Source organism: Pseudomonas sp. SCB32, assembly GCF_009189165.1.
GTDB lineage: Bacteria > Pseudomonadota > Gammaproteobacteria > Pseudomonadales > Pseudomonadaceae > Pseudomonas.
On sequence record NZ_CP045118.1, the window covers coordinates 5,151,304 to 5,381,989 of the forward strand.

200 protein-coding genes, 9 tRNA genes, 6 rRNA genes, 1 other RNA gene, 4 pseudogenes and 1 riboswitch (2 of these 221 running past the window's edge) are annotated in these 230,686 nt (G+C 61.9%); of the genes and pseudogenes, 73 read left to right on the plus strand and 147 right to left on the minus strand.

Annotation, left to right across the window (positions count from 1 at the left end; genetic code table 11):
- Together hemH and GA645_RS23495 are read right to left on the minus strand one after the other, a co-directional pair.
- Window positions 1–725, minus strand: partial view of a ferrochelatase gene (hemH, locus tag GA645_RS23490; RefSeq protein ID WP_152225956.1) — the 5' portion only. 298 nt of this gene lie to the left of the window's left edge; only the first 725 of its 1,023 coding nucleotides appear in the window; its start codon is at window positions 723–725; the stop codon falls past the left edge of the window.
- Window positions 726–838: 113 nt separating this feature from the next.
- Entirely contained in the window at window positions 839–1,744 is a 906-nt protein-coding gene (locus GA645_RS23495) for a TIGR01777 family oxidoreductase (protein WP_152225958.1), read from the minus strand.
- A gap of 272 nt (window positions 1,745–2,016) precedes the next feature.
- On the opposite strand from GA645_RS23495, the gene GA645_RS23500 reads away from it, so the two are divergent.
- The 4 genes from GA645_RS23500 to phrB all read left to right on the plus strand — a co-directional run bounded on the left by GA645_RS23500 (window position 2,017) and on the right by phrB (window position 6,504).
- Window positions 2,017–3,000: an NAD(P)/FAD-dependent oxidoreductase gene (locus GA645_RS23500; protein WP_152225960.1), complete on the plus strand. Its 984-nt coding sequence runs from the start codon at window positions 2,017–2,019 to the stop codon at window positions 2,998–3,000.
- A gap of 153 nt (window positions 3,001–3,153) precedes the next feature.
- On the plus strand, window positions 3,154–4,113 hold the full coding sequence (locus GA645_RS23505; RefSeq protein WP_152225962.1) for a DUF523 and DUF1722 domain-containing protein: 960 nt from the start codon (window positions 3,154–3,156) through the stop codon (window positions 4,111–4,113).
- Between the two features lie 25 nt (window positions 4,114–4,138).
- On the plus strand, window positions 4,139–5,080 hold the full coding sequence (locus GA645_RS23510) for a MerR family transcriptional regulator (RefSeq protein WP_152225963.1): 942 nt from the start codon (window positions 4,139–4,141) through the stop codon (window positions 5,078–5,080).
- Window positions 5,077–6,504 carry a deoxyribodipyrimidine photo-lyase gene (phrB, locus tag GA645_RS23515; RefSeq protein WP_152225965.1) on the plus strand — a complete coding sequence of 476 codons (1,428 nt, stop codon included), beginning with the start codon at window positions 5,077–5,079 and terminating at the stop codon, window positions 6,502–6,504. Before GA645_RS23510 ends, phrB begins: the two co-directional genes overlap by 4 nt.
- An 18-nt stretch (window positions 6,505–6,522) precedes the next feature.
- Here the strand turns inward: phrB and cynR are convergent, their stop codons facing one another.
- Window positions 6,523–7,413, minus strand: a complete 891-nt coding sequence (cynR, locus tag GA645_RS23520; RefSeq protein WP_152225967.1) for a transcriptional regulator CynR — start codon at window positions 7,411–7,413, stop codon at window positions 6,523–6,525.
- Between the two features lie 111 nt (window positions 7,414–7,524).
- Here cynR and GA645_RS23525 point away from each other — a divergent pair, with 111 nt between their 5' ends.
- Both GA645_RS23525 and cynS read left to right on the plus strand, forming a co-directional pair.
- Complete coding sequence (locus GA645_RS23525) at window positions 7,525–8,184, plus strand: carbonic anhydrase (RefSeq protein ID WP_152225968.1); 660 nt, start codon at window positions 7,525–7,527, stop codon at window positions 8,182–8,184.
- 31 nt (window positions 8,185–8,215) lie between these two features.
- On the plus strand, window positions 8,216–8,686 hold the full coding sequence (cynS, locus tag GA645_RS23530; RefSeq protein WP_152225970.1) for a cyanase: 471 nt from the start codon (window positions 8,216–8,218) through the stop codon (window positions 8,684–8,686).
- 270 nt (window positions 8,687–8,956) lie between these two features.
- Here the strand turns inward: cynS and GA645_RS23535 are convergent, their stop codons facing one another.
- From GA645_RS23535 to hemA, 6 genes are all read right to left on the minus strand, one after another.
- Window positions 8,957–9,478, minus strand: coding sequence for an acyloxyacyl hydrolase (locus tag GA645_RS23535; RefSeq protein ID WP_152225972.1), 522 nt, complete (start codon window positions 9,476–9,478; stop codon window positions 8,957–8,959).
- Window positions 9,479–9,593: 115 nt separating this feature from the next.
- Window positions 9,594–10,388 (minus strand): glutamate racemase, encoded by a 795-nt coding sequence (murI, locus tag GA645_RS23540; RefSeq protein WP_152225974.1) that lies wholly within the window; start codon window positions 10,386–10,388, stop codon window positions 9,594–9,596.
- On the minus strand, window positions 10,381–11,136 hold the full coding sequence (locus GA645_RS23545; RefSeq protein ID WP_152225976.1) for a molybdopterin-synthase adenylyltransferase MoeB: 756 nt from the start codon (window positions 11,134–11,136) through the stop codon (window positions 10,381–10,383). Before GA645_RS23545 ends, murI begins: the two co-directional genes overlap by 8 nt.
- The gene (gene prmC, locus GA645_RS23550; RefSeq protein ID WP_152225978.1) at window positions 11,130–11,960 is read right to left on the minus strand and encodes a peptide chain release factor N(5)-glutamine methyltransferase; all 831 of its coding nucleotides are present in this window, start codon (window positions 11,958–11,960) and stop codon (window positions 11,130–11,132) included. Before prmC ends, GA645_RS23545 begins: the two co-directional genes overlap by 7 nt.
- 30 nt (window positions 11,961–11,990) lie before the next feature.
- Window positions 11,991–13,073: a peptide chain release factor 1 gene (prfA, locus tag GA645_RS23555; protein ID WP_152225979.1), complete on the minus strand. Its 1,083-nt coding sequence runs from the start codon at window positions 13,071–13,073 to the stop codon at window positions 11,991–11,993.
- Entirely contained in the window at window positions 13,070–14,338 is a 1,269-nt protein-coding gene (hemA, locus tag GA645_RS23560; protein ID WP_152225981.1) for a glutamyl-tRNA reductase, read from the minus strand. Before hemA ends, prfA begins: the two co-directional genes overlap by 4 nt.
- Window positions 14,339–14,482: 144 nt before the next feature.
- Here hemA and GA645_RS23565 point away from each other — a divergent pair.
- The 10 genes and pseudogenes from GA645_RS23565 (at window position 14,483) to GA645_RS23610 (ending at window position 21,806) form a co-directional block, all read left to right on the plus strand.
- Window positions 14,483–16,250: pseudogene (locus tag GA645_RS23565) on the plus strand (tetratricopeptide repeat protein).
- Window positions 16,251–16,253: 3 nt separating this feature from the next.
- The gene (gene lolB, locus GA645_RS23570) at window positions 16,254–16,898 is read left to right on the plus strand and encodes a lipoprotein insertase outer membrane protein LolB (RefSeq protein ID WP_152225985.1); all 645 of its coding nucleotides are present in this window, start codon (window positions 16,254–16,256) and stop codon (window positions 16,896–16,898) included.
- Between the two features lies 1 nt (window position 16,899).
- Window positions 16,900–17,748 (plus strand): 4-(cytidine 5'-diphospho)-2-C-methyl-D-erythritol kinase, encoded by an 849-nt coding sequence (gene ispE, locus GA645_RS23575; protein ID WP_152225987.1) that lies wholly within the window; start codon window positions 16,900–16,902, stop codon window positions 17,746–17,748.
- A gap of 31 nt (window positions 17,749–17,779) precedes the next feature.
- A tRNA-Gln gene (locus tag GA645_RS23580) sits at window positions 17,780–17,854 on the plus strand.
- Window positions 17,855–17,916: 62 nt separating this feature from the next.
- Window positions 17,917–17,991, plus strand: a tRNA-Gln gene (locus GA645_RS23585).
- 52 nt (window positions 17,992–18,043) lie between these two features.
- Window positions 18,044–18,985, plus strand: a complete 942-nt coding sequence (locus GA645_RS23590) for a ribose-phosphate pyrophosphokinase (RefSeq protein WP_015478849.1) — start codon at window positions 18,044–18,046, stop codon at window positions 18,983–18,985.
- A gap of 113 nt (window positions 18,986–19,098) precedes the next feature.
- Window positions 19,099–19,707 (plus strand): 50S ribosomal protein L25/general stress protein Ctc, encoded by a 609-nt coding sequence (locus GA645_RS23595; protein WP_152225989.1) that lies wholly within the window; start codon window positions 19,099–19,101, stop codon window positions 19,705–19,707.
- A 38-nt stretch (window positions 19,708–19,745) separates the two neighbouring features.
- Window positions 19,746–20,330, plus strand: a complete 585-nt coding sequence (pth, locus tag GA645_RS23600; RefSeq protein WP_024767097.1) for an aminoacyl-tRNA hydrolase — start codon at window positions 19,746–19,748, stop codon at window positions 20,328–20,330.
- 40 nt (window positions 20,331–20,370) lie between these two features.
- Window positions 20,371–21,471, plus strand: a complete 1,101-nt coding sequence (gene ychF, locus GA645_RS23605) for a redox-regulated ATPase YchF (RefSeq protein WP_152225991.1) — start codon at window positions 20,371–20,373, stop codon at window positions 21,469–21,471.
- Window positions 21,472–21,729: 258 nt separating this feature from the next.
- A tRNA-Met gene (locus tag GA645_RS23610) sits at window positions 21,730–21,806 on the plus strand.
- Window positions 21,807–21,896: 90 nt separating this feature from the next.
- Here the strand turns inward: GA645_RS23610 and GA645_RS23615 are convergent.
- The 15 genes and pseudogenes from GA645_RS23615 to GA645_RS23695 form a co-directional block, all read right to left on the minus strand.
- The gene (locus GA645_RS23615; RefSeq protein ID WP_152225993.1) at window positions 21,897–22,475 is read right to left on the minus strand and encodes a hypothetical protein; all 579 of its coding nucleotides are present in this window, start codon (window positions 22,473–22,475) and stop codon (window positions 21,897–21,899) included.
- 25 nt (window positions 22,476–22,500) lie between these two features.
- Entirely contained in the window at window positions 22,501–22,761 is a 261-nt protein-coding gene (locus tag GA645_RS23620) for a Txe/YoeB family addiction module toxin (protein WP_152225995.1), read from the minus strand.
- Between the two features lie 110 nt (window positions 22,762–22,871).
- A pseudogene (locus GA645_RS23625) lies at window positions 22,872–23,123 on the minus strand (type II toxin-antitoxin system Phd/YefM family antitoxin); the annotation flags it as partial.
- A 123-nt stretch (window positions 23,124–23,246) separates the two neighbouring features.
- Window positions 23,247–24,059 (minus strand): hypothetical protein, encoded by an 813-nt coding sequence (locus GA645_RS23630; RefSeq protein WP_152225999.1) that lies wholly within the window; start codon window positions 24,057–24,059, stop codon window positions 23,247–23,249.
- Between the two features lie 81 nt (window positions 24,060–24,140).
- Entirely contained in the window at window positions 24,141–25,127 is a 987-nt protein-coding gene (locus GA645_RS23635; protein WP_152226001.1) for a tyrosine-type recombinase/integrase, read from the minus strand.
- Window positions 25,124–26,416 (minus strand): hypothetical protein, encoded by a 1,293-nt coding sequence (locus GA645_RS23640; protein ID WP_152226003.1) that lies wholly within the window; start codon window positions 26,414–26,416, stop codon window positions 25,124–25,126. The genes GA645_RS23635 and GA645_RS23640 overlap by 4 nt, the downstream gene beginning before the upstream one ends.
- 143 nt (window positions 26,417–26,559) lie before the next feature.
- Window positions 26,560–27,777 (minus strand): zonular occludens toxin domain-containing protein, encoded by a 1,218-nt coding sequence (locus tag GA645_RS23645; protein ID WP_152226005.1) that lies wholly within the window; start codon window positions 27,775–27,777, stop codon window positions 26,560–26,562.
- Between the two features lie 12 nt (window positions 27,778–27,789).
- Window positions 27,790–28,116 (minus strand): DUF2523 domain-containing protein, encoded by a 327-nt coding sequence (locus GA645_RS23650; protein ID WP_152226007.1) that lies wholly within the window; start codon window positions 28,114–28,116, stop codon window positions 27,790–27,792.
- Window positions 28,116–29,588: a virulence factor TspB C-terminal domain-related protein gene (locus GA645_RS29125; protein ID WP_256676007.1), complete on the minus strand. Its 1,473-nt coding sequence runs from the start codon at window positions 29,586–29,588 to the stop codon at window positions 28,116–28,118. The genes GA645_RS23650 and GA645_RS29125 overlap by 1 nt, the downstream gene beginning before the upstream one ends.
- Before the next feature lie 151 nt (window positions 29,589–29,739).
- The gene (locus GA645_RS23660; protein WP_152226009.1) at window positions 29,740–29,970 is read right to left on the minus strand and encodes a major capsid protein; all 231 of its coding nucleotides are present in this window, start codon (window positions 29,968–29,970) and stop codon (window positions 29,740–29,742) included.
- Between the two features lie 13 nt (window positions 29,971–29,983).
- A complete protein-coding gene (locus GA645_RS23665) occupies window positions 29,984–30,196 on the minus strand; it encodes a hypothetical protein (RefSeq protein WP_152226011.1) in 213 nt (70 codons plus the stop codon).
- Between the two features lie 98 nt (window positions 30,197–30,294).
- Window positions 30,295–30,720 carry a DNA-binding protein gene (locus tag GA645_RS23675; RefSeq protein ID WP_152226013.1) on the minus strand — a complete coding sequence of 142 codons (426 nt, stop codon included), beginning with the start codon at window positions 30,718–30,720 and terminating at the stop codon, window positions 30,295–30,297.
- A gap of 232 nt (window positions 30,721–30,952) precedes the next feature.
- On the minus strand, window positions 30,953–31,159 hold the full coding sequence (locus tag GA645_RS23680) for a hypothetical protein (RefSeq protein ID WP_152226015.1): 207 nt from the start codon (window positions 31,157–31,159) through the stop codon (window positions 30,953–30,955).
- Between the two features lie 3 nt (window positions 31,160–31,162).
- Window positions 31,163–31,510 carry a DUF5447 family protein gene (locus tag GA645_RS23685; protein WP_152226017.1) on the minus strand — a complete coding sequence of 116 codons (348 nt, stop codon included), beginning with the start codon at window positions 31,508–31,510 and terminating at the stop codon, window positions 31,163–31,165.
- A gap of 214 nt (window positions 31,511–31,724) precedes the next feature.
- Window positions 31,725–31,997 carry a DNA-binding protein gene (locus GA645_RS23695; RefSeq protein WP_152226021.1) on the minus strand — a complete coding sequence of 91 codons (273 nt, stop codon included), beginning with the start codon at window positions 31,995–31,997 and terminating at the stop codon, window positions 31,725–31,727.
- A 476-nt stretch (window positions 31,998–32,473) separates the two neighbouring features.
- Between GA645_RS23695 and GA645_RS23705 the strand changes: the two genes are divergently transcribed.
- On the plus strand, window positions 32,474–33,286 hold the full coding sequence (locus GA645_RS23705; RefSeq protein WP_178119590.1) for an FRG domain-containing protein: 813 nt from the start codon (window positions 32,474–32,476) through the stop codon (window positions 33,284–33,286).
- A gap of 81 nt (window positions 33,287–33,367) precedes the next feature.
- Window positions 33,368–34,375, plus strand: coding sequence for a DUF262 domain-containing protein (locus GA645_RS23710; RefSeq protein ID WP_178119591.1), 1,008 nt, complete (start codon window positions 33,368–33,370; stop codon window positions 34,373–34,375).
- A 117-nt stretch (window positions 34,376–34,492) separates the two neighbouring features.
- On the opposite strand, the gene GA645_RS23715 is transcribed toward GA645_RS23710, so the two are convergent.
- Both GA645_RS23715 and GA645_RS23720 read right to left on the minus strand, forming a co-directional pair.
- A complete protein-coding gene (locus GA645_RS23715) occupies window positions 34,493–34,912 on the minus strand; it encodes a very short patch repair endonuclease (RefSeq protein WP_152226027.1) in 420 nt (139 codons plus the stop codon).
- Window positions 34,913–34,914: 2 nt separating this feature from the next.
- A complete protein-coding gene (locus GA645_RS23720) occupies window positions 34,915–35,949 on the minus strand; it encodes a hypothetical protein (RefSeq protein ID WP_152226030.1) in 1,035 nt (344 codons plus the stop codon).
- A gap of 318 nt (window positions 35,950–36,267) precedes the next feature.
- Here GA645_RS23720 and GA645_RS23725 point away from each other — a divergent pair, with 318 nt between their 5' ends.
- Window positions 36,268–37,431 carry a DNA cytosine methyltransferase gene (locus GA645_RS23725; protein WP_152226031.1) on the plus strand — a complete coding sequence of 388 codons (1,164 nt, stop codon included), beginning with the start codon at window positions 36,268–36,270 and terminating at the stop codon, window positions 37,429–37,431.
- A 229-nt stretch (window positions 37,432–37,660) separates the two neighbouring features.
- Here GA645_RS23725 and GA645_RS23730 read toward each other — a convergent pair whose 3' ends face one another.
- Both GA645_RS23730 and GA645_RS23735 read right to left on the minus strand, forming a co-directional pair.
- On the minus strand, window positions 37,661–38,521 hold the full coding sequence (locus tag GA645_RS23730) for a hypothetical protein (protein ID WP_152226033.1): 861 nt from the start codon (window positions 38,519–38,521) through the stop codon (window positions 37,661–37,663).
- Window positions 38,522–38,675: 154 nt separating this feature from the next.
- Entirely contained in the window at window positions 38,676–39,182 is a 507-nt protein-coding gene (locus GA645_RS23735) for a hypothetical protein (RefSeq protein WP_152226035.1), read from the minus strand.
- Between the two features lie 239 nt (window positions 39,183–39,421).
- Here GA645_RS23735 and GA645_RS23740 point away from each other — a divergent pair, with 239 nt between their 5' ends.
- Window positions 39,422–39,670 carry a DNA-binding protein gene (locus tag GA645_RS23740; protein WP_152226037.1) on the plus strand — a complete coding sequence of 83 codons (249 nt, stop codon included), beginning with the start codon at window positions 39,422–39,424 and terminating at the stop codon, window positions 39,668–39,670.
- A gap of 150 nt (window positions 39,671–39,820) precedes the next feature.
- On the opposite strand, the gene GA645_RS23745 is transcribed toward GA645_RS23740, so the two are convergent.
- The 13 genes from GA645_RS23745 to GA645_RS23805 form a co-directional block, all read right to left on the minus strand.
- Window positions 39,821–41,143 carry a hypothetical protein gene (locus tag GA645_RS23745; protein WP_152226039.1) on the minus strand — a complete coding sequence of 441 codons (1,323 nt, stop codon included), beginning with the start codon at window positions 41,141–41,143 and terminating at the stop codon, window positions 39,821–39,823.
- 54 nt (window positions 41,144–41,197) lie between these two features.
- Window positions 41,198–42,058, minus strand: coding sequence for a restriction endonuclease (locus tag GA645_RS23750; protein ID WP_152226041.1), 861 nt, complete (start codon window positions 42,056–42,058; stop codon window positions 41,198–41,200).
- A 119-nt stretch (window positions 42,059–42,177) separates the two neighbouring features.
- Window positions 42,178–42,870, minus strand: coding sequence for an SOS response-associated peptidase (locus tag GA645_RS23755; RefSeq protein ID WP_152226043.1), 693 nt, complete (start codon window positions 42,868–42,870; stop codon window positions 42,178–42,180).
- A gap of 86 nt (window positions 42,871–42,956) precedes the next feature.
- Window positions 42,957–43,955 (minus strand): isocitrate/isopropylmalate dehydrogenase family protein, encoded by a 999-nt coding sequence (locus GA645_RS23760; protein WP_152226044.1) that lies wholly within the window; start codon window positions 43,953–43,955, stop codon window positions 42,957–42,959.
- Window positions 43,956–44,032: 77 nt separating this feature from the next.
- Window positions 44,033–44,677, minus strand: coding sequence for a carbonate dehydratase (gene can / locus GA645_RS23765; RefSeq protein WP_152226047.1), 645 nt, complete (start codon window positions 44,675–44,677; stop codon window positions 44,033–44,035).
- A 63-nt stretch (window positions 44,678–44,740) separates the two neighbouring features.
- On the minus strand, window positions 44,741–45,985 hold the full coding sequence (locus tag GA645_RS23770) for a C69 family dipeptidase (protein WP_152226049.1): 1,245 nt from the start codon (window positions 45,983–45,985) through the stop codon (window positions 44,741–44,743).
- Entirely contained in the window at window positions 45,960–47,345 is a 1,386-nt protein-coding gene (locus GA645_RS23775) for a flavin monoamine oxidase family protein (RefSeq protein WP_152226051.1), read from the minus strand. Before GA645_RS23775 ends, GA645_RS23770 begins: the two co-directional genes overlap by 26 nt.
- Before the next feature lie 371 nt (window positions 47,346–47,716).
- Window positions 47,717–48,169, minus strand: coding sequence for a ribosomal protein S18-alanine N-acetyltransferase (rimI, locus tag GA645_RS23780; protein ID WP_152226053.1), 453 nt, complete (start codon window positions 48,167–48,169; stop codon window positions 47,717–47,719).
- Window positions 48,166–48,990, minus strand: coding sequence for an energy transducer TonB (locus GA645_RS23785; RefSeq protein WP_152226056.1), 825 nt, complete (start codon window positions 48,988–48,990; stop codon window positions 48,166–48,168). Before GA645_RS23785 ends, rimI begins: the two co-directional genes overlap by 4 nt.
- A gap of 97 nt (window positions 48,991–49,087) precedes the next feature.
- Window positions 49,088–49,597, minus strand: a complete 510-nt coding sequence (locus tag GA645_RS23790) for a DUF6160 family protein (RefSeq protein ID WP_152226058.1) — start codon at window positions 49,595–49,597, stop codon at window positions 49,088–49,090.
- An 11-nt stretch (window positions 49,598–49,608) separates the two neighbouring features.
- A complete protein-coding gene (locus GA645_RS23795) occupies window positions 49,609–51,192 on the minus strand; it encodes a hypothetical protein (protein ID WP_152226060.1) in 1,584 nt (527 codons plus the stop codon).
- Window position 51,193: 1 nt separating this feature from the next.
- The gene (locus GA645_RS23800; RefSeq protein ID WP_152226062.1) at window positions 51,194–52,276 is read right to left on the minus strand and encodes a hypothetical protein; all 1,083 of its coding nucleotides are present in this window, start codon (window positions 52,274–52,276) and stop codon (window positions 51,194–51,196) included.
- A 384-nt stretch (window positions 52,277–52,660) separates the two neighbouring features.
- Window positions 52,661–53,266, minus strand: a complete 606-nt coding sequence (locus tag GA645_RS23805; RefSeq protein WP_152226064.1) for a hypothetical protein — start codon at window positions 53,264–53,266, stop codon at window positions 52,661–52,663.
- Between the two features lie 216 nt (window positions 53,267–53,482).
- On the opposite strand from GA645_RS23805, the gene mksB reads away from it, so the two are divergent.
- Genes mksB through mksF form a run of 3 tightly spaced genes read left to right on the plus strand, consistent with a single transcriptional unit; the run spans window position 53,483 to window position 58,339 of the window.
- Window positions 53,483–54,760, plus strand: a complete 1,278-nt coding sequence (gene mksB / locus GA645_RS23810; protein WP_152226066.1) for an Mks condensin complex protein MksB — start codon at window positions 53,483–53,485, stop codon at window positions 54,758–54,760.
- Complete coding sequence (gene mksE, locus GA645_RS23815; protein ID WP_152226068.1) at window positions 54,750–55,508, plus strand: Mks condensin complex protein MksE; 759 nt, start codon at window positions 54,750–54,752, stop codon at window positions 55,506–55,508. The genes mksB and mksE overlap by 11 nt, the downstream gene beginning before the upstream one ends.
- The gene (gene mksF / locus GA645_RS23820) at window positions 55,505–58,339 is read left to right on the plus strand and encodes an Mks condensin complex protein MksF (protein WP_152226070.1); all 2,835 of its coding nucleotides are present in this window, start codon (window positions 55,505–55,507) and stop codon (window positions 58,337–58,339) included. Before mksE ends, mksF begins: the two co-directional genes overlap by 4 nt.
- 207 nt (window positions 58,340–58,546) lie before the next feature.
- Here the strand turns inward: mksF and GA645_RS23825 are convergent, their stop codons facing one another.
- The 19 genes from GA645_RS23825 to GA645_RS23915 form a co-directional block, all read right to left on the minus strand.
- Window positions 58,547–60,847 carry a PqiB family protein gene (locus tag GA645_RS23825; protein WP_152226072.1) on the minus strand — a complete coding sequence of 767 codons (2,301 nt, stop codon included), beginning with the start codon at window positions 60,845–60,847 and terminating at the stop codon, window positions 58,547–58,549.
- A complete protein-coding gene (locus GA645_RS23830) occupies window positions 60,840–61,460 on the minus strand; it encodes a paraquat-inducible protein A (RefSeq protein ID WP_152226074.1) in 621 nt (206 codons plus the stop codon). The genes GA645_RS23825 and GA645_RS23830 overlap by 8 nt, the downstream gene beginning before the upstream one ends.
- On the minus strand, window positions 61,447–62,103 hold the full coding sequence (locus tag GA645_RS23835; RefSeq protein ID WP_152226076.1) for a paraquat-inducible protein A: 657 nt from the start codon (window positions 62,101–62,103) through the stop codon (window positions 61,447–61,449). The genes GA645_RS23830 and GA645_RS23835 overlap by 14 nt, the downstream gene beginning before the upstream one ends.
- A 409-nt stretch (window positions 62,104–62,512) precedes the next feature.
- Window positions 62,513–62,628 (minus strand): 5S ribosomal RNA (rrf, locus tag GA645_RS23840).
- Between the two features lie 134 nt (window positions 62,629–62,762).
- Window positions 62,763–65,654, minus strand: a 23S ribosomal RNA gene (locus GA645_RS23845).
- A gap of 232 nt (window positions 65,655–65,886) precedes the next feature.
- Window positions 65,887–65,962, minus strand: a tRNA-Ala gene (locus GA645_RS23850).
- 29 nt (window positions 65,963–65,991) lie between these two features.
- Window positions 65,992–66,068 (minus strand) — tRNA-Ile (locus tag GA645_RS23855).
- A 150-nt stretch (window positions 66,069–66,218) separates the two neighbouring features.
- Window positions 66,219–67,755 (minus strand): 16S ribosomal RNA (locus GA645_RS23860).
- A gap of 384 nt (window positions 67,756–68,139) precedes the next feature.
- Window positions 68,140–68,255: ribosomal RNA gene (gene rrf / locus GA645_RS23865) — 5S ribosomal RNA — on the minus strand.
- A 134-nt stretch (window positions 68,256–68,389) separates the two neighbouring features.
- A 23S ribosomal RNA gene (locus GA645_RS23870) occupies window positions 68,390–71,281 on the minus strand.
- 232 nt (window positions 71,282–71,513) lie between these two features.
- A tRNA-Ala gene (locus GA645_RS23875) sits at window positions 71,514–71,589 on the minus strand.
- Window positions 71,590–71,618: 29 nt separating this feature from the next.
- Window positions 71,619–71,695, minus strand: a tRNA-Ile gene (locus tag GA645_RS23880).
- Between the two features lie 150 nt (window positions 71,696–71,845).
- Window positions 71,846–73,382, minus strand: a 16S ribosomal RNA gene (locus GA645_RS23885).
- The 16S, 23S and 5S rRNA genes sit together here with 4 tRNA genes alongside, the layout of an rRNA operon.
- A gap of 544 nt (window positions 73,383–73,926) precedes the next feature.
- A complete protein-coding gene (gene msrQ / locus GA645_RS23890) occupies window positions 73,927–74,535 on the minus strand; it encodes a protein-methionine-sulfoxide reductase heme-binding subunit MsrQ (RefSeq protein ID WP_152226078.1) in 609 nt (202 codons plus the stop codon).
- Window positions 74,535–75,545, minus strand: coding sequence for a protein-methionine-sulfoxide reductase catalytic subunit MsrP (gene msrP / locus GA645_RS23895; protein WP_152226080.1), 1,011 nt, complete (start codon window positions 75,543–75,545; stop codon window positions 74,535–74,537). The genes msrQ and msrP overlap by 1 nt, the downstream gene beginning before the upstream one ends.
- A gap of 57 nt (window positions 75,546–75,602) precedes the next feature.
- Window positions 75,603–76,427, minus strand: a complete 825-nt coding sequence (pssA, locus tag GA645_RS23900) for a CDP-diacylglycerol--serine O-phosphatidyltransferase (protein ID WP_152226082.1) — start codon at window positions 76,425–76,427, stop codon at window positions 75,603–75,605.
- A 149-nt stretch (window positions 76,428–76,576) separates the two neighbouring features.
- A complete protein-coding gene (gene ilvC, locus GA645_RS23905) occupies window positions 76,577–77,593 on the minus strand; it encodes a ketol-acid reductoisomerase (protein WP_152226085.1) in 1,017 nt (338 codons plus the stop codon).
- 44 nt (window positions 77,594–77,637) lie between these two features.
- Window positions 77,638–78,129: an acetolactate synthase small subunit gene (ilvN, locus tag GA645_RS23910; RefSeq protein WP_017516326.1), complete on the minus strand. Its 492-nt coding sequence runs from the start codon at window positions 78,127–78,129 to the stop codon at window positions 77,638–77,640.
- A 2-nt stretch (window positions 78,130–78,131) separates the two neighbouring features.
- The gene (locus tag GA645_RS23915; RefSeq protein ID WP_152226087.1) at window positions 78,132–79,862 is read right to left on the minus strand and encodes an acetolactate synthase 3 large subunit; all 1,731 of its coding nucleotides are present in this window, start codon (window positions 79,860–79,862) and stop codon (window positions 78,132–78,134) included.
- Window positions 79,863–80,265: 403 nt separating this feature from the next.
- On the opposite strand from GA645_RS23915, the gene GA645_RS23920 reads away from it, so the two are divergent.
- Window positions 80,266–80,709: a DUF4124 domain-containing protein gene (locus tag GA645_RS23920; RefSeq protein ID WP_152226089.1), complete on the plus strand. Its 444-nt coding sequence runs from the start codon at window positions 80,266–80,268 to the stop codon at window positions 80,707–80,709.
- A 16-nt stretch (window positions 80,710–80,725) separates the two neighbouring features.
- Here the strand turns inward: GA645_RS23920 and GA645_RS23925 are convergent, their stop codons facing one another.
- From GA645_RS23925 to mrcB, 3 genes are read right to left on the minus strand one after another with little or no spacing between them, the layout of a single operon-like run.
- Complete coding sequence (locus GA645_RS23925; protein WP_152226091.1) at window positions 80,726–81,055, minus strand: YqcC family protein; 330 nt, start codon at window positions 81,053–81,055, stop codon at window positions 80,726–80,728.
- A complete protein-coding gene (locus GA645_RS23930; RefSeq protein ID WP_152226093.1) occupies window positions 81,055–81,915 on the minus strand; it encodes a tetratricopeptide repeat protein in 861 nt (286 codons plus the stop codon). The genes GA645_RS23925 and GA645_RS23930 overlap by 1 nt, the downstream gene beginning before the upstream one ends.
- A 16-nt stretch (window positions 81,916–81,931) precedes the next feature.
- On the minus strand, window positions 81,932–84,256 hold the full coding sequence (gene mrcB, locus GA645_RS23935; RefSeq protein ID WP_152226095.1) for a penicillin-binding protein 1B: 2,325 nt from the start codon (window positions 84,254–84,256) through the stop codon (window positions 81,932–81,934).
- Between the two features lie 206 nt (window positions 84,257–84,462).
- Here mrcB and GA645_RS23940 point away from each other — a divergent pair, with 206 nt between their 5' ends.
- From GA645_RS23940 to GA645_RS23950, 3 genes are all read left to right on the plus strand, one after another.
- A complete protein-coding gene (locus tag GA645_RS23940) occupies window positions 84,463–86,025 on the plus strand; it encodes a bifunctional aminoglycoside phosphotransferase/ATP-binding protein (RefSeq protein WP_152226097.1) in 1,563 nt (520 codons plus the stop codon).
- A gap of 195 nt (window positions 86,026–86,220) precedes the next feature.
- Window positions 86,221–86,493: a TfoX/Sxy family protein gene (locus GA645_RS23945; protein ID WP_152226099.1), complete on the plus strand. Its 273-nt coding sequence runs from the start codon at window positions 86,221–86,223 to the stop codon at window positions 86,491–86,493.
- 104 nt (window positions 86,494–86,597) lie between these two features.
- Entirely contained in the window at window positions 86,598–87,398 is an 801-nt protein-coding gene (locus GA645_RS23950; protein ID WP_152226101.1) for a Crp/Fnr family transcriptional regulator, read from the plus strand.
- A gap of 527 nt (window positions 87,399–87,925) precedes the next feature.
- Here GA645_RS23950 and GA645_RS23955 read toward each other — a convergent pair.
- The 5 genes from GA645_RS23955 to GA645_RS23975 are packed head-to-tail and all read right to left on the minus strand — an operon-like array spanning window position 87,926 to window position 92,596.
- Window positions 87,926–88,813: a ChaN family lipoprotein gene (locus GA645_RS23955; RefSeq protein WP_152226103.1), complete on the minus strand. Its 888-nt coding sequence runs from the start codon at window positions 88,811–88,813 to the stop codon at window positions 87,926–87,928.
- A gap of 11 nt (window positions 88,814–88,824) precedes the next feature.
- Window positions 88,825–89,592 (minus strand): heme ABC transporter ATP-binding protein, encoded by a 768-nt coding sequence (locus GA645_RS23960; RefSeq protein WP_152226105.1) that lies wholly within the window; start codon window positions 89,590–89,592, stop codon window positions 88,825–88,827.
- Window positions 89,592–90,596, minus strand: coding sequence for an iron ABC transporter permease (locus tag GA645_RS23965; protein WP_178119636.1), 1,005 nt, complete (start codon window positions 90,594–90,596; stop codon window positions 89,592–89,594). Before GA645_RS23965 ends, GA645_RS23960 begins: the two co-directional genes overlap by 1 nt.
- A gap of 29 nt (window positions 90,597–90,625) precedes the next feature.
- On the minus strand, window positions 90,626–91,519 hold the full coding sequence (locus tag GA645_RS23970; protein WP_152226109.1) for a hemin ABC transporter substrate-binding protein: 894 nt from the start codon (window positions 91,517–91,519) through the stop codon (window positions 90,626–90,628).
- 9 nt (window positions 91,520–91,528) lie between these two features.
- Window positions 91,529–92,596, minus strand: a complete 1,068-nt coding sequence (locus GA645_RS23975) for a hemin-degrading factor (RefSeq protein WP_152226111.1) — start codon at window positions 92,594–92,596, stop codon at window positions 91,529–91,531.
- Between the two features lie 505 nt (window positions 92,597–93,101).
- Between GA645_RS23975 and GA645_RS23980 the strand changes: the two genes are divergently transcribed.
- A complete protein-coding gene (locus GA645_RS23980; protein ID WP_152226113.1) occupies window positions 93,102–93,419 on the plus strand; it encodes a Rieske 2Fe-2S domain-containing protein in 318 nt (105 codons plus the stop codon).
- A gap of 21 nt (window positions 93,420–93,440) precedes the next feature.
- Here the strand turns inward: GA645_RS23980 and sfsA are convergent, their stop codons facing one another.
- Window positions 93,441–94,148: a DNA/RNA nuclease SfsA gene (gene sfsA, locus GA645_RS23985; RefSeq protein WP_152226115.1), complete on the minus strand. Its 708-nt coding sequence runs from the start codon at window positions 94,146–94,148 to the stop codon at window positions 93,441–93,443.
- Complete coding sequence (locus tag GA645_RS23990) at window positions 94,148–95,320, minus strand: pyridoxal phosphate-dependent aminotransferase (RefSeq protein ID WP_152226117.1); 1,173 nt, start codon at window positions 95,318–95,320, stop codon at window positions 94,148–94,150. The genes sfsA and GA645_RS23990 overlap by 1 nt, the downstream gene beginning before the upstream one ends.
- 332 nt (window positions 95,321–95,652) lie before the next feature.
- Here GA645_RS23990 and dksA point away from each other — a divergent pair, with 332 nt between their 5' ends.
- The 12 genes from dksA to pgi all read left to right on the plus strand — a co-directional run bounded on the left by dksA (window position 95,653) and on the right by pgi (window position 108,424).
- Window positions 95,653–96,096: an RNA polymerase-binding protein DksA gene (gene dksA, locus GA645_RS23995; protein ID WP_015478905.1), complete on the plus strand. Its 444-nt coding sequence runs from the start codon at window positions 95,653–95,655 to the stop codon at window positions 96,094–96,096.
- 94 nt (window positions 96,097–96,190) lie between these two features.
- Window positions 96,191–97,078: a tRNA glutamyl-Q(34) synthetase GluQRS gene (gene gluQRS / locus GA645_RS24000; RefSeq protein ID WP_152226119.1), complete on the plus strand. Its 888-nt coding sequence runs from the start codon at window positions 96,191–96,193 to the stop codon at window positions 97,076–97,078.
- Window positions 97,079–97,162: 84 nt separating this feature from the next.
- Window positions 97,163–97,339, plus strand: coding sequence for a hypothetical protein (locus GA645_RS24005; RefSeq protein WP_015478907.1), 177 nt, complete (start codon window positions 97,163–97,165; stop codon window positions 97,337–97,339).
- The gene (locus GA645_RS24010) at window positions 97,323–100,274 is read left to right on the plus strand and encodes a sensor histidine kinase (RefSeq protein WP_152226121.1); all 2,952 of its coding nucleotides are present in this window, start codon (window positions 97,323–97,325) and stop codon (window positions 100,272–100,274) included. The genes GA645_RS24005 and GA645_RS24010 overlap by 17 nt, the downstream gene beginning before the upstream one ends.
- Window positions 100,275–100,300: 26 nt before the next feature.
- Complete coding sequence (locus tag GA645_RS24015; protein ID WP_152226123.1) at window positions 100,301–101,740, plus strand: sigma-54 dependent transcriptional regulator; 1,440 nt, start codon at window positions 100,301–100,303, stop codon at window positions 101,738–101,740.
- Window positions 101,741–102,084: 344 nt separating this feature from the next.
- Complete coding sequence (locus tag GA645_RS24020) at window positions 102,085–102,504, plus strand: hypothetical protein (protein ID WP_152226125.1); 420 nt, start codon at window positions 102,085–102,087, stop codon at window positions 102,502–102,504.
- Window positions 102,498–103,904, plus strand: coding sequence for a polynucleotide adenylyltransferase PcnB (locus GA645_RS24025; RefSeq protein WP_152226128.1), 1,407 nt, complete (start codon window positions 102,498–102,500; stop codon window positions 103,902–103,904). Before GA645_RS24020 ends, GA645_RS24025 begins: the two co-directional genes overlap by 7 nt.
- Entirely contained in the window at window positions 103,901–104,386 is a 486-nt protein-coding gene (gene folK, locus GA645_RS24030) for a 2-amino-4-hydroxy-6-hydroxymethyldihydropteridine diphosphokinase (protein ID WP_152226130.1), read from the plus strand. Before GA645_RS24025 ends, folK begins: the two co-directional genes overlap by 4 nt.
- 139 nt (window positions 104,387–104,525) lie before the next feature.
- Window positions 104,526–105,326, plus strand: a complete 801-nt coding sequence (panB, locus tag GA645_RS24035; RefSeq protein WP_152226132.1) for a 3-methyl-2-oxobutanoate hydroxymethyltransferase — start codon at window positions 104,526–104,528, stop codon at window positions 105,324–105,326.
- Entirely contained in the window at window positions 105,323–106,174 is an 852-nt protein-coding gene (gene panC / locus GA645_RS24040; protein ID WP_152226135.1) for a pantoate--beta-alanine ligase, read from the plus strand. Before panB ends, panC begins: the two co-directional genes overlap by 4 nt.
- Before the next feature lie 118 nt (window positions 106,175–106,292).
- Complete coding sequence (gene panD / locus GA645_RS24045; protein ID WP_152226137.1) at window positions 106,293–106,673, plus strand: aspartate 1-decarboxylase; 381 nt, start codon at window positions 106,293–106,295, stop codon at window positions 106,671–106,673.
- Between the two features lie 86 nt (window positions 106,674–106,759).
- Entirely contained in the window at window positions 106,760–108,424 is a 1,665-nt protein-coding gene (gene pgi, locus GA645_RS24050) for a glucose-6-phosphate isomerase (RefSeq protein ID WP_152226139.1), read from the plus strand.
- Window positions 108,425–108,479: 55 nt separating this feature from the next.
- On the opposite strand, the gene GA645_RS24055 is transcribed toward pgi, so the two are convergent.
- Window positions 108,480–109,454: a GlxA family transcriptional regulator gene (locus tag GA645_RS24055; protein ID WP_152226141.1), complete on the minus strand. Its 975-nt coding sequence runs from the start codon at window positions 109,452–109,454 to the stop codon at window positions 108,480–108,482.
- A gap of 101 nt (window positions 109,455–109,555) precedes the next feature.
- Here GA645_RS24055 and GA645_RS24060 point away from each other — a divergent pair, with 101 nt between their 5' ends.
- The 8 genes from GA645_RS24060 (at window position 109,556) to GA645_RS24095 (ending at window position 119,723) form a co-directional block, all read left to right on the plus strand.
- On the plus strand, window positions 109,556–110,647 hold the full coding sequence (locus GA645_RS24060; RefSeq protein ID WP_152226143.1) for a DJ-1/PfpI family protein: 1,092 nt from the start codon (window positions 109,556–109,558) through the stop codon (window positions 110,645–110,647).
- 63 nt (window positions 110,648–110,710) lie between these two features.
- Window positions 110,711–112,648, plus strand: coding sequence for an acetate--CoA ligase (gene acs / locus GA645_RS24065; protein ID WP_152226144.1), 1,938 nt, complete (start codon window positions 110,711–110,713; stop codon window positions 112,646–112,648).
- 80 nt (window positions 112,649–112,728) lie between these two features.
- Window positions 112,729–113,622 carry an oxygenase MpaB family protein gene (locus tag GA645_RS24070; protein ID WP_152226146.1) on the plus strand — a complete coding sequence of 298 codons (894 nt, stop codon included), beginning with the start codon at window positions 112,729–112,731 and terminating at the stop codon, window positions 113,620–113,622.
- A gap of 173 nt (window positions 113,623–113,795) precedes the next feature.
- Complete coding sequence (locus GA645_RS24075; protein WP_152226148.1) at window positions 113,796–114,410, plus strand: response regulator transcription factor; 615 nt, start codon at window positions 113,796–113,798, stop codon at window positions 114,408–114,410.
- A gap of 98 nt (window positions 114,411–114,508) precedes the next feature.
- Window positions 114,509–117,592: a DUF748 domain-containing protein gene (locus GA645_RS24080; protein WP_152226150.1), complete on the plus strand. Its 3,084-nt coding sequence runs from the start codon at window positions 114,509–114,511 to the stop codon at window positions 117,590–117,592.
- 11 nt (window positions 117,593–117,603) lie between these two features.
- Window positions 117,604–117,888, plus strand: a complete 285-nt coding sequence (locus GA645_RS24085) for a DUF2845 domain-containing protein (protein WP_152226152.1) — start codon at window positions 117,604–117,606, stop codon at window positions 117,886–117,888.
- Complete coding sequence (locus tag GA645_RS24090) at window positions 117,885–118,202, plus strand: DUF2845 domain-containing protein (protein ID WP_152226154.1); 318 nt, start codon at window positions 117,885–117,887, stop codon at window positions 118,200–118,202. Before GA645_RS24085 ends, GA645_RS24090 begins: the two co-directional genes overlap by 4 nt.
- 57 nt (window positions 118,203–118,259) lie before the next feature.
- Window positions 118,260–119,723: a rhomboid family intramembrane serine protease gene (locus GA645_RS24095; RefSeq protein WP_152226156.1), complete on the plus strand. Its 1,464-nt coding sequence runs from the start codon at window positions 118,260–118,262 to the stop codon at window positions 119,721–119,723.
- A gap of 58 nt (window positions 119,724–119,781) precedes the next feature.
- Here the strand turns inward: GA645_RS24095 and GA645_RS24100 are convergent, their stop codons facing one another.
- The 17 genes from GA645_RS24100 to rlmE all read right to left on the minus strand — a co-directional run bounded on the left by GA645_RS24100 (window position 119,782) and on the right by rlmE (window position 137,004).
- Window positions 119,782–120,132 carry a BON domain-containing protein gene (locus tag GA645_RS24100; protein WP_152226158.1) on the minus strand — a complete coding sequence of 117 codons (351 nt, stop codon included), beginning with the start codon at window positions 120,130–120,132 and terminating at the stop codon, window positions 119,782–119,784.
- A 187-nt stretch (window positions 120,133–120,319) separates the two neighbouring features.
- Window positions 120,320–121,735, minus strand: a complete 1,416-nt coding sequence (locus tag GA645_RS24105) for a hypothetical protein (protein ID WP_152226160.1) — start codon at window positions 121,733–121,735, stop codon at window positions 120,320–120,322.
- 94 nt (window positions 121,736–121,829) lie between these two features.
- The gene (gene pnp, locus GA645_RS24110) at window positions 121,830–123,935 is read right to left on the minus strand and encodes a polyribonucleotide nucleotidyltransferase (protein ID WP_152226162.1); all 2,106 of its coding nucleotides are present in this window, start codon (window positions 123,933–123,935) and stop codon (window positions 121,830–121,832) included.
- Window positions 123,936–124,104: 169 nt separating this feature from the next.
- On the minus strand, window positions 124,105–124,374 hold the full coding sequence (gene rpsO, locus GA645_RS24115) for a 30S ribosomal protein S15 (protein ID WP_045216763.1): 270 nt from the start codon (window positions 124,372–124,374) through the stop codon (window positions 124,105–124,107).
- A 98-nt stretch (window positions 124,375–124,472) separates the two neighbouring features.
- Window positions 124,473–125,387, minus strand: a complete 915-nt coding sequence (truB, locus tag GA645_RS24120; RefSeq protein ID WP_152226164.1) for a tRNA pseudouridine(55) synthase TruB — start codon at window positions 125,385–125,387, stop codon at window positions 124,473–124,475.
- A gap of 3 nt (window positions 125,388–125,390) precedes the next feature.
- A complete protein-coding gene (rbfA, locus tag GA645_RS24125; protein WP_152226166.1) occupies window positions 125,391–125,780 on the minus strand; it encodes a 30S ribosome-binding factor RbfA in 390 nt (129 codons plus the stop codon).
- 106 nt (window positions 125,781–125,886) lie between these two features.
- On the minus strand, window positions 125,887–128,421 hold the full coding sequence (infB, locus tag GA645_RS24130; RefSeq protein ID WP_152226169.1) for a translation initiation factor IF-2: 2,535 nt from the start codon (window positions 128,419–128,421) through the stop codon (window positions 125,887–125,889).
- 27 nt (window positions 128,422–128,448) lie between these two features.
- On the minus strand, window positions 128,449–129,930 hold the full coding sequence (gene nusA, locus GA645_RS24135) for a transcription termination factor NusA (protein WP_015478930.1): 1,482 nt from the start codon (window positions 129,928–129,930) through the stop codon (window positions 128,449–128,451).
- A gap of 45 nt (window positions 129,931–129,975) precedes the next feature.
- Complete coding sequence (gene rimP, locus GA645_RS24140; protein WP_024765321.1) at window positions 129,976–130,434, minus strand: ribosome maturation factor RimP; 459 nt, start codon at window positions 130,432–130,434, stop codon at window positions 129,976–129,978.
- A 127-nt stretch (window positions 130,435–130,561) separates the two neighbouring features.
- Window positions 130,562–130,638, minus strand: a tRNA-Met gene (locus tag GA645_RS24145).
- Window positions 130,639–130,729: 91 nt separating this feature from the next.
- Window positions 130,730–130,815: transfer RNA gene (locus tag GA645_RS24150), tRNA-Leu, on the minus strand.
- Window positions 130,816–130,831: 16 nt separating this feature from the next.
- Window positions 130,832–131,224 (minus strand): preprotein translocase subunit SecG, encoded by a 393-nt coding sequence (gene secG / locus GA645_RS24155; protein ID WP_152226172.1) that lies wholly within the window; start codon window positions 131,222–131,224, stop codon window positions 130,832–130,834.
- A 2-nt stretch (window positions 131,225–131,226) separates the two neighbouring features.
- On the minus strand, window positions 131,227–131,982 hold the full coding sequence (tpiA, locus tag GA645_RS24160) for a triose-phosphate isomerase (protein ID WP_152226174.1): 756 nt from the start codon (window positions 131,980–131,982) through the stop codon (window positions 131,227–131,229).
- A 65-nt stretch (window positions 131,983–132,047) separates the two neighbouring features.
- Window positions 132,048–133,388, minus strand: a complete 1,341-nt coding sequence (gene glmM / locus GA645_RS24165; protein ID WP_152226176.1) for a phosphoglucosamine mutase — start codon at window positions 133,386–133,388, stop codon at window positions 132,048–132,050.
- Window positions 133,385–134,254 carry a dihydropteroate synthase gene (folP, locus tag GA645_RS24170; protein ID WP_152226178.1) on the minus strand — a complete coding sequence of 290 codons (870 nt, stop codon included), beginning with the start codon at window positions 134,252–134,254 and terminating at the stop codon, window positions 133,385–133,387. Before folP ends, glmM begins: the two co-directional genes overlap by 4 nt.
- A gap of 9 nt (window positions 134,255–134,263) precedes the next feature.
- The gene (gene ftsH / locus GA645_RS24175) at window positions 134,264–136,180 is read right to left on the minus strand and encodes an ATP-dependent zinc metalloprotease FtsH (RefSeq protein ID WP_152226180.1); all 1,917 of its coding nucleotides are present in this window, start codon (window positions 136,178–136,180) and stop codon (window positions 134,264–134,266) included.
- A gap of 200 nt (window positions 136,181–136,380) precedes the next feature.
- On the minus strand, window positions 136,381–137,004 hold the full coding sequence (gene rlmE / locus GA645_RS24180; protein WP_017518950.1) for a 23S rRNA (uridine(2552)-2'-O)-methyltransferase RlmE: 624 nt from the start codon (window positions 137,002–137,004) through the stop codon (window positions 136,381–136,383).
- Window positions 137,005–137,083: 79 nt separating this feature from the next.
- Here rlmE and yhbY point away from each other — a divergent pair, with 79 nt between their 5' ends.
- Window positions 137,084–137,398, plus strand: coding sequence for a ribosome assembly RNA-binding protein YhbY (yhbY, locus tag GA645_RS24185; protein WP_152226183.1), 315 nt, complete (start codon window positions 137,084–137,086; stop codon window positions 137,396–137,398).
- 42 nt (window positions 137,399–137,440) lie between these two features.
- On the opposite strand, the gene GA645_RS24190 is transcribed toward yhbY, so the two are convergent.
- From GA645_RS24190 to grpE, 9 genes are all read right to left on the minus strand, one after another.
- Window positions 137,441–137,875: a DUF4149 domain-containing protein gene (locus GA645_RS24190; RefSeq protein WP_152226185.1), complete on the minus strand. Its 435-nt coding sequence runs from the start codon at window positions 137,873–137,875 to the stop codon at window positions 137,441–137,443.
- Window positions 137,856–138,332, minus strand: a complete 477-nt coding sequence (greA, locus tag GA645_RS24195) for a transcription elongation factor GreA (RefSeq protein WP_015478940.1) — start codon at window positions 138,330–138,332, stop codon at window positions 137,856–137,858. Before greA ends, GA645_RS24190 begins: the two co-directional genes overlap by 20 nt.
- Window positions 138,329–141,550: a carbamoyl-phosphate synthase large subunit gene (gene carB, locus GA645_RS24200; protein WP_152226187.1), complete on the minus strand. Its 3,222-nt coding sequence runs from the start codon at window positions 141,548–141,550 to the stop codon at window positions 138,329–138,331. Before carB ends, greA begins: the two co-directional genes overlap by 4 nt.
- A 19-nt stretch (window positions 141,551–141,569) precedes the next feature.
- Entirely contained in the window at window positions 141,570–142,223 is a 654-nt protein-coding gene (gene leuE, locus GA645_RS24205) for a leucine efflux protein LeuE (RefSeq protein WP_152228288.1), read from the minus strand.
- Between the two features lie 26 nt (window positions 142,224–142,249).
- Complete coding sequence (carA, locus tag GA645_RS24210) at window positions 142,250–143,386, minus strand: glutamine-hydrolyzing carbamoyl-phosphate synthase small subunit (RefSeq protein ID WP_152226188.1); 1,137 nt, start codon at window positions 143,384–143,386, stop codon at window positions 142,250–142,252.
- Between the two features lie 327 nt (window positions 143,387–143,713).
- Window positions 143,714–144,520, minus strand: a complete 807-nt coding sequence (gene dapB, locus GA645_RS24215) for a 4-hydroxy-tetrahydrodipicolinate reductase (protein WP_152226189.1) — start codon at window positions 144,518–144,520, stop codon at window positions 143,714–143,716.
- A gap of 57 nt (window positions 144,521–144,577) precedes the next feature.
- The gene (dnaJ, locus tag GA645_RS24220; protein ID WP_152226190.1) at window positions 144,578–145,708 is read right to left on the minus strand and encodes a molecular chaperone DnaJ; all 1,131 of its coding nucleotides are present in this window, start codon (window positions 145,706–145,708) and stop codon (window positions 144,578–144,580) included.
- A gap of 123 nt (window positions 145,709–145,831) precedes the next feature.
- Entirely contained in the window at window positions 145,832–147,748 is a 1,917-nt protein-coding gene (gene dnaK / locus GA645_RS24225) for a molecular chaperone DnaK (RefSeq protein ID WP_152226191.1), read from the minus strand.
- Between the two features lie 90 nt (window positions 147,749–147,838).
- On the minus strand, window positions 147,839–148,399 hold the full coding sequence (gene grpE, locus GA645_RS24230) for a nucleotide exchange factor GrpE (protein WP_152226192.1): 561 nt from the start codon (window positions 148,397–148,399) through the stop codon (window positions 147,839–147,841).
- A 198-nt stretch (window positions 148,400–148,597) separates the two neighbouring features.
- Between grpE and recN the strand changes: the two genes are divergently transcribed.
- Window positions 148,598–150,274 carry a DNA repair protein RecN gene (gene recN / locus GA645_RS24235; protein WP_152226194.1) on the plus strand — a complete coding sequence of 559 codons (1,677 nt, stop codon included), beginning with the start codon at window positions 148,598–148,600 and terminating at the stop codon, window positions 150,272–150,274.
- Between the two features lie 147 nt (window positions 150,275–150,421).
- On the opposite strand, the gene fur is transcribed toward recN, so the two are convergent.
- Window positions 150,422–150,826 (minus strand): ferric iron uptake transcriptional regulator, encoded by a 405-nt coding sequence (fur, locus tag GA645_RS24240; protein ID WP_152226195.1) that lies wholly within the window; start codon window positions 150,824–150,826, stop codon window positions 150,422–150,424.
- A gap of 96 nt (window positions 150,827–150,922) precedes the next feature.
- Between fur and bamE the strand changes: the two genes are divergently transcribed.
- The gene (gene bamE / locus GA645_RS24245; RefSeq protein WP_152226197.1) at window positions 150,923–151,468 is read left to right on the plus strand and encodes an outer membrane protein assembly factor BamE; all 546 of its coding nucleotides are present in this window, start codon (window positions 150,923–150,925) and stop codon (window positions 151,466–151,468) included.
- Between the two features lie 70 nt (window positions 151,469–151,538).
- On the opposite strand, the gene GA645_RS24250 is transcribed toward bamE, so the two are convergent.
- A complete protein-coding gene (locus GA645_RS24250; protein WP_152226199.1) occupies window positions 151,539–151,847 on the minus strand; it encodes an RnfH family protein in 309 nt (102 codons plus the stop codon).
- Window positions 151,840–152,274 carry a type II toxin-antitoxin system RatA family toxin gene (locus GA645_RS24255; protein WP_152226201.1) on the minus strand — a complete coding sequence of 145 codons (435 nt, stop codon included), beginning with the start codon at window positions 152,272–152,274 and terminating at the stop codon, window positions 151,840–151,842. Before GA645_RS24255 ends, GA645_RS24250 begins: the two co-directional genes overlap by 8 nt.
- 152 nt (window positions 152,275–152,426) lie before the next feature.
- Here GA645_RS24255 and smpB point away from each other — a divergent pair, with 152 nt between their 5' ends.
- Complete coding sequence (gene smpB, locus GA645_RS24260) at window positions 152,427–152,906, plus strand: SsrA-binding protein SmpB (RefSeq protein WP_017518965.1); 480 nt, start codon at window positions 152,427–152,429, stop codon at window positions 152,904–152,906.
- Between the two features lie 36 nt (window positions 152,907–152,942).
- Here smpB and GA645_RS24265 read toward each other — a convergent pair whose 3' ends face one another.
- Window positions 152,943–153,719, minus strand: a complete 777-nt coding sequence (locus GA645_RS24265; protein WP_152226203.1) for an FCD domain-containing protein — start codon at window positions 153,717–153,719, stop codon at window positions 152,943–152,945.
- Window positions 153,720–154,049: 330 nt separating this feature from the next.
- Here GA645_RS24265 and GA645_RS24270 point away from each other — a divergent pair, with 330 nt between their 5' ends.
- The 14 genes and pseudogenes from GA645_RS24270 to GA645_RS24340 all read left to right on the plus strand — a co-directional run bounded on the left by GA645_RS24270 (window position 154,050) and on the right by GA645_RS24340 (window position 170,760).
- Window positions 154,050–155,726, plus strand: coding sequence for a lactate permease LctP family transporter (locus tag GA645_RS24270; protein ID WP_152226205.1), 1,677 nt, complete (start codon window positions 154,050–154,052; stop codon window positions 155,724–155,726).
- Window positions 155,727–155,850: 124 nt separating this feature from the next.
- Window positions 155,851–156,996, plus strand: coding sequence for an FMN-dependent L-lactate dehydrogenase LldD (lldD, locus tag GA645_RS24275; protein WP_152226207.1), 1,146 nt, complete (start codon window positions 155,851–155,853; stop codon window positions 156,994–156,996).
- A gap of 186 nt (window positions 156,997–157,182) precedes the next feature.
- Window positions 157,183–159,990: an FAD-binding and (Fe-S)-binding domain-containing protein gene (locus GA645_RS24280; protein WP_152226209.1), complete on the plus strand. Its 2,808-nt coding sequence runs from the start codon at window positions 157,183–157,185 to the stop codon at window positions 159,988–159,990.
- A gap of 159 nt (window positions 159,991–160,149) precedes the next feature.
- Window positions 160,150–160,551 (plus strand): annotated as a pseudogene (speD, locus tag GA645_RS24285) (adenosylmethionine decarboxylase); the annotation flags it as partial.
- A 65-nt stretch (window positions 160,552–160,616) separates the two neighbouring features.
- Window positions 160,617–161,753, plus strand: coding sequence for a fused MFS/spermidine synthase (locus tag GA645_RS24290; protein ID WP_152226213.1), 1,137 nt, complete (start codon window positions 160,617–160,619; stop codon window positions 161,751–161,753).
- Window positions 161,750–162,601, plus strand: a complete 852-nt coding sequence (locus tag GA645_RS24295) for a hypothetical protein (RefSeq protein ID WP_152226215.1) — start codon at window positions 161,750–161,752, stop codon at window positions 162,599–162,601. Before GA645_RS24290 ends, GA645_RS24295 begins: the two co-directional genes overlap by 4 nt.
- A 13-nt stretch (window positions 162,602–162,614) precedes the next feature.
- A complete protein-coding gene (locus tag GA645_RS24300) occupies window positions 162,615–163,292 on the plus strand; it encodes a response regulator (protein ID WP_152226217.1) in 678 nt (225 codons plus the stop codon).
- Complete coding sequence (locus GA645_RS24305; RefSeq protein WP_152226219.1) at window positions 163,289–164,695, plus strand: HAMP domain-containing sensor histidine kinase; 1,407 nt, start codon at window positions 163,289–163,291, stop codon at window positions 164,693–164,695. Before GA645_RS24300 ends, GA645_RS24305 begins: the two co-directional genes overlap by 4 nt.
- A gap of 85 nt (window positions 164,696–164,780) precedes the next feature.
- Window positions 164,781–165,032 (plus strand): hypothetical protein, encoded by a 252-nt coding sequence (locus GA645_RS24310; RefSeq protein ID WP_152226221.1) that lies wholly within the window; start codon window positions 164,781–164,783, stop codon window positions 165,030–165,032.
- Between the two features lie 262 nt (window positions 165,033–165,294).
- A riboswitch (yybP-ykoY riboswitch) is annotated at window positions 165,295–165,452 on the plus strand.
- A 66-nt stretch (window positions 165,453–165,518) separates the two neighbouring features.
- Window positions 165,519–166,529 carry a sodium:calcium antiporter gene (locus tag GA645_RS24315; RefSeq protein WP_178119592.1) on the plus strand — a complete coding sequence of 337 codons (1,011 nt, stop codon included), beginning with the start codon at window positions 165,519–165,521 and terminating at the stop codon, window positions 166,527–166,529.
- 89 nt (window positions 166,530–166,618) lie between these two features.
- Window positions 166,619–167,296 (plus strand): type 1 glutamine amidotransferase domain-containing protein, encoded by a 678-nt coding sequence (locus GA645_RS24320; protein ID WP_152226223.1) that lies wholly within the window; start codon window positions 166,619–166,621, stop codon window positions 167,294–167,296.
- A gap of 74 nt (window positions 167,297–167,370) precedes the next feature.
- Window positions 167,371–167,728, plus strand: a transfer-messenger RNA (tmRNA) gene (ssrA, locus tag GA645_RS24325).
- Between the two features lie 1,388 nt (window positions 167,729–169,116).
- Window positions 169,117–169,242, plus strand: a pseudogene (locus GA645_RS24335) (IS5/IS1182 family transposase); the annotation flags it as partial.
- A gap of 426 nt (window positions 169,243–169,668) precedes the next feature.
- On the plus strand, window positions 169,669–170,760 hold the full coding sequence (locus GA645_RS24340) for an acyltransferase (protein ID WP_152226225.1): 1,092 nt from the start codon (window positions 169,669–169,671) through the stop codon (window positions 170,758–170,760).
- Window positions 170,761–171,862: 1,102 nt separating this feature from the next.
- On the opposite strand, the gene GA645_RS24350 is transcribed toward GA645_RS24340, so the two are convergent.
- The 12 genes from GA645_RS24350 to GA645_RS24405 form a co-directional block, all read right to left on the minus strand.
- Window positions 171,863–173,071 (minus strand): hypothetical protein, encoded by a 1,209-nt coding sequence (locus GA645_RS24350; RefSeq protein WP_152226227.1) that lies wholly within the window; start codon window positions 173,069–173,071, stop codon window positions 171,863–171,865.
- A gap of 107 nt (window positions 173,072–173,178) precedes the next feature.
- The gene (locus GA645_RS24355) at window positions 173,179–174,399 is read right to left on the minus strand and encodes a glycosyltransferase family 4 protein (RefSeq protein WP_152226229.1); all 1,221 of its coding nucleotides are present in this window, start codon (window positions 174,397–174,399) and stop codon (window positions 173,179–173,181) included.
- Window positions 174,396–175,643 (minus strand): glycosyltransferase family 4 protein, encoded by a 1,248-nt coding sequence (locus tag GA645_RS24360; protein ID WP_256676012.1) that lies wholly within the window; start codon window positions 175,641–175,643, stop codon window positions 174,396–174,398. The genes GA645_RS24355 and GA645_RS24360 overlap by 4 nt, the downstream gene beginning before the upstream one ends.
- Window positions 175,636–177,381: a hypothetical protein gene (locus tag GA645_RS24365; RefSeq protein ID WP_152226231.1), complete on the minus strand. Its 1,746-nt coding sequence runs from the start codon at window positions 177,379–177,381 to the stop codon at window positions 175,636–175,638. The genes GA645_RS24360 and GA645_RS24365 overlap by 8 nt, the downstream gene beginning before the upstream one ends.
- 93 nt (window positions 177,382–177,474) lie before the next feature.
- The gene (locus GA645_RS24370) at window positions 177,475–177,933 is read right to left on the minus strand and encodes a hypothetical protein (RefSeq protein ID WP_152226233.1); all 459 of its coding nucleotides are present in this window, start codon (window positions 177,931–177,933) and stop codon (window positions 177,475–177,477) included.
- A gap of 168 nt (window positions 177,934–178,101) precedes the next feature.
- On the minus strand, window positions 178,102–183,342 hold the full coding sequence (locus tag GA645_RS24375; RefSeq protein ID WP_256676013.1) for an FkbM family methyltransferase: 5,241 nt from the start codon (window positions 183,340–183,342) through the stop codon (window positions 178,102–178,104).
- Window positions 183,343–183,367: 25 nt separating this feature from the next.
- A complete protein-coding gene (gene wecC / locus GA645_RS24380; protein WP_152226235.1) occupies window positions 183,368–184,606 on the minus strand; it encodes a UDP-N-acetyl-D-mannosamine dehydrogenase in 1,239 nt (412 codons plus the stop codon).
- A complete protein-coding gene (gene wecB / locus GA645_RS24385; RefSeq protein WP_152226237.1) occupies window positions 184,603–185,757 on the minus strand; it encodes a non-hydrolyzing UDP-N-acetylglucosamine 2-epimerase in 1,155 nt (384 codons plus the stop codon). Before wecB ends, wecC begins: the two co-directional genes overlap by 4 nt.
- A gap of 521 nt (window positions 185,758–186,278) precedes the next feature.
- The gene (locus tag GA645_RS24390) at window positions 186,279–186,581 is read right to left on the minus strand and encodes a hypothetical protein (protein WP_152226239.1); all 303 of its coding nucleotides are present in this window, start codon (window positions 186,579–186,581) and stop codon (window positions 186,279–186,281) included.
- Between the two features lie 110 nt (window positions 186,582–186,691).
- The gene (locus GA645_RS24395) at window positions 186,692–187,363 is read right to left on the minus strand and encodes a YceH family protein (RefSeq protein ID WP_152226241.1); all 672 of its coding nucleotides are present in this window, start codon (window positions 187,361–187,363) and stop codon (window positions 186,692–186,694) included.
- Between the two features lie 61 nt (window positions 187,364–187,424).
- A complete protein-coding gene (locus GA645_RS24400) occupies window positions 187,425–188,180 on the minus strand; it encodes a cache domain-containing protein (RefSeq protein WP_152226243.1) in 756 nt (251 codons plus the stop codon).
- A gap of 119 nt (window positions 188,181–188,299) precedes the next feature.
- Window positions 188,300–189,046, minus strand: a complete 747-nt coding sequence (locus tag GA645_RS24405) for a FadR/GntR family transcriptional regulator (RefSeq protein WP_256676014.1) — start codon at window positions 189,044–189,046, stop codon at window positions 188,300–188,302.
- Window positions 189,047–189,348: 302 nt separating this feature from the next.
- Here GA645_RS24405 and GA645_RS24410 point away from each other — a divergent pair, with 302 nt between their 5' ends.
- Both GA645_RS24410 and GA645_RS24415 read left to right on the plus strand, forming a co-directional pair.
- The gene (locus GA645_RS24410) at window positions 189,349–190,842 is read left to right on the plus strand and encodes an aldehyde dehydrogenase (protein WP_152226245.1); all 1,494 of its coding nucleotides are present in this window, start codon (window positions 189,349–189,351) and stop codon (window positions 190,840–190,842) included.
- Between the two features lie 130 nt (window positions 190,843–190,972).
- Window positions 190,973–192,448, plus strand: a complete 1,476-nt coding sequence (locus tag GA645_RS24415) for an APC family permease (RefSeq protein WP_152226247.1) — start codon at window positions 190,973–190,975, stop codon at window positions 192,446–192,448.
- Window positions 192,449–192,508: 60 nt separating this feature from the next.
- Here the strand turns inward: GA645_RS24415 and GA645_RS24420 are convergent, their stop codons facing one another.
- The 20 genes from GA645_RS24420 to GA645_RS24515 form a co-directional block, all read right to left on the minus strand.
- The gene (locus GA645_RS24420) at window positions 192,509–193,618 is read right to left on the minus strand and encodes a glycosyltransferase (protein ID WP_218572340.1); all 1,110 of its coding nucleotides are present in this window, start codon (window positions 193,616–193,618) and stop codon (window positions 192,509–192,511) included.
- A gap of 59 nt (window positions 193,619–193,677) precedes the next feature.
- Window positions 193,678–194,700 carry a WavE lipopolysaccharide synthesis family protein gene (locus GA645_RS24425; protein ID WP_152226248.1) on the minus strand — a complete coding sequence of 341 codons (1,023 nt, stop codon included), beginning with the start codon at window positions 194,698–194,700 and terminating at the stop codon, window positions 193,678–193,680.
- Window positions 194,697–195,299 (minus strand): adenylyl-sulfate kinase, encoded by a 603-nt coding sequence (cysC, locus tag GA645_RS24430; RefSeq protein WP_152226250.1) that lies wholly within the window; start codon window positions 195,297–195,299, stop codon window positions 194,697–194,699. Before cysC ends, GA645_RS24425 begins: the two co-directional genes overlap by 4 nt.
- Before the next feature lie 43 nt (window positions 195,300–195,342).
- Window positions 195,343–196,539 carry a hypothetical protein gene (locus tag GA645_RS24435; protein ID WP_152226252.1) on the minus strand — a complete coding sequence of 399 codons (1,197 nt, stop codon included), beginning with the start codon at window positions 196,537–196,539 and terminating at the stop codon, window positions 195,343–195,345.
- Window positions 196,540–196,553: 14 nt separating this feature from the next.
- Complete coding sequence (locus GA645_RS24440; protein WP_152226254.1) at window positions 196,554–197,174, minus strand: hypothetical protein; 621 nt, start codon at window positions 197,172–197,174, stop codon at window positions 196,554–196,556.
- Window positions 197,171–198,946, minus strand: coding sequence for a hypothetical protein (locus GA645_RS24445; protein ID WP_152226256.1), 1,776 nt, complete (start codon window positions 198,944–198,946; stop codon window positions 197,171–197,173). The genes GA645_RS24440 and GA645_RS24445 overlap by 4 nt, the downstream gene beginning before the upstream one ends.
- Window positions 198,943–199,269, minus strand: a complete 327-nt coding sequence (locus GA645_RS24450) for a hypothetical protein (RefSeq protein ID WP_152226258.1) — start codon at window positions 199,267–199,269, stop codon at window positions 198,943–198,945. The genes GA645_RS24445 and GA645_RS24450 overlap by 4 nt, the downstream gene beginning before the upstream one ends.
- Window positions 199,266–199,997 (minus strand): glycosyltransferase family 2 protein, encoded by a 732-nt coding sequence (locus GA645_RS24455; RefSeq protein WP_152226260.1) that lies wholly within the window; start codon window positions 199,995–199,997, stop codon window positions 199,266–199,268. Before GA645_RS24455 ends, GA645_RS24450 begins: the two co-directional genes overlap by 4 nt.
- Window positions 199,998–199,999: 2 nt before the next feature.
- Window positions 200,000–200,644, minus strand: coding sequence for an HAD family phosphatase (locus GA645_RS24460; protein ID WP_152226262.1), 645 nt, complete (start codon window positions 200,642–200,644; stop codon window positions 200,000–200,002).
- A gap of 4 nt (window positions 200,645–200,648) precedes the next feature.
- On the minus strand, window positions 200,649–201,266 hold the full coding sequence (locus tag GA645_RS24465) for a phosphodiesterase (protein ID WP_152226264.1): 618 nt from the start codon (window positions 201,264–201,266) through the stop codon (window positions 200,649–200,651).
- 2 nt (window positions 201,267–201,268) lie between these two features.
- Window positions 201,269–202,024 (minus strand): glycosyltransferase family 2 protein, encoded by a 756-nt coding sequence (locus tag GA645_RS24470; RefSeq protein WP_152226266.1) that lies wholly within the window; start codon window positions 202,022–202,024, stop codon window positions 201,269–201,271.
- Between the two features lie 11 nt (window positions 202,025–202,035).
- Window positions 202,036–202,737 (minus strand): ABC transporter ATP-binding protein, encoded by a 702-nt coding sequence (locus tag GA645_RS24475; RefSeq protein WP_152226268.1) that lies wholly within the window; start codon window positions 202,735–202,737, stop codon window positions 202,036–202,038.
- Entirely contained in the window at window positions 202,734–203,450 is a 717-nt protein-coding gene (locus tag GA645_RS24480) for an ABC transporter permease (protein WP_178119593.1), read from the minus strand. The genes GA645_RS24475 and GA645_RS24480 overlap by 4 nt, the downstream gene beginning before the upstream one ends.
- An 837-nt stretch (window positions 203,451–204,287) precedes the next feature.
- A complete protein-coding gene (locus GA645_RS24485) occupies window positions 204,288–204,959 on the minus strand; it encodes a flavin reductase family protein (RefSeq protein ID WP_152226272.1) in 672 nt (223 codons plus the stop codon).
- An 11-nt stretch (window positions 204,960–204,970) separates the two neighbouring features.
- The gene (locus GA645_RS24490; protein WP_152226273.1) at window positions 204,971–206,470 is read right to left on the minus strand and encodes an amidohydrolase family protein; all 1,500 of its coding nucleotides are present in this window, start codon (window positions 206,468–206,470) and stop codon (window positions 204,971–204,973) included.
- Entirely contained in the window at window positions 206,467–207,666 is a 1,200-nt protein-coding gene (locus tag GA645_RS24495; RefSeq protein ID WP_152226275.1) for an amidohydrolase family protein, read from the minus strand. Before GA645_RS24495 ends, GA645_RS24490 begins: the two co-directional genes overlap by 4 nt.
- A 154-nt stretch (window positions 207,667–207,820) precedes the next feature.
- Window positions 207,821–208,873, minus strand: a complete 1,053-nt coding sequence (locus GA645_RS24500) for an extracellular solute-binding protein (RefSeq protein WP_152226277.1) — start codon at window positions 208,871–208,873, stop codon at window positions 207,821–207,823.
- A 79-nt stretch (window positions 208,874–208,952) separates the two neighbouring features.
- Window positions 208,953–209,744: an ABC transporter permease gene (locus GA645_RS24505; protein ID WP_152226279.1), complete on the minus strand. Its 792-nt coding sequence runs from the start codon at window positions 209,742–209,744 to the stop codon at window positions 208,953–208,955.
- Window positions 209,741–210,652 (minus strand): ABC transporter permease, encoded by a 912-nt coding sequence (locus tag GA645_RS24510; protein WP_372239771.1) that lies wholly within the window; start codon window positions 210,650–210,652, stop codon window positions 209,741–209,743. The genes GA645_RS24505 and GA645_RS24510 overlap by 4 nt, the downstream gene beginning before the upstream one ends.
- Before the next feature lie 2 nt (window positions 210,653–210,654).
- The gene (locus GA645_RS24515) at window positions 210,655–211,725 is read right to left on the minus strand and encodes an ABC transporter ATP-binding protein (RefSeq protein WP_152226283.1); all 1,071 of its coding nucleotides are present in this window, start codon (window positions 211,723–211,725) and stop codon (window positions 210,655–210,657) included.
- Between the two features lie 140 nt (window positions 211,726–211,865).
- On the opposite strand from GA645_RS24515, the gene GA645_RS24520 reads away from it, so the two are divergent.
- On the plus strand, window positions 211,866–212,561 hold the full coding sequence (locus tag GA645_RS24520) for a GntR family transcriptional regulator (RefSeq protein WP_152226285.1): 696 nt from the start codon (window positions 211,866–211,868) through the stop codon (window positions 212,559–212,561).
- Between the two features lie 107 nt (window positions 212,562–212,668).
- Here the strand turns inward: GA645_RS24520 and yjiA are convergent, their stop codons facing one another.
- From yjiA to GA645_RS24540, 4 genes are all read right to left on the minus strand, one after another.
- Entirely contained in the window at window positions 212,669–213,667 is a 999-nt protein-coding gene (gene yjiA / locus GA645_RS24525) for a GTPase (RefSeq protein ID WP_152226288.1), read from the minus strand.
- A 75-nt stretch (window positions 213,668–213,742) separates the two neighbouring features.
- Window positions 213,743–213,946, minus strand: coding sequence for a YbdD/YjiX family protein (locus GA645_RS24530; protein WP_152226290.1), 204 nt, complete (start codon window positions 213,944–213,946; stop codon window positions 213,743–213,745).
- A gap of 12 nt (window positions 213,947–213,958) precedes the next feature.
- Complete coding sequence (locus GA645_RS24535; protein ID WP_152226292.1) at window positions 213,959–216,025, minus strand: carbon starvation CstA family protein; 2,067 nt, start codon at window positions 216,023–216,025, stop codon at window positions 213,959–213,961.
- Between the two features lie 185 nt (window positions 216,026–216,210).
- The gene (locus GA645_RS24540) at window positions 216,211–216,723 is read right to left on the minus strand and encodes a DUF3015 domain-containing protein (protein ID WP_152226294.1); all 513 of its coding nucleotides are present in this window, start codon (window positions 216,721–216,723) and stop codon (window positions 216,211–216,213) included.
- A gap of 179 nt (window positions 216,724–216,902) precedes the next feature.
- On the opposite strand from GA645_RS24540, the gene GA645_RS24545 reads away from it, so the two are divergent.
- Entirely contained in the window at window positions 216,903–217,271 is a 369-nt protein-coding gene (locus tag GA645_RS24545; protein ID WP_152226296.1) for a PilZ domain-containing protein, read from the plus strand.
- Window positions 217,272–217,385: 114 nt separating this feature from the next.
- Here the strand turns inward: GA645_RS24545 and radA are convergent, their stop codons facing one another.
- From radA to GA645_RS24560, 3 genes are all read right to left on the minus strand, one after another.
- Window positions 217,386–218,759, minus strand: coding sequence for a DNA repair protein RadA (radA, locus tag GA645_RS24550; protein ID WP_152226298.1), 1,374 nt, complete (start codon window positions 218,757–218,759; stop codon window positions 217,386–217,388).
- Between the two features lie 254 nt (window positions 218,760–219,013).
- Window positions 219,014–219,256 carry a hypothetical protein gene (locus GA645_RS24555; RefSeq protein WP_152226300.1) on the minus strand — a complete coding sequence of 81 codons (243 nt, stop codon included), beginning with the start codon at window positions 219,254–219,256 and terminating at the stop codon, window positions 219,014–219,016.
- A gap of 76 nt (window positions 219,257–219,332) precedes the next feature.
- Window positions 219,333–219,575 carry a YdcH family protein gene (locus GA645_RS24560; protein ID WP_152226302.1) on the minus strand — a complete coding sequence of 81 codons (243 nt, stop codon included), beginning with the start codon at window positions 219,573–219,575 and terminating at the stop codon, window positions 219,333–219,335.
- 154 nt (window positions 219,576–219,729) lie between these two features.
- Between GA645_RS24560 and mscL the strand changes: the two genes are divergently transcribed.
- Entirely contained in the window at window positions 219,730–220,137 is a 408-nt protein-coding gene (gene mscL / locus GA645_RS24565) for a large-conductance mechanosensitive channel protein MscL (RefSeq protein WP_152226304.1), read from the plus strand.
- A 45-nt stretch (window positions 220,138–220,182) separates the two neighbouring features.
- Here mscL and GA645_RS24570 read toward each other — a convergent pair whose 3' ends face one another.
- Window positions 220,183–220,959, minus strand: coding sequence for a ferredoxin--NADP reductase (locus GA645_RS24570; protein ID WP_152226306.1), 777 nt, complete (start codon window positions 220,957–220,959; stop codon window positions 220,183–220,185).
- A gap of 116 nt (window positions 220,960–221,075) precedes the next feature.
- Window positions 221,076–222,068 (minus strand): TRAP transporter substrate-binding protein, encoded by a 993-nt coding sequence (locus GA645_RS24575; protein WP_152226308.1) that lies wholly within the window; start codon window positions 222,066–222,068, stop codon window positions 221,076–221,078.
- A gap of 340 nt (window positions 222,069–222,408) precedes the next feature.
- On the opposite strand from GA645_RS24575, the gene GA645_RS24580 reads away from it, so the two are divergent.
- Together GA645_RS24580 and GA645_RS24585 are read left to right on the plus strand one after the other, a co-directional pair.
- Complete coding sequence (locus GA645_RS24580; RefSeq protein ID WP_152226310.1) at window positions 222,409–223,533, plus strand: class I SAM-dependent methyltransferase; 1,125 nt, start codon at window positions 222,409–222,411, stop codon at window positions 223,531–223,533.
- A gap of 65 nt (window positions 223,534–223,598) precedes the next feature.
- The gene (locus GA645_RS24585; RefSeq protein ID WP_152226312.1) at window positions 223,599–224,462 is read left to right on the plus strand and encodes an alpha/beta fold hydrolase; all 864 of its coding nucleotides are present in this window, start codon (window positions 223,599–223,601) and stop codon (window positions 224,460–224,462) included.
- Window positions 224,463–224,650: 188 nt separating this feature from the next.
- On the opposite strand, the gene GA645_RS24590 is transcribed toward GA645_RS24585, so the two are convergent.
- The 5 genes in view from GA645_RS24590 to GA645_RS24610 are tightly spaced (at most 3 nt apart) and all read right to left on the minus strand, a layout consistent with a single transcriptional unit that may run on beyond the window.
- The gene (locus GA645_RS24590; protein ID WP_152226314.1) at window positions 224,651–225,217 is read right to left on the minus strand and encodes an NTP transferase domain-containing protein; all 567 of its coding nucleotides are present in this window, start codon (window positions 225,215–225,217) and stop codon (window positions 224,651–224,653) included.
- On the minus strand, window positions 225,214–226,185 hold the full coding sequence (locus tag GA645_RS24595) for an XdhC family protein (protein ID WP_152226316.1): 972 nt from the start codon (window positions 226,183–226,185) through the stop codon (window positions 225,214–225,216). The genes GA645_RS24590 and GA645_RS24595 overlap by 4 nt, the downstream gene beginning before the upstream one ends.
- 3 nt (window positions 226,186–226,188) lie before the next feature.
- Window positions 226,189–227,400: a cytochrome c gene (locus GA645_RS24600; protein ID WP_152226317.1), complete on the minus strand. Its 1,212-nt coding sequence runs from the start codon at window positions 227,398–227,400 to the stop codon at window positions 226,189–226,191.
- A gap of 2 nt (window positions 227,401–227,402) precedes the next feature.
- Window positions 227,403–227,942 (minus strand): (2Fe-2S)-binding protein, encoded by a 540-nt coding sequence (locus tag GA645_RS24605; protein ID WP_152226319.1) that lies wholly within the window; start codon window positions 227,940–227,942, stop codon window positions 227,403–227,405.
- Window positions 227,935–230,686, minus strand: partial view of a xanthine dehydrogenase family protein molybdopterin-binding subunit gene (locus GA645_RS24610; RefSeq protein ID WP_152226321.1) — the 3' portion only. It continues 80 nt past the right edge of the window; 2,752 of the gene's 2,832 nt are visible here — the last part of the coding sequence; its start codon lies off the right edge, out of view; the stop codon is at window positions 227,935–227,937. The genes GA645_RS24605 and GA645_RS24610 overlap by 8 nt, the downstream gene beginning before the upstream one ends.

Below are 230,686 nucleotides of genomic sequence, written 5' to 3' on the forward strand. Positions count from 1 at the left end.
GCGAGCCCCGCGCCCGCGGCGAAATCCTCCGCCGTACGCAGGCACTGGCTGCGGTAACAGACCGCCATCACCTCATCGCTCATGCCCCGGCTGGACGTCGCGGTGAGATCGTGGCGGCTGTCCTTCACCAACTTGCGGATGTGCGACTCGGGCAGACCGTGGAAGCTCAGCAGCAAGTGGTCATAGGGTTGTTCCAGATACGGCTTCACGCTGTCCACCAGCGCCTGGCGGTACTCCGCCTCGGCGTAGAACGGCGGCAGCACCTTCAACTCGAACTTCAGGCCGCGCTCGCGCATGACCCGGCGCGCTTCCTCGATGGCGGTAGTGGTGGTGCTGTCGGCGAACTGCGGGTACAGCGGCGCGAAAGTCACCTGGGTGACGCCCTGCTCGCTCAGGCGCAGCAGGGCCGACTCGATGGACGGTTCGCCATAGCGCATGCCCAGTTCCACCGGACCATGCGGCCAGTAGGGGCGGATCGCCTCCTGCAGGCGGCGGCTGAGGACGATCAGCGGCGAACCCTCATCCCACCAGATCGACGCGTAGGCATGGGCCGATTCCTCGGGGCGCTTGCGCAGGACCAGCGATACCAGCAGGCGACGGATCGGCCACGGCAGGTCGATCACATAGGGGTCCATGAGGAACTGATCGAGGTAACGGCGGACGTCCTCGACCTGGGTGGAAGCCGGCGAGCCCAGGTTGACCAGCAGGAGGGCGTTTTGGGTCATGCAATGTCCTTGGAATCGGTTCACTTCTCGCCGGGCGGGCCCGGTGGAGCTGCGCAGTTTACACGCAGCGGTTTGCCGCACGGCCTGTCGCCATTGCCGCAGGGGACGGCCGCTCAGCGCTGCCCGCGCAATACATCCGCCAGGGCATCCTGCACCTCGGGGTAGCGGAAGACGAAGTCCGCATCGAGCAGCCGGCGTGGCACCACGCGCTGACCACCCAGCAACAGCACGGACATCTCGCCGAGCATCAGGCGCAGGGCGAAACCGGGTACGCCCAGTACGGTCGGCCGGTGCAGCGCACGGCCCAGCTCGCGGGTGAAGTCACGGTTGCGCACCGGCTGCGGCGCGCAGGCATTATAGGGACCCTCGGCATCGGCCCGCCGCAAAAGAAAATCCATGAGGGCGATCAGGTCGTCGATATGGACCCAGGACATCCATTGCCGACCGTCCCCCAACTGGCCGCCCAGCCCCATGCGGAATGGCGGCAGCATGCGCTTGAGGAAGCCGCCCTCGGGCGCCAGCACCAGCCCGATGCGCACCAGCACCACGCGAATGCCCAAGGTCTTGGCCTCCCGGGCGATCTGCTCCCAGGCCAGGCACAGCTCGCTGGCGAAATCCTCGCCGGCCGCCGCGCTGTTCTCCTCCAGCGGCCGCTCGCCGGCGTCGCCGTACCAGCCAATCGCCGAGCCGTTGATCAGCACGCTGGGGCGCTGGCTGCGCGTTTCCAGCCAGGCCAGCAGACGCTCGGTCAGCCCTACCCGGCTGGCCCAGAGCAGCGCCTTGCGCTTCGCGCTCCAGGGTTTGTCGACGACCGGCTCACCGGCCAGATTGACCACCGCGTCCAGCGGCTCGGCGCCGTACTCCTGGAAATCGGCGATTCCGCGCACCTGCTCGCCGCACAACGCAGCAACCCGCTGCGGCTGGCGACTGAGCACCGTCAGCCGATGCCCGGCGGCGATCCATTGGCGGCAAAGCCGGCGGCCTATCAAACCAGTACCGCCGGTCAACAGAATATGCATGGCGAACTCCTTGTCAGTGTGTTCCACCTACCCTCAGTCTGGACGAGACAGCGGCGCTTGCACCTGCCCGTACAGCGCCTGAGGGTCTACGCTTTATTTGCCGGAACCCGCCGCGCTCATCCATGAAGGAACCGATGAGATGCTGCAGGTTCCCATGATCGGACTCCTGCCGATCACGGGTGCGATGGCAACCTGACGATTGTACAGATCAATTCATTTGTACAAGCCAAGCGCGCTCGTTACTCTGAAATAGACAACCAACGAGGCACGTCATGAGCGCCCCCATTGCCATCATTGGCACCGGTATCGCCGGACTCTCGGCCGCCCACGCCCTGCGGGACGCCGGACAGGATGTCCAGCTGTTCGACAAGGGTCACGGCAGCGGCGGTCGAATGGCCAGCAAGCGCACCGAAGCCGGTGCCCTCGATCTCGGCGCGCAGTACTTCACCGCCCGCGATCGACGCTTCCTCGACGCCATCCAGAAGTGGCGCGTACAAGGTTGGGTCGCCGAATGGGACCCGGCCCTGTACCAGTACCGCGACGGCGAACTGAGCCCGTCGCCGGACGAACAACCGCGCTGGGTCGGCATCCCGCGCATGAGCGCAATCACCCGCGCCCTGCTGCACGACCAGACCGTCACTTTCTCCTGTCGCATCACCGAGGTCTACCGCGGTGAGGAGCACTGGCACCTGCAGGATGCCGAAGGCCAGACCCACGGCCCCTACAGCCGCGTGCTGATCGCTACCCCGGCGCCCCAGGCCGCCGCGCTGCTGGCCAGCGCGCCGAAGTTGGCGGCGGCGGCGGCGAGCATCCCGATGGAGCCGACCTGGGCCGTGGCGCTGGGCTTCGCCGAAGCCCTGCTGACCCCTGTGCAAGGCTGCTTCGTGCACGAAGGCCCGCTCTCCTGGCTCGCGAGCAACCGCTCCAAGCCAGGCCGTGACGGACAACTCGACACCTGGGTACTGCACGCCAGCAGCAGCTGGAGCAAGCAGAACATCGACCTGCCCAAGGAGAGCGTGATCGAGCACCTGCTTGGCGCCTTCGCCGAACTGATCGGCTGCGCCGTGCAGGCCCCCGACTTCTCCCTCGCCCACCGCTGGCTGTATGCCCGGCCGATGGAAGCGCACCAGTTCGGCGCACTGGCCGACGCCGACCTGGGGATCTACGCCTGCGGCGACTGGTGCCTCTCGGGTCGCGTCGAAGGTGCCTGGCTGAGCGGCCTGGAAGCCGCCCGCCGTCTGCTCGAACACCTCTGAGCCCGCCATGGTCTTCTCCGCATGGGGAAGACTGTGACATCCCCTCGCCCGCCTCACCACCTTGTACAAGCCTTTGCACTTGTACAAGGCCGCGCCTATTCTTGCCAATAGTTGTACAAAATAATTTTCCTGTACAAGAAATCGGTCGCCGCCATGCCCAACACCACGCCACGCCCCAAGCTCGGTATCAGCGCCTGCCTGCTGGGCGAGCCGGTGCGTTACAACGGCGGACACAAGGCCTCGCGCCTGTGCCTGGATGTGCTCAGCCGCTACTTCGATTTCATCCCGGTGTGCCCGGAGGTCGCCATCGGCCTCGGCGTGCCACGACCGACCCTGCGCCTGGTGGGCGACCACGACGCCCCGAGGGCATTGATCCAGCGCGAAGGCGACCGCGACGTCAGCGAGGCGCTACGCGACTTCGGCCGCACCCAGGCCAGGCTGCTGGAGGACATCTGCGGCTACATCTTCATGCAGCAATCACCCTCCTGCGGGCTGCAGCGGGTGAAGCTCTACCACTCCGACGGTAGGCCACGCCCGCCGGGCGTCCGCGGGCTCTATGCACAAGCCTTCTGCGCGGCTCGCCCGGAGCTGCCGGTGGAAGAGGAAGGCCGGCTCAACGACCCGGTGATCCGCGAGAATTTCCTCACCCGCGTATTCGCTTGCGCCGCCTGGCAGAAGCTCTGTGCGCAGGGCCTGACGCGCCACGCGGTGATCAGCTTCCACTCGCGCTACAAGTACCAGCTGCTGGCCCACAACCCTCGCCAGTACAGCGTCCTCGGCCAGCGCCTGGCGATGATCGGCGACCAACCGCTGGACGGCTTCGTCCAGGTCTATTTCCGCGACTTCATGCAGGCACTGGGCACCTGTGCCACCCGCGGCACCCACAGCAACGTGCTGCAGCACCTGGCCGGCTACCTCAAGCATGACCTGCCCCCGGCGGAAAAAGCCGAGATGCAGCGGCTGATCGACCAATACCGCGCCGGGGTGATCCCGCTGGTGGTTCCGCTGACGCTGCTCAAGCACCACTTCCGCCTGCATCCGCATCCCTACATCGATGCCCAGGCCTACCTTCAACCGCACCCCGAAGACCTGAGCCTGCGCAATGCCATCTGACTCGCAGCGCCCCGGCAGGAACTCCATGAATCCCGATCACCCACACCGCGAAACGGATGACGATTACCGCAAGGCCCTGGCCGAAGGCTGGCTGCCCATCCGCGAGGTCGCCCGGCGCACCGGGGTCAACCCGGTGACCCTGCGCGCCTGGGAACGGCGCTACGGGCTGGTGGTGCCGCAGCGCACGCCCAAGGGCCATCGCCTCTACTCGGAGGCGCAGATCACACGCATCCAGGCCATCCTCACCTGGCTGGGCCGGGGCGTGGCGGTGAGCAAGGTCCGTGCGCTGCTGGACAGTCCGGACCCGCCTCCGGCCGAAGCGAGCGCCTCGCCCTGGGACGACTTGCTGCAACACTGCATGGACGCCATCGGCCGGATCAGCGAGCGCCAGCTCGACGAACTGTTCAACGGCGCACTGGCGATCTACCCGGCGCACACCCTCTGCGAACACCTGATGCTGCCCCTGCTGGAACAACTGGAGCTGCGCTGGCAGGGCCAGTTCGGCGCGCAACTGGAGCGGGTGTTCTTCCACGGCTGGCTGCGCAGCAAGTTCGGCACCCGCCTCTATCACCACAATCGCCAGCAGCGCGGCGCACCGCTGCTGCTGGTGAACCACTCCGAACTGCCGCTGGAGCCGGGGCTCTGGCTCAGCGCCTGGCTGGCCAGCAGCGCCGGCTGCCCGCTGGAAGTCTTCGACTGGCCGCTGCCACCCGGCGAGCTGGCCCTGGCGGTGGAGCGCCTGAAGCCCCGCGCGGTGCTGCTCTATTCCAGCCAGGCGCTCAATCTCGCCCAGCTGCCGCGCCTGCTCGCCGGGGTCGAATGCCCCCGGTTGCTGGCCGGAGCCGCCGCCCGTATCCACCAGGAACAACTGGCCGAAGTCGCGGCACCGCTGCACCTGGCACAGGACCCGGTCAGCGCCCTGCAATGCCTGCGCGAGCTCGGCCTGCTCAACGGTGAGCCGGCATGAAGCGACAGCTCGTCTGGCTGCGCACCGACCTGCGTCTGCGCGACAACACCGCCCTGGCGGCAGCGGCGCAGCGCGGGCCGGCCATCGCCCTGTTCCTGCTCAGCCCCGGCCAATGGCGCGAGCACGACGATGCCGCCTGCAAAGTGGACTTCTGGCTGCGCAACCTGCACGAGCTGCGCGCAAGGCTCGCCGAGCTGAACATCCCACTGCTGGTACGCACGGCGGAGCGCTGGAGTGACGCGCCCACGGTGCTCGCCGAGCTGTGCCGCCAGCGCGCCATCGAAACCGTGCACGTCAACGAGGAATACGGCCTGCACGAAGCCAGCCGGGACGCTGCCGTGAAGCGCGAACTGGCCAGCCAGGGCGTCGACCTGCGCAGCTACCTCGACCAGTTGCTCTTTGCCCCCGGCACCCTGCTAACCAGGAGCGGCGGCTACTTCCAGGTCTACAGCCAGTTCCGCAAGCTCTGCTACGAGCGCCTCCACCTGGGCGTTCCCTCATTGCAGCCGGCACCACGCGCACAAGCGCCGCTGGAACTGGCGAGCGATCCGCTAACCGAATGCATCGACGGCTTCGAAACCCCCACCGAGGATTTTCGCAGTCACTGGCCCGCCGGCGAAGCAGAAGCCCATGAACGCCTGGAAGCCTTCGCCGACGAGCGCCTGGGCGGCTATCACAATCGCCGCGACTTCCCCGCCAGCGACGGCACCAGCCAGCTCTCGCCCTACCTCGCCGCCGGAGTCCTCTCGCCGCGCCAATGCCTGCACGCGGCGCTGGCCAGCAATCACGGCGAGTTCGAAACCGGCAACAGCGGCGCGGTCAGCTGGATCAACGAACTACTCTGGCGCGAGTTCTACAAGCACATCCTGGTCGGCTTCCCGCGCGTCAGCCGGCATCGCGCCTTCCGCGAAGACACCGAGAAGCTGAACTGGCGCCACGACCGCAAGGACCTGGAAGCCTGGCAGCAAGGCCGCACCGGATTTCCGCTGATCGACGCGGCGATGCGCCAACTGCGCGCCACCGGCTGGATGCACAACCGCCTGCGCATGGTGGTGGCGACGTTCCTCACCAAAAACCTGCTGATCGACTGGCGCGAAGGCGAGCGCTGGTTCATGCGCCACCTGATCGACGGCGACCTGGCGGCGAACAATGGCGGCTGGCAATGGAGCGCGTCCACCGGCACCGATGCGGTGCCCTACTTCCGCATCTTCAACCCGGTCTCTCAATCCGAGCGCTTCGATCCGGACGGCCGCTTCATCCGCCGCTGGCTGCCGGAACTGGCCGGGGTGGAAGGCCGGGCGGTGCATGATCCGTCGAAACTGGGGCTGTTCGGCGTGGCAGGCTATCCACAGCCGATGGTCGATCTCGCCGCCACACGGGCACGAGCGCTGGAAGCCTTCAAGCGCCTTTCCGCCGAGCGCTGATACCTTGCACCGACGCGCTCAGGCTTTCTCCAGCCTGGCCGCCACCTCCACCGCCACCTCGATGAAGGCCCGCGCAGCCGAGGTCTGATAAGCCCCCTTGCGCTGCATCAGCACCGCCGTGCGTTGCAGTTGCATCGGGTCCAGCTCGATGGCGATCAGGTCCGCGTGGGCCTGGGCGATGGTCGCCGGCAGCAAGGTCGACAGCGTCGTCCGCCGCACCACTTCGATCACCGCGCCGATGGCATTGGCTTCCATCTGCACGCGCGGGCGGACGCCATGCTGGCGGCAGTAGCGGTCGATCTGCTCGCGGGTGGCGAATTCGGCGCTGAGCAGGATCAGCGACTCGTCGTTCAGCGCCTCCAGCCCAACACGGCGAGTCCCGGCCAGCGGGTGCCCGCTGCCCACCACCAGGGCCAGGGTCTCGACCAACAGGTGTCGACTGTCGATGTCCTGGGAATGCACCTCTTCGAAGGCGATGCCGAGGTCGAGCTCGTCGGCCAGCAGCAGGTCTTCCATGCGCTCCTCGGCGATCTCCCGCACGGTGAGCGTGATGTTCGGGTAGCGGTGGTGGAACGCCTCGACCAATGGCCCGATCAGGTAGGTGGTGAAGGTCGGCGTCACCGCGACCCGCAGCGATCCTCGGCTCAGGTCGCCCAGGTCATGGATGGCGCGCTTGCCCTCCTGCAGCTCCTGCGAGGCACGACGCGCATAGCGCAGGTACACCTCGCCGGCATCGGTCAGTCGCGTGACGCGGCCGGAGCGGTCGAACAACTGCGCGCCGAGACTTTCCTCCAGCTGCCGCACCTGTTGCGACAGCGCCGGCTGCGAGACATGCAGCGCCGCCGCCGCGCGGGTGAAGCTGTGGTGTTCGGCCACGGCCAGGAAGTACTGGATGTGTCGTGCAAGCATGGCGCCTTCACATAAGAATATCTGATGCAGTAAATCATAAATGAGACTTTTACCTTATGTGAAGCGCTGCATAACCTTTGCTCCATCGCATCGCAGGCAGAGGGCTCAAGCATGAAGGACATCATCGATGGCTTCCTGAAATTCCAACGGGACGCCTTTCCCAAGCGCGCCGGACTGTTCAGGGATCTGGCCACCGGGCAGCCCCCCCGCGCGCTGTTCATCTCGTGCTCCGACAGCCGCCTGGTTCCCGAGCTGGTCACCCAGCGCGAGCCGGGCGACCTGTTCATCATCCGCAATGCCGGCAACATCGTGCCGTCCTACGGCCCGGAGCCCGGCGGCGTGTCGGCCTCGGTGGAGTACGCGGTGGCGGCCCTGCGGGTTTCCGACATCGTCATCTGCGCTCACTCGGACTGCGGCGCCATGACCGCCATCGCCACCTGCAAGTGCCTGGACCACATGCCCGCCGTAGCCGGCTGGCTGCGCTACGCGGAGTCCGCCCGGGTGGTGAACGAAGCCCGCAGCCATGAAGGCCCGCACGCCAAGGTCGAGGCCATGGTCCGCGAAAACGTCATCGCCCAGCTGGCCAATATCGAGACGCACGCGTCTGTGCGCCTTGCCCTGGAAGAAGGGCGCGTGGCACTGCACGGATGGGTCTACGACATCGAGAGCGACCGCATCGACGCCTTCGATGGCAGTACCGGCACGTTCGTTCCCCTCGCGGACAACCTTCTCGTCCGCGCCGTTTCCCATCAGCTCAAGCGAGCCGTGTGAGTTGTTTCATCCACCCCACGGAGGTATCCCCATGATCCAGTCCCAAGTCAGCCAGAACGCCCGCCTTGCCCTGACCGAGGTCATCCTCCTGGCCAAAGCCAGGAAGGACCTGTCGTTCGCCGAGATCACCGAGAACACCGGCCTGTCCGAAGCCTTCGTCACCGCCGCCCTGCTCGGCCAGCACGCACTGCCGAAGGAAGCCGCCCAGGTCGTCGGCGACAAGCTCGGCCTCGACGCCGACGCCGTGGCCCTGCTGCAGACCATCCCGCTGCGCGGCAGCATCGAGGACCGCGTCCCCACCGATCCGACCATCTACCGCTTCTACGAGATGCTGCAGGTCTATGGCACCACCCTGAAGGTCCTGGTCCACGAGAAATTCGGCGACGGCATCATCAGCGCCATCAACTTCAAGCTGGACGTGAAGAAGGTCGAAGACCCGGAAGGCGGCCCCCGCGCGGTGATCACCCTGGATGGCAAGTACCTGCCGACCAAGCCGTTCTGATTTCGCGCTAGTTCTCTGTAGGAGCAACTGTCTTCTGGGCTCCCGCGTTCGCGGGAGTGACGGGGTGAGACTCGCATTTCTCTGCGTCATCCCCGCGAACGCGGGGACCCAGAAACGATGTAGGAGCAGACTCCGTTCCTGCAAGAACCCCTCACCCAGAGGGTTGGGTGAAGTGACAGCACGGTCTATTCGGAAGAAGGCAATTGCCCACACAAGAAACACGCACAAAAAAACCGGACCCTAGGTCCGGCTTTTTTCGTCAGCGTCCTGTTACAGAGGCTGCGAGAAATACAGGTTGTAGGACTCGATACCATCGTTGGGCTGGCTGAGGCCGGCGTTGGAGTAGTGAATCACCCGCACGCCGAGAACCTGGCCACTGTTGAACTTCACACCCGTGCCCAGGCGGTCTTCGAAGTTGAACGAGCTGCCCAGGTCCTGGTTGCCCACTTCCGCACCGGAGAAGGCGGCGACGCCGATGCCGGCCTCAACGAAGGGCTTGGCCGATTCACCGGCGAATTCGTAGCGGAACACCGGGGAGAACGACAGCGAATGACGGCCGCCGGCAAGCTCACCGGCCGACCAGTAGGTGTAGCCGGCATCCCAGTAGCCGGTCAGATGTCCTGCGGAGCTTTCCCACCAACTCTTGTCCCAGTCGAAACTCATGCCCAGGCGATACGTCATATCGCCCTGGCCGGTCGCACCCACGGCACCAGTAAGGTTGGCGGCCTGCACACTCACAACTTGCCCCAGGGACAGCGCGGCCAAAACGGCCAGCGAAAGTAGTTTCTTCATTGAAACATCCTTAATGAGAAAGCCGAATGAAAAATCCCCGCGAATAGCTAAGCATTATAAGAGCACTTATTGAACTTGGCCGACAGCCCCAGGTCGCTGGCAGGTAACTTTTCTGTCATCCAGAGAATGAACTGACAGCTTCGTCGCTTCCCCACAGCACCGGCATGACCCTCTCCAGGTCCGCTACCGGGCCGCTGCTCCAGAACTCCGTTCGCCGCGCCGGTCCCGCCCCCAACAGCTCGCGCGCCTGCAGCAGACGCTCCAGCTGTCGCGCCACCGCCGCGCCGGTATCGATCAGCGAAATGTGGTCCGGAATCAGCTCGCGCAGCAACGGGCGGAGGAACGGGTAGTGGGTGCACCCCAGGATCAGCGTGTCGCAACCCTCGGCGAGCAACGGCTCGACATAGCGCGCCAGCAGTGCACGCGTCTGCGGACCGCCCAGGTCGCCCGCCTCGATGCGCTCCACCAGCCCCGGACAGGGCTGGGTGATCACCCGCACATCACCGGCGAAGCGATCGAGCAACGCGGCGAAGCGAGCGCTCTTGAGCGTACCGGTCGTGGCCAGGACGCCGACCACGCCACTGCGGGTCGCTTCGGCCGCGGGTTTTACCGCCGGCTCCATGGCCACGATCGGCACCTGCGGGTACAGCTCGCGCAGGTCGGCGGCCGCCGCCGCGGTCGCGGTGTTGCAGGCCAGCACCAGCGCCTTGGCGCCACGGGCCAGGAGGAAGTCCGCGATGGCGCGGCAACGCTCGCGGATATAGTCAGGAGTCTTTTCGCCGTAGGGGACGTGCCCGCAGTCGGCGAGGTAGATCAGCGACTCGTTGGGCAGTCGGGCGCGGATTTCATGAAGGACACTGAGCCCGCCGACGCCGGAGTCGAAGACACCGATGGCCGCGGCATCAGCCATGCGCGACTCCGCACACGGCGCACTGCGGATCGCGCTTGACGCGCAATTCTCGGAAGCGCGTGCCCAGCGCATCGATCAGCAGCAGGCGGCCCACCAGCGGCTCGCCGAACTCGGCCAGCAGCTTGAGTGCTTCCAGCGCTTGCAGGCTGCCGACCAAACCCACCAGCGGGCCGACTACGCCGGCTTCGCTGCAAGTCAGCTCGGCTTCGCTGCCATGGCCGTAGAGGCAGTGGTAGCAGGGGCTGTCATCGCGGCGCGGGTCGAATACCGAGAGCTGGCCTTCCAGGCGGATCGCCGCGCCGCTCACCAGCGGTTTCTTCGCGACGACGCAGGCGGCGTTGACCGCCTCGCGGGTGCCGAAGTTGTCGCAGCAGTCCAGCACCAGGTCCACCGCTGCCACCGCCGCGTCGAGCGAGTCGGCGTCCAGTGCCTGGCGATGGGCAACCAGTTTCACGTTCGGGTTGATCGCCTGCAGGCGAGCCATGGCGGAATCCACCTTGCTCATGCCGACGCTGCCGGTGTCATGGATGATCTGCCGCTGCAGGTTGGTCAGGTCGACCGTGTCGAAATCCGCCAGGTGCAGCTCACCGACGCCGGCGGCAGCCAGGTAGAGCGCCACCGGGGCGCCCAGACCGCCGAGGCCGACGATCAGCACGCGGCTCTCCTTCAGGCGCAGCTGGCCATCGACGTCGATTTGCGGCAGCAGGATCTGCCGGCTGTAACGCAGCAGTTCGTTATCGCTCAGCATGTCCAGCACCCCAGGCTGATACGTTCGTGGCCGCCGAGGTCACGACGACTTTCCACGCGGCTGAAACCACGGGCCAGCAGCAGGTCGCGCACGGCGTCGGCCTGGTCGTAGCCGTGTTCGAGCATCAGCCAGCCGCCGTTCTCCAGGCACTCGGGCGCCTGCTCGACGATCAGGCGGATATCGTCCAGGCCGTCCGCTCCGGAGACCAGCGCGCTCGATGGCTCGAAGCGCACGTCCCCCTGCGTCAGGTGCGGGTCGGTGCTCGGAATGTAAGGCGGGTTGCTGACGATCAGCGAGAAGCGCTCGCCCTCCACGGCGGAGAACCAGTGGCTGGCGCGGAAGGCGGCATTGGTCAGGTCCAGGCGTTCGCGGTTGCGTTCGGCCAGGGCCACGGCCTCGGCCACGCGGTCCACGCCCAACACCTGCCAGCCCGGGCGCTCGCAGGCCAGGGCCAGGGCGATGGCGCCGGTGCCGGTGCCCAGGTCGAGCACGCGGGCCGGCGCGGCGGGCAGCAGCGCGAGGGCGGTTTCCACCAGCAGCTCGGTGTCCGGACGCGGGATCAGCGTGTGCGGGGCGACTTCCAGGTCCAGGCTCCAGAAGCCCTGGCGGCCGAGGATGTAGGCCACCGGCTCGCCGGCCTGGCGGCGGGCGACGAAGCTGTCGAACAGGTCGTGGGCTTCGCGGCTGACCACACGCTCCGGCCAGGTGCGCAGGAAGCTGCGCGGCTTGCCCAACGCGGCGGCGAGCAACAGTTCGGCGTCCAGGCGCGCGCTGGGCGAGTCCGGCAGTCGCGCCTCGTGGAGCAGGGTCATGATGGTTGCCATGGTCTGTCGCTCTCTCAGTCGCCCGCTATCTCAATCACCGAGCGCGGCCAGCTGGTCGGCCTGGAACTCTTGAAGCAGGGGCTCGATCACCTGCTCCACCGCGCCTTCCATCACTTCCCCCAGGGAATAGAGGGTGAGGTTGATACGGTGGTCAGTCACCCGGCCCTGCGGGAAATTGTAGGTGCGGATGCGTTCGGAGCGGTCGCCCGAACCGACCAGCAGCTTGCGCGTGCTAGCGATGGCCTGCTGGGCGGCGGCCTGCTGCTGGTCGTTGAGCTTGGCCGCGAGCCAGGCCATGGCCTTGGCGCGGTTCTTGTGCTGCGAGCGCTCTTCCTGGCACTCGACCACGATGCCCGACGGAATGTGCGTGATGCGCACCGCCGAGTCGGTCTTGTTCACGTGCTGGCCGCCGGCGCCGGAGGAACGGTAGGTGTCCACGCGCAGGTCGGCCGGGTTGATCTCGATGGCCGCCTGTTCGTCCGGCTCGGGCAGCACCGCCACGGTGCAGGCCGAGGTGTGGATGCGGCCCTGGGACTCGGTGGCCGGCACGCGCTGCACGCGGTGGGCGCCGGACTCGAACTTGAGCTTGGCGTAGACGTTATCGCCCTCGACGCGGGCGATCACTTCCTTATAGCCGCCGTGCTCGCCTTCGTTCTCGGACATGATCTCCACGCGCCAGCCCTGCCTCTCGGCGTAGCGCGAGTACATGCGGAACAGGTCGCCGGAGAAAATCGCGGCTTCGTCGCCGCCGGTGCCGGCACGGACTTCCAGGAAGACGTTGCGGCCGTCGTTGGGGTCCTTGGGCAGCAGCATGCGCTGCAGGCGATCCTCCAGGCCGACCAGCGCCGTCTTCGCTTCGGCGACTTCTTCCTCGGCCATCTCGCGCAGGTCCGGGTCGCTGTCCTTGAGCAACGCCTGGGCGCCCTCCAGGTCCGACTGCACCTTGCGGAACTCGCGGAAGGCGAGGATGACCGGCTCCACTTCCGCGTATTCACGGGAGTAGGCGCGGAACTTGGTCTGGTCGCTGATCACCTCGGCGTCGCCCAGGAGAGCGGTGAGCTCTTCGTAGCGGTCGCTGAGGATATCCAGCTTTTTCAGGAGGGACGCTTTCATCGCTTGTCAGTGCCCTCCTCGAGGGCGAACAGTTCCTGCGCGACGGCCAGCGCATCGATGCGGCCCTCGGCGGAGAGTTTCTTCATCTGCACGCTGGGCGCATGCAGCAACTTGTTGGTCAGGCCACGGGCGAGCTGCGCCATGACTTCCATCGGATCGGCGCCGTTGGCCAGCAGGCGCTGGGCCTTCTGGGTTTCCTCGTCGCGCAGGCGCTCGGCCTGCTGGCGATAGGCGCGCAGCACGTCGACGGCGGCCAGCTCGCGCAGGCGCGCCATGAAATCGACGACGCCGTCGCCGACCAGTTCCTCGGCGGCCTGGGCAGCACCCTGGCGGCTCTTGAGGTTCTCGGCGACCACTTCGTGGAGGTCGTCGACGCTATAGAGGTAGACGTCTTCCAGCTCGCCGACTTCCGGCTCGATATCGCGCGGCACGGCGATATCGACCATGAACATCGGCTTGTGCCGGCGCTGCTTCAGCGCCCGCTCCACTGCGCCCTTGCCGAGGATCGGCAGTTGGCTGGCGGTGGAACTGATGACGATGTCGCTGTTGACCAGCTCGTCGGGCATGTCAGCCAGCAGGATGGCGCGGGCGCCGAACTGCTCGGCCAGCAGGCTGGCGCGCTCCAGGGTGCGGTTGGCGACCACGATGCGCTTCACGCCCTGCTCGTGCAGGTGGCGGGCGACCAGGGTGATGGTCTCGCCGGCGCCGATCAGCAGCGCCTGGCTGCGGCTCAGGTCGCTGAAGATCTGCCGGGCCAGGCTCACCGCGGCGAAGGCCACGGACACCGGGTTCTCGCCGATGGCGGTATCGGTGCGCACGGTCTTGGCGGTGCTGAAGGTCGCCTGGAACAGGCGGCCAAGCATCGGGCCGATGGTGCCGGCCTCGCGGGCCACCGCATAGGCGGACTTCATCTGGCCGAGGATCTGCGGCTCGCCCAGCACCATGGAGTCCAGGCCGGCGGCGACGCGCATCATGTGGCGCACCGCATCGTCGTCCTGGTGCACGTAGGCGCAGGCGCGCAGGTCATCGATGTTCAGATGGTGGTAATCGGCGAGCCAGGCCAGCACGTCACCGGCGTCCGGGTGCTCGATCTCCAGGTAGAGTTCGCTGCGGTTGCAGGTCGAGAGGATCGCAGCCTCGCGGCTGGACGTCAGACGGCAGAGCAGTTGCAAGGCCTCGACCATCTGCTCGGGAGTGAACGCCACGCGCTCGCGGACGGCCACGGACGCGGTCTTGTGGTTGATGCCGAGGGCAATGAAGGCCATGCAGGGTCGCTGAGCTGATCGGAAAGCCCGCAATTGTCCTACTTAGCCTTGTGAAGGACAACCACCGCGACGTATCGCACACTGCAAAACGTATACAACGCCGGATGCCGTGCTTGCCCATGGGATTGCCACATTCCTTATGTCATGATGGGCGCTATTTCGCAGGTTAGGCCATCATCCTTCCTCTATGAACAAGTCTCTTGCGCTGCTGACTGCTCTGCTGCTGCTCGGCGGCTGCCAGTCCCTCTCCCATAAAACCCCGGATGGTTCTTCCACCGAGAAGGACAAGACCGTCGCTGCCCAGAAGAACCAGAAGTACGGTTCCTTCAGCGAAGAGACCCTGTATTCGCTGCTGGTGGCTGAGATCGCCGGCCAGCGCAACCGCTTCGACATCGCCCTCGCCAACTACGTCGAGCAGGCCCGCGCCACCCAGGACCCGGGTGTGGCCGAGCGCGCCTTCCGCATTGCCGAGTACCTGGGCGCCGACCAGGAAGCCCTGGACACCTCGCTGATCTGGGCCAAGGCCGCGCCGGACAACCTCGACGCCCAGCGCGCCGCCGCCATCCAGCTGGCGCGCACCGGCCAGTACGACGAGTCCATGGTGTACATGGAGAAAGTCCTCAACGGCCAGGGCGACACCCATTTCGACTTCCTCGCGTTGTCCGCCGCCGAGACCGACCCGGATACCCGCGCCGGCCTGCTGCAGAGCTTCGACCGCCTGCTGAAGAAGTACCCGGACAACGGCCAGCTGCTGTTCGGCAAGGCCCTGCTGCTGCAACAGGACGGCCGCCCGCAGGAAGCCCTGCACCTGCTGGAAGACAACTCGGCGAGCAAGCATGACGTCGCCCCGCTTCTGCTGCGCGCCCGTCTGCTGCAAAGCATGAAGCGCAGCGACGAAGCGCTGCCGCTGCTCAAGAACGGCATCAAGGAACACCCGGACGACAAGCGTGTGCACCTGGCCTACGCCCGCCTGCTGGTGGAGCAGAACCGCCTGGAAGAAGCCAAGGCCGAGTTCTCCGCGCTGGTCGAGCAGTTCCCCGACGACGATGACCTGCGCTTCTCCCTGGCGCTGGTCTGCCTGGAAGCCCAGGCCTGGAACGAAGCCAAGGTCTACCTGCAGGAACTGGTCGAGCGTGACAGCCATGTCGATGCCGCCCACTTCAACCTGGGCCGCCTGGCCGAGGAACAGAAGGACCCGGAAACCGCCCTCAAGGAATACGCCCAGGTCGGCCCCGGCAACGACTTCCTCCCGGCGCAACTGCGCCAGACCGAGATCCTGCTCGACCAGAATCGCGTCGACGAAGCCTCGCGCCGCCTCGCCGAATCCCGCGATCGCCAGCCGGACTACGCCATCCAGCTGTACCTGATCGAGGCCGAAGGCCTGTCCAACCGCGACCAGGTCGACCGCGCCTGGAACGTCATCCAGCAGGGCCTCAAGCAGTTCCCGGATGACCTCAACCTGCTCTACACCCGCTCCATGCTGGCCGAGAAGCGCAACGACCTGGCGCAGATGGAGCAGGACCTGCGCCTGATCATCCAGCGCGAGCCGGACAACGCCATGGCGCTCAACGCCCTGGGCTACACCCTGGCCGACCGCACCACCCGCTACAGCGAAGCCCGCGACCTGATCCAGAAGGCCCACCAGCTGAACCCGGACGACCCCGCGATCCTCGACAGCCTGGGCTGGGTCAACTACCGCATGGGCAACCTCAGCGAAGCGGAAGGCTACCTGCGCAAGGCGCTGGAGCGCTTCCCCGACCACGAAGTCGCCGCCCACCTGGGCGAAGTGCTCTGGGCCCAGGGCAAGCAGAGCGAAGCCCGCAAGGTGTGGGCCGCCGCCCTCCAAGCCCAGCCCGACAGCACCGTCCTGCGCGACACCATGAAGCGCCTGACCGGTTCCGGAACCCTCTGATCCATGCGTTTACGTCACCTTATCGGCGCCGCCGCCCTTGCCCTGCTCGCAGGCTGTGCGGGCTTCGGCCCCCATGAATCCCTCGAAGGCCAGGGCAACGCCACCGCCTGGAACGCCCACAAGACCCGCATCGCCGCCCTCGACGGCTGGCAGATCGACGGCAAGGTCGGCATCCGCGCACCCAAGGACTCCGGCAGCGGCACCCTGTTCTGGCTGCAACGCCAGGGCTACTACGACATCCGCCTGTCCGGCCCGCTGGGCCGTGGCGCGGCGCGCCTGACCGGCCGCGAAGGCGCGGTGACCCTCGAAGTCGCCGGCCAAGGCCGCTACGAAGCCGCCTCCCCCGAAGAACTGCTGGAACAGCAGATGGGCTGGCGCCTGCCGGTTTCCCACCTGCTCTGGTGGATTCGCGGCCTGCCCGCGCCGGACAGCAAGAGCCGCCTGACCCTCGACGGCGACAGCCACCTGGCCAAGCTCGAACAGGATGGCTGGGAAGTGGAATACACCCGCTACAGCGAACAGGACGGCTACTGGCTGCCCGAGCGCCTGAAGCTGCACGGCCAGGACCTGGACGTGACCCTGGTGGTGAAGACCTGGCAGCCGCGCCAACTGGGCGCCGGTCAACCGAACAAAGCGGGTCAGCCGTGACATGCAGGACCGCCTGACCCTGCCGGCCCCGGCCAAGCTCAACCTGTTCCTGCACATCAACGGCCGCCGTCCCGACGGCTACCACGAGCTGCAGACCCTCTTCCAGTTCCTCGACCACGGCGACGAGCTGCACTTCGCCCTGCGCGAGGACGGGCAGATCCGCCTGAATACCGAGATCGAAGGCGTTCCCCACGACAGCAACCTGATCGTCAAGGCCGCCCGCAGGCTGCAGGAACAATCGGGCTGCACACTGGGCGCCGACATCTGGCTGGACAAGCGCCTGCCCATGGGCGGCGGCATTGGTGGCGGCAGCTCCGACGCGGCCACCACCCTGCTCGGCCTCAAGCACCTGTGGAACCTCGACTGGGACGAAGACCGCCTCGCAGCCCTGGGCCTGAGCCTCGGCGCCGACGTACCGGTGTTCGTGCGCGGCCACGCGGCCTTCGCCGAAGGCGTTGGCGAGAAGCTCACGCCGGTAACCCTGGAGGAACCCTGGTTCCTCGTCGTCGTACCGCAAGTCTTTGTCAGCACAGCAGAAGTTTTCTCCGATCCCGAGTTGACACGGGATACTCCGCCCATTAAAGTTCGCAGCCTTCTCGGGGTGGACGGTCATAACGACTGCCAGCCGGTCGTCGAGAAGCGTTACCCAGATGTACGTAACGCACTGATCCAGCTAGGTAAATTTACCGAAGCGAGATTGACCGGCACCGGAGCTTGTGTGTTTGGGAGCTTCCCAAATCAAGGCGATGCTGATAAAGTTCGCCGCCAACTTCCGGCCACTCTGCCGAGTTTTGTCGCCCAGGGTCGTAACATCTCGATGTTGCACCGCAAGCTGCAAAACCTGGCCTGAGAAGAAAGCAATGTAATCGGTTGTACGATACAGGGGCGTCGCCAAGCGGTAAGGCAGCAGGTTTTGATCCTGCCATGCGTTGGTTCGAATCCAGCCGCCCCTGCCATTTACCCACAGGGTTACACGTACAGCGTCAACGAACACATTGCTCCGCAAGTTGTAAGCTACAGGGGCGTCGCCAAGCGGTAAGGCAGCAGGTTTTGATCCTGCCATGCGTTGGTTCGAATCCAGCCGCCCCTGCCATTTTCTTCTGGCTCAACCGGGCCTACCCTCAAGCCGACACAGGTACCGCAGCGTGTCCAAAATGATGGTTTTCACGGGGAACGCCAACCCCGATCTGGCACGCCGTGTCGTACGGCAGCTGCACATTCCCCTCGGTGACGTTTCTGTCGGTAAGTTCTCCGACGGCGAAATCAGCGTTGAGATCAACGAAAACGTTCGTGGTAAGGACGTCTTCCTGATTCAACCGACCTGCGCACCGACCAACGACAACCTGATGGAACTGGTAGTGATGGCTGACGCCTTCCGCCGCTCCTCGGCGACTCGTATCACGGCCGTCATCCCCTACTTCGGTTATGCCCGCCAGGACCGCCGTCCGCGTTCCGCCCGCGTGGCCATCAGCGCCAAAGTCGTTGCCGACATGCTGACCGTCGTAGGCGTCAACCGCGTTCTCACCGTTGACCTGCACGCCGACCAGATCCAGGGCTTCTTCGATATCCCTGTCGACAACATCTACGGCTCGCCCGTACTGGTCGACGACATCGAAGACCAGCGCTTCGAGAACCTGATGATCGTCTCCCCGGACATCGGTGGCGTAGTGCGCGCTCGCGCCGTCGCCAAGTCCCTGGGCGTCGACCTGGCCATCATCGACAAGCGTCGTCCGAAGGCCAACCAGTCCGAAGTCATGCACATCATCGGTGATGTCGAAGGCCGTACCTGCGTACTGGTCGACGACATGGTCGATACCGCCGGCACCCTCGGCCACGCCGCCAAGGCTCTGAAAGAGCACGGCGCCGCCAAGGTCATCGCCTACTGCACCCACCCGGTGCTGTCCGGCCGTGCCATCGAGAACATCGAAAATTCCGTACTGGACGAGCTGGTAGTGACCAACACCATCCCGCTGTCCGCTGCTGCTCAAGCCTGTGGCCGCATCCGCCAGCTGGACATCGCTCCGGTTGTCGCTGAAGCCATGCGCCGCATCAGCAATGAAGAATCGATCAGCGCCATGTTCCGCTAAGGCGGAGCAGCACTGACGTAAAGCGCCCCGTCACATCGATGGGGCTTTAAGCAAAATCGCCCGAACGCTGGTCGCAAGCGTCCGGGCGATCTTGTCATTTTGGAGATATTCAAATGGTTGATTTTGTACTCAATGCTCAAGAGCGTTCCGACCTGGGGAAAGGTGCGAGCCGCCGCCTGCGTCGTAACGACGGCCTGATCCCGGCTGTGGTTTACGGTGGCGAGAAAGCCCCGCAATCCCTGACCCTGGAACTGCGTGAAGTTACCAAGCTGCTGGAAAACGAGGCTGCCTTCAGCCACGTGATCACCCTGAACGTCGGTGCCGCCAAGGAAACCGTACTGATCAAGGCCCTGCAGCGTCACCCGTCCAAGGGCTTCGTCATGCACGCTGACTTCCAGCGCGTCGTTGCCGGCCACAAGCTGACCGCTCACGTTCCGCTGCACTTCATCAACGAAGCCACCGCTGTTGGCGTCAAAGTTGGTGGCGGCGAGATCTCCCACGTGATCGCCGAAGTCGAAGTTTCCTGCCTGCCGACCAACCTGCCGGAATTCATCGAAGTCGACCTCGCTCAGGTAGCCCTGGGCCAGATCGTTCACCTGTCCGACCTGAAACTGCCGAAAGGCGTAGAGCTGGTGCAACTGGCCCACGGTAACGACCTGGCCGTCGCCAACATCCACGCTTCCCGCGTAGTGAAAGAAGAAGGCGAAGGCGCTGCCGAGTAATCGCGCGCACCATTGCCTTTAAGGAAGGGGCCCCCGTCGTGACTGCCGTACAACTGATCGTTGGCCTGGGAAATCCAGGCCCTGAATACGACCAGACCCGGCATAACGCGGGGGCCCTTTTCGTTGAGCGACTGGCGGACGCGCAACGCGCGAACCTGTCCCTCGACAAGAAGTACTTCGGCCTGGTCGGCAAGTTCAGCCACAAGGGCCGCGACGTTCGTCTGCTCATCCCCACCACCTACATGAACCGCAGCGGCCAGGCCGTGGCGGCGCTCGCCGGATTCTTCCGCATTCCGGTCGAAGCCATCCTGGTGGCCCACGACGAACTCGACATGCCCCCCGGCGTCGCCAAGCTCAAGAAGGGCGGCGGACACGGCGGGCACAACGGGCTGCGCGACATCATCGCCCAGCTTGGCAACCAGAACGGTTTCCATCGCCTGCGGCTTGGCATCGGCCATCCGGGGCACAGCAGCCTGGTCTCCGGTTTCGTTCTTGGCCGCGCCCCACGCGCCGAACAGGAACTGCTCGACACCAGCATCGACTTCGCCCTTGGCGTGCTGCCGGAAATGCTCGACGGGGACTGGACCCGCGCGATGCAGAAGCTGCACAGCCAGAAGGCCTGATTACACCTCTATTTCCGCCACCTGGCGCGAGGGACCTAACATGGGATTCAACTGCGGCATCGTCGGCCTGCCCAACGTCGGCAAGTCCACCCTGTTCAACGCCCTGACCAAATCCGGCATCGCGGCGGAAAACTTCCCCTTCTGCACCATCGAGCCGAACAGCGGCATCGTGCCGATGCCCGACGCCCGCCTCGATGCGCTGGCCGCGATCGTCAACCCCGAGCGCGTGCTGCCGACCACCATGGAATTCGTCGACATCGCCGGCCTGGTAGCCGGTGCGTCCAAAGGTGAAGGCCTGGGCAACAAGTTCCTCGCCAACATCCGCGAGACCGACGCCATCGCCCACGTCGTGCGCTGCTTCGAAGACGAGAACGTCATCCACGTCTCCAACAGCGTCGACCCCAAGCGCGACATCGAGATCATCGACCTCGAACTGATCTTCGCCGACCTCGACAGCTGCGAGAAACAACTGCAGAAGGTCGCGCGCAACGCCAAGGGCGGCGACAAGGACGCCCTGGCGCAGAAAGCCCTGCTGGAAAAGCTCATCCCCCACTTCAGCGAAGGCAAGCCCGCACGCTCGCTGATGAAGAACATGAGCGATGACGAGAAGCGCGCCGTACGTGGCTTCCACCTGCTCACCAGCAAGCCGGTCATGTACATCGCCAACGTCGCCGAAGACGGCTTCGAGAACAACCCGCACCTGGACATCGTCCGCGCCATCGCCGAAGAAGAAGGCGCCATGGTGGTGCCGGTGTGCAACAAGATCGAAGCCGAGATCGCCGAACTGGACGACGGCGAAGAGAAGGACATGTTCCTCGAAGCCCTCGGCCTCGAAGAGCCCGGCCTGAACCGCGTGATCCGCGCCGGCTACGAACTGCTGCACCTGCAGACCTACTTCACCGCCGGCGTGAAGGAAGTCCGCGCCTGGACCGTCCGCGTCGGCGCCACCGCCCCGCAGGCCGCCGCCGTGATCCACACCGACTTCGAAAAAGGCTTCATCCGCGCCGAAGTCGTCGCCTACGACGACTTCATCCAGTTCAAGGGCGAACAGGGCGCGAAAGAAGCCGGCAAATGGCGCCTGGAAGGCAAGGAGTACATCGTCAAGGATGGCGACGTGATGCACTTCCGCTTCAACGTCTAAGCGCCCGCCTGACCCGAAAAGCCCCGGCCACCCGCCGGGGCTTTTTTATGCTCGCCGCTCTTGTAGGAGCGAGCTTGCTCGCGAACACGCCCCGCCCCCATATCCCCCGCCACACCCAGCACCCCACCCTCCCCGCCCGGCAACCGCCCGGCAACCGCCCAAATCAGGCCTTTCCGCCTAAACGATTGATAGATCAGAAAAATATTCAAGAAAAGGGGTTGACACCCCCCCTCGATCTGCGGAAAATGCGCGCCACTCGGCTACATAGCTCAGTCGGTTAGAGCGCAGCATTCATAATGCTGATGTCCCAGGTTCAAGTCCCGGTGTAGCCACCATACAAAACAAAGGGTTAGCGAAAGCTAGCCCTTTGTGCTTTCTAGGGTAGTGACTACGAAGTGACTACACCCTGCCTACCTCCCTTCTCTTCAAATCGGCCAGCGGTTTCTCCAGGCGATAAAGCTGGCACACACCTCTTCGATCTTGGCTAATTCAGCTTCAAGTTCAGGAAGGCTGTATCGAATCTCCCCGTCGGCCGGTGCATTCGCAGGGTAGGAAGCGACGCTCGCAATCTGCTTAGCGTGCGTGAGTATTCCCCAACGACCGTGAATAAAACGGTTCCGCAAGAGTCGCACCGCGTCCATTTGCAGCTTCCAATCTGCAAACTCGGCAAGACATGATGGATCCAGCTCCGCGCGAGAAGAAATCAAGCTTTGAACTCCGTCGATCCGAGCCCCGAGAGTCTGCTTGAACAAGCGGTCAACTTGGGCTCTGTTCTCGGGCGTAACCAGCAGTTCCAAAAGAAGCGCCAGGTTCAGCTCAAAGCGTGAAAACGCGAGGACTACCTTGCCGATTATCAGCGCCGCCGCATCCTCAAACATCTCCTTGCAGGGGGGAAGGTCCATCCCGCCGGCAGATGCGAATCGAGAGTGGATCTGGCTACCTAGGCCGACCTGCTTCGTCTTCCGAGAGCCCTGGGCTGAGGTCTTGCTGCCTTCATCTGACATAACTGCCCCGGTCGTTCAACGCCTTTCAGTAGTGGTAGCGGCACGAAAGGATCTCCAACGAGTCCCCGGCCTGCCGATACACCAAGCGGTTGGTGTCATCGATACGCCTGGACCACCACCCCGACAAGTTCTCTTTTAGGGGCTCAGGCTTGCCGATGCCTTCGAACGGACTCCGGCAGCAATCCTTGATCAACAGGTTGATTCTCTTCAGCGTCTTCTTGTCCTGGCCCTGCCAATACTCATAGTCGGCCCATGCATCCAGGGACCAAACCAGACGGTTTGCCATCAGCGAGCGACCTTATCCGGGTTCGCAGCGGCCTTGGCCTTCTTTGGCGCGGGCTTAGCGGGAACAGGAGTAGTTGAGCGACTCACGGCCTTGCGGCGGGGCTGTACTTCATCCTCCACCAGCTCCCGCACGACTGTTTTCCCGGACTCCATTTGAGCTAGAGACCGCGCTAGGTGAGCAGCGTTAGCCGGGGATTTCAGCAAGTGAACGGTTTCCATCAGGCTGTTGAAGCTGTCGAGCGAAAGCAGCACAGCGTCTGGCGCATCGCGGCGAGAAATGACGGTGTAGTCCGAGTCATCGACGACATCATCAATGACCTTCTTCAGGTTGTTGCGGGCATCAGAGAAATTCACGACGCGCATAGGGCACCTCATGTTCAATTTACTGTACAAGTGTAGCGATCCTGTCCGCACGTAGCAATTCGCAGACGTTCGCACCCGCACCGTTTGACTTCGACCCAGACTCACACTGCAGAACGCCTCTGCCTAACCGCCTTTGCACTCCCGCACAGTGAAAGTGAAATCGTCACCGGCCTTGGTCACCACCAGGACATCACCGCCGTCCACAAATGCCACCTTCTGTCCCTTCTCCAATTGGCATGGTGCCCGCTCGAAGGTCTCGAATGTATACAAGAACCATTTACCTTTCTCTTGAATGAAGTCTGAATAAGTCTTGCTGTAATCCTGCGACCACTGGAAGGCGATTGTGCTGACAACGAGGAAGCTTGCGACCTGAACGAATGCCGTCGCCGCCTTATATTTGGGCTGTTCTCCACCCTTGTACCAGGGGAATAGGAGCAATCGAGCATCGTCGTCTGGAAGCAAATAGAACATCACGTACAACGCAAGGAAGGCCGCTCCGAACAACAGTGTGAGATAGAACCCTATGGCTACTAACGGAACAGCGATGAGCACCGCAGTAAAAGTGATCGTGTGGGTGAATTGGCCAGGATTGATCCCCACGAACTGGTTTACTGTCTGGGCGGCAAAAGCAAAGGCTACAGTCGTCGCAACCGTCACTCCTGCGAGCAATAAGAGCTTTCCCACGATGGTTCCAAAGACAGCACGGTAGATGGCCACGAGATCAGCAACCATGGCGGCCACCCAAAAGCCCGCTGCGAAAAACTGAAAAGCTCCCGAACCATCTACGGTGAAAGGCCTCAGCAGTAGCGAAATGGTTAGGCAAATGGCGCCATTCAGATAGGAGCGCTGATTTGCGTTGAGCGCCTTGTACCAACTCCACAGTCGGCTGCAAGCTCGCTTGAGCTGCCCTATTTTCCCAACACTCGAAACATCCATGCCTATCCGCCCCATTTCCCTTTGAACGCGATGTGACATTCATAGGGCATGAGTACACGTCGGCACAAGCTGTCTTAGAACTCATAGGACAACCCCACATTGAGACAAGGGAGATAAGCGCATTGCCGACTCCAAATGCTCCGGCGACAGGTGCGCATACCGCATCGTCATCGTGATCGACGAGTGCCCCAGGATCCGCTGCAGCGTGAGAATGTCCCCTCCTCCCATCATGTAATGGCTGGCGAAGGTATGGCGGAGGATGTGGGTCAGTTGCCCCGGCGTCTGGAATCCACAGCGTTCATAGGCACAACGGAAAGCAGCCCTGCAGGACATGAACAAGCGGCCGGTTCCAGGCATCCCCACCTTGAACATCAGTTGCTCCAGCTCGGCCGGGATCGGCACTGATCGGCTCTGACGGTTCTTGGTCCGGTGGTAGTGGACCTTTCCCCCATGCACGGCACCACGGGCGACGCTCTCGGCCTCTTCCCAGCGGGCACCTGTAGCGAGACACAGGAGAGCGACCGGGTACGTATGGTTATTCGTGCTGGCCTTGCACTCCTCGAGGAGCTGGGCGACCTGATCCAGGGTGAGGAAGGTCAGTTCGACCTGATCGGTCTTGATCTGCCGGACGTTGGCCAGCGGGTTCGCCTTGTGCCATGAGCCGAGGCGGATCAGCTCGGAGAAGATGGCCGACAGGTAGCGTTGTTCGTGGTTGACCGTTTCCGGCTTCACCTCGGTCAGACGGCGTTGCCGGTAGCGCGCCCACGCGAGCGAATCGAACTCAAAGGCGTGCGGATCTCCGAGGCGTTGGGCCAGTGCTTGGCAGCGAGCCAGGCGCTGTTTGCCGTCCTTCAGCGTGCAACCATGGAGGTCGTACCAGACCTTCACAAGATCGGAGAGGCGATCATCCAACGGGCGGCCCGTCTCGCCCAGGACGGCGAAGAAGTCCTGTTCATAGCGAATGGCAGCGGACTTGGTGGCGAAGCCTTTCTTGCGGATCCTGCGACCGGAGCGACCGTTTTCGTAGAAGTCAGCCGTCCACGTCTTTCCGTCCTTGCGTGCGGTCATATCGCGTAGCCCCGCCTGATGTAGCGATCGTTGATCAGTCCGATGACGTGTTTTTCGAGGTCGCGGGTGCTGTAGCCCTTGGCGGTGTAGTGGTCTTCGATCACGTGCCAGAAGGGAAGCGTTCTCCCGACCTCAAGCGCTTTTTTTGGTGGGACGCGCTCCCGTGCGATCAGGCTGGCGAACTGGCCCAGGAACATCTCGCAGTTCTTGCCGGAGAAGCCCTGAGCGGTCTTGTAATAGCGGCGGTACTCGGTACGTTCGATGAGTGGATCTGCTTCCACCTGGACCTTGGTGTCGAGGCTGATCAGGGACCAAAAGGCATCGAATACGCCCTCCCGGGAAAGCAGGCGGTAGTTCTCACAGGCGTAGTTCCAGAGCCCCTGGAGGTGTGGGCAAAGCCCTGCGTAGGTGCGGCAGCCGATCACCTCACCGGAGGACATTGTGGAGCCTTCGGAGAACTGCTGGACGATGGAGTGGTGGTAGCGGAATTCGATACGCCAGACGGCTTCCAGCGGGTTGTAGGCGGGTTCGCCATCGCCGAAGGGATCACCGTTGAGAGAGGCCCACACGGATTCCCAGTAGTCGAGTTTGTCGGTCGCCCTCGCCTGCAGCGTCTTGTTGTACAGGCACATCTGCAGACCATTGGCCGAGCCGAACATGAAGGTCTCCCCTCGCCCGTACACGGAGGCGTTGCCGTCGTACTCAATGCGCTCGATGCCGCTGATCTGGCGTACACGCCGGGACCGGCAGTGCATGCGGTCCACGAAGTCTGCAGGCGGGCTCCAACCCTGCACGTCGAGCGCGATATGCACGGCGCATTGGTTGGCTTCGCAGGCAACGAGTACACCAGCGGCCAGATCGTCCATCACGCCCTGCAGGATCTTCGGATCGGCGCCATCCAGGGTGTGGGGTGAAACCTCGATTTTCAGGTGCGGACCGATCACGTCGATTTTCACGTTGTGGTTCTTGATCAGCAGGATCAGGCCCATATCGGCGTTCTGCAGACGGTACTGGTAGCCAGAGTCCCGACCGATACGGCCCTTGGCCCACTGGTAGCCGGCGAAGTGAACGATGTCTTCCGGCTCATCGAACAGCGCCATCACTTCCGGGCGGATCATGCCGTTGTACAACTGCCGCACGGTGTCCACGCCACAACGCAGCAGGCGAACACCTGACAGATCCGCGAATCGGCCACTGGCCGGGTCCATAAAAATCCGTCCTTCGGACGACTCATAAAAGTCCCCGTTATTCTTGAGAATCAGGCGTAGAGGGTGAATCGGCTTTTTCATGTTTCTTACCCTTCAATGAGGTTTATTGAGGTGGGTGATCGATAGTTATCCGACGTGTTACAGGGTCGTCGGCCGCGCCGCCGAGCGCCGTTTGCGGTTGGCCTCGTGCCTCGGCTCAATCCGCAAAACGGCGCCGCCGCGCGCTAATTGCTACGCCAGGGCCGGGATGGGTACTCGCTGTCGGGGATGATGGTTACCGTCGGCCTGGCGGGCTGTGCTTCGGCCTGTAGCCGCTCGCCGGGAATCGGTGGAGGGGGCGCTGTGGCCAGGGCTGGCTGCTGCCCCGAGCGCGGGTCGAGGCCGTTGCGGTCGGGCAGCGTGGGATCGAAGTAACCGTCCTTGGCGACGGTCAGGCAGAAGTCGAAGGCCGTGGCGACTTTGGTGCCCTGCTGCGTGTAGCACTGGCAGGACTTGCCATCCTTCACGGTCTGTTGCGGTCGCCGGGCCACGAGGCGCGGGTCGCTGGTGGACAGGCAATACAGGCGCGGGTGGGCCACGGGCTTGGTCAGCTCGTCGTAAACCGGCGCCGATGACGGCAGGTCGGGCACGCGGGGCTGGCGGCGTTCCAGGTACTGCGCGGGAGTGATGGCTTTGGCCTCGCCGTCGCCCGTTGCCTTGATCAGCGAGGTGACCGCCGAGGACACCTGATCGACCATGCCCTTGTCCGCCGTGCCGTTCGGTGCGGTTGCGTCAGCCGCCGCGCCTGCTGGAGTGGCGGCCTTGCTGCCATCCGCATAGCGCTCGTAGGCGCGGTACACCATGAAGGCTGCGCCGATGATCACCGCCAGCGCCAGGATCATTTTCTTTGGCGGCTTGAAGGCGAAGTGGTGATTGGCCTTGGTACTGGTGTAAACGCCGAAGTACTTCTTATCGAGCTTGAGGGTGGTCTTGTCGGCGTCCTTAAAGCTGGTCTTCTTCTCGACGGCCTCGATCACGGCTTCCGATTCGAAGCGCAGCAGCTGCTGGCTCTTGAATACCCGCCAGTAGTGGATGTGGCCGTTGCACAGGCGGCGCAGGTGCACATCGATGTAGCGCGGGTCCTGGGTGACCAGATGCACTTCGTGGCCTTGGTGCCGCATGATCTCGAAGCGGCTGATGTGCTCCGGCGGTTTCTGCCGGGGGTCGCGCACACCGAACCAGCCCTGGGCCTCGTCCACGACGATGATCGCGTCGGGCGGCAGTTCGTACCATTTGTACGGGTCGTCGAACTCGAACCACGCCGCTTGCAGTTGGTCGGTCTTGAGGCCGGCGACGTTGTGGTAGTAGACCACCCGGCCTTCCTTGTGGGCCTTCTGATCGACTTCGCGGATGGTGTTGAGGGTCTTGCCGTGGCCGGGTTTGCCGGTGCGGATATAGAGCATGGCCGGTCCCCCTTAGGCGTTGATGTAATCGCGGTCCGGGGGATTCCAGACCTGTTTACGCTTACGGTCGGCGGCCTTGTCCAGACCGGAGAGCACCATGCGGGTGACCACGGCTGACAAATACATGTTGATGCATACATCGACATTGGCGAGACCAAGAATCTGCTGAATGACGATGCCAGCAGCTCCGGCCTTCGACTGGATATAGCTGCGCACTAGATCCAGCAGGAGGTTGGAGCCGACGTAGGCGACGAAGCCGACACCGAGCATGCGCATGACCATCTTCACCAGCGGGCCGACGATCATGATCAGCAGTTGCACCAAGAACAGGTATTGCATCATTCACCTCCAAAGGCGCGGCCCACGTAGAGCGCGCAGAACACACTGGTGCCAATGAGAAGCAGGACTCCGAGATCGGAAGCGGCAGCACATAGCGGCGCGTAGGTAAACGCGAAGGTGCGTCCGCCGTTGGTTCTCAGGGAAAAGGTTTTGTCGGTCGGGCAACTGGAAGGCAGGAAACGCGTGCCGCTGTTGAGGAAGGACGGGGCTTCGACTTCGAGGTCGTCGGTGAGCTGGAACTTGTCGCCTTTCACCGCCGCTTCGATCTGGCCTTTGTTCTTCTCGAAGTCGCCCTGCTTTTCCACCTCGCAGCGCAGCTTCTTTTGCTGCTCCACCATGGCGCAGTCGATGGCGTCGCCCGAGCACTGCACCGACGCATCGCAGTCGTCAGTGCCGGAGACTTCGCGCTCGGGCTCTTCCTCCTCTTCCTTGTCGTCCTTACCTTCCTCGCCGGGCTTGTCGCTGGCCTTGCAGCCGCTGCCCGTGCAGGTGGAGGACTCGCCGCCGGAGGTGCCATCGGCGTTGGTCTTGCTGGTGCCGTTGGTGACGCTGGTGGTCGAGGAACAGGCGTTGACGCCACTGCAATTGGTGGTGGTGGTCGTGGTCGTCGTGCTGGTGGTCGAAGAGCCGTCACTGGCGGTCTGTTCGCTGACTTCGGTCTTCGTTTCGGTTTGCTTCTGGGTCGGGCTGGGCTTGCCCTCTTTGCAACCGAAGACGCCGTTAACCTCGCCGCACTGCATGCTGCCCGGCTCTTTGAAGGTGTCCGTGGCAAGGCAGCTGTAATGGACGCGCCCCTCGGCATCGGTGACCTTGTTGGTGCACTCGTTGGACTTCTCGCGGGTGGGCAACGCAGCGGGCGGGGTATTGGGCGTAGGATCGGAGTTCGGGCAAGCGACACCGTTGCCCTTGTAGCGGAAGACGCAGAAGCCAGAGTTCTGATCGCCGCCTTCCATGAAGCGATAACAGCGGCTGGGGGCCTCGCCGGTCGAGGCGTACTGGCAGGAGCCCTGGCACAGACTGCCCGGCGGCTCGGTGCGAGTGTTCTGCAGAACGACGCCGCCTTGGCTGAGGGCGCCGATCTTGTGTTGATGCTCGACCATCTGGCCGATGGTGGCTTCACATTTGTCCGGCTCGGGGGCTTTGCATTCGCCCACTGTCGCGTCATACACCTTGGGGGCGGTGCAGCCATTACCAACGCGCTTCATGTCCCACTCAACCACCTTAACGGCGCCGGTTGAGACACGCGTTTCGTTAAGGCGGCATTTCCCGGTAACGCCGGAAACTGAATGGGACGCCACCTCATAGGTGTATCCAAGTGCGATGCGATTTGAGGCAACCGCAAGCAGATCGCATGTTGTACTGGGCGACGGCGACTTGGTGCTGGCCTCACGGCCGACGACTACCCAGTAATAGTCTTCCGCATACACGGCCGTAGAAGTCAGGACCAGGAGAAGAAGAACCAGCGCGCGCACGGTTCACACCCGCCCAAAGAGCACCACGACGAATGCCAGGGTGGTGACGATGAGAACGAACCATTGAATGGACATCGCGGTTACTCCAGAGAAAAAGAACCCCGCCGGAGCGGGGTTCAGTGCTTCGGCTGATCAGGCCGGTGGGTGGCGGTTACAGGGCGCGGCGCATGTACTTGAACGCCGCAGCGGCGACCAGCACGGCGAACACGGCCCAGCCGATGGTGCTGGTGTCCTCACCGGCGGTAGTCAACGCCTTGGTGGCATCGGCCGGGACCGCAGCCATGACGACGCCAGCGGTGCCGAGGGTCAGAGTTGCGACAGCGGCGGCCTTGCGACCGAACGCCGAAGCGCTGTTCTTCAGATGGCCTTTCAGTTGGTTCATGGGTGTTACCTCACTACTTGAGCAGTCGTTTCAGGACCAGAAAGCCGAAGGCGATGGCAAAGAGTCCGAGCACATCCCCGCGAATCTCGGCGACCTGTTCCCAGGTGAGTGCAGAGCCAACCTCGCTCTGCATTTCCTCGCGGGTGAAGACCTTCAGGGTGCCGGTGCAGATGGCGGAACCATCGGCACCGAGCGCCCAGCGGCCATCACAGGCGAGAAAATTCATAGGAAGCTCGCCACGCCATCGACCCAGCCCCAGGCGTACCCAGCGGCGAGGCCAACCACGAACAGGGAGAGGTATCGAGTCATGGCCGCGCTCCCGGATTAGTTCTTGGGCGATTCGCCGGGCTTGTCAGCGCTGGGTTTGTCGCTAACGGGCTGCGCTGCCGGGCGTTGGGTGGGCTGCTGCACGGCGGGCTGACGCGGCGCAGCGGCCTCTTTGCCCACGCTCAGCAGCTCGGTCAGGAATTGGGTATTGGTGGTACGGCCGAAGCGGTCCTGGGTCGGGCGGACGACGCTGGCGAACTTGCACAGCACCGGGGAGCCGGCGAAGACGATCCCGTCGAGCAGGGTCGGATCAATGCTGTATTCGCTGATCTCGAAGCCCTTGGCGTTACCGCGAGCGCCGTCGGGGATCGGGGAAATGGCCTGGACGCTGGCGTAGATTTCGCCGGTCTTGGTCGAGGTGTAGGTGTCGGTCTTGGTGACCCACAGTTCGACTACGCCGCCAGTGGTCGCAAACATGTTCATGTGAAGCTCCTTTTGCCTTTTTCGGGCATGAGTTGGCCCGCTGCTGCAAATTGGGCGCGTTGGTGGCCGTCTTTCAGCGGGTGTGGTGGTGCCTTGGGTTTACGGGTGGTAAGTGGCTGGGAGAGCGAAGATCAACGTCGTAAGGGCGCTGCCCTTACCATCCCGCTCTCGCCGCCGAGGGCTCAGGAGCGCGGGGCGGTGGAGCTGCCCCACTCTCCCGAGCTGAGGCTATTCAGGGGGGAGCGCGGTCAAGGGTGCGCTTCGCCCGGCGCTCCGTTTGACCGAACGATGAAGCGTGTTCGGACAAGCCGGTGCGGCGGCCCCTGACCTGATCGGCCCAGGCGGGGATGGTGTGGCGAGCGTGGTAACGGCCCACCATCAGCGCGTAGGCGATGAGCAGCAGCCAGAAGATCAGGTGCGGGATAGGGTTAGTGACCACGGTTCAGCCCTCCCACTCGAACGGTTCGTGAATGGGCACGAAGGGCGTTGGCCTCCCGCTGTCGTACACAACGTGCCAGTACTTCGGCGGACGGAGCGCGGGCATGTGTTTGTCGCAGGTAAATCCCCGCTCCACACGATAGGTACTCGAAACCAGCCTCCAGACACCGGATACCAGATTCATAGTCCCAACGACCGTGAACACCCGCGTAGGGCGGCACTGGGTGCATCGTGTGGACGGGCTGGAGTGCTCCAGGGATGCCGGGGTTTGCAGAATTCGGTTCACGGCGCAGACAGAGCAGTCGCAGTCCGAAGCATGAGGATTGCCCAGGTACGCGCTGAAGAGACTCATGGTTCATGCCCTCACCCCGCGTACTCGGTAGCCCTGCAGGGCGCGTTCACGGGTCAAGCTCCAGGAGCGAGGAGCTTCCGCATCGGAGGGGAAGCAGGAGACGGCTTCATCAATCCACTGCTGGCATTCCACGCGGGAAGCGCCTTGATGAACGCGGTGCCAACGGCGCTGGCGGGTCGGACCATGGAAGGTGCACATCTCAACCAGATAGCGGTTACTCATCGTCGTAATCCCCTTGGCAGAAGATCGACTTACCCCGATCGAGGTCGCGGCGGATTTTATGGAGGTTGATGACGCGGCGGCGGCCGATCTTGGCGGTCGGCACGGTCTTGGTTTCGACCCAGCCGCGCACTACGTCTTCGGTGATCTCTTCCAGGCCCAGCATCTGAGCGAATACCGCCTGGGAGCAGAACGGAGCGGTACGGAAATCCGTGACCTTTTCCATCGCGCCTGTGACGGTGAACCCCACTATTCCAGACTCTTCCATACGAAATCCCTATAATCGGGTCAGACGTAACCAGCACTCGACTGGAGTAAAATTTACTCACGAGTAAAAGCTACTCCCACAACCATGGGGAGTAAAGGTTACTCAGAGTGAGAAATGTCTATGGATTCTGTACGAAATAGGGCATTACAACTGATCCGAACGGTAGGTCCTAAGCATCTCAGCGAGCTTGGAGGAAAGAACTACGACCGCTGGAGAAATATCAGCGGTGGGAAGATCAGGATCAGTACCGAGGAAGTCGGCATATTGGCTGATGCATATCCTCATTTTGCTCTTTGGCTGATCTCTGGAAAAATTGAGCCAGAACACGGGCATCGCAGCCCCGAATATGACGAGGCTAACCGAAACTTACCCGGACCAAGTGCTGAATAGCGGTTACTAGTAAAGTGACGAGGCGTTGGTACGCCCGACAGTCAAATGGGCCTTATGACTAGCCCTATCTGCATGGGACATGGAACGTGGCAAAGCTAAAAGAAAGAAAAATTGCAAAATTCTCCGAATACATAAAGTACATAGAAGAACGGCAAGAAAACACCACCTCCCCTCTTTGGTTTAGGGGGGCCAATGATAGTACTCACCATCTCACGCCTGGGCTATATCGCCATAAGAAGTCCAAAACAGTAGAAGCCCTTTCCAAGCTTGAGGTTGAGTTAATTTCGAGATTCAAGCAAAGAAGTGTTCCTTTCACGGATAGAACATTCCCAAGTGAATGGGAAACTCTTTTCTACATGCAACATTATCGCCTACCTACTAGACTTCTTGATTGGACAGAAAATCCATTCATTGCTTTCTATTTCGCTATAAGCAACTCGGCTTACAGCTATCAAAATGATCAGCCCGTATTCTCGAAAGACGCAACTGTATGGGTGCTGGACCCAGTCACATGGAATCGTCACGCTCTCGCTCATCAAACCTATGATAGAGAAATCCTGCAATCAATTGATGAAGAGATGAAAGGGTACGCCCCGACCACCTCAATATCAAAAATGAACAACCAACCGGTTGCGCTGTATGGAACCCACAATAGCCCGAGAATAGTGGCTCAGCGCGGCGTCTTTACGATATTTGGTCAAAACACGAAAGGCATGGACGAGACTTTTTCTACGGAAAAGTTTCCAGCCGACTCTTTAGTAAAGCTAATTATCCCTAAAGAATCTATACCCCTACTCAGGAAGTCACTCTTCTCGTATGGGTTCACCGAATCCGTAGTATATCCAGACCTAGATGGGCTCGCCCTCGAAATTAAGCGTTTCTTTGAGTTTGAGGTCTAAATAATGAGCGGCAATTTTCATATTCGACTAATGGACCCCAAGCCACTTACTTGGTGGAAAGCCAGAAAAAGCAAAATTGACATGAGCCCTCCCTATCAAAGGCGCGGGCGAATTTGGTCAAAGACTGACAAGGCGTATCTAATTGACTCAATTCTAAACGGATACGACATCCCAAAACTATATATGGCTGACTTTACCCTAGGGCAGAACTCTCGCCTAAACAAGAGCAAACTCCCCTACGCAATCATCGATGGCAAGCAACGACTAGAGGCAATCTTTGACTTTTTCGACAATGAACTCACGCTCAATGAAGATTTTGTTTTCCTCGAGAACCCAAGTCTGAAGCTAGGCGGCCTTGGCTATAAGGACCTTTCCTCAAACCACGGAGAGGTTGCAGAGCTATTTGACTCATTTGCATTAACAATAATGTCTGTCCATGCTGATGATGAGGCCCCCATCAATGAACTATTTATTCGACTAAACAGAAACAAACCGCTAACCGGTGCCGAAATTCGAAACGCAATGAACGGACCGGCACCAGAAGTAATAAGAAACATATGCGAACATGATTTCTTCATAAACAATATAGGATTTTCAGTTAAGCGCGGAGCAGATTTGAACACAGCAGCCAAGCTGCTGAAATTCGAGTTTGACTCAAAAATCGCCGAAACAAAAAAGAAAGTTCTTGACGATTTTGTACAGAAAATCGAAGGCGACTATGAAAAAGACAAGCTAGAGCTTGCATTAAGAAGAACAAATGAAAACCTAGATATTATGGCGGAGGTTTTCCTGCCAAGAGATAAGCTTTTGACAAGCGCGGGACTTGTGCCAGTTTACTACTGGTTCTGCCGAGCCCATAAAGAAGACTATTACAACATCAGAGAATTTCTTGTTAATTTCGAAACTAACAGGAAGCTAAACAGAAATGAAATTTCCGGATCAAGCAAAAGCATTACAATAGAAGAAAGCAATTTTTACTCAGCATTTGACAATCTCAACAGAAGCACAAACGACTACCAAAGCCATTTGGGGCGTGTAGAAATTCTGGACAAGATATATTCCAGATGGAGAATTAAAAAAGCGAAGTAATTAGAGCTTAAATTCCATAAAGAAAAATTAAAGTGGGGCCAAAGATCCCGCCCCACTTATCTCAATAAAAAACGCCCTAAACGGAAGTCAAACCTCCGTTGAAATCTTTCGACACTCTTATTTACCCCCCACCTCTCTCGCCAGTGTTTTCACAATCTCTCTAACACATGCTTCCACATCACCGTTAACCTCGTGCTCCCAGAATCTAACTACAATCCACCCCATGCCTTCTAATTGATCATCAACACGCCTATCACGCTTCACATTTTCATTTAGCTTTAAGCACCAAAACTCTGAGTTCCCTTTTGGCGTAGTGGAATGCAAAGGGCACCGATGCCAGAAGCATCCGTCAACAAACACGGCCAGCCTACGAGCAACAAATACAATATCTGGTTTGCCTGGAAGTTTAACTTTAAGTCGATACCTAAGACCTGCAGCCCAAAGTCTTCGCCGCAGAAGCATCTCTGGCCCTGTATCTCGCGATCGGACCCTAGACATACAACATTTCCGTTGCTCTGGCGTCAGAACATCAGCCATCTTCAGATAAGCCTATCCAGACTCTCCATCAGTTCATCAAAGCTACTAACTGCAGCAGGAGCACCACTTACAATGTTAGACAGATTGTAGGCACCAAGTAGCAAGCCCTGATTGTGCATCGTACTGAGGCCATTGTGCGTAGTTCCGCGACTTGTTTTTCCGGTAAACATCTCTTCCGAGATCAAAGTACCAAAGAAGAGGCGACCTCGATCAACATTTTCAGCCATCCAGGTCCTTAGGTGATTATATAACCCCGGAAGCCAGCTTTCCCAAGCATTGGAAAGATCCTTACGCCCTTTGATCTCGCCGACAGCCACCTCTATAGCTCTATTGAATATACGAATATCCGGACGATCACCACCGCTCACGAACTCGAAACGCAACGTGGTATCTATGCGAATTCTCTTTACATCTCCAACTGCCACTGCGGAACTATAAAGACTCCACTCCTCACTCTCGAAATCAACCTCGGCCTCAACAGTTCGCCCTTTTTTCTCGAACCATTGAATTATCAAGGTTTTCAGGAGGTCTACCGCGTCGTTACCTCCAATATTTTGACTTTGCCCAATTACCCGGCCGCCCAAGATCATCAAAACAACTGACAATGCAAGCTGCGTCGTTCGCTCAGCATTCGTTGGAAATTGAGAGTCAATTTCAAAATTTATCCATTCTGAAAAAGCCTCCAGCTGCACCAGTGGAACGCTTCCACCCTCACGAAGCTTTTTGACTAAGCCTTCAACCTTCCGAGTTAAGCCGAACTGCCCATATCGCTTAGGGATATTCCGAAGTGTCTTAATTGAATACCCGGCAAGGCTTACGTACCAGTCCGCGGCGATAGGTTGCCCCTCCAAGATCGAGGGGGTGCAGTGGTAAAGCCCTCCTATAGCCTCTAGTTCCAAAGATAAAGCTTGGAAGGCTTTGTAGTTCTTTACAATAAGATCAACTTTTCGCTCGCGATCCAGAATCCACGCAGACTCTTCATCACCGCCCAATAAGACATCCCGGTCTGCGAACGTCAACTCCGTTAGATAAGTCATAGATCGCTCAGTTACTATCCTTAGCTGCTGAATCCGGCTGTTTTGTATTTCTATTAACTGCCTGGAGAATCACCCTTCTCGCCCAAGTCGATGTATCTAAGTGGTCCTCTTCCGCAGCCCTTCGAATCTTCAGAAGGTCTTCCGGTGAAACCCTGATTTGCAGAAATTCTGTTTTTGCCATCTTTGCCTCGCCAGCGGGCGCCGTAACACATCGTCACACGGATAGTATTCCTCCCTCCCCTTGCGCGCAGTCTCACAATGTGTTACGGTGGCACAATGCGCTATTTCTGCGCGACTTTCTCTTGTAGGGCTTACCTGATGCGTTGGACTGTTGTTGATCTCTTTTCAGGCTGCGGTGGAATGAGCTACGGCTTCCACAGCCATAAGAATCATTTCCAGATCATCGGTGCTGTTGATCTGCAAAAAGGAAAGCCGGGGAAGGGTAAGAGCCCTGGTTCGTCGACTGAGTGCAACCCTACGTACAAGAGAAACATCGGTGTCGAGCCCAAGAATGCTGACATCAGCCTGCTTTCCCCCGCGGACTATCGAGCAGAACTGGGCCTGCGTCGCGGTGAGCTTGATGTCTTGATCTCCTGCGCCCCCTGCACTGGGTTCTCTCAGAAGAACGCAAGAAACCACGTCGAGGATGACCCCAGAAATCAGCTCGTCGCAAAGACAGCCGATTTCGTGGAAGAGCTGATGCCAGAATTCCTAGTCATGGAGAACGTCAAAGAACTCCTACAGGGCAATCAGAAGCATCACTTTGAAGTCCTACTGAACCGCCTTGAAAAAGACCTCAACTACAAGGTGTGGTTCGATGTACATGACCTTGCTGACTTCGGCCTCCCCCAACGCCGCATCAGGTTTCTCATGATTGCCCGTCGAGAAGGCCATTTGTCAGGACTACCGGAGCTCAACCATCAGCATAAGAGCGTGAGGGATACAATTGCTCATCTCCCTTCCATAGCGGCCGGCGAGCAGCATCCACTGGACCCAATGCATGTCGCCCCAGGTAACACAGTGAAAGTCCTTGATCGAATTCGAGCGACACCAAAGGATGGTGGCTCTTGGGCCGATATTATGAACAGCCCGAGCTATAGCGACGAGGAGAAGCGGTACCTGCTAATTCCAGCAATGTTCAGAGCACGGCCAGGGTCATTCCCGGATGTCTATGGGCGCTTATGGTGGGACCGCCCCGCCATCACGATTACGCGGGAATGCGGACACACAGGGAACGGAAGATACCTTCATCCAGAGCAAGACCGGCTCTTGAGCGTCAGAGAGATGGCTCTGCTGCAGGGCTTCCCTGCTGATTATCATTTCGAAGGGAGACTGGCGGCAAAATACAACCAGATTGGCGACTCTGTTCCCCCTCTCATTTCAAGACAAATTGCCGCACACATCATTGCCCTGAAAGAAGCACGCCCGGAATCACGCCCATCCCAAAGCATTTTGACTCAGCACAACTTGGCTCTTGCCTAAGCTGGTGACTACATCGAGGGTTTTCGCTGGAACGCCAGGTTGAAGCGAGGTTGCGGCACGCTTGAAACGCTCAATCTACGGCCATTCAAGGCTGGATAAGGAGCGTCTCATGCGATTCATAATGCTGATGTCCCAGGTTCAAGTCCCGGTGTAGCCACCATATATCGAAAGGGGTTTAGCGAAAGCTAAACCCCTTTTCTTTTGCCTGCGGGAAAGTGGCGGCCTTGTCTCACACGAGCTGTTGCTTCGGTGGTAGCGCCCTCAACAGCATCTCAGCCTGATCGTCTTGCAGCGACTCCTCCAGCCAATCTCTAGCTGTCAGATTCCACCCCAAATCGCCATCAAGCGGGCGGAAGAAAATGTCCTCTGGGTACCAAAGTAAACCGCTCGCTTCCGAGGTGAGGTCACTGGCGAAGCCATTCCCCTCGTCAAGCGCAGCAAGGTGCTTAGCAGCAAGCACATGGCCTGACATAAAGATTCGGTAATGCAGGGCCAGTGCGACTATCTGCAGAAGATGGACGACACAGGGGGAATGTTCGAAGTGATGCCCCTCGGTGAGGTAATAGGTTCGATGGAAGCTCTCGCCGTCTAACTGCGCAAACTCCTGTGTCAGTAGCACAACGAAAGTGCCACGGCTTTCGCTCAGCGGACGGCCATCCTGCTTGTAGAAATGCAATTGATAGCGCTCGGCAAGGCCCACCGCGTCGTCCTCGCTGGCCGCCTCCCTTTCTCGAAAGAACGTCGTCAGCTCAGATATGTGCTTGTAAGAGTGAATTCGACGATGTGGTTCACTCCCCCTCCCCCGGACCCAAAGTGGATCTAGAGCAAGCATCGCTGTGGTCCAGGGCGAGATCTGGCTCAGATGCCTCTTCAGTTCGTTAACGTCCCCCAGGACCGCAGGCGACGCTTTATGCCCTAAGGCCTCCGGCAACAGCCGGGCAACCTCATTCGGCGCTAGCCCGTGCGCCTGGAAAGCGTCAATGACTCTTTGCGCCTCCAGACGGAACGCGTCTGTCCGATAGCTCCGCTCCGCGCGGATATCCCGGCCCAGCTTGAATGCAGATACCAGCCAGTCAAAGATATTGATCACAACAAAGTCCCTTTTGCCTATCAGCTCGCGGATAGTAGTCCGGCAGATTGCATCTTGGAATCAGTGATCGACGCGTTCTAAAGCGGGTGCCAAGCACAGGCGTGCAGTGCAGGACTGCAGCTCAATAACAGCTGAGGCGTGAGAGCTTCGGCACTCAGAACTTCCACCGTTTCCGAAGCTCAATGAAGTCCCGCGCCGCCGCTTCCGTTGCGGTCAACCCCTGCTCCAGGGCGGGCAGCTTGTAGCGGGTTTCCTTACGGGTGATCGAGCCCGGCAGGCCGGGGGCAAGGTTGGTGACTTCCTGCTCGTAGTAGTTGAACACCCAGCCGCCGTGGATGAACGCATTGCGCTTGGCGCGGATGCGGTCCATCACTGCATACCACGCATTGAACTCGCGAAGGCACTCCGCCTCCCCGGCATGGCGACGCGCGATAACTTCCCGCAGCGCATCCATCTTTGCCTTCAGGGAAAGGCGCTCGATCAGCGGATTGAGGAGCACCGGCTCGCTTCCGCCTACCAGATGCCGCAGGCAGAGGTCCAGATTCAGCTCGAAGCGGGAAAGCTCCATGACAAGGCGGCCAATCAAGCTGCTGACTGCGGATTGAAGTTCGGCATCGGAGAAAGGCTGTGCCGGGATCGATCCCGCTTTAACTAGCGGCACAATGCGGCCCTCCCCTTCGAAGTCTGCATATGCACAGCCGAGCGCACCGCCAAGCGATTACGCGAGCGGGTAGCCCTTTCCACTCTCACCAATGCAGAGACGCGCACAACACCGGAAACTTCCATGCTCTCCCCCTATAATTCGGAACTTGGAACGGCGTGATTATGTGTTCTATAGACATGAACATAATACACATGCCGGAAACGCCGAACTTGTAGGATGCTTCTGGAAATCAACGAATGAGCGAAGGAATCTCGGCAAGAGGATTACGGCTACTGGACATGGCCAGCATCAAAAAGCTGACAGAACTGGGCAGCACGGACTATCTACGCTGGCAGAACATCAAGCGCGGAAAGGCGAGGCTGGGTGCCGATGAGGTTGAAATTCTCGGCAAAGCCTTTCCAAGCTATCGTTGGTGGCTCATGACGGGAGAGGTAAACCCTGAACTGAAACAATCCAGCCCAGATAGCGATGAGCCTGCTGGTTAATCAGCTCATACAGTTAACGAGTCCTTGATCTGCCGCCACAAAGATTAGAGCATATAAAATAAACCAGCCCTTTGGGCTATGCGTAAATAAAGGCAGCCAAGAAAATAAAATAGCCTCAAAATAGTTTCGAGGCTATATCCTCACTTTTAATCAAACAGATCTCTCTGCCTCATGATTGGCATCTTGAGTAGCGACAGATATCGGAGTTACCGAGGCCTCCCCCCCCAATTCTGCTTTATTAAGCTTATTCTTTGCCAGCTCTTTAACTGCCTCTACAAATCCTGGAATTGTTTTTGAGGCATCCTTTATTAAATCAGAAGCAAGCAGTTCGTGCCATGGGCTACCATGCGTTGCCTGTTCTACAAGTCTCAGAGGCAGTTCGTCAAACCTAGTCAATGCGGAAGCAAGCAAACTGGCCTCCATATTTTTATCAATCTTCGCAGCCTCTCTTCTAAACCCTTCGTACGCTCGCGAAATAGATGCCTTAAATGCGTAATCCTCAGAAAGTCTAAATCGATGCCCAATCTGTTTAGTAGAGAGCCAGGCAAACCAAATAGGTCCACCAACAGAGACTATGGAGAGGAAAATATTCAGAACCACCATCGACTGAGATACGTTTGGTTGAACCGCCAAATCAGTCAATCGATGCAATTGAATAGAACCAGCTACGCCCCCGACGACGAGGGCGAGAACCAAACCAGAGACCCATTTCCAAATCGAAGAATTGAGTTCTATAGAACGTTCATGAAACGCAGCAGCCAATCCAACAGAGGTAGCTGAAGAATATGCCGTCTCACAGCGGGATATAATATCATCCGCGTCTTTCTTGCTGTCTTTAAGCGACTTATCAGTATGGTCGGCGCTGTCACGAATCGACTTTATTCTAACTCGATCAGTGTCCGACTCCCCAAGCAATTTCTTAATTTTATCCCGATCCTCTTTTAACAACTCTATATCGGAAGGAAACTGCTCGGCAGCCTCATGAACCTCCTCAATCCTCTTGATCATCTCTTCCATTTGAGATGCGCGAGGGGTTAAGTCCTGAATACGAAGCTCCATAGCTCTAACTTCTCTCTGCAACTTTCTGAGAGACTTTGCCGCTTCAGACTTTAAATCCGACTCGAAAACCTCCGAAACCAAAGTCTCCCGCAGAATCTCTAGAGTTGATCGCAAAGCCGAAACCGCAGCACCTCCACTCCCCCAAATCTGCCCAACCGTATTCGTTCTAATAAATTTTATTCTAGCAATACTATTACTTAGATAAGCATCATAGCCATTGGTCTCATCACCAGCCTGATCAGCGATCAGACCAGAAACGCCACTAACATAGTCACGCAAATCTTCTCTATTAACCCCTGGAAAGCTCCAGTTCCCATGCGCAATATTTAGAGCTTCATCATTGGGAATCGCCGCGTATATTTCTGCGGAAAGAGCATCAAGCTCGTCCTTCAAACTCTTAAATAGCTCATGCATATGACTCTCCAGGGGAAAACCAATCAAGATAAATTAAAGTTCGAAAATATATTTTTATGGCGCCATAGCCCTGACGCCTCGACACACTGGAAATCTCGTACACCCCCAAAATTCGCTACCTGCATTAGGGCCACGCTTTGCCGTCCGCTTTGCCATTGCCGCATTGCAAATCGGACATGCAGGCACCGTTGCGAGAACGGACTCATTGAAGGGCTCGCCCCTGTATTTTTCCTGTGTCTCCGCTCGGGTATGGCCTGTAATCCACCGCCTCACCAACTCCCCATCCACCAACTGAATATTTCGCCCCTTCGCAAACTCCTTGGCATCATCTGTATAGGTACCGGACGTCACGACAAACCCACCCGAAGCCCCCTGCGCCGCCATCACGCCAAAGAACTCCCGAATTACCGTCACGCCAACCTTGATGGCGCGCCACTGTTTGCACTGGACGAGGTACTTGTCGCTGCCCATATGCAAGATGAGGTCAACACCACCGTCCGGGCCGTTGCCACCGGTTTCGGTGACGGTGAAGCCTTTCTGGCGGAAGACTTCGCTCACCAACTGTTCGAACTCGCGCCAGCTGATGCCATCGATGGTCTTTCCGGTTTCGGTGGCGCGGGCGACGTCGGCGGCGAGTTTCTTGCGCTTGGCGCGGCCGACGATGGAGCCGATAGCGCCAAGTACAAAGGCAGCGGGAATAAGGTATTGGAGGAACATCGCAAACGTGCGCCAGACCTGCCCGGTCATCGCGTCAGCAAGTTGCTGCGGATTAACGGTGGTGGGCGGTTTGCTTATGGCGTAGGGATGGAGGATCAGCCAGGCGCCGAGGGCGATCAGCAGGCTGGACCACCAGGGGAGGCGGCTGGCGATGAAGATGAGGTCTTCGAAAGCAGTGGTCTTTCTGCGGCGGGCCATTCGTGGCTCTCTTTGTTCGTCCATGAGGTGGCACAGGGCCACTCGCCCTCGACACTACCGCGCGATGCCTTAACCGTAAAGACTTCAGGGGCTTATCCAGGAGGCATTGTGCCGAACGGTCAGTCCGCGCTTTCGATCAACTCCACCGAATCATTCTTCGTGTCATTCACCCGCAACGACACCCTATGCCCTACCAAATCCTCCCGCGCATGGTGAATCAGGTCGCCCAGCGCTTCTCCGCGAGTAGCCGTGGATAGCCATTCCCCGAAGCTCTCCGGCGCCAGCACCACGGGCATGCGGTGGTGGATGTGTTCGAGGCTCGGTGCGGCGGATCTGGTCAGCAGGGCGCAGGAGAGGACGGGCTCGCCGTTCGGGTTTATCCACAGGGACCAGAGGCCGGCGAAGGCGATGACGGGGTCGGAGGGGCTGTGGATGAAGTACGGCTGGTGGACCTGGCGGCCGGCGGGGTTGCGCAGGGTTTCCTTTTCATTCCATTCGTACCAGCCCAGCGCGGGCATCAGGCAGCGGGTGCTGCGCAGGGCTTGGCGCCAGAGGGGTTTGCCGGCAGCTTCCTCGCTGCGGGCGATGAAGGCGTAGCGCGGCGGGGTGGATTCCTTCCACCAGGTGGGGATCAGGCCCCAGCGGGCGGGCAGCAGTTCGAGTTGGCCGCTTTCGTCCTGGCGCAGGATGGGCACGGTCATGGTCGGGGCGACGTTGTAGCAGGCTTCCAGCCAGCGCGGCGGCGTGCGGGCGCCGATGTGCCAGTAGCGTTCGATGGCAGCCTCTTCAGGGCTGACGTAGCGTCCGCACATGCCGGGCACCTTGGGGAGGATGGTGCTTTCAGCGTAGTTCCCGGCGGTGGTCAGCGGACATCGTGGTGACCGGCGAGATCGGCCAATCAGTTCAACCGCTGCAACACGCCCTGCCCGATCACCTTGGTGGTCTCCCCGCCGAAGTCCACACTCCCCTCCTCCCGCAGGAAGCCGTCCACCGCCGTATCAATGCGTTCGGCCAGCTCGGGCAGTTGCCAGTGATGACGCAGCAACATGCCGGCGCTGAGGATGGCCGCGAGCGGGTTGGCGCGGCCGCTGCCGGCGATGTCGGGGGCGCTGCCGTGGACGGGTTCGGCCAGTGCGATGCCGTGGCCGAGGTTCAGCGACGGGGCCACGCCGAGGCCGCCGCCCCAGTGGCTGGCGAGGTCGGAGAGGATGTCGCCGAAGAGGTTGGTGGTGACGATCAGGTCGAAGGATTCGGGGCGTTCCACCAGTTGCAGGGCGGCGACGTCGACCAGGCGTTCGTCGAGTACGTCGCTCCAGCCGTCCTCCACCAGCCGGTCGCGGCAGGTGTCGCGGAACAGGCCGCAGGTGAGCGGGAGGACGTTGGCCTTGTGCACCAGGGTGATGCGCCGGGCGCCGCGCTGGCGGGCGATGCGCGAGGCGTCGGCGGCCAGGCGGTCGCAGGCGGCGCGGGTGATGACCCGTTCGGCGATGGCCACGCCTTCGGATTCCCAGTGTTCGCGGCCGCTGTAGAGGCCTTCGCTGTTCTCGCGCAGGATCAGCAGGTCGACGCCCGGGTGGTGCGAGACGTGCGGGCGGCTGCGCACCGGGCGCAGGTTGAGGCCCAGCGCCAGTTCCTGGCGCAGGGTGAGGATGGCGCTGCGGTAGCCTTCGACGCGATGGCTGGGCGAGGAGACGGCGCCGAACAGGCCGGCGCCGCAGGCGCGCAGGCGGGCCAGGGTGGTGTCGGGCACCGAGACGCCGTGGCGTTCGAAGCAGTCCCAACCGGCTTCGGCCTCTTCCACACGCAGGTCGGGCAGCAGTCGCAGCAGTATCTGCACCGCCGCCGGCACCACTTCGCGGCCGATGCCGTCGCCGGGTATCACGCACAACCGATGCATCGCTGACCTCCGCGTGCCGTCTGTCCTTTCATGATCCGCCCTCGCTCCTCGCCGAGGGGAGCGGGCGGACGGTCGGCTCAGAATTGTTCGAGCGGGCGCAGGCGGTATTGAGGCGGCAGTTGGTCGAGGCCGCTGACGGTGACGTTGAGGTTCTTCCAGCGGCCGTCGTTGATGCCGTAGATGCAGCCGTGCACGGAGAGCGGCTGGCCACGGTGCCAGGCGTTCTGGACGATGCTGGTGTGGCCGACGTTGGCCACCTGCTGGATGACGTTGAGTTCGCAGAGACGGTCGACGCGGTCCTCTTCCTTCTCGAACTGGGCGAGGTGGTCGCGGAATTCGTAGGCGAGGTCGCGGATGGTGCGCAGCCAGCCGTCGATCAGGCCGAACTGGCGGTCCTGCAGTGCGGCGCGCACGCCGCCGCAGCCGTAGTGGCCGGTGACCAGGATGTGCTTCACCTTGAGTACGTCGACGGCGTACTGGATGACCGACAGGCAGTTGAGGTCGGTGTGCAGCACGACGTTGGCGACGTTGCGGTGGACGAACAGGTCGCCGGGCAGCATGCCGACGATCTCGTTGGCCGGCACGCGGGCGTCGGAGCAGCCGATCCACAGGTATTCCGGGGTCTGTTGCCGGGCCAGCTTGGCGAAGAAGTCAGGGTCTTCGCGCTTGATCGCTTCGGCCCAGCGTTCGTTGTTGTCGAACAGTTCCTGCAGATCGCTCATGGTCGGCTCCTCATCGTTGGCTGCCGCACCTTACGCAGCACGCGCGCGCCTGACAAGGCGCTTTCAGCGGGCGGCGTTCAGACGCCACCAGCGCGACGGGCGGAGCGTCTCCTGCAGCGCCAGCTGGTGCCAGGCGTCGTGCCAGGCCTGGGCTTCGGCAGCCAGGCGCGGCCAATCCAGCGTGCGCCTGTCGAGCGCCGCCAGCAACTCGGTTTCCAGCCAGCCATGGCCGGCACGCAGGGCGTCGGCGAAGCCGGGGTCGGCCAGGGCGCGCTGGTGCACGGTTTCGAAGCGCCACCAGAGGGAATCTTCCACGGCGGTATCCTCACTGCTGAGCAGGCCCGCGCCAGCGCCCGCCTCGAAGCCCAGCGGCTGGAACATCGACAGGCACGGCGCCGAGGTCCCGGTGGCGGCCATGCGCGGGGAGCGATCGTCGAGCCGGGCGACCAGGCTGGCGGTGGTCTGCGAGGGCCGCCAGAAGCTGCCGGCGTGCAGGCAGACCTGGCGGTTGTCGTGCCGCGAGAGGCGGTGACCGCGATGACCGTGGCTGCGCAGGGCGACTACCAGCGCCAGCCAGTCGACCTTGGCCGGGCAGTGGGCGAGGAATTCCTGGTTGAGTTGCCGCCGCTGCCGCGCCCCGGCGATCCAGGGCAGCACGCGGCCATCGAAGGCGCGGGCGAAGTGGAAGTCGCCCCGGCCGTTCCAGCAGCCCAGCCGGCGCGCATGATCTTCCAGGTTGGGGCTGGCGAGGTCGTAGTCGTGGCCCAGGGTCAGGGCATTGGAGATCGCACAGCGATCGACCTTCTTCGCCGCCCACAGCCGGCCGGCGGTTTCCAGCACCCAGGCTTCGTCGCGGTCGGCGATGAGGTAGCTGTTGTCGTAGCGCATGCGCTTGTTGCGGTAGCCGGCCGGGCCGCCCTGGCCGTGGCGCTCCAGCAGTTCGGTGATGACGGCCAGGGCCTCGCGGGCCGTCGCGGCGCGCTCCAGGGCCAGGCGTAGCAGGTCCATGCCCAGCAGGGCTTCGCCCTCGCGCAGGGTCAGGCGGGTGAACACGGCTTCGTTGCCGATGGCCACGCCGCGCTCGTTGACGCCCATTTCGGCGCCCCACAGCCAGGCCGGCTGGCTGAGGATGACGGCGTGGCGCTCGGCGGTCTGGGGAATCTCCAGGTAGGTGGTGCGCACCGTCGCCGCGCGGTCGCCGTGCACGGCCGGCAGGCGGATCAGGCGTTGCGGTTCGGCGGGCTCGCGGTCGCTGTTCTTGGCGAACCAGGTGGCCCCGTCGCTACGCAATACCAAGGTGTCGCACATACTCCCCTCCCTCGTCTGCGGCGCCGAGCACTTCGCTCGCCGCCCGTTCCCCGGCCTCGACGGCCCCATCGAAATAGCCCATCCAGCGCGTTGCCGTTTCGGTGCCCGCGAAATGCAGGCGCCCGTAGGGCTCGCGCAACCGCGCAGCGCCGCTGGTCCACAACCCCGGCGGGAACAGCGCGGCATAGCAGCCACGGGCGAAGGGTTCCTCGGCCCAGGATTTGTCCACGTAATCCATCGGTTTGAGTGCCGCTTCGCCGAAGTAGCGGGCGAAGCACTCGAGCACCTGGCCGCGTCGGTCGCCCGCCGGCCGCGCGTTCCACTGCCGCGCTTCGTCGCCCTCGATGAAGCCGAGCAGCACGCCGCGCGGGGAGTCGGGGACGCTGTTGTCGAAGGTCAGGCGCACCGGGCCGACTTCGCTGGTGGCCTGGCCGGAAAGGCCACGGTCGCGCCAGAAGGGCTTGTCGTAGAGCGCCATGCACTTGATCACCGCGCCTTGCGGCAGGCGTTGCAGAAGCTGGTCGCGCCAGCTGGGCAACAGCGGCTCCTGGGTGATGCGCAGCAGCTGGGTCGGCGGGATGGCGAAGATCACCCGTGAGGCGTGGTGCACGCCACGGTCGCTGACCAGTTCGACGCCGGTGGCGGTCTGCCGCACGGCGCGGATCGGCTCGCCGGTGTGCACGGCATCGCCCAGGCGCTCGGCGAGGGTCTGGCAGATGCGCTGGGAGCCGCCAAGGATGCGGTCCTGCTGGGCGCCGCCTTCGACGCCGAGCAGGGTGTCGAGGTTGGTGCCGCTGCGGATGTAGAAGAGGACGTGGAGGAACGACAGGTCGTGGGGGCCGGCGGCGAATACCGCGGCGATCATCAGCTCGAAGACCTTGCGGCCGGTGGAGGTGCGCACGTTGCGGCGCAGCCATTCGGCGAAGGTCAGGCGGTCCCACTGGCCGGCCTTGGGGTGCTGGCTGGGGTCGTTCAGGGGGATTTCCCGCGCCATGCGGTCCAGCCGCACATGGGCCTGCATCACGTCGAGCAGGACGTGGGGGGCGAATTTGGGAATGGTGCCGTGATAGGGCTTGAGACGGCCACCGAACAGGGTGAGGTTGTCGCCCCGGTTCCATTGCCCGAAGGTCGACAGGTTCAGCTCGGCGAGCAGGGAAAGGATGCGCTCCTGGGTCGGGCCGACCCATTGGCCGCCCACCTCGACCACTTCGCCGCTGGCGAAACGGTGGTTGAGGGTTCGTCCTCCGACGCGCTTGTTGGCCTCCAGCACTTGCACCCGCCGCCCGGCTTGCGCCAGACGCCAGGCCGCGGTCAGCCCCGAAATACCGGCGCCCACCACGATCACATCGCTGCGATTCATGTTTGCGACCTTATTTTCTTGTTGTTATTGGGCTTAAGGGTAAGCCAGGAGTTGCCTTCAGAAAAACCCGCCGGGCAGGAAATTTCCCGATTTTTGTGGGGGCGTCGAGAAGGTGGGGAGATATCGCGGATGGAGTCCGTGTCATCCCTTCAGGGAGAGCTCCTACGCAATGCACCTACGCTCGGGTCGGCCCTACCCCAGGACCGTAGGATGGGTGGAGCGAAGCGATACCCATGCTGTCGGTGCACGGTATCGATGGGTTTCGCTACGCTCTACGCCATCCTACAAGGATGCAAAAGACAGTTGCTCCTACGAAAACACAGAACCTGCCAGCGAGGGCCTACGGGGGTAGGCTCAGTTGAAAGCCCGGCTCAATCGACCAGCGTGCAGGCCATGACCAGTGCGTCTTCGCGACCGCCGACCGCCGGGTAGTAACCCCGGCGCCGGCCAACCTCGTTGAAGCCGTAGCGCTCGTAGAGGCGGTAGGCCGGCTGGTTGGACTCGCGCACTTCGAGGAAGCATTCCACCCCGCCCCGTTCGTGGGCGCGCTTCATCAGGTGTTCCAGCAGGGTCAGGCCCAGGCCGCGGCCCTGGCTTTCCGGCTTGACGGTGATGTTGAGCAGGTGGGCTTCGTCGAGAATCATCTGGATCACGCCGTGGCCGACCTGCTGGGTGCCTTCGAACATCACCCAGCATTCGTAGCTTTTCAGGCCATCGGCGAAGATGCCGCGCGTCCACGGGTGGCTGAAGGCGGCGTATTCGATCTTGAGTACGGCATCGAGGTCCGCCTCGGTCATCGGGCGGAAGGAAACGGCATCACTCATGCGGTGGTCTGACTCGTCCAGCGTTGCCGAACGCGGCGCATGGCGCGCCAGAGGTCGGCTTTCAAAGAGGGTTCTTCAGCCAGGCGCTCGAGGCCCGGCAGGGCCCAGGCGACGCCCAGGCCTTCGACTTGCAGCTCGCGCAGCAGGGATTCTTCATCGGCCTCGCCGGCGTAGCGCACGGCCGGCATGCCGACCAGCCACAGCAGGCGGCAGGGCGTGCCGTCTTCCAGGCGGGCAGCGACGAAGCCCTGGACGAACTCGCGGGCGGCTTGCGGGCCCTGGTCCATGTTGCCGCCGGCGAGCAGCGGCCAGCGCACAGGCTCGCCCAGCAGTTGCGGGCTTTCCGGCAGGCCGGCGGCGCGCAGCAGGTCCTTGAGCAACAGGTAGGCCGGGTCGCGGCTGGCCAGGGGCTCGCCAGTGGGCAGTTCCACCAGCAAGGCGCAGTCGCCGGCACGCAGCAGTTGCAGGGCGAAGCGCGGCGGCGCGACCGGGGTGCGCACCACGGTTTCGGCTTCCGGCTCGGCCGGCTCCTCGGTTTTCACCGTGGCCGCAGGTTTGGCCGGTGCACCCGCCTTGGGCAGCAGGCGGGCGGCGATCGACCCGGGCTCGCCCATCGGCACGGCGGGCGGAGCAGCAACCGGGGCAGCTTCGCGCGCGACTTCGGCGACAGGCGCCAACGGCGCTTTCTCGACGACGATGGGCGCGGGCGTTTCCAGCAGTTCCGGGCGCGACGGTGCGGCGAACGGCAACGCCACGCGCGGCAGCCAGGTGGCGACCTGCATGGCGCCGAGGTAGGCGCGGCGGCGGGCTTCTTCGATCAAGGGACGGTTACCTGTCAGTGGAACCTGCGTGGGCAGGCCGGCACATAGAGGCGGGATTGTCGCGTGAAACGCGCCGGGGGGAAAGGCCGGTCGGCGGTTACGGGTTGCTGAAGATGTAGACGTTGCCGGTCAGCTTGATCGCGCCGGTCGCCTGGTAGGTGAGCAGGTTGTTCTGCTGCAGGCCGCTGGCGGCGACCTTGCCCTGGTTGGCGCCGCCGAGGGTGAACTGCAGGTTGGTGGCGCTGGCGTTGGTCAGGCCGATCTTCATGGCCTCGCGGTTGAACAGCGCGCCGTCGCCGTTGAAGCCGCTGTTGATGGTCACCATGTCCAGGCTCATGCCATCGAAGCTGAAGGTGCCCTTGATGTTGTCGAGGACGATGAAGCCGGTGCTGTTGAGCGGCTGGATCGCCAGGCGCGCGCCGCAGCCGTCGGTGCAGCGGGTATCGCCGGCCACCGGGGCGACGTTGAAGTTGACGCTCAGGCTGACGCCATCCTGGCCGCTGACGTCGGACATCTCACCGTCGTCCAGGTTGCGCAGCTCGGCGTGGGCGCCAGCGGCGGCGAGCAGCAGCACGGCACTCAGGAATCGGCGGGACAGGCTGTTCACGGCGAAGCTCCTCATTGGCGCGGCAGGTTGACGGTACGCACGTTCAGGTAGTCGATCCGCATGCCCCGCACTGCCTGGGAGCCGAGATCGGTACCGCCGATGTTCAGGTTGCCGATACTGATATTGCTCTTCTGCACGTTCTGGTAGAAGGCTTCATGGTTGGCCCAGGTGACGCCCGGCGCATTGAGGATCAGGTCGCCGTTGCTGGCGACGGTGAGGGTCGCGGGCTGGTAGTTGGCGTCGCCCAGGTTGAGGTCGAAGTAGACGTTCTTGGCCACCACCCGATCGGTGTCGGCGCAGGCATCGCAGCCGCTGATGATCAGCTTGTCGGCGTACATCTGCAGGCTCATGGAGGCCTTCAGGCCCACTGAGTCGCCCCACAGGTTGAGGTAGGAGCCATTGAGGGTGAAGTTTTCCAGGGCGATGGAGAAGAAGTCCTGCCGCTGGGTGGTGGCGCCCGCGGTGCCGTTGCTGTTGTAGGCGACGCTGGGAAGGGTGAAGCGGGCCTTGATGCCGATGTCCAGGCCCTGGATGCGGGTGCCGGCGGAGCCGGGCATCGCGTCGGCCACCAGTTTCACCGTGGCGACATTGTTCCCCGTACGGGTGACGGTGCCGCCCACGCAGGTGGTCGCGCTTCCGCTCTGTGCCCCGCAGAGCTGGACGAACTTGTCGTAGTCACTGGCCCGCTGGCTGAGGGTGACGCCATTGCGGGTGACGTTCCAGGAGGCGCTGAGGTTCTGCTGCGCGGAGGTCAGGTTGGTCGTGCTGGTGTTGTAGCTGTCCACCGAGTCGTTGTAGGCCTTCACCCCCGTGTTGCTGCTGCAGCCGGCGATCAGCGAGCAGTCGTACTTGGTGCCGAAATCCGGCTTGTTGGTACAGGCGATGCCCAGCACGTTGTCGCAGATCCGCGCCGGCGCAGCGGTGAACTTGCTCTGCATGGTGCTGTAGTTGTTCTTGACCACCACCTGCGCGGCATCCACCTGGGCCTCGCGCTGGTTGACCACGACCATGTCGGTGTCGATACCCGACTTCAGCGTGCCCATGTCATTGGAATAGGCACTGAGCAGCGTGTTGCGCTGGGTTGTCAGTGCACTGAGTTCGCTGTTGATCTTGCTCGTCGCCCGGGTGGCGTCGGTACAACCGGCATCGCCGTACAGGCAACCCTGGTAGTAGGACCAGAGGCCGAACTTGTGGGTGTCGTTGATCGGGTCGCTCCAGGTCGGCGTCATCAGCTGCAGCGCTTCCTGCCCGGCCGGGATGTTGGCGCCGGTCTTGTACTTGATCGGTCCGAAGGTGAATGCGTGCATGGGCGTACCCATGTAGGCCTTGGTGTCGAGCGTGCCGCGCTGGCTGCCGGCGCCCTTGATGTAGGCACCGGTGATGTCCACCTGGACATCCTGGTTGGCGCTGTTCTTCACCCCGGTGATCTTCGCCGAGGCGGCGGCCTGGTCGTAGCTGAAGCCGTCGATGAAGAAACCGAGGCCGGCGCCGCTGACCTCGCCCAGCTGGTCATCGTCCAGGGCTTTCATGGCCTGGGCCGGCAAGCAGAGCAACCAGCCGAGGATGCAGGCGATAAATGTGCCGCGTGCGCTCATGTCAGCACCCCGCTGCCTGGGCGCCCATGCAGGTCGACTGGCGAGGCAGGCCGCGCAGGGCATCGTAGAGGTTGATCAGGATCGGGTAGACCGCATTCGCGCCGCTGCCCACCTTGGGGAAGTTGGCGAAGGCGCCGGACTGGGTGTTCACGAAGTTGCCGGCGTTGGCCAGGTCCTGCCAGGGCACGTTCTGGTTCTGCAGGGAGAAGAAGATGCCCTGCGCACCGGTGTTGATGTCGGTGGAGCCCGGCTTGCCGATGTAGATGGTCTTGTAGTTGGTCAGGTCGAAGCAGGTGGTCAGGCCTAGCGCCTGGCAGTTGCTGGTGGTCGACAGGCTCGGGATCAGCGAGGCGACCAGGCCGCCGGCGTCCGAATGTAGTGAGTCGCCCTTGGCGATACCGATCTGCGTGGCGCGGTTGATCGGCTGGCCGTTGATGGTGGCCTCGCCGGTGCCGGCCTTGAGCAGCACCACGTCGGCGTAGACCGGCGTATCGCCAGCGATCGACAGGGCCAGACAGTTGATCAGGTTCGGGCAGCCGTTGCGGGTGTAGTAGTCGTAGGCGATGGACGCCGGACCGTAGATCTGCCCCTGCAGGTTGCCGGTGATCGACAGGATGTCGCCAGACAGGTCGCCCTGCGCCTTGCCGAAGCCGACGCGCGCGCCCACCAGTTGGCGCACGCCATTGTTGGTCTGGAAGGCGAATTCGACGTAGGGGTCCTGGATCTGGAACGGCACCACCTTGGCGTTGGCCGAGTTGGCGTTGTCCACCCGGCCAAGGGCGAAGTTGTTGATCAGGATGTCGGCCGGCTGGTTGGACACGGTGTTGGCGCCGGTGCGAGTGTAGTTGCCCAGGCTGAGCTGGTCGATGTTGGTCAGCAGGCTGATGTCGGCGCCGAAGTTGAGCCGGGTGTACTGGTAGTTCTGGTAGGTGGAGGCATCGACGGTGAGCATCGCGCCCTGGCCCGAGATCGCCGACAGCTCGTTGTCATCCAGCGATTGCATGCGCGCCTGGGCGGAGCAGGCCAGCAGGCCGCCGCAGAGCAAGGCAAGGACACGCATGAGCGGACCGGAGGACTGACGCATGGCACTCTCCTCTGATGGGGAGCTGTTGTTATGGGAAGGGGGCGCGCAACCGACGCAAGGCCGGTCCTTAGAACCTGCTTACGATCTCGCGAGCTAGAGCAGAACAAGGCAAAAGCAGGCGAGGACGCGGAGTTTACGCACTGTAAATGAGCAGTCCGAGCCTGCTTTTAACGCAGTTATGCCGACGCGCAGCAGATCGTAAACAGGTTCTTAGCAGCGACCGGAGCCTCGCCCCCGTGATGCCACTATAGGAATTCTCCTGGCCACGGCAGCCCGACCCATAGTCGAGAAAAAGTGCGTTCGGAGGTGGAAAGCCGGTGCTCGGAAATCGCGCAGGGGAGCGGAGTTGTTACCCAACGTCACACCGGCGTTACAGGTGCCTGATCAGCGATGGCGGAACAGTCCGATCAGGTGCTCGGCGATGGCGCCCTTGATGGAGTCCAGGTTCAGGCGCGAATGGGACTGGAGCTTGGCGACGTTCAGGCGATGCAGGTGCAGGGACGGCATGCGTGCCTCGTACTCGCGCAGGTCGCCCTTGACCAGCACCGGCAGGAAGGTGTCCTCGCGCATCCGGTAGCGGTTGATCAGCACCTTCAGACCGTCCTGGAACGGCAGCTCGCGGGAGGCCACCAGGCGATGCTCGCCGGGAATCTTCAGGTACAGGCCGCTGTAGCCCATGGTCTCGCCCGGCAGGATGTGGATGCCGGTGGGCTCGACCGCGTCGGCGGGGATGTCGTGGAAGGTGTCGAACCAGGCCTGCTCGTCCGGCAGAATGGTGATGCCACCTTCCTGGTTCTCCGGAATCACAAAGCTGTAGTTGCTGTAGAGCTTCTCGACATACGACGAATAGATGCACAAGCGATTCTCGAAGCGCTGCAGGAAAGCGATGGCTTCGTTGCGGTCGGTGATGGCGTCCAGGTCCCAGTCGAGGTCGTTCTGGCGCTCCAGTTCGGCCCACCGGGCTTTGGCAAGTGCGGCGTCGTAGGTCATGGCAGTAAATCAGTGTTGGTCTGACTGGCTCTGCCAGTAGCACGGCAGAAAACATGCCAGAAAATTCAGCCATTTAGCCGCCAATTTCCGTGATCCAATTCACGCAAGGACCGATAGGGCTCGTCGCAATCTGACGCGTTTCGTCACTCTGTCGGTCAGGGCAGACCCTTTGCAGTACAATCGGCCCCTTTGTTCATTTCAGGCCCGACTCAGCCGATGATCGACCCACGACGCGTACTACGCGCCCTCGCCGAACACTGGGTGCTGCTCGAACCGCTGTGCGAGCGCTTCGACGCCGGCACCCTTAGCCTGGTGGAGTTGCGCAACCAGCTCACCAGCCAGTTGCCCGACAGCACCCCGGTGGACATCACCGCCCTGCTCGACCAGTGGGTACGCCTGGACATCCTCGTCCCGGTGGCGAAAAGCCCGAACCGCTTCGAGCTGAACGCCCAGATCCACGACTTCCTCGCCTACCTGCGCCAGGAACACCGCCTGGGCCTGTGCCTGGAGATCGAGGCCTACCTGCGTCACCTGGAGCGTCTGGCCGGCTACATCCGCGACGCCTTCGAGGTGCGCGATGGCAACGATCTCGCCCGCCAGCTGCGCCTGCTCGACATGCGCGTGCGCGACGTGCTGAAGAAGCTCGCCAACGACGAACAGGCGCTGGTTGCCGTGGCCGAGCGGGCCAAGACCAGCGACCGGCAGATTCCGCTACGCCAGCGTTATGCGGAAGTCCTGGCGACCTGGGACGAGTACGTCGAGCCGATGATCCAGCTGGTGTCCGCCGACGGCGCCTTCGAACAGGGCGTGCGCCGCGTGGAACAGGTGCTGCTGCGCCTGCTCGGCGAACAGGCGCGCCTCGGCCAGTTGGTGGACGACGACCAGCTGCTGCGCACCCATGCGCGCATCCTGGAAATGCAGACCACAGCCCAGCTCACCCTGCGCCGCGCCCGCGAACTGCTGCTGCCGCTGCGTGAGGAAGCCCGCCGGCACAACGCGATCACCCGTGGCGCCGCCCTGGCGCTGTCGGTCATCCGCCGCAAGGGCATCGACGCTGTGCCGCAGGCCGCCATGCCGATGTTCACCCGGCCACAGAGCAACTTCCTGGGCACCGCCTCGCAGGTCGAGAGCTACGTCTTCGCCCTCGCCAGCTTCCAGCCAAAGCCTGCGCACTTCCCCAAGGCCAGCGGCAATCGCAAGAGCGACGGCCCGCAGCGCTCGCCGCGCACCGCCCGGGAAATGCTCGACCGCTGCCAGGCCGCGCTGCCGCTGCCGGACCTGATGCAGTGGCTGCTGGAGCAGGAGCCCGAAGGCGCCACCGACGAGCTGCTCTACTGGTTCTCGCGCCTGTCGCGCGATGCCCGCTTCCAGCGCGACCGCCTCGATCGCCGCCAATACGACACTCTCCAGCACAGCGTCAGCCTGTGCTCCTTCGCCCTGATCGCCGGCCCGACCGCTGGCAAGGACAGCAAGAGCGAACAGCATGCAGATTAATCTCACCGAAATGACCCAGCTCGCGCCGATCTTCCGCGAGCTGTTCAAGGGCTTCCACATCAGCCGCCGCGACCCGGAGCTGTACAGCCAGCTGTCCAACCAGCAGGACGCCTACCGCGCGCTGTTCCGCAGCCTGGGCTACGAGCTGGTCTGCGATACCCGTGGCTTCTACTACTTCGTGCCCGAGCAGATCGGCGCCCAGGTGAACAAGACCGCCCAGCGCCTGGCGCTGTTCACCTTCATCCTGGTCGAGCACCTGGCCGACCAGGGCCGCGACCCGCTGGCCGTCCTCGACGGCGGCAGCATCGGCCGCGACGAGCTGCCGCCGCTGCTGGAGAAGTACCGCGACCTGTTCCTGCAGGCCGAGGTGACCACCCAGGAAGAACTGGAAGAGAAGGTCATGCGCCGCCTCACCCAGCTCGGCTTCGCCGCCGAGGACAACGGCGTGTACCGCTTCCTGCCGCCGATCCACCGATTCCTCGACGTCTGCCTGTCGGTCCAGCAGGACCGCGACCTGGCCGCCAACCTGCACGCCAGCGAAATGCAGTTCAGCGCGCCCGCCCTGATGGAAGAAGACGACGAGCCGGTGGTGATCCTCGAAAGCTATACCGCCGATGCCGACGAAGCGATCGTCGCCCTCGACAATCCCGCCGCACAGGTTGCAGTCTCCGCCGTTGAAGAGAGCGAAGAAGACGCCCTCGCCCGCGCCATCGCCGAAGAACAAGCCGACATGGAGGCCCAGGCATGACCCATGAACGCTACGGCATCCGCCGCTTCGCCCTGCTCAACACCGCCGGCTACAGCCTCGGCATCTTCCCGCTGGAACAACCGCTGTCGGTGTACGGTGCGAACAACCTCGGCAAGTCGGCGTCGATCAACGCGCTGCAGTTCCCGATCCTCGCGCGCATGTCGGACATGAGCTTCGGCAAGTACAGCCTGGAAGCCTCGCGCAAGTTCTACTTCGCCACCGACACCAGTTACATCCTCATCGAACTGGATCTGCCCCACGGCCGCCATGTGATCGGCGTCGGCGGGCGTGGTCCGGGCGGCGGCTTCGGCCACCAGTTCTTCGCCTACCAGGGCGAGCTGGACTTGGAGCACTACCAGAAGAACGGCACCTGCCTGCGCCTGCGCGAGCTGTACGCGAACCTGGAGCGCGAGGGCATCAAGTCCTATGAGTTGAAGCCCGACGAGCTGCGCCGCCTGCTGGTCGGCGGCCACACCTCAATCCCGCTGGACCTGACCCTGATCCCGCTGCGCTCCACCAGCGAACAGAGCCTGAAGACCTTCCGTTCGCTGTTCATCAACCTGCTGCACATGCGCGAGATCACCGCCGCCAAGCTCAAGCAGCTGTTCCTCGATGCCTTCGAGCACAGCCTGCGTTCGGGCAGCGTCGACTACATCGCCGCCTGCGAAGAAGCCTTCCGCGACGTGCGCCGCATGGAAGGCGACTACCAGGCACTGGTCGCCGCCGGCCCGCTGGTCGAGGCGCTGGCCAACGGCGTGCAGCAGCGTGAAGTGCTGCGCGGCAAGATGCACCGCCTCTCGCCGCTGCTGGATAACCTGCTGGGCACCTGGGAAGACTATTCCGGCGCGCGCAAGGAAGAGCTGGTCATCCAGGCCGAGCACTACCGCCGCGAACAGGACGGCCTGCAGAACGAACAGCGTGGCAGCACCGCCGAGCTGATGCGCCTGGAGCGCGAGATCAGCGAGATCCAGCGCTGGATGGGCGAACTGGCCGTGCTGAAGAACCGCTTCGCGCTGGTCGAGGACGTCAAGGTGCTGGAGCAGCAGTTGCTCGCCGCCAAGGACGCCCACGACGAACTGGCCGGTGCGCTGGCGCACTCCCGGCAATTCTCCAGCGAAGACCTGGAAGAGCGCATGCGCGATCTGGAGAAGCGCCTGAAGGGAGTTCGCCAGCAACTCGAACATGCCGACAACAACAGCTACGCCCGCCTGCGCGAGGAGTTCTCCCAGCAGGACGTGGAGCGCCTGATGCGCCTGTTCAACGGCGCGCTGTTCAGCCTGCCGCTGGGCGAGAAAGGCGTGGACCTCGACGAGGCCGGCCAGTGGGTCGGTAGCGTCGAGAAGATCCTCGATGCCTTCAAGGGCGAGCGCTTCGAAGTGCCCGGCCTGACCATCGACCTCTCCACCATCGAGCCGCCGGCCCTGCAGGCCCTGGCCGACCGCGCCGCACTGCGCGACCAGAAGGAGCGCCTGGAGAAGGAGCTCAAGCAGCTCAAGACCCAGCAGGCCGTGGCCGCCGACCGCAACGCCAGCAAGGCGCAGGCGGACAAGTTCTACCAGGATGTGCTCGATGCGCAGAAGGCGCTGGAAGACTTCCGCCGCAGCCAGACCCTGAACGCCGAAGAACCGGGCAAGCTGGAGCAACTGGCCCAGTTGGAAGCCACCCAGGACGAACTCAAGCGCTCCGCCGACGCCTTCACCGAACGCGTCCAGCAGCTGTCCGCCAAGCTGCAGCTGATCGGCCGCCAACTGGCCGACATGGAAGCCAAGCAACGCACCCTCGACGACGCCCTGCGCCGCCGCCAGCTGCTGCCGGCCAACCTGCCTTTCGGCATCCCGTTCATGGACCCGGTCGACGACTCCATGGACAACCTGCTGCCGCTACTCAACGACTACCAGGACACCTGGCAGTCGCTGCAGCGCGTGGACGGCCAGATCGAGGCGCTGTACGCCCAGGTACGCCTGAAGGGCGTGGCCAAGTTCGACAGCGAGGATGATCCGGAGCGGCGCCTGCAACTGCTGATTAACGCCTACGCGCACCGTACTGACGAAGCCATGACCCTGGCCAAGGCGCGCCGTGCAGCGGTCACCGACATCGCTCGTACCCTGCGCAACATCCGCAGCGACTACGACAACCTGGAACACCAGCTGGCGCTGTTCAACCGCGAGATCAACAAGCGCCAGGTGTCGAACCTGCAAAGCTTCCGCATCGTGCTGGCGCCGAACAAGGACGCGCTCAAGCACATCGACCAGATCATCCACAGCGCCGGCCAGTACGAAGAGGGCGAGAACCTCTCCGTCTTCGACCTGACCCAGAGCGCCGAACAGGATGCGAAGAACGAAGAAGCCAAGGACTACCTGTCGCGCCTGGTGGCGGCAAACAACAACCAGCTGGGCCTGAAGGACCTGTTCGAGCTGGCGTTCGAGATCACCAAGATGGGCGGCCAGCCGATCATGCACACCGACATCGACGGTGCGGCATCCAACGGCACCACCATGACCATCAAGGCGCTGACCAACATGTACCTGTTGCTGCACCTGATGGACCGCGAGCAGGCCGGCCGCGTACGCCTGCCCTACTACCTCGACGAGGCGGCGGACATCGACGAACGCAACCAGTCGGCGCTGCTGGAGACCAGCCTGCAGCTGGGCTTCGTGCCGATCCTGGCGAGCGTGAAGCCGCAGGTCTCGGCCCAGGTGGCCATCGACCTGGAAGGCGGCAGCGGCCCCAACGGCATCTACATCGACGAGGCGGACTGGAAGTTCATTCGGCGCAGGGATACCGAGACGGCCGCGCACAACGACGTGGAGGCCAGCGCCGAGCCGGCGTGATGCCCCTCCAACGTTAGAGAAAGCCCCGCATTGCGGGGCTTTTTTCTTGTTTGCTCTTCGTAGGAGCGAGCTTGCTCGCGAACGGATTTGTGCTGGGCTTCAGTGTTATGCGGTTCGCGAGCAAGCTCGCTCCTACAGGCGGCTCGTCTCGGAGTTCTGCAATAAAAAAGGGCCGCAATCGCGGCCCTTTTCCTGTTCGGCGAAAACTCAGTTCGCCTTCTCCAGCGGGATCTTCGGCGCCCAGTCCAGCCACTCCTCGTTGGACTCGTCGAACAGCGCAAAGGTCTGCCCTGGCTTGGCCGGTCCGCCCATGTCGGCATTGTTCGGCGTAGCGAAGGCAACACCGCCAGCAAGGATGGTCTCGAAGGACTCGGTACGGACCTTCACACCCTTGAACAGCCCGGCATCGACGCCCACCCCACTGGTGTTCCAGAAGCGGCTGCCGGTGCGCACCAGCGGTGCGTAGCGCGGCTCGATCAGGATGTGGATCAGCACCCGGTCAGCGGTCTCACCCAGTTCGAAGGAGGTCACCTTGCCCACCTGCACTTCGCGGAAGGTCACCGGCACGCCCACCTTCAGCGAGCCACGGCGCGGAGCACTGAGGGTCAGGCGCAAGCCTTCGCCCTCCAGCAGGCGATTCGGCTGGCTGGCCAGCAGGCTGAACGAAGTCTGTGCCTGGCCCGGCTTTTCGGCCGGCAACACTTCGATGTATTGGCCGCTGACGATGGTGCCCAGGTTGGACACACCGTTGAGTCCGACCTCCGGGCCAACCACCCAGAAACGCGTGCCCTGGCGTGCGATACGGTCCTCTGCGCGGGTCAGGCGCGCCTTCATCTGCACGCCGCGCAGGTCCTTGCTCAGGTCGACCTGTTCAACGCGCCCGACTTCCAGGCCCTTGTAGCGCAGCACGGTACCTTCCTTCAGGCCGTCTGCGGTATCGGCGCGCAGCTCGATCATCTGGCCCTTGGCGTGGGCCACCTCTTCGCTGTCGAACAGCGCGAAGCGACGCACCTTGGTCACAGGAGGCGCTTTCGCGTCCGGTGTGTCGAATGCGATGCCACCGGCAATCAGGGTTTGCAACGACTCGCTCTTGAGCTTGATGCCGTCAAGCCCGCCACTGACGGTGACCCCGCTGACGTTCCAGAAGCGTGTGGAGGTGTTTACCAGCTTGGCGTACTCAGGCTCGATATGTACGCCGATGACCAGCCGCGACGGATCACGGCGGGACAGCTGGTAGCTCTGCACGCTACCCACCTTCAGCTGCCGATAGAGAATCGGCGTGCCGACTTCCAGGGAGCCCAACTTGTCGGTCGTCAGCACCAGGTGCAATCCCGGCGAATCCAGGTTCAGTGGCGGAGCCTTGGGACGGATGGTGAAATCACGAGTCGACTCGCCAGTCTTGGAGAAGCGCACGCTGATGTAGTTACCCTTCACCAGCGCTTCGAGGCCGGTGATGCCCGCCAAGGAAATGCTTGGTTTGACCAGCCAGAACTCGGTGCCGCTATTGAGGAAGTCCTCGGTGCGCGGGTCCATCGACAACTGCGCGGTGGCTCCGTTGAAATCCTCGTCCATTTCGATGTTCTTCACGGTACCAACCTGCACACCGTTGTACATCACCGGGGTGTTGCCAGCGCTGAGCCCGCTGACATCGGAGACCTTCAGCCTGACACCGAGACCGGACTGGGCGGCATCGTAATCCTCATAGAGACGGAATGGCTTGGTCGAATCCGTCGGGGGACTGTCCGGATAGTTCTCCGGCGTGGAGAAGGCGATACCGCCGGCAGCGATGGAGGCCAGCGATTCGGTACGCAGCTTGAGGCCGCTCAGGTCCCCGGTCAGGGTGATGCCGCTGGCGTTCCAGAAACGCGAATGTTTGCGCACGAGGTTCGCATAGGCCGGCTCGATGTGAATCTTCACCTCGATGGTCTTCTGGTCTTCAGCCAGGTGATAGCTCTTCACCTGACCCACCTGAATCTGCCGGTAATAGATCGGACTGCCCTGCTCCAGCGACCCCAGGCGCTCAGCCTTGAGCGTCAGGTGCAAGCCGGGCAGGCTGTCGGAGAGGGGCGGTGGTTCCTTCAGCGCGGTGAACTCATGCTGCTGGTCACCCTTTATGGGGTCTATGGCGATGTAGTTACCCGATACCAGGGTTTCCAGACCGGTCACCCCGGCCAACGATACACGCGGCTTCACCAGCCAGAAGCGCGTACCCTTGCTCAGGTACTCGCCCGCTTCCTTGCGCATCTCGACGACGGCCGTGACGCCCAGGTCCGGCTTGTTCACATGGAGGTCGGTCACCTTGCCGACCCCGATGCCCTTGAAGACCACTTCGGTCTTGTTGATCTGGATCCCGTCGCCGCTTTCGAAGCGGATACTGATCATGATCCCCGCCTGATCGTAGGCCCTCCAGGCCAGCCAGGCACCGATCGCCAGAGCGATCAGCGGCAGGATCCAGATTGCCGACCAGTTGGAGGTCTTGCGCATCTTCGGGGTGGGAAGATCACTCATTGTCGTTTTCCGCGTCCGTGTTATCCCAGATCAACCGGGGATCGAAGGTCACTGCTGCCAGCATGGTCAGGACGACCACAGTGGCGAATGCGGCCGCACCGAGGTCTGCCTCGATAGTGGCCAGATTGCCGAAATTCACCAGGGCCACCAGGATCGCGATGACGAAGATGTCGAGCATCGACCAGCGCCCGATCCATTCGATGAACCGATACATCACGATCCTCTGCCTGGCCGACATGGGTTGTCGACGCTGTACCGAATACAGCAGCAGGGTGATACCGACCAGCTTGAAGGTCGGGACCAGGATACTGGCGACGAAGACCACCGCGGCAATGGGCACCATGTCCGCGTTGATCAGCTCGATCACCCCTTCCATGATGGTCGCGGGCATGCCATTGCCCAGGAAGTTGACCGTCATGATCGGCAGCAGGTTGGCGGGTATATAGAGCACGGCGGCAGTGATCAGCAGCGCCCAGGTCCGTGCCAGGCTGTTTGGCTTGCGCTCGTGCACCACCGAGCCACAGCGGCTGCAGAAAGTCTCATCGTCTTCGGCACGACGATTGAGCTGGTGGCACTCGCCACAGATCAGCACGCCGGCGTCAATGGCTCGCATCGTCGAACTCCCCGGACAACTCGCTCCAAACCTGGTGGTGGGACATCGTCACCTCCAACCAGACCTGGGTGAACAACAAGGCCACGAAGCAGGCCAGCCCCAGGCCGATATGCAGTTCAGCCATGCCGATCAGCTTCACGATCGACACCAGGATGCCCATGAAATAGACCTCGAGCATCCCCCATTCGCGCAGGTGCTGGTATCCACGCAACAACACCATGCCGTGTTCGCGCATCGTCTTGAAACGCAGCGTCAACAGCACGAACAGCTGGCAGAGCAACTTGGCCAGCGGAATGATCATGCTGCACAGGAACACCACGATGGCGACGCCTTTCATGCTCGACCCGTAAAGGCCCAGCACTCCGCTCCAGACCGTATCGGTACTGGTTTGCCCGAGGATGGTGATATGCATGATCGGCATGAAGTTGGCCGGTATGTAGAGCAGCAACGCTGTCAGCACCAGGGCCAGACCACGCCTCACCATGTGAGGGCGGTGTATCTCCAGTTCATAGCCGCATCGCGGACAGACCGACTTCTGCCCCAGCGGCACGGGCTCGCGCCGCATCAATAGATCGCACTCATGGCACGCGATCAACTGATCCAGCGGCAGGTGCTGTAGCGCATCACCTTGGATTTCGGACATGAAAGAACTCAAAGAAAGGATCACGCTATTGTAGACGAGGCCGAGCGCTCAACGTTGCGAAGCATAGGCATCGAGTCATTGCGATTTCTTGCAGATGAGACAGGAAGCGCCAACGCCCCGCGATGCATTCTGCCGATACTCGGTAACGCTCCTGCAAGGAATCTGGCGATCTGCCAGAACAGCGCGAGTGCCATCCTGCCCACGCACCAGTCCATTGGCTACAGAGCACCTCGACAGTAGCGCCATCTGCTCAGGGCATTGCACCCCGTAAGAGCGGGCCATGCCCGCAATCGCTGCCGTAGCACGGCGCACATTGGACTCCGGCGAGCGCCGTGAGTACGCGCAACTTTCCCGCGCGCAAAAGCAAAACCCCCGGCCAGCGATGCTGACCAGGGGTCTTGGGATAGGAGCTTGACGATGACCTACTCTCACATGGGGAAACCCCACACTACCATCGGCGATGCGTCGTTTCACTGCTGAGTTCGGGATGGGATCAGGTGGTTCCAACGCTCTATGGTCGTCAAGCAATTCTTTAGGACGCCCGTGGCTTGCGCTCACGCTCATCCGAATTCGGGTATGTGACAGGTAATTTGCGGTTCACACGAACTTTCGGTTCGTTACGTCTTCACCGTACAACACGCAAATTGTTTGGGTGTTATATGGTCAAGCCTCACGGGCAATTAGTATCGGTTAGCTCAACGCCTCACAGCGCTTACACACCCGACCTATCAACGTCGTAGTCTTCGACGGCCCTTTAGGGGAATCAAGTTCCCAGTGAGATCTCATCTTGAGGCTAGTTTCCCGCTTAGATGCTTTCAGCGGTTATCTATTCCGAACATAGCTACCCGGCAATGCCACTGGCGTGACAACCGGAACACCAGAGGTTCGTCCACTCCGGTCCTCTCGTACTAGGAGCAGCCCCTCTCAAATCTCAAACGTCCACGGCAGATAGGGACCGAACTGTCTCACGACGTTCTAAACCCAGCTCGCGTACCACTTTAAATGGCGAACAGCCATACCCTTGGGACCGGCTTCAGCCCCAGGATGTGATGAGCCGACATCGAGGTGCCAAACACCGCCGTCGATATGAACTCTTGGGCGGTATCAGCCTGTTATCCCCGGAGTACCTTTTATCCGTTGAGCGATGGCCCTTCCATACAGAACCACCGGATCACTAAGACCTACTTTCGTACCTGCTCGACGTGTCTGTCTCGCAGTCAAGCGCGCTTTTGCCTTTATACTCTACGACCGATTTCCGACCGGTCTGAGCGCACCTTCGTACTCCTCCGTTACTCTTTAGGAGGAGACCGCCCCAGTCAAACTGCCCACCATACACTGTCCTCGATCCGGATAACGGACCAGAGTTAGAACCTCAAGCATGCCAGGGTGGTATTTCAAGGTTGGCTCCACGCAGACTGGCGTCCACGCTTCAAAGCCTCCCACCTATCCTACACAAGCAGGCTCAAAGTCCAGTGCAAAGCTACAGTAAAGGTTCACGGGGTCTTTCCGTCTAGCCGCGGATACACTGCATCTTCACAGCGATTTCAATTTCACTGAGTCTCGGGTGGAGACAGCGCCGCCATCGTTACGCCATTCGTGCAGGTCGGAACTTACCCGACAAGGAATTTCGCTACCTTAGGACCGTTATAGTTACGGCCGCCGTTTACCGGGGCTTCGATCAAGAGCTTCGCTTTCGCTAACCCCATCAATTAACCTTCCGGCACCGGGCAGGCGTCACACCCTATACGTCCACTTTCGTGTTTGCAGAGTGCTGTGTTTTTAATAAACAGTCGCAGCGGCCTGGTATCTTCGACCGACATGGGCTTACGCAGTAAATGCTTCACCCTCATCGGCGCACCTTCTCCCGAAGTTACGGTGCCATTTTGCCTAGTTCCTTCACCCGAGTTCTCTCAAGCGCCTTGGTATTCTCTACCCAACCACCTGTGTCGGTTTGGGGTACGGTTCCTAGTTACCTGAAGCTTAGAAGCTTTTCCTGGAAGCATGGCATCAACCACTTCATCGTCTAAAAGACGACTCGTCATCAGCTCTCGGCCTTGAACACCCGGATTTGCCTAAGTGTTCGGCCTACCACCTTAAACTTGGACAACCAACGCCAAGCTGGCCTAGCCTTCTCCGTCCCTCCATCGCAGTAACTAGAAGTACAGGAATATTAACCTGTTTCCCATCGACTACGCTCTTCAGCCTCGCCTTAGGGACCGACTAACCCTGCGTCGATTAACGTTGCGCAGGAACCCTTGGTCTTTCGGCGTGGGAGTTTTTCACTCCCATTGTCGTTACTCATGTCAGCATTCGCACTTCTGATACCTCCAGCAAGCTTCTCAACTCACCTTCACAGGCTTACAGAACGCTCCTCTACCGCGCATCTTGCGATGCACCCGTAGCTTCGGTGTATGGTTTGAGCCCCGTTACATCTTCCGCGCAGGCCGACTCGACTAGTGAGCTATTACGCTTTCTTTAAAGGGTGGCTGCTTCTAAGCCAACCTCCTAGCTGTCTAAGCCTTCCCACATCGTTTACCACTTAACCATAACTTTGGGACCTTAGCTGACGGTCTGGGTTGTTTCCCTTTTCACGACGGACGTTAGCACCCGCCGTGTGTCTCCCACGCTGACACTTCCAGGTATTCGGAGTTTGCATCGGTTTGGTAAGTCGGGATGACCCCCTAGCCGAAACAGTGCTCTACCCCCTGGAGTGATACGTGAGGCGCTACCTAAATAGCTTTCGAGGAGAACCAGCTATCTCCGAGCTTGATTAGCCTTTCACTCCGATCCACAAGTCATCCCCTACCTTTTCAACGGGAGTGGGTTCGGTCCTCCAGTCAGTGTTACCTAACCTTCAACCTGCTCATGGATAGATCGCCCGGTTTCGGGTCTATACCCAGCGACTAAAACGCCCTATTAAGACTCGCTTTCGCTACGCCTTCCCTATACGGTTAAGCTCGCCACTGAATATAAGTCGCTGACCCATTATACAAAAGGTACGCAGTCACCTAACAAAGTAGGCTCCCACTGCTTGTACGCATACGGTTTCAGGTTCTATTTCACTCCCCTCTCCGGGGTTCTTTTCGCCTTTCCCTCACGGTACTGGTTCACTATCGGTCAGTCAGTAGTATTTAGCCTTGGAGGATGGTCCCCCCATATTCAGACAAAGTTTCTCGTGCTCCGTCCTACTCGATTTCACTTCAAAGAACCTTTCACATACGGGGCTATCACCCACTATGGCCGCACTTTCCAGAGCGTTCTGTTAGATTCAAAGAAGCTTAAGGGCTAGTCCCCGTTCGCTCGCCACTACTAAGGGAATCTCGGTTGATTTCTTTTCCTCAGGGTACTTAGATGTTTCAGTTCCCCTGGTTCGCCTCTTGCACCTATGTATTCAGTACAAGATACCCGAGTTATCTCGGGTGGGTTTCCCCATTCAGAGATCTCCGGATCAAAGTCTGTTTGCCGACTCCCCGAAGCTTATCGCAGGCTACCACGTCTTTCATCGCCTCTGACTGCCAAGGCATCCACCGTATGCGCTTCTTCACTTGACCATATAACCCCAAGCAATCTGGTTATTGTCTCGAACGTGAAGACGACATTCGCCGAAAATTCGCGCTTGAACTCGCAAATTTTACCTTGACTTGAATAATCACCAGTGAAAGAGATTATTCAGTCTACTTCTATCACATACCCAAATTTTTAAAGAACAGTTCTGGCACAAAGACCAGACATCAATGTTCGTTCAATCTGAACATTCATGTCTGAGCTTTCGACGATTTTTAATGGTGGAGCCAAGGAGGATCGAACTCCTGACCTCCTGCGTGCAAAGCAGGCGCTCTCCCAGCTGAGCTATGGCCCCGTATCGGATCAGCAGCACACCACAACAATTGGTGGGTCTGGGCAGATTCGAACTGCCGACCTCACCCTTATCAGGGGTGCGCTCTAACCAACTGAGCTACAGACCCAATCGTTCGGGCTTAGCAGGCCGTCGACCTCACCCGCTCTCTACCTCAGAGCCGGGGGCGCGCTCAAACCAACCGAGCAGCAAACCTATCGTCTAACCAGTGAATCAAGCAATTCGTGTGGGAGCTTATGAAGAAGCTGCGATCTTCGATTAAGGAGGTGATCCAGCCGCAGGTTCCCCTACGGCTACCTTGTTACGACTTCACCCCAGTCATGAATCACTCCGTGGTAACCGTCCCCCTTGCGGTTAGACTAGCTACTTCTGGAGCAACCCACTCCCATGGTGTGACGGGCGGTGTGTACAAGGCCCGGGAACGTATTCACCGTGACATTCTGATTCACGATTACTAGCGATTCCGACTTCACGCAGTCGAGTTGCAGACTGCGATCCGGACTACGATCGGTTTTATGGGATTAGCTCCACCTCGCGGCTTGGCAACCCTCTGTACCGACCATTGTAGCACGTGTGTAGCCCTGGCCGTAAGGGCCATGATGACTTGACGTCATCCCCACCTTCCTCCGGTTTGTCACCGGCAGTCTCCTTAGAGTGCCCACCATAACGTGCTGGTAACTAAGGACAAGGGTTGCGCTCGTTACGGGACTTAACCCAACATCTCACGACACGAGCTGACGACAGCCATGCAGCACCTGTGTTCCGATTCCCGAAGGCACTCTCGCATCTCTGCAAGATTCCGGACATGTCAAGGCCAGGTAAGGTTCTTCGCGTTGCTTCGAATTAAACCACATGCTCCACCGCTTGTGCGGGCCCCCGTCAATTCATTTGAGTTTTAACCTTGCGGCCGTACTCCCCAGGCGGTCGACTTATCGCGTTAGCTGCGCCACTAAGATCTCAAGGATCCCAACGGCTAGTCGACATCGTTTACGGCGTGGACTACCAGGGTATCTAATCCTGTTTGCTCCCCACGCTTTCGCACCTCAGTGTCAGTATCAGTCCAGGTGGTCGCCTTCGCCACTGGTGTTCCTTCCTATATCTACGCATTTCACCGCTACACAGGAAATTCCACCACCCTCTACCGTACTCTAGTCAGGCAGTTATGGATGCAGTTCCCAGGTTGAGCCCGGGGATTTCACATCCATCTTACCAAACCACCTACGCGCGCTTTACGCCCAGTAATTCCGATTAACGCTTGCACCCTTCGTATTACCGCGGCTGCTGGCACGAAGTTAGCCGGTGCTTATTCTGTTGGTAACGTCAAAACAGCAAGGTATTAACTTACTGCCCTTCCTCCCAACTTAAAGTGCTTTACAATCCGAAGACCTTCTTCACACACGCGGCATGGCTGGATCAGGCTTTCGCCCATTGTCCAATATTCCCCACTGCTGCCTCCCGTAGGAGTCTGGACCGTGTCTCAGTTCCAGTGTGACTGATCATCCTCTCAGACCAGTTACGGATCGTCGCCTTGGTAGGCCTTTACCCCACCAACTAGCTAATCCGACCTAGGCTCATCTGATAGCGCAAGGCCCGAAGGTCCCCTGCTTTCTCCCGTAGGACGTATGCGGTATTAGCGTTCCTTTCGAAACGTTGTCCCCCACTACCAGGCAGATTCCTAGGCATTACTCACCCGTCCGCCGCTGAATCCGGGAGCAAGCTCCCATCATCCGCTCGACTTGCATGTGTTAGGCCTGCCGCCAGCGTTCAATCTGAGCCATGATCAAACTCTTCAGTTCAATACTGCTTGGGTTTTGAGAAAACCCTAAACTTGGCTCAGCAATCGCATGCTCTATTTAAAGAGCTAAAACTCTCGAATTCACGAGTGTTACTTGCGTTGCTGATAATCAGTCGATCATCAGTCTTACATCACAAGCACCCACACGAATTGCTTGATTCGACTTGTTAAAGAGCAGTTGGTTAAGGCTTTCGTCTCAACCGAGGCGCGCATTCTACGCCAACCTCATCTTCCGTCAAGCTTTATTTTTCGAAAATTTCTTTTCTACTCAATCGCCTGGCTTCGGAGAGTCTCAACCCTCGTCAGCTGCAAGCACAAATCATGTGCTTACACTAATAGGCAAAACCCCCGGCCAGCGATGCTGACCAGGGGTCTTGGGATAGGAGCTTGACGATGACCTACTCTCACATGGGGAAACCCCACACTACCATCGGCGATGCGTCGTTTCACTGCTGAGTTCGGGATGGGATCAGGTGGTTCCAACGCTCTATGGTCGTCAAGCAATTCTTTAGGACGCTCGTGGCTTGCGCTCACGCTCATCCGAATTCGGGTATGTGACAGGTAATTTGCGGTTCACACGAACTTTCGGTTCGTTACGTCTTCACCGTACAACACGCAAATTGTTTGGGTGTTATATGGTCAAGCCTCACGGGCAATTAGTATCGGTTAGCTCAACGCCTCACAGCGCTTACACACCCGACCTATCAACGTCGTAGTCTTCGACGGCCCTTTAGGGGAATCAAGTTCCCAGTGAGATCTCATCTTGAGGCTAGTTTCCCGCTTAGATGCTTTCAGCGGTTATCTATTCCGAACATAGCTACCCGGCAATGCCACTGGCGTGACAACCGGAACACCAGAGGTTCGTCCACTCCGGTCCTCTCGTACTAGGAGCAGCCCCTCTCAAATCTCAAACGTCCACGGCAGATAGGGACCGAACTGTCTCACGACGTTCTAAACCCAGCTCGCGTACCACTTTAAATGGCGAACAGCCATACCCTTGGGACCGGCTTCAGCCCCAGGATGTGATGAGCCGACATCGAGGTGCCAAACACCGCCGTCGATATGAACTCTTGGGCGGTATCAGCCTGTTATCCCCGGAGTACCTTTTATCCGTTGAGCGATGGCCCTTCCATACAGAACCACCGGATCACTAAGACCTACTTTCGTACCTGCTCGACGTGTCTGTCTCGCAGTCAAGCGCGCTTTTGCCTTTATACTCTACGACCGATTTCCGACCGGTCTGAGCGCACCTTCGTACTCCTCCGTTACTCTTTAGGAGGAGACCGCCCCAGTCAAACTGCCCACCATACACTGTCCTCGATCCGGATAACGGACCAGAGTTAGAACCTCAAGCATGCCAGGGTGGTATTTCAAGGTTGGCTCCACGCAGACTGGCGTCCACGCTTCAAAGCCTCCCACCTATCCTACACAAGCAGGCTCAAAGTCCAGTGCAAAGCTACAGTAAAGGTTCACGGGGTCTTTCCGTCTAGCCGCGGATACACTGCATCTTCACAGCGATTTCAATTTCACTGAGTCTCGGGTGGAGACAGCGCCGCCATCGTTACGCCATTCGTGCAGGTCGGAACTTACCCGACAAGGAATTTCGCTACCTTAGGACCGTTATAGTTACGGCCGCCGTTTACCGGGGCTTCGATCAAGAGCTTCGCTTTCGCTAACCCCATCAATTAACCTTCCGGCACCGGGCAGGCGTCACACCCTATACGTCCACTTTCGTGTTTGCAGAGTGCTGTGTTTTTAATAAACAGTCGCAGCGGCCTGGTATCTTCGACCGACATGGGCTTACGCAGTAAATGCTTCACCCTCATCGGCGCACCTTCTCCCGAAGTTACGGTGCCATTTTGCCTAGTTCCTTCACCCGAGTTCTCTCAAGCGCCTTGGTATTCTCTACCCAACCACCTGTGTCGGTTTGGGGTACGGTTCCTAGTTACCTGAAGCTTAGAAGCTTTTCCTGGAAGCATGGCATCAACCACTTCATCGTCTAAAAGACGACTCGTCATCAGCTCTCGGCCTTGAACACCCGGATTTGCCTAAGTGTTCGGCCTACCACCTTAAACTTGGACAACCAACGCCAAGCTGGCCTAGCCTTCTCCGTCCCTCCATCGCAGTAACTAGAAGTACAGGAATATTAACCTGTTTCCCATCGACTACGCTCTTCAGCCTCGCCTTAGGGACCGACTAACCCTGCGTCGATTAACGTTGCGCAGGAACCCTTGGTCTTTCGGCGTGGGAGTTTTTCACTCCCATTGTCGTTACTCATGTCAGCATTCGCACTTCTGATACCTCCAGCAAGCTTCTCAACTCACCTTCACAGGCTTACAGAACGCTCCTCTACCGCGCATCTTGCAATGCACCCGTAGCTTCGGTGTATGGTTTGAGCCCCGTTACATCTTCCGCGCAGGCCGACTCGACTAGTGAGCTATTACGCTTTCTTTAAAGGGTGGCTGCTTCTAAGCCAACCTCCTAGCTGTCTAAGCCTTCCCACATCGTTTACCACTTAACCATAACTTTGGGACCTTAGCTGACGGTCTGGGTTGTTTCCCTTTTCACGACGGACGTTAGCACCCGCCGTGTGTCTCCCACGCTGACACTTCCAGGTATTCGGAGTTTGCATCGGTTTGGTAAGTCGGGATGACCCCCTAGCCGAAACAGTGCTCTACCCCCTGGAGTGATACGTGAGGCGCTACCTAAATAGCTTTCGAGGAGAACCAGCTATCTCCGAGCTTGATTAGCCTTTCACTCCGATCCACAAGTCATCCCCTACCTTTTCAACGGGAGTGGGTTCGGTCCTCCAGTCAGTGTTACCTAACCTTCAACCTGCTCATGGATAGATCGCCCGGTTTCGGGTCTATACCCAGCGACTAAAACGCCCTATTAAGACTCGCTTTCGCTACGCCTTCCCTATACGGTTAAGCTCGCCACTGAATATAAGTCGCTGACCCATTATACAAAAGGTACGCAGTCACCTAACAAAGTAGGCTCCCACTGCTTGTACGCATACGGTTTCAGGTTCTATTTCACTCCCCTCTCCGGGGTTCTTTTCGCCTTTCCCTCACGGTACTGGTTCACTATCGGTCAGTCAGTAGTATTTAGCCTTGGAGGATGGTCCCCCCATATTCAGACAAAGTTTCTCGTGCTCCGTCCTACTCGATTTCACTTCAAAGAACCTTTCACATACGGGGCTATCACCCACTATGGCCGCACTTTCCAGAGCGTTCTGTTAGATTCAAAGAAGCTTAAGGGCTAGTCCCCGTTCGCTCGCCACTACTAAGGGAATCTCGGTTGATTTCTTTTCCTCAGGGTACTTAGATGTTTCAGTTCCCCTGGTTCGCCTCTTGCACCTATGTATTCAGTACAAGATACCCGAGTTATCTCGGGTGGGTTTCCCCATTCAGAGATCTCCGGATCAAAGTCTGTTTGCCGACTCCCCGAAGCTTATCGCAGGCTACCACGTCTTTCATCGCCTCTGACTGCCAAGGCATCCACCGTATGCGCTTCTTCACTTGACCATATAACCCCAAGCAATCTGGTTATTGTCTCGAACGTGAAGACGACATTCGCCGAAAATTCGCGCTTGAACTCGCAAATTTTACCTTGACTTGAATAATCACCAGTGAAAGAGATTATTCAGTCTACTTCTATCACATACCCAAATTTTTAAAGAACAGTTCTGGCACAAAGACCAGACATCAATGTTCGTTCATCCTGAACATTCATGTCTGAGCTTTCGACGATTTTTAATGGTGGAGCCAAGGAGGATCGAACTCCTGACCTCCTGCGTGCAAAGCAGGCGCTCTCCCAGCTGAGCTATGGCCCCGTATCGGATCAGCAGCACACCACAACAATTGGTGGGTCTGGGCAGATTCGAACTGCCGACCTCACCCTTATCAGGGGTGCGCTCTAACCAACTGAGCTACAGACCCAATCGTTCGGGCTTAGCAGGCCGTCGACCTCACCCGCTCTCTACCTCAGAGCCGGGGGCGCGCTCAAACCAACCGAGCAGCAAACCTATCGTCTAACCAGTGAATCAAGCAATTCGTGTGGGAGCTTATGAAGAAGCTGCGATCTTCGATTAAGGAGGTGATCCAGCCGCAGGTTCCCCTACGGCTACCTTGTTACGACTTCACCCCAGTCATGAATCACTCCGTGGTAACCGTCCCCCTTGCGGTTAGACTAGCTACTTCTGGAGCAACCCACTCCCATGGTGTGACGGGCGGTGTGTACAAGGCCCGGGAACGTATTCACCGTGACATTCTGATTCACGATTACTAGCGATTCCGACTTCACGCAGTCGAGTTGCAGACTGCGATCCGGACTACGATCGGTTTTATGGGATTAGCTCCACCTCGCGGCTTGGCAACCCTCTGTACCGACCATTGTAGCACGTGTGTAGCCCTGGCCGTAAGGGCCATGATGACTTGACGTCATCCCCACCTTCCTCCGGTTTGTCACCGGCAGTCTCCTTAGAGTGCCCACCATAACGTGCTGGTAACTAAGGACAAGGGTTGCGCTCGTTACGGGACTTAACCCAACATCTCACGACACGAGCTGACGACAGCCATGCAGCACCTGTGTTCCGATTCCCGAAGGCACTCTCGCATCTCTGCAAGATTCCGGACATGTCAAGGCCAGGTAAGGTTCTTCGCGTTGCTTCGAATTAAACCACATGCTCCACCGCTTGTGCGGGCCCCCGTCAATTCATTTGAGTTTTAACCTTGCGGCCGTACTCCCCAGGCGGTCGACTTATCGCGTTAGCTGCGCCACTAAGATCTCAAGGATCCCAACGGCTAGTCGACATCGTTTACGGCGTGGACTACCAGGGTATCTAATCCTGTTTGCTCCCCACGCTTTCGCACCTCAGTGTCAGTATCAGTCCAGGTGGTCGCCTTCGCCACTGGTGTTCCTTCCTATATCTACGCATTTCACCGCTACACAGGAAATTCCACCACCCTCTACCGTACTCTAGTCAGGCAGTTATGGATGCAGTTCCCAGGTTGAGCCCGGGGATTTCACATCCATCTTACCAAACCACCTACGCGCGCTTTACGCCCAGTAATTCCGATTAACGCTTGCACCCTTCGTATTACCGCGGCTGCTGGCACGAAGTTAGCCGGTGCTTATTCTGTTGGTAACGTCAAAACAGCAAGGTATTAACTTACTGCCCTTCCTCCCAACTTAAAGTGCTTTACAATCCGAAGACCTTCTTCACACACGCGGCATGGCTGGATCAGGCTTTCGCCCATTGTCCAATATTCCCCACTGCTGCCTCCCGTAGGAGTCTGGACCGTGTCTCAGTTCCAGTGTGACTGATCATCCTCTCAGACCAGTTACGGATCGTCGCCTTGGTAGGCCTTTACCCCACCAACTAGCTAATCCGACCTAGGCTCATCTGATAGCGCAAGGCCCGAAGGTCCCCTGCTTTCTCCCGTAGGACGTATGCGGTATTAGCGTTCCTTTCGAAACGTTGTCCCCCACTACCAGGCAGATTCCTAGGCATTACTCACCCGTCCGCCGCTGAATCCGGGAGCAAGCTCCCATCATCCGCTCGACTTGCATGTGTTAGGCCTGCCGCCAGCGTTCAATCTGAGCCATGATCAAACTCTTCAGTTCAATACTGCTTGGGTTTTGAGAAAACCCTAAACTTGGCTCAGCAATCGCATGCTCTATTTAAAGAGCTAAAACTCTCGAATTCACGAGTGTTACTTGCGTTGCTGATAATCAGTCGATCATCAGTCTTACATCACAAGCACCCACACGAATTGCTTGATTCGACTTGTTAAAGAGCAGTTGGTTAAGGCTTTCGTCTCAACCGAGGCGCGCATTCTACGCTAACCTCATCTTCCGTCAAGCTTTATTTTTCGAAAATTTCTTTTCTACTCAATCGCTTGGGCTTCCGAGAAGTCAAACCTCTCATCAGCGGGAGGCGTATTCTACAGCGATCAAACTCACTGTCAAGCACCTCGGCGATCTTCCTTTCAGCTCGCTGCCGGAGCAACCAATGAAAAGCGGCAAGTGAACCACCTGCCTGACCACCACCCCAATTCAGAATCCCTGTAAGTACTTGATTTTCAAGTTCTTTCAGCGCTTCGTCGCTGGGAGAGGGGCGCATTATAGGGACTTTGAAATGACCGTCAACACATTTCTGCAAGAAACTTCAGTTGGTTATGACCCGATTTCGGAGCAAGGGCAACTGGCGCGCCACTGGCGGTAGCCGCAAGAGCATCAGGAAACACCCGATAGCGGCATATATGGCCCAGCGCTCAAGGTCGGAACGGACGACCCACAGCATATGCAACAACCCCAGGGCGAGGATGACATATATCAGGCGATGCAGTTTCTTCCATCCGGTACCCAGCCTGCGCATGCTGTAGCGGTTGGAGGTTATCGCCATGGCCAGCAGCCCAAGGAAGGCGGTGACTCCGACAAAGATGTAAGGGCGCTTGCGCAGTTCGACGCCCAACTGCGCCCAATCCAGCCCGAGGATGAAGATGGCATAGGCGCTCAGGTGCAGCACTATATAGGTGAAGCACCACAGACCCAGCTGCCGGCGTACCTGGATCCAGCCATTCCAGCGGGTGAGTTTCTGCAGCGGCGTCATCGACAGGGTAATCAGCAGCAGGATCAGCCCGCCCTGCCCCAGCCGATCGACAAGCGCCTTCCCCGGATCCGGCCCGAGGGCGAAGATCCACGCCTGGTACAACCAATAAAGCGGCGGCAACAAGGCTGCGACGAATACGCCAGCACGCCACAATGGATTGCGCATCAGTATTCCTTCCTCAGGTCCATTCCCGCATAGAGCGATGCCACTTCATCGGCATAGCCATTGAACATGAGGGTGGGACGTATATTGGGGCTGAATAATCCACTGGGCAGACGACGCTCGTGCGCCTGGCTCCAGCGCGGGTGATCGACAGTCGGGTTGACGTTGGCAAAGAAGCCGTACTCATTAGGTGCCAGGCTCTGCCAGGTGGTCTTCGGCTGCTCTTCGACGAAGCTGATGCGCACAATCGACTTGGCGCCCTTGAAGCCGTACTTCCACGGCACGATCAACCGCAGCGGCGCGCCATTCTGGTTGGCCAGCGCCCTGCCGTACATGCCGACCGCAAGAATGGCCAGCGGGTGCATGGCCTCATCCATCCGCAGCCCTTCGACGTAGGGCCAGTCGATCAGGGCGAAGTTGGACTGCACGCCCGGCATATCCTGACGATCCACCAGGGTCTCGAAACGCACGAACTTGGCGTTACTAGTCGGCTCGACACGCTTGATCAGCTCGGAGATCGGGAACCCGATCCAGGGAATGACCATCGACCAGGCTTCGACGCAGCGCAATCTATAGATGCGCTCCTCCAGTTGATAAGGCTTGATGAAGTCTTCCAACGCGTACTTGCCGGGCTTGCCGACCTCGCCATCGATCACGACCGACCACGGTTCGGTTTTCAGTGCGCCGGCGTTGGCGGCGGGATCGCCTTTATCCGGGCCGAACTCATAGAAGTTGTTGTAGTTCGTCGCGTCCCTGAAAGGCGTGATCACCTCATTCTTCACCGCGACAGCATCCCAGCGGGTAGCGGCGAGCTTTTCGCCCAGCCAAGCGGGAGACTGCACCGACTCGACATCAGCGTAACGCCCTCCCTCGGCAAGGCTCAAACGAGGCAATCCGGACAGCGCGGCAGCCGCTATCGCACCAGACATGAACTGGCGGCGGGAGAAATAGAGGGATTCGGGCGTGACTTCCGATTCGTGGCAATCGGAAAGGCGGGGGGACTTGATCAGCATGACGGGCTCCGCAACGACTGGCTGTATGCGCCAGTAGACTGCGGAGCCCGCTGGAAATTACACAGCAGGCGGCTGCTTGCGACGGCGCAACTGCAACAAGTATTGCACCGGGCCGGAGGCGGCGTATGCAAGGAACAGCAGCAGCAGGATGCGCGGCGGGTCAGTGAAGACCACGGCGAACGCCAGCACCACCACAAGGATTGCCATGAACGGCACGCGGCCGCGCAGGTCGAGGTCCTTGAAGCTGTAGTACTTGATGTTGCTGACCATCAGCATGCCAGCAAGGGCAACCATCAGGGCAACCAGCAGGGAGACCTTGGCGCCCTGGACGTCGAAGTCGGCGAACGCCCACACGGTGCCAGCGACCAGAGCCGCAGCAGCTGGGCTGGCCAGACCGATGAAGTAGCGCTTATCGGCCTTGCCCACCTGGGTGTTGAAGCGCGCCAGACGCAGCGCGGCACCCGCCACATAGATGAAGGCGACCATCCAGCCTACCTTGCCCAGGCTGCTCAGCGCCCACTCGAAGGCCACCAGTGCCGGCGCAACGCCGAAGGCAACCATGTCGGACAGCGAGTCGTACTCGGCGCCGAAGGCACTCTGGGTGTTGGTCAGGCGCGCGACGCGGCCGTCGAGGCCGTCGAGCACCATGGCGACGAAGATGGCGATGGCGGCATTGGAGAAATCGCCACTCATGGCATTGATGATGGCGTACAGGCCGGTGAACAGCGCCGCGGTGGTGAACAGGTTGGGCAGCAGGTAGATGCCGCGATGACGGACCTTGCGGCCTTCGGCGTCATGCCCCTCTTCGACGTGCTCATCGATGGGCAGCAGACTTTCTTCGGTGTCGGAAGCCTTGTTCGGCTCCTCGTGACCTTCACTCATGGACGATTCCTTGAGAACTCGTTGAGGCTGAGATTCGCCGGGGCACGCTACTGCGGTGACACGGCCGGCGCCCCCGCTTTATACCAGATCACCGCCCCAGAACGAAAAAACGCGGCAAGCGCCGCGTTTCTTCCTTTGTCGAAAAGACCTTAGTTCTTGGACTTGTCGACGATCTTGTTAGCAGCGATCCACGGCATCATGGCGCGCAGCTTCTCACCGACAACTTCGATGCCGTGGGCAGCGTTGTTGCGGCGGTAGGCGGTCATCGACGGGTAGTTGGTGGCGCCTTCGGAGATGAACATCTTGGCGTATTCGCCGTTCTGGATGCGCTTCAGAGCGTTGCGCATGGCAGCACGGGATTCAGCGTTGATCACTTCCGGACCGGTCACGTACTCGCCGTACTCGGCGTTGTTCGAGATCGAGTAGTTCATGTTGGCGATGCCGCCTTCGAACATGAGGTCAACGATCAGCTTCAGTTCGTGCAGGCACTCGAAGTAGGCCATTTCCGGAGCATAGCCGGCTTCGACCAGGGTTTCGAAACCAGCTTTCACCAGCTCTACGCAACCGCCGCACAGAACAGCCTGCTCGCCGAACAGGTCGGTTTCGGTCTCGTCCTTGAAGGTGGTTTCGATGATGCCGGTACGGCCGCCGCCAACGCCACAGGCGTAGGACAGGGCGACGTTCTTGGCATTGCCGGAAGCGTCCTGGTAGATGGCGATCAGGTCAGGGATGCCGCCGCCCTTGACGAACTCGGAGCGTACGGTGTGGCCCGGGGCCTTCGGCGCAATCATGATCACGTCGAGGTCGGCACGCGGAACGACCTGGTTGTAGTGGATGGAGAAGCCGTGAGCGAAGGCCAGGGTAGCGCCCTTCTTCAGGTTCGGCTCGATCTCGTCCTTGTACAGGCGGCCCTGGAACTCGTCCGGGGTCAGGATCATGACCAGATCGGCAGCAGCAACGGCTTCAGCCACTTCGGCGACTTTCAGGCCGTGGTTCTGAGCCTTGGCAACGGAGGAAGAACCCGCACGCAGGCCGACGGTGACGTCGACGCCGGAGTCTTTCAGGTTGCAGGCGTGGGCGTGGCCCTGGGAACCGTAACCGATGATGGCAACTTTCTTGCCCTGGATGATGGAGAGGTCACAGTCTTTATCGTAGAAAACGTGCATTTGGGTAATCCCCTGTCAGTTGGCCTCGTGGGCCGTATTTCAAATCAGATGCTGAGAGTCTTGTCGCCACGGGCAATGCCGGTGACGCCACTGCGGACGACTTCGAGGATCGACGCGGTGCCGATGGCCTGGATGAAGCTATCCAGCTTGTCGCTGGTACCGGCCAGCTGCACGGTGTAGACGCTGCTGGTGACGTCGACGATCTGCCCGCGGAAGATGTCGGTGGTGCGCTTGACCTCGGCGCGCTGGGCGCCGGTGGCCTTCACTTTCACCAACATCAGCTCGCGCTCGATGTGTGCGCTTTCCGAGAGGTTCACCAGTTTTACCACCTCAATGAGCTTGTTGAGGTTCTTGGTGATCTGCTCGATGACCTCATCCTGACCAGCGGTGGTCAGGGTCAGGCGCGACAGCGTCGGGTCCTCGGTGGGGGCGACAGTCAGGCTTTCGATGTTGTAGTTGCGCTGGGAGAACAGGCCAACGACGCGGGAGAGCGCACCGGGTTCGTTTTCCAGCAGCAGGGAAATGATGTGTCGCATGATCAGGTACGCTCCGTCTTGCTCAGCCACATGTCGCGCATCGCACCGCCGCGGATCTGCATCGGGTAGACGTGCTCGCTGGTATCAACCTGGATGTCGAGGAAGACCAGGCGATTCTTCATCGCAAAGGCTTCTTCCATCTTCGGCTTCAGGTCCTTCAGGTCGGTGATGCGCATGCCAACGTGGCCATAGGCTTCAGCCAGCTTGACGAAGTCCGGCAGCGATTCCATGTAGGAGTGCGAGTAGCGGCTGTTGTACTGCATGTCCTGCCATTGGCGGACCATGCCCAGCGCACCGTTGTTCAGGTTGATGATTTTCACCGGCAGGTCGTACTGCAGGCAGGTGGACAGCTCCTGGATGTTCATCTGGATGCTGCCTTCACCGGTCACGCAGGCGACGTCGGCGTCGGGGAAGTTCAGCTTCACGCCCATGGCGGCAGGGAAGCCGAAGCCCATGGTGCCCAGGCCACCGGAGTTGATCCAGCGATTGGGCTTGTTGAAGCGGTAGTACTGCGCCGCAAACATCTGGTGCTGGCCCACGTCGGAAGCCACATAGGCATCGCCATGGGTAACGTCGCAGAGGGTCTCGATCACGGTCTGCGGCTTGATGATGCTGCCGTCGCCCATGTTGTACGGGAACAGGCCGCGGGTGCCGCGCCACTCTTCGATCTGCTTCCACCAGGCAGCCTGGGCTTCCTTGTTCGGGGTCTCGCCGATTTCCTTGAGGATCGCGACCATCTCGGTCAGAACGCTGTCCACCGGACCGACGATCGGGATGTCGGCCTTGACGGTCTTGGAGATCGAGGCCGGGTCGATGTCGACGTGGATGACCTTGGCGTTCGGGCAGAACTTGGCGGCGGTTTCGCCGTTGATCACGCGGTCGTCGAAGCGCGCGCCGACGGCGAAGATCACGTCAGCGTGGTGCATCGCGAGGTTCGCGGTGTAGCTGCCGTGCATCCCGAGCATGCCGACGAACTGGCGGTCGGTGCCAGGATAGCCGCCCAGGCCCATCAGGGTGTTGGTCACCGGCACGTTGAGCATGCGCGCCACTTCGGTCAGCGGCTCAGCAGCATTGCCCATGATCACGCCGCCGCCGGCGTAGATGATCGGGCGCTTGGCCGCCAGCAGCATCTCGGCGGCCTTGCGGATCTGGCCGGAGTGGCCACGAACCGCAGGGCTGTAGGAGCGCAGCTTCACTTTCTTCGGATAGTTGTATTCGAACTTCTGGGTCGGGTCGCCCATGTCCTTCGGAATATCGATCACCACCGGACCGGGACGGCCGGACTGGGCGATGTAGAAGGCCTTCTTGATGACCTCTGGGATTTCCGACGGGTGCTTGATGATGAAGCTGTGCTTCACGATCGGGCGGGAGATACCGACCATGTCGGTTTCCTGGAACGCGTCGGTACCGACCATGTTGCTCGACACCTGGCCGGAGATCACCACCATCGGGATGGAGTCCATGTAGGCGGTGGCGATGCCGGTAACAGCGTTGGTCGCGCCGGGACCGGAGGTCACCAGAACGACGCCGGGCTTGCCGGTGGCACGCGCATAGCCGTCAGCCATGTGAGTGGCGGCCTGCTCGTGGCGAACCAGGATGTGGGTTACTTCGTTCTCTTTGAAGAGAGCGTCGTAGATATGCAGGAGGGCACCGCCCGGGTACCCGTAGATGTACTTAACGCCTTCGTCACGCAGCGAGCGGACGACCATTTCAGCGCCGGATAAAAGCTCCACGTTGTCACCTCTAGAACGCTATATACGGAAACCCCCGACGTGGGGGACCGACTTGGATGGCTGCCCGGCAGACATGGGCGAATGTAATCGCCGGCTACGTCGACTGCCGATTGAGCAGAACCTGGAGGCACTCCTGTTTGTGTTACGGAGAGCCTCCACCCAGCGCGAGGTAACGCGAAACAGGGTGAAACTTTGCGGCGCGGGTAGCACCTCTTGTCTGCCGAGTAAAACCAGCTTGCGGCCGGCCCACTGCAGCGAACCTTGGATTCTTCTGATTCAGGAGGGGCAAGTCAAGCCATATATAGCTTTTGGATGAAGCAGGGATGTGAACTTCTCCGGATGAATAAGCTGGCGATTTGGTTATAGTTATCGACAGACTCCGCACCCCAAGGATCGACAACTCATGCGACGGACGATTTTCCTGGGCAGCCTGCTGCTCGCTCTGGCCCCGACCGTGATGGCCGCGCAGGTCTACAAATGGGTGGATGCACAGGGTGTCACGCACTTTGGTGCGCAGCCGCCGGAAGGCACCAGCGCCTCGGCGGTCAACACCAATACCGCGCCGCCCAAGTCGAACTTCCCGCTGCCAACCCCCAAGCCGGTCACAGCCCCCAGCACGGATGACAAACAGAAAGCCGCAGACGACAAGGTGAAGCAGGACGTCGCCCAGGAAGATGCCAGGCGCGCGCAGAATTGCAGTCAGGCCCGGGAGAACCTGGCCCAGCTGAAGAACAATCCACGCGTTCGCGTGAAGGAAGAAAACGGCGATTACCGCCGCATCACCGAAGAAGAGCGGCAGGCGCGCATCGGCGACAACGAAAAGACCATCCAGGCAAACTGCAACTGAGGCTGCGCGGGAGCGGTCAGCGCCCCGCGCTAATCAGCCGGTCGAACGCACCGAGCGCCTCCAGCAGCTTCTGTACGCGCGCGCCTTCAGTGGCGTAGGCCTCCTCGGCGATCTCGCGAATACCCGATGCCGCGGGCAGATCGGCCCCGCTCTCGATGATCATCTTCATACGCGGCAGGAAGATCCACTGCAGCCACTCCTCCAGCGACAGTGTATCCACGCAGAACGGCTCGTGACTGGAGAGCTTCTCGGGGGAAGGACTTTCGCTCCCCCACATGCCGATGGTCCGCATCTCTCGTTCGATCAGCAGCAGCTGATCCGCTATTGCCGGCAGTCGATCGTCCATCACAGGGTCACCTTGGCTTTCTGCCGGGCTTCGGCGGCGCCAGCGGCGTCACCTTGCTGCTCACGGCACTTTGCAATCAGGTCCCACAGGCTGGCCTGCAGGGTCGGGCGACCGCCTGCCAGCGTCAGGCCACGGCGTGCCACCTGCTCGGCCTGCGCGGCGTCGCCCTGGGCCTGGCGAACCTGAGCCAGCTTGTAGAGCACCTGCGGCTCGCGCGGGGCGATGCGCTGGGCACGTTCCAGACTGGCGGCAGCGCCGTTCAGATCGCCACCACCCTGCTGCTGCGAGGCGGTGGTCAGCAGCGCCAGCACCGGACCATCGAGCTGCTCGTCAGCCGACAGCGCCGTGTTGCTCGAGGGAATGCCCGACGGCGTCTTGTAAGGAGTGCCCTGATTGTAGGGAGTGCCCTGGCTGTAAGTGCTGACTTGGGTGGACGGTGCCACAGGCTGGGTCTGGTAGGCCGGCTGCTGGTAGGTCTGCGACTGGAAACCACCGCTGGAAGTAATGCCGCCACTGGTGGAGATCGGTTGCTGCGAATAGGTCGAGCCGGCATTGCCCGGCGCGGTGGTCATTGGCGAGGTGCTGATCGGAGCCGCACCGGTCTGCGCCGGGAAGGTCTGGATCGGCGCGGACCCCGCATCCTTCGGGACCATCACGGTGACACCGGAGTCCCCCTGGGGAATGCTCTGGCCGGCACTGGCGGAAACCGGCGCCTTATAGTTGCCACCGCTGTGGCCCACCCGCTCCGAGCTGGAGACCGCGGTGCCGGAGTCCTGCACCGGGATCGCACCGTGCTGCGGGGTTGCACAACCGGACAGAAGCGCCAGAGTCGCCGACGCCGCAAACCAAGCTTTTCTCACTTCCAAACCTCTCGCATCAGTTCAGCCAGCCACGCACCCAGTCCATGACTTCGTTGGCCGGCGCCTGGACTCCGCAACCGGCGCCAGTGGCCGGTTCGCTACCTCGAATATAAGGCATCTGCACCGCGCCGGGGCAGTTCGCATCAGTACCCTGCCCAGTGTGCGGATCCACCCAGGACTGCACCACATTATCCGGCATTGGCATATCCAGGGGCAGCGGATCGGCCTTGCGCATGAAGCTGGTCCAGATCTGCAGCGCACCGGTCGCGCCGGTCAGCGGTGTCTTGCCGTTGTCGTCGCGACCGATCCAGACCACCGCCAACAGGTCCTGGCCGAAACCGGAGAACCAGCTGTCGCGGGAATCGTTGGTGGTGCCGGTCTTGCCCGCCAGAGTCAGTGACGCCGGCAGCTGGTTGTAGACCGAGCGCGCGGTACCTTCGCGCATCACGCGCTGCATGGCGTTCTGCACCAGATAGATGGCACCCGGATCGAAGCGCTGCTGGACCTGGAATGGATAGCGCTTGAGCGGCTGGCCATCGGATGCCAGCACACTTCGAATACTCCGCAGCGGGGTGTTGAAGCCGCCACTGGCAATGGTCTGGTACATGGTCGCCACCTGCATCGGGCTCAACGCACCAGCACCCAGCAGCATCGACGGATAGGCCGGCCAGTCCGTCGAGACACCCAGGCGCTCCAGGGTCTTCAGCACGTTCGGCACGCCCAGGTCCAGGCCGAGCTTGGCAGTGGACAGGTTCAGCGAATTCGCCAGCCCCTGGTAAAGGAAGATGGTGCCGCGCGACTGGTGATCATAGTTCTGCGGCTTCCAGATCTGTCCGTCCTTGCCCTTCACCTGGAACGGCTCGTCCTGGATGTAGCTGGTCAGGGTGTACTGGCTCGGCCGTTCCAGGGCAGTCAGGTAGACCGCCGGCTTGACCAGCGAACCGATCGGCCGCTTCGCGTCGATGGCGCGGTTGAAACCGGCGAAGCGCGGATCGCGGCTACCGATCAGCGCCTGGATCTCGCCGGTCTCCGGATTGGTCACGACCATCGCGGTCTCGGTTTCGGCAACACCCTTGCGGCCATCGAGGCGCTTGAAGGTCTCGCTGACGGCGGACTCGGCCTTCATCTGCAGGATGGGATCGAAGCTGGTGAAGATGCGCAGGCCTTCTTCGGTCAGGTCTTCATCCCGGTAGTCTTCGCGCAGCTGACGTTTCACCAGGTCGAGGAAGGCCGGGTAGGAGCCATTGGACATGCTGCCCTGCTGGGTCACCCCCAGCGGCGCCTCCTTGGCGGTGGCGGCTTCGGCGGGAGTAATCACCCCCTGCTCAGCAAGCACGTCGAGCACCACGTTGCGGCGCTCCAGCGCACGTTCCGGGTTGCGGCGCGGGTTGTAATAGGACGGTCCTTTCACCATGCCGACCAGCAGCGCGACCTGCGGCAGCTTCAGCTCCGACAGCGGCTGGCTGAAGAAGTACTGGCTGGCGAGGCCGAAGCCGTTCACCGAGCGCTGGCCATCCTGGCCGAGGAACACCTCGTTCAGGTAGCTCTCGAGGATTTCGCGCTTGTCGTAATGCAGCTCCAGCAGCACCGCCATCATGGCCTCGGTGAGCTTGCGCGACAGGCTGCGCTCATTGGTCAGGAAGAAGTTCTTCACCAACTGCTGGGTCAGGGTGCTGCCGCCCTGACGCAACTGCCCGGCACTGGCGTTGACCCAGACAGCGCGGGCGATCGACTTGATGGAAACCCCGTGGTGGTCCCAGAAGTCGCGGTCTTCCACCGCCACCAGGGTGTCGATCAAGTGCGGCGGCACCTGGTCCAGCTTGATCAGGATGCGGTCTTCGTTGTGCGCCGGGTACAGGCCGCCGATCAGCAACGGTTCCATGCGCGCCACGGCGAGATCGGAGCCATTGGCAGCGCTCAGCCCGGCAACGGAGTTGCCGGCGAAGCGCACGCGAATCCGCTGCGCGGGCTCGGCGCCTTCATAGAACTGGAAGCCACGGGTATTGAGATCGACGGAGTTGCTGGAAACGGCAGCAACACCCGGACCGCTCACCGCGTTTTCGCGGCGATAGCCCAGTGCATCCAGCTCACGCAGGAAGTCGTCCTTGCCCAGCTTCAGGCCGACGAACAGTTCCAGCGGTCGGGCATACACCTTGGCGGGAATGGTCCAGCGCTTGCCGGAGAACTTCTCCTGGACAACCGCATCGAGATACACGGCAAAACCGGCCAACACCACGATGCCGACCAGACCGAGCTTGAGAGCCCAGCCCAGCCACTTGCGCATGGCAGGCGACGATTTGCCGCTTTTTTTACGGGATTTGGAAGATCGGGGACGCGTCATGGCGGCGCATTATACGTACTTTATCCACAGGGGACAGACACCGTGCCAGACGGCATCCGGGTTCTTGCCAGGTACTGGCGCGAGGATGCGCCGGGCTGCCGTGCTTCGACCTCGGCAAGACGGATTGGTTGCCAAGCGGTGTTTGCACCACAGGACCCAGCGGCGATAATGCCCACCTCTCGAAAATAGACAGACAAGGACATAACGTGAGCCAGACTCTGATCGCTGCGCTGCAGAACCCGGCGCTCTACCCTCATCCGGTCGAAAGCTTCCGGGTCATCGAAACCCACATTTCCTGGGTCCTGCTCACCGGCTCCTACGTCTACAAGATCAAGAAGCCCGTCAACTTCGGCTTCCTCGACTTCACCGACCTGGCCGCGCGCAAGCATTTCTGCGAGGAAGAGCTGCGCCTCAACCAGCGTCTCACCGAGGGCCTGTACCTCGATGTCCTGCCGATCACCGGCAGCAAAAGCGCCCCGCGCCTGGGTGGCGAAGGCCCGGCCATCGAGTACGTGATCCGCTGCCGCGAGTTCCCGCAGACCCAACTGCTCAGTGAAGTGCAGGCCCGGGGCGAACTCGGCGCCCCGCACATCGACGGCCTGGCCCGCCAGATTGCCGAGTTCCACCAGCGCACGCCGCAGGTCCCGGTCGATCACCCGCTGGGCACCCCGGACGCCTGCATGGCGCCGGTCCGGCAGAACTTCGAGCAGATCCGCCCGATGCTGTCGGATAAGTCCGACCTGCTGCAACTCGACGCCCTGGAAGCCTGGGCCGAGTCCAGCTTCGAGCGCCTGCACGGTGTCTTCGAGTCGCGCAAGGCCAATGGCTTCATCCGCGAGTGCCACGGCGACATCCACCTGGGCAACGCCGCCATCATCGACGACAAGGTGGTGCTGTTCGACTGCATCGAGTTCAACGAGCCGTTCCGCTTCACCGACGTCACCGCCGACTACGCGTTCCTCGCCATGGACCTGGAAGACCGCGGCCTGAAGTGCCTGTCCCGGCGCTTCGTCAGCCAGTACCTGGAGTACACCGGCGACTACCAGTCGCTGGAACTGCTGAACTTCTACAAGGCCTACCGTGCCCTGGTGCGCGCCAAGATCGCCCTGTTCAGCCTGGCGCACCAGACCGATGCCGTGCAGAAGGCCGCGACCCTGCGCCAGTACCGCAACTACGCCAACCTGGCGGAAAGCTACAGTGCCATCCCATCGCGCTTCCTCGCCGTGACCGTCGGTGTATCCGCCGTCGGCAAGAGCCAGGTGGCACTGCGCCTGGTGGAAGCCCTGGGCGCCATCCGCCTGCGCTCCGACGTCGAGCGCAAGCGCCAGTTCGGCGAGCAGAACGCGGAGCAACGTGGCCAGCACCAGCAAGGCATCTATGACGCCGACGCCACGCTAGCAACCTACCAGCGCCTCAACGCCCTGGCATCAGACATCCTGCGCGCCGGCTACCCGGTCGTGCTGGACGCCACCTTCCTCAAGCGCGATCAGCGCGCGGCCGCCTGGAAAATGGCCGAGGAAACCGGCGTGCCCTTCCTCATCCTCGACTGCCATGCGCCGGAAAGCGTCATCGCCGGCTGGCTCGCCCAGCGCCAGAGCGAAGGCAACGACCCGTCGGACGCCACCCTGGAAATCGTCCAGGCCCAGCAAGCCGCCCGCGAGTCGCTCAGCGACGAAGAACAGCAACACAGCAAGCGCGTCGATACGCCGGACGCCGCCAGCCTGGACGCCCTGGTCGCCAGCATTCGCCAGCGCCTTCCGGGGCTCTGACCCCACCCTGCTGCAGGCCGGAGTTGCCAGGAAGGCGACTCCGGCCCGCGCGCCCACGCCCTCCAAGGTCCCGCCGCGCATACAGAGCGATATCAGAAAGCCACGCTACACTTGCCTTGGTATATCCGGCCGCTATGAGCAGCTCACGGCCCATTAGACCCACTGTCCGATCGTGCCGCATCGCAAGGACCGACGATGAACGACGAACTGCTGCACCTGAAGAATCTCGGCAAGACCTCCGCCCAGTGGCTGCACGCCGTCGGTATCCACAGTGCCTCAGACCTTCGCCGACTGGGCGCCGTTGGCGCTTACCGCGCTGTCAGGGCCCGTGGTTTCCGCGCCTCGAAGGTGCTCCTGTACGCCATCGAAGGAGCGCTGCTCGACGTGCACTGGAACGACCTTCCACCCTCGCACAAAGCCGCCCTCCTGGGCGAGCTTGAGACTTTCCCCATGAGGAACAAGAGCTAGCTCACAAGCTCCATGGGAAAATCTTTACGCTAAAGTACCTGTCCGCTTATGGTCTCAGGGCCCTTCGTGCGCCCTCGACTGCCGCCATTCAAGGAATTACGGCCATGTACCTACTCGGTGAACAACCTGCCTACGCCGACCAACTGATCAACCGACTGCAGGGAATTCCGGTGCAATTGCTCGCCGGCCTGGCGCCCTGCGGCGAACCGATCCGCCTCGAGCGCTCCGACGATCTCGAGGCCGAGCTACCCGGCAAGCAGCTGTTTCTCATCGAGAACGGCCTGGTCCATGCCCTGGTGGACGAGCGCCCGCTGTTTTACCTCCAGGAAGGCGATCTGATCGGTCTGCGCCAGGGTATCGATCTGCCGCCCTGCCGTTACGTCACCGAAGAACCGCTGTGTCTGATCCCCTATTCGCGCACCGAGGTGCTCCGCCACCTCCATGACGACGAGCACCGCCAGGAGCTGTTCCTGCACTACCTGATCGGCCACACCGCCCTGCTCTCCGACGCCCTGGCGCATCTGAAGCAACCGGAGATCCGACCCGCAACCGGTTTCCAGCACTTCGCCGCTGGCGCCCAACTGATCCAGCAGGGTGACGACGCCGAGCATGTGTTCATCATCATCGAGGGGCACGCGGAAGCCTTCGTCGACGGACAGAAGGTCGGCGACGTTCAGAAAGACGAGATCTTTGGCGCCATGGCGGTATTCACCCGCGAAAAACGCAGTGCCTCGGTGATCGCCAGCGAACCCTGCACGGTGATGGTCATCCCCAAGGACCAGTTCCTCAGCCTGATGCAAAGCAATCCGCGCATCGCCCACAGCCTGATCGAAGGCATGGCCCGGCGCATCGACCTGTTGAACAAGGAAGTCACCCAGCTGCGCGTGCAACGCCAGGCCAGTTGAGCGGCAATCCTCGCCAGGAGCCCGGCCCAGTGCCGGGCTTTTCGTTTCTCTGAAAGCCGTTTCGCAGATGTGAAAAATTCTCGAAAAGGAGGTTGACCCTTAAATGATAATGATTATTATTGAGTCATCTGGTCGCGAGGCCAGACGATAAGCTCAAGAGACCACGCAGTCGGACTCTTCAGATTATCTCCTCATCAGGCTAATCACGGTTTTAGACCCGGCACCTTGCCGGGTCTTTTTTTGCCCGCGTTTTCTCATCGAGGATGGCAATTTCCCCTACCTCGACCGCAACGCGCAGAGTATAAAAAAGGTTGACTCTCAATTGATAATGGTTATTATTAACCAACTGGCCGCAAGGCCAGTAAGATAAGCTCGAGAGACCACGCAGTCGGACTCTTCAGATTATCTCCTCATCAGGCTAATCACGGTTTCGACCCGGCACCTTGCCGGGTCTTTTTTTGCCCGCGATAAAAGTCGCACTGATGAAAAAGGGGCCCAGAGGCCCCGTCCGTAATCGGCCGCACACGCTACCTGCGAAGAGTCGCGCAATAGTCCGTCGGCGGCAGCGCCGGGGTGTACCAGACGTAATCCGCCTGCCCCGGTGTAACCGCCCTGCCCACCTCGGCCAGCATCAGCACCAGCAAGCCCTCCCCCACACCCAGGTCCTCCAGGTGCAGCGGCACACCCAGATCGCGCCGCGCATGGAAGCCGCCAGCAATCAGCAGTGCCGGTCCAGGCGCCGCCTTCAGACGTTCAGCCATGCGCCGATCGCGCTGCTGCTGCACCGCCAGCATCGCCGGCAACTGGCTGTCCGGCAGCAGGTCGCAGTGGGATTCGCGAATGTCATCCAGCAGGCTGTTGCGCACGGCATCCGTCGTCGAACGCACGCCCTTCAGCGGGGGCTGCTCGGCATAGATGCGCATGATCTCGCTGCGATCCAGGTTGGCCCAGAGCAACGGCTCCGGTTGCTTCACCAGCCAGGTCACCAGTGGACCGTAGAGCGACCAGTCCCAGCCCGGCTGCCAGGCCAGTGCGCCGATCAGATCCGTCGGCGCCTCACCCTTGGTCGCAGCAGCCTGGGCAGCGGCAACCCGCGCCTGCTGGTTCGGGTTGATCATTTCCATCAGCACGCTGCCGCCTGGGCGACGCGCAGCAAGGGCACGTGCCAGCCAGAGTTCCAGGGCATGGTGATCCGGATTGTCGTGCTGCTCGCCGACCAGTACGCGCGGCGCCGTCGCCAGCCGGTCGAGCAGTTGCTGTGGCGTGAGTTGCTCGCCGCTGCGCAGATCACGAATAACGCCCAGATCAGCACTCTCGCGCCCCTGCGGGCTCTGCCATACCGGTAGCGGCGGCGCGGCAGTGTGGCTCTGGCATGCAGCCAACAGCGCCAGCACGGAAAGCAGCAGGTACTTCACAGGAACTCCATTCAACGGGCGATGATCAGTGGGTGACCACGTTCGGGATGCCGATGGACCAGCACGTCCAGCCCGAACACCGCACGCAGCGGCTCGGCGCACAGCACCTCTTCAGGCGTGCCGTGCAGATGCGGCCGCCCCTGGTGCAGTAACAACAGGCGATCACAGTAACGCGCCGCCAGGTTCAGGTCATGCAGGATTACCAGGACCGCCACGCCACGATCAGCAAATTCGCGCACCGCCTGCAGGATGGTGTGCTGGTGCAGCGGATCGAGCGCCGAGGTCGGCTCGTCCAGCAACAGCACCTGCTCCCCGCTGCCCGGCCAGAGTTGCGCCAGCACGCGCGCCAGATGCACGCGCTGGCGTTCGCCGCCGGAGAGCGCCAGGTAGTTGAGCCCCGCCAGATGAGTTGCGTCCGCTGCCGCCAGAGCCGCCGCGACGATCTCGCCGTCACGCTGGCGGCCACTGTCATGGGGCAGGCGCCCGAAGCCGACCACCGTCTCGACGGTGAAAGCGAAGTTCAGCGTCGAGGACTGCGGCAGCACCGCCAGACGGCGCGCTCGCTCGGCGCCCTGCCAGCCCCCCAGCGGACGACCATCGAGGCTCACGGCACCACCGGCCAGCGGCAGTTCACCGTTAAGCGCACCCAGCAGGGTGCTCTTGCCGGCGCCGTTAGGCCCCAGCACGCCGAGCACCTGCCCCGGCTGCAAGGCCAGACTCACCCCCTGCAGGACCGTCTGCGCGCCGCGCTTCACCAGCAGGTTATCCGCCGTCAACATCAGGAACGCCCCCGGATCAGCAGGTAAAGAAAGAACGGTGCGCCGATCAACGCGGTGACGATGCCGATCGGCAGCTCCGCAGGGGCCAGCGCCAGCCGCGCCACCAGGTCGGCGAGCAGCAGCAGGATTGCGCCGCCAAACATGGACGCCGGTAACAGCACCCGGTGATCGGGCCCGACGATCAGGCGCAACAGATGTGGCACCACCAGGCCGATGAAGCCGATCATGCCGGCGGCCGCTACTGCCGCACCGACACCCAGCGCCGTGCAAAGAATCAGCTCGATCTTCAGTCGTTCGACATCGAAGCCCAGATGGCGCGCCTCGGACTCACCCAGCAGCAAGGCGTTCAGCGCATCCACCCGGCGCGGCAGCCAGCAGGCGACCAGCAGGGTGATCAGCAGCAACGGCCACAGCCTGGGGTAGCTGGCGCCATTCAGGCTGCCGAGGTTCCAGAAGGTCAGGGTGCGCAGTGTGGCGTCGTCGGCCAGGTAGGTGAACAACCCGATCAGCGCCCCGGCCAGTGCAGTAAGCGCGATGCCCGCGAGGAGCATGGTGGAGACACTGGTCTGCCCATTGTGCCGGCCCAGGCGGTGGACCAGCGCGGTCACCAGCAGACCACCAGCAAAGGCGCAGGCGGAGAGCAGATAGGGCGCGAAGGCCTCCGGCAGCCCGCCGATGCTGGCGCCGAAGACAATGGCGATCGCCGCCCCCAGCGCCGCGCCACTGGAAACGCCGATCAGGCCCGGGTCGGCCAGCGGGTTGCGGAACAGCCCCTGCATGGCCACACCGGCGAGTGCCAATACCCCGCCAGTGGCGATGCCGAGCAGGGTGCGAGGCAGACGGATCTGGCCAACGATCAGTTCGGCCTGCCCCAGCCCGTCGGCGGACGCCGGCAGACCAACCAGACGAGCCAGCGCGCGCAGCGTATCGCCCAATGGCAGGCTCACCGGCCCAAGCGCCAGCGACAGCCAAACCACCAGTAATAGAAGAAAACCGAGTAGCAGGAACAGCGGTCGAGCAGCAACGATCCGAGTCAAGGACGACGTTCCGAGTTCAGGGCCTGGACGGAAGGATAAAAGGCGCGGGAAAGACTGGCCAATCCATCCGGTATGCGCGGACCGAGCCCACCGACCAGAAGCGTCGGATCGAGGATCACAACCCGCCCCTTGCGCACCGCTCGGGTCGCCGCCAGGCCGGGGTTCTGTCGGATCAGCGCGGCACGCGCCTTGTCGCCATCCAGGCTGCGGTCGGCCAGTACCACTACCTGCGGGTCGAGCGCGGTCAATGCCTCGGTGGACAGGGCCTTGTAACCCTCGTGCGGGGCCAGGTTGTTACCGCCGGCATGTCGGACCAGCCAGTCACCGGAAGTGCCCTGTCCCGCCACCAACAGGCTTCCGCCAGCGTGTCCGACCAGCAGTACGACACCCGGCGCTGCCTGTGCAGCCTGGGCCTTCTTTATCCACACTCCCTGGGCCTTTACGCGCGCATTGAAGTCCGCCGCCGCCTTTTCCCCGCGCTCGGGTGTGCCGAGCAACTTGCCCAGGCGCAACAGGTTCTCGTGCAGGGCCTGCTCATCAGGCTTGGCCGAAAGCGTCTCAATCTGCACACCAGCCGCGAGCAGTTGCTGCAGCACCGGAGGCGGCCCCATCTCCTCGCTGCCGAGCAGCAGGTCCGGCTTCAGCGCGAGGATGCCCTCAGCAGCCAACTGGCGCTGGTAGCCGATCTTCGGCAAGGCCTGAAGGCTCGCCGGATGCAGGCTGGTGGTATCGACGCCGACCAACCTGCTCTCACCCCCCAGGGCCACCACCCATTCGCTCAAGGAGCCGCCGGCACTGACCCAGCGCTTGGGCAGGGTTTCAGCCGCCAGGCTGGAGGCCACCAGGCACAGGCCCGCAAACAGGCCGATCACCAAGGGACGTACAGTCATGATCGATCCTCAGCGCGCCGGGAAGGATTCAGCGAGCGAGCGCCACGCTTCAAGCTCTGGCACACCGGGTTTGCGTGCACCGAATACCTGGAGCACCAGCTCGCCTTCGGCATCGAAAGCTTCCCAACTGGTGATCACGCCATCGCTGCTGGGCTTGCGCACGCGCCACAGCTCGCGCACGCCGGAGGTCTTCAGGTGCAGGTTGAACTGCGGATCGAGGACGTTGAACCAGTCGTCCAGCCACTTCAGGCTGCCCACCGTCCCGGTGTGGATCTGAATGCAGTGGGCGTTGCCGACGAAGATCATGATCGGCAGGTGCCGCTCGCCAGCCACCTCCAACAGGCGCGGCAGCTCTTCAGTGTCCAGCGGCTCGGCCCATTCGCGACCGGCCAGGCGCAACGCCTGGGTGCGCTCGGCCTTGTGCTTCTTGAGCAGGGCATGGAAGTGGTGGGTGTCCTTCAGCGCGATCCATCCCTCGCGCAGCGCCGCCGCGTCGATCTGTTCATCCGCCAGCGCGGCCGCCTTCGGCGCGGGCTGCTGCAAATCCAGATGCTCGCTCTGTTCATCGGTGCGGAAGCGCTCCACCAGCGGAGCCCAGGCAGTCGCATCGCTTCTGTCGGTAAGGAATATCTTGTGCACCGCGCCGCCCTGGCGGTCGAAGACCTGGATACTGCGCTGGGTGCCGTGGGCGGTGTCTTCGCTGATGGCGAACACGCTGCCCCATCCGCCGAGGAACAGGCGCAGATCGATATCCGGGGATACCACCAGCCCCATCTGCCCATTGGCCGAGACCGTGACCTCGCGGTACGGCCCCTTGCGCTCATGCACGCAGTGCTCGTTGCGGGTCAGCGCCATGATCTCGCCAAGTTCGCCCAGCGCAGGTAACAGGGCCGCCCAGTCTGGACGCAGGCGCATGGCATCCACACCCAGCCGGCTGGCGATCAACTCGGCTTCGCTCACGTCCAGGCACTTCGCAGCATCGCGAGCGCGAAGACGCGGCTGTTCGGCGCGCAGGGCCTGCCAGGCGCGATACAGCTCGGGAACAGGCAGGGATGTCGGGCTCGGGGTAGTCATCACAGAATTCCTCGTTCGCAGGGAGACCCGCCGCGTCGTACGGCAGGGAGGAACTGTGCCACAATAGGCTCAAATATTGATAATAATTTGCATTTAGATTTGTCTACGGATAGGGTTTAGTGGAAGTTTCCCCCCGCCCGCCTTCGGTCCGCCGATCAGCACCACGAGCCTCAATCCGTCAACGATGTACGCAGCCTGGGGTATGATGTCGCCAGCGGCCGCGTCAGCAGCCACTCGGCCTGCCTTCCGATGCGGCCCCGGCATTACACCGACGAAACCGAGATCCCCCGTACAAGCCTGGCGGCTGCGGCCCGCCGGACCTGGACGACCGGGGCAAGCTCACCTCTGGCGTTGCCCTCTTCGAGAACAGCCTCCCCGGCCTCCTGCCCAGCCCGGCAGACATGCCGTGGCCAACCTGTTCTGCCCCGTCTTCAGCACAGGGACGTGCACCCTCTTCCGGTATCGCCATCCGCACGCGGATAATGCCCGCCCTGGATGGAGACCCCGGATGATCCTGCTCTGCTCCCCGCGTGATCTGGCTGAAGGCCAGAGCCGGGGCTTCAAGGCCGCCGGCCTGAATCTTTTCGTGGTGCGGCGCCAAGGTCGCCTCTACGCCTACCGCAACCTCTGCCCACACCGGGAAATCCCGCTGGGTAACGATGCGGAGGACTTCTTCGATGCCAGTGGCCGACTGTTGCAGTGCGGCCACCATGGGGCGTTGTTCCTGATCGAGACGGGCGAATGCATCCAGGGGCCGTGCCTGGGCGATGTGCTGGAGTCGCTGTCCTGTCACGAGGATGAGCAGGGGATCTGGCTGGACCTGTAGGAGCGTCTCATGGGCCCGCGCCTACAGCAGGACCCTGAGCGGTTGGCTGAGGCCGATTTCCTGCGTGTCGATCTGCGCCCCATAGGCCAGCACTTCCACCCCGGCGTTACGCGCATCCGCCAGCGCCGCCGCATAGGCCGGATCGATCTCCGCTGCCGGGCGTACGGCTTCGATGCCCGACAGGTTCACCGCATACAGCAGCACCGCGCGCATGCCCTCGCGCGCCAGCGCCGCGAGCTCACGCAGGTGCTTGGCGCCGCGCTGGGTAACCGCATCCGGAAAGGCGGCGACCGAGCTGTCGTCGAAACCCAGGGTCACGCTCTTCACCTCGACGTACACCGGCTTGCCGCCGAACATCAGGCGAAAATCGGCGCGGCTGTTTTCCTGCCCGTAGGCCACCTCTCGGCGCAGCTCATCGAAGCCGGCCAACTCGGCCACCGTACCGGCGAGCAGTGCTTCCTCCACCAGCCGGTTGGCGCGCCCGGTATTCACGCAGGCCAGCCGGCCCTGCGGGGTTTCCACCAGTTCCCAGGTGCCGGGCAGCTTGCGCTTGGGGTCGCTGGAGCGACTGAACCACACCCGGCAGCCTTCGCTCATGCAGTTGAGCATCGAGCCGGTGTTCGGGCAGTGGATGGTCAGGCGCTCCCCGCTGGCGGTCTCGATATCCGCCAGGAAGCGCTTGTAGCGTTTGACCAGGCGCGCTTCGATCAGGGCCGGCTCGAAGCGCATCAGGGACGCCAGCTTTTCAGGCCACGGGCGATCCGTTCAACGGCCTGCTGCAGACGCTCGACGCTCTGGGTGTAGGCGAAGCGCACATGGTGCGAAGCCTGGTAGCGGCCGAAGTCCACCCCCGGAGTGAAGGCAACGTGCTCGGTTTCGATGAAGTGCTGGCAGAACGCGTAGGCGTCGCCGCCGAAGGCGCTGATGTCCGCATACAGGTAGAAGGCACCTTCCGGCTCCACCGCAATGCCGAAGCCCAGCTCCCGCAGCGCGGGCAACAGGTAGTCGCGACGGCGGGCAAACTCGGCACGCCGCTCCTCGAAGATCGCCAGGGTCTGCGGCTCGAAGCAGGCCAGCGCGGCATGCTGGGCCATGCTCGGCGCACTGATGTAGAGGTTCTGCGCCAGTTTCTCCAGCTCACCGACGGCATCCAGCGGCGCCACCAGCCAGCCCAGTCGCCAGCCGGTCATGCCGAAATACTTGGAGAAGCTGTTTAGGACGAAGGCATCGTCATCCACTTCCAGCACGCTGGTGGCATCGGTGCCATAGGTCAGGCCGTGGTAGATCTCATCGACGACCAGATGGCCTCCGCGCGCCTTCAGCGTGGTGGACAGCGCGGCCAGTTCATCGCGGTGCAATACGGTACCCGTAGGATTCGCCGGCGATGCCGCCAGAGCGCCTACACTGTCATGATCCCAGTGCCGCTCGATGAGGTCGGGCGTGAGCTGGTAACGACTCTCAGGCCCCACGGGCACCAGCTGCGCGGCACCTTCGACCAGGCGCAGGAAGTGGCGATTGCACGGGTAGCCCGGGTCAGCCAGCAGCCAGTGCTTGCCCGGGTCCACCAGCAGGCTGCTGGCGAGCAGCAGCGCACCCGAGCCGCCGGGCGTGATGAGAATACGCTGCGGGTCGATCGACAGGCGATAGCGCTCGGCGTAGAAGCTGGCGATGGCCTCGCGCAGTGCCGGTATGCCCCGGGCGGCGGTATAGCGGGTATGCCCGCTGGCCAAGGCTGCCTGGCCCGCGGCAATGATCGGCGCGGCGGTGGTGAAGTCCGGCTCGCCGATTTCCAGGTGAATGACATCGTGGCCCGCCGCCTGCAACTCGTTGGCGCGTGCCAGCAGCGCCATGACGTGGAAGGGTTCGATGGCGCGACTGCGTGCACTGTAGGAAGTAGCCATAGGTTTTCCGAACTTTGCGACAAGGTGGCGATTCTAACAGGCCACCGAGCGGCACAGGTGGACTGCCGAAGACCGGTTGATCCACTTGGAAAACGCACGATTTGCTCATGAAAAGCGGAAATCGTGCAGGGGTTTGCATAAAACCCGACAGCAACACCTGTCGGGTCGGCGACCAGGTCGCCAGGTCGAGGGCGGGCAGCGCCAGGCTCGACAACCGGGAGTAGCTTCCCGGTTATCGTTCTGGTAAGTTCGCCCGCTTGCGAGCGCGGGGCCGGCAGTGCCGGAGAGGGACCATCCGCGAGAGGATTAGCGAGAGTGAGAGGCGGTCATCCATGCCCACCAAAGCAAAACAACAGAGCAGCCAACTGATTCGTGGCTTCGAGCCCTACCAGGAAACCAAGGGCGAGGAGTACATGAGTGATCGCATGCGCGCGCACTTCACCTCCATCCTCAACAAGTGGAAAGTTGAGCTGATGGAAGAAGTGGACCGCACCGTGCACCACATGCAGGACGAAGCGGCGAACTTCCCGGACCCGGCCGACCGCGCCAGCCAGGAAGAAGAGTTCAGCCTCGAACTGCGCGCCCGCGACCGCGAGCGCAAGCTGATCAAGAAGATCGACGAGACCCTGCAGCTGATCGAAGACAACGATTACGGCTGGTGCGATTCCTGCGGCGTCGAGATCGGCATCCGCCGTCTGGAAGCCCGCCCCACCGCCACCCTGTGCATCGACTGCAAGACCCTGGCGGAAATCAAGGAAAAGCAGCTGGGCTCCTGAGCCTGGTTGATCCCGAACGGGGCGCTGCGGCGCCCCGTTTCGTTTCCGCCTTCCAGAGAGCTGCCATCCAGCGTTCCTTATTTAGAGAGTCACCATGCCAGCCTCCCGCTACGTCGGACGCTTCGCCCCCACCCCCAGTGGCTACCTGCACTTCGGTTCACTGGTGGCCGCCGTCGCCTCCTACCTGGATGCGCGCGCCGTGGGCGGACGCTGGCTGGTACGCATGGAAGACCTCGACCCGCCCCGCGAGATGCCCGGCGCCCAGGCGGCCATCCTGGAAACCCTGGAGCGCTACGGCTTCGAATGGGACGGCCCGGTGGAGCGCCAAAGCGAGCGTGGTGATGCCTATGCAGCCCAGGTCGAACAATGGCTGCGCAGCGGCCTGGCCTACGCCTGTACCTGCTCGCGCAAGCAGCTCGATGGCAGCAATGGCATCTACCCCGGCACCTGCCGCGACGCCCAGCACGACTGGCACGGCGACGTCGCCATCCGCATCCGCGTGCCGGAGCTGGACTATCGCTTCAGCGACCGGCTTCAAGGCGAATTTCGCCAGCACCTGGGGCGCGAAGTCGGCGACTTCATCATCCGCCGTCGCGATGGGCTGTTCGCCTACCAACTGGCGGTAGTGCTGGACGATGCCTGGCAGGGTGTTACCGACATCGTCCGCGGCGCCGACCTGCTGGACAACACCCCGCGTCAGCTTTACCTGCAGGAACTGCTCGGCATCGCCGCACCGCGTTACCTGCATGTGCCACTGATCATCCAGCCCGACGGCCACAAGCTGGGCAAGTCCTACCGTTCGCCACCGCTTGCCACCGATCAGGCCGCCCCGCTGCTGGTGCGTGCGCTCAAGGCACTGGGCCAGAATCCGCCGACCGACCTGCTACAGGCCGCGCCGCGCGAAGTGCTCGCCTGGGGCATCGCGCACTGGGGTGCCAATGCCATCCCCCACAGCCTGACGCTGGAAGACGCACGCCTCTAGACTTGTACCTGTCCCCAGTGGCGGCCGGCTTGCCGGAGACTGTGCGCACAGGTAGCCTGCCCGCCGAACAAAGAGAGAGACGACATGTACATCTACCGACTGGTGTTGCTCCTGGTCGTGGGCATCTACCTGTTCTCACCGGCCATCATGGACTGGTGGATCGATCCCCACGGCGCCTGGTACCGCCCGTATCTGCTGTGGCTGATCCTGATCGTCGTCACCTTCATCCTGCAGAGCCAGCGCGATGCTGACGAGCTTTAGCCTTACCCAGCTGATCCTGATCAGCGCTTCCTACCTGATGGTTCTCTTCGGCGTCGCCTGGATCACCGAGCGCGGCTTCGTGCCGCGCAGACTGGTGCGCCACCCGCTGATCTACACCCTGTCGCTGGGCGTGTACGCCAGCGCCTGGGCCTTCTATGGCACGGTCGGGCTGGCCTACCAGTACGGCTACGGCTTCCTGGCGATCTACCTGGGCGTCTCCGGTGCCTTCCTGCTGGCGCCGGTGCTGCTCTATCCGATCCTGCGCATCACCCGCGCCTACCAGCTATCGTCGCTGGCCGACCTGTTCGCCTTCCGCTTCCGCAGCACCTGGGCCGGCGCGCTGACCACGGTGTTCATGCTGATTGGCGTGCTGCCGATGCTGGCGTTGCAGATCCAGGCGGTGACCGACTCGATCAGCATCCTCACCCGCGAGTCCGAACCCAACCGTGCGGCGCTGGCCTTCTGCGCGCTGATCACGCTGTTCGCCATCCTCTTCGGCGCGCGCCATATCGCCACTCGTGAGCGCCACGAAGGGCTGGTGATGGCGATCGCCTTCGAGTCGCTGGTGAAGTTGATCGCGCTCTGCTCCATCGGCCTGTTCGCCCTCTATGGTGTGTTCGGTGGGCCGGACGGTCTGGAAGTCTGGCTGCTGCAGAACCAGGAAGCCCTGAGCACCCTGCACACGCCGCTGGCCGAAGGGCCATGGCGCACGCTGCTGCTGGTGTTCTTCGCCTCGGCCATCGTCATGCCGCACATGTTCCACATGACCTTCACCGAGAACCTCAACCCGCGCGCGCTGCTCAGCGCAAGCTGGGGCCTGCCGCTGTTCCTGCTGCCGATGAGCCTGGCGGTACCGCCGATCCTCTGGGCCGGCCTGCACCTGGGTGCCTCGACCAACCCGGAATACTTCACCCTTGGCCTGGGCATCTCGGTGGACAGCCCGGCCCTGGCGCTGACCGCCTTCGTCGGCGGCATCTCCGCCGCCAGCGGCCTGATCATCGTGATGACCCTGGCGCTCTCGGGCATGGTGCTCAACCACTTGGTGCTGCCGCTCTATCAGCCACCGGCCGAAGGCAACATCTACCGCTGGCTGAAGTGGACCCGCCGTGCGCTGATCGCCGCGATCATCATGGCCGGCTATGCCTTCTACCTGCTGCTGGGCGCCGAGCAGGACCTGTCGAACCTGGGCATTGTCTCCTTCGTCGCCACCTTGCAGTTCCTTCCCGGCGCGCTGGCCGTGCTCTACTGGCCGACCGCCAACCGTCGCGGCTTCATCGCGGGTCTCGTGGCGGGCATGCTGGTGTGGGGTCTGACCATGCTCACCCCGCTGGTGGCGAACCTGCAAAGCGTCTACGTGCCGCTGCTCGATTCGCTGTATGTACTCGACGACACCACCTGGCACCTCGCGGCGCTGGCTTCGCTGGCCGCCAACGTACTGGTGTTCACCCTGGTCTCACTGTTCACCGAAGCCAGCGATGAAGAGAAAGGCGCCGCCGAAGCCTGCGCCGTCGATAACGTTCGCCGTCCGCAACGCCGCGAGCTGATCGCCGTTTCCCCGCAGGAGTTCGCCAGCCAGCTGGCCAAGCCGCTGGGTGCCAAGACCGCGCAGCGCGAGGTGGAACAAGCCCTGCGCGACCTGCACCTGCCCTTCGACGAACGCCGCCCCTATGCCCTGCGCCGCCTGCGCGACCGCATCGAGGCCAACCTCTCCGGCCTGATGGGGCCGAGCGTGGCGCAGGACATGGTGGAAACCTTCCTGCCCTACAAGGCCAGCAGCGAAAGCTACGTCACCGAGGACATCCACTTCATCGAGAGCCGCCTGGAGGACTACCACTCCCGGCTCACCGGCCTCGCCGCCGAGCTGGATACCCTGCGCCGCTACCACCGCCAGACCCTGCAGGACCTGCCGATGGGTGTGTGCTCGCTGGCCAAGGACCAGGAAATCCTCATGTGGAACCGCGCCATCGAGGACCTCACCGGAGTCAGCGCACAACGCGTGGTCGGCTCGCGCCTGGCCGCCCTGCCCGAACCCTGGAAGGGCCTGCTGGAAGGCTTCATCGATGCACCGGACGAGCACCTGCACAAGCAGCGCCTGTCCATCGAGGGCCAGACCCGCTGGCTGAACCTGCACAAGGCAGCGATCGAGGAGCCCCTCGCACCCGGTAACAGTGGTCTGGTGCTGCTGGTGGAAGACCTCACCGAAACCCAGTCCCTGGAAGACAAGCTGATCCACTCCGAGCGCCTGGCCTCCATCGGCCGCCTGGCTGCCGGCGTCGCCCACGAGATCGGCAACCCGATCACCGGCATTGCCTGCCTTGCGCAGAACCTGCGCGAAGAGCGCGAAGGCGACAGCGAGCTGACCGAAATCAGCGGACAGATCCTCGAGCAGACCAAGCGCGTGTCGCGCATCGTGCAATCACTGATGAGCTTCGCCCATGCCGGCGGCAAGCAGGTGGCCGCCGAGCCGGTGTGCCTGGCCGACGTCGCCCAGGAAGCCATCGGCCTGCTGTCGCTGAACCGGCGCAGCGTCGACGTGCAGTTCTTCAACCTGTGCGATCCGGCACACTGGGTCGAAGGCGACTCCCAGCGTCTGGCCCAGGTCCTGATCAACCTGCTCTCCAACGCCCGCGACGCCTCGCCACCCAACGGCGCGATCCGGGTACGCACCGAAGCGTCGGAGCAGACCATCGACCTGATCGTCGAGGACGAAGGCAGCGGAATTCCCAAGTCGATCATCGAGCGCCTGTTCGAGCCTTTCTTCACGACCAAGGACCCCGGCAAGGGGACCGGTCTGGGCCTCGCGCTGGTCTATTCGATCGTGGAAGAGCATTATGGGCAAATCACCATAGACAGCCCGGCTGACCCCGAACGCGAATGCGGCACCCGCATCAGCGTTACTTTGCCGCGGCATCCTGGCCCGACGGCCGAGCAGTAAACGAGCACGTCGAGAGAGCTGAATACATGGCACATATCCTCATCGTCGAAGACGAAACCATCATCCGTTCCGCCCTGCGACGGCTGCTCGAGCGGAACCAGTATCAGGTCAGCGAAGCTGGCTCGGTGCAGGAGGCCCAGGAGCGTTACAGCATCCCGACGTTCGACATGATCGTCAGCGATCTGCGCCTGCCAGGCGCGCCGGGCACCGAACTGATCAAGCTGGCCCAGGGCACCCCGGTGCTGATCATGACCAGCTACGCCAGCCTGCGCTCGGCGGTCGACTCGATGAAGATGGGCGCGGTGGACTACATCGCCAAGCCCTTCGACCACGACGAAATGCTCCAGGCCGTGGCGCGCATCCTCAAGGATCGCCAGGAAAACCGTAATGCTCCCGCCGAAGCCCGCGGTAACGCCAAGGCGGCCGAACGTAGCAGTGCGGGTAACACCGCCCCGGCGGATGGCGAGATCGGCATCATCGGCTCCTGCCCTCCCATGCAGGAGCTCTACACCAAGATCCGCAAGGTCGCGCCCACCGATTCCAATGTGCTGATCCAGGGTGAGTCCGGTACCGGCAAGGAACTGGTCGCCCGCGCCCTGCACAACCTGTCCAAGCGCACCAAGGCTCCGCTGATCTCGGTGAACTGCGCGGCGATCCCGGAAACCCTGATCGAGTCCGAACTGTTCGGCCACGAGAAGGGCGCGTTCACCGGCGCCAGCGCCGGCCGCGCGGGCCTGGTGGAAGCCGCCGACGGCGGCACCCTGTTCCTCGACGAGATCGGCGAGCTGCCGCTGGAAGCCCAGGCGCGCCTGCTACGCGTGCTGCAGGAAGGCGAAATCCGCCGGGTTGGCTCGGTGCAGTCGCAGAAGGTGGATGTGCGCCTGATCGCGGCAACCCACCGCGACCTGAAGATGCTGGCCAAGACCGGGCAGTTCCGTGAAGACCTTTATTACCGCCTGCACGTCATCTCGCTGAAGCTGCCGCCCCTGCGTGAGCGTGGCGTGGACGTAATGGAGATCGCACGCGCCTTCCTGGCGCGGCAGTGCTCCCAGATGGGGCGCCCAGCATTGAGCTTCTCCCACGAGGCTGAACAGGCCATCCGCCACTACCCATGGCCGGGTAACGTGCGCGAGCTGGAGAACGCCATCGAGCGCGCAGTGATTCTCAGCGAAGGACAGGAGATTCCCGCCGACCTGCTGGGCATCGACATCGAGCTGGACGATCTGGAAGACGACTTCGTGGAGGATCTCGAGGCTCGCCCGACCAACGGCAACGCCAGCAACCACGAGCCCACCGAGGATCTTTCGCTGGAAGACTACTTCCAGCATTTCGTCCTCGAGCACCAGGATCACATGACCGAAACCGAGCTGGCCCGCAAGCTGGGCATCAGTCGCAAATGCCTGTGGGAACGTCGCCAGCGCCTGGGCATCCCGCGCCGCAAATCCGGTGCATCGGCCGACTCGTAGGACGTTTCACACTGTTACCGGAGACATGCTCCGTAACAAAAGCCGGGTTCATCGGTAACGGGAACCCGGCTTTTTTGTGCCTGCCGCTCTGGGGGCAATCCTCGCAAACCCTTGAAAAATAAGGATTTGCAAAAGTTGGCACGGCATCTGCTTTGTTATTGGCACAACAACAATAACAAGCACGACAACTCAAAATAAGAACAAGACGAAACGACTCCAGCACAACAAAAACAAAATCGCGGAGGCGCAGCTAACTGATTCTTTTGGAGAAGAGTAGCCGTCGGGACCAGTCCCGCAACCAGTCAGAGAAGAATAAAACTGCTTGAAGGCAGCACGAGGACTGGTTGGATCGCAAGATCATCGCTTACTCAGCGACCAAAGCAATCCGTTTGCTATTGGATCCCCTCATGGGGAGCATCCCCGAAGCAACTGGCTTCGAGGGACGGGTCAACAAACAAAAACAACAAGCCCGGCATCATAATAAAAACAAAGCACGCACCTATTTGGGGGGGAGCCTCGGCTCCCCCAGTAGCTTTCGCTACACTCTATCCCCTTCTCCCCGCAAGTCCTTTTTCCCTCTTTTCTTCATCATCCCACCCCACGATGCTAGAATCGCCGCGGCGCAGACGGCACTCGATTTACTGCCATTTGTTTCCAGGCAGCAGAATACGTCCGGCATCCGCTCAAAAAGCCCAGACCACGGGGCTGACCGGAACCTGCATTGGCTACCCTACATTCATTCCCCGATAGTGCACACATGCTGAAAAAGCTGATCCAGTCCATCCGATCCCCACTGCGCCGTCCGCGCGCCGTCCGCACTACCCCGGAAGTCATCGGCAACCATCAGCATTCTCTGCGGCGGGATCAGTTCAGCAGGAACGCGGTGAATGTCGTGGAGCGCCTGACCAAGGCCGGCTACCAGGCTTACATCGTCGGCGGTGGCGTACGTGATCCGCTGCTGGGCATCGCGCCGAAGGACTTCGACGTCGCCACCAGCGCAACGCCAGAACAGGTCCGCGCCGAGTTCCGCAACGCACGGGTGATCGGTCGCCGCTTCAAGCTGGTCCACGTTCACTTCGGCCGCGAGATCATCGAGGTCGCAACCTTCCGTGCCAACCACCCGCAGACCGATGACGACGGCGACAGCGCCCAGGCCTCGCGCAACGAGGCCGGCCGCATCCTGCGCGACAACGTCTATGGCACGCTGGAAGATGACGCCCAGCGCCGCGACTTCACCATCAACGCCCTGTATTTCGATGTCACCGGCGAGCGCATCCTCGATTACGCCCACGGCGTGCATGACATCCGCAACCGCCTGGTGCGCCTGATCGGCGATCCCGAGCAGCGTTACCTCGAAGACCCGGTGCGCATGCTGCGAGCCGTACGCTTCGCCGCCAAGCTGGACTTCGAGATCGAGAAGCACAGCGCCGCGCCGATCCGCCGCCTGGCGCACCTGCTCAATGAAATCCCGTCCGCGCGCCTGTTCGATGAAGTACTCAAGCTGTTCCTGAGCGGCAAGGCCGAGCGAACCTTCGAGCTGCTCAACGAGTACGACCTGTTCGCACCGCTGTTCCCAGCCAGCGCCAAGGCGCTGAAAGCGGACCCGGAATACGCCGGCAAGCTGATGCGCCAGGCCCTGGCCAACACCGACGAACGCATCCGCATGGGCAAGCCGGTTACCCCGGCCTTCCTGTTCGCCGCGCTGCTCTGGCCCGCCCTGCCCGCGCGCGCACTGAAGCTGCAGGAGCGCGGCATGCCGCCGATCCCTGCGATTCAGGAAGCCGCCCACGAGCTGATCATCGAGCAGTGCAAGCGCACCGCGGTACCCAAGCGTTTCACCATCCCGATCCGCGAGATCTGGGACATGCAGGAACGCCTGCCACGCCGCCAGGGCAAGAAGGCCGACCTGCTGCTGGAAAACCCGCGTTTCCGCGCCGGCTACGACTTCCTCCTGCTGCGCGAGAGCGCCGGCGAGGAAACCGGCGGCCTGGGCGACTGGTGGACCGACTACCAGGATGCCAGCGATGGCGAACGCCGCGGGATGATCCGCGATCTCTCCAGCCAGGAAGAAAGCAGCGGCGCGCCGCGCAAGCGCCGTCGTGGCGGCGCCAATCGCCGTCGCCGTGGGCCGCGTAACGGCGGTGAAGGCGCCGGTAACGAATGAGCGAGCGCGTCTACATCGGACTCGGCAGCAACCTTGCCGAGCCGCGTCAGCAACTCGAAGCGGCGCTGAGGACCCTGCAGCAGCTGCCGGCGACTACGCTCGCCGGCATCTCTCCCCTCTATGCGAGTGACCCGTTGGGCCCGCCGGACCAACCGCGCTACGTCAATGCCGTGGCGGCGCTGGATACCGAGCTGGCGCCGCTGGCGCTGCTCGACGCCCTGCAGGCCATCGAACTGGAACAGGGACGCGTACGCAAGGATGAGCGCTGGGGCCCGCGCACGCTGGACCTCGATATCCTGCTGTTCGGCGACCGCCTGATCGACGAGCCGCGCCTGCGTGTACCGCATTACCACATGCACGCCCGCGCCTTCGTGCTCTATCCATTGGCGGACCTCGCCCCGCAGTTGCAGCTGCCCAATGGCCAGACGCTGCCCGACCTGCTCGCCGCCTGTCCGTTCTCCGGCCTGGAGCGGCTCTCCTGAGGCATCCTGCGCCCCATGTGGGGTGCAGTGGCAGTAACGCCGTAACAGTCCGGTAACACCTGCAATTGACTTCGGTCCGCCCCATCCGGACTATAGGTGCCCGTTTGCCCCTGCCCGGCGCAGAACTGAGGACACTTTCATGCCTGATGTCACCCTGACCACCCTGCAAGGTCTCAAGCAAAGCGGCGAAAAGATCGCGATGCTGACTGCCTATGACGCTACTTTCGCGCACGTTGCCAGCCAGGCCGGCGCCGAAGTGCTGCTGATCGGTGACTCCCTGGGCATGGTGCTGCAAGGACACGACAGCACGCTCCCGGTCACCATCGAGGACATGGCCTACCACACCGCCGCCGTGAAGCGCGGCAACAAGGGTGCTCTGATCCTCACCGACCTGCCGTTCGAATCGGGTACCTCCCTGGACCGCCTGCTGCGCGACTCGGTAACGGTCATGCAGGCCGGCGCCCACATGGTCAAGCTCGAAGGCGGCGCCTGGCTCGCCGAGCCCATCGTGCGCCTGGCCCAGCTCGGCATCCCGGTATGCGCCCACCTGGGCCTGACCCCACAATCGGTCAACCTGTTCGGTGGTTTCAAGGTCCAGGGCCGCCAGGAAAACCAGGCCCGCCAACTGCGCGCCGACGCCATTGCCCTGGAGCAGGCCGGCGCCGCCATGCTGCTGTTGGAATGCGTTCCTTCGGCGCTGGCCCAGGAAATCAGCGAAGCGGTGAAGATTCCGGTGATCGGCATCGGTGCCGGTGCTGGCACCGACGGCCAGGTCCTGGTGATGCACGACATGCTCGGGCTTTCGCTGACCGGCCGCTCGCCGAAGTTCGTGAAGAACTTCATGGAGGGCCAACCGGATATCGCATCGGCCATGGCCGCCTACGTCAAGGCCGTGAAAGACGGCTCCTTCCCCGGCCCGGAACACGGATTCGCCTCATGAACACGGTAAAGACAGTCCGCGAGCTGCGCGCCGCGGTGGCCCGCGCTCGCGGTGAAGGCAAGCGCATTGCCCTGGTCCCGACCATGGGCAACCTGCATGCCGGCCATGCCGCCCTGGTGACCAAGGCCAGCCAGCGCGCCGATTTCGTCGTCGCCAGCATCTTCGTCAACCCGCTGCAGTTCGGCCCCAGCGAAGACCTGGACAAGTACCCGCGTACCCTCGCCGCGGACCAGGAGAAGCTGCTGAACGCCGGCTGCCACCTGCTGTTCGCGCCGACCGTCGAGGAGATGTATCCCGACGGCATGGACGACCAGACCCGACTGCACGTGACCGGCGTTTCCGAAGGCCTGTGCGGCGGTAGCCGTCCGGGCCATTTCGACGGCGTCGCCACGGTGGTGTGCAAGCTGTTCAATATGGTTCAGCCGGACATGGCGCTGTTCGGCGAAAAGGACTTCCAGCAGCTGGCCGTGATCCGCAAGCTGGTGCGCGACCTGAACCTGCCAATCCAGATCTTCGGCGAGCCTACCGTGCGTGCCGAAGACGGCCTGGCACTGTCCTCGCGCAATGGCTACCTCACCGATGACCAGCGTGCCATTGCCCCAGTCCTGCAGCGCACGCTCAAGCAACTGGCCGAGCGTATCCGCCAGGGCGAACGCGACTTCCCCGCACTACTCGCGGAAGGACACCAGCAGATCGAGCAGGCCGGCCTGCGCATCGATTACCTGGAAATCCGCGAATCCGCCGGGCTGCGTCCCGCCACGGCAGACGATCATCAGTTGGTTATCCTGGTCGCCGCCTTCCTCGGCACCACCCGACTGATCGACAACCTGGCCTTCCACATCGACTGACTCCCCGCACGACTGCCGAAAGTCGCTCAAGGCCGCACCAGCCGCGGCCTTGAGCGACTTTCGGCGCTCGGGCATACTCGCACCGCACTCCCGTCCCCAGAAAAAGAGGAGCCACGCCATGCAGAGCATCATGCTCAAAGCCAAACTGCACCGCGCTGAAGTCACTCACGCCGTGCTCGACTATGAAGGCTCCTGCGCCATCGACGGCGAATGGCTCGATCTCGCGGGCATCCGCGAGTATGAACAGATCCAGATCTACAACGTCGACAACGGCGAACGCTTCACCACCTACGCCATCCGTGGCGAGGAAGGTTCGCGAATGATTTCGGTCAATGGCGCCGCCGCCCACAAGGCCAAGATGGGTGACCGGGTGATCATCTGTGCGTACGCTCAATTCAGCGACGCAGAGCTTGAGGGATATAAGCCGCGCATGCTGTACATGGCGCCCGGCAACGAACTCAGCCATACCAGCAACGCCATCCCGGTTCAGCTTGCCTGACCCAGAAAATCCCGGAACCACCGGGCTTCTTTCAAGGTCGAGAGCACAGGCTCAAAACACGCACGTCACACCCCCGAAGGTACGTCATGGAACACCATCTCACTCCCCTGGATGCCACTCGACTGGCGAGCTGGCAGGCATTGGCCGCCCACCGTCAGGAACTGCAGAGCTTCACCATGCGCGAAGCCTTCGCCCAGGACCCGGAGCGATTCAAGCGTTTCTCCCTCAGCGCCTGCGGCCTGTTCCTGGATTTCTCGAAGAACCTGATCCGCCAGGACACCCTCGACCTGCTGGTGAAGCTCGCGGAAGAGGCCAAGCTGGGCGAAGCCATCCAGTCGATGTTCCGTGGTGACGTGATCAACGCCTCCGAGCGCCGCCCGGTACTGCATACCGCGCTGCGCCGCCCCATCGGCGACAAGGTGCTGGTGGATGGCAAGGATGTGATGCCCGAGGTGCACCGCGTGCTGCACCAGATGACCGAGCTGGTCTCCGCCGTGCACAACGGCCTGTGGCGCGGCTACACCGAGAAGCCCATCACCGACGTGGTGAACATCGGCATCGGCGGCTCCTTCCTCGGCCCGCAGCTGGTTTCCGAGGCGCTGCTGCCCTTCGCCCAGAAAGGCGTACGTTGCCACTACCTGGCGAACATCGACGGCAGCGAATTCCGCGAGATGACAGCCAAGCTCAATGCCGAGACCACGCTGTTCATCGTCTCGTCCAAGTCCTTCAGCACCCTGGAAACCCTGAAGAACGCACAGGCCGCCCGTGCCTGGTACCTGGCTCAGGGCGGCAGCGAGTCGGAGCTGTACCGCCATTTCATCGCGGTCTCCAGCAATAAGGAGGCGGCCGCCGCCTTTGGCATCCGTCCGGAAAACGTCTTCCCCATGTGGGACTGGGTCGGCGGCCGCTATTCGCTGTGGTCGGCCATCGGCCTGCCGATCGCCATGTCGGTGGGGATCAACAACTTCAAGGAACTGCTGTCCGGCGCCTATAGCATGGACCAGCACTTCCTCACCGCCCCCTTCGAGCGCAACATTCCCGTGCTGTTGGGCCTGCTCGGGGTCTGGTATGGCGACTTCTGGGGCGCTCGCAGCCACGCGATCCTGCCTTACGACTACTACTTGCGGAACATCACCGACCACCTGCAGCAGCTGGACATGGAGTCCAACGGCAAGAGTGTGCGTCAGGACGGCACCCCGGTTTCCGCCGGTACCGGCCCGGTGATCTGGGGCGGCGTCGGCTGCAACGGCCAACACGCCTACCACCAGCTGCTGCATCAGGGCACTCATTTGATTCCGGCGGACTTCATTGTCCCCGTTTCCAGCTACAACCCGGTGGCCGACCACCACCAATGGCTCTACGCGAACTGTCTGTCGCAGAGCCAGGCCTTGATGATCGGCAAGAGCCGCGCCGAAGCCGAGGCCGAACTGCGCGCCAAGGGCCTGGACGAGGCGGAAGTGCAGCGTCTGGCACCACACAAGGTGATTCCGGGCAATCGTCCGAGCAACACTCTGGTGCTGGAGCGCATCAGTGCCCGTCGCCTGGGCGCGCTGATCGCCATGTACGAGCACAAGGTCTATGTGCAGAGCATCCTCTGGGGCATCAACGCCTTCGACCAATGGGGTGTGGAGCTGGGCAAGGAGCTGGGCAAGGCAGTCTACGGTCGTCTGGTCGGCAGCGAGGAAAGTTGCGCAGAAGACGGCTCCACCCAGGGCCTGATCGACTTCTTCCGCGGCCGTCACCGCGGCTGATGGCGATGCGGACGGATGCGCCAGCGCGCATCCGTCCAGGCCGCCTGATCCCTGACTACCGGCAGAAGCGCTGCCGATACTCTCCCGGCGTCACACCCAGCGCCTGCACGAAGGCGCGCCGCAGGTTGTACTCGCTGCCGAATCCCGTGTGTTGCGCCACCCGCTTGAGCGATGACTCCCCGTTGTCCAGCAACTGGCTGGCTTTCTCCAGACGCAGCTGCAACAACAGCTTGGCCGGCGTCATGCCCATTTCCACCTGGCAATGCCGGTGCAGGGTGCGCGATGACATCGCCAGGTGTGCCGCCATCTCCTCCACGCCCACTACCTGCGCCAGCCGCTCGTGGAGCCATTTCACCAGTTGCTCCATCTGGCCACCCGCCGGAGCCTGCTGTGCAAGCAGTTCCGCGCTGAATTGACGCTGCCCGCCGGGACGCCGCAGGTACATCACCAGTCCGCGGGCAACGCGCAGGGACAGTTCACGGCCGTGATCTTCCTCCACCAGGCTCAGGCACAGGTCCATGCCGGCGGTAACACCCGCGGAGCTGTAGAACTTGTCGTCGCGAACGAACAATGCGTCGGGTAACACCTCTAGCCCGGGGAACAGCCGCTGCAGCAACTCCGCGTAACGCCAGTGAGTGACCACTGGCTTTCGCTCCAGCAATCCGGCCTGCGCCAGCAGGAATGCACCCGTACACACCGATGCGCAACGCGCAGCGAGGGGCGCGGCCTGCGCCAGCCAGCGGGCAATCCCGCCCTGCTGCATCGCTGCCTGCACACCGTGACCGCCAACGACCAGCAATGTGCAGCCCGCCACCTCCGCCGGTTCCGGTAATGGTCGGGCGGCCAGCTCCAGACCAGTACTGGATCGAACCAGCCCGCCGGCCGGCGAAACCGCTTCCAGTCGATACGCCGGCCTGACCGAAGGCGACAGATGCTCATCGACCGAGGCGAATACATCCGCCGGGCCAGTGGCATCCAGCAACTGGAAGTCGGGGAAGACCAGCAGAAGTACTCGATGTGGGGCACCCATCGGAGAATCTCGTGGAGAGCGACTGGCAGATATTCACCCATCAACGTCAGAAGTGACAGTCGGGCAGCCGGCAGGCTGGAAATCCCATCTCGGAGATCGCCATGCGAGCCACCCTGCTTTCGCTGATCCTGCTGTTCTTGAGCACTGACCTTCCTGCAGCAGAGGAAGCCCTTCCCCACTACCAGCCACGCCCGGGCCATGAGCGCCCGGTAATCGCCGTCATCGCCCAGAACCGCATGACCGAACTGGTGGACTACGTCGTGCCACTGGGCGTCCTGCGCCGCTCCGGCGCGGCCGAGGTATTGGCGTTATCGACAGACCCGGGCACGGTGCACTTGATGCCGGCGCTGAAGCTCCAACCGCAGGCCACCGTGGAAGCCTTCAGCAAGCGTTACCCACAGGGCGCCGACTACCTGATCGTCCCCGCCGTGCATGACAGCGAAGACGCCGCGCTGCTTGCCTTCATCCGGGACCAGGCGGCGAAGGGCGCCACCGTCATCGGCATCTGCGACGGCGTGCTGGTGCTCGCTCACGCCGGCCTGCTAAAGGGTCGACGAGCCACCGGACACTGGTATTCGCGCAACCAGCGGCTTAACGACTTTCCCGACGTCCATTGGCAGGAAAACCGTCGCTACGTGATCGACGCCAAGGTCATGAGCACCTCCGGCGTCACCGCCGCGTTGCCGGCCTCCCTGGCACTGGTGGAGGCCATTGCCGGAACGGCCAGGGCAGCCGCGCTGGCGCAGGACCTTGGGGTGGCGGACTGGTCGCCCCGGCACGACAGCCAACGTTTCACGCTCGGTGCCGAGGGCTATCTGACTGCCGCCGGCAACTACCTCGCACTCTGGCGCCACGAGCGCTTCGCCCTGCCGCTGCCGGCAGGCTTCGACGAAGTGAGCCTGGCGATGCACGTGGATGCCTGGGCACGCACCTTCCGCACCGAGGTGCTGGTCAAAGCTGCGGAGCCCGTCTCCAGTGCCAGCGGCCTGGTGTTCCTCCCGGACGCTATGCAGGGCCTGCCCAGGCTCCCCTTGCCCGTCGGCAATGCCGTGCAGAGCCTGGAACACACACTCGACGACATCGCCTGCCGCTATGGCCAGTCCACGCGCCAACTGGTCACCGCTCAACTGGAGTACACCTCGCCTGAACGATCCGTCGCGCAGGCGCGTCGAAACTGCATGCTCAACCCTTGAACCCGCCAGGCCTTGGATGCACCCTTGTGGGCATCTCGCCTCACACAACAACAAGGATTCCCCATGTACGAGATCAGCCTTCACCCCGTTCCGGAGGCCGTACGCCAGCGTGCCTACCTCGACAACGACGCCTACCAGCGCCTGTACCGGCAGTCGGTGGACCAACCGGAAGCCTTCTGGGGCGAACAGGCCAAGGCCTTCCTCGACTGGTTCAAACCCTGGAACTCGGTCCACCACGGCGACCTCGCCCGCGGCCAGGCGAGCTGGTTCAAGGGTGGCCAGCTCAATGTCACCTACAACTGCATCGACCGCCATCTGGAGACCCGTGGCGAACAGATTGCGATCATCTGGGAAGGCGACAACCCGACCGAATCCGCGCACATCACCTACCGCAAGCTGTACAGCCATGTCTGCCGCCTGGCCAACGTGCTCAAGAGCCGTGGCGTGGAAAAAGGCGATCGGGTGTGCATCTACATGCCGATGATCCCCGAGGCCGCCTACGCGATGCTGGCCTGTGCGCGGATCGGCGCAATCCATTCGGTGGTGTTCGGCGGTTTCTCCCCCGATGCCCTGCGCGACCGCATCCTCGATGCCGACTGCCGCGTCGTGATCACCGCAGACGAAGGCGTGCGCGGCGGCAAATACGTGCCGCTGAAGAAGAACGTAGAGACGGCCCTGCAGGACTGCCCGAACGTTTCCAGCGTGGTCGTGGTCGAGCGCACCCAGGGCGAGATTCCCTGGGTCGAAGGTCGCGACATCTGGTACCACGAGGCCCTGCGCGGCGCCAGCGAAGACTGCGCGCCGGAGCCGATGGACGCGGAAGACCCGCTGTTCATCCTCTACACCTCCGGCTCCACCGGAAAACCCAAGGGCGTGCTGCACACCACCGGCGGCTACCTGCTGGGCGCGGCGATGACCCACAAGTACGTGTTCGACTACCACGACGGCGACATCTACTGGTGCACTGCGGACGTGGGCTGGGTCACCGGCCACAGCTACATCGTCTACGGCCCGCTGGCCAACGGCGCCACCACCCTGATGTTCGAGGGCGTGCCGAACTACCCGGACGCCTCGCGCTTCTGGCAGGTGATCGACAAGCACCAGGTGAACATTTTCTACACCGCCCCCACCGCCATCCGCGCGCTGATGCGCGAAGGCGAGGAGCCGGTCAGGAAGACCTCGCGCAGCAGCCTGCGGCTGCTCGGCTCGGTGGGCGAGCCGATCAACCCGGAAGCCTGGGAGTGGTACTACCACGTGGTCGGCGAAACACGCTGCCCCATCGTCGATACCTGGTGGCAGACCGAGACCGGCTGCATCCTGATCACTCCGCTGCCGGGAGCCACTGCACTCAAACCCGGCTCGGCGACCCGACCGTTCTTCGGCGTACAGCCGGTTCTGCTCGATGAGCAGGGCAAGGAAATCGAAGGTCCCGGCTCTGGCGTCCTGGCCATCAAGGCCAGCTGGCCGAGCCAGATCCGCAGCGTCTATGGCGACCACCAGCGGATGATCGACACCTACTTCAAGCCCTACCCCGGCTACTACTTCACCGGCGACGGCGCGCGCCGCGACGAGGACGGCTACTACTGGATCACCGGCCGCGTGGATGATGTGATCAACGTATCCGGCCACCGCATCGGCACCGCCGAGGTGGAAAGCGCGCTGGTGCTGCACGACTCGGTGGCCGAGGCCGCGGTGGTGGGCTATCCGCACGACCTCAAGGGCCAGGGGATCTACGCCTTCGTCACACCGATGAATGGCATCCAGCCCAGCGATGCGCTCAAGCAGGAGCTGCTGGGGCTGGTGAGCAAGGAAATCGGCAGCTTCGCCAAGCCGGAGATGATCCAGTGGGCGCCAGGCCTGCCCAAGACCCGCTCGGGCAAGATCATGCGACGCATCCTGCGCAAGATCGCCTGTAACGAACTGGAGAACCTCGGTGACACCTCCACACTGGCCGACCCGAGCGTGGTGCAGGGGCTCATCGACAACCGCCTGAATCGTTGATCCTGCTGCTGGCCCCGGGCGCAAGCCGTTAGGTATAACCTACTGACCTGACGTCCTTGCCCCGAGGCCTGTTCGCCGCAATGGAAACCGTTCGCCGCCATATCGAAAGCCAGGTGCTCAGCCTGACCGGCCTTGCCCTGGGCGGGGTCGACTTCGAGTCGCCCAAGGGTGATCCGGGCCTGTTCGGTCCGGACTCGATCTGCTGGAAAGTCCACGGCGATTTCAGCTCGATGCTGATCGGCGGCATCACCGCCTTGCTCCTGCAGATGCTGCACCCCGGCGCCCTGGGCGGCGTCTGGGATCACTCCAACTTCCGCACCGACATGCTCGGCCGCCTGCGCCGCACCGGGCAATTCATCTCCGCCACCACCTATGGTTCGCGGGCGGATGCGGACAGACTCATCGAGCGCGTACGGCACATCCATGACAACGTTCATGGGACGCTCCCCGATGGCACCCACTATTCGGCCAACGATCCTGACCTGCTCACCTGGGTCCATGTGGCCGAAGTCAGCAGCTTCCTCGCCTCTCACCTGCGCTATCTGAACCCGGAATTGTCCGGGCAAGAGCAGGACCGCTACTACGACGAGATCGCCCTGATAGCCGAGCGCCTGGGCGCGCGCAACGTACCTCGTTCGCGCCAGCAGGTGGCTGACTACCTGCAGAGTGTCCGTCCGCAGTTGCGCTACGACGAGCGTACCCGGGAAGTCGTGCAGGTACTGTTCAACGCGCCGGCCCCCAGCTTCCTGGCCAGGCCTTTCGGAGCCCTGATGATGCGCGCTGGCGTCGATCTGCTGCCGGAGTGGGCCGCCGAGCAGCTCGGTCTGAGCCTGGGCACTGTGCAGCGGCAGCTGATCCGCTCCAGTGTCAGGCGCAGCGTGCCACTGTTGCGTTGGGCCGTGCGCAACGGCTCGCTGCACCGGGCCCGTCGGCGCATGGGCTTACCTCCGCTGCGCGGACCCGGACCTTCATAGGCAGAGTTCCCCATGTCCGGCAAGTCTCTGCTCCCGCGCTCCACAGCGAGGAATCGATCCTTGACTGCGAGCAAGCTTTTCGCCGCGAGCTTAGGATTTTTCCGTGGGACGCGGAACATTTGGTCTATCTTCAAGCTCAATTCGCCGAAATGGCCACACTCAGGAAGTGAAATATGAAGAAGCGTGTCGTGCTGATCGAAGATCACCCAGCGATGCGTTTGGCGATCCGCTCATTGCTCGGGCAGGATTCGCAGTTCGAAGTCGTTCGTGAAGCCGCCGACGGTCATGGTGGCCTGGATGCCGTGCGCAAGGAGCGTCCGGATCTGGTGATCCTCGACCTCAACCTGCCTGGCATGGACGGTCTTGACCTGCTCGCGCGCCTCCACATCTTCGATGAGAACATCCGCCTGCTGGTGCTCAGCTCCCAGGACGAGCGGCTGTATTCGAGCAAGGTGGAGGCGGCCGGAGCGCATGGCTTCGTCAGCAAAAACAATGACACCAGCGCCATTCTCAACGCAGCGCGCATGCTGGTTTCCGGCTATCGCTGCTTCCCGGAGAAATCGCTCAACATTGCCAGCCATAGCGACCCCGTCGCCAGCCTCACCCCGCGTGAGTTGGTCGTGCTGCGCAGCCTGGTGCGAGGCATGAGCAACAAGGACATCGCCGAGGAACTGTTCCTCAGCCAGAAGACCGTCAGCACCTACAAGACCCGCATCCTGGAAAAGCTCAACCTGGAAAGCGTGGTGGACCTGGTCGAGTTCGCCCGCACCCATCGCCTCAATGACTGATTCGCGCACAAACAGCGCCCGGTAGGGCATTCGTGTGATCGCAAACGCTCAGCCGTGCCATACTTCAACGGCACGTCACGACGGAAACGACACCCGCCATGCCCAAAGGATTGATACGCGCAATCGGCGCACTGTTGCTGCTTTTCCTCTTCTACTGCCTGCTGGGCTTCCTGATCCTTCCCGGGGTTGCCCTGCGTGTGGTCAATCAGCAGTTGGCCCAGTACGCAAAGGTTCCGGCTCACCTTGAGCGCATCGAGCTCAATCCGTTCAGTCTCGAACTGACCCTGTGGGGACTTCAGTTGGGCCAGAGCGGCGACGAGCAGGTGCGCTTCAAGCGTCTGTACGTCAACCTGGAATCCGACAGCCTGTGGAAGCGCCACCTGCACCTCGCCGACGTCGAGCTGGAGGCACCGCACACGGAGCTGCTGTTCGCCGAAAACGGCACGTTGAACCTGACCCAGCTGTTCAAGCTGCCGCCGAGCCAGCCCACTCCAGCGCAGGAGGAGCCCAGCCACCCCTTCCCCTTGCTGATCGACCATATCCGCCTGGCCGAGGGTAGCCTGCACTTCCGCGACAGTCGCCCGAGCGAGCCGGTCGAATTCCTCTTCAACCCGATGAATTTCGAGCTGAACCACCTCAGCACGCTGCCTGACAACGATGCCAAGGCCAATCTGGTGGCGATCGGCCCCAATGGCGGAAAGCTCGACTGGGAGGGCGACCTGAGCCTGGTGCCCCTGGCCTCCAAGGGCAACTTCTCGCTCCAGGGCGTTCCCCTCAAGGCATGGTGGCCCTACGTGCGGGACAACACGCCGCTGAACCTGGAGAGCGGCACGCTCGGCGTCTCTTCCGACTACCATCTGGATCTTTCCAAGGGCACTGAGCTGCTGCTCGACAAGGCTGCCGTGAACCTGCGCGATCTCAGCCTGAAATCGCCAGACGGCAGGCCGCTGGCCAAGCTGACCAGCCTGGACGTCGCCGAAACCAGCCTGGACCTGACCAAGCGTGAAGTCGTGGTCGGGCAGATCCACAGCCAGGGCCTGGAAGCCTGGGCCGCGCGGGAAAAAGACGGGCAACTGGACTGGCAGAAACTGTTCGCCGACTTCCACCCCTACAAGCGTCCGCAGGAACCAGCTCCCCAGACTGAAACGGTGCCGCCGGCCCAGAACACCGAGCAGCCCGCAGCTGCCAAGGCAACAGCACCTGACACGGAAAAGCCGGCAGCAAGCACCACCAAGGCGCCGGAGAAAACCACCCCGGCCACTGCACAGAATTCGCCGGTTCCGGCAGTAGCTACCACTCCTGCCAAGCCTGCCGCCGGACCAGAAAAGGCCTGGCACGTGGTGCTGCGCGACACCCAATTGCGTGGCTACAAGGCCCACCTGGCCGATCGCGCGCCGGCCAAGCCGGTCGCGCTGGAGATCGGTCCGCTTGACCTGGATCTGCAGAACCTTGACAGCCGGCTCACCTCTCCCTTGCAACTCAAGCTCAAGACAGGCCTGGGCCAGCGCGGGCAGGTCGAGGCCAGCGGCCAGGTCAACCTCAGCCCGGTCAACGCCAAGCTGAAAGTCGCCACCCGCGACATCGACCTGCGCGTAGCCCAGGCCTATATCGATCCGTTCATTCGCCTGGAGCTACGCAGTGGTTTCCTTGCCAGCGACCTCAACGTCGACCTGAAGGGTACCGAGCCACTGGCCTTCGGCATCGATGGCAGCGCTCAGGTGACCCAGTTGCACACGCTGGACACCATCAAGAACCGTGACTTCGTCAAATGGACCAAACTCACGCTGGACGGCCTCGCCTACCGCCACGGCGACAGCCTGGCGATTCAGAGCGTGTCGATCGAAGAGCCCTACACCCGCTTCATCATCAACGAAGACCGTACCACCAACGTCAGCGAGCTGATCATCCCGCAGCCCGCCACGGCCACGGCCACGGCCACGGCCAACAAGCCCAGCAGCGCAAGCTCCTCTGGCGGCAAGCCGATGGGCATCCACATCGGCGGCATAAAGGTGAACAACGGCTCGGCCAACTTCGCCGACCTGACCCTGCGTCCGGACTTCGCCACCGCCATCCAGCAACTGACCGGGGAAATCGGCACCCTCGACAACCGCAACCCGCAGCCGGCCACGGTGGACATCAAGGGCAAGGTCGACAAGTACGCCCCCGTCACCATCAAAGGCAGCCTGAACCCCTTCTCGCCGCTGGAGAAGCTGGACATCGCCACCAGCTTCAAGCGCGTCGAACTGACCACCCTGACGCCCTACTCCGGCAAGTTCGCCGGCTACCGCATCCGCAAGGGCCGGCTGAACCTGGACCTGCACTACCAGATCACCCAGGGCAAGCTCAAAGCCGAGAACAAGGTGCTGGTGGAGCACCTGCAACTGGGTGAGAAAGTCGACAGCCCGGACGCCGTGGACCTGCCGGTGAAGCTGGCGGTAGCCCTGCTCAAGGACAGCAATGGCAACATCGATATCCAACTGCCAGTGGAAGGCGACCTGAACAACCCGCAGTTCAGCGTCATGCCCATCGTCTGGCAAACCCTGCGCAACCTGGTGATTCGCGCGGTTCAGGCGCCCTTCAAATTCATCGCGGGCCTCGCCGGCGGCGAAGGTCCTGATCTGGGCAGCGTGACGTTCGCCCCGGGCTCCAGCGAGCTGGATTCCGATGCCCAGGCCAACCTGGATAAACTGACCGACGCGCTCAAGCAACGCCCGGCGCTCAAGCTCGAGGTCGAAGGCGTCAGCGCGGCCAGCAGCGATGGCCCACCGCTGGCCAGGAAGCGCCTGCTGGAGGAGTACCGCAAGAACTACTACAGCATGCTGCAACGTCGCGGCGAGAAGGTGCCCAGCGACGCCAGCAAGCTGGAGGTACCGGAGGATGTGCAACCCGCCTTGCTGGAAGGGATCTACCGCACCCGCTTGAAGAAGCAACCGCCGGATGAATGGAAGGACTTGAGCCAGGCCGACCGCACAGTGAAGCTGGAACAGGCGGTATTGGCCTCCTGGAGTGACAGCCAGCTGCTATTGCGCAAGCTCGGCCAGGAGCGCGCCACGCAGATCAAGGATTATCTGGTGTCCAAGGGCGGCCTCAGCGATGACCGCGTCTACCTGATCGACGTCAGCCTCGGCGAGGCGGAGAATGGTGGCAACGTAGCCACCCAGCTCCACCTGGACAGTGAATGAGGACTCGCACCATGAAAGCCCTTGTGGCCTGCACGCTGCTGCTCTGCGCGGCCACCGCGCAAGCCGAGAGCATGCGGTGCGGCAGCGCTCTGGTCAACGCGGGCGACCGCACCTGGGAAGTCGAACAGAAATGCGGCGCGCCTGAGCACCGCGATGAGGTCGGTTATTCCCTCGGCAGTTACGATAATCGCGAGTACCGCATCGAAGAATGGGTCTACGGCCCGCGCAACGGCACGACCTACATCCTCACTTTCGAAGCCAACCGGCTCAAGAGCATCGAGTTCAAGCGCAATTGACCCTACGCATTAGTCTATGCCCGGCGCTGCTGGTACTCCTGCTGCTCGCCGGGCAGTCGGAAGCCGCCAGCCTGCGCTGCAACAGCAAGTTGATCAGCACCGGCAACCTCACCAGCGAAGTGCTCGATCGCTGCGGCCCTCCTGTGGATCGCTCGTTCCTCGGTTACAAGGAAGTGATTGGCGACTGGGGCCAGCGCAATGAGGTTGCCGTGGAGGAATGGATTTACGGCCCCTGGAACGGCATGCTGTATTTCGTGCGCTTCGAAGGCAATCGACTGACCACCATCCAGAGCAAGCGCGGCGGCGGCAACTGACATCTCGCCCTCGCCAGTGCTAGCCTGCGGCATTTCCGCGCCAAGGACAGGTCGCCCATGGTCATCGTACCCGCTGAACACCCACTGGACTGGAAGAAACCTCCGGTCGTCACGCTGCTGCTGATACTGCTCAATGTCCTGATCTACTTCGGCTACCAGAGTGGCGATGGCGAACGACGCGAGCAGGCGGTTCGGGTCTATCTCCAAGAGGACCTGCTGAGCCGGGAACGGCCGCTGTTCAGTGCCACCCTGGAGCGCCGCGAAAAGATCACGGCGGATCAGCGCCAGACAGTGGAGACCCTGCCCCGCCAGCAACTGGCCTGGCTCATCCTCAGTGACCTCGAATTTGGCCATGACCTGCGCAGCCTGCCGGCCTACAGCCAGGATGCCGCCTGGCAAGCCGCCCGTACCAAGGCGGAAGGCGCGCGGGACCGCCTGAGCAGCCTGCGCTTCGGCTTCGTACCAGCGCGCTTCACCGTCGAGGGCCTGATTGGCTCGATGTTCCTCCACGGTGACTTCTGGCACCTGACCGGCAACATGGTGTTCCTGTTCATCTTCGGCTTCGCCCTGGAAATCGCCCTGGGCCGCTGGATGTACCTGGGCCTCTATCTATTTTCCGGGCTGTGCTCAGGGCTGCTCTGGTGGGCACTGGACCCGGCCTGGGTCTCCGGTGTCGGCGCCTCCGGCGCAATCTCCGGATTGATGGGCATGTACATCGGCGTCTACGGACTGCGCCGCATCCGCTTCTTCTACTGGCTGGGCCCCCTCATCGGCTACTTCAGCGCCCCGGCACTGTGGATTCTGCCGCTGTGGTTGGGCAAGGAACTGTTCGGCCTGCTGCGCGCCGCGGATCATGTCAATTACTACGCACACATCGGCGGCCTGGTATCGGGGTTCATCGCCGTCTGGCTGCCACGCCGGCTGGGCGGGCTGAAACTTGATCAAGCCTACCTCGACAAGGAAGACCCGGACGCCCCGTTCAAGCGCGCGCTGAACAACCTGGACAAAGAGATCGGCCGCTTCGCACTTGACCAGGCAGCGGCACGCGGGGGCGAACTGCTCGCGCTCTATCCAGGCCGCCTGGCGCTGATCGAACGCCTGTACGGCGTCGCCAAGGCACGCCAGGATCGCGCATTGATGGGCGCCGTGCTCAAGCAGCTTTTTGCCCTGCCCCCTGGCCAGGAGGCCGATGGCCTCGTTCGTCGATTGGCCGACGAGAGCGCTGCAAGTGGGCAGCAGCTGCTGATCCATCCGGCCATCCAGTTGCACCTGTTGCGCAAACTGCTCGCGCTCGATGAGTCGGCGCGTGCGCTGGGCTGCTGGCGCAGGCTTGTAGCGTCCGGGCAACGGCCTGAGCATTTACCACCGCTGACCTTGCAGCTCGCCAAGCGTCTGAATCCGCGGCAGGACGCCCGAGCCATCGCCGAGATGACGCACTTCCTGCGCCAGCACTTCCCGGACGCCGATCCGACCCGGCAGATCCTCATCTACCAACAGCATCTGGCATCCCGCGCACCGTGAATGAAAAAGCCCCGCCAGGGCAAGCCGGGCAGGGCCTTGATCAGTGCGGGCTGCGCACTTATTCGACTGATTTCAGGCCATCGGCGGAAACCGCTCTCACACCTTTGATGTCCTGGGTGCTCTTGATGGCCAGCTGGCGTTCGGCGTCAGTCTTGACGTTACCGGAAAGTGAAACCACGCCCTGGTTGGTTTCAACCTTGATGTTGGTGGCGCTGATGTCCTTGTTGGCAATCAGCATGGACTTCACCTTGCTGGTGATCCAGGTGTCGGAAACCGCCTGTTCGGTCTTCTGAACCGTATCGTTCGCAGCCAGCGTCGTCGGCTGGGCGAACACCGAGTTGGCGAACGAGAAGCTCAGGGCGGTTGCGGTGGCGGCGGCAAGGGCCAGTTTGCTGAAGCGATGTGTCATGGCGGTCTCTCCTGGTGGGTGAAGACTGCTGCCTCCTCCTGGCGGCAGTTGCATAAGGAGTGTCGCAAGCACTGTGCCAGCCCCTCCAAGCCATGAAAGGGCAAACAAATCAGCTGGTTACATAAATCGGCACTATGCAGATTGCACAGTCGTCCGCTTGCTGCCATGCAACTTGCAAGACGGTGCCTCAGGCGCTTTTGCCCAGATTCGCCAGCACGGCCTCCAACTGCACCACCTCGCTCATCTGCTCGAAGGCCGGGTAGCGCTGGCGAATGAACGCCAGCAACTGCCGAGCCGGTTCGACCTGCCCGAGCTCCTCGGAGAATCCCCGCGCCGCCAGCAGATAGGCCCGCGGGATGCCCGGGTAATCCGGGAAGCGCTTGTGCAGGTTACGCAACAGGCTCAACGCCTCCCGCGCCTTGTGCCGCTCCAGCAGCACCTCGGCAAGGCGTTCGCACACCACGGGGTCTTCCGGCAGGTAGTCCGCCTGAAGCTGGCGAGCATTGAGGAAGGCCGTGACCGCCAAGGGTGTATTGAGACGGACCGCCAACGGCAGGTAATGGGGCAGATGCTGCAGGCACTCGCTACGGGCGCTCACTGAAAACAGCAATTGGTGATAGCGCTCATTGAGCTTGAGGTCTTGCGCCCCTTCGCGCAGCGCCTCCACCAGTATCTCCAGCGCGGCGCCAGTCTGTCCTTCCTTGACCCGGATCTCGGCCTCGGCCAACGCCTTGCGCCGACGCCACTCAGGCGCGGCGAACCCCGCCGGCGCATCGTCACCGGCCGCCACATAGCCCAACTCGCCCTGATACTGGAACACCGCATAGCCCATCATGGCGCACATCACCACGCCGAAATATCCGCTTAGCAGGGCCACCACCGGCACCATCACCACCCTGGGCAGGCCCTGGGACAGGAACCAGCCGACATAGCTGGGCGACTGCCAGAGAATGAACAGGAACACGCAGAGAATCAGGTAACGCCACCCCATGGCGCTCATGACCTGGCCGATTTCCGCGGGACTCAGCGCCGAGCCGAGGCTCTTGTCCAGCGAAAGCCGGATGATGCTCGCCGGCAATGCCAGCATGATCGCGACATTGACGCTCCAGTAGATCGCCTCACTGTGGAAGTCACCCGCCAGCCAAAGCAACACCAGCGCAATGACGAACACCGCCAACTGCTGGAAGAACGTCCCCAGGCTGTCCAGGTGGAACGCGTCCACCAGGCTCGGGGCGTCCTGGCTGCCGAAACTGGCGGCCTCGATCACGCTGTGCAGGTATTTGGTCGCCACCGCGAACAGTGCCAGCCAGAGCAGCAGGACGCTGGGCATGAACACGCACGCCAACGCCAGCAGCGCGGCAAATGCCAGAGGGCCACTTTGCAGGCCATAGGCGAAGAATCGAGGCAGACGCTCCCAGAATGGCTGGGCGGTATTGGCGGCGCCAAGATAACGCAGCGCGCCCCGGCAGAGCGGACAAGCCGGGGCATACTCCGGTGAATCGGAGTTCAGCGGCACGCAGCAGTCCCCGTAATGTCGCTCGCACGGCAGGCACTGCCAGGTGGCAGGCTGGGCGCTGTGGTAATGGCAATAACGCTTGTCCATCTCGGGGCATCCTTGGAACGAGATCGGGGAATAGCACATTTTCAAGGCAAAAAAAGAGGGCCCGCAAGGGGCCCTCTTTCATTTCACAGCTCGCTTAGACGCCAGAGGCTTCTGCTGCGGCTACGTCCTTGATGGACAGCTTGATGCGGCCCCGGTTGTCCACGTCGAGAACCAGGACTTTGACTTCCTGGCCTTCCTGCAGAACGTCGGTGACCTTGTCGATGCGCTTGTCGCTGATCTGCGAGATGTGCACCAGACCATCCTTGCCCGGCAGGATGTTGACGAAGGCACCGAAGTCCACGATGCGCTCGACCTTGCCGACGTAGATCTTGCCGATCTCGGCTTCCGCGGTGATACCCAGGACGCGCTGCTTGGCGGCCTCGGCAGCTTCCTTGGTTTCGCCGTAGATCTTCACGCTGCCATCGTCCTCGATGTCGATCGAGGCCTTGGTCTCTTCGCAGATGCTGCGAATGGTGGCGCCGCCCTTGCCGATGACGTCGCGGATCTTGTCGGTGTCGATCTTCATCTGGATCATGGTCGGAGCGTTTTCCGACAGCTCGGCGCGCGGAGCGGCGATGATCTGGTTCATCTGGCCGAGGATGTTCAGGCGAGCTTCCAGGGCCTGGCCCAGGGCGATCTCCATGATCTCTTCGGTGATGCCGTTGATCTTGATGTCCATCTGCAGGGCGGTAACGCCCTTGTCGGTACCGGCAACCTTGAAGTCCATGTCGCCCAGGTGGTCTTCGTCACCCAGGATGTCGGTCAGGATGGCGAACTTGTCACCTTCCTTCACCAGGCCCATGGCGATACCGGCAACCGGTGCCTTGACCGGAACACCAGCGTCCATCAGAGCCAGGGAAGCACCGCAGACCGAAGCCATGGAGCTGGAACCGTTGGATTCGGTGATCTCGGAAACGACGCGGATGGTGTAGGGGAATTCGTCCTGGGTCGGCAGCATGGCAGCAACGCTGCGGCGTGCCAGACGGCCGTGGCCGATTTCACGACGGCCCGCGCTGCCCATACGGCCACACTCGCCTACCGAGAACGGCGGGAAGTTGTAGTGCAGCATGAAGGGGTCTTTGCGCTCGCCTTCGAGGGTGTCCAGCAGCTGGGCGTCACGGGCGGTGCCGAGGGTGGCAACGACCAGAGCCTGAGTTTCGCCACGGGTGAACAGCGCCGAACCGTGGGTCTTGCCCAGTACGCCGACTTCGATCTTCAGCGGGCGAACGGTGCGGGTGTCGCGGCCGTCGATACGCGGCTTGCCGTTGACGATGTTTTCGCGAACGGTGCGGTATTCCAGCAGGCCGAAGACTTCTTTGACTTCACCTGCGGAGTACTGGCCTTCGCCTTCGCCGGCGAACTTGGCGACGATCTGCTCGCGCAGGGCGTCCAGGGCCGCGTAACGGTCCTGTTTGACGGTAACGGTGTAGGCCTCGGAGATGGCAGCACCGAACTCGGCCTTGATGGTGTTGACCAGGGTGGTGTTCTCGACCGGCGCGGTCCAGTTCCAGCTCGGCTTGCCGGCTTCGGTTGCCAGTTCGGCAACGGCACGGATGACCGCCTGGAATTCTTCGTGGGCGTACAGAACGGCGCCCAGCATCTGGTCTTCGGTCAGCTCGTCGGCTTCGGATTCAACCATCAGCACGGCGTCGGAGGTACCGGCCACGACCATGTCGAGGCTGGAGCTCTGCTGCTGCTCGTAGGTCGGGTTGAGGATGTAGCCGATTTCCGGGTGGAAGCCAACGCGGGCAGCACCGATCGGGCCGGCGAACGGAATGCCGGAGATCGCCAGGGCGGCGGAGGTGCCGATCATGGCAGCGATGTCCGGATCGGACTTCTTGTTGGTGGAAACGACGGTGCAGACAACCTGCACTTCGTTCATGAAGCCTTCCGGGAACAGCGGGCGGATCGGGCGGTCGATCAGGCGCGAGGTCAGGGTTTCCTTCTCGGAAGGACGGCCTTCACGCTTGAAGAAACCACCGGGGATGCGGCCGGCTGCGTAGGTCTTCTCCTGGTAGTGAACGGAGAGCGGGAAGAAGCCTTTGCTCGGGTCGGCCTGCTTGGCACCGACAACGGTACACAGCACGGTGACGTCGTCCATGGTGACCAGGACAGCACCGGTGGCCTGGCGCGCGATGCGGCCAGTCTCGAGGGTTACGGTCGACTGACCGAACTGGAATTTCTTGATTACCGGGTTCACGGTTTCTCTACCTTCTCTTTAGTTGCCTTGGGGGAAATTGTGGAAATGCCGGGAGTCGGACCCGAATTCATTCCCTATAAAAGCGAGAAAGCCGGGAGCCAGAGCCGATGAGCGGTATACACCACTCATCGACCCCGGACTCCCAGCTTCCCACTTCAGGCTTGCCGTCTTAGCGACGCAGGCCCAGGCGACCGATCAGGGCGCTGTAACGAGAGGTATCCTTGCCCTTCAGGTAGTCCAGCAGCTTACGACGCTGGTTAACCATACGGATCAGGCCACGACGGGAGTGGTGGTCTTTGCCGTTGGCCTTGAAGTGGTCCTGCAGCTTGTTGATGTTGGCGGACAGCAGTGCAACCTGCACTTCCGGGGAACCGGTGTCGCCTTCAGCTTGCTTGTACTCGTTAACGATCTGGGCTTTTTCTTGGACGCTCAGTGCCATGATGGGGCTTCCTCTGAGGTAACAGGCCAGGGACTTCTCCCTGTGTTCATAGTAAGAGGAGTGACCGTGCCTGCTGACAGCCACCCTCGGTTTCGGTCTTAGGACCGAATCAGTCGACGCGGCGCCAGGCGCCCGTCTTCGACCACTTCACCGATACCGATGAAGCGGCCCTCATGATCCTGCACCCGCAGCATGCCGAACTTCGGCATATCGGGGGCGCGTACCGGCTGACCATGCAGCCAGTAATAGGCGCTGTGCTCGGACAACTGCAGCAGCGGCCAGTGCTCCAGGCCGGCATCCACCGGCAGCAGGAAGCGGTCGAGGGCTTCGTTGCCACCCTCGGCATGGGCTTTCTCGAGCTCATCCAGCGTCACCGACTGGTTCAGCTGAAAGGGACCTGCCTGGGTCCGGCGCAGGGCGGCGACGTGTGCGCCACAACCGAGTTCGCGGCCGAGGTCTTCGACCAGGGTACGAATGTAGGTGCCCTTGCTGCAGGAAACGGCCAGGGTCGCGCACGGCGACTCGAACGCGAGCATTTCCAGGCGCGCAATAGTAACAGAACGCGCCTCGCGCTCCACTACCTCTCCTGCACGGGCCAGCTTGTACAGCGGCTGACCGTCCTTCTTCAGGGCCGAGTACATCGGCGGCACCTGCTCTATGTCGCCACGGAAGCGCGGCAGCAGGGCCTCGATAGCCTCCCGACCAACGGTAACCTCACGCTGCTCGACCACCTCGCCCTCGGCATCGCCGGTGGTGGTGGTGACGCCCAGTTGGGCCACGGTCTCGTACGCCTTGTCGGCGTCGAGCAGGTACTGGGAGAACTTGGTCGCTTCGCCGAAACACAGCGGCAGCACGCCGGTGGCCAGCGGGTCGAGGCTGCCGGTGTGGCCGGCCTTCTCGGCGTTGAGCAGCCAGCGCACCTTCTGCAGGGCCTGGTTGGAGCTCATGCCACGCGGCTTGTCGAGAATCAGCACACCGTTGACCGCACGGCGAATGCGTTTCACCTGGGCCACGCGTTACTCCTCGGAATCGCCGCCGTGGCGACGATCTTCCGCCACCGCTCGCTCGATCAGCGCCGACAGTTCCGCACCACGACGGATGCTGGCGTCATAACTGAAGTGCAACTGCGGAACAGTACGCAGCTTCATCGCCTTGCCCAGCTGCATACGCAGGAAACCCGCCGCATCGTTGAGGATGCTGGTGTTCTGCTTCACCACTTCGACGTTGTCGTCCTGGCCCATCACGGTGACGTACACCTTGGCATGGGACAGATCACGCGCCACGTCGACGCCGGTGATGGTCACCAGGCCCAGACGGGGGTCCTTGATTTCACGCTGGATCAGCAGCGCGAGTTCGCGCTGCATCTGGTCGCCGATACGCTGGGTACGGCTGTACTCTTTGGCCATTTCTCTAACCTGCTTACCCGAGCCGCGAGGCGCCGGGTCTGAAAGCGGCAAACGCCCGGGACAGCTGATTAGCCGGCCCGGGCGCTGCGTTCACGCTCGAATACCCTTACAGAGTACGAGCGACTTCGACCTTCTCGAACACTTCGATCTTGTCGCCGACGCGGACGTCGTTATAGCTCTTCACGCCGATACCGCATTCCATGCCGGCACGCACTTCGGAGACGTCATCCTTGAAGCGACGCAGGGATTCCAGCTCGCCTTCGAAGATGACCACGTCGTCGCGCAGTACACGGATCGGACGGTTGCGGTGCACCAGACCCTCGGTGACCATGCAGCCGGCGACCGCGCCGAACTTCGGCGAACGGAACACGTCACGCACTTCGGCGATGCCCAGGATGTTCTCGCGAACATCGCTGCCGAGCATGCCGGTCAGGGCCTTCTTGACGTCTTCGATGATGTCGTAGATCACGTTGTAGTAACGCATGTCGAGGCCTTCGGACTCGACGATCTTGCGCGCACCAGCGTCAGCACGGACGTTGAAGCCGAACAGCACCGCGTTGGAGGCCAGCGCCAGGTTGGCATCGGATTCGGTGATACCACCGACGCCGCCACCGACCACGCGAACCTGCACTTCGTCGTTGCCCAGGCCGCCGAGCGAGCCCTGCAGGGCCTCCAGCGATCCACGGACATCGGACTTGAGGACGATGTTGAGGGTCTTCTTCTCTTCCTGGCCCATGTTCTCGAAGATGTTTTCCAGCTTGCCGGCGTGGGCACGAGCCAGTTTCACTTCGCGGAACTTGCCCTGACGGAACAGAGCGACTTCGCGGGCCTTCTTCTCGTCGGCGACCACGGTCATCTCATCACCGGCATCCGGGGTGCCATCCAGGCCGAGGATCTCGACCGGAATGGACGGACCAGCTTCCTTGATCGGCTTGCCGTTCTCGTCGAGCATCGCACGGACGCGGCCGTAGTTGACGCCGACCAGGACCATGTCGCCCTGACGCAGGGTGCCGTCCTGGACCAGCACGGTGGCTACCGGGCCACGGCCCTTGTCCAGACGCGACTCGACTACCACGCCACGGCCCGGGGCCGACGGAGTGGCTTTGAGTTCGAGTACTTCAGCTTGCAGCAGAACGGCTTCGAGCAGCTCATCGACGCCGGTACCCATCTTGGCGGATACGTGGACGAAGGGAGCATCGCCGCCCCACTCTTCCGGGATCACGTCCAGAGCGGCCAGGCCGTTCTTGATGTTGTCCGGGTTGGCGTCCGGCTTGTCGATCTTGTTAACCGCAACCACGATCGGCACGCCAGCCGCTTTCGCGTGCTGCACAGCTTCCTGGGTCTGCGGCATCACGCCGTCGTCCGCTGCCACCACGAGGATGACGATGTCGGTCGCCTGGGCACCACGCGCACGCATCGCGGTGAACGCAGCGTGGCCGGGGGTGTCGAGGAAGGTGACCATGCCGCGGTCGGTTTCCACGTGGTAGGCGCCGATGTGCTGGGTGATGCCGCCGGCTTCGCCAGCTGCCACCTTGGCACGACGGATGTAGTCGAGCAGGGAGGTCTTGCCGTGGTCGACGTGACCCATGACAGTCACAACCGGCGCGCGGGAAACGGCTTCGCCTTCGAATTTCAGCGACTCGGCGAGTTGCTCTTCCAGGGCGTTCTCGCTGACCAGCTTGACCTTGTGGCCGAGCTCTTCGGCGATCAGCTGGGCGGTTTCCTGATCGAGTACCTGGTTGATGGTCACCGGGGTGCCCATCTTGAACATGAACTTGACGACCTCGGCACCCTTCACCGACATCTGGGCAGCCAGGTCGCCCACAGTGATGGTTTCGCCGATATTCACTTCACGCACAATCGGTCCTGTCGGGCTCTGGAACCCGTGCTGGTTACGCTTCTTCAGCTTGCCCTTGCCGCGGCCACCGCCACGACGGCCAAAGCTGTCGTCGTCGTCGCCACCACTGCGCACGACGCGCGGCGCAGTGGTCTTTTCCTTTTCCTTGATCGACGGGCGATGCTGGGCATGCTTGCGATCACGGCGCTCGTCCTCGTCGTCACGCTTGGGCGCGCGGCGCGGCTCTTCCTTCTTGCGATCGTCCGCAGCAGGAGCGGCAGCGGCCGGGGCAGCCGGCGCAGCAACAGGAGCCGCAGCGCGCGGCACTTCGGCAGCAGCCGGAGCAGCGGCGGCAGGCGCAGCGGTAGCAGCCTGGCGAGCGGCGTCCGCCTGACGGCGGGCCTCTTCCTCGGCGGCGCGCTGGCGAGCCTCTTCCTCAGCCTTCAGACGAACAGCCTCTTCGGCTGCACGCTGCTCTTCCAGCTCGCGCTGGCGGTCGGCTTCGAGCTCGTCAGGGCTACGCTTGACGTAGGTTTTCTTCTTGCGCACCTCAACGCTGACGGTCTTGCTGCCAGCGACCCTGATGGTCGAGGTGGTCTTGCGTTGCAGGGTGATCTTGCGCGGCTCTTCCGCGCGCTCACCGTGGCTGCCTTTCAGGTGGGCGAGCAGCGCTTGCTTCTCGCTGTCGGTCACTACCTGTTCGGCATTGCTATGTGGGAGACCCGCTTCGCGCATCTGCTGCAGCAGGCGCTCCACCGGCGTATCGACCGTCTTGGCCAGTTCTTTCACCGTGACTTGCGTCATGCACTTCTCTCCTCAGGCCGCGAATGCTTACTCGAACCAATGGGCCCGGGCGGCCATGATCAACTTGCCGGCACGCTCTTCGTCCATGCCGTCGATGTCGAGCAGATCGTCAATCGATTGCTCGGCCAGATCTTCACGGGTGGTTACGCCACGCAGCGCCAGATCCACCGCCAGCTCTTTGGTCATACCATCGAGGCTGAGCAGGTCTTCGGCCGGTTGTGCGTCGGCAAGTTTCTCTTCGGTGGCGATGGCTTTGGTCAGCAGGCGATCCTTGGCGCGCGAGCGCAGCTCATTGACGATGTCCTCGTCGAAGCCGTCGATGCTGAGCATCTCTTCCATCGGTACGTAGGCGATTTCTTCCAGGGTAGTGAAACCTTCTTCCACCAGTACCTGGGCCAGTTCCTCGTCGACATCCAGCTCATCGACGAAACGCTGCAGGATGTCGCCAGTCTCAGCCTGCTGTTTGGCCTGGATATCGGCCTCGGTCATCACGTTCAGGGTCCAGCCGGTGAGTTGGCTGGCCAGTCGTACGTTCTGACCGCTGCGCCCGATAGCCTGGGCCAGGTTGTCTTCAGCGACGGCGATATCCATGGTGTGGGTATCTTCGTCGACGATGATCGCTGCCACTTCGGCCGGAGCCATGGCATTGATCACGAACTGTGCGGGGTTGTCGTCCCACAGGACGATGTCCACACGCTCGCCGCCCAGTTCGCCGGAAACGGCCTGGACGCGGGAACCACGCATACCGATGCAGGCGCCCTGCGGATCGATACGCTTGTCCTTGGAGCGGACGGCAATCTTGGCGCGCGAACCCGGGTCACGGGCGGCGGCCATCACATCGATCAGCTGCTCGGCGATTTCCGGCACTTCGATGCGGAACAGCTCGATCAGCATTTCCGGCGCGGTACGCGACAGGACCAGCTGCGGGCCACGGTTCTCGCTGCGGATTTCCTTGAGCAGGGCACGCACGCGGGTGCCGACGCGGAAGGTTTCACGCGGGATGATCTGGTCGCGGGCCAGCAGCGCTTCGGCGTTGTTGCCCAGGTCGACGATCACGTTGTCGCGGGTGACCTTCTTGACAGTGCCGGAGATGATCTCGTTGACCTTCTCGCGGTAGGCGTCGACCACCTGGGCGCGCTCGGCCTCGCGGACCTTCTGCACGATGACCTGCTTGGCGGTCTGGGCGGCGATACGACCGAACTCGATGGACTCGATCTTCTCTTCGATGACCTCGCCGGCCTTCATGCCGGGGTGCTCTTCCTGCACGTCTTCGACAGTCAGTTCCGATGCCGGATTGGAGTAATCCTCGTCCTCGACGATGGTCCAGCGACGGAAGGTTTCGTAGTTGCCGTTGGCGCGGTTGATTTCCACGCGCAGGTCAACCTCGTCTTCGAAACGCTTTTTGGTCGCAGTTGCCAGGGCCAGCTCCAGCGCTTCGAAAATCACGCCAGGCGGTACACCCTTCTCGTTGGATACCGACTCAACAACCAGCAGTACTTCTTTGCTCATCGTACGCCTCGCCTTTCAATCCATTGGAATCCGCGCTCTGGCGGCTCACTCAAATCGGGGAATGATGTTGGCCTTGTCGATCGAGTCGACCGGCAGCAGGTATTCATGGTCGTCCACCAGGACCACCACATCCTGCTCCTCCACACCACGGAGAATGCCCTGGAAATTGCGCCGCCTTTCGAAGGGCGTACGCAGCTTGATCTTTACCTGCTCGCCGACATAGCGGGCGAACTGTTCAAGCGTAAAGAGAGGCCGGTCCATGCCGGGCGACGACACTTCCAAGGTGTACTCGCCACTGATCGGGTCTTCCACGTCCAGAATGCCGCTGACCTGACGACTGACGATCTCGCAGTCATCGATCAAGATGCCTTCCGCACGATCGATATAAACCCGGAGCAGGGAATGGCGACCTTGGGAAATGAACTCCAGGCCCCAGCACTCATAGCCGAGCGCTTCTACTACAGGGGCCAACAAGGCCTGCAACTGTTCTAGCTTGCTCGACACCTGATCGCCTCGCGTATGCTGTAGAAATAAAAAATGGGCGAAACGCCCATCCCTTAAGGACCGCCCTGACCTGGCGGCACGGACTGTCCAGCTAGCAAAAAGCCCCTGAAAAGGGGCTCTGCCAAACTGGTTGCGGGAGCAGGATTTGAACCTACGACCTTCGGGTTATGAGCCCGACGAGCTACCAGACTGCTCCATCCCGCGTCAAAGCTGGTGCGAAATTATACGGTTGAGCCCCTTGAAGGTCAACCGAAACTCCGGAACGAAAAGGCCCGCACAGCGGGCCTTTCGTATATGGTACCGAGGAGGGGACTCGAACCCCTACAGCCTATGGCCACTACCACCTCAAGGTAGCGTGTCTACCAATTCCACCACCTCGGCAAAAACTCTTGCCTGCTTACTTCTGCTCAGGAGCCGCCGGAACATCGCTGTTACCAGTCGCAGGAGCTTGTTGCTGCCCTTGCGCGCCCGGCACATCGTTAGCTGCCGGAGCCTTTTCCTGCTTTTTCTCCATCACCACCGGATCAGGTAGCCCGGCATGACGAATCATATCAGCTTTTTCTTTAGCAAAATACGCTAAACCCAAGCTGGTAATGAAAAAAACTGCAGCGAGTATACCAGTAAAACGGCTCAGGAAGGTAGCAGAACCTTGACTACCGAAAACGGTGGCCGAAGCACCTGCACCGAACGACGCACCAGCGTCGGCACCCTTGCCGTGCTGAAGCAGGACCAGCACAACCAGACCCAGCGCCATCAGCAGGTGAATCACGATTACAACTGTTTCCAGCATCTTCAGTTTCCTGCGGCGCGACAGATCGCACCGAACTCATCCGCATTCAGGGAAGCTCCACCAATGAGCCCCCCATCGATATCCGGCATGCCGAAAAGCTCGACAGCGTTGGCGGCCTTGACACTGCCGCCGTACAGGAGACGAAGGCCGCGTGCCACCTCTGCGTTTTCCGCCGAGATCTGCGCACGAATCGCCGCATGTACTTCCTGGGCCTGTTCAGGAGAAGCAGTCAGCCCCGTCCCAATCGCCCACACCGGCTCGTAAGCCACAACGGCACGGGAAAAAGCCCCGACACCGAGATCTTCGATTACCGAGCCCAACTGGCGCCCGACAACCTCAAGAGTCTTGCCCGCCTCACGCTGCTCGCGGGTCTCACCCACGCACAGGATCGGAACCAGGCCACACGATTGAACCGCCGCAAACTTGCGACTGATCACACCATCGCTCTCACCCAGAATCAGGCGACGCTCGGAGTGACCGACCAGCACCAGGGAGCAGCTCGCATCAGCCAACTGACTGGCTGCGACCTCGCCCGTGAGGGCGCCCTGCATCGGCTCAACCGCGCAATTCTGCGCACCAACGGCAATTGCCTTACCTTCCAGGCCATGCTTGACCTGATTGATGTACAGACAAGGCGGGAAAACCGCCACATCGACACCCGTGGGAAGAGCCAGTTGCCGCAGGCCTTTGATCAGCTCCGTCACACTGGAGCGGGTACCGTGCATTTTCCAATTACCGGCCACCAGGGGTCGACGCATGCTGTACCTCGCTGAGCAAAGTGGGCGCAGATATTACTCGACAGTTTTAGAACTGACAAGAGAAATCAAGCACATACCTCAGTCACGACCTTCGCCAACTGCTCGGCATATGCCCGCACCCGGCTCTCTTCGTCACCTTCGACCATCACCCGCACCAGCGGCTCGGTGCCGGACTTGCGCAACAATACACGCCCGCGGCCGGCCATTTCGTCGGTGACCTTGGCGCAGGCCTCCTTGACTGCCGGGTGCTCCAGCGGGTCAACATCGCCGCCGGCAAATCGCACATTGATCAGCACCTGCGGACACTTGCGGATACCCATGCGCGCCTCGGCCAGATTCTGGCCCCGCGCCTTCAACGCCATCAGCACCTGAAGGGCCGCAATGATGGCATCGCCAGTGGTCGTATGCTGGCAGCATACGACATGGCCGGAATTCTCGCCGCCCAACTGCCAGTTACGGGCCAGCAGCTCGGACATCACATAACGGTCGCCGACCTTCGCGCGCACGAACGGAATATTCAGTTCCTGCAATGCCAGCTCCAACCCCAGGTTGCTCATCAGGGTGCCAACCACGCCGCCATGCAGCTTGCCGCGATCAAGCATGTCACGGGCGATCAGGAAGAGGATCTCGTCGCCATCGACCACCGCACCGGTGTGATCCACCATCATCACACGGTCACCATCACCATCGAAGGCGATGCCAATGTCGGCCTGCTCGGCCAGTACGGCCTCCTGCAGCGCGTCGATGTGGGTCGAACCGCACTGCTCATTGATGTTCAGACCGTTGGGCTGCACACCAATCACCGACACCTCGGCGCCCAGTTCGCGGAACACGCTCGGGGCAATCTTGTAAGTCGCGCCATGGGCGCAATCGACCACGATGCGCAGCCCGGCAAAATCGGTATTGGACGGCACGCTGCTCTTGCAGAACTCGATATAGCGACCGGCCGCATCGTTGATGCGCGACACCTTGCCCAGTCGCGCCGATTCGACCACAGTCATCGGGGTGTCGAGCAACTCCTCGATGACCAGCTCCACCTCATCCGGGAGCTTGGTGCCCTGGCCGGAGAAGAACTTGATGCCATTATCGTCGTGAGGGTTATGCGATGCACTGATGACGATACCGGCTTCAGCATGGAAGGTTCGCGTCAGGTAGGCGATCCCCGGGGTCGGCATAGGACCGAGCAGCATCACATCAGCACCGGCTGCGGACAGCCCCGCCTCCAGCGCGGACTCGAACATGTAGCCGGAAATCCGGGTGTCCTTGCCCACCAGTACACGGCACTTGCCCTGCTGACGGAACGCCATGCCGACGGCCCAGCCCAACTTGAGCACGAAATCCGGCGTGATCGGCGGCGTGCCGACACGACCGCGAATACCATCGGTGCCGAAATACTTCCTGCTCATGCGGGCATCCCCTCTTCTCTTGCACTTTCCACTGCGTGAATCATTCGAACCACGTCCACGGTCTCGGCGACATCATGGACCCGGATAATGCTGGCACCCTTGGCCACCGCCAGCGCTGCCAGCGCGAGACTTCCGTAAAGGCGCCCCTCGACCTCTCGACCGAGCGCGCGGCCGACCATGCTCTTGCGGGACACCCCGACCAGCATCGGACAGCCCAGCGCCATCAACCGCTCCATCTGCCGGAACAGACTGAGGTTGTGATCCTGGGTCTTGGCGAAACCGAAGCCAGGATCGACGATGATCCGCTCCCGGGCAATGCCCACCGCTTCGCATACCTCGATGCGCCCCCCCAGGAAGCCCAACACTTCCTGGAGGATGTCCGGATAGTGCGGGTCGTCCTGCATGTTCCCCGGCTCGCCGCGCATGTGCATAAGGCACACCGGCAACCCGGTATCGACCGCAGCATCCAGGGCCCCATCGCGCTGCAGCGAGCGAACGTCATTGATCAATCCGGCGCCAAGCCGCGCCGTCTCCCGCATCACCGCAGGGGTGGAGGTATCCACTGAAATCACCACATCCAGCTCGCGGGCGATGGCCTCCACGACCGGAGCCACGCGCTCCAGCTCTTCGGTGGGGGATACAACCCGCGCACCCGGCCGGGTCGATTCGCCGCCGACATCGATCAGTGTGGCGCCAGCTTCGACCATCTCCGCCGCGTGGCGTAGCGCCACGTCCAGCCGATTGAAACGACCGCCATCGGAGAAGGAATCCGGGGTGACATTGAGGATGCCCATGACATGTGGGCGCGATAAATCAAGAACCCGGTTGCCGCAAAGCAACCGGGTCAGGTGGTGCAACGAACTCATTCAGTGCTCTCAGTGTTCGCCGGCGGGCCCGCCAATCGGGTTTTCCTGGCGACCTTCGTCGCGTGGCGAGGCGGCGTTGCCGGAGGAACCGGAGTTGCCACCCTGCCAGTCGCGCGGCTCGCGCGGAGTGCGGCCAGCCATGATGTCGTCGATCTGATCGGCGTCGATAGTTTCGTACTTCATCAGCGCGTCAGCCATCATGTCGAGTTTGTCGCGGTTCTCTTCCAGCAGGCGCTTGGCGGTGCCGTAGCAGTCATCGATGATGCGGCGCACTTCCTGATCGATCAGCTTGGCAGTCTCACCCGAGATATTCGAGTGCTGGCCACCGGCGCTACGACCAAGGAAGACCTCGCCCTCTTCTTCCGCGTACATCAGCGGACCGAGCTTCTCCGACAGGCCCCACTTGGTCACCATGTTCCGCGACAACTGAGTGGCACGCATGATGTCGTTGGAAGCACCTGTGGTGACACCTTCGAAGCCCAGGGTCATCTCTTCGGCGATACGGCCGCCGAACAGCGAGCAGATCTGACTTTCCAGGGCGCGCTTGGACAGGCTGTAGCGGTCCTCTTCCGGCAGGAACATGGTCACGCCCAGGGCACGACCGCGCGGAATGATGGAGACCTTGTAGACCGGGTCGTGTTCCGGAACCAGGCGACCAACGATGGCGTGGCCGGCCTCGTGGAACGCGGTGTTCTTCTTCTCCTTCTCGGACATGACCATGGTCTTGCGCTCGGCGCCCATCATGATCTTGTCCTTGGCCAGCTCGAACTCGCGCATGTCGACGATGCGCTTGTTGGCGCGGGCGGCGAACAGCGAGGCCTCATTGACCAGGTTGGCCAGGTCGGCACCGGAGAAGCCTGGGGTACCGCGCGCGATCACGGCCGGATCGACGTTGTCGCCCAGCGGAACCTTGCGCATATGGACCTTGAGGATCTGCTCGCGACCGCGGATATCCGGCAGGCCGACCACTACCTGACGGTCGAAGCGGCCCGGACGCAGCAGCGCCGGGTCGAGCACGTCCGGACGGTTGGTCGCGGCGATGACGATGATGCCGTCATTCATCTCGAAGCCGTCCATCTCCACCAGCAACTGGTTGAGGGTCTGTTCGCGTTCGTCGTGACCACCGCCCAGGCCGGCGCCACGATGGCGGCCGACGGCGTCGATCTCGTCGATGAAGATGATGCAGGGTGCGTGCTTTTTGGCCTGGTCGAACATATCGCGAACGCGCGAGGCACCCACGCCGACGAACATTTCCACGAAGTCCGAACCGGAAATGGTGAAGAACGGCACCTTGGCTTCGCCGGCAATGGCCTTGGCGAGCAGGGTTTTACCGGTACCGGGCGGGCCGACCATCAGCACGCCGCGCGGGATACGGCCGCCCAGGCGCTGGAACTTGCCCGGATCGCGGAGGAATTCCACCAGTTCACTGACCTCTTCCTTGGCCTCGTCGCAACCGGCGACGTCGGCGAAGGTGGTCTTCACCTGATCTTCCGACAACAGGCGGGCCTTGCTCTTGCCGAAGCTCATCGGGCCGCCGCGGCCACCGCCGCCGCCCTGCATCTGGCGCATAAAGAACATGAAGACGGCAATGATCACCAGGATCGGGAAACTCGCTACCAGGAGCTGGGTCCAGATGCTCTGCTGCTCGGGCTGCTTGCCTTCGACAACGACGTTGTTGTTGACCAGGTCGCCGATCAGGCCATTGTCCTGGATCGCCGGGCGGATGGTCTTGAAGGTGTCACCATCCTGGCGCTTGCCAGTGATGACGTAGCCGTCGACGGTTACGCGCTCGACCTTGCCTTCCTTCACCTGCTGGATGAAGTCCGAGTAATTGAGCGTCTGCGGCTCGCTCGGGCTGGAGAAGTTGTTCATCACGGTGACCAGTACCGCCGCGATGATCAGCCACAGGATCAGGTTCTTTGCCATGTCGTTCAATTGACTACCCTCTGAAGCCGGCTCCGCCCTGGAAACCGCTTCGCACGACGGCCAGACTCCTTCCGGCCAAAATTACTACACAACCCCTGCCCCAGGCAGGCATCGTCTGTAACCCTTTATGAACCCCGGCAGAGGCCGGCACAAGCAAAAGCTGCGGGCTATAGACCAGCAGCCGGCACATTCATTCCAGTCTAGGCGCCGCGAAAGCCTCGTGCGAGCAGATACTGTTCCCGCGAACGGTCACGGGACGACAGCGGTTTGCGCATCTGCACCTTCTCGAAGTTCTCGCGAACCTGCTTGTGGTAAGCGTCGAAACCCTCACCCTGGAATATCTTGATCAGAAAATCGCCGCCCGGACGCAGCACACGGGTGCACAGGTCCAGAGCCAGCTCGCAGAGGAACATGGCACGGGGCATGTCCACGGCGGGCAATCCACTCATATTGGGGGCCATATCCGAAATCACAAGGTCTACCGGATTTTCTCCGATAGCCTGGAGCAATTGGGCGAAGACCTCATCCTCGGTGAAGTCACCCTGGATGAAGGTGACATCCGGGATACTGTCCATCGGCAGGATGTCCGAGGCGATCAGGGTGCCCTTGTCGCCGATCACCCGACTGGTGACCTGGGACCAGCCACCCGGCGCGGCGCCGAGGTCGACCACGGTCATGCCCGGACGCAGGATGCGATCCTTCTCCTGGATTTCCAGCAGCTTGTAGCTGGCGCGCGAGCGATAACCGTCACGCTGTGCCATCTTCACGTACGGATCGTCGAAATGTTCTTTCAGCCAGCGATGGCTAGTCTTGGAACGGGCCACGTATTACCTCGTCTGAGCGGCATCCCGGTATAACCGAAACTCGGGTAGAATATCCGCCTTTTTTCCCAGGGGTCAGATTATGGCGCTCTCTCAGGAGCAGAAAAAGCAGTTCAAATCTATCGGGCATCACCTGAAACCCGTATTGACCGTTGCTGAAAACGGTCTGTCGGAAGGCGTGATGGCCGAGCTTGAGCGCGCGCTCAACGATCATGAACTGATCAAGGTACAGTTCCGCATCACCGAACGCGACGACCGTCGCGCGCTGATCGACGAACTCTGCCAGAACGGCAGCTGCGAACTGGTCCAGGTCATCGGCAAGATGGCACTGATCTACCGTCGCAACTCCAAGCCGAACAAGAACCTGTCGAACATCAGCCGCTTCAGCGGCCTCTGACAGTCAAGCCCGGCAGCGCGGAGCCGGCAAGGCTCCGTCGCGTCAGCTCCGCTCGTCCCGCCCCGGCGCCGGCTGCAGCACCAGCAGCAACCCGCAGAGCGCCACCACCAGGTAGTTGAACAGCAGCCAGCGCTCCGCGTCCGGCGCGACCTGGCGTACCGCGAAATACACTACCGTCATCACCAGCACGCTAAGCAGCAATTGCCCGCGCATCTCGCAAGTGAAGGCGGCGAATCCGCGCGCCTGCCAGAGCACCAGGGCCTGGAGCAGCGCGCAGAAGCCGGCGAACCCCAGCAGCAGCGGCTTCAAAACCTCCGCAATCGTATCCACCAGCAACGGCGCCAGGCCGATCTTGCCCAGCGCCGGCAGCATCACGAACTGAAGCAGCCAAAGGCCGCCGACCCAGAATGTCTGGGCCAGCAGCCAACTGATGGTACCTGCGCCGGGGTTTTGCCGATCAGGCGTGGCGAACTTCAACGATCTCGTACTCGACGTCACCGCCCGGAGTCTTCACCAGCACGGCATCGCCTTCAGTCTTGCCGATCAGCGCACGGGCGATCGGCGAGTTGACCGAGATTTTGCTGTTCTTGATGTCAGCCTCGTCGTCACCGACGATCTGGTAGGTCACGGTCTCGTCGGTCTCGACGTTGGCGATATCCACGGTGGTGCCGAAGATCACCTTGCCGCTGTGCGGAATGGTGGTCACATCGATGATCTGCGCGTTGGACAGCTTGGCCTCGATGTCGCGGATACGCGCTTCGGACATACCCTGCTGCTCACGGGCCGCGTGGTACTCGGCGTTTTCCTTCAGGTCACCCAGCTCCCGCGCTTCGGCGATGGCCTGGGTGATCTGCGGGCGCAGGACGGTCTTCAGGTGTTTCAGTTCTTCTTCCAGGGCGCGAGCGCCCTGGACGGTCATTGGAAACTTGCTCATGCGTTGATTCCTGCATGGAGATCCTGCAGTCGGCGAACGGTCTTCTCGGGACCGAACTTGAGCGCCTCACAGATCGCCTGACCCGCCGCAATGGTGGTGGTGCAGTAGATCTTGTGCTGCAGGGCGTTACGACGGATGGAGTACGAGTCAGCGATGGACTGGCGACCTTCGGTGGTGTTGATGATCAGGGTGACTTCGTCATTCTTGATCATGTCGACCACGTGAGGACGGCCCTCGGTCACCTTGTTCACGCGACGCACCGGCAGACCGGCGGCCTCGATGCCCTTGGCGGTACCGGCAGTGGCGACAACTTCGAAGCCCAGCGAGATCAGGTCGCGAGCAACCTGAACGGCCTGGGCCTTGTCGTCGTCACGGACGCTGATGAAGGCGCAACCGGCATTCGGCAGGATTTCGCTGGCACCCAGCTGGGCCTTGGCGAACGCCTCGCCGAAGCTGTCGCCGACACCCATGACCTCGCCAGTGGACTTCATTTCCGGGCCGAGGATCGGGTCGACGCCGGGGAACTTGGCGAACGGGAACACCGCTTCCTTGACGCTATAGTACGGCGGGATCACCTCTTCGGTGAAGCCGACTTCGGCCAGGGACTTGCCAGCCATGACGCGGGCCGCGACCTTGGCCAGGGACTCGCCGATGCACTTGGAGACGAACGGCACGGTACGGGACGCGCGCGGGTTCACCTCGATCACGTAGATGTCCTCGCCCTGCACGGCCATCTGTACGTTCATCAGGCCGACCACGCCGAGCTCCAGGGCCATCTTCTTGACCTGTTCGCGGATCTCGTCCTGGATGTGCTTGGGCAGCGAATACGGCGGCAGCGAGCAGGCGGAGTCACCGGAGTGCACGCCAGCCTGTTCGATGTGCTGCATGATCGCGCCGATCACCACGGTCTCGCCGTCGCACACTGCATCGATGTCGACTTCGATGGCGCAGTTCAGGAAGCGGTCCAGCAGCACCGGGCTGTCGTTTGAGACCTTCACAGCTTCGCGCATGTAGCGCTTGAGCTCTTCTTCCTGATAGACGATTTCCATCGCACGGCCGCCCAGTACGTAGGACGGGCGCACCACCATCGGGTAGCCGATGTTCTTCGACAGCTCCAGGGCCTGGTCTTCGCTGCGCGCGGTGGCGTTGGCCGGCTGGCGCAGGTTCAGGCGCTGGACCATCTGCTGGAAGCGCTCACGGTCTTCGGCACGGTCGATGGCGTCCGGGCTGGTACCGATGATCGGCACGCCAGCTTCTTCCAGGGCGCGGCAGAGTTTCAGCGGGGTCTGGCCGCCGTACTGCACGATGACGCCCTTGGGCTGCTCGACGCGGACGATTTCCAGCACGTCTTCCAGCGTCACCGGCTCGAAGTACAGGCGATCGGATGTGTCGTAGTCGGTGGAGACGGTCTCCGGGTTGCAGTTGACCATGATGGTCTCGTAACCGTCTTCACGCATCGCCAGCGCGGCGTGTACGCAGCAGTAGTCGAACTCGATGCCCTGGCCGATACGGTTCGGACCGCCGCCCAGGATCATGATCTTGTCGCGAGTCGACGGATTGGCCTCGCACTCTTCCTCGTAGGTCGAGTACATGTAGGCGGTGTCGGTGGCGAATTCGGCGGCGCAGGTGTCCACGCGCTTGTACACCGGCAGCACCTTGAGCTTGTGGCGATGGTTGCGCAGGTTCTTCTCGGTCACACCCAGCAAGGTGGCCAGGCGCGCATCGGAGAAGCCCTTGCGCTTGAGCTTGTACATCAGGTCGCGGTCGATGGCGGACAGACCCAGGGTCTTCACGCGCTCCTCGTCCTTGACCAGGTCTTCGATCTGCACCAGGAACCACTCGTCGATGCGGGTCAGGTCGAAGACTTCGGCGATGCTCTTGCCAGCGCGGAAGGCGTCGGCGACGTACCAGATGCGGTCGGCATTGGGCACGGTCAGCTCGCGCTTGAGGATGCTCTCGGCTTCCGGGTTACTCAGGTCGAGCTTGGGATCGAAGCCGGTGGCGCCGACTTCCAGGCCGCGCAGGGCTTTCTGCACGGATTCCTGGAAAGTACGGCCGATGGCCATGACTTCACCCACGGATTTCATCTGGGTGGTCAGGCGGGCGTCGGCTTTCGGGAACTTCTCGAAGGCGAAACGCGGGATCTTGGTGACGACGTAGTCGATCGCCGGCTCGAAGGAGGCCGGGGTGCGGCCGCCGGTGATGTCGTTCTGCAGCTCGTCGAGGGTGTAGCCGACAGCCAGCTTGGCGGCGATCTTGGCGATCGGGAAGCCAGTGGCCTTGGAGGCCAGCGCCGAGGAACGCGATACGCGCGGGTTCATCTCGATCACGACCATGCGGCCGGTGTTCGGGCAGATGCCGAACTGCACGTTCGAGCCTCCGGTTTCCACGCCGATCTCACGCAGCACCGCCAGGGAGGCGTTGCGCATGATCTGGTATTCCTTGTCGGTCAGGGTCTGCGCCGGTGCCACGGTGATCGAGTCACCGGTGTGCACGCCCATCGGGTCGAAGTTTTCGATGGCGCAGACGATGATGCAGTTGTCCTTCTTGTCGCGGACAACCTCCATCTCGTATTCCTTCCAGCCGATCAGCGATTCGTCGATCAGCAGCTCGTTGGTCGGCGAGAGGTCCAGACCACGGGTGCAGATTTCCTCGAACTCTTCGCGGTTGTAGGCGATGCCGCCGCCGGTGCCGCCCATGGTGAAGGACGGACGGATGATGCACGGGAAGTTGACCTTCTCCAGCACACCGTAGGCTTCTTCCATGGTGTGGGCGATGCCCGAGCGCGGGCAGGCCAGGCCGATGTCGCGCATGGCCTTGTCGAAGCGCGAACGGTCTTCGGCCTTGTCGATGGTGTCAGCGTTGGCGCCGATCATTTCCACGCCGAACTGTTCGAGCACGCCGTGGCGCTCCAGGTCCAGGGCGCAGTTCAGAGCGGTCTGGCCGCCCATGGTCGGCAGCAGCGCATCAGGGCGCTCCTTCTCGATGATCTTGGCAACGGTCTGCCACTTGATCGGCTCGATGTAGGTGGCGTCGGCCATGGCCGGGTCGGTCATGATGGTGGCCGGGTTGGAGTTCACCAGGATGACACGGAAGCCTTCTTCCTTCAGGGCCTTGCAGGCCTGCGCGCCGGAGTAGTCGAACTCACAGGCCTGGCCGATGACGATCGGGCCGGCGCCGAGGATCAGGATGCTCTTGATGTCTGTACGCTTGGGCATGGGACTCTCGTTGCAATATTCAGGAAAGGGTTGCGCTGGCCAGCTTCACGCCAAAGCCGACGAACAGGGCGCCGACGCCACTCGAGGCGCCGGCAGCCAGCCGTTGCCGCCGACGGAACCAGGCCGCCAGACGCACACCGGAGAAAATCAGGAAACTCAGGTACAGGGCACTGAGGATCTCGAGGATCGTGCCCAGCACCAGGAACGACAGGCCGGGGTAGGCGTATCCCGGGTCGACGAACTGAATGAAGAAGGAAATGAAGAAGAGGATCGCCTTGGGGTTGGACAGGCTCAGCAGCAGCGCCTTGCGGAACGGCTGGGCGACATCCACTTCCCTGGCCGGCGCGGCGGCCGCTTCCAGCGGGTGGCGCAGCTTCTGCCAGCCACCGCGGAGCATGCCAATCCCCAGATAGAACAGGTAGGCGGCGCCGACGTACTTCAGCCCCAGGAACAGCATCGGCTCGGTCTTGAGGACCGAGGCGATCCCCAGCGCCGACAGGAACATCAGGATCGCATCACCCAGGAACACCGCGCTCGCCGCCCGGTAGCCCGAAGCCACTCCGCGCTGGGCGGCGGTGGCGAGGACGAACAGCGAGTTCGGCCCCGGCAGCAGGACGATGAACAGCGTACCCAGAACGTAGGTCCAGATATCGGTGATTCCCAGGGTCGGCATCATCATCATTTACCTCTTCGGAGGTCTCAGCGACGCTCGGCCATCGCCGCGATGAAGCGGTCGAACAGCGGGGCGACGTCGTGCGGACCTGGGCTGGCTTCCGGGTGGCCCTGGAAGCTGAAGGCCACCTTGTCGGTGCGCTCGATACCCTGCAGGGTGCCGTCGAACAGCGACTTGTGGGTGGCGCGCAGGTTGGTCGGCATGCTGCCTTCATCGACCGCGAAACCGTGGTTCTGGCTGGTGATCATCACCACGCCCGAATCCAGGTCCTGCACCGGGTGGTTCGCACCGTGGTGGCCGTGGCCCATCTTCAGGGTCTTGGCGCCGGAGGCCAGGGCCAGCAGCTGGTGGCCGAGGCAGATGCCGAATACCGGGATCTCGGTGTCGAGGAACTCGCGGATAGCCTGGATGGCATAGTCGCACGGCTCGGGGTCGCCAGGGCCGTTAGAGAGGAAGATGCCGTCCGGGTTCAGGGCGAGCACTTCGCTGGCCGGGGTTTGCGCCGGCACGACGGTCAGGCGGCAGCCGCGGGCAACCAGCATGCGCAGGATGTTCAGCTTCACGCCGAAATCGTAGGCGACCACGTGGTACGGCAGGTCAGCGGCGGCGACTTCCGGGTGGCTGTCGGTTTCCAGATTCCACACGCTGGAGCGCCATTCGTAGCGCTCGGTGGAAGAAACGACTTTCGCCAGGTCCATGCCCTTCAGGCCCGGGAAGCCGCGCGCCAGTTCGAGGGCTTTTTCCTCGGTGGCGTCGGCGCCTGCCAGGATGCAGCCGTTCTGCGAACCCTTCTCGCGCAGGATGCGGGTCAGGCGGCGGGTATCGATGCCGGCAATGGCAACGGTGCCGTTCTCTTTCAGGTAGTCCGGCAGGGACTGCTTGTCGCGCCAGCTGCTGGAGAGCAGCGGAAGGTCGCGAATGATCAGGCCGGCGGCCCAGACCTTGTTCGACTCGGCGTCTTCGGGCGTAGTGCCGGTGTTGCCGATGTGCGGGTAGGTCAGGGTGACGATCTGTTGGGCGTAGGAAGGATCGGTGAGGATTTCCTGGTAGCCGGTCATGGCGGTGTTGAACACCACCTCTCCAACGGTCTGGCCGTCGGCGCCGATGGCTTCACCGCGAAAAACGCTGCCGTCGGCAAGTGCAAGTATGGCTGGCTTAGTCAAGAAGACCTCCCGTAGTTCAAGCCTGGCTGGGCGTGCGCAGATTGTAAAAAAGCGGGATGACATCAGAAGAAGTCATCCCGCTTTTTATGTGATCATGCTGCGCTGCTTTTAGTGGACACACTAAAGCTGTAGTTTACAGAAAAGCGACATCATGGTCCACCTTTTGCACGACGCACGGCTATGCCACTCGGCGTCGGCGATCTCGCAAGCTGGAGTCGGGCAAGGCGGACAGGAATCGAGGACGCGGAGTATACACGTGCTAAATGAGCACCCGAGACCCCTGCCCAACTCCGCCCGGCCGACGCGCAGCAGATCGCAAGCTGGCACTCAGCGAAGGCCGAGCACGTCCTGCATGTCGTACAGGCCACTGCCCTGCCCTTCCAGCCACTGCGCGGCACGCACGGCACCACGGGCGAAGGTCATGCGACTCGAAGCCTTGTGGGTGATTTCCACGCGCTCGCCGTCAGCGGCGAACAGCACGGTGTGGTCGCCCACCACATCGCCGGCACGCACGGTGGCGAAGCCGATGGTTTCGCGCGAACGGGCACCGGTCTGGCCTTCGCGACCGTACACGGCCACTTTTTCCAGATCACGACCCAGTGCACTGGCAACGACTTCGCCCATACGCAGCGCGGTACCGGACGGCGCATCGACCTTGTGGCGGTGGTGCGCCTCGATGATCTCGATGTCCACCTCGTCACCCAGCACGCGGGCAGCGGTGTCGAGCAGCTTCAGGCAGAGGTTCACACCGACGCTGTAGTTGGCGGCGAAGACGATCGGGATGTCCTTGGCCGCGTCGCTCAGCAACGCTTTCTCCTCGACGGAGAAGCCGGTGGTGCCTATAACCATGGCCTTGCCAGCCTTGCGGCAGACTTCCAGGTTCTTCAGGGTTACGGTCGGATGGGTGAAGTCGATCAGCACATCGAACTCATCGATCACTTTCGACAGGTCACCCGACAGCGGTACGCCAATGCGGCCCAGGCCAGCCAGCTCGCCGGCATCAGCCCCCACCAGGGTGCTGTCCGGACGGTCGACCGCCGCGGTCAGGCCGGCGATGCCGCCCGTCTGCTGTACCGCCTCGATCAGGGTCTTGCCCATGCGCCCGGCGGCGCCCATTACGGCTATACGTCGCATATATACAGCTCCAAGCTAGAAGACCCCGGGCAGCTCATCACCACCCGGGGCCCTGCATCATAGGTCGTCGAAGAAGCGCTTCATACCCTCGAACCAGCCACTGGCCTTGGGCGAATGGGAAGAGTTGCCCTGCAGGGTATTGCGGAACTCTTCGAGCAGCTCGCGCTGACGCTTGTCGAGGTTGACCGGGGTTTCCACGACCACACGGCACATCAGGTCGCCGGCACCACCACCGCGCACCGGGGCGACGCCCTTGCCGCGCAGGCGGAACAGCTTGCCGGTCTGGGTGCCCTCGGGGATCTTCAGCTTCACGCGGCCATCCAGGGTCGGCACTTCCAGCTCGCCACCCAGGGCGGCGTCGGCGAAGCTGATCGGCACTTCGCAGTACAGGTGCTTGCCGTCGCGCTGGAAGATGTCGTGCTCGCGCACGCTCACCACCACGTACAGGTCGCCCGCCGGGCCACCATGGGCACCGGCTTCGCCTTCGCCGGTCAGGCGGATGCGGTCGCCGGTATCGACGCCGGCCGGCACTTTCACCGACAGGGTCTTGTGTTCTTCCACGCGGCCCTGGCCGTGGCAGGAGCCACAGGGGTCGGTGATCATCTTGCCGCTGCCATGGCAGCGCGGGCAGGTCTGCTGCACCGAGAAGAAGCCTTGCTGCATGCGCACCTGGCCGATACCACCGCAGGTGGTACAGGTCACCGGCGTGGTGCCGGGCTTGGCGCCACTACCGCTGCAGGTCTTGCAGCCGACCAGGGTCGGAACGCGGATGGTCACGGTGGTGCCGCGAACCGCGTCTTCCAGGTCGAGATCGAGGGTGTAGCGCAGGTCGGCACCGCGCGCCGGACCGCCACGGGAGCCGCCGCGTCCGCCGCCACCGCCGAAGAAGTCGCTGAAGACATCACCGAAGATGTCCGAGAAGCTCGCGCCACCGAAGCCCGCACCGCCACCGCCCATCTGCGGGTCGACGCCGGCATGGCCGTACTGGTCGTAAGCCGCACGCTTGCTGGCGTCGGACAGCACCTCGTACGCCTCGTTGGCCTCCTTGAATTTCTCCTCGGCCTCCTTGTCGCCGGGATTGCGGTCCGGGTGGAACTTCATGGCCAGCCGGCGATAGGCCTTCTTCAGGTCCGCCTCGCTGGCGCCACGCTCGACACCCAGTACCTCGTAAAAATCACGCTTGGCCATAACTTTCCTGCACCTTGAAAACCTCTCCCCCAGACACGCCAACGCGGGAGCAAGCCCCCGCGTGACGTTTCATGCGCACCGACACGCTTGGTCGGTGCGCCGGAGCGGAAGCAAGCACGCGGCTTACTTGTTCTCCTTGACCTCTTCGAACTCGGCGTCGACGACATCGTCGCCCACCTTGTCGTCAGCGGCCTCGCCATGAGCGGCAGCGCCCGGCTGCGGCTGCTCGGCGTACATCTTCTGCGCCAGCGGAGTGGACGCCTGGGACAGCGCGTTCATCTTCGCTTCGATCTCGGCCTTGTCGTCGCCCTTCACGGCAACTTCCAGCTCGCCCAGCGCCTTCTCGATGGCAGCCTTCTCCTCGGCGGTGGCCTTGTCGCCAGCCTCGGTGATCATCTTGCGAGTGGCGTGGACCAGCGCGTCACCCTGGTTACGGGCAGCGGCCAGCTCCTCGAACTTGCGGTCTTCCTCGGCATTCGCCTCGGCATCACGCACCATCTGCGCAATCTCTTCCTCGGACAGGCCAGAGGAAGCCTTGATCACGATGGACTGCTGCTTGCCGGTGGCCTTGTCCTTCGCGCCCACGTGCAGGATGCCGTTGGCATCGATGTCGAAGGTCACTTCGATCTGCGGAACGCCGCGCGGAGCCGGCGGGATGTCGGCCAGGTCGAACTTGCCCAGCGACTTGTTCTGGCCGGCTTGCTTACGCTCGCCCTGCAGAACATGGATGGTCACGGCGCCCTGGTTGTCATCGGCAGTCGAGAACACCTGCGACTTCTTGGTCGGGATGGTGGTGTTCTTGTCGATCAGCGCGGTCATCACGCCACCGAGGGTTTCGATACCCAGGGTCAGCGGGGTGACGTCGAGCAGCAGCACGTCCTTCACGTCACCGGCCAGCACGGCGCCCTGGATGGCAGCACCCATGGCCACGGCTTCGTCCGGGTTGACGTCTTTGCGAGCTTCCTTGCCGAAGAACTCGGCAACGGTCTTCTGCACCAGCGGCATGCGGGTCTGGCCGCCGACCAGGATCACTTCGTCGATCTTCGAAACGTCCAGGCCTGCGTCTTTCAGCGCTACGCGGCACGGCTCGATGGTGCGGGTGATCAGGTCTTCCACCAGGGATTCCAGCTTGGCGCGGGAAACCTTGACGTTCAGGTGTTTCGGGCCGCTGGCGTCAGCGGTGACGTACGGCAGGTTGACGTCGGTCTGCTGGGTCGAGGACAGCTCGATCTTGGCCTTCTCGGCAGCTTCTTTCAGGCGCTGCATGGCCAGCGGGTCGCCCTTCAGATCCATGCCGGATTCTTTCTTGAACTCCTCAACGAGGTAGTCGATCAGGCGCAGGTCGAAGTCCTCACCACCGAGGAAGGTGTCACCGTTGGTGGCCAATACTTCGAACTGGTGCTCGCCATCGACTTCGGCGATTTCGATCACGGAAACGTCGAAGGTGCCGCCGCCCAGGTCATAGACGATGATGGTGTGGTCGCCCTTGGCCTTGTCCAGGCCGTAGGCCAGCGCAGCCGCGGTCGGTTCGTTGATGATGCGCTTGACGTCCAGACCGGCGATGCGGCCGGCGTCCTTGGTGGCCTGACGCTGGCTGTCGTTGAAGTAGGCCGGAACGGTGATGACCGCTTCGGTGACCGGCTCGCCCAGGTAGTCCTCGGCGGTCTTCTTCATCTTCTTCAGGACTTCGGCGGAGACCTGCGGCGGAGCCATCTTCTGGCCCTTGGCCTCGACCCAGGCGTCGCCGTTGTCAGCCTTGACGATGTTGTACGGCACCATCTTGATGTCTTTCTGTACGACGTCTTCTTCGAAACGACGGCCGATCAGGCGCTTGACCGCGTACAGGGTGTTCTTCGGGTTGGTCACGGCCTGGCGCTTGGCCGGCTGACCTACCAGGATTTCGCCGTCGTTGGCGTAACCGATGATCGACGGGGTGGTACGAGCGCCTTCGGCGTTCTCGATGACCTTGACGTTACCGTTCTCCAGGATGGACACACAGGAGTTGGTGGTCCCCAGGTCGATACCAATGATTTTGCCCATATTTCACTCTCCAGAAATTAGATTCCGCGCTGACCCTGTTGCGGGTCTTTGGCTCGGTTGATTACCCAGATGGGGACCGGGTGGTGAATTTCAAGCCTTCTCGTCGATCGAAGGCGGGGTTTGTTCCGGCGCCTTGCTGACCACGACCATGGCCGGACGCAGCAGGCGACCGTTGAGCAGGTAACCCTTCTGGAACACCTTGACCACGCTGCCCGGCTCGAGGCGGATGCTCTCTTCCATGGCCATGGCCTGGTGGTGTTCGGGGTTGAACGGCTCGCCGTGCGGATCGACCGGCTCGAGGTTGAAGCGCTTCAGGGTGTCGTGGAACATCTTCAGGGTCAGCTCGATGCCTTCGCGCATCGGCTTGATCGCCTCGTCGTCCGGGTTCGACATCTCCAGCGCGCGCTCGAGGGTATCGACGATCGGCAGCAGGTCGCCGGCGAATTTCTCCAGGGCGAACTTGTGCGCTTTCTCCACGTCCTGCTCGGCGCGGCGACGGACGTTCTGCAGCTCGGCGACGGCGCGCAGGCTCTGGTCCTTGGCCGCGGCGACCTGTTCCTCCAGTTCCAGCACGCGGGCGTTCAGGTCCACGGCGCCGGCTTCCGGCTGCTCGTTGAACTGGGAATCCTGAGTCTGTTGTTCGTCAGACATGCCACTCTCCTAAAAAAGAAAATAAGCCTTTGAAAACAAAGCGAACCCCATGGTCCGCGGCTCTGCCGTGTATATGGGGCGCATTTTTTTGACTTCAAGGGCGCCGACCTCAAGGGCAGCCCCAGGACAACGAGAGAAAATTGCCAGCGGCAAAAAATACTGTATAAATAACCAGACCTATTTGCGGAGCCACCGCCCATGCTGGTTCATCTGTCCGTGCACAACTACGCCATCGTCGAGCACCTCGATCTCGAGCTCGCCGCCGGCATGACCGTGATCACCGGCGAAACCGGCGCCGGCAAGTCGATCATGCTCGATGCCCTCGGCCTTGCCCTGGGCGACCGCGCCGACAGCGGCGTGGTGCGCCCCGGAGCCGACAAGACCGACATTCTCGCCAGCTTCGATGTCAGCGCGATTGCCGAAGCCCGCGACTGGCTCGCCGAGCGCGACCTGGAACAGGACGGCCCGTGCATCCTGCGCCGGGTGATCACCGCCGAAGGCCGCTCCCGCGCCTACATCAACGGCTCCCCCTGTCCACTGGGCGACCTCAAGCACCTGGGCGAGCTGCTCATCGATATCCACAGCCAGCACGAGCACCAGTCGCTGCTCAAGGCCGACACCCACCGCCGCCTGCTCGACGAGTACGCCGGCAGCCAGGACCTGGCGCGCCAGGTACATCTCGCCGCGCAGCGCTGGAAGCAGACCCGCCAGGAGCTGGACCGCCTGTCGCGCAACGGCGACGAACAGCGCGCCCGCCACCAGCTGCTCAGCTACCAGCTTGAGGAACTGGAAAACCTCGGCCTGGGTGATAACGAGCTGGAGACGCTGGAAGCCGAGCACAAGACCCAGAGCAATGCCGGCAGCCTGATCGCCGCGTGCCGACAAGTGGTCGAGATGTGCAGTGAAAGCGATGCCGGCAACGTGCTCTCAGCCCTGACGTCGAGCCTCAATCGCCTGACCGCCTTCCCGAGCCAGCCGGTCGCGCTGGGCGAAGCGGTGAACCTGCTGTCCAGCGCGCAGATCCAGGTAGAGGAAGCCATCGGCGAGCTGAACCGCTTCGTCGACAACTTCGATGCCGACCCCATGCGCCTGCAGCAACTGGAAGAGCGCATGGATGCCATCTATAGCCTCGCACGCAAGCACCGCGTGCAACCGCACGAACTGCAGGATCTGCAGCAGCGCCTGCTGGATGAACTGGAAGCGCTGAATGCCGACGACGAAGCTGTCGAACGCCTGGGTGACGAGCTGGCCTCCTATGCCCGCCATTATCAGGAGAAGGCGGAAGAACTCAGCCGCATCCGCCAAACCGCAGCGCCACAACTGGCCAAGGCCGTGGAAGTGGAAATGCAGCGCCTGGGCATGCCTGGGGGGCGTTTCGCCATCGAACTGCGCACAGCCACTTCGGACGAGCCACAGGCGAACGGCCTGGAGCAGCTGGAATTCCTGGTCAGCGCCAACCCCGGCCAACCCATGAAGGGACTGGCGAAGGTCGCCTCGGGCGGCGAGCTGTCGCGTATCAGCCTGGCGATCCAGGTGATCACCGCGCAGACCTCACGCATCCCCACCCTGGTCTTCGACGAAGTGGACGTCGGCATCGGCGGCCCCACCGCCGAAGTGGTCGGCCAACTGCTGCGCCGCCTCGGCGGTCGCGGCCAGGTACTCACCGTCACCCACCTGCCGCAGGTCGCAGCCCAGGGCCACCAGCACCTGTTCGTACACAAGGACCGTGATACCAGCGAAACCCGCACTGCCGTGGCCAATCTGAAGAAGGCCGAGCGCATCGAAGAGATCGCCCGCATGCTCGGCGGTGTCGACCTGACCAAGGAATCCCTGGCCCACGCGCGCAAGATGGTCGACTCAGCGGTACACAACTGAAACATACCCCCGCAGGAGCGAGCTTGCTCGCGAACCGCCCGACACCGGCATAGCCGGAAACCCGTTCGCGAGCAAGCTCGCTCCTACAGAAAGCAACTCAAACGAAAACGGCGACCCAAGGGTCGCCGTTTCTGCATCCGCGCGCGCTTACTTCTTCTTGCGCACGTAGAGCACCAGATTGTGATCGACGAGCTCGAAGCCGCGCTCCTTGACGATCTCCCTCTGGCGCTTCTCGATTTCCGAGTCCATGAACTCGATGACCTCGCCGGTATCGACGCAGACCATGTGATCATGGTGGCCGCTGTCGGCCAGTTCGAACACGGCATGGCCTCCATCGAAGTTGTGACGCACCACCAGGCCGGCGGCCTCGAACTGGGTCAGCACGCGATAGACAGTGGCCAGACCTACGTCCTCACCCGCCTCCATCAGCGCTTTGTAGACATCCTCCGCGCTCATGTGGCGTTGCTCGGCGGAATCGAGCATCTGGAGGATCTTGACGCGCGGCAGCGTGACCTTCAGTCCGGCTTTGCGCAGTTCGCTATTTTCAACCATGTGTGCTTTCTCGGCGCGGGAAGCTTCGCAGCTTCCCTCAATGCAGGTATGATCGGGGTTTCGTCGCTCAGCCAAGATAGTGGAAGTCACCACCCGATGCAAAACGCCAAGCTCATGCTGACCAGTCTCGCTTTCGGGCTGGGACTCGCCGCACTCGCCGGTTGCTCTTTCCCGGGGGTTTACAAGATCGACATCCAGCAGGGCAACGTCGTAACACAAGACATGATAGACCAGTTGAAGCCTGGAATGACCCGACGCCAAGTACGGTTTATCATGGGTAACCCGTTGATCGTCGACACTTTCCATCCCAATCGCTGGGATTACCTGTACAGCATCCAGCCCGGCGGCGGTCAGCGCCAGCAGGAGCGTATGAGCCTGTATTTCAGCGACAGCGACCAGCTGGTTGGCCTCAACGGCGACTTCATGCCCGGCGTGAGCCGCGACGAGTCGATCCTCCGTGCGAGCGACGGCGTAACGCCTCCTCTGAACCCGGAAGCCCCGGTAACCCCGCAGCAGCCCGAGCAACCCAAGGAACAACCGGCCAAGCCCGGCTCCGTGGAAGAGCAGATCCAGAAGGAAGTGGACCAGGTGGAAACCGTGCCGGTCCCGACTCCGGAACCGCTGGACAAGAACCCGCAATAAGGGTCTGCCCCAATATAAAAAGCCCGGCCGACGCCGGGCTTTTTGTTGCCTGCCATTTCAGGGTACGAACTCAGCCCCTGGCAGCCTTGGCCCGGGCCGCGCGCTGCTTGCGCACCTCCTTCGGGTCTGCGATCAACGGCCGGTAGATTTCTACCCGCTCGCCGTCTTCCAGCACGCGCTCATCGGGTCTGGCCACGGCCTTGCCGAAAATCCCCAGCGGGCAATTCTGCACATCCAGATCGGGAAACTGCGCAGCAATGCCCGACAGCAACACGGCCTCGCGCACCCGCGTACCGTAGGGCACGCTCAGACGCAGCAGGGATTGCCGCTCGGGCAGCGCGTAGACCAGTTCGATGGCGATATTCGCCGGGTCAGCCATGGAGCTGCTTGGCACGCTGGCAGAAGGCATCGACCATGGTGTTCGCCGCCTGGGTGAACAGCGGGCCGAGGGTCGCCCTAACCAGAGCGCCGGCATAGTCGAAGGTGAGGTCGAGGGAAATCTTGCAGGCCTGGTCGCCCAGTGCCTTGAAGGTCCACACGCCGTGCAGCTGGGTGAAGGGGCCTTCCTCCAGATTCATCTCGATGCTCTGGCCGGACACCAGCACGTTACGCGTGGTGAAGCGCTGGGTGATGCTGCCCTTGGCCACGGTCAGCTCGGCGCGCATGGCCACCTCGCTTTCATCCAGCACGGTGGAAGCCGAGCACCAGGGCAGGAACTCCGGATAGCGCGCCACATCGTTGACCAGGTCGTACAGTGCCTTCGCCGGGTAGGGCAGCAGCGCCGAACGCTGGATATGCGTGCTCATAGACGTCTCGCTTTGTTATGGGGCGACTCGAACGCCCGCTGATCAAAAACAGCGCGCATTCTCCGAGATTAGTCACGCCCCCTCAAGCTTGCATGCCGGCATGCACGCTCCCGATAGCGGCGCGGCGAGTGACTCCCTATAATGCGCGGCCTATGGCTAAACAGAAGAAACACCCTTCGGGGACCATCGCGCAGAACAAGAAGGCTCTGCACGACTACTTCATCGAGCAGCGCTTCGAGGCGGGCGTCGCCCTGGCCGGCTGGGAAGTGAAAAGCCTGCGTGCCGGCAAGGCGCAGCTGGTGGACAGCTACGTGCTGCTCAAGGATGGCGAAGCCTGGCTGCTGGGCAGCCACATCACGCCGCTGACCACTGCCAGCACCCACGTCATCGCCGACCCGGTGCGCACGCGCAAGCTGCTGCTGCACAAGCGCGAGCTGGGCAAGCTGTTCGGTGCCGTGCAGCAGAAAGGCTACGCCTGCGTCGCACTGTCGATGTACTGGAAGAAGCACCTGATCAAGTGCGAGATCGCACTGGCCAAGGGCAAGAAAGAGTACGACAAGCGCGGCACCGAGAAGGAGCGTGACTCCGACCGGGAAATTCAGCGCGCCATTCGTCACGGCAAGGACGACTGAGTCCTTTCGCGCCCTCCTGCGAGGGCGCGCTGCCAGTCAGGCGTCCACCGCGCCCTGGCGTCGTTGCGCCCGCTGCAGACGTACTTCCTCGGCACGGGCTTCGGCCAGCACTTCCTGCACGTAGTCGATGTGCCGCTGGGAAATTTCCCGCGCCGCCTCCGCCTGCCCGCTGACAATCGCCTCGTATAACTCGCGGTGCTGACGCATCAGCTGTTCGCGGGTTTCGTCGCGCTGCGCGTACATGCCGCCGATGTTGGTCACCACGTTGCGCTTGAGCAGGTCGAACAGGCCACGAATGGTGTGCAGCAGCACGGCGTTGTGGCTCGCCTCGGCGATGGCCAGGTGGAAAGCCGCGTCCGCCGCGCCCTCCTCCGCCCGACCAGCCTTGCCCAGCCCCTGGTAGCAGTCCTGCAGGGTATCGAAGGCCAACTTCAGGCGCTGGTGATCCACCTCGGTAGCGCGCTGCGCCGCGTAGTAGGCGCAGGAGCCTTCCAGGGTATGACGGAACTCCAGCAGATCGCGTTGCGCTTCCGGATTGCTCTCCAGCAGGTGCAGTAACGGATCGCTGAACATCGAGCCCAATCCTTCGCTGACATAGTTGCCGCCGCCCTGCCGACTGACCAGCAACCCCTTGGCACCCAACTTCTGGATCGCCTCACGCAGTGACGGACGCGACACGCCGAACTGCTCGGCCAGCACGCGCTCTGCCGGCAGACGCTCACCAGCCTTGAGGGTGCCTTCGAGAATCATCGCCTCCAGCCGTTCGACGATGTCATCCGACAGACGGCGCTGCTTGACCTGACCAAAACCCATCTTCGTGCTCTCCCACGGCAAAACGCTCTGCGCCGCGACCTGCGCGCCGAGCGCGGCAGCCTAACCAGCCCGCTCGCCAGCAACAAGCCCGCCCCGCTCTCCGGGGCGCCATCGACAAAAGTTGAACTGCAGCAAATTGACACGCCGACAGCAGGGCTTTTACCCTGAGCGCTCGGCTTTCTAAATTGGTATTACCACTTTACCGAACAGTCGATTGCACGACAACTACGCCGCGATCAGTCGACCGCCTGCCAGCGCGCCACAAGCGCAACGGAATCGCCCGACCGGCAACAAGGCCTTCCACCCAAAAACAATTAGGGAGCCAACCTGATGCAAACCTGGCAGCAGATCTATACCCCGCTCGGCAGCCTCGGCCTGTCGGCGCTGGTCGCCGTAATCCCGATCGTATTCTTCTTCCTCGCCCTCGCCGTGTTCCGCCTCAAAGGCCACGTCGCCGGCAGCATTACCCTCGCCCTCTCGATCATCATCGCCATCGCCGCCTTCGGCATGCCCGCCGACATGGCCATCGCTGCCGCCGGCTATGGCTTCGCCTACGGCCTGTGGCCGATCGCCTGGATCATCGTCGCGGCGGTGTTCCTCTACAAACTCACGGTCAAGAGCGGCCAGTTCGAAGTAATCCGCAGCTCGGTGCTGTCGATCACTGGCGACCAGCGCCTGCAGGTACTGCTGATCGGCTTCTCCTTCGGCGCCTTCCTCGAGGGTGCGGCGGGCTTCGGCGCGCCGGTGGCGATCACCGCCGCCCTGCTCGTGGGCCTGGGCTTCAACCCGCTGTACGCCGCGGGCCTGTGCCTGATTGCCAACACGGCGCCGGTGGCCTTCGGCGCCCTGGGCATCCCGATCATCGTGGCGGGCCAGGTCACCGGCATCGACGCGTTCAAGATCGGCGCCATGACCGGCCGCCAGTTGCCTTTCCTGTCGATCCTCGTGCCGTTCTGGCTGGTGTTCATGATGGATGGCCTCAAGGGCGTGAAGGACACCTGGCCGGCCGCACTGGTTGCTGGCGGCAGCTTCGCCGTCACCCAGTACTTCACCTCCAACTTCATCGGCCCGGAGCTGCCGGACATCACCTCCGCCCTGGTCAGCCTGATTTCCCTTACCCTGTTCCTGAAGGTCTGGCAGCCGGCCAGCGAGCCTGAAGTGGTCGCCACTGCCGGCGGCGCTGCAGTCATGGGCGGCAATGGCCCGCGTAGTGCCGAGCCGACGCCCTACAGCTTCGGCGAGATCCTCAAGGCCTGGTCGCCCTTCCTGGTGCTGACCGTGCTGGTCACCATCTGGACCCTGAAGCCGTTCAAGGCCATGTTCGCTCCGGGCGGCACGCTGTACGGCCTGGTGTTCAACTTCGCCATCCCGCACCTTGACCAACTGGTGGTGAAGACCGCCCCCATCGTCGCCAACCCGACTCCGATTGCCGCCGTGTTCAAGCTGGACCCCGTCTCGGCCACCGGCACTGCGATCTTCTTCGCCGCCGTGGTCTCGATGTTCATCCTGCGCATCAGCGCAAAAACTGGTCTTACCACCTTCAAGGAGACCCTGATCGAGCTGAAGTGGCCGATCCTCTCCATCGGCATGGTGCTGGCCTTCGCCTTCGTCACCAACTACTCGGGCATGTCCACCACCCTGGCGCTGGTCCTCGCCGGCACCGGTGCGGCCTTCCCGTTCTTCTCGCCGTTCCTTGGCTGGCTGGGTGTGTTCCTGACCGGTTCGGATACTTCCTCCAACGCACTGTTCAGCTCGCTGCAGTCCACCACCGCGCACCAGATCGGGGTCCACGACACCCTGCTGGTAGCCGCCAACACCAGCGGTGGCGTGACCGGCAAGATGATCTCGCCGCAATCCATCGCCGTGGCCTGCGCCGCCACCGGCATGGTCGGCAAGGAATCGGACCTGTTCCGCTTCACCCTCAAGCACAGCCTGATGTTCGCCGCCATGGTGGGTCTGATCACCCTCGCGCAGGCCTACATCTTCACTGGCATGCTGGTGCATTGAGGGAAATGGCATTGGATCGTCATTCCCGCCCAGGCGGGAATCCGGATTAAGCAGCTAGTTTTCTCTGGGTCCCCGCCTTCGCGGGGACGACGCCTTCGACAAGACCACGATTGATGAGACGCCCATGATCATCTCTGCCTCTACCGACTACCGCGCCGCCGCCCAACGCAAGCTGCCGCCGTTCCTCTTCCATTACGCCGATGGCGGCGCCTACGCGGAACACACGCTGCGCCACAACGTCGAAGACCTGGCCGGCATTGCCCTGCGCCAGCGCGTGCTGAAGAACATGTCCGAGTTGAGCCTTGAGACGAAGCTGTTCAATGAGACACTGAGCATGCCCGTCGCCCTGGCCCCGGTCGGCCTGACCGGCATGTACGCCCGGCGCGGCGAGGTGCAGGCAGCCCGCGCGGCGGCGGCGAAAGGCATCCCCTTTACCATGTCCACGGTATCGGTCTGCCCCATCGAGGAGGTCGCCCCGGCCATCGACCGGCCCATGTGGTTCCAGCTCTACGTGTTGAAGGACCGTGGCTTCATGCGCAATGCCCTGGAGCGCGCCAAGGCTGCCGGCGTCACCACCCTGGTGTTCACCGTCGACATGCCGGTGCCGGGCGCCCGCTACCGCGACGCCCACTCCGGCATGAGCGGCCCAAATGCGCCGCTGCGCCGCGTCTGGCAAGCCATGACCCATCCGGCCTGGGCGCTGGACGTCGGCCTGCTGGGCAAGCCGCACGACCTGGGCAACATCTCCAAGTACCGCGGCAACCCCACGGGACTTGCCGACTACATCGGCTGGCTGGGCGCCAACTTTGACCCGTCGATCTCCTGGAAGGACCTGGAATGGATCCGTGACTTCTGGGACGGCCCGATGGTGATCAAGGGCATCCTCGACCCCGAGGATGCGAAAGACGCGGTGAAATTCGGCGCCGACGGTATCGTCGTGTCCAACCACGGCGGTCGCCAGCTCGACGGCGTACTCTCCAGCGCCCGTGCCCTGCCGGCGATTGCCGATGCGGTGAAAGGCGACTTGAAGATCCTCGCCGACTCCGGCATCCGCAGCGGCCTGGACGTGGTGCGCATGGTCGCCCTGGGCGCAGACACCGTGCTCATCGGCCGCGCCTTCCTCTACGCCCTGGCCACCCACGGCGAAGCCGGCGTGAAGAACCTGCTGGACCTGTTCGAGAAGGAAATGCGCGTGGCCATGGTGCTCACCGGCGCCAAGTCCATCAGCGAGATCACCCGCGACTCGCTGGTGCGCGAGCTGCGCGCGTAACCGAAGGCAAGGCTTCTGGGCTCCCGCATTCGCGGGAGTGACGCCAGGGGATAAGCTCCTTCGCTCGTCATCCCCGCGAACGCGGGGACCCAGATGGCCGAGTCAGCCGCCACTCTACGGCGCCGACTATGACAAACCGATGGGCCGTCCAGCGGTCCACGCTCACCGATGATGACTGGAGCCGCCATGAGCCTGCCCGCCGCGTTCCTCGACACGGTAGAACACCTGATCCCCCGCGAGCGCCGCTTCGACGACCCGCTCTCGACCCTGGCCTTCGGCACCGACGCCAGTTTCTACCGGCTGGTCCCCAAGCTGGTGATCCGCGTCGAGAGCGAAGACGAAGTCGCCACCCTGCTCAAGGCCGCCCACGCCCATCAGGTGGCGGTGACCTTCCGCGCAGCGGGCACCAGCCTCTCCGGCCAGGCCGTGAGCGACTCGGTGCTGCTGGTGCTGGGCGACAACTGGAACGGCCGCGACATCCGCGATGGCGGCACGCAGATCCGCCTGCAGCCCGGTGTCATCGGCGCCCAGGCCAACGCCTGGCTGGCGCCCTTCGGCCGCAAGATCGGCCCCGACCCGGCGTCGATCAACGCCTGCAAGATCGGCGGCATCGTCGCCAACAACGCCAGCGGCATGTGCTGCGGCACCGCGCAGAACAGCTACCACACCCTGGCCGGCATGCGCCTGCTGCTGGCCGACGGCACCCTGCTGGACAGCGAGCTGCCTGCAAGCGTCGAGGCCTTCCGCGAAAGCCACGGCGCGCTGCTCGACCAGCTCGCCGAACTCGGCCGGCAGACCCGCGCCAACACCGAGCTGGCCGCGAAGATCCGCCACAAGTACCGGCTGAAGAACACCACAGGCCTGTCGCTGAACGCGCTGGCCGACTACGACGAGCCGCTGGATATCCTCACCCACCTGATGGTCGGCTCCGAAGGCACCCTGGGCTTCATCAGCGCGGTGACCTACGACACCGTGCCGGACCACCCGAACAAGGCCAGCGCGCTGATCGTCTTCCCCGACGTGGAAACCTGCTGCAAGGCCGTGACCGTGCTCAAGCAGCAGCCGGTGTCCGCCGTGGAACTGCTGGACCGCCGCAGCCTGCGCTCGGTGGAGAACATGCAAGGCATGCCCGAATGGGTGAAAAGCCTGTCCGCCAACGCCTGCGCGCTGCTCATCGAATCCCGCGCGGCGACTCAGTCGCTGCTGCACGAACATCTCGCACAAATCAGCGCCTCCATCGCCGATTACCCGGTGGAGAAGCAGGTCAACTTCAGCGAAGACCCGGTGGTCTACAACCAGCTCTGGCGCATCCGCAAGGACACCTTCCCGGCCGTCGGCGCGGTGCGCGAGACCGGCACCACGGTGATCATCGAGGACGTCACCTTCCCCGTCGAACAACTGGCCGAAGGCGTCAACCGCCTGATCGAGCTGTTCGACAAGCACGGCTACGACGAGGCCATCCTGTTCGGCCACGCGCTGGAAGGGAACCTGCACTTCGTCTTCACCCAGGGCTTCGAATCGCCCGAACAGGTGGCGCGCTACTCGGCCTTCATGGACGACGTCGCGCATCTGGTCGCGGTCGAATACGGCGGTTCGCTCAAGGCCGAGCACGGCACCGGACGCAATATGGCGCCCTTCGTCGAGCTGGAATGGGGCCACGACGCCTACCAGCTGATGTGGCAGCTCAAGCGCCTGCTCGACCCCACCGGCATCCTCAACCCCAGCGTGGTACTGACCGACGATCCGCAGTTGCACCTGAAGAACCTCAAGCCGCTGCCGGCCGCCGACGAGATCGTCGACAAGTGCATCGAGTGCGGCTTCTGCGAGCCGGTGTGCCCTTCCAAGGGCCTGACCCTCAGCCCCCGCCAGCGTATCGTCATGTGGCGCGACATCCAGGCCAAGCGCCGCGCCGGCGTCGACACCACTGAGCTTGAGCGCGACTACCAGTACCAGGGCATCGACACCTGCGCCGCCACCGGCCTGTGCGCCCAGCGCTGTCCGGTCAACATCAACACCGGCGAGCTGATCAGGAAACTGCGCGGCGAAGAAACGCACCACGCAGGCACCGCCTCCTGGCTAGCACGTAACTTCTCGACAGCGATGAAGGGCACGCGCTTGCTGCTTCACGTCGCCGATGGCGCGCGCCGGCTGCTCGGCGCACCACGCCTGGCCCGTTTCAGCACTTCTATTAGCCATGCCAGCCATGGCCGCGTTCCGCAGTGGACGCCGGCCATGCCACAGCCGATGCGCCTGCCATCCACGCTGCAGGTTGTGGATAACGGCAAGCCGCGCGTCGTCTACCTGACCGCCTGCGTGTCCCGCGCCATGGGCCCGGCGGCAGCGGACGAGGAGCAGATGCCGCTGATCGACAAGACCCGCCAGCTGCTGGAGAAGGCCGGTTACCAAGTGGTTTTCCCGGACAACGCCGACAACCTCTGCTGCGGCCAGCCGTTCGCCTCCAAGGGCTACAAGACGCATGCCGACGCCAAGCGCGACGAGCTGCTCGCCGAGCTGCTGCGCGCCAGCCGAGGCGGCCTCGACCCGATCTACTGCGACACCAGCCCCTGCACCCTGCGCCTGGTGCAGGAACTGGCGGACGACCGGCTGAAGATCTACGACCCGGTGAAGTTCATCCGCACCCACCTGGTGGAGCGCCTGGACTTCCAGCCGCAGGACAAGCCGGTGGCCGTGCACGTCACCTGCAGCACCCAGCACCTGGGCGAAAGCCAGGCGCTGATCGACCTGGTCAAGCGCTGCACCCGCGAGGTGGTGATCCCCGAGGGCATCCACTGCTGTGGTTTTGCCGGCGACAAGGGCTTCACTACGCCCGAGCTGAACGCGCACTCGCTGCGCACGCTCAAGGAAGCGGTGCAGTATTGCGAGGAAGGCGTCTCCACCAGCCGCACCTGCGAGATCGGTCTGTCTGCCCACGGTGGCATCGATTATCGCGGCGTGGTCTACCTGGTGGATCGCGTCACCCGCGCGCGCCTGTAAGCCCCCTGAAGCACCCGGCGGGCGGTACGAAAGCCCCCGCCGGAGCTTGCCATTTCGAGCTGGCAAAAGTCCTCAGTCATTTAAGCTCTCGTTAACTTGCCAGACCTAATGTGCATCCAATGCGAGGGCAGGCCTCGCTGATCGGAAGCAGGAGGCAACATGGCAATTCAAGCGTTGCGACTCGACTCGGTTAACGTGCTCGGCAAGCAACTGATCATCGAACTGTTCGACTGCATCGACACGCGCTTCGACGATATCCAGTGGATCGAGGAGAGCATGCTCGAGGCCGCGCGACAGGCAAACGCCACCATCGTCACATCCGCATTTCACAAGTTCAGCCCGATCGGAATTTCCGGCGTCGTGGTGATTGCCGAATCGCATCTGGCGATCCACACCTGGCCCGAGTTCCACTATGCCGCGGTGGACGTTTTCACTTGTGGTGACGTGCTCGATGGCGACAAGGCGGTCCAGGTGCTCTGCGAGCGACTGGGCAGCCGGCGTCACCTGGTCTCCAGCATGGACCGGGGCCTCAATGGCCATCGCCTGGGCCTGCTCACACGCGGCCAGAACGACGCTCTCGTGCCGGCCTCACCCCGACTGACGAGCGAGGACAGGGAGGTGGCATCATGAACGAGCCCCACATAGAACCCGCGCAGCTGCTGGCCGACGCCAATGCCCTGCGCTACGACATCGACCTGACCGGACTCGTCCCCCCGGAAGTCGCCGCCCAACTCCCCCCGCTGCCCCCCAATCATTTCTACTTCTATCCGCCGGACCCCAAGCAGGTCGGCGATGGCGCGACCAGCTACATCGAGGACAGCGACCCCTTCGACCAGTACGTCTATCGCCTGAGCCGCGTGGTCTATCAGGGCCGCACGCGCTGGCAGAACGTGCTGATCGCCGACACCTACAACTACGACCGCGTGCTGATGCTCGACGGCGCGATCCAGAGCGCGGAAACGGACGAATCCCTGTATCACGAACTGCTGGTGCAGCCCGCCATGCTGGCGCACCCCGACCCGCGCGATGTGCTGATCATCGGTGGCGGCGAAGGGGCGACGCTGCGCGAGGTGCTGTCCCATGCGAGCGTGCGGCGCGCCGTGATGGTCGACCTCGACCAGGAGCTCGTCGAGCTGTGCCGGGAGCACCTGTTCCAGTGGCACCAGGGCGCCTTCGACGATCCACGTTGCGAGCTGGTATTCGACGATGGCCGCGCCTATCTCGAACAGGACCCCTCGCTGTTCGACGTGGTCATCATCGATGTCGTCGACATGCTCGACAACGGGCCGGCGCAGGCGCTCTACACCCGGCAGTTCTACGAACTGTTGCACGCCCGACTGCGCCCCGGCGGCATCGTCGCGGTACAGGGGCTGGAGTTCTCCCACTGCGACGACAAACCCCACGCGGCCCTCGCCCGCACCCTGCGCTGCGTGTTCGGGCAGGTGCACAGCTACCGCGCCGCGATCCCCTCGTTCCTGTCGTCCTGGGGGTTCCTGCTGGCGTCCGACTGGCTCGCGCCGAACCTGTGGTCCGCTGAAGAGATCGACCGCAGCATCGATCAGCGCCTCGGCCAGCTCTGGCTCGACCACATCGACGGCGAATACCTGAAAGCCTGCTTCGTGATGGATCGGGAGACCCGCTTCCTGTTGTCGCAACCGGGACCGGTGCTGGAAGACGGCGTGCACTTCATTGCGCCGCCGGACATCGAGGAAATCGAGTTCGGCCCGGCGCAATTGCCCGCCCTGACCGGGTATAGACGATGACCGCCGCCCCGGCCCCGAGGCTCTCCCCGGCCATCCTCGCGCCCTGCCAGCTGTACCGGGTGAGTTACCGCAACCGGGACGACGGCCTGCCGGTGCTGCTGCGCCTGGAGGATCCGCAACCGGCGCTGGCATTGCTGGCGCGGGATGAGGAGCTGACCGAGGACAGCCTGCTGCCCGACAGCGCCGCCGCTGACGAACTGCTGGTGATATTCGCCAGCGGCGGCCTGCAGACCGGGCATGCCTGGCGCCAGCGCCTGGAGTCCTGGATGGCGCCCGATCCGGGCGCGCAGTCGCCAATGCTGGATATCCCGTCGTTCAGCGACCGGGTGCTCTGGCGTCCCGGTCGAGGGTTGATCATTGGCAGCCCCGAGCGCTGCCGGGAACTGCTCGAAGGCCTGGTCGCCTTCGACTGGTACGAAAGCCGCCTGCGCGATCTGGAGAATGCCGTCGCCCAGGCCTGGGAGCCAGCCCAGCGCGATATCGAGCTGACGCACCAGTTGCAGCCGCCGGCGTTGTTGCGCCAGACCCAGGTCAACCGCCAGGTGCTCCACACCACGCGCTGGCGCATGACCTACACGCGCCTGGAGTCGCACCTGGAAAAGCCGCCGCAGCAGTTGCCCGGAGCCGTGCGCAGGCTGTACAACGAGCTGTCCGTCCAGGCCGAGGCGCACGATCGCCTCGCCGCCCTGGACGACCGCATCGAAGTGCTGCAGGACCTCTATGAACTGGCGACCGACCGGCTCAGCGAATACCGCTACTATCGAGGCGAGTTGCGGGTGGAATGGCTGATCGTCGCAATCCTGCTGATCGATACGGGCCTGAGCCTGTGGGAATTCTGGCATCGCTGAACAGGGAGCTGCCATGAGGATATTACTGGCGGAAGATGACCAACTGCTGGGCGACGGAATTCGCGCCGGGCTCGGCCTGGAAGGCGACACCGTGGACTGGGTCCAGGATGGCCAGGCCGCCGACCAGGCGCTGCAGACCGACGAGTTCGACCTGCTGGTGCTCGACCTCGGCCTGCCGCGCAAGGACGGCCTGGAAGTACTGCGCGCCTTGCGCCGGCGCGGCGACCTGACGCCCGTGCTGATCCTCACTGCCCGCGACAAGGTGGCCGACCGCGTGGCCGGCCTCGACGCCGGCGCTGACGACTACCTGACCAAACCCTTCGACCTCGATGAACTGCTCGCCCGCGTCCGTGCCCTCACCCGCCGCCGCACCGGTCGCGCCGCGCCGCTTCTGCAACACGGTGAATTGATGCTGAACCCGGCCACCCACCAGGTCAGCCTCGCCGGCGCGCCAGTGGAACTGGCCCCGCGCGAGTACGCGCTGTTGCGCCTTTTGCTGGAGCAGCGCGGCAAGGTGCTGTCGCGCACTCGTCTGGTCGAGGCCCTGTACGGCTGGGACGGCGACCTGGAGAGCAACGCCATCGAGGTCCACATCCACCACCTGCGGCGCAAGCTCGGTAACGGCCTGATCCGCACCGTGCGCGGCATCGGCTACGGCATAGACCGTCCCGGCACTCCGTCCTCGCCGTGAGTTCCGCTCCGCGCCGCGCCGGCTCGCTCAGCCGCCGCCTGTTGCTCTTGCTGATCGGCGGCATCTCGCTGTGCTGGCTGGTGGCCGGTTTCTTCACCTATCACCTGACCCGCGAGCAGGTGAACGGCCTCTACGACCAGGACATGATCGACTTTGGCCAGGCCGCCCTGAGCCTGGTGGATATCGCCGACTCCGTCGACGCCCAGCCCACGCCGCCAGGGGACATCATCGCGCGCAGCCGCAAGGCCATCGAAGGCTTGCCGCTGATTCGCCGGGAAGCCACGCTGGGTTACTCCATCTGGTACCAGGGCCAACGCCTGCTCACCACCGACCAGCCGCCACCCGACGTCGAGCAGCAGCCGCTGGGCTTCTCCCGCCTGGAACAGGGCGACGTGCGCTGGCGGGTACTGCAGATCGCCTCGACAGGCCCGGACGGCGTGCGGATCTGGGTATTCGAGAACCAGCAATACCGCTCCAAGACCCTGCGACTGCTGCTGTTCAGCGCACTGTTCCCGCTGCTGCTGGCCCTGCCGCTGTTCCTCGTGCTGGTCTGGCTCGGCGTGCGCCAGGGGCTGGCACCGTTGCGCAGCCTGATAGCCCAGCTCCACCTGCGCACCGCCCACAGCCTGCATCCGCTGTCACTGAACCGGGCGCCGGTGGAGGTGCACAGCCTGGTCAACGAACTGAACCTGCTGCTGGAGCGCCTGCAATTGGCCATGGAGGCCGAACGCCGTCTGACCAGTGATGCCGCCCACGAAATCCGTACGCCGCTGGCCAGCCTGCGCACCCACGCCCAGGTGGCGCTGCGCTCCTCCGATCCGGCGGCCCATGCCCATGGCCTGCAGCAGGTCAGCCGCAGCGTCGAGCGCATCAGTGCGCTGATGGAGCAGATCCTGTTGCTGGCCCGGCTCGACGGTGAAGAGCTGCACGAAACCTTCAGCCGTGTCGACCTCGGCCTGCTCGCCGAGGAAAGCATCGCCGAGCTCGCCCCGCAGGCCATCGACAAGCACATCGACCTCACCCTCGACACCCAGCCGGGCACCACCCTGATGGGCGTGTCGGTGTGGCTCGGACTGATCCTCACCAACCTGGTCGGCAACGCCCTGCGCTACACCCCCGACGGCGGCCGGGTGGCGGTGACCCTGGAGCGCGCCGGCACCAAGCTGCTGCTCTGGGTACGCGATAACGGCCCCGGCGTTGCACAGGCCGAGCAGGCCGCCATCTTCACCCGCTTCTATCGCAGCCCCAGCGTTGCCAACAGCGCTGGCAGCGGTCTTGGCCTGCCCATCGTCAAGCGCATCGTGGAGATCCATCACGGCCGCATCAGCCTGCACGAAGGGCTGGAGGGCGCCGGCCTGGGCGTTTGCGTCGAACTGCCGGCAAGCGCTGGCGAAAAAGAGTGAACCTGGCGAAAAACCCGACAGTCCACCCTGTACGGTCCGCATGATCGGTCCGCGACAACTCGGGCAAATTGCCAGGAGTCCAACCATGAAACGTATCGCCCTGCTCATTACCGCTGCCCTGCTGGCGTCGCCGGCATTCGCCGCCGACCTGTGCAGCGACAACCTCCAGAAAATCGACGCCGCCGTGCAGTCCAATGCCGGCACCGCTCAGACCCAGGACCAGGCCATGCGCCTGCAGGAAAAGGCTATCCAGTCCCAGCAGGCAGGCAATACCAAGGCCTGCATCGCCCAAACCGAAAAAGCCCTGAAGCTGCTCAAGCAGACCGGTAGATCCTGATCCCTGTTCGACGGCCGGCCGGGCGCGCCGGCCGCCTTGTTTTCCGGGTGCCTTGTCCCCCGCGGGATTCGTGCGCCGATAAACCCGACGAAACTCTCACCATTCGCGATAAAGCAGTTCATTGACCCGGCCGACAGCCGCCGCTGGCTGCTGCGCGGCTTGGCTGCGGTGCCACGGCGGGCACCGCGCCAGGGGGAAAACGTCCGTTGATCGACACCTGGTGAAACCATTTCTTGAGCGTGCCCCACGATCGGATAGAATGCGCGGCGTCATTGGGGAGTAGCCGACCGTTCTCGCGAACGGGGACGACGTCAACACACTTGGCCCACAGGCCATGGCGTCGCCAGCGATTCTGCCTGGCAAGACCTTTGACCACGCAGCCTCCGAACGGCCGGGGAGCGCGTGGTCATGGGTATCGATCCGGCCGGGAGTTTTCACCGTGATGCACCACCCCATCCCTTGCTCCATCCATCTGGAGCCGCGCGCATGCTGACCTTCATCTTCGAACTGCTCGGCATGCTGCTGGTGATCCTGATTGCCGCCGAAGTCTTCACCAATGCGCTGGAGCATTTCGGCGAGCGCCAGGGCATCTCCGAAGGCGTCACGGGCTCGCTGTTCGCCGCCATCGGCACCGCCCTGCCGGAAACCCTGATCCCCCTGCTGGCACTGTTCGCCGGCACCAGTAACGCCAACCTCAACCAGGAAGTCGGTGTTGGCGCCATCCTCGGTGCGCCGTTGATGCTGTCGACCCTGTCCACCTGCCTGATGGCCTGCTTCGCCCTGCGCGCGCGTGGCCTGACCGGACGCGTGCGCCCCGAACGCACGGGCCTGCAACGTGACCTGAACTTCTTCCTGATCGCCTTCAGCGTCGCCACGGTCGCGATGTTCGTGCCGGCGGGCTACCTGACCGTGCGCCTCGGCCTGAGCCTGCTGCTGGTGCTCACCTATGTTGCCTACATCACCCTTACGCTGAGGGCGTCGCAGGAGCTGGTGGAGAACGGCCACGGCACTGAAGCCGACCACCACATGTACCTGTCGCGCATCGGCTTGCCGACCAACCTTGCGACTATCCTGCTGCAGCTACTGCTGGGCTTGGGTCTGCTGGTGCTGGGCGCCAAGGGCTTCATCCATGGCGTCGAGGGACTGTCGCACCTTCTGGGCGTCTCCGCGCTGCTGCTGTCACTGCTGGTCATCCCGATCGCCACCGAACTGCCGGAGAAGATCAACAGCATCCTCTGGGTTCGCCGCGGCAAGGACACCCTGGCCTTCGGCAATATCAGCGGCGCCATGGTGTTCCAGGGCACCCTGCTGCCCGCCATCGGCATCCTGCTCACCCCCTGGCAACCGCGCACCGAAGTGCTCACCGGGGTGCTGATCACGCTCGGCGCCGCCCTCTGGCTGCGCCTCAATGCCCAGCGCGACGGACTGCCGATCTGGGTGCTGCTGCTCAACGGCGCCCTGTACGCCGCCTATCTGGGCATCACCCTGTCACGCTGACGAGCGCGGCGTACCGCCTACACTGACCAGTCTGGGCTGCCGTTGCTGCGGCAGCCGCTTGTCATACGCGATACGCCGAAGGAGTGAGCATGAAAATCCTGGTAGTCCTGACCTCCCACGACCAGCTCGGCAGCACCGGCAAGAAAACCGGCTTCTGGCTCGAGGAGTTCGCCGCGCCCTATTACGTGTTCAAGGATGCCGGCGCCACCCTGACCCTGGCCTCGCCCAAAGGCGGCCAGCCGCCGCTCGATCCCAAGAGCGATGAAGAAGACGCCCAGACCCCGGCCACCCGCCGCTTCCGCCAGGACAGCGAAGCGCAGGCCGCGCTGGCCTGTACCGTGAAACTCGCGGAGGTGCACGCCGACGACTATGACGCCCTGTTCTACCCCGGTGGCCACGGGCCACTCTGGGACCTCGCGGAGGACAGGACGTCGGTGGCGCTGATCGAAGCCTTCCACTCCAGCGGCAAGCCCGTCTCCGCTGTCTGCCACGCCCCGGCCGTATTCCGCCACCCACGTGGCCTGGACGGCCGTCCCCTGGTACAGGGCCGACATGTCACCGGGTTCACCAACAGCGAGGAGGAAGCCGTCGGTCTCACCGACGTGGTGCCCTTCCTCGTCCAGGACATGCTCAAGGCCAACGGCGCCCGCTACAGCAAAGGCCCCGACTGGCAGAGCCACGTGGAAGTCGACCGGGGCCTGATCACCGGCCAGAACCCCGCTTCCTCCGAGGCCGTGGCCGAAGCCGTACTGAAATTCCTGACCTGACAACGAGTTGCGCCGCCCCGATTGGACCTTGGGGCAGCTTTCCCGTAGAATGGTCGCCGACCTTTCAAGGTTTTGGGGCCGATTAGGATTCGACGCCGGTAACAAAACTCGAGGGGCATGCCGAGTAGGTGACAGTTCTCGTAAATCAGCTGCCACAACTTTATAGTTGCCAACGACGACAACTACGCCCTAGCAGCCTAAGTGCCGCTAGCAGACCCTAGGGGATGCCTGTAAACCCGAAGATTAGGTCTGTCATATAGAACAGGATCGCCGCCAAGTTCGCTGTAGGCGTAACGGCTAAAACTCATACAGCTCGCTCCAAGCACCCTGCCACTCGGGCGGCGCGGAGTTAACTCAGTAGAGATGGCTAAGCATGTAGAACCGACAGCGGAGAACTGGCGGACGGGGGTTCAAATCCCCCCGGCTCCACCAAACAAACCCCTGAAAACCTAGCGTTTTCAGGGGTTTTTCTTTGGGCGTCGAAAAACTGTCGAAACTGGTAGCACTTGCGCATTTCTCCAGCTTGCCAAGTGATGGCTTTAGGCGGGACTCTACCTCCTAGATAGATAAATTATGGAGGTATGAAAGATGAGTTGGCCAAATATTTTAATGACACCGGCAAGCAAAACGGACATAGGTGTTCTGGCATCCATAGTCACGAACAAAAGTGTTTTTGTGCACTCAGGATAAAGTTCAATCCAGGGGTAGACCATACAGCATACGCCAAATATCTGAGGCGCATGGTGCGTATGCTCAAAGCCTGGAGATCACAAGATATAAAGGAGCGTCCGTTGGCAGGTTATTCTTATTCGGAGGCGACCGCGGCGCAGGAAAGAAGCCTACTGATTGGTTTAAAACCGAAAAGCTAAATGCACCACTAATCTACAGTTTTTAGTCACGCAACTGGTACTTCGGAGACTGCAAGCCAACGGTTACCGTATCAAATGTGGCACTTATGAAAAAGGTATTTGGCTCCGCACTGGCATTGATGATGCACGCAGGCTTGCTCAAGACCAAGCCCCGAATGGAAGCTATACTGGCGACATAATTTAATTTGCATTAGCCTTTGAAAGCAACGAAAAACTCCAATACACACTCGACCTCAACGGAGTATTAGCAATACCCTTAAATCCAATCATACCAAATCAATACAACGGCCCAAATCGCATTGCATCATGCAAATGATCCGGCGATAGGTGCGCATCGTCATCGCAAGCGTAGAGTGGCCCAGAGTTCTCTGTAATGTGAGGATGTTGCCGCCATTCATTATAAAGTGTGCCGCAATGCGTCGCTTGCTTGTCCTTCTGGCAACTGAATCGTAGTACGTTCGAGATCACGACGGAAAGACGTGATGTATGAGCATTGGCTTTCCAGTGTACTTGGAACCTATCAGCAATCTCAGCCCGAATAGGCACATGACTAACCCTCCCGGACTTGGTGCCTGCGTATGTAACGACATTGCCTTGTACGCGATGCGGAGTCAGCTGCTCAGCCTCCGACCAACGTGCACCAGTCGCCAGACATAGCAACGCGACCAGCTCCGTATGCGGATTCTCGCAACCGCTTCGGATCGCCTGGAGGAGTTCGGCAATCTGTGCCGAGGTCCGCCAGGACAACTCCCGCTCTTGGAGCTCGAGTAACCGCACCCTGGCCAGCGGGTTGTCGTAGTCGATTTCTCCAGGGGCCTTCAACTCGTTAAACACGGCGCTGGTATAGCCCAGTTCGTTATTGAGTGTCTTACCCGAAATGCCCTCATCCAGGCGCTTGCGACGAAGCTGCGCATAGACCGCCGCCTCGAATGCAGTACCTACTGGGTCGCCTATATGAAAAGGCGCTTCCGCGACCTGGCCAAGAACACGGCACAGCTGGTGACGCTGTTTGCGCTGCCGAATCTGTGGATGGCCCGACGACATTTACACAGTAATGCAGGAGAGGTGCGCCTATAGTGCGGGGAATAGCCGCCGCGAGGTGCTCGCAGCGGCGAATAAAGACCGGAATGAGTGAGAGATCTGAGCGTTGGATCAATTCGCCACTTTCAAAATCGGCGGCGGCCGAAGTTGGCCAGAAACACATGGCTACTTCAGACCCTCCCTACCCCTGAACCCAACCTGATATCAGCACAAGTATCGACACCCGCCACCGAGCGTTTTTTTGCCTGGAGAGAATCCATCCCCATCACCAGGCAGGGGTTGGCCTCTGTCTGGTCGAAGTGGTACCACGGTGCGACCGGAACGGCCGTGGTGACTGACTGCCTATGTTCAGAGGGAGTGCTGGTGGTTCATGACAAAGGCCATGCAGATGGCTAAATATTTTCATGCCGAGTAATGAGTTCATGTATAGTGCTCGCTTTTTTCTAAGTGGCGGAGTATGAGATGCGCATAGATGCTCTCACAAGCTTACGGTTTTTAGCTGCAATTATTGTTGTGTTTTCGCATTTTGGCGGGAATGTTAGCTATATTAATTCCCTTCCTTATTCTCTAAGGAATGGCTCAGTCATGGTCACATTCTTCTTTGTTTTGTCTGGGTTTGTTATAGCTATCGCGAACCGAAAAAAAGAGATTAACATTGCTGAGTTCTATGTTAAGAGAATATTTAGGATTTCCCCTTCATACTTCTTCTCCATTCTTCTTGGGGTTTATGTATTTTATGGAGCACTAAATACTCTAGGACTTTTGTCCATTTCGACATTTATGCTAGCTTGGTTCCCGGCGCTGCCTGATCAGATCAATGGCCCAGCATGGTCTGTATCTGTAGAAGCTTTCTTTTATGTTGTTTTCCCTGTGCTTTTTGTTTTCACCAAGAATATAAAAGGTTTTGTATATTCTAGCCTTGCAGCATGGCTGATTACCCAGCTCGTTCATGTGAATATTATTGGCGCTGAATCTATTAACACTAGCTGGCCTTCGATTGGCTTTAGCTTGGTTTATTATTTCCCCATTTCACACCTAAATAGCTTTATGATCGGCATTGCAACTGGCTGTTTGTATTCAGATTACAAGGATAGGATTTCATTTGATGGATTTTTATCCTTGGCAACATGTGTATTGTCCGTAGCTTTTGTTAGCTATGTTATCTGTAACATTCACTCATGGGAGCATATGATCGGATTTAAATTACCGGTCGAAGCAAGTCTCCTGTCTCCTATTTTTGCAGTTCTTATTTTCATCTTCTCCGTCTCTAGGAATATTTTAATTGACATGATGTCAATGAGGGTCTTTGTGTTTCTTGGCGAGATAAGCTATTCGGTTTACATACTGCAACTTCCACTTTATTTGTTTTGTTATAAAAATATCTTTCCTTATTTTTCAATGTCTGACGACTATAATTTTTTGTTATATATCTCCATTCTTATGCTCGTTTCTTCGCTTGCGTATATTTTCCTAGAGAAGACATCTATGAAGCTTAGTAAAATAATTTGCGAAAAGATTCGGAGTCGTGCAGTTTCTGTATATGCATATAATTAGTAGCAGCGCTTTATCTGTGCAAAGCATAGAATGATAAAAGCTGAACAGCCTTGAGTAATTTTAAAAATCAAACTCGGCGAGTGCGGGTTTTTATGTCTGAAGAAAAATTATGACTGTTACCGATAAAAGCTATAGCGTGCACCTCCAACAGCTTGAATATCTTCCCCCGCGCCTCACGCAGTTGTAGGTTCAGTTCTTCGAATTCGTTCTCGTACATCTGGAGGTGTCGGCAGGTTTCAAGCGGTCCCATGAGCGAGCCTTAACAACCCTGTTTGCATACACAGTAATTGGGGCGCAACATTTCGCAAGGGTGAGGCAGTGATGAGTAATTTTCGCGTGGCAGAACGCCGGAGAGGTTTGAGCAACGCTCAATCACCTATGAGGTGGTGCTGGCGAGTATTCTTCCAAGTCAGAGTTGGGATAGGCCTCCAACCCAACATGTAGGGCCCTGTACCCCCGACCTCAAAACAATAAAAATATTCATTAAAAATCAATACCATAAAGATCATTCTCAAACGCCCCGGCTCAAATCAAAAAAGGCCTAATCCCTTGATTTTCTGAGAGAATTTCAAGGTTTTTTGCTTTCTGGGACAGTCGATTACCAAAGAATAACCCTGCCAGCTAACGGGTTCAGCCGAACCGCTTCCGCCAGATGCTCGGTGCATATCGCATTGTCATCGCAAGGCTGAAGAGCCCCTGGCTCTTCTGCAATGTGAGGATGTTTCCCACCCTCCGGAATGAACCAGCCAGGGATCGTCTGAAGTAGCCCGGTATCTATCGGACGCCAATCTTCAGCGATTTTGAAGGCACAGGCTTAATTAAAATCGATCAAACAAGTGGCCGAACTGACCTGCTTGCTGTCGAGGTGGCGGAACGTTTGGGAGTATCCGGTTGCTACACCCGCGTAGATTGATTGAGCAACGGCAGACCGAGTCCGGGGCCAACTCCCCGGGAGTTTGACCTCCCAGTGATCTGCGATAGCACGCGTGCCCACGGCACTGCCAGCTGTCGCCGAATGCGGTGCCGTCATTACTGATGCCTGCCGGCGTAGAAAATTCTCGCGAGTTGCAGACTTAGGCCACCTCTCTTTAAACAATCAACATCAGTTGTTTAAAACCCGATCCATCTGCATCAGCTTTCCTTCTTTTGTTCCAGTCGGAATATAGATATACCGAGGAATTTCCCGGAAGATATTTTTTATCCTCACATCATATTTCAGACGACATGTTCTGACCGCAATCTCAAGGGCGTTTTGATCTACCCACCACTGTTCACGATCATCTGAAATTGTCTCCATTAAATATTGCCTAACCCCCTTCAGTATCTCTCTTGATTCTTTATTATCAAGATAAATCGACATCCCTCCTGTGTATCTCTCCCACGGCAAAGTATTCTCCAGTATTCTCAAGCCAACATCAGCCCCCTCAAGCCGAAGCAAAGGCTTAGGCGAGTCCAATATCACACAGTCAAAATCCAAGACAATGACCGGCACCTTTACAGCATCAAGAAGATCTAATGCGTGAATAAATCTAAGCGAAGAGGATACTGGGCCAACATTACATACCAAGCCAATATTCTGATTAACTATTTTGAATCTAGCATCCTCAATGGAAAAGCCAACCTCATCGGTAATGGAAATATGGCAATAGAAGTTATCAGCCAACCTTTGTAGCGAACTTATCAAATAGCTGCCATAGTCATCAAAATATTTTTTATTGCAGGAAACGGAGATGCAATAGTCGGGCGTACCACCCGGAAGCTCAGTCCTAACGCTTCCTATTACATCATTCACCACCGGCTCTATATCTATAGTTTCCTTACCGTACACCGAAGATACCGGTATCGAAATATACGGATTAAATTTAGGGGATTTTTCATTATTGAACTTTTTAATAATTTCCGTATAAGCCTTATAGTCACCCAGCCCATAATAAAAACAGGCCTCAAAAATACCCACAACAGATCGCACATCAGTATCTTTCCAATCAATCCCCTTTAATTCGGAAAAACCAGATACTATATCACTTGCATCTGAATTCAACACCAATGCCTTGCAATAATAAACCACTGCATCTGGATGCTGAGTCTCCACTAGCGCCTTCTTTGAGTACTCCAGAACCTCACTGGTCGTCTTCTTATTTTTCTTTACAATCAGCGCACACAGCCTGATCAAATAATTTGACTTTTTCTCCACCTCATAAAGATAGAGATAGATTGATTTAGATATACCATAAAGATACTCGTCCGACTTATTTATGAAGTTACAACTTTGCCTAATGTCATCTGCAATCTTAAGCAAACTCTCGTTCATCCCCGCCCTCCACCAATCCAAATCACTTAACTAACAACCCAGAAAAACTTAAACTTTATAAATAATGCTCAAACCTAGCTATACAGCCAGAAAAGGACACCCCATATTCATGGGGCTTTCTTTGCAGATAAACAGTTTTCGCTTCGGTGCTGATCCAAGGCGCCCAATACATCACTAGCCATTTCTTTTTGAATCGAACGGCGCGAATAAATGGCAACAAATCCTGACCTACATACGGAGCTCAAATTCAGTCTCCGCAGCGCGGCAACTGCACTCTCAACATCGCATGGCCTGAAAATTGCGGTATTTATAATCTTCTGTTCAACGAATTCGGCCGGATACCCCGAAACTCCGGCCCATATCGGTTTTCCCGTTGCCGCATACTCGAAAAGTTTTGATGGCAGTACGCGCCGGAATGCACGGTTGCGGTTCAAGTGGAGAAACAACACATCCGCACTCTGGTACAAGCTCACCAGGTCGGAGCGCTTGATAGGTGGAAGCAGCTCCACATTGTGGACGTCATGCCTGGAAAGCGCTCTGGCCAAACGGCCATGAGCACTACCAGCCCCCACTACCCGGAAGTAAGCTTCCCCCTCCAGCCGTTTGGCCAAGGCTGGCAGAACATGATGAAGGCCCTGCCCTTCCCCTATGTTTCCGGCGTAGAGGACTTGCATCAGGCCCGGCGGAGCACTGGACTCCTCGCTAGAAACCATGGGCAGGAATAGATCATCAACGCCATTGGTATGAACCGTGAACGCTCTGGCGGGATAACGTGACGTGAAGTAGCTCAGGAATCCAGGTGATATCAGGTTGACCTGGGTCGCCTTCTGGATGGTCCAGCGTTCGATCCGGGAAAAAAGCAGCGTGGCCAAACGTCCGAATGTTTTCGGCAATAGTTCCGGCAATGCGTCGACAAGGATGTCCCGAATGTCAAGATAAAGTGAGGCCCTTTGCCGTCGGGCCACTATGGCTCCAAGCGTAGCGGTCATCAGGCGTGAGGACGTGGCAACTACCAGGTCATAGTGCTCTCGCCTTGTGATGCGCAACACGCCCCGCGCGTATGCAAGGAAGCTCCTGGTCTGATCGATAACCCCTCCCTGGTGTGTCGGCACGGCAATGCGACGGATGCGTAGTGCGCCGTGCTTTTCAGATCGCGATGTACGCGCCCTGAAGCTCCGATAGCGATTGGGTAAGGTGGTGACGACATCAATCTGAATATCATCACCGCCCTCTTCCAGCAGTGCCTTGACCAAAGCCTCGGCACGGAACGACCCGGCCGAGAGATCAGGCTCGAAGTAGTAGCTCAGCAGCAGGATGCGTCGTTTCATGATGTTGGCTGCCGGCCTTCAAGCACTTGCCGATACAGGGTGAGCAGTGCTGATTCCTGCTGTTCCCAAGTGAGCCGGCGCCCTGCCAGCAGCGCGTTGTGGCGCATCCGGACACGTAACTGAGGGTCACCGACCATCACTCTCAAAGCGCTGACCAGCGCCTGAATATCGCCCGGACGGATCAAGAGGCCAATGTCATGCTGCTGAACGACTCGGCGAATCTCCGGGAGGCTTGAAGCTATGACCGGTAAACCCGCCATCAGGTATTCGAAGAGCTTGTTCGAGTCGGTGGTGAAGTGATTCAGGCAGGTATTCTCGATCGGCTGCAGGCCGACATCCGCGGAGGCGGTGTAGGAAGGCAATTGCGCCAGAGATACCGTCGGGATGAAGTGAACGCGCTCCCCCACCTCCAAGGATTCACTGAGCTGCTTCAGTTCGGTTGCAAGGCGTCCACCGCCGATGAAAACGAAGTAGGCATCGGTCACCGTCACCGCGGCACGGACCAGTCCCTCCAACCCCCGCCCCTGCTGAAGGCCACCCTGATAGAGAAGAATGGGCCAGTCATGCGTGAGCCCCAACTCGTCGCGAATACGAGATGAAGTCATCACTGAGTGACGAGGGCGATTCTGCAAGACCAGCGGCCGGGAAATGCCGTAGGCCCTGGCGAAGAACTTGGCCCGCGCATCAGTCGTTGTAATGGCTCCGTGTACGCGCGGCATGAGAAGACGCTCGACGAAACCGACCAGATTGCGAAAGCTTGCATAGCCCTCGCGACTGGTACTGATCTCGTGTGCGTCATAGATAATCCGGGCACCGGATAGCCGAGCAGCCAGCCAGGCAGTGGGGAGCGTATTCGCATCGTGGGCGTGGACGACAGCGGCCCGATGCCGGACCATTCGCCACAGTAGCCCCGCATGCGTCCATAAGCGCGCCACGATGCGCAGCGCTCGCTGACGGACGCTGAGTCGGCCGATGACTCCGTTGGCCGAGGCCCTTGCCTGCTCTGCGCAGTTGCCGCCCATGGTCCGGCGTTTGCGGATCTTCCACAGCGGGCTTCTCGCCACGCGCACGATCTCGATCCCGCTCTCCAGCCTCTCCCGCTCAGCGGTGACACCAGGGGTATGCAGAGCGAAGACAGTCACTTGATAACCGGCAGCCTGAAGCGTTTGCGCTTCCTTCAGGACCCGGGCGTCATTGCGGAACTCGTTCCAAACGATCATGGCGATGCGAGGTGCGCTATCCATGCTGGAGCTCCTCCTGCACCACTTCCTCGCGCAGCAACGACAACACGTCAGCCAGTAGCGCCAATGCAGAGGCATAATTGCGCTGACTACAGAATCGTTCGAATGCATAAACCAACGCGGCAAGCGTGACTGCCGACAATGGGACAGCTGCCAGGCCAGGACGCAGAGTCTTTGCTGTCGCCAGTGCGCCTGCCAGTTTCTCTCGCTCATCCACTGGCCATCCGGCCCCCAATGGCTCGATTCGCCAGCTCGGCCAGTGGCTGAGCAGAAACTCGCCCGAGTCGTTGACCAGCAACGTCTCCGATGTCATGTCCAAGGAGGCAATTTGCCGGGGCAGTGCCGACAAAAGCTCACGCACGTGATCGAACACTTGCAGAAAGCGTTGCAGACTCTCGGCTTGCCCCGGCAAGGACGCCGCAATACCGAGGCTTTCTATCTGTCTGGCGTCCAGACGCCACTCAAGGGATTGACGCGACCGTTTGAAGCGCTGCAGCAAGTCCTTCGGTGGCTCAATGGTCATCAGGTAAGCCGTTACCGCTAGAACTGCTGGGCCAACCTGGCGGCGATTGACCTTGCTCTCGCCCCGCCATGCAAATACATGGCAACGCATTCCACCCACCGAGCAAGCGCTTATGAAACAAGGACAGGGCAGAGCTCTGGACGAGGACAGTAATGTCAGCTCTTGTGCCGCGAGAGCGCTGACCTCTCCACTGAAGAGCTTCAAGAGATAGCGGCGTTGTTGGCCGGAACCCTCATCTGAGCAGGCCACTTCAAAAGCATGTACCCCTGCTACTCCTACCTGATGCCAAGCGACGTCCAGCTCGGCTGGCGAAATCCGCTCGACTTCGCGGAGCACCTTGGAAATCCAGACATGGCGGGCAGCCTGACCCAACGCGGAGTGATCCTGAAGGTCCTGAAAGCGGTTTTCAGTAATCAGTGGCTGGGCATGGAAGAACAGCGCGCCGATCTGCCTGCGTTGCGCACGAAGCGAGGCAACATCCTGGATCATCCCTGCCAGTCGCTGGAGTCCCTGCCGGATGAGCAGAAGCGAAATGACCGCCACCCAGACCGAAGGATGATCGCCACTCAAGAAGTCGGCCACGATGTAAAAGAAAGCAAGCATGAAGCCAGCAGAGGCCAATGCACTCATGCCTCCGCCCAGCTTGGCCCGCAGAGCCTTCTGAGCACTCTCGCTGTAACTGCAGACGGCGACCACTGAAAAGAAAGCAGTCAGGATGTAAAGAACGACGACCAGGCACAGTGATGGGTAGAGATAGAGCAGAATCGAAAACGAAATCACTATGAAGGTGGCAGCTGCCAAACCACGCACGTACTTTGAATAGGCTGAAGTGGCCAGCTTCACCTGTTTTTCAAACAGGTCGATCTTTCTGCTGTGCGCCAGGAGAAGACCCGCACCACGCCTTGATAGGAGCCTGAGTGAAAACTCCATAGCGACATGCAAGATATAGCATAGCAAAGCCAAGCCACTTATAACGATGATCAACCAGTCGCGCTCAAAGCTTTGCAAATAGGCTGGGAACTGAATGGGAATCGTCGTTCCTCCCAGCAGGACCATAACCTTCAGCGGCAGAAAGAAGGCTATTAGAAGCAGGAACTGTGAACCCAGTGTAAGCACCTGAATTAGCGCTGTAGTGACCGGCACAACCCTGAAGAATTTTTTCCCCAGTGAAAATGACCATCCGACAGTCGATCTGACTCCACGCAACAACGGTGTCATGGCAATTCTGGTCTACACGATGAAGAACTAGTTTGCGCCGCACTTGCTCTACCCTGCAGGAACTTCCCGCAGGGCAAAGCCAGGGCGATGATTTCAGGACTCCTGCCAATACAAGCGCATTAGAGACCTCTCCTGACCATCAGCCTCCTTCTCCTGATCCTTATAGATCCCGCCAACTACCGGAGAGTTCGACTTGTAGTAATGGACTTTCAGGAACCCTTCGCGCTCTTCAACAACGACCCTGCGGGAGTAACCAGACTTCTCCAGCGCGGTGGATACCGCTTCTTCAGCCTTGCGGCTGGAAGAATCGAACTCAACCTCACTGATACTCAACGCTCCGTTATCATTTGGCTTGCTCGTTTGCTTAAGAATATTCCCACTTAACGGCAATACACTGCCATCTGGAAGCTGTAGTTGCTTGGCAGCAACAGCTGTCTCAGTAGGCTTCGCGACGGAGGCAGAGCCAGCCTGCTCCTTGGAGGGCGATTTCGCCTCATTATCACAGCCGGCTAGGACAGCTAGCGCAACAAAAAACAGAATCGGCTTGATCATAACAAAACACTTCCTTTCTAAATCCGAACACAATAAATACAACCGACAGTCTTGCAAAAATCGAAGCACATTATTAATTAAACCTCGAGCCTGCCAAGCCGCCAGATCCCACCCTGATATTGACATCAAGAAATTCAAAAAACAGATTTCAAAAATCCACCCACCCTTTTATTCAAACAACCCAATCTCCAATAAAACTGTCTTCCTCATTGAGCTTTGCTCAACCACGCGCCGGGCCGCGGCAATGGACTTCCGAGAGAACACATCTGGATCCATATACATCTCTTCAATCCCCTTGCTCAAACCAAGGAATGACTCAGGCTCATCCAGATAAGCACAGTCCGAATCCGCGAACTCTGGAATAGCGGCAACCGCACTGGTTATGGGCACGAGACCGGAAGACATGGCCTCATCTCGAGAAACACCTTGAGTATCCATTCGACTGGGGCAAAGGAAGACTCCATACTCCTTGTGCAATGCAGCGATTTCAGCTTGCTTTAGAAAACCGCGCTGGATTTGCACATTGGGGTATTGGCGCAAGGGCTCCAATGTCTGTTCGAAGAGCTGACCGTCTCCAACCATCCGGAATTCCAACTCCCTGAACCAAGGTTTTTCACTCAATGCCTGAATGGCTCGTACGCTGAGATCATTGGCATAGGTCCGGGAACTATAAGGGCGAATCGAAAGAATCTTCTTTCGCTGTTCCCCCCCCTTCTCCTGATAGGAGAAGAGATCGGTATTGATCGGATTATGGATGATTGCGTACAGGCTCTCAGGAATCCGGAAACCAAGATCCTCCATGACGGTTTCTGCAAAATAGCGAGAAACAAAGACCAATCGGAGATTCGCAGGCATCGGCTGTAGCAGGTTTCTCCAGAACGCCAGGCGCCTTTCGCTCTCCAGCTTGCCAAGTGCCAGCTGCTCATCAGTGCTGTAGTTGTATTCACGGCGCCACCAAGGCTGGATTTCGGCGCCATGTACCCAAACCACGACCTTCACCTGGTGCATGTGCTTGCGTAGCACTTCCCACATGTCCGGATCGAGGAAGTGCACCAGGACCGACTCGAAGCGCCCACTCGCCAACATGCGATCCAGGGTCTCCTGGGAACCGGTGATGACGTCGATATCCTCGAACTCGTCGTAGCTCACCGTCTGGTCCTTGCGCAGGCGGAATACATCCGCCCTCACACCGTGCTCACGGTAGGCCCTGACACGGCTGTGGACAAATCCATTGCGATACAGATCGCCATAACTGGGATAGTGATTGGTGAGCAGCATGTGCCTGGAGCGATCCAGCATTGTCGACGGCTGAAGATCGCGATGTCCCAGCAATAGACCATTTACCTTTGCACTGCCGCTTGCATACACACGCCAGCCCATTCGAATGAACGCGGTCTCCGGTGGAATCGCCACCGTTGTATTGCGATTGGCATACACCATGACGTGACTTATGCGCTGTTTCTGCCCGTCGAGCATCAGCAGGACCAGCTGCAGGTTCAGTCCTGGGGTCGTGTCGAGGAACAGCTTGAGCTGACCGTTTTCGCCAAACTCTTCTGGCGTCAGTTCACGTGCCGCATAGAGGTATTCGTGCTTGCCGTCGGCAAGCGTGGAGTCGATCCGCCATTCATCCTCGGCCAACTCCAGGGTCACCGCCTTGCTGCGCAAGGTGCCGAATACGGCCTCAAGAGCATTCGCTCCCATACGTGGCGTATCGCTTGGATCAATACGGGCAGGGGGGATGGCTTCGGCGCGCGCCTGTACCTCTTCGATGCTCAACCCGATATCCAGAGCCAGGTCATCGACCCTGGTACCGGCATTCACTCCAGCGCCGTCAAGACAGTAGTTGTACGGATCGATCGCCAGGGCGTCCTGTGCCTGGTAGAGCCATTCACCAAGAGACTTCAACCAGGGCAGCACTTGCTGCTCAGCCAGCCGATGCGTCTCAATGGCCGAAGCACGCGCCCGCAGCACGGCCACAGGTCGGTATGCATGCTCCAGCGCGAACAGGTGGATACCCTGATCGCCCGATGCATAGTGCGCAACCTTACCGACCACTCCCGCCTGGCTGTACTGAGAAGCCAAGGCAATATCAAGCAGGTAATTGGGGCCGTAGTAATCGTCGGCATGCATGCCACAAACCCAGCGGGCATCCCCGGCGAGCTCCCCCACGCCGTGCTTCCTGAACTGCCGTGCGGGCAACAATGTGATGCGCGGATCTTCCAGCTTGATGGTCTCGGCCAACTTCCTGCTTGTCAGAATGAAGGCGCGCATTGGCTCATAACGCTGCCGCTGCAGCTGGGCGATGAGTCGATCGACTGCTCCGGCATCCGTTGCCATGGCAAAGACAGCAATCTGCGGCAGGAACGAAGTCACCGGCCGGGCCAACGCCTTGCTCAGCACATAGTCGAGACGGCGACGGTAGGTATGCTCCTGCATCACCTTGCGCAATGCAGCCAGGCGAAGCTTGCCGCAATCCTCCTCGTTGCCAGCCAAACTGTTCAGGCGACGCAACATTTCCCCACCACTATCGGTACAGATGACCAGCTCCCCAAAGAGCAAACGCAAGCCACGTGAGAAATTGCTGACCGTAATGGTGTTGGAGCCAAGCAGTTCGAAGACTCGGCGAGCGAACATCGACTGCGACTGTTTGATCGAGTTGAGATTGATCGAGTAGCGATATCCCTTGTAAGCCGTATCGATCTGCTCGAACGAAAGAGTACCGACGATGTAAGGCCGGTACTCCGCTGGGAATTGGTAGTTGGGGTCATCCTTGCCGAAGTTGCGATCAAATATTTCCAGCGGTCGGAACTTGGGGAGCTCAGCGACGAAATTGCCCAGGTCACGGGTACGCTCGGGGTAGCGCACGTAGTAGGCACCCGCAAAACAGAACGCATCCTTGCGCTGATACAGCTCAATGGGGTTATGGACAGCTGGCTGGCAGGCGAACGGCAGCAGGTAGACCCTTTCGTGCCCGAGCCCCGCCTTGTACCGGTGGATGCAATCGATGTCCGTGGTAAAGACGAAATCGAACTGCCTGGCGGTGGTCAGGAAAGTCTCGAAGTGGATCGGGTCTTCCTTGTTCCAGAAGGCGGTTGGCACGCCATTGGTCTTGCACCAGGCCACGATGCCTTGCAGCTCCTGGCTGTTATGCCCCACCTTGCTGCCCCAGAGATCATCCTTGCCACGCCAAGCAGACTCGATGAACAGCAGTTCCGGCTGGAATGCCTGTAACTCGTCCAACCAGTTACCTGGGGTGAGCTGTTTCAAGTCGCACTCAAGGCGATAGGAGCCGTAAGAGAACTCATCCATGACGCAGGCCACTCGGACCTGTTTCCCGTCAGCCTGACTCGCAAGCATAAGCTGGCGCGCCATCCCTGCGTTACCGAGCAGTATCGGACGTGCGTTGTCGTAGGTATCGGCGAACTGTTGCGGGGCCGGCAGGGCTTTGGGAGAGGTATCGTGCCCGACGTGTTTCCACCGAAGCGCCTTTCGTTGTTTGCTGGCCTGCCGATAGAGACTCAGCAGCGAGCCCGGCAAGCGCACGAGCCCGTCCAGGGAGGTAGCACCCGCCTTCAGCTGATACCCCAGTTGATAGGTCAGGCTGGCCCGTGTCTTGATCAGGCGCTGTTCGGCCTGGTAGCGCTTGGCATTGGCCCGCTGCAGGTCCTCGACCAGTTCCTCGATCTTTCGCTTCTGCTTGGAGGAACACTCGAGGAGGCTGTCCATTTCCGCCTTCAATTGAGGGATCTGCTCCCCGGTGACACTGCGATATTTCTGGTTGGCGACATCCAGCAGGGCGCGAGTGGACGCCAGTTCGCTGTTCACGTGTTGTTGCGACGCCTGCCAGTCCTCCCGGGCACTCTCCAGCAGCACTTCGGCCGCTTCCCGTCGAGCACGCTCCTCGGAGAGCTGCTCCTGTAGCTTCTCGTTTAGGTTGCTTACATCTCGTGCCTGCCGTTGTGAGATCTGCAGGTCCTCTTCTGCGGCAAGGTACGCGTGATGATTTCGGTCCAGCTGCTCCTGGAGGAGTGTTGTCTGCACGACCTTGTCCAGCTCAAGCTGTTCGATCTGCGCCAAAAGCGATGTGCGCTTCTGTTGAAGTTCGCTGTTTTCGAGCGCCTGTCGTTGTCGATCCCGCTCTGCGTTCTGTCGAGTCGACGACAAGACGTCCTCTGCCTCGCGGCGGCGACCCTGCTCAAGAATTACTTGCTGCTTCGCGGCGGAAAGCTGCCCGCCCAGCACCTTCCCAGCCTGCTTCCGAGCCTCAAGTTCAGCCTGCAGGGAGACGATATCCCCCCGTAGAGCCACCACGAGGCCCTCGGCAATCCGTGCGTTTTCCTGGGCAACAGCCAAGGTCGGCTCGACAACGAGCTTGGCCGATTCGGATATATCCAGCTTCGAATCCAATTGCGAAATCCTTTCCTTAATCCACTGAGGCTCGCTGCCGGTCTCCGCCAGGCGGGCAAGCGGCAACGCTCTGGTGTCCACCTGGAGAGAAATCGCCCCTGGTTGTATCGTCTCCACTGGCAACTCCACCTCGACGACCTGCCGACGCGACGGGCCAGCCTTTTTCTTCGCAGATCGCGATGGGGTTGGAACCTTCTCCGAAGGACTCTGGATCACCTGCCGTTGCTCGGCAGCACGATAGGTATCAAGCAGCCTCTTGAGCCGCGAGCGTGCGAGACGCAGCCCGCCATCGACCTGCTCACTGGGTAGGAAGAGATGCGTGGGACTAGCGTTGAAGGACTCCAGGTAGCTGTACCCCCGAACCTGCAGCCAGTCCGCCACTACGACGAACTCGTCCTTGGACAGACACTCGACATAGATCATCGGCCGGTCCCTGCGCAGCAGCTGCTCAGCGCCCTGCAGCACGGGCATTTCCATGCCTTCAACATCGATCTTCAACAGCTTCACGGTGTGATCGAAGTGCAGATCGTCGAGCGCGACGATATCGATATCGCCTTCCCCCACCACGATGCTCTGCGCGCCGAGATTTTCCGGAATCGCCCGCTCGAATCGCCCTCGAGCTTCAGCCTCGCCCACTGCGCGAGCCATGACTGCCACACGCTCCGACAAATCATTGGCTTCAATACAGGACGCCAGTGCACCCGCCAGCGCTGGGTTGGGCTCGAAAGCGATGACCTGGCATCCGACAACTGCGGCCAGATACAGGGTGTGATTTCCAATATTCGCGCCGACATCCAGAACAAGATCACCGGTGCACACGCGCCGGCCCATGTCCTCGAGCATCGAAAGCTCGTACGGACGTTGCTCGGCAACGATCTTCTTCTGGATGTAATCCGTCTCGCAATTGGGCAGAAACAGGCTGTATCGGTGCTCACCCACCGTAAGGGTGGCCACTTTACGAACCGGATCGTGTGCGAGTCGGACGGCTACTTCAGCGTGCATATCGGCGTCTGCTGTTACGTACTAGTCAGTTGAGAGCGCCACAGAAGTCCAGGGGCCGCAGGCTCCGCAGTACCTCCGACCCCCTGAACTCCCTGTGCGGAACCAGCACCGCGATCAACGCATCGCGTCCTTGCCCGAGAAACTCATCGAAGCCCACCAGTTCGCAGCGATCCTTGCGAAGGGAAGCCGGCACCTCTTCGATGTTCGGCTCCACCAGCTTGATCTCGAACCCTTCATCAAGGAGCCGCTGGACAATGCCCAACGCAGGACTCTCGCGCAGATCGTCGATGTCCGCCTTGAAGGCAGCCCCCAAGCAATAGATTTGCTGACTGTCACGCGCCGCAGCTTCAGCCTTGAGCTTGCTGACGACGAGCTCGGGCTTGTAATCGTTGACCTCGCGGGCACAGCGGATCAGGCGCGCCTCATTGGGCGTCCTGCTGACGATGAACCAGGGGTCGACCGCGATGCAGTGGCCGCCAACACCCGGGCCGGGCCGGAGGATATTCACTCGCGGGTGGTGGTTGGCCAGACGGATCAGCGCCCAGACATCGATGCCCAGCTTGTCGCAAATGATCGACAGCTCATTGGCGAATGCGATGTTCACGTCACGGAAGCTGTTCTCAGCCAGCTTGCACATCTCCGCGGTGCGAGCATCGGTCACGATGCACTCCCCTTCGACGAAGGTCTTGTACAGGCGCACCGCAGCCGCTGAACATTTGGGCGTCAGCCCACCGATGATCCGGTCGTTCTCCACCAACTCACGCAGCACATGTCCGGGCAGAACCCGCTCTGGGCAATGGGCGATTCGAATGTCCGACGCCTCGCCGTGGGTGGACGGGAACGTCAGGTCCGGCCGTCCTTCGGCCAGCCACTGGGCCATCTGCTCGGTGGCTCCGACTGGAGAGGTGGATTCGAGAACGACCAGATTCCCGGCCTTCAATACGGGAGCAATGGCCCTGCTCGCGCGCTCGATGTATCCCAGGTCTGGCTCGTGCCCATCCTTGAATGGCGTCGGGACAGCAATCAGGAAAGCGTCCGCGGGCTCCGGAGTCGTCGTGGCGCGCAGGTAGCCGCCGGATACCGCCGCGTGCACCACCATATCGAGTTCAGGCTCTACGATATGGATGCCCCCACGGTTGATCGTCTCCACCGCGCGCCGATTGACATCTACGCCAATCACCGTCTTTCCGCGGGCGGCAAACACCGCCGCAGTGGGGAGACCAATGTAGCCAAGACCAACCACCGAAATCCTTGTGAAGCTCATGCTGCACCTTTCAATTTGTCATTACGCAGGCCGGCCAACGCGTCGAGGATTCTTTCGCAGGCATGGCCGTCGCCGTAGGGGTTGTGGGCAAAACTCATGGCGCGATAGGCGGCGTCATCAGTCAGCAATTGATGGAGATTTCGCGAGACGCTCTCGGCCTCGGCACCGACCAGCCTGACGGTGCCGGCCGCCACCGCCTCGGGGCGCTCGGTGGTGTCACGCATGACCAGCACCGGCTTGCCCAGGGAAGGCGCTTCCTCTTGAATGCCTCCCGAATCGGTGAGGATCAGGTGCGAGCGGCTCATCAGGTAAACGAACGGCAGATAGTCCAGGGGTTCGATCAGATGGATGTTGTCGATCCCCGTCAGCAGTCGATTGACGGGCCCCCGCACATTCGGATTGAGGTGCACCGGATAGACGATGTCGAGGTCCGGGAAAGCCGTCGCCGTCGCTGCCAGCGCTTTACAGATTTCTTCGAAACCGCGTCCGAAGTTCTCACGACGATGTCCGGTCACCAGAACGATGCGGCGCTCCGATCGCAGGAAGGCGAACTGCGCCTGTAAGCGGGCTCGTATCTCCGACACACCGCAATCAAGCTTTTTCACTACGTCCAGCAGCGCATCGATGACTGTATTGCCGGTGACGTGAATCCGATTGGGTGGCACGCCCTCGCGCAGCAGGTTGTCCCGGGACGCTTGGGTAGGAGCGAAATGCATGGTCGCCAGGGCTCCCGTCAGCCGACGGTTCCCCTCCTCGGGCCAGGGCGAATACAGGTTGGAGGTTCGCAGACCGGCCTCCACATGCCCCACCGGAATTTGCTGGTAATACGCCGCAAGGCTGGCAGCGAAGGTAGTCGCGGTGTCACCGTGCACCAGCAGAATATCCGGCTGGAAGTCACGGAGAACGGGCTTCAAGCCCTGCAGGATGGCTGTAGTGACATCGGTCAGGCCCTGGTCCGCCCTCATGATCGAAAGGTCGTAATCAGGTACCAGTTCGAACAGTTCGAGTACCTGATCGAGCATCTGCCGGTGCTGCCCGGTCACGCAGACACAGGCATCGAAGCGGGGGTCAGCGGACAATGCCTTGACCAGCGGCGCCATCTTGATTGCCTCTGGACGAGTTCCAAAGACGCTAAGAACCTTGATCGGCATTGAACGCACCTTCCACCCGGTCAATTGATAGAAACTTCCGTCCCGCACAACGCCTGCCGCAATCACGAACGAACACAGACTCCAAGGCGGAGCGATGCCGTTAAGCGGATTGGGAGGAACGCTCGCGTGAACCGCATACCCAGTCGATCCGGGCATGCAAACGAGGTGCGCAGTGTCGATTTTTTCGATCGAAAGATCTGTCAGCGAACACCGCCCCTGACCGACCAAGAACCTTCAGATTGCGACAGGATTTTCTGATACGGATTTGCGCAAGGACGTCATGAGAGCAATGAGATGGGGACATCAGGCAAGAGACGAACAGCCATACCGACTGCGTCAGCCAACGAGATGGGGAGGGTGGGAGATTGCGATGACAGAAGCTGGCCAGGGTGGTGCGCAACATTGTCCTCGCCACCTCCCAGAGAAGCCGCGAGCCCTTAATTCAAACGCTGTCGGAAGAGCGGGCCTCGGCAAATATGCAGGTGACATGAGCGGCGGGAAGAAACGCGAGTAATGGGAAACTAGACCAGCAACGCTCCCCATACAGGCAAGTGCTCGTCAGCCGCTACATTGACAGCGGCCTCCCCCTGCCGCCGGCGAATACGTAATCGCTCCGCACTGTAGAGCAACGGGCCGCCATTGTCTTTTGCGCCAAACGGGTCATCGATCAGGACACCACCGATCAGTCCCTGTCGGAACAGTTCCCGAATGACCAACAGGTTTCTCTCGCGGCTGCCGCTCAGATCGTTCACGCTTTTCGAGTCGGTTTCCGAAAGCTGGCTGAGCACGGCGCGCAGCTGGGCCTGGGAGAAAGGGCGACTCATGGTGGACTCCGGATCAACGCGGGCGGAGTCGTGACTATCGACGACGAATGTTAACGCTCGATTAGGGGCAGCTGGCCGGCGGGGCGGCCGGCCAGCGAGGAACGCCTGAGTCAGTCCCGCGAGACGCCCAGCTCCAACAGGGCGAGACGCTCTTCCAGGGCGGCGATGCGGGCCTCCAGTTCGACCAGACGGCCTTCGTCGTACCCACCACCGTCGCTGCGCTCACTCGAAGCGCGGCTACCGCTGGCGACGATGGCGGCCGCACGGTCTTCCTCGGTACCCAGCAGATGCATGTAGCGGTCTTCGCGCTGGCCGCTCTGGCGTTCCAATTGCACAGCCATGCCACGCGCGGCGAGACGTTCGAGCTGGTGGCGGACTTCCTCGGTGTCGTCAAAATCGTGCATGCGCTGGCTGCGGGTCAGCAGTTCGTTGAGAGTCTGCGGGCCTCGCAGGAACAGCAGGCCGAGCAGGATGACCTGCGGCTTCACCAACTCCAGCGCCTTGTCCAGCCGCTGTTCCCAGCGGTCGGCGCGACTGCCCATGACCAGTCGGGTCATCTCGCGCCCTTCGAGGTGGCGCAGGGACTGGCCGACCTGGCCGGGGGTGAGGTTCATCACCGGGTCGCGGCTGGTCTTCTGGTTGCAGGCGGTGACCAGGGCGTTGAGGGTCAGCGGGTAGGTTTCCGGAGTAGTGACCTGTTTCTCGATCAGGCATCCGAGAACGCGGGCATCCACTGCGCTGAGCGGTTCGAAGTCGGAAAGGGTGTCGAGCGACTGGCTCATGGCGGTATCCGTCAATGGAGGAACCGCCCTAGCCTAGCCAATTGCGCAGCGTTTGGCAGCCTCAGGCAGCGCCGGCCAGACGGCGGCTCAGCGGTCGCTCGATGACCGCCCAATGGGAGAAGGACTCGGCCAGCTCCTGCTCGCGCCCCTGCGCATCGCGGCCGAGGGTGCGACGGGCGAGATCGCCGGTGAACCAGTTGGCGGTGTTCGCCGCGACTACACGGCCCTCTCCGTTGACCACCAGGGCTTCATGACCCATCTGCATCAGACTGCCCAGCAGTACGCCCTCGAACTCGTGCAATGCGATGTCGGCGGCGGCAACGCCAATGAAGCGGCCGTCCACCTGGATCGGCACGGAGAAGGCGAGGATGTACAGATCGGTACCGTAGAGGTCGACGAAGGGCCCGACCACCGAGGGCAAGCCGCTGGTGCGCGGGCGGGAGAACCAGGGCATGTTGAGGTAGTTGTAGAAGTTCTCGCTGCGCCGGTTGAAGTTCAGACTCATGGGCACGACCTTGTCGCCGCGGCCGTGATACCACCACTCCAGGTACATCTCCTGATCAGCCAACTCGCCCGGCTCGATCACTACACCGGTGCCGTGCAGGCGTGTGCCATCAGCGGTGAGGTCGTGCTGGATGCGCGGGCGCAGCGCACCTAGGTCCTTCGAGGACGGACGCTTGCCCTCCTTCGCCAGCTCGCGCCAGATCGCCACGACCTCGCCGGCCAGCTCGTCGAGGCGCAGGAAAACGTTACGGATGGAAGCGTCGATGCGCTGTGCACAGCGCTGGAGTTCATCCGTGGGTTGCTCGCTGGACATGACCGGGGGTCCTCGCTGTTCTTGTTATCGCGCAGGCCAGAGAGGCCCGCGTGTCTGTTCGGTGAGTCATCGCATGCGCCCGTCCGGACGCGCCGGGAAAGCAGCAAGCACTGTGCCACTCAGCCGTCGTCGGCCAGCAGGCTCAGGCGAAGGTTGATCAGGCGTTTGATGCCGCGGGTGACGTGGGCTTCCGCCAGCGCGCCGGCCAGGTTCGAGTCTCCTGCCGTGATCGCTTCGAGAATGGCGCGGTGTTCCTGTTCGATGGTCGCAGCTCCAGGAAAGCCGTCCACCGGCAACCACAACCATTCGCCGATCTCCGCCTGCAGGCGCGTTTCCGCGTGGGTGAGGCGCACGGACTGGGCGGCAACGGCGATCTCGATATGGAAGCGCGCATCGGCGCGGCGCTGTTCCTGGCGCGTGGTGGCGCTCGCCAGAGCGTCGAGGTACTGGGCAATGCGCGCAAGTTCATCGGGCGTCGAGCGCTGGGCAGCCAAGCGCGCGGCGGCACCAGCGATGGCGACGTGCTCGTCGCCCAGGTCACGCAATTCCAGCGCACTCATCTGGCGCAGCTGGCCGAGCAGCGCATCCTCCGATGTGCGCTGCGGCGAGCAGACGAAGCTGCCGCCATTGCGCCCGCGCCGGGTCTCGATCACGCCACGCTCGCGCAGCTCTGCCAGAGCATCGCGCAGGGTCACGGTGGCGACGCCGAACTGCATCGCCAGCTCGCTTTCGCTGGGCAGTTGCTCCCCCTCGGCGTAGAGGCCGAGATCGACCATTTCCACCAGCCGGCGCGCAACCTCTTCGGTGCGCCCTTCCTGGCGCAGACGCATGAAACTGGCGGGGCGGACTTTCCTGAATTCGTTCATAGGCAGCAGTGCGAGGGGCGCTCGAGGCGGACGCTTCCTGCGCGAAATATTCCTGTTCCGGCGTTGATGGCGAAGTCTACCGGCAGCCGGGCTGCGGCTTCGCTCAAAACTATGTCTCCATATTTTTAAATCGCTTTCCGGACTCCCAGCAAGGCCTTTCAACAAAAAAACCCCGTTCAAACGCTCATTTTTCAACCTGTATTGGCAACGGCAGAATCATAAGATATGGTTTCAAATGTATTTGCCAGTGACGGCCCTCGAGCCGCCTCCGCCAACAACAGCTAGAACGAGGAGCGATACAGATGAGCCAGCCAACCCGCGCCGATTGGGAAGCCCGCGCCAAGACCCTGAAGATCGAAGGCCGCGCCTTCATCCAAGGCGAGTACCTTGCCGCCGCCTCCGGCGACACCTTCGACTGCATCAGCCCGGTGGACGGCCGCCTGCTGGCCAAGGTCACCAGTTGCGATGCCGCCGATGCCGAGCGCGCTGTGCAGAGCGCCCGCGCCACCTTCGACTCCGGAGTCTGGTCGCGTGAAGCGCCAGCCGCACGCAAGGCCGTGATGATCCGCTTCGCCGCCTTGCTCGAAGAGCACGCCGAGGAACTGGCGCTGCTGGAAACCCTGGACATGGGCAAGCCCATCGGCGACTCGCTGAACGTCGACCTGCCGGGCGCTGCCGACTCCCTGCGCTGGAGCGGCGAGGCCATCGACAAGGTCTACGACGAAGTGGCCGCCACCTCCCATGACCAGCTCGGCCTGGTCACCCGCGAGCCGGTAGGCGTAGTCGCCGCCATCGTGCCGTGGAACTTCCCGCTGATGATGGCCGCATGGAAACTCGGTCCGGCGCTGGCCACCGGCAACTCGGTGATCCTCAAGCCCTCCGAGCGCTCGCCGCTGACCGCCATCCGCATCGCCCAACTGGCCCTCGAGGCAGGCCTGCCGGCCGGCGTGCTGAACGTGCTGCCGGGCTACGGCCACACCGTCGGCAAGGCCCTGTCCCTGCACATGGATGTGGACACCGTGGTGTTCACCGGTTCGACCAAAATCGCCAAGCAGCTGATGGTCTATGCCGGTGAATCGAACATGAAGCGCGTCTGGCTGGAAGCCGGCGGCAAGAGCCCGAACATCGTCTTCGAAGACGCCCCGGACCTGCAGGCTGCCGCCGAATCCGCCGCCGCCGCCATCGCCTTCAACCAGGGCGAAGTGTGCACCGCTGGCTCGCGCCTGCTGGTGCAGAAGTCGATCAAGGCGAAGTTCGTTCCGCTGGTGGTCGAAGCGCTGAAGGGCTGGAAAGCCGGCCACCCGCTGGACCCGGAAACCAACGTCGGCGCCCTGGTGGACGGTCGCCAGCTGGAGCAGGTGCTGGGCTACATCCAGGCCGGCCAGGACGAAGGCGCGAAGATCCTCACCGGCGGCAAGCGCGTGCTGGAGGAAACCGGCGGCACTTACGTCGAGCCGACCCTGTTCGACGGCGTGAGCAATGCCATGCGCATCGCCCGTGAAGAAATCTTCGGCCCGGTGCTCTCGGTCATCGAGTTCGAGGACGCCGAGGAAGCCGTGCGCATTGCCAACGACACCCCGTACGGTCTGGCCGCCGCGGTATGGACCAGCGACATCTCCAAGGCCCACCTCACCGCTCGCGCCCTGCGCGCCGGCAGCGTGTGGGTGAACATGTACGACGGCGGCGACATGACCGCGCCCTTCGGCGGCTTCAAGCAGTCGGGCAACGGTCGCGACAAGTCGCTGCACGCCTTCGACAAGTACACCGAGCTCAAAGCCACCTGGATCAAGCTGTAACCGACCAGGGCCTGAGGTTTGAAGGAAGACGGCGCGCGGCCAGGTCCGCGCGCCGAACAATAACAACAACGCTTTCCGTTGCACCGATTGCCGGGATGTCGACGCGAAAACCTCAAACAGGAAACCCACGATGAACAGCTCGATCCAGCCCCTGGACCGCGACGCGGAACAACTCCGCGCGCTGGGCTACACCTCCAATTTCGAACGCAGCATGAGCCTGTGGCAGAACTTCGCCCTGGGCTTCACCTACCTCTCGCCGGTGGTCGGCGTGTACACCCTGTTCGGCCTGTGCCTGGCCGCCGGCGGCCCGCCGATGTTCTGGTCCTACCTGCTGGTGGGCATCGGCCAGTTGCTGGTGTGCCTGATCTTCTGCGAAGTGGTCTCGCAGTTCCCCATCTCCGGCGGCGTCTACCCCTGGGCGCGACGCCTGGTGGGCAAGCGCTGGGCCTGGATGGTCGGCTGGATCTACTCAGTGTCGCTGTGCGTGACCATCGCCGCCGTCGCCCTGGGCGCCGGCCCGTACATCGCCACCCTGCTTGGCTTCGAGTCCACCCCGGTGGCCAACACCCTGGTCGCCCTGGCGCTGACGGTGATCGCCACCCTGCTGAACCTGTCCGGCACCAAGCTGCTGGCCCGCGTGGCGATGTTCGGTTTCATCTGCGAACTGCTCGGCGCGCTGGTGATCGGCACCTACCTGCTGGTGTTCGAACGCCACCAGCCGTTCTCGGTGCTGTTCAACACCTTCGACATCCGCATCGACGGCAGCTACTGGCCGGCCTTCCTCACCGCCTCGCTCGCCGGCATGTTCCTCTACTACGGCTTCGAGGCCTGCGGTGACGTCGCCGAGGAAACCCCGAACCCCAGCCGCCGGATTCCCAAGGCCATGCGCATGACCATCTGGATCGGCGGCGGCGCGGCCATCTTCGCCGCCCTGGCGCTGATCCTCGCGGTACCGGACATGCAGGCGGTGATCTCCGGCGCGGACAAGGACCCGATGACCACCATCCTCGACAACGCCTTCGGCGTGACCGGCGCGCGCCTGGTGATGGCGGTGATCATCGTCTCCTTCGTTTCCTGCGTGCTCAGCCTGCAGGCCGCTGCCAGCCGCCTGCTGTACTCCTACGCCCGCGACGAGATGGTGATGGGCAGCGGTGTGCTCAAGCGCCTGTCGCCCAACACCCACGTGCCAACCGCCGCGCTGATCGCCTGCGGGGTGATCCCGGCTGTGATCGTCTGCGCCGGCTTCTATCTGCAGAACGCGATCTCCATGGTGGTGAGCTTCGCCGCCATCGGTATCTACCTGTCGTTCCAGATGATCGTCAGCGGCGCCCTGTTCGCCCGTGCTCGCGGCTGGAAGCCGAGTGGCGCCTTCACCTTGGGCAAATGGGGCTGGATCGTGAACGTCCTTGCACTGACCTACGGCGTGCTGGCGATCGTCAACATGTCCTGGCCGCGTACACCGGATGCCCCCTGGTACCTGAACTACGGGATCATCCTGGTAGGCGGCATCGTGATCGCGCTGGGGCTAGCCTACATGACCCTGTTCCGCCCGTACGACAAGGGCACTGCACCCCATGGGGATGCGTGGAAACTGCATCAGCAATAAGCGTCAAAGCGAAACGAAAACGCCCGGTAGGATGCCGGGCGTTTTTGTGTCTGCAGTAGGCTATCGCCCCGCTACTCGAGCATAGAGATCGGCGTAGGCCTCTCCCATTCCCTGGGCGGTAAAGGTCCCCAGGAATCGGGCCCGCGCGGCCAGTCCGTATCGCTCGGCCAGCGCCGGATTGTCCCACAGAGCCTGCATCGCCTGGCGCAACGCCGCGGCATCGGCGGGAGGCACGACGATGCCGGTCTCCTCGTGCTGGTTGATGAAGCTGGTGCCAGTACCGATCTCGCTACAGATCAGCGGCTTGCCCAGCATCGCCCCTTCAAGGAGTCCGATGCCAAATGCCTCCGAGCGCAAGTGCGAAGGAAAGATCACGCCATAGCTGGCCCACATCAGATCGATCTTTTCCTGCTCACTGACCTGCCCGAGGAAATGCACATTCCTCAGATCATTTTCCACGGCGATCTGCTTCAGCTCGCGCTCCATCGGTCCGGCGCCGGCGATAAGCAGCGGCCACGGGGCAAACTTCATCGCTTCGAGCAGATAGTGAAGGCCCTTGTAGTAGCGCAGTACGCCCACGAACAAGAAAAAGCGCTCGCCATAACGACTATGCAGCTTCGCGACCTCGGTAACGTCGGGTCGAGGATAAAGGTCCTGCTCCAGGCCGATAGGGATAGAGCAGGCCTTCTGCCCGTAGCGCCTGAGCACCGTCGAACTTTCCAGGTAGTTCGGACTGGTGGTGGCAATGGAGTCCACCCGCCCCAGGAAGGCCTTCATCAACGGCAGGTAGAGCCGCAACAAGGCCTTTTGCCGCACGATGTCCGAGTGATAGGTCACCACACTGGGCTTGCCCAGCCCCTTTAGCAGATGCACCAGATCCATGAACGGCCAAGGGAAATGGTAGTGGATAACGTCAGCCTGCTTCGCCAGGCGCGCGAATGCGCCCAGCGCGGACCAGGAAAACCCGGTGGAGGCGATGTGCAGATCCTGCTTGGCCTGCACCAGCCGGAAGCTGGAGGTGGTTACCGGCTTCATTGGCTCCCTGGCCAGCGAGAGTACGGTGTTCTCGCAACCCTGGGTTGCAGTGGCGTGGGTCAGGTGCCGAATGAACATCTCTACCCCGCCAAACTGCTCAAGCCCGAAGGTCTTGTAGAAGTGCAGGACCTTCACGGTAATCGCCCCTCACGCCTTCGGAGCAAGTTGTTGCCCCCTGCTGCTGAACACATCGATCAGAGCCGCCCTGCTCCACTGACCCGCCGATACAGATCTCGAATGGTCATTGCAAACCTGGACGACAGAGAGAAAAGCACCAGTGAGCCCACCGAAACCAGCCAGTGCCGATGGAACCAGCACAGCAAGTACTTGTTGATCAGCACGTCCGCATAGCGAAGCGCCCTCTCGGAGGAAGTGCGCTCTGTGCGCAGCGTTTGCAGGTCCAGCTCAGTCATCAACGAGGTCGGTGCATAGGGCGCACTGAGGAACCGCTTGGGGGGGGCAACTCCAAGATTTTGCCAATCGTAGAGTTCGAAATTCTCCACCAGCAGATCCTCCCAGGCGTTGAATAGCCTGTAGCTGGTATGTGAGATGTGCTCCAGATCGACGTTCAGACCATTGCGCTGGGCAAAGCGCAGGAAAATCGCTTGCTCAGGCAGTAGACGAAATGAGGTATAGCCCTGGAAGGTGCCAATTGGATTGGTACGAGGTCCGCCGGGGAGAAATATGAAGTCATCGGGCAACGGGCCGATATCCCAGAGCTTACGCAGATCCTCGGTTCGACCGAACTGCAGCGTATCGGTCAGATGGAACAAGTAAGGAATTTTGCAAGGGTTACGCAGAAACAGGTTGGAAACCGCTATCCGGCGAGTAAACAGCGCTGCCGGGGTGTCATTGCTGGCAAGCGTGCGGATGCGCTCGACGATGGCGTCACTGGTCAGGAGGTGATCGGTTCGCAGCTTGATGCAGTACTCCCGACTGACGCGCTCAAGGCCGCACATCACTGACGATATCAGCTTGTTGACATTATTCCGGTTGCCATTGACGTCCGTAAAATGGCGCGAAGATTTAGCGCGAACAACGATGACCTCATCGCAGTCAATCCGCGGCTCGTCATCATGGGTTGAAAGAATGACTTCTGCTTCCGGCAAGTACTTCAGGACGGAGCCAATGGCTTCTTGCGCGATATTCACCTGACCGTTGAATGTCGGCCCCTGAATGACAACCGATATATCCCGAGAGCAGAGAGCACTGGTCATCCGATCAGCTCTCCGCAGAAGTGCAAAAGCCGGTGCACGGAGACCTGCAGGTGCTCAGCACTCGTGTCGATAATGAAGTCCGGAGCGGACGGAGCCTCATACGGAGAGTCGAGCCCCGTGAAGCTGCTGATCAGCCCCTGCCTCGCCTTGCTATAGAGCCCTTTCGGATCGCGCTGCTCACACTGATCCAGGGGAGTGGATACGTAGACTTCGACGAACTGCGCAGGCTCGAACAGAGCACGCACGCGCTCGCGATCACGGCAATAGGGCGAAATGAATGCGCACAGCACGACCAGTCCGGCATCCACCATCAGTTTCGCCGTTTCGCCTGCGCGGCGGATATTCTCCGAGCGCTCAGCCTCCGACATTCCCAGATCCCGGCACAATCCATGACGAATATTATCGCCATCGAGCAGGTAGGTTTTCTTTCCAGCCTCGTGAAGTGCCACATCCAACGCATTGGCGAGCGTTGATTTCCCCGAGCCGGAAAGGCCGGTGAACCAGATACAGGCACCCTTCTGCCGCATGACCCCTGAGCGCATTTGTGTAGTCACTTGCTGCTCATGCCAACGCACATGGCTCTTCAGCTCAGCCGACATACCTGCCTCCCTCTTCCTGTCCAGCGAACAACGCTCTCATCTGTCAGCAGGCAAAATCGATGGAACGAATCATGATGCCAAGATCGCGATTATCCCCTGAGAGCCCCAAAGCTGCCGGGTTCCTGGGGTTATCGACGATGATTGTCAGCGTTATCGACTTCGTCCTCTGGATAAACTCCGGCGAGTCGAAGATGACCAGATTCGATCCTCCATTGGACTTTCCAAGCAGAAGTGTTGTGCTGCCGATCAGAATGTCGTCCAGGAATAGGCTGAAGCTTGTTCCGACGTCCTGAAGCTCCAGGCTCCAGGAGATATTCAATGTCGTGCGCAAACGCCCGGACAGTTCTTTATCGGGCGTAAAGCAGAGAGTGCACGTGCTGCCCCGCGTCCAGGAACCATCCTGTTCGGGCGCGAAGAAGCCATCGAACACGTACTTCCAAGCATTGCCCTGGATCGCCAGATCAATCTTCTCACCCGCAGCCAAGGGATAGCCGACGAGCTTGCCCGCAGCCATCTTTGCCTCAACATCGGCGGGCCAGTTCTCCAGGTCAAACAGCTGGTCCATCGCGTCGAATGTGCGTTGCCCTGTTGGGTTTTCGATGAACGCCGGCTCGGCCTTCCTGCCAGCAAAACCAATCTCCGCCATGTCGAAGTCGGCCTCGATCTGCAGGAATTCAGCGACTCGCTCACCGATGACCTGGTTCTCGTTCAGTCGGAATCCTTCGTAAAGCAACCAAAGGAAGTCCTCGCTCTGCCGCCGACTGATCGCGTAGTTGAAGGAGTTCAGCCAGTCGCAGAATGCATGCTCAGGGTCCTCTGACAGCGTTCCATCATCCTTGACCGTATAGGAGTTCACCACGGCAACAGGATTGCGGATGATGTTGATCTCGCGCGTTTCCAAACCCGCGGGATATGCCGGCTGTTCCCAGCGCTGCAATCCCGGAAACTTGGTCCCCACGACGGAAGGGGATTTCCTGAACGTTGTGGAGAATATCGCCTCGATGATTGGCAGACAGTCGCGCTCACGATTGATGATCGAGTCTTCATAACTGTGGCCATTTCCCAGTGAATCGTGGAAATCCTGGTTCAGGAACAGCGTCTCTATCGAACCAAAGAAATCCCCAGGGTAATGCTCATGCAAAACTGCGATGCTCTGGCTTTTATTCAGGGCCGAACCCAATGCCGTAGTGCCGCTGCGCGGGCATCCCGTCACATTGAGCCAAGTGATTTTCTTATCCATGGTTATCCCTGAACTCAGGCTCTGGAGCGGATGATACGGTTGTAGAAGAAGCTCGCTATTTCTCTCAATCTGGCGAGAGGCCAAAGGATGGGCGAACTGGTCGTGTAGACCTTTTCAACCGCAACGGACAGGAAAAGCATGTCGGTCTGCGTCGAACTGGAGGAGAGATTTCTGCCCTCGGGCAATACGTTGAAGGCCGTATTGCAAGTACGCAGGTACAACGGCAACTGGACCCTGGTGACGGCGAAAACCAGCTTCAACTCGCTGGCCGTCGGCACCATGAAGAAGCAGGTAGCCAACTTGCTGATGAAATCCTCACCGGTATCAAACTCGTGCTGTCCGAAATCGATTACCAGCCACTCATGCGCAAACGCCCCAACCTGCTCGGCAATACGATTCGTGTCGAGTACGACCTTGCCATCCGCAACGCTGCCCTGACGGTGCATGAAGTCATCCAGCCGGAAGCACTTGAGAGCGCTTCCCTCAATCTGCGCATCGGCTTGCAGGTTGTAGAAGCTGTCCACCGCGATAACGCTGTTCCTGGACTCATTCGGGGTCTGGATGGCGTGCAACTTCCGCACAAGGACGTCGGGATCAATCCGACCCGAATCATTGGCGACTACGAATACTTTCACAGGCTGGCCTTCGAATAGGAGTCAAAGGGCGTCGAGTTGTAGATGGCGCGTACACACTCTTTGAAACTGGTGAAGTAAAAGAACTTGCCATTGCTCCGGTACAGGCGCAGCGCAGATAACAGAACGCCAGGTAACGACGACGTACGGCCATGGAAGTACTCCTGCGGGCTGTCGAAGAACCAGGTCTGCAGTGTGCGCTGCCGGATCATGCTGCGAATCGGCCAACAGTCGATGATGAAGTTGCGCTTGGCATCCGCCGGATCTTTCAGGAACTTCTGCTCGTACTCGGCGCGCAGGCCATCCGGCAATTGATCCAGCAGTACCAGCTTCTCGAAATCGCTGATGAACCGCCGAACCGAAGCCAGGTCGTTCGGGAAAGAAGAATGTCTGATCAGCGTGCTGATCAGATGGACCCAACGACGGGCACTCAGGTTCTTGAGGCCGGTTGGAATCGCTGCCGCGGTTTCGTCAGTTACGTACTTGCTGGCGAACTGCTGGAGTCTGGCCAGGGCAGCCGCCGGAGTCATGCGCAGCAGCGGCTTCTTGGGCAGCAGAGACAGATAGTTCGGAGAAGCGGACTTGATCGCGCCGTTGGCGGTCTCGATGAACGCACTCGAGCCCAGCACCGCGCGCGAGGTTACCGTCTGAGTAATGCCATGCGGGTTGACTCGAGTCGGGACACCGAGCTTCGAGCTCCGAATCCCATGCTCGATGTCTTCGTACTCGACCCACAACAAGGACTCATCCAGCGGGCAGAGCGCCCACACTTCCTTGCGGCAGATATAGAGACTGCCAGTGGGATAGGAAATATCGTTGTTGTAACGGATCGGATTGGCGAAGCAGAAGCCCGAACGCTCGAGCTCGGTGAAAGTCGATGGTGCGACAGTCACGGCGGTCTGGCTGGTGCGGTGCAGTCCCCGGATACCGCCGCCCATCTCGTTCACCGACATGCCGAGGTCGGAGTAGCGACGTGGATAGAGGCAGACGCGATTGTCGAAGAACAGACTCTGCAGCGTCATCAGCGGATAGCGAGGACCGAAGCGGCGGACCATTTCGCCGAAATGGCTGGGCAGGAACACCCGATCGTGCAGGATCACCAGATTGTTGTAGCGAGCCTCCTGGGCCAATCGGTTCTTCTTCTTGCAAATCTGTACCGGCGGCGCGGTGATGTCCTCGCCAACGATGCGCACCTGGTCGAAATACCGGAAGTTCTTGCCCGGTGTTCCGCAGAGAAGGATTTCCTTGTTGGGAATATCCAGCTCGAGAATGCGCTGCACGACCGCATTGAGTACGGTCGCGTCCTCCGGACCGACCGGCAGACCGAAGGTCCAGCTATCAAGGTCGTCATCGGACTCTGCCGGCAATCGGGCGGTCTTTTGATAAGTGACCCGAGTGGCGCTGCGCTCTACGCAGGAGAGCGCCCCGGTGAAATACTCTCGATCCAGGTAGCTCTCTTGCGGCGTGTCTTCGATGAGCGTCAGGGTCTGCCCCAACTCGAGGAAGTGCACGGCGTCCCACAGCAGAAGCGCGCTCAGCGGAGAGTCACTCTGCACACCGTAGAAGCAATACGAGCCAGCCCCGTAAATGTCCAGCGGCCGCGTGGCGGCGTGCAACTTCCTGACCGTTATATCCGGCTTCAGCCCCTTGTACTGACGGAACGAGAACAGCCGTTGGCAGCCCTGAGGCAACACAAGGTCAGACGGAATGGCACGAAGTTGCTTGGGCGCAAGGTAGCCCAGCTTGGGATCATGTTGGAGCTGTATCGTTTTCATACTTCTACGAGGTACTTGTCGTTCAGTGCTCCAGGCACCTTGACCACAACGGTGACGGCGTCGGAAAGCGCCTTGAATGCCGTTACATCGCCCGGCTCGAGCACGATGATTTCACCGGCGCCCCAGGTCTTCCCGCACATCTCGACTTCGCCGGAGAGCACCAGCGTTACCTCGGTGGCGATCTTGTGATAGTGAGCGGCCTCAGCGTCCCCCGCTTGATACGGCTTGACCGCGACTTCGCAGGCCTGGGTGCTGAAGGCCGTGGGCGTGAAGCCACCGACGAACCAGCCCTTGACCATGTCCTTCAGGTGAGCGGAGTTCATCGGGCACCTACCGTTTCGAAGGCATGCAGCTGGTGCGTGTTCTTCAGCGGGTGGTACTGGCTGGGCTCGACGCGGAAGGTACCGATCCGCTTGTGCAGCAGGACCAGCTCATTGAGTGCCGGCGCGATGTAGAAGGCCTCGTTGACCTTGGCATCCTTGCGGATCATTTCCTTCACCGCCTCGACGAATACCGAGCCACGGTCGAACCAGTAGAGGCCGGCCACCGCGTGGTTGCTGATCGGGTTCTTCTCCGCCGCCTCAGTCACGTATCCCTCGGCGTTCATGCGGATGAAGGAGTAGCGCGGGTGCAGGGACTTGAAGATCACAACGCCGGCGTCGCACTGGTCATTACGGAATCCGCCGATGATGTCGTGCAGCGAACCATCGAGCAGCTCGTTGCAGTTGATGATCAGCAGCTCGTCATCGTTGTCGATGTTCTCCGCCGCGAGCAGCGCAGTGCACGCCGCGCCCATGGTCAGTGCCTGCACCGGCTGTACGGTGGCAATCGGGCTCATCTGCTGCAGCATGTTGCGCAGGTGGTACTTGGAGACGTCTTCCTTGGGCAGCATGCAGACGATGCGCGCCGGCTCCAGGGCCAGGCATTTCTCCACGAGATGCTGGATCAACGGAATGCCGTCACGCTCGGACAGGTAGTCTGGATAGTTGCTCTCCGCCTTCACCGAGGCGCCTTCGCCACCGGCCAGCAGTACGATGTTCAACTTGCGCATGATCAGGCCTCCAGCCGCTGTTCCCGCTGGGCTTCGATCTGCTCGATGCGGCGGGTGATGTTTTCCAGGTTGACGTCTTCGACGTCCTCGACGACCAACACGTGAGCGCCGGACGCGCGGGCTGCACGAATGCCGTTCTCGTTGTCCTCGACGATCAGGCACTCATCGGGAGACAGACCGAAGGACTGGATGGCCTTGGTGTAGATGTCCGGCGCCGGCTTGGGGCTCTTCACATCTTCATTGGACAGCTTGAGGTCCAGGTACTGATCCAGGCGCGCCTTCTCCATCATCACCTCGACGGTGTTGCGGATGGAGTTGGAGGCCACCGCCAGCTTGTAGCCACGATTCTTCAGCGAGGACAGGGCGTACTGGTGATTGAAGGTCGGCTTGCACTGGGAGTAGACGATTTCCATCGTGTACGCCTGCTTCATCTCATTGATGAAGTTGTGCAGCTCGACCGGCAGATCATGCTCGACGCTGAGCATGTTGAGCTTGCGCGAGGTGGGCAGGCCATCGTAGGTCGTCAGGTGGTCGTGGCGGCTGATGGTGTGACCGAACAGATTCAGGGCCTTGTTCAGCGCTTCGTAGTGCCAATCCTTCGCTTCGATCAGCACGCCATCCATGTCGAAAATCACAGCTTTAATCATGAGTTCAGTCCTTGAAGAAAGATCGAGCGGCTTCAGGCAGATCGGTGCACAGCGTCAGATTCACCGCACCCCGGAATTCGGCCAGCAATTGCCACTGGGCCAGGTGCTCGCGGCCATGCAGCTCGGAGGAAACGACACATACCTGCTTGCCAGTGGCGAGCAGATCGGCGAGTTGCTGGTGCGAGTACCACTCACTGCCGAAGCTATCCAGCCAGATGCCATCGGCCTCGTTCAGCCATGCGGGGGCCGGCTCGACTTCGCTCAGGCGCGTATAGGTGCGGATACCCGCGGCGAGGTAGCTGCGCATGTCCGGCACGGCCATGTCGAAAACGAACCAGTTGCTGTGGCCATGGGCCTCGAACGCTGCCTTGAGCGGCTCGCACAGGCCGTCGGCCTTGATGTTCATGGCCAGCGGCAGGTTGCGCCCGGCCATGATCTGCAGCAGCTCATCCAGGGACATCTCGCTGCCGTCGGGCATGTCATGGGAAATGACCAGGCGCCCGGCGACATCGCGCACGTCGGTCTCGGTGCCGAAATCCAGGTCGAAGGAGCGCTCGAATGCCACCTTCAGATTGCGCTCAGGCTTCTCCAGCCAGTAGCCGCGATGGCTGATGATCTGCATGATCAGCGCCCTGCGGTGGCCGCCTGGCTCACCGGCAGGCTGAGGAACAGGTTCAGGTCCGCGGGAATGCCCAGGCCATACATGCCTGCGCCTTCGGACCCGATGCTGTAGTGCACGATATGGGCATCGTCGCCGATCATCTCGTTGTAGGCTGGCGCCACGTAGAACTCGCCGTTCACGCGCAGGTTCTTGTCGAACATCGACTCGATGGCGGCGATCAACTGGCGGCCGCTGCGGAAGTTGTAGATGCCCACGGTCGCCTCATCAGAGATGACTTCCTTCTCGATGACGCGGTCGATGCGGCCGCCGTCATCGAAGCCGACGAAGGACCACTTCGGATCGTCGGCTTTCATGGTCATGATCAGGCCATCGGCCTGCTGCTCTTCCATCGCGCGCAGATAATCATTGATATCGATGTCCACATACTGATCGCTGTTGGCGATCATTACCGGGTCGTCGGAATCGATCAGCTCCTTGGCGGCGTAAACCGTGCACGCCGCACCTTCGGTGAGCCCGTTCAACTCGACGATGGCACAACCCGGCGCCCAAGCCTGCAGCTTGTCTTTCAGGCCGTAGGCCTCAACATGGGCAGCCTGGCAGATGAAGATGAAGCGGTGCTCGCAGGCCGGGGTGAGGTTATCGATCACTACCTTGATCATCGGTACGCAATGCACCGGAATCAGGGGCTTGGGATCCTTGTAACCTGCAACCGCGAAACGGCTGCCGGCACCTGCCATGGGAACTACTATGTTGAGCATCTGCTTCTCCTTCACTTGCGCAGGATGAATTCGTCGTACGCGTCCATGACTTCGTTGGCCGGGCCGAGCATCTGTACGCGCCCGTCCTTCAGCCAGCACACACGGTCACACATTTCTCTGATGCGATTGGAGTCGTGGGATACGAACACCACCGTCTGATTGCCGTGCATCATTTCCCGCATCGTGGCTTCTGCCTTCTCGCGGAAATGACCGTCCCCGACGCTCAGTACCTCGTCCAGGAGGATGACGTCAGGGCGCGAATACTTGGAGATCGCGAACCCCAGGCGGGCTCGCATGCCGGTGGAGTAATTGCGCACCGGCTGTGAGGCGGCGTCGTGGAGTTCGGCGTAATCGAGAATCTCGCCGGTCAGCTCGCGCATGCGCTTGCGGCTCATGCCCATGAGCATGCCGCTCAGAATGATGTTGTCGCGCGCATCGAGGTTGTCATCGAAGCCCAGTTGCAGGTTGAGCAGCGAGATGCTCGACGCACAATGGCTCAGGCGACCGCGAGTCGGCTGGTAGATACCGGCGAGCACCCTGAGCAAGGTGCTCTTGCCCGCGCCATTGCCGCCCACCACGCCAAAGGTTTCGCCACGCGCGATCGAGAACGAGATGTCATGCAGCACGGTAGTCTGGCCGCGGGAGAACAGACGCAGACCATTGCGGAACGAGAGCGACAGACTCTCGGCTGTCAGTACGGCCACGTCTGTCATTTGCTCAACGCCATCGCATAGGAGTTCCTGTTACCGGCGACGAACAACACCGCCAGCACAAAGATCGCCACGGCGCCGCAGAACAGGGCAAGAAGGTCTTCCAGTTGCGGTGCGCGGCCGTACATCAGCACATCCCGGTACTGCGAGAGGAGCAGAGCCAGCGGGTTGAGATCGAGCAGGATTTGGAACTGCTGCGGTATGTTCTCCTTGGCATAGAACACGCCGGAAGCGAACATCAGGAACTGCAGCCCGGAGGAAATCAGGATTCGCAGATCTGGCAGGAAGGGGATCAGGCCGGCGACGAAGACGCCGAGTCCCGCCGTGATAACCAGTTGCACGAACGCGATGAGCGGCAGATAGAGCCACAGCCAGGACGGCGTGAATCCGGTGGCGCACAGCAGCCCCAGAAGCAACGCCACCACCAGCGACTCCTTGACCAGATCCTTGAACACGGACGTCAAGGGGAAGATCAGCGGATCAACCCTGCAATGCTCGAGAATGTGTTTTTTCTGGTAGATCGCATCGGTGCAGTTCATCACGCTCTTGTTGAACCAGGTCCAGAACGTCACACCGATGATCAGGAATACGGCGAAGTTCTCCACCTGGACGCGCAACAGGTGCCCGAAAACCGCGTAGTAGATAAGCAGCAGGAACAACGGTTCGAGAACCCACCAGGCGAAGCCCAGGCGCGTTCTGGTCGATTCGGATTTCAAGCCAAGCCTGGCTCGCTCCGCAGATACCTGGACTGCCGACCAGATACCCTGTCCTCCCCCTAGCTGGAAACGCACAACCCACCCTCACACTTTTTCAAGGCCGAGTGCCGCCACTCCGCGCAAAGCAGGCTTGAAAAGCGCGCTTACGGAGCCCAGAGCATCAAGGCAAAGCTCCACCGAGCAAACCGCCGTTGGCTGCCGGTGAATACCCCATTTACCGACGCCAGACGCGCCGGAGTTTTTCAGCAAACCGCAGAGATAGCTCTGCTTCGAAGTCCCGCAATTGGGCGGCGAGCTCGTGCTCGTACGCCTTCACGATCAACGCAACGAGGGACAATCCGATGCTTGCAGGCACCGGGTCAGCAATCAGTTCGTGCGAAACGCTTCAGATTGACCGGTGCGGCGACTTCAACTGCGGGGGCCATGGCTTCGACGTAGTCGAAAAGACCTGGGGCGAAGAGGGGTTTCCAGATGACGCATTCCCTTACATCCCGAAAACAGCAGAAACGCTTCACATCAATGTGAAGAAAACATTAAGCCCAAAAAATACACTGAAATTGTAAGAAATTTCTGAGTGCTGGCACCATGATACCCTCCCAAATGCGCGTTCGGGTAGGGGAAATTGCTGCACATTCGTCGAGTAGTTATTTCAGGATGAGTCTGAATCGAAATCCGAACCCAGCCTCAAGACAGCGGACAAATCCCACAAGAAGACAGCAATTTCTCTGATAATAGATGCACAATTCTGCAAACTAGCCACTCATCATCTTGTGAGTCAGAACTCGTCTGCCCAGCAAGCCGAAACGCAATATCTCCCTGCGGGCCCGCAGACACGAGTCACGATTGAACCTCCGCCTCCACCCAGCATCGCTCTCCCCCTCCTGGTGCTTCCGTCCATTGCTTCAGCGAGCGCGTCGGCAGGTCGAAATATTCCCTGGTGCGCGAGTAGCCTTGCCCCCCCATGCGGCCAATCGCATCAAGGCCGAGCTGGTCGATATAAAGCGTGGCCGGGTCGATCAGGTCGTCGCGCACGTGGGCCATCAGCACTTCGCCGAGGATGATTTCCCGCGACTGGCCGATGGACAGCGCCATCATCCGCCGGCACTCCAGCGCCACTGGCGCCTCGCCAATACGCGGGCAGCCGACGCGGGTGCCGGGGACGGCGGTGAGGCCGGCGACGACCAATTCGTCGAAGCCCGGCTCGAAGGGCACGGCGCAGACGTTCATCGCCTCCACCAGCGCATCGGAGACGATGTTCACGGTGAACTCCTGGTTGTTGCGGATGTTCAGCGTGGTGTCCTTCGGGCTCAAGTCGCTGTAGTTCTCTACGCCCAGGGCGAGGATCGGCGGGTCGGCCGAGAGCGCATTGAAGAAGCTGAAAGGCGCGGCGTTGGCGCGGCCCTGGGCGTCGATCGTGGTGACCAGGGCGATGGGCCGGGGCACCACGCTACCGATGAGAATTTTGTACTTCTCGCGGGCAGACAGCTGCTGGAAGTCGAAGCTGAGCATGGGGTAGTCCTTTAGTGGGCGCCCGGTGCGTGGGCGTCGAGCATCGGCGCCTCGGCGCTGTAGTCATCCGCGAAGGGAATCGCGGAATGGAACAGCGTGCGCCACGGCCGGTTGCCGAAGGCACGGTCGGCGTGGTGCTGCATCTGCTTCTGGAACAGTTCATCCGCGCGGCGTTGCAGGTCGGCGTAGTCGACGCCGATCACCTTCCCGTCCTGCATCACGCTGCGACCGTCGATGAAGCTCGCGACGCAATCGTCGCCGCGACCGGCGGTGAAGAGGTTCTTCAGCGGGTCGAAGAACGGGCCCTGGTGGAAGGCTCCGAGACGGAACACCGTGATGTCGGCGCGTGCGCCGGGGGCCAGGCGGCCAAGATCGTCGCGACCCAGCGCCTGGGCACCGCCGAGCGTGGCCGCGTTGTAGAGATCGAGCATGCGCGTGTGCTCGGCGTTGCCCTCCATCACCCGCGCGATGTTCAGACCCTGGCGCAGGTTGTCGAACATGTCCGCCGGGAAGGTATCGGTGCCCATGGCGAGGTTGATGCCACGCGCGCGGTAGCGGCCGAAGGAATCCAGGGCGTCACCTTCGCGGGCGAACACCACCGGACAATGCACCAGGCTCGCACCGCTGTCGGCGAGGCGCTGCAGGTCGCCCTCGCCGCTCACCAGGATGCCGTGGGGCAGCACACTGCGCGGGTTGAGCAGGCCGTAGCCATCCAGCCATTGCAGCGAGGACTTGTCCCGCAGACGGCGCACCAGATCCACTTCGTAGCGCGACTGACAGCAATGCAGGCGCAGCGGCGCATTCAGTTCGCACTGCACGGCGGCGGTACGCTCCAGCAGCGCCGGGGTACAGGTTTCGATACGATCCGGCAGTAGGGCGCCACGCACGAGTCCGTTGTGGGCACCGTCGAAGTCGCGGAAGAAGCGCTCGGCTTCGCCCAGTCCGGCCAGGCCGGCGGCTTCATCCCAATGCTGCGCGGGGCTGCCGTCGGCACGGGCATAAGTCATGCCGCTCATGTAGCAGGGGCCGAGGTAGGTGCGCAGGCCAAGTTCACCGGAAAGCGCAGCGACTCCGGCGAATTCGTCGTAGTGCTCGGCCCAGCGCCGGTAGTACATGGAAGTGATCGGCATGGCGGTGGTGATGCCGTTGCGGATCAGCTGGGTGAAGGCATAGCGGTACTTGAACAGCTCCTCGTCCGGGCTGTAGCACTCGGTCGGCCCGGCGCACAGGTAGCCCTCGGACCAGACGCGACCCATGTTCCACTCGGCGCCGTTGTCCAGAGTGAGCACCGTAGAATCGAGATCACCAAGGGCGTCCAGGTCGATGAAGCCGGGGCCGATCAGCGCGTGGCCGTAGTCGATCCACTGGCTGACTTCGCCGGGGAAACCGCGCCCGACGAAGACGATCTTCCCGCCCTCGAACACCACTTGGCCGTGGCGCCACAGCACATGCTGGCGGCCATCGAAGCCAACCACGAAGCTGGCTTTCAACCCGATGCGTGGAGCGGTCACCGGCGAGACTCCAGAAGACGGCCGTGCTCGGCGATCAGCTTGCCGGCCTTGAACACCTGGCGCTGCGCCGGACGGGCGACCACGGCTTCACCGAGGGTCGCGACCTGCAGCAAGAGGAAGTCCGCCGCGGCGCCGACGTCGATGCGCGCCTGCTCGCGGCCCAGTGCGCGGGCGCCACAGGCACTGGCAGCGTCGAAGGCGGCGGCCAGATCATCGTCCTTGCACAGGTCGAAGCGGAAGGCGAGGAACATGGCGCGCTCGAGCATGTCGCCGTTGCCCAAGGGCGACCAGGCGTCACGGATGCCGTCGGAGCCCAGGCACAGGTTCACACCCGCTTCGCGCAGGGCGAGGAAGGGCGGCACCGGGGTGTCGGCCGGCGCCGAGCTCATCAGTGAAATATTCAGTTTGGCCAGACGCTCAGCCAGCGGCTTCACCTGCCCCCAGGGCGCCATGCCCATGCAGTAGGCGTGGCTGATCATCACCTTGCCCTGCAGGCCGTGGCGCTCGGTGTAGTCGGCAATTCGGGCGATCTGCCAGAGGCCCAGTTCGCCCTTGTCGTGAAGGTGGATATCGACGCCACGACCGAACTCCACGGCCAGGCCGAAGACGATATCCAGCTGGGCGATGGGGTCGTCGTCGATGCCGCAGGGGTCGAGGCCGCCGACGTTCTCCACGCCCAGTTGCAGCGCCTCGCGCATCAGCTCGGCGGTGCCGGGGCGGCTGACCAGGCCGGTCTGCGGGAAGACCACGAACTCCATGTCGATCAGGTCGGCGTAACGGTCGCGCAGCGCCATCATGGCCTCGACGTGGCGCAGACCCAGCTCGGGGTCGGTGTCCACATGGCAGCGGAAGGTCAGTGAGCCTCGGGCGATGCAGTGTTCCAGCAACGCGCCGGCGCGGGCGGCGATGGGCGCCTCGATCTCGCGCAGGACGCGGCGTTCGTTGGCGATGTAGTCCTTGAGCGTGGGGCCGGCGCTGTTGGGGCGCCAGGGTTGGCCCCAGAGGGTCTTGTCCAGGTGGCAGTGGCTTTCCACCAATGGCGGCAACAGGAGCTGGCCGGCACCGTCGATATCGCTGCCTTGCAGCCCGGCATTGCTCGCGGGGCGACGCTCGGCGATGCGGCCGTCACGGATGAGGAAGTCTTCCGCGGCGTTGCCCAGCGGTCGGATGTTGCGCAGCCAGTAGCTTTCGGTCATGGGGACCTCGAACAGAAAGCGGATTAAAGACGTAGGGCGAATAACCGCTTGTAGTTATCCGCCGATGAACTTGGCGGCGGATAAAGCGTTCCGCTTTATCCGCCCTACGAAAAGCGAAAGCGTGCCGGGCCCCGTCATAGGGCCCGGCCACCCATCAGCCCTTGAGCTTGGACCAGATGCGGTCCTGCAGCTCGCGGGACTTGTTGCTGCATTCCTTTTCCAGGCGCAGGCGCTGGGCGTATTCCTCGGGCATGTTGATGGCGTCCATCACCTTCCACTTGGCGTCGAGCAACTTGTCGGTCTCGATGCCATTGGAATAGGCGATGGCGTTGGTCACCGCGGCGGCGTTCTCCGGCTTCATCATCCAGTTGATGAAGACCTTGGCGTTCTCCGGGTGCGGTGCACTCTTGGGCACGGCGAAGTTGTCCTGGAAGGAGGCCACGCCCTCGCGCGGATAGACGTACTTGATGGTGCTCTTCTGCAGCGTGGCGCGGGCGGTGGAGCCGTTCCAGTTCTGCATCAGCACCACTTCGCCGGAGGCCATGCGGTCCACGGTGTTGTCCGAGCTGTACATCTTCAGGAAGGGCTTCTGCTTCTCCAGCAACTCGAGAATCTTCTTCGCATCCTGCGGATTCTCGGTGCACTCGTCGACGTTCAGGTAATGCGCAGCGGCGTTGATCAGGCTGCTCGGGGTATCCAGCGCGGCGACCTGGCCCTGTAGCTCCGGACGCGGTTCGAAGAACTCCTTCCACGAGTCATCCAGCTTGCCGCCCGGCACCCGCGCGCTGTCGTAGGAGAAGCCGGTGGTGCCCCACAGGTAGGGCGCCGAGAACTTGCGGCCCGGGTCGAAGGCCGGATCGCGGAACGCCGGCTTCACGTACTGGAAGTTGGTGAGCTTGGGGGTGTCGATCTCCAGCAGCAGGTTCTGCTTGATCAGCGACTGCATGATCGAATGCGACGGCACGATCACGTCGTACGTGGCACCGCCGGCCTGCAGCTTGGCCAGCAGCGTTTCGTTGCTGTCGTAACCATCCATGGTGACCTTGATGCCGGTCTCCTTCTCGAACTTGGCCAGCAGTTCCACCGGGTAGTAGTCGGTCCAGTTGTAGAAGAACAGCTGCTTGGGCTCCTCGGCCTGGGCGATGCCAGTGGCCAGCAGAGCGAGGGACAAACCGGCAAGGCCGTGACGCAGGGCATTCAACTTCATGGGATTCTCCAGAAACAAAAAGTCCGAAAGAAAAGGTCCGAAAGCAAAAGGTCCAAAAGCGAAAGGTCGACAGTCGTTATCAGGCGTCGGGTTTGCCGCGCTGGCCAAGCCAGTACGACAGCACCACGAGGACGATGGAAATCACCAGCATGAGCGTCGAGATCGCATTGATCTCAGGTGTTACCCCGGCCTTGATGGCCGAGAAGATGTAGACCGGCAGCGTCGTCGAGCCGGGGCCGGCGACGAAGAAGGTCATGATGAAGTCGTCGAGGCTGACCACGAACGCCAGCACCCCGCCCGACAGCACCGCCGGCCAGAGCAGCGGCAGCGTCACCCGGCGGAACACCTGGTAGGGGCTGGCGTAGAGGTCACCGGCGGCTTCCAGCAGGCTCTTGTCCAGGTCGTTCAGACGCGCGCGGATTGGCAGGTAGGCGAAGGGAATGCAGAAGCCGACGTGGGCGACGATCACCGTCATCAGGCCCAGCTTGATCCCCAGCGACATGAACAGCAGCAGGGTGGCCACCGCGATGACGATCTCCGGCAGGATCAGCGGCAAGTTGATGCCGCCCTCCACCAGCCGCCGTCCGTAGAACGGCCGCGAGGTCGCCAGCGCCGCCGCCAGCGCGATCGCCGTGGACAGCACGGTGGCGAAACCGGCCACTACCAGCGAGTTGAACGCGGCGGCCTGGATCGACGGGTTGACCACAATCTTGCCGTACCAGGCAAAGGAGAATTCGGTCCACACCGTGGCCGAACGGTTGGCGTTGAAGCTGTAGCCGATCAGCACAAGGATCGGCAGGTACAGGTAAGCCAGTACCAGCAGGCTGGTCTCGCGGGTGCCGGGCAGTTTCTTCAGGTGCTGGGCGATCATGCGGAGGTGCCTCCCAGGTGGACGGACTTGGCCGCCTTGCGGCTGTAGAGGGCGAATCCGATCAGCGCGAACAACATGATCGCCAGCAGCAGGAACGACAGTGAGCCGCCCAGGGGCCAGTTGCGCGCGGTACCGAACTGCTGCTGGATCAGGTTGCCGATCATCAGCGTCTTGCCGCCGCCGAGGATAGCCGGGGTGATGAAGGCGCCCAGGCTCGGCACGAACACCAGCAGGGCACCGGCGACCACGCCGGGCATGGACAGCGGCAGGATCACCCGCTGCAACGCCTTCCAGCGGTTTGCACCGAGGTCATAGGCGGCCTCGACCAGACGCCAGTCGAGCTTCTCCAGGGTCGAGTAGATCGGCAGGATCATGAACGGCAGGAAGCTGTAGACCAGGCCGACGCAGACCGCGAAGTCGTTGTACAACAGGGTGATGCCGCCGGCCTGGGGGAACAGCGCGTTGACCGACTGGGCGATCCAGCCGTGCTCGCGGAGGATGATCAGCCAGGCGTAGTTGCGGATCAGCAGGTTGGTCCAGAACGGGATGGTGATCAGCAACACCATCAGGTTGCGCGACCGCTCGCTGAGGCTGGTCATCCACAGCGCCACCGGGAAGCCGAAGAGGAAGCACAGCAGCGTGGTGCCGCCGGCCTGGAACAGCGAACGCAGCAGCGCCTGGGCGTAGACCCAGTTGAGCTCCAGGTTGCCGTCGAAGTCCTCCTGGAAGAACAGTTGCACGTAGCTCTGCAGCTGCCAGCTGGCGTGCCAGTCGACGCCGCCATAGACGTTGCGCGGCAGCAGGCTGATGTAACCCATGATCGACAGCGGGATGGCGATCAGCCCCAGCAGCGTCAGTGCCACGGGGCTCAGCAGCAGCAGGCGGCGCGTGGTGGGTGACTCGTTCATGCTCAGGCCTCCATCAGCAGGCAGGCCTGGGGCGGCAGGTGCACCGCGACGGCCTCGCCGACATCACGGGCGCGGCCGCCCTCGTTGCTCTCGCGCAGGGTGATCTGCGAGGCATCGGGCAGACGGCAGCGATACAGCGTGGCGGTGCCGACGTACATCACTGTCTCGATCACCGCGCGCAGATGGTGCGGCTGCGACGGATCGACCAGTTTCGAGCGCTCCGGGCGGAAGGCCAGTTGCACGCTGTTCTGGTCCAGTCCCTCGGGCACCTGGCAGTGAATCTCCGCCGGCATCGCGTTGGGATGGAAGGCGCCCTGGCGCATCTGTCCGGGGAGGAAGTTGATGTCGCCGATGAACTGCGCGACGAAGCGATGCCGCGGGCGTTCGTAGATTTCGTTGGGTGTGCCGATCTGCATGATGTTGCCGTGGGACATCACGGCGATGCGGTCGGACAGGGTCAGCGCCTCTTCCTGGTCGTGGGTGACGAAGATGAAGGTGATGCCCGCCTCTTCCTGCACGCGCTTGAGCTCGACCTGCATCTCCTTGCGCAGCTTCAGGTCCAGCGCCGAGAGCGGCTCGTCCAGCAGCAGCACCGAAGGCTTGGGCGCCAGCGCGCGGGCCAGCGCCACGCGCTGCTGCTGGCCGCCGGACAGTTCGGCCGGCTTGCGCCGCGCCAGGTGCTCCATTTGCACCAGGGCCAGCATCTCCTTCACGCGAGTCGGGATCTCGCCGCGGGAGAGGCCCTGCATTTCCAGGCCGAAGGCGATGTTCTCGCTCACCGACATGTGCGGGAACAGGGCGTAGCTCTGGAACACGGTGTTGATGCGGCGGCGGTACGGCGGCAGGTCGTTGACCCGCTCGCCACCGACGAGGATGTCGCCGGAGGTGACGTTCTCGAAGCCGGCGATGCTGCGTAGCAGCGTGGTCTTGCCGCAACCCGACGGGCCCAGCAAGGTGAAGAACTCGTTATGGGCAATGTCGACCGAGACCTCGTTGAGGGCAGGAGCGACGTTCGGATCGTCGGTGTAGCGTTTGCTGACCCGACGCACCTCAACGGAAGACGAGTGATTCATTTTGGTGCATTCCTCTTGTTTTTGTATGCAATATTTGAATGCAACCTAGAAATAACTGATGTATTTTTCTTCTGCAACTGGTTTTGCACGGACGGATTTGCGGCATCCTTTCCAAGTTCAAGAAAAAGGCGGAGTCGCTCATGACGGAGAAACACCCTGAGTCCACGGTGGAACGCGTCTACCAAGGGGTTTACGAGGCAATCAGCAAGCGCAGCCTGCGCCCTGGCATGAAGCTGGGCGAAGCGGCGCTGGCGGAATTGTTCAAGGTCAGCCGCACTTCGGTGCGCGCGGCGCTCAAGCAACTGGAGGCGGACGGACTGGTGTCCACCGCGCTCAACAAGGGGGCATGGGTGTCGCTACCCAGCGACGAGGAGATCCGCTCGCTGTTCGAAACCCGGCGACTGATCGAGATCGGCATCGTCAGCGAACTCTGTCGCCGCGCCGATAGCGCGATCCTCCAGGACCTGCGCGACCACGTAGCGCTGGAAGAAGCGGCCCACGACCATGACCACGCGCAGTTCGTCCACCTGCTCGGTGAATTCCACCTCAAGCTCGCGGCGGCGCTGGGCAATCCGGTGCTGCTGGACTTCTTCCGCAAGCTGATCGAGCGTGCCTCGCTCTACGCCACCACGCTGGACGACGGGCACCACGAGACTTGCCGGGGCAACGAGCACCTGCGACTGATCGAGTACATCGAGGCCGGCAACCAGGCGGCAGCCATCGAACTGACCTGCATGCACCTGAACGCCATCGAGCAGGCCATCCTCAAGGCGGCGGGGAACCTGAAGGCGGACTACCATCCGCTCAAGCATCTGATCAACAACGCGGCGAGCTAGAAGAACACTGTAGGAGCGGGCCATGCCCGCGATCGCGCGCGTGGCGCGCTCCAACGTTAGCGACGTCGCCCATGAAATAACGCCCGGCACTGGCCGGGCGTTTTCGTTCAGGCGACCGGTCCGCCCGTAATGGCTTCGAAGCCCTGCCTGATCTGCTCTTCCGGCAGGTTGTCACCGATGAAGACGATCACGCTCTCGCGCTTCTCGTCCCCCTTCCACTCGGAGTCCCAGTCGAAGCCATAGAGCCGCAGCACGCCCTGGAACACCAGGCGGCGCGCCTCATCGGCGATGTTCAGCACGCCCTTGTAGCGCAGCAGCGAGTTGCCGTGCCATTGCAGCAGGTCGTCCATGAAGGCGCTCAGCCGCTCGATGTCCAGCGCGCGTTCGCTGCGCAGCACCAGGGTGGTGATGCGGTCGGTGGTGTCCGCCGCCGGGCGTACCGGACGCAGCAACGGACGCAGGCCGACGTCGGCATTGAGGTTGAAACCGCGCACGTCGAGCAGACGTTCGAGTTCGATGGCGCCGTGCGCCACCGGATGGATCTCGGCGCGGCGGTTGATGCGTTGCAGGCGCTCCACCAGCGCGTCGTATTGCCCAGCCGACACCAGATCGGCCTTGCTCACCAGGATGCGGTCGCCAAAGCCGACCTGGGCCTGGGCAATGGCTTCCTGCAGGTGGCGATCGGCGTTGGCGGCGTCCACCAGGGTGATGATGCCGTCGAGCAGGTAGCGCTCGCGCAGCGTCTCGTCGACGAAGAAGGTCTGCGCCACTGGGGCCGGGTCGGCAAGCCCCGTGCATTCGATCACCACGCGGTCGAAATCCAGCTCGCCGTTGTCGCGGCGCTCCAGCAGGACGTAGAGCGCGCGCTCAAGATCCGTGTTGATGGTGCAGCAGACGCAGCCGTTGGATAGCGTCACCACCTGCACCGCATCGTCGCCCAACAGCTGCCCGTCGATAGGCGTGTCGCTGAATTCGTTCTCGATCACGGCAATCTTCAGGCCGTGCTCGGCCTTGAGGATGTGCTTGAGCAGGGTGGTCTTGCCCGCCCCGAGGAAGCCGGTGAGGACGGTCACCGGAATCTGCGGCGCGCTTGTGGAATCGGTCATGGGGACATCCAGGCAATGAAATGAAAACGGGCCGCGATTGCTCGCGGCCCGTCCGTTATACACCTATCCGAGCGGTTAACAGCAGCGGATGGGGCGCCCCTTGCCACCACCGTAACGCGCCTCCTGGCGCTCACGGAAGAACTCCTCGTAAGTCATCGGAGTCTTGTCCGGGTGTTTGTTCTGCATGTGCTGAACGTAGTTGTCGTAATCGGGCATGCCGACCAGCATGCGCGCGGCCTGCCCGAGATACTTACCCATGCGGCTGAGGTCATTGAACATACTGAACCTCCATCAGGCGTCCGGAATCGGCTCGAAAGGCGCTTCCTTGTCGGTGCGCTCCTTCTTGGTCCAGGCACTGGCGCCGACCTTGATGGAGTACACCAGCACACTGAACACCACCAGCAGGAACAGCACGGTGAGGCCCGCGTTGATGTAGGCGTTCATCATCACGTGCTGCATCTGGTCGATGTCCTTGGCCGGGGCGATGATCTGCCCGGCGTCCAGGCCGGCCGCGTACTTCTTGCCCAGGGCGATGAAGCCGACGGCCGGGTTGCTGTCGAACAGTTTGATCAGGCCTGCGGCGCTGGTGCAGATCAGCAGCCAGGCAGCCGGGAAAGCGGTGACCCAGACGTACTGCTGGCGCTTCATCTTGATCAGCACGACGGTGGCGAGCATCAGCGCAATGCCGGCGAGCATCTGGTTGGAGATGCCGAACAGCGGCCACAAGGTGTTGATGCCGCCCAGCGGATCGACCACGCCCTGGTACAGCAGCCAGCCCCACAGCGCGACGCAACCGCCGGTACCGACGATGTTGGCGGCCCAGGAGTCAGTCTTCTTCATGGCCGGGACGAAGTTGCCCAGCAGGTCCTGCAGCATGAAGCGCCCGGCACGGGTACCGGCGTCCACCGCGGTGAGGATGAACAGCGCCTCGAAGAGGATCGCGAAGTGGTACCAGAAGGCCATGGTGTTCTCACCCGGCAGCACCTGGTGAAGGATGTGCGCGATACCCACGGCGAGGGTCGGTGCACCACCGGCACGGGCCAGGATGGTGGTCTCGCCGATGTCCTTGGCGGTCTGGGTCAGCACCTCCGGAGTGATGGCGAAGCCCCAGCTGCTGACGGTGGCTGCCACGGCGTTGACGTCGGCGCCGACCACGGCCGGCGGGCTGTTCATGGCGAAGTAGATGCCCGGCTCGATCACCGAGGCGGCAACCATCGCCATGATGGCCACGAAGGACTCCATCAGCATGCCGCCGTAGCCGATGTAACGGGCATCGGGCTCGCGGTTGAGCAGCTTGGGCGTGGTGCCCGAAGAGATCAGCGCGTGGAAGCCGGAGACGGCGCCACAGGCGATGGTGATGAACAGGAACGGGAACAGGCCGCCCTTCCACACCGGGCCGGTGCCGTCGGTGAACTGGGTCAGGGCCGGCATCTTCAGCTCCGGCGAGACGATCAGGATGCCGATGGCCAGGGCGATGATGGTACCGATCTTGAGGAAGGTCGACAGGTAGTCACGCGGCGCCAGCAGCAGCCACACCGGCAGGACGGAAGCGACGGCGCCGTAGGCGATCAGCATCCAGACGATCTGTACGCCATGGAAGGTGAACACCGGGGCCCATTCGGGGCTGGCGGCAATCTGGCCACCGAGCCAGATGGAGCCCAGCAGCAGCACGATGCCCACCACGGAAATCTCGCCGATGCGGCCCGGGCGGATGTAGCGCATGTACACGCCCATGAGGATCGCGATCGGGATGGTCGCCAGCACGGTGAACATACCCCACGGGCTTTCGGCCAGCGCCTTCACCACGATCAGGGCGAGCACCGCGAGGATGATGATCATGATCAGGAACGCGCCGAACAGAGCGATGGTCCCCGCCACCTGCCCCATTTCCTCGCGTACCAGTTCACCCAGCGAGCGGCCGTTACGGCGGCTGGAGATGAACAACACCATGAAGTCCTGCACCGCACCGGCCAGCACAACACCGGCGATCAGCCAGAGCGTGCCGGGCAGGTAGCCCATCTGCGCGGCGAGCACTGGGCCGACCAGCGGGCCGGCGCCGGCAATGGCGGCGAAGTGGTGGCCGAAGAGGATGTGCTTGTTGGTCGGGACGTAGTCCAGGCCGTCGTTGTTGAGGACCGCAGGCGTCGCTCGGTTGGGGTCCAGTTGCATCACCTTCTCGGCGATGAACAGGCTGTAATAGCGGTAGGCCACCAGATAGATGGCGACGGCCGCGACGACGATCCACAGTGCGTTGATGGCTTCGCCGCGGCGTAGCGCCACGACTCCCAAGGCAAAGGCACCGACTATCGCCACCGCCAGCCAGGCGAGGTGACGTAGCAGGCTGTTGTTATTGTTCATAGCGAGGCTTCCGACAGTTTGAAGGCGAGAATTCGCAGAAAAATTCTAGTCCTTTCCTACGACCCAATCATACGACCTTAGTCTAGAGCGGTTACACGCTTATTGCCTGAAGTCAAATACCGTCCGGCAGCACGTCGCGCCAATGAAAAACCCGCCGGGTGGCCGGCTTTCGGGCGAAGGCTGGATCAGGCCGGTTGACTGGCGTACTGCGCCAGCACCTGGTCGCGGCTCATCACCGCCAGGGTGTTGTTCAGCACCTGCTCGCCGGAGGCGTTCTGGGAGGTGAAGATCTCACCGAAGTGCTGCTGGGTGAGCTGGGCGAAGTGCGCGCGATCTTCGCTGGGAATGCCGAGCAGGACGGCATAGGCATCGAGTGCCTCGCCGTGTCCCTGGGCCATGTTCTCGGCAATGTTGTCGAGCATGCCGTTCATGGCGAAGATCGACCGGCCGCCGTAGCCGATGCGCTGGTTGGCGTCGCAACCGTTGGTACCGGAGGTCAAGCCGAAGGTGGCATTTCCGGAGGTGGCGTTAGTGGTGGTCGCCAGCAGGTGAGGGAACAGGCCGCGCTGCCCCTCGAAGACCATGTTCCCCCAGCCGCACCCCCTGCCGCTCTGGCCTGCCTCGTCGGCGTGCGCCAACACGCTGGCAACGCTCAGCACCCCGAAAATCAGCCCCTTGCCTACGAACTTCTTGTCCATGTCCTGCACTCCACAATAGGTATCGGAAAAAACGCCCGAGCAGCTTTGGCGAGTGGCCGGGGAGTGTCAAAGCCGCGCCGGACGTGCCTGCCCGAGGAAAGATCGGCAAATGGTGTACGACGCGTTACCGGTGGTTTGGCTATAGTGAGGCGAAGCATTACGGCCGGAGAGCCACGACCATGAGTGACGATCACGCCGAGCGCCGGCGCTTCCAGCGCATCGCCTTCGATGCCGGTACGGAGATCAGCCAGGGCGACCAGCGCTGGAAGGTCACGCTGCTCGACCTCTCATTGCAGGGTGTGCTGGTGGAGCGCCCCGAGCACTGGGCGGTGGTGCCCGATGAGCCAGTGCAGGTGCGCATCTACCTGGGCTTCGACGCCAACGTCTATATGGAAGCCGAGCTGGCCTGGGAGCGCGAGGGCCTGCTGGGCTTCAACTGCAAGCACATCGACCTGGACTCCATCAGCCACCTGCGGCGTCTGGTGGAGCTCAACCTGGGCGACGAATCGCTGCTGGAGCGGGAGCTGACGCTGCTCAGCGAGCACTGAAGCACCCTGCCAACATCACCCAATCGCGGACGGAGTCCGCTCCTACATCCAGGCCGGCATTTTCGTAGGAGCGGACTCCGTCCGCGATTGCTCATCACCAACGCTGAAGCGGATCTATTCGAACAACGCATCCAGCGCCTGCTCCAGGCGCGTCACCGCGACGACCTGCAGGCCCGGCGGCGATTCCTTGGGCGCATTGCCCTTGGGCACGATGGCGCGCTTGAAACCGTGTTTGGCCGCTTCCTTCAGGCGCTCCTGGCCGCTGGGCACCGGACGCACCTCACCGGAAAGACCAACCTCGCCAAACACCAGTAGCTGGTGATCCAATGGCCGGTTGCGCAGACTGGACATCACCGCCGCCATCAGCGCCAGGTCCGATGCGGTTTCCAGCACTTTCACGCCGCCCACTACGTTGAGGAACACGTCCTGGTCGTAGGTCGGGATGCCGCCGTGGCGGTGCAGCACCGCCAGCAGCATGGCCAGGCGGTTCTGGTCCAGGCCGAGGGTGACGCGACGCGGGTTGGCCAGGTGGCTGGTGTCGACCAGCGCCTGCACCTCCACCAGCATGGGCCGCGAACCCTCCCAGGTGGCCATGACCACGCTGCCGGGCACCGACTCCTGGGCGCGGGTGAGGAAGATCGCCGAAGGGTTGGATACCTCTTTCAGGCCACGGTCGGTCATGGCGAACACGCCCAGCTCATTGATCGCGCCAAAACGGTTCTTCACTGCGCGCAGCAGGCGCAGGCGACCATCGGACTCGCCCTCGAAATACAGCACGGTATCGACCATGTGTTCCAGTACGCGCGGGCCGGCCAGGGCGCCTTCCTTGGTGACGTGGCCGACCAGGAAGATCGCCGTGCCGCTCTGCTTGGCGAAACGCACCAACAAGGCCGCGCTCTCGCGCACCTGGGCGACACCGCCGGGGGCTGATTGCAGCTGTTCGGTGAAGATGGTCTGGATCGAGTCGATCACCATCACCTTCGGCTGCTCGTGGCGCGCAGTGGCGATGATGCTTTCGATGCAGGTCTCGGTCATGACCTTGAGCTTGTCTTCGGGCAGGCCGAGACGACGGGCGCGCATGGCGACCTGCTGCTGGGACTCTTCGCCGGTGACATAGAGCGCCGGCAGGCGCGCGGCGACGTTGCAGAGGGTCTGCAGGAGGATGGTGGACTTGCCGATGCCGGGGTCGCCGCCGATCAGTACCACCGAGCCATCGACCAGGCCACCGCCGAGCACGCGGTCCAGCTCCGCCGAGGCGGTCGTGAAGCGCGGCATCTCCTCGACGCTGACTTCGGCGAGGGTCTTGATATTGGCCTGCTGGCCGGCCCAGCCGCCGCGGCCAGAGCTTCCGGAACCGCCGGTGGGCGTGGTGTCGACGACGGTCTCGACCAGGGTGTTCCAGGCACCGCAGTCAGCGCACTGGCCGGCCCATTTGGGGAAGGTGGCGCCGCACTCGGTGCAGCCATACATGCGCTTGGCCTTGGCCATGGGCGGACTCCGTCGAAGACAAAGCCCGCATCATAGCCAATCGGGCCAGGCGCTTCAGAACCTATTTACGATCTCGCGAGCTAGAGCAGAACAAGGCGAAATCGGTTGAGGGAGCGGAGTTTACACGCAGTAAATAAGCATGACTCGCTACGCTCGCCCCTTCGGGGCCGCACTGACGTGCGTTAGCCGCAAGCGGCTTCCGAGACCGATTTCAACGCAGTTATGCCGACACGCAGCAGATCGTAAACAGGTTCTTAGCTCGCCAGGCGACGGTACTGGCTTTCCATGTCGCATTTGAGGCTTTCGCGGCGCATCAGCAGCGAGGCCAGGGTGCCGTCGGCGCGCTCGACACCCTCCTCCACCCGACCGATGCGCTGGTCCAGCAGCTCGTATTGCAGCTTCAGGCGAACCAGGCGCTCCTGGGCGCGGAGGACCTCGACGTTGCGTTGGGTGGACTTGGTGACGGACTTGCCAGAGGACGAAATGGCTTTGCGCATGGCGGTGGCACCGGTTGGAAAGAGATGACGGGAGCCTACGCCTCGCTCCGCCCCACACCCTTGACTCTGATCAAGCTCAACCGGATCGCTTGAGCAGATCGGCGATCTCGTCCTTCAGTGTCACGCGTTGCAGTTTGAGGGAGTTGAGCGTGAGGTCGTCCATCGCCTGGCGGCCGTCCTCGATGTCGTAGATTTTCTTGTCCAGCTCCTCGTAGTTGGCGGCAAGGCGGGTGAAGGTGGCGTCCTTCCCGTGCAACCGGGTCATCAGTGCCTTCTGGTCGGGAAATTCGCGGGACAGGGGATGATGCTCGAGCGGCATGGCGGACCTCCTTAAATGGATGGGTTGCCCGATAAGCCTAGACCACCCGGCGAGAGCGCCCAGCACCGCCGGTCATTGAGCGATTCGGGATGATCAGCCTGCGGCGGGCCGCTAAACTGCCCACCTGTCCCCCTCTGTTACAAGGAGTTCCTGCATGAGTCTGCTAAGCGAGTTCAAGGCTTTCGCCGTCAAAGGCAACGTGGTCGACATGGCCGTCGGTATCATCATCGGCGCCGCCTTCGGCAAGATCGTCTCGTCCTTCGTCGGCGACGTGATCATGCCGCCCATCGGCCTGCTGATCGGCGGCGTGGACTTCTCCGACCTGGCGATCACCCTCAAGGCCGCCGAAGGCAAGGCGCCGGCCGTCGTGATGGCCTATGGCAAGTTCATCCAGACCTGCCTGGACTTCCTGATCGTCGCCTTCGCCATCTTCATGGGCGTCAAGGCCATAAACCGCTTCAAGCGCGAGGAAGAAGCGGCGCCGGCCGGCCCGACCAAGGACCAGGAACTGCTGACCGAAATCCGCGACCTGCTCAAGGAGCAGCGCAACCGCGCGCCCTGAACCCCGTCTCACCCCGTCGCTGCGGCGGGGTGAGCCTCCTCCTTCCTACCAATAGTTTTCGACGGCGATCTGCCCGGGCTTGCGCGTCAGCGCCAGGCTCATGCCACGGGCCTTCAGCACGGCGCGGGTGTCGTCGATCATCTGCGGGTTGCCGCAGAGCATCACCCGCGAGTGTTCCGGGCTGAGCTCCAGGCCGGCGGCACGCTCCAGTTCGCCGTTCTCGATCAGCGTGGTGATCCGCGCATTCAGGCAGCCGGGCACACTCTCGCGGGTAACCACCGGAATGAACTGCAGCTTGTGGATGTGTTCGGCCAGGTGCTCCATCCCGGCGAAGCTGGTGATCAGCTCGCGGTAGGCCAGCTCCTTCTCTTCGCGGGCGCTGTAGACCAGCTTGATGCTCTCGAAGCGCTCCCACACCTCGAAGTCCTGCAGGATCGAGAGGAAGGGAGCAAGACCGGTACCGGTGGCCAGCAGCCAGAGATCGCGGCCGTCGGGGAAACGGTCGAGGGTGAGGAAGCCGAAGGCCTGGCGATCCACCAGTAACTGGTCGCCGACGCTCAAGCGGCTGAGCTCGCTGGTGAACTCCCCGCCCGGCACCACGATGGAGAAGAACTCGAGGAACTCGTCATAGGGCGCCGACACCATCGAGTAGGCGCGCCAGACGATGCTACCGCTGGGCTTGTAAACACCCAGGCGGGCGAACTGCCCGGCACGGAAGCGGTAGCCGCTGTCGCGGGTGGTGCGCAGGGTGAACAGACTCGGGGTGAGCGTCTGCACGTCCAGCAGGGTCTGCCGGGTGAACTTCTCTTCGCTGGCGGTCATGGGCCGCTCCTCTCTCAAGAACGGCCCATTTTCCCGTATTCGCGGCGCGAGAAACACCCGCAAGGCTTGTGGCTATCCGTGGAATTGCCACAAGCCTGCTCTACGTCAGTGCCTGATCAGTGCTTGCGGTTCACGACCTGGGCGGCGCGCAGCACATCGCTGCCGATCTCGCCCTCGAACTGCTTCCACAGCGGCTGCATCGCAGTGCGCCAGGCATCGCGTTCGGCCGGAGTCAGGCTGACGATACGCGCCTTGCCGCTGGCCGCCACGCGCTCGCGCTCCTTCTGGTTCAGCGACTCGGCGTCCTTGTTCACCTCGACGGTGACCTCCTCGATGATGCTCTCCAGCTGGGTACGCACCGGGTACGGCATGCTGTTCCAAAACTTCTGGTTGCTGATCAGCATATAGCTGAGCACGCCGTGGTTGGTCTCGGTGATGAACGGCTGGGCGGTGTCGAGCTTCTGGCTGCCAATGTTCGACCAGGTGTTCTCGGTGCCCTGCACCTTGCCGTCCTGCAGCGCCTTGAGGGTTTCGCCGAACGGCAGCTTCACCGCCTTGGCGTCGAGCAGACCGAACTGGGCCTCGATCACCGACGAGGGCTGGATGCGGAAGCTCAGTCCCTTGGCATCCGCAGGCGCGCGCAGCTCGCGGTTGGCGGAAAGCTGCTTCATGCCGTTGTTCCAGTAGCCCAGGCCATAGATGCCGGACTTGGCCATCGAATGCAGCAGTTCGCGACTCATGCTGCGCTTCTGGAAGCGCTTCACCGCCTCCAGGTCATCGAACAGGAACGGCAGGTCGAAGACTTCCAGCTGCTTCGTGTAACCCTCGAACTTGGACAGCGACGGCGCCAGCATCTGCACCTTGCCGTCCTGCAGCGCCTGCAGCTCTTCGGCATCGCCGAACAATGTGGAGTTGGGGAAGACCTCGACCTTCACCTGGCCCGCCAGGCGCTGCTCCACCAGCTTCTTGAACAGCAGCGCGCCACGGCCCTTCGGAGTGTCGTCGGCAACGACGTGGGAGAACTTGATCACAATAGGCTCATCGGCGAAGGCCGGTTGGGCCACGAGGAACAGGGCAGACAGCGCCACCCCGAGAAACGACTGGTACATCGACATCCTTATGCAATGGCAATAGCCCGGCGCGCGAGCACGCGTCGCGGGTCGAGGTTTCGTGAAGACTTTCGAGGGAGGCGGCCGCTGGTCGACGGAACGCAGTTCCGGGATCGGGCCCTACCGGGTCGCGGAAAGCGCCCGGTTATTATTGGTAGGCCGCAACGCAGACGAAGGCGGGGCGGATAGGTGATAATTTTTCGGTATTCAGCCGGTCCACACAAGCCGCCGACAGCCAACCACGTCTCAGTCTCATGACAATACGATTGCAACGGGCCACCCGCCCTTGCCGTCGGCCATGTTTCGCGACTTGAGCCAGACACCTTTGTTCGAGAGCCCCATGCCCGTCCTTGCCAGCCCCTTCGCCCAGCTCGACCTGGTCCGCCACCCCGAACAGCGCGATGACCCGCTGCAGGCATTCGATGCGGCGGACGAGTATCTGCTCAGCCATTTGCACGAGCAGGGCATCACCGCGGACAGCCGGGTGCTGGTGCTCAACGACAGCTTCGGCGCCCTCGCCGCCAGCCTCGCGCCCCACGTACACCTGACCAGCAGCGGCGACTCGCACCTGGGCTTCATCGCCCTGCAGCGCAACCTCGAACGCAATGGCCTCGCCGACGCAGCGCTGTCCTTCGTCCCTGCGAGCGACACCCCGCAAGGCCCGTTCGACCACGTGCTGGTGCGAGTTCCCAAGACCCTGGCGCTGCTGGAAGAACAACTGATCCGCCTGCATGGCCGCCTGGCGCCGGGCGCGACAGTGGTGGCCGCCGGCATGATCAAGCACCTGCCCCGCGCCGCCGGCGACCTGCTGGAAAAGTACATCGGGCCGATGCAGGCCTCTCTGGCCGTGAAGAAGGCTCGTCTGCTGATCGCCACCGCCGAAGAGCGCGCGGCGCCGGCATCGCCCTACCCCACCCGCTACCGCCTGGACAAACCGGCGCTGACACTGGTCAACCACGCCAACGTGTTCTGCCGCGAAGACCTGGACATCGGCACTCGCGCCTTCCTCCCGTACCTGCCGCAGGTCCACCATGCGGTACGCGCCGCCGACCTGGGCTGCGGCAACGGCGTGCTCGCCATCGCCTTCGCCCAGCTCAATCCGCAGGCGGAACTGACGCTGGTGGACGAGTCCTACATGGCCGTGCAGTCGGCGCGGGAAAACTGGCAGGCCGCCTTCGGCGATCGCCCTGTGGATATCCATCCGGACGACGGCCTCGCCAGCCAGGCAACCGACTCGCTGGACCTGGTGCTGTGCAACCCGCCCTTCCACCAGCAGCAGGTGGTCGGCGACTTCCTCGCCTGGCGCATGTTCCAGCAGGCCCGCGCGGCGCTGGTGACCGGCGGCGAGCTGTGGATCGTCGGCAACCGCCACCTGGGTTACCACGCCAAGCTCAAGCGCCTGTTCCGCGGCGTCGAGCAGGTGGCGGCGAATCCGAAATTCGTGGTGCTGAAAGCGACCAAATGAGCTGACGGGATTGCTCCGGCCGGTAAGCCGGAGCAGCATGGATCGCCCCCACTCGGACGCGCGCCATGACCGCACAAGAAGCCGCCCTCCTCCCACCCGAACTGATCCGCACCGCCGACGGCATCGATCTTGCCCTGCGCCGCGTAGGCCCGGCAGACGGCGTGCCAGTGGTGCTGACTCACGGCACCTTTTCCAACTACCGCAGTTGCCTGGGTCTGGCCAACTACCTGGCCGGGCGCGGCTTTGCCTGCTGGCTGTTCGACTGGCGCGGACATGGGGACAGCGGGCGCAACGGCTTTACCCACAGTTTCGACGAGGTGGCCGAGCAGGACGTACCGGCAATCCTCGATGCGGTGAGCCTGCGCAGCGGGCAGGCGGCGCTGCACTGGATCGGCCATTCCGGCGGCGGGCTGATCGTCTCGATGTGGGCAGCGCGCTATCCCGAACTGGCGCGGCGCCGGCTGCGTTCACTGGTGCTGATCGGCTCGCAGGCCACGGCGGCGGGCGCCAGCCTGTCGCATCGGCTGGCCATTCTTGGCTACGACTGGATGTTGCGCTGGCGGCGAGTCGCGCCCAGCCGGGCGAAGAGCGTCGGCCCGGAAGCAGAGAGCGCGCGGCTGATGCGCCAGTGGTGCCAGTGGAATCTGCGGCGGCGCTTCGATTCGTTAAGCGGATTCGACTATCTGACCGCGCTGCAAGGCGTCGAGCTGCCGGTGCTGGGCGTGGCCGGCAGCGGAGACACCTTCATCGCGCCGGTCGTGGGGTGCGAGGCGCTGGTGAAAGCGTTTGGCGGTGCGCAGGCGACGCTGGAGCTGTTCGGTCTGGCGACCGGCGCGCGGGAGGACTACAGCCACAACCGCCTGCTGCTGTCGCGCAATGCCAGCCTGGAAATCTGGCCGCACATTGGGCAGTGGTTGGGGCAGCATTGATCATCGTAGGGCGCATAACCTGGAACAGGTTATCCGCCGTTGGCCATTGTGGCGGATAACGCTGGGGCGTTATTCGCCCTACGGCGAGAACCGTGTGTACTGGTGCCGCTGGGGTTCGCGAGCAAGCTCGCTCCTACAGGTTGGCGCCGGAGTTTCCCTTGTAGGAGCGAGCTTGCTCGCGAACCCGGTCAGGAACGCAGAACGTCCGGAGTGTCGACGTCGCGCAGTACGCCCGCATCAGCAACTTCAAGGGTGACGCAGCAATCTCTGTGCGCCTGCACCACGGCGCGCGCGCCTTCGTCGCCGGTGAGTTGCGTCAGCGCAGGCCAGAACTCGCGGCCGAACAGCACGGGATGGCCGCGCTGGTGATCGAATAGCGGAAACAGGATGGTCGAGGCCGAAGCGGCATCGGCCAGTTGGCGCAGGGTTTCCGGGGAGATCCACGGCATGTCGCCAAGCAGGATAGCGACGGTTCGGGCATTACAGTCGGTCAGTGACGCCGCACCGGCAGCCAGGCTATGGCCCATGCCAAGCGCCGCATCCGGGCTGTGGATAACGCGGCAGCCGAGAGGCAGGCCAAAGTCCTCCGCCCGCTCGTCATCGCGCAGCACCACGCGCACCTCGTCGAACACGGCCTGTGCCCGCTCGACACTGTGGGCCAGCAGGCTGCGCCCGTCCGGCAACAGCGCCCGGCGCTTGTCCGCGCCGAAGCGCGAGCCCTGGCCCGCGGCCAGGACCAGCGCAACAACCGTCACAGCGCCTCGCGGGCAATGCCGCTGCGGGTACGCAGGATGTCAGCGAGCACCGCCAGGGCGATTTCCGCCGGAGTCTTGCTGCCCAGGTTGAGGCCGATGGGAGCGTGGATGCGTGCCAGATCGGCATCACTCAGGCCACCGATTCGGTGCAGGCGTTCGCGGCGCTTCTCGGAGGTGATGCGCGAGCCCATAACGCCGATGTAGAAGGCCTCGGTGCGAACCGCTTCGAGCATCGCCAGGTCGTCGATCTTCGGGTCGTGGGTCAGCGCCACCACCGCCGTGTCGGCATGGCAGCCGCCGTTGGCGATGAACACCGAGGGCAGCTCGCGGCGGATTTCGATGCCATCGAGCACCACGCCGTCCAGCGCCTCTTCGCGCGGGTCACAGAGGATGACTTCGAAGCCCAGGCCCTTGCCGAACTCCGCGCAGAACTGCGCGACGCTGGAGTAGCCGGCCAGCAACAGGCGCTGGGCGGCGCCAACGCGCAGGCGCACGCTGGCATCGTCGCGCTCCACGCGCGGGCCGTGCTCGTGGTCATCGCTCAAGCGGCGCGAACCGTCGAGCAGGCTTACTTCCCGCAGCAGTCGGCGTTGGCCGAGCAGCGCCGACTCCAGCTCGCGCAGGTGGGCCTGGACGTCGCAATCGGGCGCGAGGTTTTCCACCAGCACGTCGAGGATGCCGCCGCAGGGAAGACGGATATTGCTGCGGGTATCAGTGCCGTCGCCATAGCGCACGACGACCACCGGCTCGGCGAACTCGCCTTCGGCGACGCGTTCGAGGAAGTCATCCTCGACGCAGCCGCCGGACAGCGAGCCCACCCACTGGCCGCTGGCGTTGACCGCCAGCAGCGAGCCCGGCGCGCGAGGCGCCGAGCCGTAGGTGAAGAGCACGCTGCACAGCCACACCCGTTCGCCGGCGGTCGACCACTGGAGCGCCTGGCGAACCACTTGCAGATCGAGATGCTGCACGACTCACTCCGACTTCAGCTGAGCTACCTGTTGTACGCCCAGATCGCCGGGCAGACCACCCCAGGCCTGACGCAGGTAGTTGATCAGGTCGGCCAGTTGCTCGTCGCTGAGTTTGTCGGCGAAGCCCGGCATCGGCTGCATGCGCTCGAAACCGGTGAACTGCTGCTCGCGGATGCCTTCGACTATGACCTTGGCCAGGTTGCGCGAATCGGCCAGGCGCAGGGTGGTATTGCCCTGCATCGCCACGGCGATGTGCGGCTTGCCCTCGCCGTCGTTGCCGTGGCAGCCGGCGCAGACGTTGAGGTACTGCTGGCGGCCACGCTTGGAGCTTTCGCTGAGCTGGTCGGCTGCCACCGGCTGCACCACCTTGGCCTGCGGCGGTGTATCGCCGAGCAGGTAGGTGGCCATGGCGGCCAGGTCCTCATCGCCCAGGTGCTGGGTGCTCAGGTGCATCACCGGGAACATCTCGTTGAACATGCTGCCCTGCGGGCTCATGCCGTGCTTGAGGAAGCCGGTGAGGTCGGCATTGGTCCAGCCACGCTCGGCCAGGACCTGGGCCAGCAGGCTCGGGGCGCTGTAGCCGTTGAGCAGGCCGCCGGTGAGGCGCTTGTCCTGCTGCAGCGCGCCGATGCTGTTGCGCGGGGTGTGGCACTCGCCGCAGTGGCCGAGCACTTCCACCAGGTACTGGCCGCGCTTGTACGGCTCGCTCTTGCCTTCGGCGTTGTCCAGCTGGACGCTCTTGCCGTACAGCATGTTCCAGCCCGACAAGCCCATGCGCACGTTGAACGGGAAGCTCAGGCTGGTTTCAGGCGCGGCACGGTGCACCGGCGTCTGGCTCATCAGGTAGGCGTAGAGGGCATCGCTGTCCTCGCGCTTAATGAGGTGATACGAGGTGTAGGGCATCGCCGGGTAGAGGTTGGCGCCGTCCTTGCGCTTGCCCTCGGTGATCGCGGCGAAGAACTCGTCGGCGCTGTAGCCACCGATGCCGAAATCCTTGTCCGGGGTGATGTTGCTGCCGTAGATGGTGCCGAACGGCGAGGCGATCGGCAGGCCGCCGGCGAACGGTGCGCCGCCCTCGGCAGTGTGGCAGGCCATGCAGTCGGCGGCGCGGGAGAGGTACTCGCCGCGCTTGATCAGTTCCTGGTCCGCAGCCTGTGCGCCAATTGCCAGACCGAGACCGGCAGCCAGCGCGAGGCCGGAAAGAATGCGCTGCATGCTTAGCCCTCCTTGACCAGGCCGAGATCGGTCAGCACTTCACGGGTGGCGTCGTAGTAGCGCACGTACCCGGTGCAGCGGCAGATGTGGTGCCCAAGGCTCGCCTCGATGGTCGCCTCCAGTTCGCTCTTCTTCAGCGGCTGGCGCTGAGCCTTCTCCACTAGCACGGTGGCGGCGTTGACGAAGCCCGGTGCGCAGTAGCTGCACTGGAAGGCGAAGCGGTCGACGAACTTCTGCTGGATCGGGTTCAGTTCCTTCACCGAGCCATCGGCGTCACGCTTGGCGTGGCCCTCGATGGTGCGCACCTTCTTGCCTTCGAAGTAGTGCGCGCCGGTGATGCAGGTACGCACTTCCTCGCTGGTGCCGTCGGGGTTGTCGACGATCACCACGCAGGCATGGCAGATGCCCTGGCCGCAGCCCAGGCGCGAACCGGTGAGGTTCTGGTATTCGTGCAGGTAGTCGATCATCGGCAGGTCCTCGGGAACCTCGACCGGACCGACGGTTTGACCATTCAAGGTCAGGTTGAGCGGACGGTTAGCCATTGAGGGCCTCCTTGATGCGAGCGGGGGTGATGGGCAGGTCGCGGACGCGCTTGCCGATGGCGTGGGCCACGGCGTTGCTGATGGCGCCGACCACCGGGATCATCACCACTTCGGCGATGCCCTTGGACGGATCGCTGGGCGAGAGCGGCGGAAGGATTTCCGAGCTCTGTTTCCAGACGGCCACGTCTTTCGCCTTCGAGAGGCGGTAGCGGTTGAAGTTCCAGTCGCCCTCGCCCGGGCCACCCTCGTACAGCGGCATGTCTTCCAGCAGCGCATGGCCGATGCCCATGGCGGTGCCGCCTTCGATCTGGCCTTTCACCAGCTCCGGCACCAGCACGCGGCCGCACTCGATCCAGCTGTGGTGGTTGAGCACGGTGACTTCGCCATTGCCCTTGTTCACCTTCAGCTCGACGATGGTCGCCACCGGGCTGTAGTAGGTGACCGCCGCGTTGTTCAGCTGCACCGGCGGATAGGCCACGTTCTGGCGGTCCAGCAGGTGGAAGCCGGCGCTGTTCATCTGCGCCTTCTTCACGCCCGGCGCGCCATCGCCGTATTTCACGGCCAGGGCGTCCAGCGGCAGGCGGTCGCGCACGCCGTCGATGACGAAATCGCACTCCGCCCAGCTCCAGCGGTTGAAGCCATGGACGGTGGCACCGGTAATCAGGCCTTTCTCGTGGGCGACCTTGGCCAGCTCGGCGAACGACAGCGGCTCCAGGCCGTTGGCGGTGAGCTTGCCGTCAACCCAGTGGGCATCTTCGCGACGCACCACCAGCGGGTTGGCCGCGCCGTTGAACGGGCCGCGACGCCAGATTTCCAGGGCCGCCGGCCACAGGCCGTGGTTGAACAGCACGCGCGCCGCTTCACGGGTGGCGTGGCTGAAGTAGTAGGCCGAGTTGGTCGCCGACGACGCCGAGGCGTACTTGCCGACCCAGCGCGGGTTACGCAGCTTCTCGTCCTGGGTGGGCTGGTTCATGGTGTAGGGGTCTTCACCGCTCACCAGTTGCAGCTCGGACCACTCGGTCTCGGCAGTCTTCATTTCGTCCGCTGGCTTGCCGAGGAAGTCGGCTACCACCAACGCCTGGGAGGTGGACATGCCGGTGCCGATCTCGATACCGATGTGGCGCATGTGCACCTTGCCCTGCGCGTCGAACTCGATGCTCGCCATGGGCGCTTCCGAGCCGGTGCCGAAGTCCTTCTGGCAGATGGCGAAGCCGACGCCATACCAGTGGTCCGGGTCCTGGGCGTCCATCTCTTTCTTGCGCGCGTCGCGGGTCTTCCACCACTCGTGGGCGGCCGCCTTGTCGAGGATCTCGTGCAGGCGCAGGGCACCGGCGGGAATCGCGCCCTGGGTGTTCTTCATGCCCGACTTCAGCGCATTGACGCGACGCAGCTCGATGGCGTCGACGCCCAGGCGGCCGGCGATCTCGTCCACCATCATCTCGGTGGCCGCCATGCTCTGCAGGGTGCCATAGCCACGCATGGAACCGGCCTCGACGGCGCGGGAATGGTAGGCGGTCACCTGCAGGTCGTTCTGCGGCATGTAGTAGATCGACTGTGCGGCAGTGGCGCCCACGGCAGCCACGGACGGGCTGTAGTTGATGCGGCCGCCGCCATCCACGCTCATCTCGGTGCGGAAGATCTTGAAGGTCATGTCCTTCTTGTCCACCGCCAGCTGGTAGCGAATGTCGAACGGGTGGCGCTTGATGCCGCTCTGGAACTGCTCGTAGCGGTCATTGGCCAGGCGCACCGGTACACCGTTGCCGTACAGCGCAGCCAGGGCCGCGTAGTAGACGAAGATGTTGTGGTCCTTGGAGCCGTAACCCACGGTGTAGCCGGGGTGCATGTTCAGCTTGGCCAGGCCGAAGCGCGACGGGGCGATCATGTGCGCCGTCTCGAAGGCGGCCTCGAACGGGCACTGGGTGGCGACCACGAAGTGCAGGGTCTTGCTCGCCGGGTCGTACCAGCCGTTGCCGTTGTCCGGCTCCATGGCGGCCGGCTCGATGGATGGGGTTTTGTAGCGCTCGTCGAAGACCAGCCAGTTTTCCGGCGGGTTGTCGATCTGGTCCTTGATCTTCTGTGCGTAGAACAGGCCCTGCTCGGTCAGGTTGCCGTGCTGGTTGGGCTGCTGGTTCCACACCGGTTTGCGCTCGCGGATCATCGGGAACAGGATCGAGTCCTTGAGGCTGGAGAACTCGTCCGGATCGGCCGAGGTCGCGCCGCCGACGCGCACGTAACGGAAGCTGCCGTAGGGATCGCCCTGGTACAGCGGCGCCTGGGCGCCGTAGCGGATCGCCTTGTCGTTGAACTTCATCTTCAGCTTGGCTTTGCGGAAGCGTTCGAAGTCGTTCCAGATCAGGATGGCCACCGGATGGCCGATGAACATCGGCACCTTGCCGCGCGGCAGCAGCGGGTCCGGGGCGTGGGCTTCGGGGAAGACGATGCCGTCCTTGTCCAGGTCCTCGGCGGTGACGATGCGATCAGGCTGCAGATCGGCGCCCAGCCAGGCGAGGTCGATGCCGTCGAAGATGCGGTCGGCCTTGATGGTCTTGAGCAGCATGGCGTGGCCCTGCTGTTGCGGCCAGCCGGGCATGTCCTTGGCGCGGATGTCGCGGGCGAACACCTTGTTGCCGCAGACCTTGGACAGCGCATCGTTACGGAAGCGCACCTTGCCGTCGTGGCCCATCCACTGCTGGGGCGAGACGGTGACGGAGTTTTCCATCAAGGCGGCGAAAGCCCGGCTGCCG

Bases quoted from the DNA above. Each gene is read 5' to 3' on its own strand.
- GA645_RS24025 (WP_152226128.1), top strand. From the start codon at position 102,498: ATGCTGAAAAAGCTGATCCAGTCCATCCGATCCCCACTGCGCCGTCCG.
- GA645_RS24250 (WP_152226199.1), bottom strand. From the start codon at position 151,847: ATGGCTGACCCGGCGAATATCGCCATCGAACTGGTCTACGCGCTGCCC.
- GA645_RS23745 (WP_152226039.1), bottom strand. From the start codon at position 41,143: ATGCATGAGCTATTTAAGAGTTTGAAGGACGAGCTTGATGCTCTTTCC.
- GA645_RS23710 (WP_178119591.1), top strand. From the start codon at position 33,368: ATGAGCCCTCCCTATCAAAGGCGCGGGCGAATTTGGTCAAAGACTGAC.
- GA645_RS24055 (WP_152226141.1), bottom strand. From the start codon at position 109,454: ATGGGTGCCCCACATCGAGTACTTCTGCTGGTCTTCCCCGACTTCCAG.
- GA645_RS23755 (WP_152226043.1), bottom strand. From the start codon at position 42,870: ATGTGCGGACGCTACGTCAGCCCTGAAGAGGCTGCCATCGAACGCTAC.
- GA645_RS24295 (WP_152226215.1), top strand. From the start codon at position 161,750: ATGACCGCCGCCCCGGCCCCGAGGCTCTCCCCGGCCATCCTCGCGCCC.
- tpiA (WP_152226174.1), bottom strand. From the start codon at position 131,982: ATGCGTCGACCCCTGGTGGCCGGTAATTGGAAAATGCACGGTACCCGC.
- dnaJ (WP_152226190.1), bottom strand. From the start codon at position 145,708: ATGGCCAAGCGTGATTTTTACGAGGTACTGGGTGTCGAGCGTGGCGCC.
- fur (WP_152226195.1), bottom strand. From the start codon at position 150,826: ATGGTTGAAAATAGCGAACTGCGCAAAGCCGGACTGAAGGTCACGCTG.
- carB (WP_152226187.1), bottom strand. From the start codon at position 141,550: ATGCCCAAGCGTACAGACATCAAGAGCATCCTGATCCTCGGCGCCGGC.
- GA645_RS23695 (WP_152226021.1), bottom strand. From the start codon at position 31,997: ATGGAAGAGTCTGGAATAGTGGGGTTCACCGTCACAGGCGCGATGGAA.
- acs (WP_152226144.1), top strand. From the start codon at position 110,711: ATGTACGAGATCAGCCTTCACCCCGTTCCGGAGGCCGTACGCCAGCGT.
- GA645_RS24600 (WP_152226317.1), bottom strand. From the start codon at position 227,400: ATGCAGCGCATTCTTTCCGGCCTCGCGCTGGCTGCCGGTCTCGGTCTG.
- secG (WP_152226172.1), bottom strand. From the start codon at position 131,224: ATGCTGGAAACAGTTGTAATCGTGATTCACCTGCTGATGGCGCTGGGT.
- greA (WP_015478940.1), bottom strand. From the start codon at position 138,332: ATGAGCAAGTTTCCAATGACCGTCCAGGGCGCTCGCGCCCTGGAAGAA.
- GA645_RS24415 (WP_152226247.1), top strand. From the start codon at position 190,973: ATGAACAGCTCGATCCAGCCCCTGGACCGCGACGCGGAACAACTCCGC.
- GA645_RS24605 (WP_152226319.1), bottom strand. From the start codon at position 227,942: ATGGCTAACCGTCCGCTCAACCTGACCTTGAATGGTCAAACCGTCGGT.
- GA645_RS24300 (WP_152226217.1), top strand. From the start codon at position 162,615: ATGAGGATATTACTGGCGGAAGATGACCAACTGCTGGGCGACGGAATT.
- GA645_RS24075 (WP_152226148.1), top strand. From the start codon at position 113,796: ATGAAGAAGCGTGTCGTGCTGATCGAAGATCACCCAGCGATGCGTTTG.
- smpB (WP_017518965.1), top strand. From the start codon at position 152,427: ATGGCTAAACAGAAGAAACACCCTTCGGGGACCATCGCGCAGAACAAG.
- mksF (WP_152226070.1), top strand. From the start codon at position 55,505: ATGACCCATGAACGCTACGGCATCCGCCGCTTCGCCCTGCTCAACACC.
- GA645_RS24010 (WP_152226121.1), top strand. From the start codon at position 97,323: ATGCTGACGAGCTTTAGCCTTACCCAGCTGATCCTGATCAGCGCTTCC.
- GA645_RS24535 (WP_152226292.1), bottom strand. From the start codon at position 216,025: ATGAACAATAACAACAGCCTGCTACGTCACCTCGCCTGGCTGGCGGTG.
- recN (WP_152226194.1), top strand. From the start codon at position 148,598: ATGCTGGTTCATCTGTCCGTGCACAACTACGCCATCGTCGAGCACCTC.
- bamE (WP_152226197.1), top strand. From the start codon at position 150,923: ATGCAAAACGCCAAGCTCATGCTGACCAGTCTCGCTTTCGGGCTGGGA.
- gluQRS (WP_152226119.1), top strand. From the start codon at position 96,191: ATGCCAGCCTCCCGCTACGTCGGACGCTTCGCCCCCACCCCCAGTGGC.
- GA645_RS23920 (WP_152226089.1), top strand. From the start codon at position 80,266: ATGCGACGGACGATTTTCCTGGGCAGCCTGCTGCTCGCTCTGGCCCCG.
- GA645_RS24080 (WP_152226150.1), top strand. From the start codon at position 114,509: ATGCCCAAAGGATTGATACGCGCAATCGGCGCACTGTTGCTGCTTTTC.
- GA645_RS23770 (WP_152226049.1), bottom strand. From the start codon at position 45,985: ATGTGCGACACCTTGGTATTGCGTAGCGACGGGGCCACCTGGTTCGCC.
- GA645_RS24270 (WP_152226205.1), top strand. From the start codon at position 154,050: ATGCAAACCTGGCAGCAGATCTATACCCCGCTCGGCAGCCTCGGCCTG.
- GA645_RS23665 (WP_152226011.1), bottom strand. From the start codon at position 30,196: ATGAATTTTCTCGCCTGTGATGGCCGCTGGGCGCTCGGTGCCGATGGT.
- cynS (WP_152225970.1), top strand. From the start codon at position 8,216: ATGATCCAGTCCCAAGTCAGCCAGAACGCCCGCCTTGCCCTGACCGAG.
- infB (WP_152226169.1), bottom strand. From the start codon at position 128,421: ATGACGCAAGTCACGGTGAAAGAACTGGCCAAGACGGTCGATACGCCG.
- GA645_RS24445 (WP_152226256.1), bottom strand. From the start codon at position 198,946: ATGAAAACGATACAGCTCCAACATGATCCCAAGCTGGGCTACCTTGCG.
- sfsA (WP_152226115.1), bottom strand. From the start codon at position 94,148: ATGCGCTTCGAGCCGGCCCTGATCGAAGCGCGCCTGGTCAAACGCTAC.
- dnaK (WP_152226191.1), bottom strand. From the start codon at position 147,748: ATGGGCAAAATCATTGGTATCGACCTGGGGACCACCAACTCCTGTGTG.
- ftsH (WP_152226180.1), bottom strand. From the start codon at position 136,180: ATGGCAAAGAACCTGATCCTGTGGCTGATCATCGCGGCGGTACTGGTC.
- GA645_RS24265 (WP_152226203.1), bottom strand. From the start codon at position 153,719: ATGGGTTTTGGTCAGGTCAAGCAGCGCCGTCTGTCGGATGACATCGTC.
- GA645_RS24580 (WP_152226310.1), top strand. From the start codon at position 222,409: ATGCCCGTCCTTGCCAGCCCCTTCGCCCAGCTCGACCTGGTCCGCCAC.
- lolB (WP_152225985.1), top strand. From the start codon at position 16,254: ATGCGTTTACGTCACCTTATCGGCGCCGCCGCCCTTGCCCTGCTCGCA.
- GA645_RS23545 (WP_152225976.1), bottom strand. From the start codon at position 11,136: ATGCTGAGCGATAACGAACTGCTGCGTTACAGCCGGCAGATCCTGCTG.
- panC (WP_152226135.1), top strand. From the start codon at position 105,323: ATGAACACGGTAAAGACAGTCCGCGAGCTGCGCGCCGCGGTGGCCCGC.
- msrQ (WP_152226078.1), bottom strand. From the start codon at position 74,535: ATGCGCAATCCATTGTGGCGTGCTGGCGTATTCGTCGCAGCCTTGTTG.
- GA645_RS23595 (WP_152225989.1), top strand. From the start codon at position 19,099: ATGGTTGATTTTGTACTCAATGCTCAAGAGCGTTCCGACCTGGGGAAA.
- ychF (WP_152225991.1), top strand. From the start codon at position 20,371: ATGGGATTCAACTGCGGCATCGTCGGCCTGCCCAACGTCGGCAAGTCC.
- folK (WP_152226130.1), top strand. From the start codon at position 103,901: ATGAGCGAGCGCGTCTACATCGGACTCGGCAGCAACCTTGCCGAGCCG.
- hemA (WP_152225981.1), bottom strand. From the start codon at position 14,338: ATGGCCTTCATTGCCCTCGGCATCAACCACAAGACCGCGTCCGTGGCC.
- rimI (WP_152226053.1), bottom strand. From the start codon at position 48,169: ATGAGTGATGCCGTTTCCTTCCGCCCGATGACCGAGGCGGACCTCGAT.
- GA645_RS23720 (WP_152226030.1), bottom strand. From the start codon at position 35,949: ATGACTTATCTAACGGAGTTGACGTTCGCAGACCGGGATGTCTTATTG.
- GA645_RS23495 (WP_152225958.1), bottom strand. From the start codon at position 1,744: ATGCATATTCTGTTGACCGGCGGTACTGGTTTGATAGGCCGCCGGCTT.
- msrP (WP_152226080.1), bottom strand. From the start codon at position 75,545: ATGCTGATCAAGTCCCCCCGCCTTTCCGATTGCCACGAATCGGAAGTC.
- GA645_RS23760 (WP_152226044.1), bottom strand. From the start codon at position 43,955: ATGCATCGGTTGTGCGTGATACCCGGCGACGGCATCGGCCGCGAAGTG.
- GA645_RS23805 (WP_152226064.1), bottom strand. From the start codon at position 53,266: ATGACCTACGACGCCGCACTTGCCAAAGCCCGGTGGGCCGAACTGGAG.
- GA645_RS24015 (WP_152226123.1), top strand. From the start codon at position 100,301: ATGGCACATATCCTCATCGTCGAAGACGAAACCATCATCCGTTCCGCC.
- mksB (WP_152226066.1), top strand. From the start codon at position 53,483: ATGATCGACCCACGACGCGTACTACGCGCCCTCGCCGAACACTGGGTG.
- yjiA (WP_152226288.1), bottom strand. From the start codon at position 213,667: ATGACCGATTCCACAAGCGCGCCGCAGATTCCGGTGACCGTCCTCACC.
- GA645_RS24540 (WP_152226294.1), bottom strand. From the start codon at position 216,723: ATGGACAAGAAGTTCGTAGGCAAGGGGCTGATTTTCGGGGTGCTGAGC.
- GA645_RS24400 (WP_152226243.1), bottom strand. From the start codon at position 188,180: ATGTCCAGCGAGCAACCCACGGATGAACTCCAGCGCTGTGCACAGCGC.
- GA645_RS23925 (WP_152226091.1), bottom strand. From the start codon at position 81,055: ATGGACGATCGACTGCCGGCAATAGCGGATCAGCTGCTGCTGATCGAA.
- lldD (WP_152226207.1), top strand. From the start codon at position 155,851: ATGATCATCTCTGCCTCTACCGACTACCGCGCCGCCGCCCAACGCAAG.
- GA645_RS24395 (WP_152226241.1), bottom strand. From the start codon at position 187,363: ATGAGCCAGTCGCTCGACACCCTTTCCGACTTCGAACCGCTCAGCGCA.
- GA645_RS24070 (WP_152226146.1), top strand. From the start codon at position 112,729: ATGGAAACCGTTCGCCGCCATATCGAAAGCCAGGTGCTCAGCCTGACC.
- GA645_RS23635 (WP_152226001.1), bottom strand. From the start codon at position 25,127: ATGACCGCACGCAAGGACGGAAAGACGTGGACGGCTGACTTCTACGAA.
- rbfA (WP_152226166.1), bottom strand. From the start codon at position 125,780: ATGGCCAAAGAGTACAGCCGTACCCAGCGTATCGGCGACCAGATGCAG.
- GA645_RS23500 (WP_152225960.1), top strand. From the start codon at position 2,017: ATGAGCGCCCCCATTGCCATCATTGGCACCGGTATCGCCGGACTCTCG.
- GA645_RS23525 (WP_152225968.1), top strand. From the start codon at position 7,525: ATGAAGGACATCATCGATGGCTTCCTGAAATTCCAACGGGACGCCTTT.
- GA645_RS24425 (WP_152226248.1), bottom strand. From the start codon at position 194,700: ATGACCAGTGCTCTCTGCTCTCGGGATATATCGGTTGTCATTCAGGGG.
- GA645_RS24375 (WP_256676013.1), bottom strand. From the start codon at position 183,342: ATGCACGCTGAAGTAGCCGTCCGACTCGCACACGATCCGGTTCGTAAA.
- rpsO (WP_045216763.1), bottom strand. From the start codon at position 124,374: ATGGCACTGAGCGTCCAAGAAAAAGCCCAGATCGTTAACGAGTACAAG.
- GA645_RS24545 (WP_152226296.1), top strand. From the start codon at position 216,903: ATGAGTGACGATCACGCCGAGCGCCGGCGCTTCCAGCGCATCGCCTTC.
- GA645_RS24350 (WP_152226227.1), bottom strand. From the start codon at position 173,071: ATGAACGAGAGTTTGCTTAAGATTGCAGATGACATTAGGCAAAGTTGT.
- GA645_RS24475 (WP_152226268.1), bottom strand. From the start codon at position 202,737: ATGACAGACGTGGCCGTACTGACAGCCGAGAGTCTGTCGCTCTCGTTC.
- GA645_RS24575 (WP_152226308.1), bottom strand. From the start codon at position 222,068: ATGTACCAGTCGTTTCTCGGGGTGGCGCTGTCTGCCCTGTTCCTCGTG.
- GA645_RS23640 (WP_152226003.1), bottom strand. From the start codon at position 26,416: ATGAAAAAGCCGATTCACCCTCTACGCCTGATTCTCAAGAATAACGGG.
- GA645_RS24495 (WP_152226275.1), bottom strand. From the start codon at position 207,666: ATGACCGAAAGCTACTGGCTGCGCAACATCCGACCGCTGGGCAACGCC.
- GA645_RS24435 (WP_152226252.1), bottom strand. From the start codon at position 196,539: ATGGATAAGAAAATCACTTGGCTCAATGTGACGGGATGCCCGCGCAGC.
- GA645_RS23990 (WP_152226117.1), bottom strand. From the start codon at position 95,320: ATGGCTACTTCCTACAGTGCACGCAGTCGCGCCATCGAACCCTTCCAC.
- GA645_RS24340 (WP_152226225.1), top strand. From the start codon at position 169,669: ATGCGCATAGATGCTCTCACAAGCTTACGGTTTTTAGCTGCAATTATT.
- GA645_RS23775 (WP_152226051.1), bottom strand. From the start codon at position 47,345: ATGAATCGCAGCGATGTGATCGTGGTGGGCGCCGGTATTTCGGGGCTG.
- GA645_RS23980 (WP_152226113.1), top strand. From the start codon at position 93,102: ATGATCCTGCTCTGCTCCCCGCGTGATCTGGCTGAAGGCCAGAGCCGG.
- GA645_RS23685 (WP_152226017.1), bottom strand. From the start codon at position 31,510: ATGAGTCTCTTCAGCGCGTACCTGGGCAATCCTCATGCTTCGGACTGC.
- GA645_RS24365 (WP_152226231.1), bottom strand. From the start codon at position 177,381: ATGACACCGTTGTTGCGTGGAGTCAGATCGACTGTCGGATGGTCATTT.
- GA645_RS23950 (WP_152226101.1), top strand. From the start codon at position 86,598: ATGTACCTACTCGGTGAACAACCTGCCTACGCCGACCAACTGATCAAC.
- pgi (WP_152226139.1), top strand. From the start codon at position 106,760: ATGGAACACCATCTCACTCCCCTGGATGCCACTCGACTGGCGAGCTGG.
- mksE (WP_152226068.1), top strand. From the start codon at position 54,750: ATGCAGATTAATCTCACCGAAATGACCCAGCTCGCGCCGATCTTCCGC.
- GA645_RS23825 (WP_152226072.1), bottom strand. From the start codon at position 60,847: ATGAGTGATCTTCCCACCCCGAAGATGCGCAAGACCTCCAACTGGTCG.
- GA645_RS23660 (WP_152226009.1), bottom strand. From the start codon at position 29,970: ATGAACCAACTGAAAGGCCATCTGAAGAACAGCGCTTCGGCGTTCGGT.
- GA645_RS24390 (WP_152226239.1), bottom strand. From the start codon at position 186,581: ATGAGTCGCCCTTTCTCCCAGGCCCAGCTGCGCGCCGTGCTCAGCCAG.
- GA645_RS24310 (WP_152226221.1), top strand. From the start codon at position 164,781: ATGAAACGTATCGCCCTGCTCATTACCGCTGCCCTGCTGGCGTCGCCG.
- GA645_RS24515 (WP_152226283.1), bottom strand. From the start codon at position 211,725: ATGAATCACTCGTCTTCCGTTGAGGTGCGTCGGGTCAGCAAACGCTAC.
- can (WP_152226047.1), bottom strand. From the start codon at position 44,677: ATGAGCGATCTGCAGGAACTGTTCGACAACAACGAACGCTGGGCCGAA.
- GA645_RS23505 (WP_152225962.1), top strand. From the start codon at position 3,154: ATGCCCAACACCACGCCACGCCCCAAGCTCGGTATCAGCGCCTGCCTG.
- GA645_RS23795 (WP_152226060.1), bottom strand. From the start codon at position 51,192: ATGAGCGCACGCGGCACATTTATCGCCTGCATCCTCGGCTGGTTGCTC.
- mscL (WP_152226304.1), top strand. From the start codon at position 219,730: ATGAGTCTGCTAAGCGAGTTCAAGGCTTTCGCCGTCAAAGGCAACGTG.
- folP (WP_152226178.1), bottom strand. From the start codon at position 134,254: ATGAGTTCGTTGCACCACCTGACCCGGTTGCTTTGCGGCAACCGGGTT.
- GA645_RS24060 (WP_152226143.1), top strand. From the start codon at position 109,556: ATGCGAGCCACCCTGCTTTCGCTGATCCTGCTGTTCTTGAGCACTGAC.
- GA645_RS23675 (WP_152226013.1), bottom strand. From the start codon at position 30,720: ATGAACATGTTTGCGACCACTGGCGGCGTAGTCGAACTGTGGGTCACC.
- GA645_RS23970 (WP_152226109.1), bottom strand. From the start codon at position 91,519: ATGACTGTACGTCCCTTGGTGATCGGCCTGTTTGCGGGCCTGTGCCTG.
- grpE (WP_152226192.1), bottom strand. From the start codon at position 148,399: ATGTCTGACGAACAACAGACTCAGGATTCCCAGTTCAACGAGCAGCCG.
- GA645_RS24470 (WP_152226266.1), bottom strand. From the start codon at position 202,024: ATGCTCAACATAGTAGTTCCCATGGCAGGTGCCGGCAGCCGTTTCGCG.
- GA645_RS24570 (WP_152226306.1), bottom strand. From the start codon at position 220,959: ATGACCGCCAGCGAAGAGAAGTTCACCCGGCAGACCCTGCTGGACGTG.
- wecC (WP_152226235.1), bottom strand. From the start codon at position 184,606: ATGAGCTTCACAAGGATTTCGGTGGTTGGTCTTGGCTACATTGGTCTC.
- GA645_RS24450 (WP_152226258.1), bottom strand. From the start codon at position 199,269: ATGAACTCCGCTCACCTGAAGGACATGGTCAAGGGCTGGTTCGTCGGT.
- GA645_RS24315 (WP_178119592.1), top strand. From the start codon at position 165,519: ATGCTGACCTTCATCTTCGAACTGCTCGGCATGCTGCTGGTGATCCTG.
- GA645_RS24005 (WP_015478907.1), top strand. From the start codon at position 97,163: ATGTACATCTACCGACTGGTGTTGCTCCTGGTCGTGGGCATCTACCTG.
- GA645_RS24095 (WP_152226156.1), top strand. From the start codon at position 118,260: ATGGTCATCGTACCCGCTGAACACCCACTGGACTGGAAGAAACCTCCG.
- GA645_RS23830 (WP_152226074.1), bottom strand. From the start codon at position 61,460: ATGCGAGCCATTGACGCCGGCGTGCTGATCTGTGGCGAGTGCCACCAG.
- GA645_RS23630 (WP_152225999.1), bottom strand. From the start codon at position 24,059: ATGGATGTTTCGAGTGTTGGGAAAATAGGGCAGCTCAAGCGAGCTTGC.
- GA645_RS24255 (WP_152226201.1), bottom strand. From the start codon at position 152,274: ATGAGCACGCATATCCAGCGTTCGGCGCTGCTGCCCTACCCGGCGAAG.
- GA645_RS24320 (WP_152226223.1), top strand. From the start codon at position 166,619: ATGAAAATCCTGGTAGTCCTGACCTCCCACGACCAGCTCGGCAGCACC.
- prmC (WP_152225978.1), bottom strand. From the start codon at position 11,960: ATGGCAACCATCATGACCCTGCTCCACGAGGCGCGACTGCCGGACTCG.
- mrcB (WP_152226095.1), bottom strand. From the start codon at position 84,256: ATGACGCGTCCCCGATCTTCCAAATCCCGTAAAAAAAGCGGCAAATCG.
- GA645_RS24505 (WP_152226279.1), bottom strand. From the start codon at position 209,744: ATGATCGCCCAGCACCTGAAGAAACTGCCCGGCACCCGCGAGACCAGC.
- ispE (WP_152225987.1), top strand. From the start codon at position 16,900: ATGCAGGACCGCCTGACCCTGCCGGCCCCGGCCAAGCTCAACCTGTTC.
- radA (WP_152226298.1), bottom strand. From the start codon at position 218,759: ATGGCCAAGGCCAAGCGCATGTATGGCTGCACCGAGTGCGGCGCCACC.
- GA645_RS24560 (WP_152226302.1), bottom strand. From the start codon at position 219,575: ATGCCGCTCGAGCATCATCCCCTGTCCCGCGAATTTCCCGACCAGAAG.
- GA645_RS24485 (WP_152226272.1), bottom strand. From the start codon at position 204,959: ATGCTCAGCTTCGACTTCCAGCAGCTGTCTGCCCGCGAGAAGTACAAA.
- nusA (WP_015478930.1), bottom strand. From the start codon at position 129,930: ATGAGCAAAGAAGTACTGCTGGTTGTTGAGTCGGTATCCAACGAGAAG.
- GA645_RS24555 (WP_152226300.1), bottom strand. From the start codon at position 219,256: ATGCGCAAAGCCATTTCGTCCTCTGGCAAGTCCGTCACCAAGTCCACC.
- GA645_RS23535 (WP_152225972.1), bottom strand. From the start codon at position 9,478: ATGAAGAAACTACTTTCGCTGGCCGTTTTGGCCGCGCTGTCCCTGGGG.
- glmM (WP_152226176.1), bottom strand. From the start codon at position 133,388: ATGAGCAGGAAGTATTTCGGCACCGATGGTATTCGCGGTCGTGTCGGC.
- GA645_RS24290 (WP_152226213.1), top strand. From the start codon at position 160,617: ATGAACGAGCCCCACATAGAACCCGCGCAGCTGCTGGCCGACGCCAAT.
- GA645_RS24100 (WP_152226158.1), bottom strand. From the start codon at position 120,132: ATGACACATCGCTTCAGCAAACTGGCCCTTGCCGCCGCCACCGCAACC.
- murI (WP_152225974.1), bottom strand. From the start codon at position 10,388: ATGGCTGATGCCGCGGCCATCGGTGTCTTCGACTCCGGCGTCGGCGGG.
- leuE (WP_152228288.1), bottom strand. From the start codon at position 142,223: ATGCCGACCCTGGGAATCACCGATATCTGGACCTACGTTCTGGGTACG.
- GA645_RS24460 (WP_152226262.1), bottom strand. From the start codon at position 200,644: ATGATTAAAGCTGTGATTTTCGACATGGATGGCGTGCTGATCGAAGCG.
- GA645_RS24355 (WP_152226229.1), bottom strand. From the start codon at position 174,399: ATGAAACGACGCATCCTGCTGCTGAGCTACTACTTCGAGCCTGATCTC.
- GA645_RS24500 (WP_152226277.1), bottom strand. From the start codon at position 208,873: ATGAAGTTGAATGCCCTGCGTCACGGCCTTGCCGGTTTGTCCCTCGCT.
- GA645_RS24360 (WP_256676012.1), bottom strand. From the start codon at position 175,643: ATGGATAGCGCACCTCGCATCGCCATGATCGTTTGGAACGAGTTCCGC.
- ilvC (WP_152226085.1), bottom strand. From the start codon at position 77,593: ATGCACGTTTTCTACGATAAAGACTGTGACCTCTCCATCATCCAGGGC.
- GA645_RS23750 (WP_152226041.1), bottom strand. From the start codon at position 42,058: ATGGCCCGCCGCAGAAAGACCACTGCTTTCGAAGACCTCATCTTCATC.
- GA645_RS24410 (WP_152226245.1), top strand. From the start codon at position 189,349: ATGAGCCAGCCAACCCGCGCCGATTGGGAAGCCCGCGCCAAGACCCTG.
- ilvN (WP_017516326.1), bottom strand. From the start codon at position 78,129: ATGCGACACATCATTTCCCTGCTGCTGGAAAACGAACCCGGTGCGCTC.
- GA645_RS23715 (WP_152226027.1), bottom strand. From the start codon at position 34,912: ATGGCTGATGTTCTGACGCCAGAGCAACGGAAATGTTGTATGTCTAGG.
- GA645_RS24085 (WP_152226152.1), top strand. From the start codon at position 117,604: ATGAAAGCCCTTGTGGCCTGCACGCTGCTGCTCTGCGCGGCCACCGCG.
- GA645_RS24455 (WP_152226260.1), bottom strand. From the start codon at position 199,997: ATGCGCAAGTTGAACATCGTACTGCTGGCCGGTGGCGAAGGCGCCTCG.
- GA645_RS23960 (WP_152226105.1), bottom strand. From the start codon at position 89,592: ATGTTGACGGCGGATAACCTGCTGGTGAAGCGCGGCGCGCAGACGGTC.
- cysC (WP_152226250.1), bottom strand. From the start codon at position 195,299: ATGTCGGCTGAGCTGAAGAGCCATGTGCGTTGGCATGAGCAGCAAGTG.
- GA645_RS23835 (WP_152226076.1), bottom strand. From the start codon at position 62,103: ATGTCCGAAATCCAAGGTGATGCGCTACAGCACCTGCCGCTGGATCAG.
- GA645_RS24465 (WP_152226264.1), bottom strand. From the start codon at position 201,266: ATGCAGATCATCAGCCATCGCGGCTACTGGCTGGAGAAGCCTGAGCGC.
- GA645_RS23510 (WP_152225963.1), top strand. From the start codon at position 4,139: ATGAATCCCGATCACCCACACCGCGAAACGGATGACGATTACCGCAAG.
- dapB (WP_152226189.1), bottom strand. From the start codon at position 144,520: ATGCGACGTATAGCCGTAATGGGCGCCGCCGGGCGCATGGGCAAGACC.
- GA645_RS24280 (WP_152226209.1), top strand. From the start codon at position 157,183: ATGAGCCTGCCCGCCGCGTTCCTCGACACGGTAGAACACCTGATCCCC.
- dksA (WP_015478905.1), top strand. From the start codon at position 95,653: ATGCCCACCAAAGCAAAACAACAGAGCAGCCAACTGATTCGTGGCTTC.
- GA645_RS23800 (WP_152226062.1), bottom strand. From the start codon at position 52,276: ATGCGTCAGTCCTCCGGTCCGCTCATGCGTGTCCTTGCCTTGCTCTGC.
- yhbY (WP_152226183.1), top strand. From the start codon at position 137,084: ATGGCGCTCTCTCAGGAGCAGAAAAAGCAGTTCAAATCTATCGGGCAT.
- panD (WP_152226137.1), top strand. From the start codon at position 106,293: ATGCAGAGCATCATGCTCAAAGCCAAACTGCACCGCGCTGAAGTCACT.
- GA645_RS23645 (WP_152226005.1), bottom strand. From the start codon at position 27,777: ATGCTCTATATCCGCACCGGCAAACCCGGCCACGGCAAGACCCTCAAC.
- pssA (WP_152226082.1), bottom strand. From the start codon at position 76,427: ATGAGTGAAGGTCACGAGGAGCCGAACAAGGCTTCCGACACCGAAGAA.
- GA645_RS24510 (WP_372239771.1), bottom strand. From the start codon at position 210,652: ATGAACGAGTCACCCACCACGCGCCGCCTGCTGCTGCTGAGCCCCGTG.
- GA645_RS23945 (WP_152226099.1), top strand. From the start codon at position 86,221: ATGAACGACGAACTGCTGCACCTGAAGAATCTCGGCAAGACCTCCGCC.
- GA645_RS24105 (WP_152226160.1), bottom strand. From the start codon at position 121,735: ATGGACAAGCGTTATTGCCATTACCACAGCGCCCAGCCTGCCACCTGG.
- panB (WP_152226132.1), top strand. From the start codon at position 104,526: ATGCCTGATGTCACCCTGACCACCCTGCAAGGTCTCAAGCAAAGCGGC.
- GA645_RS24405 (WP_256676014.1), bottom strand. From the start codon at position 189,046: ATGAACGAATTCAGGAAAGTCCGCCCCGCCAGTTTCATGCGTCTGCGC.
- prfA (WP_152225979.1), bottom strand. From the start codon at position 13,073: ATGAAAGCGTCCCTCCTGAAAAAGCTGGATATCCTCAGCGACCGCTAC.
- phrB (WP_152225965.1), top strand. From the start codon at position 5,077: ATGAAGCGACAGCTCGTCTGGCTGCGCACCGACCTGCGTCTGCGCGAC.
- GA645_RS23615 (WP_152225993.1), bottom strand. From the start codon at position 22,475: ATGTCAGATGAAGGCAGCAAGACCTCAGCCCAGGGCTCTCGGAAGACG.
- GA645_RS23740 (WP_152226037.1), top strand. From the start codon at position 39,422: ATGAGCGAAGGAATCTCGGCAAGAGGATTACGGCTACTGGACATGGCC.
- GA645_RS24530 (WP_152226290.1), bottom strand. From the start codon at position 213,946: ATGTTCAATGACCTCAGCCGCATGGGTAAGTATCTCGGGCAGGCCGCG.
- wecB (WP_152226237.1), bottom strand. From the start codon at position 185,757: ATGCCGATCAAGGTTCTTAGCGTCTTTGGAACTCGTCCAGAGGCAATC.
- GA645_RS23650 (WP_152226007.1), bottom strand. From the start codon at position 28,116: ATGCAATACCTGTTCTTGGTGCAACTGCTGATCATGATCGTCGGCCCG.
- GA645_RS24370 (WP_152226233.1), bottom strand. From the start codon at position 177,933: ATGATCAAGCCGATTCTGTTTTTTGTTGCGCTAGCTGTCCTAGCCGGC.
- GA645_RS23620 (WP_152225995.1), bottom strand. From the start codon at position 22,761: ATGGCAAACCGTCTGGTTTGGTCCCTGGATGCATGGGCCGACTATGAG.
- GA645_RS24520 (WP_152226285.1), top strand. From the start codon at position 211,866: ATGACGGAGAAACACCCTGAGTCCACGGTGGAACGCGTCTACCAAGGG.
- cynR (WP_152225967.1), bottom strand. From the start codon at position 7,413: ATGCTTGCACGACACATCCAGTACTTCCTGGCCGTGGCCGAACACCAC.
- GA645_RS23725 (WP_152226031.1), top strand. From the start codon at position 36,268: ATGCGTTGGACTGTTGTTGATCTCTTTTCAGGCTGCGGTGGAATGAGC.
- GA645_RS24585 (WP_152226312.1), top strand. From the start codon at position 223,599: ATGACCGCACAAGAAGCCGCCCTCCTCCCACCCGAACTGATCCGCACC.